The sequence below is a fragment of the Micromonospora sp. NPDC005252 genome (genome assembly GCF_042872475.1).
Classification (GTDB): domain Bacteria; phylum Actinomycetota; class Actinomycetes; order Mycobacteriales; family Micromonosporaceae; genus Micromonospora.
Genome location: NZ_JBIAKN010000003.1, coordinates 109225 through 336253, shown reverse-complemented (window position 1 = coordinate 336253; position 227029 = coordinate 109225). Strand labels below are relative to the sequence as shown.

Below are 227029 nucleotides of genomic sequence, written 5' to 3'. Positions count from 1 at the left end.
GAGACGCTCGGCATCGGCACGTTCGATCGGCTCACCGGCAAGCGGCGAGATCTGAGGCATTGTCATTTCGGCCAACGCAGTTCCCACGTATTCCATCCTTCCACCAGCAGCATCGATCCGCCTGCATATCAGCAGATCCGAATCGGCAAACTTTTACGCCACAAGGCCGAGGTCAGCCAACGTATAGGCCGCCCTGTACGGCAATCCGGCGGCTCGCACCGCGTCGCCGGCGCCTCGATCAACAATAACCGCCACGCCCACGACTTCGGCTCCGGCCTCACGAAGCGCCTCGACAGCGGTCAACACACTTCCGCCCGTTGTGGACGTGTCCTCCACCGCCAACACACGGCGGCCGGCCACCTCCGGTCCCTCGATCCGTCGCTGCAGACCGTGCGCCTTGCCCGCCTTCCGCACCACAAAGGCGTCGAGGGCGCGGCCGGTCGGAGCGGCGGCGTGCAGCATCGAGAGCGCGACAGGGTCCGCGCCCAGGGTGAGCCCACCGACGGCCTCGTACTCCCAGTCGGCGGTGAGATCGAGCAGCGCCCGACCGACCAACGGAGCGGCCTGGTGATGGAGCGTGACACGCCGGAGATCGACGTACCAGTCTGCCTCGCGCCCCGAGGAGAGCACGACCCGTCCGTGGACCACAGCCAGGTCGGTAATGAATTTACGCAGGTCGTCGTGGTCCCCCATGGCGATAGAGGTTACTGCGCAAGTCTGAACGGCGTGTGCACGGCCCTCCCTGATCAGCCCCGCGAGGAACCGACGGTTGGCGATGTTCGACTACGCTCAGCGACCGACCCGGAGGCGGTGCGCCAACGCCCGACGACGGAGCTTTCGGCGCGAGCGGGCACCGACGGCTCAGTTCTCGTCGCGACCGATCCGGCTGCGGGTGTCGCGGGCGACCGCCTGGAGCAGCCGGATCGGCGCGTGTCGCAGACCGGCGACCGCCACCTTGTACTTCCAGGCCGGGATGCTGACCAACTTGCCTTTTCGCAGGTCACGTAGGGCTTCGTCGACGACATCCTCGGCTCGCAGCCACAGCCACTCCGGCGTCTTCGACATGTTGATGCCGGCCCGTTCGTGGAATTCGGTGCGGGTGTAGCCGGGGCAGAGAGCCATCACCCGGACACCGAATGGGCGTGCCGACTGGCCGACGGACTCGCTGAAATTGGTGACCCACGCCTTGCTGGCCGAGTAGGTCGATCCGGGCATCACCGCGCCAAACCCTGCAACCGAAGAGACATTTATCACTGCCCCGTCGCGCCGTTCGGTCATCGGCCGAAGCGCCGCCAGGGTCAGTCGCATGACGGCGTGCACGTTGAGCCGGAGCAGCCGTGCCTCGTCCTCCGCTGTGGAGCGCAGGAACGGCTTGTTCAGGCTGATGCCGGCGTTGTTGACGAGCAGGTGGACAGGGCTGTCGGACGTCAGCCGCTGCTCGACGGTCGCGCAGCCGTCGTCGGTGGACAGGTCCGCCGACAACGTCTCCACGGCACGGCCGTGCCGGGAGCCCAGCTCGGCGGCCACCTCGCCCAGTCGGTCAGCATCCCGGGCGACCAGCACCAGATGCCAGCCGTCGGCCGCCAGGCGTCGGGCGAACGCCGCGCCGATGCCGGCGGTGGCGCCGGTGATCAGGGCCCGTCGCTCGGCGGTCGTGGGATCGAGCGTCACGGGCGGGTCCTCATCTGGGCGGGTACGGGGGCGCGGCGGACGCCGGCGGGGGCTGGTGCGGTGCGGGCGGAAACGCGGGTGGGGCGGACGGCGCGGTGGGTGACGTGGGGCGGTGTCGACCGAACCAGGCGTTCGCCGCCGGCAGGGTCAGCAGCGTTGCTACCACAAGGTAACCGAGGGCCTGCCCGACCGAAAGCCCGGCGTTGAGCGGGATCCACCAGGACGGGTACGCGTCCGAGATGAGGCCGAGCAGCTCGGCGGTGGCCCGCTCGTCGGCGCCCAGCCGCAGCGGCGCGGCCCGCTCGCCGACGAGCACCGCCACGCTGCAGCAGCCCGCGAGCAGGCCGAGCCCGCAGACCACCCAGGTGGCCACCCGCACGCCACGCCGACCCGTCAGCAGCCCGAGGGCCAGGCCGGCGAGCACGGGCACGGAGAGGGCCGCCACCACCGCGGTCAGCACCGCCGACGCCCGCAGCAGGGTCACCACGTCGTCGATCTGCTGCGGGCTCGCCGAGGTGTCCCGAGCGGCAGCCCGGAACGCGTCCACGGTCCGGCCCAGCACCGCCAGGTCGACGACGGCGTACGCGAGCGCGCCCACCGCCATCACCAGCAGCACGGCCGAGGCCGCCAGGACCACGGCGGGCCGGCGGGGCGGTGCCGATTCGGGGTACGACACGACGGATCCCTCCGGTAGGCGTCGGGTTGCAACCTACTCGGAGGGATCGTCGGCGTCGTGCTTATCCAGCGGTCAACTGGTCGACGGCGGGGTCGGTCCGGGGCGGTCCGCAGGCGGCGTGTCGTCCGGCCGGCCGGTGCCGGACGGGCCCGACGGCGGCGCGGACGGCGGGGTGCCCGGCTGCTCCGACCCGGGTGCCTGGCCCGGCGTCGACGGGTAGCCCGGCTCACCACTCGACGGGTAACTCGGCTCGCCGCTGGACGGGTAGCCCGGCTGGCCGGGAGCCTGCGGGTAACCGGGCTGGCCGGACGCCTGCGGGTAGCCCGGGTAGCTGGTGCCGGGGGTCGGGGGCTCCCAGGCCGCGGCGGGCTTGCGGAAGAACTCGTTCGACCTGGGCAGTGCCAGCAGGATGAGCGCCGCCAGCAGCGCGAGCAGGCTGATCACGCCGAGCGTGATGGTGACCGGGGCGATCCAGGACGGCAGCGCCTCCTCGAGACGGCGCTGGACCTCCTCGCTGCTCGGCATGTCGCCGCCGCTGTTCCCACCGGTGGTGAAGCCGCCGCCCACGCCGTTGAGCACGGTGCCACCCGTGCAGCAGACCATGATGCCGCCGACGATCCAGGTGGTGATGCGCGAACCGTTGCTACCCCGGTTGTTGAAGATGGCCAGCACGGCCAGCACGACCGCGAGCAGGAGCACGAGGATGCCGGCGCCGAGGGCGAACGCGAAGACGAAGTTCGCCACCTGGTCCGCGCCCTCGGCGGTACTGCTCGAGTAGGCGTCGCGGAGCACGTCGCGGGTCTTGCCGATGGTGGAGAGGGTGAGGATGAGACTGATCACCTGGCACGCCAGGAACAGGAAGAGCAGGTAGCTGGAAATCGTCACGGTGGATGGCCGCTGGCGGGCCGGCGTGCTCTGGGATTCGACCACGATTCTCCTTCCCTAGATCGGGCCCACACCGTATCGGCAACCGGCCACTCCGGCATGCCGTGCCGAACGCGGCGGCGCGTCGGGTCGCTCAGCGCCCGTCGTCGGTGGGTCGGATCGCCAGGTCGGCGGGGTCGAGCAGGTCGCCGCGGGCGACCCGCCAGCCCTCTTCGCCGTACGCCTCGAAGGAGAGCCGGGCGTTCGGGCCCGACTGGTAGTCGTGGTAGCGCATCGTCCCGGCCTGCGGCAGGCCGGTCTCGCCGGTGGCGGTGTAGCGGGCCTGCCCGGTCTCGGCCCAGGTGTAGCGCAGCCCGCCGAGGTCGATGGTCGGGGCGCCGGGGGTGACGGTCGCGCCGGGCTCGGCGGTCCAGAGCACCAACTCCAACTCGGGGTCGCCGTCGCCCTCCACCGAGAGCCGGTGCGGGGTGCCGGAGGCGTCGTCGAGGAGGTGCTGCACCCAGCTCCAGTCCCCCTCGACCAGGCGGATGGTGCCGCTCACGACGTACTCCCGCTGGCCGATCCGCACGCGATCACCCGGTGCCAGTCGGTGGGCGCCGTCAAGGGTGGGCCGGGCGGCCGGCGGCACGCCGGTGGGCCGGGCCGCGGCCCGCCGCCGGGCCCGCACGACGAACACGAGCACGACCACGATGAGTACGACCACCGCCGCCATCAGGTACGCCAGCGACCCGTCCACCCGACCACCTCCCCAGGTACGTCGGCGCAGACGGTAACAACCTCGCGCACCGAATTGAGTCGCGTCGTGACCGAAAGCTCAGCTACCGACGGCAGCCGGGGTGTCGCCGGCCGTGGTCATTGTGGATACCCGGATGCGGGCCGCTCTCCCGTGCCGGGGCGGCCAGCGGTCGGTGTCGGTTGCGCGACCGGCCGGTGCGACGGCCGGGTCACGCCGCCGCGAGTCGCTGGGTGGCGTAGTCGCCGAGGGTGGAACGCCCCATGACGCAGCCGACGAAGGTGGTGAACTCGGTGGGGTCGTCCCGCAGCGACGTCCACGCCGCTCGGGCCGCCGCCGGATCGGCACGCTCCAGCAGCGTCGCCGCGTACGCCCGGCCGGCGGGTGAACCCTCGGCGAGCAGCCGGTCGAGCTGCCGGCGTACCTCCTCGGGGTGGTCGTCGAGCGCAGCCTCGACGCGCTGGTACGCCTCGGTCACCGGCAGGGTCGCACCGGCGATCCCCACCCCACCGAAAGCAAGCGTGTCGGCGGTGACCAACTCGTCCACGGCCGCACCAAGGTCCCGCTCCCAAGCCTTACGCATCCCGAACATGCCCCAACCCTTTCCCTCCCCGCCCACCTCTCACCCTGTTGATCAAGAGGTTTGCGTCATGAGAAGACGTCCCCATGACGCAAACCTCTTGATCACCGCGGTCAGGCCGGGGTTACCGTGAGGGAGTTGGTGGCGGGGGTCAGGTCTACCTTTACTGTGTTGCCGTCTCGGATTGATCCGCTCAGCAGGGCCTTGGCCAACTGGTCGCCGATGGCGGTCTGGACCAGGCGGCGCAGCGGGCGGGCACCGTAGATCGGGTCGTAGCCGTGCTCGGCCAGCCACTGACGCGCGGACTCGGTGATCTCCAGGCCGAGCCGCCGGTCGGCCAACCGCCGCCGCATCCGGTCCAGCTGGATGTCGACGATGGAGCGCAGATCATCCCCGCGCAGCGCGGCGAAGACCACGATGTCGTCCAGCCGGTTGAGGAACTCCGGCTTGAAGTGCGACCGGACCACGGCCAGGACGCCCTCCCGGCGCTGCTCCTCGGCCAGCGTCAGGTCGCTGATCACCGACGACCCGAGGTTGGAGGTGAGGATCAGGATCGCGTTGCGGAAGTCCACCGTGCGGCCCTGGCCATCGGTGAGTCGACCGTCGTCGAGCACTTGGAGCAGCACGTCGAAGACGTCCGGGTGGGCCTTCTCCACCTCGTCCAGCAGAATCACCGAGTACGGCCGACGGCGCACCGCCTCGGTGAGCTGCCCGCCCTCCTCGTAGCCGACGTACCCGGGCGGGGCGCCGACCAGGCGAGCCACCGAGTGCTTCTCGCCGTACTCGCTCATGTCGATGCGGACCATCGCCCGCTCGTCGTCGAAGAGGAACTCGGCGAGCGCCTTGGCCAGCTCCGTCTTGCCGACACCGGTCGGGCCGAGGAAGAGGAAGCTGCCCGTCGGGCGGTCCGGGTCGGCGACACCGGCCCGTGCCCGGCGTACGGCGTCGGACACCGCGCCCACGGCCTCGGCCTGGCCGACCACCCGGCCGCCCAGCGACTCCTCCATCCGCAGCAGCTTTGCCGTCTCGCCTTCGAGCAGGCGGCCGGCCGGGATGCCGGTCCACGAGGCGACCACCGCGGCGATGTCGTCCGCGCCGACCTCCTCTTTGAGCATCGCGCCGTCGGCCTGGAGCTGGGCCAGCTCCTCCTCGGCCTGCTTCAGCTCGACCTTGAGGGCGGGGATGCGGCCGTAACGCAGCTCGGCGGCACGCTCCAGCTCGCCGTCCCGCTCGGCCCGCTCGGCCTCGCCGCCCAGGCGCTCCAACTCCTCCTTGGCGGTGGAGAGCTTGGTGATGTGGCTCTTCTCGGTCTGCCAGCGCTCGGAGAGCACGGTGAGCTGCTCGCGCTTGTCGGCCAACTCCTGGCGCAGCCGCGCCAACCGCTCGGCGGACGCGGCGTCCGGCTCCTTGGCCAGCGCCATCTCCTCGATCTCCAGCCGGCGGACCGCCCGCTCGATCTCGTCCACCTCGACCGGGCGGGAGTCGATCTCCATCCGCAGCCGGGACGCGGACTCGTCGACCAGGTCGATCGCCTTGTCCGGCAGGAACCGGTCGGTGATGTACCGGTCGGAGAGCGTCGCGGCGGCGACCAGCGCGGCGTCGGTGATCCGGACGCCGTGGTGCACCTCGTAGCGCTCCTTGAGCCCGCGCAGGATGCCGATGGTGTCTTCGATGGTCGGCTCGCCGACAAGCACCGGCTGGAAGCGCCGCTCCAGCGCCGGGTCCTTCTCGATGTGTTCGCGGTACTCGTCCAGCGTGGTGGCACCGACCATCCGCAGCTCACCGCGGGCCAGCATCGGCTTGAGCATGTTGCCGGCGTCCATCGAGCCCTCGCCCTTGCCGGCGCCGACGACGGTGTGCAGCTCGTCGAGGAACGTGATGACCTGCCCGTTGGAGTTCTTGATCTCCTCCAGGACGGACTTCAGCCGCTCCTCGAACTGGCCCCGGTACTGGGCGCCGGCGACCATCGCGCCGAGGTCCAGCGAGACCAGTTTCTTGTCGCGCAGCGACTCGGGGACGTCGCTGGCCACGATCCGCTGGGCGAGGCCCTCGACGATCGCGGTCTTGCCGACGCCGGGCTCGCCGATCAGCACCGGGTTGTTCTTCGTACGACGGGAGAGCACCTGGATGACCCGGCGGATCTCCGAGTCCCGGCCGATCACCGGGTCGATCTTGCCGTCGCGAGCGCTGGCGGTCAGGTCGACGCCGTACTTGCTGAGGGCCTGGTAGGTCTGCTCCGGGTCGGCGGTGGTGACCCGCCGGTCTCCGCCCCGGACGGTCGGGAAGGCCGCGACCAGGGCCTCCTCGGTGGCGCCGGCCGACTTCAGCGCGGCGGACACCGCGCCGCCCACCCGGGCCAGGCCGGCGAGCAGGTGCTCGGTGGAGGTGTACTCGTCGCCCAGCGGCCGCGCGATCTGCTCGGCGGCGCCGATGGCGTTGACGAACTCCCGGGCCAGCGTGGGCTCGGCGAGGCTGGAGCCCCGCGCGGCCGGCAGGGCGTCGACCGCCCGCTGGGCGGCCCGGCGCAGCTCGGCGGGGTCGGCCCCGACGGCGCGCAGCAGGCCGGCGGCGGTCGAGCCGTCGGTGTCCAGCAGGGACAGCAGGAGGTGCCAGGGCTCGACGGTGGCGTGGCCACGCTGGTTGGCCAGCGCGACGGCGCCGGTGATGGCCTCGCGGCTCTTGGTGGTGAGTTTCTCGGTGTTCATGGGCTCCCCCGGATCGGCGTTGTCCACTGGGTTGGACACAACCAGAGTTGAGCGTATTCCGCTCAACCTTACCGCTGTGACGGCCATCACTCCCGGTGCCGCCACCGCCAGTCGAACTCGCCGGCCGCCGGGGGCGGGCCGGGCAGCGGGTCGGCGTCCGGCGTCGTCGACAGGCCGCCGAGCAGCACCGCGAGCTGGCGGCGGCGTAGCTGGCGGGTCCGCTCCGCATCGGGTACGCGCACCGCCGCGCACGCCTCCAGCACCAGCCCCAGGTCCTGTACGACCACGTCGGGGCGCAGTCGCCCACTGGCGTGCGCCCGTTCGACGAGCGCGGTGGCCAGCTCGCTGGCGCGCAGCGCGTCCCGGCCCATCTCCTCGGTCGGCGTGAAGGTGCCGGCCAGGTGAACGGTGAGCGAGTGCACGTCGGCGTCGATCACCGCGGCCAGGAACCCGGCGAACGCGGTCCAGTCGTCCCGCTCGGCGAGCGCCTCCTCGGCCACGGCGATGTAGCGGCGCAGCCCGTCGTGGCAGAGCTGGCGCAGCAGGGCCTCCTTGCCCGCGTACCGCCGATAGAGCGCGCTGATGCCGACGCCCGCGCGGTCCGCGACGGCGGCGATCGGCGCCTTCGGGTCGTCGAGGAAGACGGCGCGGGCGGCTTCGAGGATCACCTCGTCGTTGCGGGCGGCCTGGGCGCGGCGGCCGGCCAGGGCCTTGGGAGACGTCGTCGACATGACCAGAGACTAACACTGGAACGGATCGTTCCGGTCTGATAGCGTAATTGCAGAATGAAACATTCCGTTCCGGAGGAGTTCGAAATGACCGCGATCCGCCCGTTCCGCGTCGAGATCCCGCAGAGCGCCATCGACGACCTGGCCGCCCGCCTGCGCCGCACGATCTGGCCCGCCGAGCTGCCCGGCGTCGGCGGCGCGTACGGGATGAGCGGCGACCGGGTCCGCGCGCTCGCCGACCGGTGGCGGGACGGGTTCGACTGGCGGGCCGTCGAGGCCCGGCTGAACGCCCACCCGCAGTTCGCCACGGAGATCGACGGCGAGCAGATCCACTTCCTGCACGTCCGGTCGTCCCGGCCGGACGCCACCGCCCTGGTGCTCACCCACGGCTGGCCGGGCTCGGTGCTGGAATACCTGGACGTGATCGGCCCGCTCACCGAGCCGAGCGACCCCGCGGCGCCGGCCTTCCACCTGGTCATCCCGTCGCTGCCCGGCTTCGGGTTCTCCGGCCCCACCCGCAGCGCCGGCTGGAACCGCTTCCGCACCGCCCGCGCCTGGGCCGAGCTGATGAACCGACTGGGGTACGACAGCTACGGCGCGGTCGGCAACGACGCCGGCTCGATGGTCGCGCCGGAGCTGGGCCGGATCGACGCCGAGCACGTCCTCGGCGTGCACGTCACGCAACTCTTCTCGTTCCCGTCCGGCGACCCGGCCGAGTTCGCCGGGCTGTCCGAGGCGGACCAGGCGGCGCTCGGGCACCTCCAGTGGTTCTACGAGAACAAGTTCTCCTTCAACCAGGTGCACAGCCAGCAGCCGCAGACCCTGGCGTACGGGCTGGCCGACTCGCCCGTCGGCCTGCTGGCCTGGAACGCCCAACTCTTCGACGAGAGCCTCGACGACGACTTCGTCCTGGCCAACGTGGCGCTCTACTGGTTCACCGGCACGGCCGCCTCGGCGATCCGCTTCTACTGGGAGGACGCGCACGCCGGTCAGCAGCCGTCCGAGCCGACCACGGCACCGACGGCGCTGGCCATGTTCCCCGGCGACTTCCAGTCCATCCGCCGCTTCGCCGAACGGGACCACGCGAACATCGTCCGCTGGACGGCGTACGAGACTGACGTCGAGGGACGCGGCGACATCGGCGGCCACTACGCCGCTCACCAGGCCACCGATGCCCTGGTCGGCGACATCCGCGAGTTTTTCGCCACCCTCCGCTGACCGCGCCGGTAGATCGACTCGACGTCCTGGAAATCGGGGTATCCGGGCTAACGGGACACCCCGACATCACCGAAACCGAGTCGATCAACCCGCTGTCGAATCAGGCGCGTGGCCGCCCGGCACGAAGCTGCCGAGCCGGTCGCAGCTCTGCAAGGAGTAGGCGTGTCGGACACCGTGGTCGGCAAGGAGTACGGCGTGTCGGACACCGTGGTCGGCAAGGCCATGATGATCCTCCGTGCGACCGGCTTGACCGAGACGCTGGAAGGCGTCGGCGTGTTCGTGGCGGGGAAGCCGTAGACCCCCCGACTCGCGGCCGCGCGCTCTAGATCGACACGAGATCGCTGATCTGGGGGTGTCCCGCCGACTGGGATACCGCGATATCGGCGATCCCGTGTTGATCATGGCCGGGCGGCGGACGTGGCTTCCAAGATCTGCCGTCTGTTCACCTAGCGGTAGCCTGGGCGGGTGCGAGTACGTGTCGAGCAGACCGCCTTACCGGGGATCGGGGTACGCCACGATCTGGTGACGGAGTCCGGACGCCGCCTGGGCGTGGTCTCCCACCGCAATGGCCGCCGTGATCTTGTCCTCTACGACCCGGACGATCCCGACTCCTGCCAGGCGGACATTCCGCTGACCGACGACGAGGCGGAGGCGCTGGCCGACATCCTCGGCGCGTCGCTGATGCTCGGTCAGCTCTCCGGGCTGCGCGAGCAGGCTGCCGGTCTGCTCACCGAGCAGATCGCCATCCCGGCCGGTTCGCGGTACGTCAACCGGATGCTCGGCGACACCAAGGCGCGTACCCGCACCAGCGCCTCGATCGTGGCGGTGCTGCGCGATGGCACGGTGAACGTGTCGCCCGAGCCCTCCTTCCGCTTCGCGGCCGGTGACGTGGTGGTCGTCGTCGGGACCCGTCAGGGTCTCGACGGCGTGTCCGCCATCCTCGCCGACAGTGACCCGGACGGCTGAGGCGGATGCACGATCTCACCACGCTGCTCATCGAAGTCGGCGCGCTCCTGCTGCTGCTCGGGCTCCTCGGCCGGCTCAGCCGACGCATCGGCCTCTCTCCCATCCCCCTCTACCTGCTCGCCGGGCTCGCGTTCGGGCACGGCGGGCTGCTGCCGCTGGACGCCAGTGAGGAATTCTTCGCGGTCGGCGCCGAGATCGGCGTGATCCTGCTGCTGGTGATGCTCGGCCTCGAGTACTCGGCCAACGAGCTCGTCGGCAACCTGCGCTCGGCAGCACCGGCCGGCCTGATCGACGGGCTGCTCAACGCCCTGCCCGGCGCCATCTTCGCCCTGCTGCTCGGCTGGGACTGGGTGGCCGCCCTGGTGCTCGGCGGCATCACCTGGGTCTCCTCGTCGGGCGTGATCGCCAAGGTCCTCGCCGACCTGGGTCGGCTCGGTAACCGGGAGACCCCGGTGATCCTCTCGGTGCTGGTCATCGAGGACCTGGCGATGGCGCTCTACCTGCCCCTGGTCACCGCCGTGCTGCTAGGCAGCGGCCTGGTCGGCGGCGGGATCGCGCTCACCGTCGCGGTGGGTACGGTGCTGATCGTTCTGGTGGTCGCCATCCGGTACGGCCACCTGATCTCGTCCGCCCTGTCGGCGAAGGACCCGGAGGCGCTGCTGCTCGGCGTACTCGGCCTGACGTTGCTGATCGCGGGCATCGCGGCGAAGCTGCAGGTGTCGGCGGCGGTCGGCGCATTCCTGGTCGGCATCGCCCTCTCCGGCCCGGTGGCACACCACGCCACCGAGCTGCTCTCGCCACTGCGGGACCTGTTCGCCGCGGTGTTCTTCGTGTTCTTCGGCCTGACCACCAGCCCGCAGGACATCCCGCCGGTGCTGCTGCCGGCGCTCGCCCTGGCCGTGGTCACCATGGGCACGAAGACGCTCACCGGCTACCTGGCGGCCCGCCGGGTCGGCATCGCCGAACCCGGTCGCTGGCGGGCCGGCCTGGCCCTCGTACCCCGAGGTGAGTTCTCGATCGTCATCGCCGGGCTCGCGGTCGCGGCCGGCAGCGTCGAGCCGCGGTTGGCCGCGCTCGCCGCGACGTACGTCCTGATCACCGTGGTGACCGGGCCGATCCTGGCCCGGCTGCCCGACTTCCCGTGGTTCAAGCGGTGGTTGCGCAACCGCGCGGCGGCCCAGCGGCGGGAGCCGGTGTCGATCCACGACTGACGTTCAGCCCGCTGCCGTGCCCTTGTCGGCGCGGCAGCGGCGCTGGCCAGGACACCCGAACGGCCGTTCGGGCCAGGCCGGCCGACGGATGCCGAATTGCTCCCTGCGGGTACTACCGCAGCACTCGACGGCGGGTTACCGTTTCGCCCCAGCAGCCACGGTCCGCAGGCAGCGTTGCCAGACGCGGGCGAGAGCGGAAGGTTGGCCGGTGAGCGTGCAGGAGTCGACGTTCCACGGTTTTGCCAACCCCGTCGATCCGACGCCGGCGGAGTTGCGAGCTTGGGCGTTCCAGCCCGATTCGGTGCCGTTGTCCTCCATGCCACCCGACTGGGACCTCCTGGTCTCCGGCGACCGCCTGGTGCTGACGCTCTTCGAGCTGGCGATGGACGCGACCTGCCCCGCGCGGCGCTTCGCGCTGCACTGCCTCTACATCTACGCCGCGGACGGCATCCGGACGAACTTTCGTGCCCATCCCAAGCGCCGCTTCCGCAAGCTGGTCGAGCAGGCCGAGCGCGACGGCGACGAGCTGATGAGGATCTGGGCGCACAACGGCCGCGTCCTGCTGGCCCGGCCGGACCTCTTCGTCTACCGGGACTGGTGCGAGGGCGGCCTGGTCCGCGAAAACCGCCGCCTCGGCTGAGGCCGGGCAACAACCGCAAGCAAGCAGGGCGAACGGGCCGGGACCCCCCGTGGGTCCCGGCCCGCACGTCGGTCACCGGATCAGTCCTGCTTGCGCTCGGTCTCGGCTCGGGCCGGGTCGACGCCGTGGTCGTCCTGGTCGGCGAACCGTCCCTCCTTGATCCGGTCGCGAAAGGTTGCCTCGGTGACCTTGTCGAACTTCTCGCGGACGGTGTCGGCCAGACTTTCCAACCGCTCCTCCGTCTGCTGAGCGAGGCTCTTCGCCTGCTCCGTCATCGCTCCCCCAACCGCGCCGATAGGCCCGAATTAAGGCGATAGGACCCGTATTGACAGGCTAACGGAAACGGCCTGGTCCGCGCCGGAAAATCCGGCGCGGGCCAGGCCGAGGAGCAGGGTCAGCGGTCGGGTGTACGGCGGGGACGCCAGACCACCAGCGCGGTGGACGTGCGGTTGGTCGGCACCAGATCCCGGCCCGGGAAACGGGCCAGTGACTCCAGCTCGGCCACCCGGCGGTACGCGGCGTCCAGCTCCGCCTCCAGCCGTGCGACCCGCTGCTGCGCCTGCTCCAGCAACCGCTCCAGCCCGATGATCCGCTTGACGCCGGCCAGGTTGATCCCGTCGTCCTGGCTGAGCCGCTGCACCTCGCGCAGCAGCACCACGTCCCGGACGCTGTATCGACGGCCACCGCCGGCAGCCCGGCCGGGCTGCACCAGCCCCAGCCGGTCGTACTGGCGCAGGGTCTGCGGGTGCATCCCCGCCATCCGTGCCGCCACCGAGATCATGAGTACCTTGGCCTCGTAGGCAGGGTCACCCGAACCGAGGAACTCGCCCGACATCCCGCTCACCTCCGCGTCCATCCCACCGGACTATCCGACCCGACGCACCCGGGCGTCGAGGTGTTCCCGCGCCGCCGGCGGACTCTGCTCGGCGAACGCCTCCAGCGCCGCCCGCGCCTCGTCCGACAGACGGGCCGGCACCACCACATCCAGGGTGACCAGCAGGTCACCGGCCTGCCCGTCGCGACGGACCACACCCTTGCCCCGGGCCCGCAGCACCCGCCCGCTGGGCGTGCCGGGCGGTACCCGCAGCGTCACCGCGCCGTCGAGCGTGGGCACCCGCAGGTCCGTGCCGAGCACGGCCTCCGCGTAGGTCACCGGCACGGTCAACGTCAGGTCGTCTCCGGTACGCCCGAACAGCTCGTCCGGCCGGACCTTGACGTGCACGAACAGGTCGCCGGCCGGGCCACCACGCTCACCGGGCTCACCGCGCCCGGCCAGCCTGATGCGCTGGCCGTCGGCCACACCGGCCGGGAAGCGCACGTTCATCGTGCGGGTCTTGGTGACTCCGCCGCTGCCGTGGCACTCCGGGCACTTCTCCTCCACGACGGTGCCGACGCCCTGGCAGTTGCCGCAGGGCTCGGAGAAGCTGAACGACCCCTGGTTGCGGGTCGTGACCCCGGCGCCGTGACAGACCGGGCAGGTACGCGGTTGGGTGCCGGGCTTGGCGCCGTTGCCGTGGCAGGTGTCGCAGACGCCGGGGGCGCGCAACGTCAGCGGCAGGGTCACCCCGCGCACCGCGTCGCCGAAGTCCAGAGCTACCTCGGTCTCCACGTCCCGGCCGCGCGCGGGCCCACGTGGAGCCGCCTGCCCACCGGCCTGCCCACCCGAGAAGATCGAGCTGAACAGGTCCTGGAAGCCGGCCCCGCCGAAGCGGCGGTCACCGCCACCGGCGGCGCCACCGCCGAACAGGTCGGAGACGTCGAACGGCATCCCGCCCGGCTGGCCGCCCGCCCGGGCGTTGCGCCGGAACGCGCCCGAACTGAACAGCGAACGCATCTCGTCGTACTCCCGGCGACGGCCGGCGTCCGACAACACGTTGTACGCCTCGGACACGGCCTTGAACCGCTCCTCGGCCTTCGGGTCGCCCGGATTGTGGTCCGGGTGCGATTCCCGGGCCAGCTTGCGGTACGCCTTTTTGATGTCATCCGCGGAGGCGGCCTTGTCCACGCCGAGCACGGCGTAGAAGTCCTTCTCGAGCCAGTCCTTCGAACTCACCGGTCCACCACCTCCTTCCGACCGTTGTGGCCCGGCCGTCCCGTCCACCGCTGTGCGGGGGACGGGACGACCCGGTCACTGTCTCGCACTATTCCGGATCCGCGACCGCGACCAGCGCGGGGCGCAGCAGCCGCTCACCGAGCTGGTAGCCGCGTCGCATGACCTGCACGCAGGTCGGCTCGCTGACCTCGGCCGAGGTCTGGTGCGCGACCGCCTCGTGCCGGGTCGGGTCGAACGGTTCGCCCTGCTCGCCGAAGGCGTTCAGGCCGAACTTGCCCAGCGCGGTGGTGAGCTGTTCCGCCACCGTTCCGAACGGCCCGACCAGGTCGCCGTGTTCCCGGGCCCGGTCCAGGTCGTCGAGGATCGGCAGCAGCGCGGCCAGCACCGAGCCGGTCGCCTGCTCCTGGACCAGGCTGCGGTCCCGGTCGACCCGCTTGCGGTAGTTGGCGTACTCCGCCGACACCCGCTGCAGGTCCCTGGTCCGTTCGTCCAGCTCGGCCCGGAGCGCCTCCAGCTCGGCGCCGAGCGACGTGCCACCGCCGTCCACCGGCTGCGCCGGGGCGTCCACCACCGGCGGGCCGGACGGCTCCGGCCCGTCGGTGGAGTTGACCTCGGCCTCGATCTCGTCGACCACGATCTCGGCGTCCTCGACCAGGCCCTCGGCGGGTACGTCGCTGCCCGCGTCCGTGGCGGTGCCCGCCGGCTCCGACGTGTCGGTCAGCTTGCGGTTGTTGCGGATGACGACCCGCTCCCCGTCGCCGGTGGCCGGCTCCGTGGGCGCGGAGCCACCCGGCGTCGACCCGGTGTCGCCCGGGTCGGCGGCTCGTGGCTTCTGCGTCATGCGGCTACCTCATCCCCTTCGCCGTGGATACGTGTCGGAGGCCGATGGTCACTTCTTGCCGTCCTCGTCCACGATCTCGGCGTCGACCACGTCGTCGGCGCCACCGGCGGCGCCGGCCTGCGGACCGGTCGCACCGGTCGCACCCGGGCCGGCCTCGCCGCCCGGCTGCTGGCCCTGCTCGGCCTGCTGGGAGTAGAGCAGCGAACCAGCCTGCTGGGAGACCTGCGCCAGCTTCTCGTGGGCGGACTTGATCTTCTCGATGTCCTGACCGCCCAGGGCACCCCGGAGCTCACCGAGCGCCTCGTTGAGCTGCTCCCGGTTCTCGCTGGGCAGCTTGTCGCCGCTCTCGGCGAGGAACTTCTCGGTCTGCCACTGGAGCGCCTCGGCCACGTTGCGGGTCTCGGCGTCGTCGCGGCGGCGCTTGTCCTCCTCCGCGTGCTCCTCGGCGTCCCGGCGCATCCGCTCGATGTCGTCCTTCGGCAGCGACGAGCCGCCGGTGATCGTCATCTTCTGTTCCTTGCCGGTGCCCAGGTCCTTGGCGTGCACGTTGACGATGCCGTTGGCGTCGATGTCGAAGGCGACCTCGATCTGCGGCACGCCGCGCGGCGCCGGCGGGAGGCCGGTCAGCTCGAAGGTGCCGAGCTTCTTGTTGTACGCCGCGATCTCCCGCTCACCCTGGAACACCTGGATCAGCACCGACGGCTGGTTGTCGTCCGCCGTGGTGAAGACCTCGGAGCGCTTGGTCGGGATGGTGGTGTTGCGCTCGATGAGCTTGGTGAAGATGCCGCCCTTGGTCTCGATGCCCAGGCTCAGCGGGGTCACGTCGAGCAGCAGGACGTCCTTGACCTCACCCTTGAGCACACCGGCCTGCAGGGCGGCGCCGACGGCGACGACCTCGTCCGGGTTGACGCCCTTGTTGGGGTCGCGGCCGGTGAGCTGCTTGACCAGGTCGGTCACGGCGGGCATCCGGGTCGAACCACCGACGAGGATGACGTGCTCGACGTCGGAGATCTTGATCCCGGCGTCCTTCACGGCCTGCTCGAACGGGCCCTTGCAGCGGTCCAGCAGGTCCTGCGTCATCCGCTGGAACTCGGCGCGGCTGAGCGTCACGTCGAGGTGCAGCGGGCCGGCCGCGCCGGCGGTGATGTACGGCAGGTTGATGTTGGTCGTGGTGGCGGCGGACAGCTCGATCTTGGCCTTCTCGGCGGCCTCACGGAGGCGCTGGAGGGCCATCTTGTCCTGGCTGAGGTCGATGCCGTGCTCGCCGCGGAACGTCTTGACCAGGTGGTCGATGATCCGCTGGTCCCAGTCGTCGCCACCGAGGTGGTTGTCACCGCTGGTCGACTTGACCTCGATGACGCCCTCGGCGAGCTCCAGCAGCGACACGTCGAAGGTGCCGCCGCCGAGGTCGAAGACCAGGACGGTCTGCTCCTTGGAGCCCTTGTCCAGCCCGTACGCCAGGGCGGCCGCGGTCGGCTCGTTGACGATCCGCAGCACGTTGAAGCCGGCGATCTCACCGGCCTCCTTGGTGGCCTGGCGCTGGCTGTCGTTGAAGTAGGCCGGGACGGTGATCACCGCGTCGGTGATCTGCTCGCCCAGGTACGCCTCGGCGTCCCGCTTGAGCTTCATCAGCGTCCGGGCCGAGATCTCCTGCGGGGTGTACTTCTTGCCGTCGATGTCGACGGACCAGTTCGTGCCGACCTCGCGCTTGACCGAGCGGATCGTCCGGTCCGGGTTGGTCACCGCCTGGCGCTTGGCGACCTCACCGACGAGCACCTCGCCGTTGCGGGCGAACGCGACGATCGACGGGGTCGTCCGCGAGCCCTCAGCGTTGGCGATGACGGTGGGCTCACCGCCCTCGAGAACGCTGACGCAGGAGTTCGTCGTGCCGAGGTCGATACCGACCGCACGTGCCATCTTCGCTTCCTCACTTCGTAAGGTTGTGCAGGTGGCGGGCATCGCCCGCGACTGCTCGGCGGGCACCGCCCGCAGCGGACCCCACCACAAGTTGAGTGAACTGGACTCAATAGTGCCACGCGCTGGCGAATCGTCAAGTTGAGTTGAGCCGACCCGACGCAACCCAGCCGTTATTACCGTCCGGTTGTCTTCCCTTGCATCGGTCGGGCACGCTTTAGCGGTGACGACGCACGGCGATTCCGCCACCCGTTCCGGCGCGCCCGCCGTCGCAGCCCGCACCGGCCCGCCGGACGCCGCGGAGGAGCCGCCCGCCACCACCGGGGACGACAGCCTCCCCGGCGCGCTGTCGGGCCTGAAGGCCGCGATCGGCGCGACCCGCTATCCGCTCGCCCTGCCCTCCGCCAAGGCCGCCCGGCACACCGCGAGCGCCCTCACCGACCAGCTCGACGACTACCTGCTGCCCCGGCTCGCCCGACTGGACGCCCCGCTGCTCGTGGTGGTCGGCGGTTCCACCGGCGCGGGCAAGTCGACCCTGGTTAACAGCCTGGTCAAGGCCCGGGTCAGCGCCGCCGGTGTGCTGCGGCCCACCACCCGCTCCCCGGTGCTTGTCTGCAACCCGGCCGACGCGTCCTGGTTCCGGCAGGGCGACCTGCTGCCCGGGCTGACCCGCACCACCGAGCCGAGCGACGATCCACGCTCCCTGCACCTGGTCACCGCCCCCGCTCTGCCGCCGGGTCTGGCCTTCCTCGACGCACCGGACATCGACTCCGTCGTCGACGCCAACCGGGCGCTCGCGAGCCAACTGCTCGCCGCCGCCGACCTCTGGCTCTTCGTCACCACTGCCGCCCGGTACGCCGACGCGGTGCCGTGGGAGCTGCTGCGCAGCGCGCGGGCCCGGGGCGCCGTGATCGCCATGGTGCTCGACCGGGTGCCCGCCGAGGCCAGCGACGAGATCGCCGCGCACCTGGCCGAGATGCTCGCCGCGCAGGATCTGGGCCGGGCGCCGCTGTTCGTCCTCCCGGAGACCTGGGTCGACGGTCAAGGGCTGCTGCCCGAGGGGGTCACGGCGCCGCTGGCCGACTGGTTCGCCCGGCTGGCCGCCGACGCGGACGCCCGCGCGGCGGTGGTCCGGCAGACCCTGGACGGCGCGCTGGCCGCCCTGCACCCCGCCGTCGAGGAGCTGGCCGACGCGGCCGACGAGCAGGTCACCGCCGCCGACGGGCTGGACGAACGGGTCCGGGCCGCGTACCGGGGTGCCGAGCGGACCGTCGAGCAGGGCCTGCAGGACGGCCGACTGCTCCGCGGTGAGGTGCTGGCCCGCTGGCAGGAGTTCGTCGGCACCGGCGAGTTCTTCCGCACGCTGGAGGCCCGCATCGGGCGACTCCGCGACCGGGTGGTGGCCGCCGTCACCGGCCGGCCCGCGCCGGCCGCCGAGCTGCGCAACGCCATCGAGTCGCAGCTCGTCACCCTGCTGCGGGGCGTCGCGTCCGAGGCCGCCGAATCCGCGTACACCGGGTGGAAGGCACACCCGGCGGGAGCGGACCTGCTCGAGCCGGGGCTCGCCCACCCGAGCGACGACCTGCCCGAACGCGCCGAACGGATGGTCCGGGACTGGCAACGCGGCGTGCTGGAGCTGGTCCGGGTCGAGGGCGGCGACAAGCGGTTCGTGGCCCGCACCGCCGCGTACGCGGTGAACGCCACCGGGTTGGCCGTGATGATCGCCGTGTTCGCCTCGACCGCGTTCATCCCCACCGGGCTGGAGTTGGCCACCGGGGCCGGTACGACGGTCGCCGCGCAGGCTGTCCTCCAGGCGATCTTCGGCGACCAGGCGGTGCGTACCCTCGCCGCGAAGGCCCGGGTCGACCTGGTGGCGCGGGTCCGGACGCTGCTGGACGCGGAGGCGGACCGCTTCCTGACCCGCACCGCCGAAGCCCGACCCGCCGAGGCGGCCGGTGACGCGCTGCGGCGGGCCGCCGGACGGGTCGAGCTGGCCCGGCACCGCAGCGGCCTGGCCACCGGCGACGGCACCCTGCCGGTCGGCGACGAGGAGGGTTCGCGGTGACCAACATCGCCGGCCGGGTATGCGAGGCGTTCCGCGGCGACCAGCGGGTCGACCCGGACGCGCTGATCGCCCGCCTGGAGGCCGTACGCCGGTTCCTGACCGCCGTCGACGGCCTGCTGCCGGACGCCGAGCTGGTGCCCGCGCACACCCTGGTCGAGCGGGCCGGCACCCGGCTCGCCCTGTCCCGCGATCACACCGTGGTGGCCCTCGCCGGCGCCACCGGCAGCGGCAAGTCCAGCCTGTTCAACGCGCTGGCCCAGCTGGAACTCTCCCCGGTCGGGGTTCGCCGGCCGACCACCGGCGTGACGCACGCGTGCGTGTGGGGGCCGCTGGAGGGCGCCAACCGGCTGCTCGACTGGACCGGGGTGCTGCCCCGGCACCGCTTCGTCCGGGAGAGCGCGCTCGACGCGGACGACGAGACGGCGCTGCACGGGCTGATCCTGCTCGACCTGCCCGACTTCGACTCGGTGCAGCGGTCCCACCGGCTGGAGGTGGACCGGCTGCTCGGCCTGGTCGACCAGGTGGTCTGGGTGGTCGATCCGCAGAAGTACGCCGACCGGGTCATCCACGACAGCTACCTGCGCGAGTTCCACCGGCACCGCGACGTCACCCTGGTCGTGCTCAACCAGGCCGACCGGCTGCCACCGACCGAGCTGCCCCGCGTCCTGGACGACCTGCGCCGGCTGCTCGACTCCGACGGGCTGACCGGCGTGCCACTGCTCGCCACCACCGCCATCGACCCGGCCGGGATGGTCGGGCTGCGTACCGCGCTGGAGCGTACGGTCGCCGAGCGGCAGGCCGCCCTGCGTCGGCTGGCCGGCGACGTCGACTCGGTCGTCGCCGGGCTGGACGAGCTGGTCGGCTCGGCCCGACCGGCGGGTGGCCCGGACGGCACGGCCGTCGCCGCGCTGAACCGGGCGCTGGCCGGCACGGCCGGTGTGCCGGCGGTGACCGAGGCGGTGGAGCAGGCGTACCGGCATCGGGCCGGCGCGGCCACCGGCTGGCCGGTGGTGCGGGGCTGGCGTCGGCTCCGACCCGACCCGCTGCGCCGGCTGCACCTGCCCGGCCCGACCGGCGGCGCAGCCGACCCGGCGGAGAGCCTGGTCGCGGCGACCTCGGTGCCTGATCCGACCGCCACCCAACGCTCGGCGCTCGGCCTGGCGATCCGCGCGGTGGCCGACCGGGCTGCCGCCGACCTGCCCGCCGCCTGGCCGGCGGCGGTCACCTCCGCCGCCCGGTCCCGCCTGGGCGACCTGCCGGACGCGCTGGACCGGACGATCGCCGGCACCGACCTCGGCCTGGACCGGCGACCGCTCTGGTGGCGGGTCGTCGGCGGTGTGCAGTGGCTGGTCACCCTGGCCGCCGTGGTCGGGTTGGGCTGGCTGGTGCTCGGCTACGCGCTGCGGGCGCTCGGCCTGCCCGCGCTGGACAACCCGATGGTCGGCCAGGTGCCGCTGCCCACCCTGCTGCTGCTCGGCGGCCTGCTGGCCGGGCTGCTGGTGGCGGCGGTGACCCGCCCGGTGGTGCGCTGGGCCGCCCGGCGGGCCCGCGCCCGCGCCGAGCAGCGCCTGACGGCCAAGGTCGCCGACGTCGGCGCGGAGTACGTGCTCGCCCCGGTGCGGATCGTGCTGGCCTCCTACGCGCAGGCACGCGACGCGCTGCGGGACGCCGCCCGCCGCTGACGCCGCTTGGTACGCCCCGACCGGCGTAGGGTCGGAGCATGGCCACGCCTCAGACCCCTTACGACGCGGTGCTGCACGCCGCACGCGACGTGACCAAGCTGGAGTCCGCCCTCGACGCCGAGATGCTCGGCAGCGCGCTGCTGGGCAGTGTCTACGCGATCGCGGAGACCGACCGCGACACCGCCGTGCGGGAGTTCGTCACCGGGTTCCTCGCCGCCACCGCCCGCCGCCGGATCGCGGCGGCGACCACCATCCGGCAGGTCTTCGCCACGCTCGTCCCGACCGCCGAGGGCACCGAGCGGGTGCGCCCGGGCAGCCAGGCGCCCGCCTGGTCCGGGCAGCTCGGCCGGGTGCACCTGACCGGCAGCTGGGCGTACGGCGACGTGTACGGCGACCAGACCTCCTACCTCGCCACCTTCGCGTACGACGACGCGGCCGGTGGCCCGGAGCACGCCCTGGTGGCCCTGGTCGACCACAACATCGGGATCACCAAGGACATCTTCGTCGGCGGGCCGGCGGAGCGGATCCTGGACCAGGTCCGGCAGATGTGCGCCGACGACGAGCTGACCTGGTTCCGCACCGAGGACCCGTCCCGGCTGCGGGGCGAGGTGGCCCGGCACCTCTCGGTCACCGACGACCTGACCGAGCTGCCCGGCGAGGGTTCGCTCTCCACCGACCGCGCGCTGGTCGGCGCCCGGCTGGCGCTGCTCCCCACGGCAGCCGACCCGACCGGCCCGGCGGAGGTCGAGCCGCTGTCCGCCGCCGAGCGCACCGACCTGGTCCGGCGGTTCCTGGCGGCGCCGGAGGCCGCCCGGTTCGGGCTCGACAGCGTCGACGGCCCGGAACTCGCCTCGCTGCACTTCTGCCTGAGCCTGCTGCTGGACCACTCGGCGAGCTTCCCGGACGCTGACCCGATGCGGTGGAGCCCGGCCGTGGCCGGGCTCTTCCTGCTCGACTGGGTGCACCGCCGCGCCGTGCTGGACATGGACGACGCGGCGATGCTGCCCCGGGTGCTGCGCGCCTGGGCCCGGTACGCGTCGCGCCAGCGCGGGCTGCCCGAGGCGGCCGCGACACGCACCGACGAGGCGATCGAGGAGATGGTGCCGGAGTTCGCCCGGCTCTACTCCACCGGCGAGCGGCGCAGCCCGGCCACGGCCGCGGTCGCGCAACTGATGGCCGACGGCGTGGACCCGGACGACCCGGCCGCGCTGGACGCCTGGATCGAGGCGAACCGGCACCGCCTCGCCGACGACGGCGCCTGACGGCCGCCGGGCGGGCGGCACCACGCCGCCCGCCCGGCGACGGTCGCTCAGCGCAGCAAACCGAAGACGACCGCGGCGATCAGCGCGCCGAGCACACCGCCGGCGAGCACCTGCGAGACGGTGTGATCCCGCAGGCGTACGCGGGACCAGCCGACCACGGCCAACAGCGGCGCGGCGACGAGGAACCCGCGCCCGAAGGTCAGCGCCAGGATGACCAGGGTGCCGGCGGAGACCGCCGAGTGGATCGACATCTTCCACCAGTGGCTCACCGACACGGCGACCACCAGTCCGACCAGCCCGGCCACCGCCAGCGCCAGCAACGGCCGGGGCGCGCCGAGGACGACGAGCAGGGCGAGCCCGGCGGCGACCGAGCCGAGGCCGACCAGCAGCGGCACCCGGCGCTGCTCCCGACGGCCGATGTGGTGGTCGGTGAGCCGACCGCGGCGGACCCCGCCGACGATGTAGGCGAACGGGATGCCGGTGACGAAGAGCGTCGCGAGCAGACCCCAGAGCAGGCCGCGGGCACTGCCCCGGGTGCTGTGCCAGCTCACGGCGACCATCAGCAGCGACACCAGCACGGCCGGGGCGGTCAGCTCGGTGACCAGTCGGGCGACCCGCAGCCCTGGACCGGGCCGGGCGGCGACCTGGCGGGGTTCCACACCGCCGCCCACGCCACCCCCTCCGGTACGCGCCTACCGTCGACCACCGCCGTCTCGGCGACGCCTGCTCGTCACCGTACCGCCGGGGACTGGGTGGGACGCGTGGGTCCGGCCGGCGACGGACGCCCGGTTGGCGTCGCCGGGTCGGCCGACGTGGGCGGCGTGACCGGTGGTCGCGCGGTGACCGACGACGGCATCCGGGAGGTCGGCGCGTGCGGCGACGGCGGGGTGGTCGGCTCGGGCCGGGTGGTCGGCGGGCCGGGCATGGTCGACGGGCCAGGGGTGGCCGACGGGTCGGGCGTGGCCGACGGGCCGGGCGTGGCCGACGGGCCGGGCGTGGCCGACGGCGGGGATGTGCTGGCGGGTGCGGGGAGGGTGCTGGTGGGGACGGCGGTGGCGGTCGACGAACCGGTCGCGGTGGGTGTCGCCGAGTCGGTCGGCGTCGGGCTCGGCGGGGGCGTTTCGGTCGGGTCCGGGTCCGGTGACCCGGTCGGCGCCGGCGACGGCGACGGGCTGGTCGGGTGCGGGGGCGGGGGCGCGGCCGGCGGGGCGCTCCGGGTGGGTCGCGGCGCCGGTGGCGCGGGCACCATCCGACGGGCGGGCAGCCGGTCGTCGGCCGTCGGGCCGGACCACGACTCGTCCGGGAGACGCCAGGGAGCGGCGGGCACCCAGTCGGCGGTCGCGGTCGGGCCGGCGCTGGGTGTGCCCGGTGCCGGCAGCGCGACCGGCGGCGGTTGACTGGTCACCGGCATCGGGATGACCACCGGCCCGACCGACGGGGTCGGGATGAACGGGGTGCTGGTGTCCGGTAGCGCGCTGCTGCCCGGGGTGGCCGAGCCCGCGCTGACCGCGGCGAGGACGGGCATCGACGCGGTGCCGGCCAACAGTGCGACGGTGAGCAGGTAACCCCGGGAGGGGCCGCCCGCGCCGGGTGCCCGGTGTGACCCGATCACCCGGCGGTAGCCGCCTGGCGACCGGTGGCGTCCGAGCATGGGTGTGCCGGGACCGTCACCTGGCTCGTCCACCGCACACCCCTTGTCGTCGCCGTCCGAGGCACGCCGGGGGCGTTCACCGGTGGGAATCCGGCTAATCACCCGATCGGCACGTTCCTGCGGTAATCAGCCTCGCCCAGTCACCCTCGGTCAGCCAACATCCACCGCGTGTCGACACGCGACACTGGCCGAACGGTGACGAATCATCACCGGATTGCCTGGTGGGCGCAGGGCGGCACGATGGCGACAAAGAACATCAAACCGTAGGCGGTCGGAATGCGAGGCAGGCGTACTGTGGGCCCGCTCACCTGCTCTGCGAATATGGAGCACGACGGCAACGCAGCCGTGACCTCCGCGCACCCTCGCGGCAGGCGCGGCCCGGCGCCGGCGCTCCCGAACCGGGTTCGGCCAGAACCCGGCTTCACGCCGCGCGGCAACCCCCACCGGGGCTAGGCGCGGCCGCCAGGAACCGGTCCGGCAGCAGCCGGGCAGGCGCACGAGTTGCGTGGCCGGGTGATCCCCCGGTGCCGACGCAGACACGACAGGGAGAGACCGATGGCAAAGGGCGACCCCGGGGGCACCACCCGCAGCAGGCGGGCAGCTCCCCGCTCCAAGAAGGGCGCGACCGGCGACCCCGAGCTGGTGCAGCTGCTCACCCCCGAAGGCGAGCGGATCGACAGCGCCACCGGGCCGGACGGCACCGAGTACCGTGTCGACTTCACCGACGAGGAGTACCGCGGGCTCTACCGCGACCTGGTGCTGGTCCGCAAGCTGGACGCCGAGGCGACCGCGCTCCAGCGGCAGGGCGAGCTGGGCCTCTGGGCCAGCCTGCTCGGCCAGGAGGCCGCCCAGGTCGGCTCCGGGCGCGCGCTGCGGACGCAGGACATGGCCTTCCCGACCTACCGGGAGCACGGCGTCCTCTACTGCCGGGGCATCGACCCGATCATGCCGCTCGGTCTGTTCCGCGGCGTCGACCAGGGCGGCTGGGACCCGAACGAGTTCAAGTTCAACATGTACACGATCGTCATCGGCGCGCAGACCCTGCACGCGACCGGGTACGCCATGGGCATCACCATGGACGGCAAGGTCGGCACCGACGACGGCGAGGCCGCGATCGCCTACTTCGGCGACGGGGCGACCAGCCAGGGCGACGTGAACGAGGCGTTCGTCTGGGCCAGCGTGTTCAACGCGCCGCTGGTCTTCTTCTGCCAGAACAACCAGTACGCGATCTCCGAGCCGCTGGAGCGGCAGACCCGCGTCCCGCTCTACCAGCGGGCCGCCGGCTTCGGTTTCCCCGGCGTACGGGTGGACGGCAACGACGTGCTGGCGTCGTACGCGGTCACCCGCACGGCGCTGGACAACGCCCGGCACGGGCAGGGGCCGAGCCTGATCGAGGCGTACACCTACCGGATGGGCGCGCACACCACCTCCGACGATCCGACCCGTTACCGGATCGCCAGCGAGGTGGAGTCGTGGCAGGCCAAGGACCCGATCATCCGGGTCAAGGCCTTCCTGGAAAAGCAGCAGATCGCCGACGCGGCCTTCTTCGCCGAGGTCGACGAGCAGGCCCGCCGCGAGGCGGTGCACCTGCGCGAGCGGGTGCTCACCATGCCCAACCCGGAGCCGGTGACGATGTTCGACCACGTCTACCCCAACGGGTCGCCGCTGCTCGACGAGCAGCGTGCGCAGTTCAACCGCTACATGGAGTCGTTCGAGGGGAGCGCCCACTGATGGCCACGGAGACGCTCACCCTCGGCAAGGCCCTCAACACCGGCCTGCGCCGCGCCCTGGAGACCGACCCCAAGGTCATCATCATGGGCGAGGACGTCGGCAAGCTCGGCGGCGTCTTCCGGATCACCGACGGGCTCCAGAAGGACTTCGGCGACCAGCGGGTGATCGACACCCCGCTGGCCGAGTCCGGCATCATCGGCACCGCCGTCGGCCTGGCCATCCGTGGCTACCGGCCGGTCTGCGAGATCCAGTTCGACGGGTTCGTCTACCCCGCGTACGACCAGATCGTGTCGCAGGTGGCGAAGATGCACTACCGCTCGGGCGGCCGGCTCAGCATTCCCATGGTCATCCGGATCCCGTACGGCGGTGGCATCGGCGCGGTCGAGCACCACTCCGAATCGCCGGAGGCGTACTTCGCCCACACCGCCGGCCTGAAGGTGGTGACCTGCGCCAACCCGCAGGACGCCTACGTGATGATCCAGCAGGCCATCGCCTCGGACGACCCGATCGTCTTCCTGGAGCCCAAGCGGCGGTACTGGGAGAAGGGCCAGGTCGACCTGGACGCGCCGCTGTCCGGCGCGTACCCCCTGCACTCGGCACGGGTGGTGCGGCCCGGCACCGACGTGACCCTGCTGGCGTACGGGCCGATGGTGCGGACCTGCCTGGAGGCCGCGACGGCCGCCGCCGAGGACGGCCGGGAGCTGGAGGTCATCGACCTGCGCTCGCTGTCCCCGCTGGACCTCGCCGCCGCCTACGAGTCGGTGAAGCGCACCGGCCGCGCGGTCGTGGTGCACGAGGCGCCGTCCAACATCGGCCTCGGCGCCGAACTGGCCGCCCGGATCACCGAGGAGTGCTTCTACTCCCTGGAGTCGCCGGTGCTGCGGGTCACGGGCTTCGACACCCCCTACCCGGCCGCCCGGGTGGAGGAGGAGTACCTGCCCGACCTCGACCGGGTGCTCGACGCCGTCGACCGCACCTTCGGCTGGTGAGCGGCATGTCCCGGATCAAGACGTTCAACCTGCCCGACCTGGGCGAGGGGCTGACCGAGGGCGAGATCCTGGCCTGGCTGGTCAAGGTCGGCGACACCATCGAGCTGAACCAACCGATCGTCGAGGTCGAGACGGCCAAGGCGGCGGTGGAGATCCCGGCGAAGTGGGCCGGGCAGGTGCAGGCGATCCACCACCCGGAGGGCACCACTGTCGAGGTCGGTACGCCGATCATCGCGATCGACACCGACCCGGGCGCGGGCCCGCTGGACACCACCGCGTCGACCACGGCCACGCCCACCGGCGACCTGCCCACCCCGTCGGCGGCCTCGCTGGCGGCCGTGGAGCTGGCCCCGGCCGAGGGCATGATCGAGCCGGGCCTGATCGGCGGTGCCGCCCCGGGCGGGCGGACGGCGGTGCTCGTCGGCTACGGCCCGCGTACCACCGCCGCGAAGCGCCGGCCCCGCAAGGGTGCCGTACCGGCGCAGGCCGAGGCGCCGGTCGCGCCGGCACCGGTCGCACCGCAGCCGGTCACGCCGGAGCCGGTCCGCAACGGGAACGGCGGTCCGGTGCCGGGCGGGCTCGTGTTGGCCAAGCCGCCGGTACGCAAGCTCGCCAAGGACCTCGGCGTCGACCTGAGCACGCTGACCGGGTCGGGGCCGCTGGGCTCGATCACCCGGGAGGACGTACAGCAGGCGGCGAGCGGTTTCGTGGCGGCGGCCGAGCCGGTCGCGGTCACCCGGGCCGCGACGAGCGTCGCGAGCTTCGGCGCCGACCGTGAGCAGCGCATCCCGGTCAAGGGCGTCCGCAAGCTCACCGCCGAGAACATGTCCCGCTCGGCGTTCACCGCTCCGCACGTGACGGAGTTCCTGACCGTCGACGTGACCCGGGCGATGAAGGCGCTGGAGCGCCTGCGGGGCCGGCGGGAGTGGCGCGACGTCCGGGTCTCGCCGCTGCTGCTGGTGGCGAAGGCCGTGCTGCTGGCGGTCAAGCGGCACCCGATGGTCAACTCGACCTGGGCCGGCGACGAGATCGTGGTCAAGGAGTACGTCAACCTCGGCATCGCGGCGGCCACCGAGCGCGGCCTGATCGTGCCGAACGTGAAGGACGCCGGCCGGCTCTCGCTGCGGGAGTTGGCCGACGCGCTGAACGGCCTGGTGCAGACGGCGAAGTCCGGCCGCACCTCGCCCGCGGACATGTCCGGCGGCACCCTGACCATCACCAACGTCGGGGTGTTCGGGGTGGACACGGGCACGCCGATCCTGCCGCCGGGCGAGTCGGCGATCCTCGCCTTCGGCGCGGTGCGGGAGATGCCGTGGGTGCACAAGGGCAAGGTCAAGGCGCGGCAGGTCACCACGCTGGGTCTGAGTTTCGACCACCGGATCATCGACGGTGAGCTGGGCTCGAAGTTCCTGCGCGACATCGGCGACTTCCTCGCCGACCCCGAGGCGGCGTTGCTCGCCTGGACCTGACCGGTCCGAAACGCCAGCCACGGCCGGTGTGCCACGGGTTAACGCCCGGCACACCGGCCGTGTCCGTTGAGCGACGAAACCGTCGGCCACAAGCCCCCTTGACCTTTGATTGTTAGGCAGGTGTCCCATCTCACCTAATAATCGATGGAAGTTGGCCGAGTTCTGCGGTTGAATAGATGCATCAGGGGCCGACAACCGAATAGCCAGGAGGACCCACCAAATGAGCATGATCGAGCGAATCCGCAACCACCGCGACGCCAACCGCCGCGCCCGTGCCATCGAGCACGCGCTGCGCTCGGCCAACTCGCCGGCCGTTCGCGAGGAACTCCTCGTCATCGCCCAGCGTCACATGAGCTGACGCTCCACGACATTCCTCACCTCCTCCAGATCGATGGCCCATCCGGCTCACCGGATGGGCCATCGGCGTTGCGCCAGCACCTGACACCGGGATTCCGTGCTGCCGCAGCGCCCGGTACGGTGGGCTTCGGTCGCCGCCCGCCGGCCCGGCCGACGCCGAGCCGATAGAAGCTGCTCGACACCACCCGGCGACGGGGAGTGACGACCGGTGCTCCTTGGACGCCTCGTGCGGCCACCGGATACGGTGCGGGGAGCCGGCACGGCGGTACGCCGGTGACGCCGGCAGCCATGCCGAGGAGACCGATCGGCACCGGCGGCCGACATGTGATGGAGGAGGCGCACCCATGACGTCCGAGGGCCCGCACCGCCCCGGCCAGGAGCCGGACGAGGTGTCACCGGGCGCCGGCGGACCGGCGCCGTACGGCGACCGCCCGGCGCAGCCGGACAACGGCTACAACGCCACCGCCCCCGAAATGGGCTGGGCGCCCCCGCCACCCGCGCGGCCGAACCCGTCCGCCCCGGCCTGGGCGACCCAGTCCGAGCAGCAGCCGAACCCCGCCTGGGGTGCCGCCGCCGCACCGCAGTCCAGCGACCCGGCGCAGCCCGCGTGGGCCACCGGCGGTGCCGCGCCGGAGCAGGCGCAGCCCGCCGCATGGACTCCCCCGCAGCAGGGCTGGACGCCGCCCGAGCAGGCCGCGCCCGCCTGGGCCGCCGGTTCCCCGGAGCAGCCCGACTGGGCACCGGCCCAGCCGGCCGCCCGGGGCGCCGCGCAGGTGCCCCCGGCCACCGCCGCGTGGCCCGCCGCCCAGGACGACCCGTCCCGCTCCGGCGGATGGGCTGGCGCGGGGCAGGCCAACCCGCCCGCCGGTGAGTGGCACGCCGATCCGGCGCAGCCCGCCGGCCGATCCGGCGCAGCCGGCCCGCAGGACGACCCGTCCGGGTCCGGTGGCTGGGCCGTCGGCGCCGCCGCGCGGGATGACCAGCCCGTCTGGACGCCAGCCGAGCAGGCCCCGCAGACCTGGGGCCAGCCCGCCGGGCAGGCCGAGCAGCCGTCCCCCGGCTGGGGGCAGTCCGAGTCGGCCGGCTCCCGTGGCGCGGCCCAGGTCCCGGCGGCGAACTGGCCCGCGCAGGAGGAGGCCCCGCAGCCCGCCGCCTGGGGTGCCGCCGAGGGCCGCCCGCAGCAGCCGGACTGGGTGCTCGCACCCCAGGACCAGCCGGCCGAGCGTCCGGAACCCACCGCCTGGCCCCAGGCCGAGCAGGCCGGCCCTGCGGCCGCCCGGGCCAGCGTCAGCGTGCCCGGCAGCGACGCGACGCCCGGCTGGGCCGCCGCCGGCCCGGACAACCCGGTGCAGGCCAACCCCGGGGTCGCGGAGGTTCAGCCGTGGGCGCCGGGCGAGGTGTGGGGCCGCGCCGAGGCGGAAGCCCAGTCGCGAGGCGGCTGGGACGCCGACCGGGCTGACGAGCCGCCGGCCTACCAGCCGGCGCCCGCGCCCGGCATCTCACCCGCCAACGCGGTGCCGCTACCGCCGCAGGAGCAGCGCGTGCCGGGCGCCAGCCTCGCCGCCGCCCCGCCGGCCGACTACGCGCCGTCGACGCAGTACCCCCCGATCCCCGAGCAGCCGGCCTATGCCGACCGGGACGCCCCGGAAGCGGCGGCACAGTACGAGGCCGAGCCGGCCGGCTGGGGCCGGGCCGAGGAGGCGTCGGCGAGCGCCGCCGCGGTGCCCGCTCCGCGCACCTCCCCGGAGTCGGGAGCGGGCCGCGCCGTCGTACCGGTCTCGGACGCCGAGTCGGCCGCCAGCGCGGCGAGCCGCGCGTCGGCGAGCGCCTCGGTGCCGCTGGCCAGCCGGGTGATGCCCCCGGCCGACCAGGCCATGCGGCCGACCAGCGCCGCCACGCCACAACCCCGGGTGTACGGCCGCCCGGCCCGACCCGAGTCGGACAACGAGCCGGAGCAGGCAGCCCCGGAGGCGTTCCAGGCCGACCCGGCTCCCGAGCGTCCGGGCATGCCTGACTGGCAGCAGGACGCCGGCCGCCAGGGCGCGCCCGACTGGCAGCAGGACACTGGTCGCCCGGCCATGCCCGACTGGCAGCAGGCGCCTGAGCGCCCGGCCGCGCCGGACTGGCAGCAGGCCCCGGAGCGCCAGGGCCCGCCGGACTGGCAGAACGGGCCGGATCGGCAGCAGGGCTTCCCCGGTTGGGGCGACGACTCGCCGTCCGAGCCGCAGTTCGACGACCGGGAACGGTCGTCGGCGCCCAACGGGTTCGGCGAGCCCCCCTCGGCCGCTGCCGCGCCGCCGGCGTTCCCACCCGGTGTGCCGTCCTTCGTCGACGCGCCGGGCAACAACCGGCCGGTGAACGGCGTTCGACCGCAGTCCGGCGGTGAGCGCCCAGCCGACCGCTTCGGGGCACCGGCCGCCGGCACCGCCGCGGTGAACGGCGCGCCGGGCTTCGGTGCGCCGGCCATCGAGCAGGCGCCGGGTGGTCAGTTCCCGGCCTTCCCGCCGCCCCAGCAGCCAGGGCCGTCCTGGGGCCAGGAGGCCACCGAATCGGACCAGGGCCGGTTCGACTCGTTCAAGCCGGACGCGGAGGAGCCCAAGGCGGAGCCTCCGGTGCCGAAGGTGCGCAACGGTCGGGTCCTGGCCGCGGTGTTGATCGCCGCCGTGCTGATCCTGGCGGTGCCGCTCGGCCTGCTGATGCTGCTCGGCAAATTCGGCGGTGGGGACGACTCGCCGGCCTTCGACCCGGCGGTCGGCACCTGCGTGAAGCAGGCCGGCCAGGGCGCCTCGGCGGTGGACTGCGGCGAGGCGGGCGCGTTCACGATCGTTTCCAAGGTGGACGCGAAGGACAAGTGCGCCGACCCTGCTCAGCCCCACGTGGTGCTGCCCGGCGAGGGCACCAACCGGGTGCTCTGCCTCAAGCCGGCCACCAAGTAGAACGCATCGACGGCGGAGCCACGGGCAACCGTGGCTCCGCCGTCGTCGTTCCCGCCCGCTTCACCAAACTCAAACTCGGGCACAATCCGCTTGTGGAACGCGAACTGGCGGCGGCGCTGGAGCTGATTCTGTCCGATCTCGAGACGCACGGCGGGGTGCAGCCCGACCTTCGTGACGAACCGTGGCGAGACGACCCCCATACCGCCAGCGCCTTTCTCTACGCTGCCGATGGTTCTGGCCAGGGAGTCTCGGTCGACCTTGGCCAACCGACCGTTACCCAGCTCGTCACGCTCGCCGCCCAGGTTCAGGAGTGGGCGATTGAGGCGCTGTGGTCTCTGGGCCGCGCCACCAATTGGCCACCCTGTCCCGAGCATCCGGTGAGTCACCCTCTGACGGCGGTGGTACGCACCGGCCGAGCGATCCGATCTGGGTCTGTCCAACCCTCGCCACCGAGATCAGCGAGGTCGGCGCGCTCGGCCGCTGACCCACCCGGTCTGGCCTTCGGGGTCAACAGATGCCTGCGCAGGCTCGTCGTCGCATTATGACGAGTCACGTAGGCCGCCACCTCGACGGCGACTTCGGCGGGCACTCGGCCCTGCGCCACCGCCTCTTCGCGCGCGTAGGGGCACGGATAGCAGGAACCGTGCGTACAGGTCGACCACCGGCACCGTCGGAAGGTCGTTCACGGCAGCCACGAACTGACTCGCGAGGTAGGTCGCCGCCGCCCAGGGGTCACCGACCGCGAACATGGCCCGAGCCTCAGGACAGGGGTACGGCTGTCCACACGCCTCGCAGTCCCACGACGGGCGCTGCGGCCAGTGCGCGTTCACCGGCGCCACCCCACGTTGGTCCGATTCGCCGGAGAGCGCAGCAGACACGGCGCTCGGACCGGCTGGGCGTCGGTCCGTGTCGGCTCGCTCGCCCAACCGCGGGAGCGGCGGACCAGATCGGACGTTATTGGCTCCACACTGACCGTCGGCCGCATCTGGGACGCCTCCGAGGTCCGCGCGTACGCAGCGAAGCGCCGGGAACGCAACGAGGGCGGCCGCGGCTAGGCCCTGTCGGATTCCTCGGCCGACCCGACCCGAAATCCAGATGGCAGTCGATGTCGGGACCCGTTTCCTTGATCGATGGCGGCTGAGCAACTAGACACGCCGAGCATCGCCTTGCTGAGCTGCCACCGATCGCCTGGCTGACAGCTCTGTCGCCCGGGTCACGGCGGCCGGGCCCGCGAGGCGTGGCAGGCTGACAGGCATGGGAACGACAGCGCGCGTACGGGCACCCGAACTACGGGGCCGGCAGTGGCTCAACACCGGCGGCAAGGACCTGACCTTGCAGGATCTGCGCGGCAAGATCGTCCTCGCCGATTTTTGGACCTTCTGCTGCATCAACTGCCTGCACGTGCTGGACGAGCTGCGGCCGCTGGAGGAGAAGTACGGCGACGTACTCGTCGTGATCGGCGTGCACTCGCCGAAGTTCGAGCACGAGAAGGACGCCGACGCGCTGGCCGCCGCCGTCGAGCGGTACGGCGTGCACCACCCCGTACTCGATGACCCCGAGCTGGACATGTGGCAGCAGTACGCGGCCCGGGCCTGGCCGACCCTGTCGGTGATCGACCCGGAGGGTTACGTGGTGGCCACCATGGCCGGCGAGGGCCACGCCGAAGGGCTGGGTCGGCTGATCGACGAGCTGATCGCCACCCACGAGGCGAAGGGCACGCTGCACCGGGGCACCGGTCCGTACGTCCCTCCGCCGGCCCCGGAGACCGCGCTGCGCTTCCCGGGCAAGGCGGTGCTGCTGCCGGACGGCAACCTGCTGGTCTCGGACTCGGCCCGGCACTCCCTGGTCGAGGTGGCTCCGGACGGCGAGACGCCGGTTCGCCGCATCGGCTCGGGCGAGCGGGGTCGGGCCGACGGGCCGGCCGAGGCGGCGACCTTCTCCGAGCCGCAGGGCCTCTGCCTGCTGCCCACGCACGTCGCCGAGGTGGCCGGCTACGACCTGGTGGTCGCCGACACCGTCAACCACCTGCTGCGCGGCGTACGGCTGGAGTCCGGCGAGGTGGTCACCGTGGCCGGCAGCGGCCGGCAGTGGCGTGCCTCGGTCGACGACCACGCCCACGACGCGCTCTCCGTGGACCTGTCGTCCCCGTGGGACCTGGCCTGGTACGACGACAAGCTGATCATCGCGATGGCGGGCATCCACCAGCTCTGGTGGTTCGACCCGATCAAGCGGACCGCCGGCATGTACGCGGGCACCACCGTGGAGGCGCTGCGCGACGGCCCGCTGGCCGAGGCGTGGATGGCGCAGCCGTCGGGGCTTTCCGTCTCCGCCGACGGCGCCCGGCTCTGGATCGCCGACAGCGAGACCAGTTCCGTCCGGTACGTCGAGAACGGGGTGCTGGGCACCGCCGTCGGGCAGGGGCTCTTCGACTTCGGGCACGTGGACGGGCCGGCCGAGTCGGCGCTGCTCCAGCACCCGCTGGGGGTGTGCGCGCTGCCGGACGGCTCGGTGCTGATCGCGGACACCTACAACGGCGCGGTGCGCCGCTTCGACCCCGCCACCGGCCAGGTGTCCACGGTCGCGGACGGGCTGGCCGAGCCGAGCGACCTGGTGCTCACCCCGGCCGGTGAGGTGCTGGTGGTGGAGTCCGCCGCGCACCGCCTGACCCGGCTGGCGCCCGGCGCGTTGTCGGCGGCCGGTGCGAGCACCGTGGACGGCCCCCGGCACCGCACCGAGCGCAAGCCGACCGACGTGGCGACGGGCGAGGTCATCCTGGACATCGTCTTCACGCCCGCGCCGGGGCAGAAGCTGGACGAGACGTTCGGGCCGTCGACCCGGCTGGTGGTGTCCGCCTCCCCACCGGAGCTGCTGGTGGAGGGCGCCGGCACCGGCACCGAGCTGTCCCGTCGGCTGGTGCTCAACAGCGAGGCGACCGGCGGGGTGCTCCAGGTGACCGCCCAGGCGGCGACCTGCGACGCGGACGTCGAGCACGCGGCCTGCCACCTGACCCGGCAGGACTGGGGCGTCCCGGTGCGGGTGGTCGACGGCGCGGCGTCCCGGCTTCCGCTGGTCCTGCGCGGCCTGGACGCCTAAGCGGCGAACGGGGCGAGCGGGACGTCGGCGTCGATCAGGGAGGCGCGGACCAGCTCGGTGGCGGAGACCGCCCCCGGTGTGTCCCCGTGTACGCAGATCGACTCCACCGGGCAGGGGATCACGGTGCCGTCCACCGCGACGACGGTCCGTTCGGTGGCCATCCGTACCGCCCGGGTGGCCACCTCCTCCGGATCGGTGATCAGCGCGCCGGGTGCGCCGCGCGGCACCAGCGACCCGTTGGGCAGGTAGCCGCGGTCGGCGAAGGCCTCGGCGACCACGGGTAGGCCCGCGCCGACGGCGAGCTGGGCGAGCGTCGAGCCGGGTAGGCAGAGCACGGGCAGTTCGGGGTCGTGGCCGCCGACGGCGGCGACCACCGCCGCCGCCTGGGACTCGTCGGTGGCGGCCGCGTGGTAGAGCGCCCCGTGCGGCTTGAGGTAGCGGACCCGGGTGCCGAACAGCCGGCAGAAGGCGTCCAGCGCGCCCAACTGGTAGGTGATCTCGTCGCGCAGCTCGGCGAAGTCGTACGCGATGTGCCGCCGGCCGAAGCCGGCCAGGTCCCGGTAGCCGACCTGCGCGCCCACCGCGACGCCGCGCTTCGCCGCGCCCTCGCAGACCCGCCGCATGGTGGACGGGTCACCGCCATGGAAGCCACAGGCCACGTTGGCGGAGGTCACCAGGCCCAGCAGCGCGTCGTCGTCACCGAGCCGCCAGATGCCGAATCCTTCGCCCAGGTCAGCGTTGAGGTCCATGAAATCTGACGGTAGTACCTGGCCGGGCCTGCGCGAGCGGGGTCACGTCGGTGACCACCCCGATGACCGGGTAACCGCCGGTGGTCGGATGGTCGGCGAGGAAGATCAGGGGTTGGCCGTCCGCCGGCACCTGTACCGCGCCGAGCACGATGCCCTCGCTGGGCAGTTCGCCGGCGACCGCGCGGGGCAGGGCCGCGCCGGCGAGCCGCGCTCCAACCCGGTTGCTGACCGGGCTGACGGTGTACGCGGTGCCGAACAGCAGGTCGAGCGCGCTCGGGGTGAACCAGTCGTCGCGGGGGCCGAGGCGCACGCTCAGGTGCAGTTCGGGCGCGGGTGCCGGGCCGATGGTCACGTCCACCGGCGCGGGTTCGGCCGGCGGCACGCCCAGCGGCAGCCGGTCGCCGTCGCGCAGCACGGGCGGGCCGAGCCCGGCGAGGGTGTCGGTGGCGCGGCTGCCGAGCACCGGCGGCACGTCGATCCCGCCGGCCACGGCGAGCCAGTTCCGTACGCCCCGACGGGCGGGGCCGACGCGCAGCACGGTCCCGGCCGGCACGGTGAGCGGGCGGCCGATGTCGCCCGGCCGGTCCCCGGCGCGGACCGCCACCTCGGCGCCGGTGATCGCCACGGTGGCGGCGTGGGTCAGCCGCAGTGTGCAGCCGGTCAGGGTGATTTCCAGGCCGGCGGCCTGTTCGGTGTTGCCGACCAGCCGGTTGGCGAGCCGCAGGGCGGTCGGGTCGAGAGCGCCGGAGCGGGGTACGCCGAGGTGCGCCCAGCCGGGTCGGCCCAGATCCTGCACGGTGGTGAGGGCGCCCGCGCGGAGCACCTCGATCTCGGCGGGCCGGGTCACGTCGTCGCCACCATGCGGACGCGGGTGCCGGGACCGAGCCGGGCGGGCGGGTCGCCGTCGACGTCGAAGAGGGGCAGGTCGGTCCGGCCGACCAGCAGCCAGCCGCCGGGGGACGCGCTGGGGTAGATGCCGGCGTACGGGCCGGCGAGGGCGACCGAGCCGGCCGGCACCCGGGGGCGGGGAGTGGGCAGCCGGGGCAGCGCCAGGTCGGCGGGGAGCCCGGTCAGGTAGGGAAAACCGGGGGCGAACCCGCAGAACGCCACCCGGAACCGGGTGCTGGTCAGGCGGCGCAGCACGGCCGGCACGTCGACGCCCCAGTGGTCGGCGACGACCGGCAGGTCCGGCCCGTCGAACTCGACCGGAACGACGACCTCCGCGCCGTGGCCGCCGCCGATTGTCGTGTCGCCGCCTCCGGCGCCGGCCGCGACGCCGTCGTCCTCAGTGGCGCCGGCCGCGACGCCGTCGCGCTCAGTGGCCCCGGCCGCGACGCCGGCGCGCTCGGTGGCGGCAGCCGCGGCGGTGACCGCCGGTGCCCAGCGAGACAGCAGGTCGGCGGTGGCGCTGGGGTCGGGCAGGCCGTCGAGCAGAACGGTGCGGGCCGCCGGCACGATCTCGACCGCGTTCAGGTCACCCTGCTCGCGGCGGCGCCACAACTCGGCCCGCCACGCTTCGACCAGGGCCGCCTCGGGAATGTCGGCCGGGGCGGTGCAGTCGAGGAGCAGGGCGTGCGCGCCGGCGGGTCGGATCCGCATCCGCTCATCCTCGCCGATGCCGTGTCGGCACGGTGTTCACGGTGACGGTGCTCGGTGTCACCGGCCTGACTACTTGAAAGTAACCTACGGTGCCGTAACCTGATGTCGTGACCACCTCCGCCCCGCTTCGCCTGAAGCCGGTCGACATCGGTAAGCCCCGGATGCGCGGCTGGCTGCACACGTACGCCTTCTTCGTCGCCGTGGTCGGCGGGATCGTGCTCTGCTCGATCGCCGCCACCCGACCGGGCTGGGCACCCCTGGTGAGCTGTGTCATCTACAGCCTGACGGTCTGCGGGCTGTTCGGCACGAGCGCCCTGTACCACCGTCGGGTGTGGTCGGAGCGCGGCTACCAGGTGATGCGCCGGCTGGACCACTGCATGATCTTCGTGTTCATCGCCGGCACGTACACCCCGCTCTGCGTCATGCTGCTCTCGACCCGGCAGGCCACCATCATGCTGGCCCTGGTCTGGGGTGGGGCCCTGGGTGGTGTGGCGCTGAAGCTGGTCTGGCCGCACGCGCCGCGCTGGGTCTCCGCGCCGCTCTACCTGGCGCTCGGCTGGGTCGCGGTCGCCATGCTGCCGGACATCCTGCACGGCGGCGGCGTCACGGCGTTGGTCCTGCTGATCGTCGGTGGTGCCATCTACAGCGTCGGCGCGGTGTTCTACGCGCTGCGCCGCCCCAACCCGTGGCCCACCGTCTTCGGCCACCACGAGTTCTTCCACGCGTGCACGCTGCTGGCGGCGCTGTGCCACCACATCGCGATCTACTTCGCACTGTTCGCCTGAGGCAGACCCCCACACACGCGAGCCGGGGCCCCGCCACGCTGCGGGACCCCGGAGTGTGCGAGCGAGGGATCAGACGGGGCGACCCGGCCGACGCACCTCGCGGTACTCCCGCATGACCTGGTCGTCCTGGACCGGCACCACCCGGTCGGCCACCACGCGCTCCTCGCGGACCGGGGCGGCGACCACGGTGCGGCGGCGGTTGTTCCAGAAGTAGAGGGTGGCGAGCAGGCCGGCGACACCGGCGAGCATCAACACCCAGCCGACCACGGCCAGGTTCAGCCAACCCAGGTCGGCCTCCACCGCGAATGCGAAGATCGCGCCCAGCGCGATCAGGAAGATGCTGCCACCAATGCCCATGTCTCGCTCCTCGGCTCTAACCTGGCGTACGGTCCGCCGCGGCCGTTGGTAGGGGTGCGGCATCCCTGGACTTACCCCGGCAGGAAGATCGCCAATCGGGCAAGCTGGTGGTATGACGGACAGCCACGCCGAGACGCGGACACTGGTGTTGCTCCGGCACGCGAAGGCCGAGCAGGGCAGCGAGGGTACGGACGACGCCGAGCGCCCGCTCAGCGCCCGCGGGGAGGCCGACGCGGCGGCGGCCGGCGCGTGGCTGGCCCACCGTGATCTGCTGCCCGACGTGGTGATCTGCTCGACCGCCCGGCGCACCCGCCAGACCTGGCACGGGGTGGCGATGGGGATGGCCGGTTCGCCGCCGGAGGGTGGGCCGACCGGTCCCCGCCCGACCGTCCGTTATGAGCCCGGCGCATACGACGCCCACCCCGAGGAGCTGTTGGCGCTGGTCCGTACCGCCGACTCGGCAGCTCGGGTCGTGCTGCTGATCGCCCACAACCCGGGCGTCTCGCTGCTGTCCGCGTTTCTCGACCCGGAGACGGTGGACGAGGAGGGTTTACGGACCGCCGAGCTGGCGGTGCACCGCGGCGTGTCCGCCTGGACGGAGTGGGGCCGAGGCGGGGCGCCGGTCGCGCAGCGGCACACCGCACGCGGCTGAGCCACCCGTCGGGCGCGACGGGTGGCTCAGGCGTACGTGCTCAGGCGGGCGTGGGTCAGGACGGCGGCGCGGTCGGCGGCGGGGGGTCCGGCGGCGGTGGCATCATCGCCGTCGGATGGGACAGCCGGTTCTCCTCCACGATGAGGGTCCGGGCCCGCTTGCGCCGGTCCTGCCAGAACCAGAGGGTGGTCAGCAGCACGGCCAGCCCGGCCAGGATGAACACCCAGCCGACCGCGCGCAGGTCTATCCACCAGACGTTGGCCCTGATCGCGAAGGTCATGATCGCGCCGAGCGCGATGAGAAAGATGCCGCTTCCTACACCCATGTGCGCTGCACTCCCCCGTGCGGTGGCTCTGGGCGTTCCCTTTCGTGGTCACGGCGGGTTACCCGCCACGGCACCGGCTTATCCGACCAGGCTCAGCCAATGTCTCGGCCGCGAAGCCAGCGACGGCCGGCGGGGCGGTTGCCCCACCGGCCGTCGACGTCAGCGCCGGGTGGTGCGACCCGGAACCGCTCAGGCGTGCCGTGGCACGGTCAGAAGGCCTCCTCCGGGAGGTCCATGATGTCGAGGTCGGCGCCCTCGATGATCCGCCGGTCGGCGCCGATGCGCGGCAGCACCTCGCGGGCGAAGAACCGGGCGGCGGCCACCTTGCCGGTGTAGAACGCCTTGTCGGTGGCGGAGACCTCGCCGGCCAGTGCCTTGAGCGCGACGTCGGCCTGCTTCTGCAGCAGCCAGCCGACGACCAGGTCGCCGATGGCCAGCAGGAACCGCCGGCTGCTCAGGCCGACCTTGTAGAGCGCGCGGGTGTCGCCGCCCTGCGCCTCGCCCAGCCAGCCGGTCAGCGTGCCGAGGATGTTCTGGATCTCGGCGAGCGCCTTGCCGAGCGCCTGCCGCTCCTCCTTGAGCTGGCCGTTGCCCGCCTCGGAGGAGATGAACTCCTGGATCTCGCCGGCGACCGCCATCAGCGCCTTGCCGTTGTCCCGGACGATCTTGCGGAAGATCAGGTCCAGGCTCTGAATGGCCGTGGTGCCCTCGTACAGGGTGTCGATCTTGGCGTCCCGGACGTACTGCTCCAGGGGGTAGTCCTGCAGGAAGCCGGAGCCGCCGAAGGTCTGCAGGGCCTCGTGGCCGAGCAGCTCGTACGCCCGCTCCGAACCGACGCCCTTGACCAGCGGCAGCAGCAGGTCGTTGACCCGCTTGGCCAGCTTGATGGCCTTCTCGTCGCCGGACGCCTCGGCGATGGCGACCTTGTCCTGCCAGGTGGCGGTGTAGAGAACCAGGGCGCGCAGACCCTCGGCGTACGACTTCTGCAGCAGCAGCGAGCGGCGGACGTCCGGGTGGTGGGTGATGGTGACCCGCGGGGCGGTCTTGTCCGCCTGCTGGACCAGGTCGGCGCCCTGCACCCGGTTCTTCGCGTACTCCAGGGCGTTGAGGTAGCCGGTCGAGAGGGTGGCGATCGCCTTGGTGCCGACCATCATCCGGGCGTACTCGATGATCATGAACATCTGCCGGATGCCGTCGTGCTTGTCGCCGAGCAGCCAGCCCTTGGCGGGTACGCCGTGCTCGCCGAAGGTCACCTCGCAGGTGTTGGAGACCTTCAGGCCCATCTTGTGCTCGACGTTGGTCGCGTAGACGCCGTTGCGCTCGCCCAGCTCACCGGTGGTCTCGTCGAAGTGGAACTTGGGCACCACGAAGAGGGACAGGCCCTTGGTGCCGGGGCCGCCGACGCCCTCCACGCCCACCGGGCGGGCCAGCACGTAGTGGACGATGTTGTCGCTCAGGTCGTGCTCACCCGAGGTGATGAACCGCTTGACGCCCTCGATGTGCCAGGTGCCGTCCGGCTGCTGGATGGCGCGGGTGCGGCCGGCGCCCACGTCCGAACCGGCGTCCGGCTCGGTGAGCACCATCGTGGAGCCCCACTGCTTGTCGATGAAGAGCTTGGCCCAGGCCTTCTGCCGCTCGGTGCCCTCGACGTGCAGCACGTGCGCGAAGGACGGGCCGGAGGCGTACATCCAGACCGGCGCGTTCGAGCCGAGCACCAGCTCGGCGAGGGCCCACCAGAGGGCCCGCGGGGCGTTGGTGCCACCCAGCGCGGGCGGCAGGTCCAGCCGCCAGAACTCGGAGTCCATGAACGCCTGGTAGGACTTCTTGAACGACTCCGGCAGCGGCGCGGTGTGCGTGGCCGGGTCGAAGACAGGCGGGTTGCGGTCACTGTCCGTGTAGCTGGCGGCCAGGTCCTCGCGGGCGAGGCGGTCCACCTCGGCGAGGAAGCTCCGGGCGGTGTCGGTGTCGAGGTCCGAGTACGGCTCCTGGCCGAACGCCCGGTCCGCCCCGAAGACCTCGAACAGGTTGAACTCGAGGTCCCGAAGGTTGCTCTTGTAGTGGGTCATGCTCGCTGGCCCCGCTTCCGGACAGGTGTTACCGATCAGTAACCCCGACTGTATTACTCGTGGGTAGGCAGCGACAAGCCGATCACGTAAGTGACGGCGATTACACAGTTGCGCGCCGGACGCCCCGCTCAGCTCTCGGCGGCGCCGACCTCCCAGCTCGGCACGGCCGACGTCGCGCCCGTGCGGGCACCGACGTACTCCATCAGGACCAGGGCGATGTCGTCGTCCAGGTGCCCGTGCACCCACTCGACGAGGGCCGTCTCCAGCGACGCGAGCCCGTCGGCGACCGTGCCGTGCCCGAGCAGCCGCCACGCCCGGTCGGCGGTGGGGAAGAATTCGCCGTCCCGCCGGGCCTCGCCGAGACCGTCGGTGAACAGGAGCAGGCGGTCGCCGGGCTCCAGGCGTTCCACGCGGGGGCGCACCACCGGCATGAACCCGAGGGGCGGCGCCGGCGCCGGCGGCTCCAGCGGGATCACCGCGCCCCGGCGCAGCAGCAGCGGCGACGGGTGCCCGCAGTTGACGATCGTGAGCGTCCCACCCCGCTCCTCGACCAGCGCGGCGGTCACGAAGTCCTCGTCGCCGACGTTGCGGGCCACCGCGCGGTCCAGGTCGGCGACGACGGCGCGCAGGTCGGCCCGCTCGTAGGCCACGTGCCGGTACGAGCCGAGGACGATGCTGGCCAGCCGAACCGCATCCAGGCCCTTGCCGCGCACGTCACCGATGATCATGCGGACGCCGTACGGGGTGTCGATCGCCTCGTACAGGTCGCCGCCGATCTCGGCCGTGGCGGTGGAGGAGATGTAGCGACCGGCCACCGAGAGCATGCCGACCTGCGGCCCGAGCGGGCGCAGCACCGCCTGCTGGGCCACCGAGGCCAGTTTGGTCAGCTCGGCGATCTGCTCCGCCTGCCGCTGGCGTATCGAGGCCACCGCCACGGCCAGCCCGCTCGCGACCGCGACGCCGACCACGTTGACCGAGGTCACCAGCATCATCCTCGGGTCGAACAGGGCGAAGCCCACCCCGATCAGGGTCGCCACGGCACCCACACCCAGCACCACCCGCCAGGCCGCCAGGGCGGCGGCCAGGACCGGGGCGGCCACCAGAAGCGCGACGTAGTGCGCCCGACGGCCGTCGGCCAACTCCAGCCCCGAGACGATCGCGAGCAGGGCGAGGGCCGCGCCGAGGCCGGCGCGGGATCCGGGGCTCAGCGGGCTACGGCCCGACTGGAGGAGTCGCGTGGGTACGAGGGACAGCATGCCTGATCCACGTGAACCGGTGAATGAACCTGGCCCGTCGTCCGAGGATGTTCTGTCCGGCCGGCCCAGCCCTGTGGCCGGATCGGCCGCCCCGGCTGCGCTCAGCCCAGCACCTCGTAGCGGACGGTCAGCGCGCCCACGTCGGTCGAGGCGATGGTCGCGAACGCGGCGCGGGACAGGTCCAGGCAGCGACCGTCGATGAACGGGCCACGGTCGTTGATGCGCACGACGACCGACTTGCCGCTGCTCGGGTTGGTCACCCGGACCTTGGTGTTGAACGGCAGCGTCTTGTGCGCCGCGGTCAACTCGTTCGGGTTGAACGACTCGCCGTTGGCGGTGAGCTGCCCGTCGGAGTAGAAGGAGGCGCCACACGAGCCGCTCTCCAGCACCTTCGCCGCCGCTGTGGTCTTCTTCGCGGTCGGGCGCGGCTTCGGCGACTCGGTGCGGGCCTTAGCCCGGGAGGCGGCCTGCGGCGACCGGCTGGCGGACGGGCTGGCCGTCACGCTCGGCGAGGCGCTGGCGCTCGGTGACGCGGTCGGGGAACTGGGGGCGAGGCTGGCGGGGGCGGTGGTCGGGGTGAGGTCGAGAGTCGCCTGACCCGACTGCCCGGAGCCCGAGGTCAGCTGGACGGCGCCGACGGTGCCCCCGACGGCGAGAGCGACGCCGACCGCAGCGGTGGCCGCGATGCCCGCCGGGGAGGAGAAGATGCGGGTACGGGAGTGCCTGCCTGCCACCGGCCCGGTCCTTTCGTCGACTGAACAAACCGGCTCGGACCGTAACGAGAGAAGCACTTCCGAAGTCAACGTGATCATGGTGATCTGCCCGTATTTGGCATAGTACGTGTAGCCGATCATCCGAGCCGGGGTGGGTCGACCGGCCCGGGTGCGGACGCGCCGAGCGCCCGTGCCGCACGATGGACGGATGCCCGCTGAGCTGACCGAACGCCTGGCCGCCCTGTTCCGGTGGATCGACCCCGGCCCGGACGCCAGCCACCTGGTCAGCGACATCTCCGGTTGGTGGCGCGACCCCACCGTGCTGGCCGAACTGGGACCGGCCCTGGTGGCGCCGTACCGGGCCGCCCGGCCGACGGTGGTGCTCGCCCCGGCGGTCACCGGCCTGCTGCTCGGGCCACTGGCCGCCACCGCCCTCGGGGTCGGCTTCGTCGCCGCCCACAAGCCCGGCGACGGGAGGTTGCCGGCCGGCCCGCTCACCTGGGCGCAGAGCCCGCCGGACTACCGGGGCCGGCAGGTCGACCTGGCCGTCCGGGACCGGCACCTCGGCCCCGACGACCGCGTTCTGGTCGTGGACGACTGGGTCCGCACGGGCGCGCAGCTGCACGCCCTCTACGACATCTGCGCCAAGCGCGGCGCGCAGGTGCTCGGCACCGCAGTGGTGGCCGTCGACTGCCCGCCCGAGACTGCCACCGCACTGCGGATCACCGGCCTGATCGCCGGCACGGATCTGCCGGGTTGACCTGAAGCCCACTTCACCTTCGACGATCGACGCATGAGCGACGGAATTCTCGACGAGGCGTACGACCGGCTGCACCGCACCGGACCCGAATACGAGGGCTGGCTCTCCAACCACGGCCCGATGGCCGTCGAGGCGCTGGCCCGGCACGGGCACGAGCAACGGGTGCACCGCTGGCTGGACGACTACCTCAGCCGGCTCGACGAGCTGCCCCGCGGGCTGCGCCCGATCGACGACTGGCGGGCGGCGCTGGGCGACGCGAAGCGGGCCGGTGACTGGCTGGCGTACTTCGACCGGCACCTGCGCGAGCAGCCGTGGCGGGACGTGCTCGGCACCTGGTGGCCCCGACTGCTGCCCGGCATCGCCGCCGGCGCCACGCACGGGGTGATCCGGGTCGGGCACGCCGTACGCGCCCTGCACCTGCACGAAGCGAACCCGCAGCGGCTCACCGAGCTGGGTCAGGCCCTCGGCTACTGGGCGGCACGCTGGCAGCCGGTGCCCGGCGCCGAGCGGCTGCTCGCCTCGGTCACGTCGAACCCACCCGAGGCCCACCCGGACGCCGCCGGGCCGGACGTGGCCGCCGCGCTGGCCGGGGTGCCCCGGATCGACGACCAGAGCGGGGGCATCCGGGATCGACTGGGTCGGCTGGTGGGCGTACCCCGATGGGAGCCTGCGCTCGCGGCGCTGCGCCCCGCGCGGACGCCGACCGAGGCGGAGCGCGGGCTCGTCACGCTCGTGCACCGTGCCGGCCTCGACTACCTGCGCTTCGGGCACGCGGAGCCGGTCATGCTGGTGCACGCGGTCACCGCGCCGACCGCCGTGCTGCGTACCCTGCCGGCTCTCGACCGGGCGCTGTGGGCGCCGAGCCTCGCCGCGGCCTGGGCCGCGACGGCGGCCGTGACCTCGGTGTACGCCCCGACCGACGGGATCGCCCCGCCGTCGGTGACCGTCGCGACCCCGGCGGAGGTCTTTGCTCGCGCGGCCCGACACGGCGACGCGCACGTGGTCAAGCTCGCCGACGCGGTCCTCGACGCCCACGCGGCCAGCGGTGACCAGCGGCTGCTCGACGCCGCGGGCTACGCCGGGCAGCTGATCTGAGCAGCGCCGGACGAATTGCGGCGGCGGTGCCGGCCGCGCTGGCCTAGCCTCGGCAGGATGTGGCCTCGGATCGGTGACCTGCGCACGCTCACCCTCGGCACCCCCGGCGAGCTGCGGGCGAGCCTGAACACCCTGGTGCTGGCCGGCGTGAAGACCGCGACGGCCGGCCGGCTCGCCGAGTACGCGGAAGAGGGCGAGGAGTTGGAGCAGGTCGGCGAACGGCTCGCGCTGGTCGACGACGACGACGCGCTGGCCGGCGTCGTGGAGATCACCGGCGTCGAGGTGGTGCGCTTCGGCGACGTGCCCTGGGAGTTCGCCCGCGCCGAGGGCGAGGGTGACCGCTCGATCGAGGAGTGGCGGGCCGGGCACTCGGCCTACTGGGCGCGGCTCGGCACCCCCGTCGACGACGACACCCCGATCGTCTGCCTGCGCCTGCGACTGGTCTCCGGCGGCGAGGGCGGCGTGGCCACCGGAGACCTGGGCACCTGAGCCGGCGCTATCCGCGCAGCTCGGGCAGCAGTCGCGTCGCCACGTCGGCCAGGACGGCCTCGTCGCCGGCGTACCAACTGCTCGCTCGCGGCCAGTGCGTCACCACGTCGGTGAAACCGAGTTCGGCGGCCCGACCGACCTGGTCGGCGAAGAACTGCGCGCTGCTGAGCGAGAACACCGGCGCGGCGTCCATCGACAGGTAGCGGTCCAGCGTCGCCGGGTCGCGGCCGGCCTCGTCCAGCGTCCGGTCCATCCGCGCCGACAGGGCCGACACGGTGCCCCACCAGCCCTCCACGTCATCGGCGTCGGTGCCGGTGGTCACCCAACCCTGACCGAACCGGGCCACCAGCCGCATCGATCGCGGGCCGTTCGCGGCGACGACGAACGGCACCCGCGGCTGCTGGACACAGCCGGGGTTGTTGCGGGCGTCCACCGCGGCGAACCAGTCACCACGCCAGGTGGTGCCGTCCTCCCGAAGGACCAGGTCCAGCAGTTCGGTGAACTCGGCGAACCGGTCGACCCGCTGGCGCGGCGGAAGCGTCTCACCGCCCAGCACCGCCGAGTCGAAGCCGATGCCGCCCGCGCCCAGGCCGAGCAGCAGCCGGCCGTCCGAGACGTCGTCCACCGTGGTGATCTGCCGGACGAAGGCGGCCGGGTGCCGGAAGTTCGGCGACGCCACGAGCGTCCCCAGCCGGATCCGGGACGTCACCGTGGCGGCGGCGGTCAGCGTGGCCATCGAGTCGAACCACGGGCCGTCGACCAGGTCCCGCCAGCCCAGGTGGTCGTACGTCCAGGCGTGGTCGAAGCCCCACTCGTCGGCCTGCCGCCAGCGACGCTGCGCCTGGGCCCAACGCTGGTCCGGGAGGATCACGATGCCAATCCGCATGATCGCCAGCCTAGCCGCGTCCGATACACCTGCTTTAGCATCCCGATGATGCGGAGGCCCGGGACGATGGTGCGACCGGCGACCCGGTCAGATGTGCCGGCGCTGGTGGAGCTACGCCGGGCCAACGCCGAGGCGCACCTCGCGCTGGACCCCGACGTCTACCGGCTGCCGGAGCGCGAGGCGGTCGTCCGTCACTTCACCACGGTGCTGGGCGACCGGGCCGGCGGGGACGCCATTCTCGTCGCGGAACACGACGGGCAGGTCGTCGGAATGGTCGAGGTGCTGCGCGTGGCCGAACCGCCCGCACACCAGATCCTGCGCCCGCAACCGTCGGCGCAGATCCACACGGTGGTGTCGAGCACCGCCCGGGGACTCGGGATCGGCTCGGCGTTGCTCGACGCGGCGGCCCGGTGGGCGACCGAGAACGGAATCACGAGCCTGTCGGCGGGCATCCACCACCGCAACGACGGCGCGGTGCGCTTCTACCGCCGCCACGGCTACGCACCCTCGGGCACCTTGCTCAACAGGCAACTCGAGGGCTAAGCCCCACCCGCCCGTGGCGGGGCGCCACGGACGCCGGGCTTTCGCTACGGTTCGGCCGTGGACCTACGGTCACGGCGGGCCGACACGGTACGAGCCTTCGGCACCCTGTCGCTGGTTGCCGGCTTCATGACGGCGCTGCTCACCCTGCCGTCCAGCACCGGCGGGCTCCAACCGCAGATCCTGGCCGCCTTTCTCATCCTGACCGGCATCGGTCTGCGGATCGAGGCGGCGATCATCGACCGCAGGCCATAACCCTCCCCCTGTGTGTCCCACGTCACAGTTGGTCGTGGTAGGGGCGTCCCGATCGGCTCCGACCTCGTTGCGAGCAGGCACCCGGTGGGCGCCGCCCGAGGAGAGGGAAGAAGCGACATGACGAAGGTGACCGCACAGCTGTCGGTGTCGGTGGACGGCTTCTACGCCGGCCCGCTGTTCGACGGCGACGGCGACTGGATCGACTCGGCCGAGAGCGCCGGCTTCTTTCGGATCACCCGCTGGGCGACCGACGCGATGGCGTGGCGCGAGCGGCAGGGCTTCGCCGGCGGCGAGCAGGACGCCAACTCCGACGTGATGGCCGAGACGTTCGACGCGGCCGGCGCGTACGTCATGGGCCGGCGGATGGCCGACGGCGGTGAGGTGCCCTGGGGCGAGGAGCCGCCGTTCCGCGCGCCGGTCTTCGTCGTCACGCACCGACCCCGCGAGACCCTGCTGCGCGGTGGCGGCACCAGCTTCACCTACGTCACCGACGGCGTGGCCAGCGCCGTCGAGCAGGCGCGCGCAGTGGCCGGTGGCCGGAACGTCGCCGTGGCCGGAGGCGGCAGCCTGGTCCGGCAGGTGCTCAAGGCCGGCCTGCTCGACGAGTTGGAACTGCACGTCGTACCGGTCGTGCTCGGCACCGGCCTGCGGCTGTTCGACGCGGACCTCGACCTCGGCGACAAGGAGGCCATCGAGCTGACGCCAACCCGGGTCATCCCCACCCCGCAGGTCACCCACATCCGGTACGAGGTGAGCGGTCGCGCCCCGCTCGTGCTCGACGACCGGGGCCGCGGCGGCGGCCCGACGGCGACCACGAACTGACCCGCACATTCATCAACCTCACGAGGAGCTTTTCATGCCACAACTGTTGCGGGTGCAGTGCTTCAACGTTTCGCAGGACGGGTTCGGCACCGGCGAGGGGCAGAGCCTGGAACGGCCCTTCGGCCACGCCGACCCCACCCCGCTGTTCTCCTGGCGTTCCGCCACCGCCAGCTTCGTGTACCGCACGGAGCCGGGCGGCACGCGCGGCCTGGACGACTACCTGACCCGCGACGCCGAGTGCAACATCGGCGCGGAGATCATGGGCCGCAACAAGTTCGGCCCCCAGCGTGGCCCCTGGGAGAACCACGATTGGCAGGGCTGGTGGGGGGACAACCCGCCGTTCCACACGCCGGTCTTCGTGCTCACCCATCACGTACGGCCGTCGTTCACCCTGTCCGACACCACGTTCCACTTCCTCGACGCCAGCCCCGCCGAGGCCCTGGCCCAGGCCAAGGAGGCAGCGGACGGTCGGGACGTACGCCTCGGTGGCGGGGTGGCCGTCATCCGCGAGTTCCTCGAGGCCGACCTGGTCGACACGATGCACATCGCCGTCGCGCCCGTCGACCTCGACCGGGGCGAGCGGCTGTGGGGGAGCCCCGACGAACTTCTCGACCGCTTCCACCTGGAGTCGGTGCCCAGCCCCAGCGGAGTCACCCATCTCCTGTTCTGGAGACGGTGACCGCCACTACAGGCGGGAGCCGTCGGCGCACAGATCTTGGACAGTTTCCGTTAGCAGCTAACGGAAACTGTCCAAGATCTGCGACCTGCGATGGCAGCGGCCAGTCCGAAGTCTTCGGTCGGGCCGAGGCGGAGTCCGGGCGGCGGTCCGGCAAAGGGCCCTTGACACATGCCCTAAGCCAGGCGGGAGAGGACCAGCAGCCGGTTGCCGTCCGGGTCGGTGACCCTGGCGGACCGCTCACCCCAGGGCTGGTCGACCGGCTCCTCGGTGACCGTCGCGCCACCCGCGCGCAGAACGTGCACGGCCGCGTCGCAGTCGTCGGCGTACACGCACAACTCCCAGCGGCGCGAGAGGGTGGGGTCGCCTGCATGCGGGTCGGCGGCCAGGCCCAGCTCGCTGCTGCCCAGCCGCAGGGCTACGAACTCCGGCTCACCGTCCTCCGGGAACCGGTAGGTCAGCTCGAAGCCGACGACGTCCCGGTAGAACGCGATCAACCGCGGCAGGTCGGGCGTCGTCACGATGGGAAAAGCCTCGGTGAACACGCGACCACCTCCTGACCGGACCCTAACGGGTAGGAGCGAGGCAGCCCAGGGACGTGCGCGCGCGGCAACATCGAAGGCGCTGACCGGGACTCTCGTCCTGGTCAGCGCCTCGGTCGTGGAGCGGGTGACGGGAATCGAACCCGCACTGTCAGCTTGGGAAGCTGATGTTCTGCCATTGAACTACACCCGCGGGCGGCACCACTGTACCCGAGTCGTCGAACCGGTGCACCCAGCCACCCCCACGCGCCGGCGGGACGCCGTCACCTCGGAAAAAGTTTCGTGACGGCAAGATATGGGCGTTCTCAAATGTGTCGATGGGTTGTAACGTCTGCCACACGTTTCAGCCACGGCGTGACACACCCCCTGTCACGCCGCCAGAAAGAGGTGGGCCCATGGGACTCCGTCCCAACCTGCTGACCCGGCGTGCCGCCGGTGTCGCGTCGACGACCCTCGCGCTGCTGCTCAGCACCGCTGCGGTGGGCGTCGTTCCGGCTGCTTCGGCCTTCTCCGCGGCGCCGGGCGGCGCCTGCGCGGAGCCGGCCGACAGCCACGCCAACGCTCGGGTGAAACCCGGCGCGGCGGCCACGCACGACCCGAACGAGCTGACCGCGAAGCAGGTCCGCGAACGCGACGCCGACCTCGCGGCGGCGTTGCGCGAGCGCGCCAACTTCCGGGCCGGCGCCGGCGCCACGACGCTGGCCACCGTCACCATCCCGGTGGTGGTGCACGTGATCCAGGAGAACAGCACCCGGGCCGGCGGCAACATCCCGGACTCGATGATCACTTCGCAGATCAGCGTGCTCAACCAGGCCTACGCGGGCGGAACCGGCGGCGCTGCCACCGCCTTCGCCTTCCGGCTCGACAAGATCAACCGGGTGACGAACCCGTCCTGGTACCCGATCGTCAACGGCTCGTCGGCGGAGCGGTCGATGAAGTCGTCGCTGCGGGTGGGCGGCAAGAACACGCTCAACATCTACCTCGGCGAGCTGAGCGGCGGCCTGCTCGGCTGGGCGACCTTCCCGCAGCAGAACCTCAGCACCATGGACGGCGTGGTCGTGCTGAACGAGTCCCTGCCGGGCGGCACCGCCACCAACTACAACCAGGGCGACACCGGCACCCACGAGATCGGTCACTGGCTGAACCTCTACCACACCTTCCAGGGTGGCTGCGGCGGCTCCGGTGACAGCGTCAGCGACACCCCGGCCGAGGCGTCGCCGGCGTACGAGTGCCCGACCGGGCGGAACACCTGCTCGGCGACCGGCCTGGACCCGATCACCAACTTCATGGACTACACCTACGACTCGTGCATGTACCAGTTCACCCCGGGGCAGGCGAGCCGCATGCTGACCGCGTGGAACGCGTACCGCGCGGCGTAGCTCTCCTCGCGTACACCTGGTGCCGGCTCCGTCACGACGGAGCCGGCACCGGCGTTTTTTTGGACAGCAGGGCCGTGGTCAGGCGGCCGTGCACTGGACGTCACGGCTGCGGCGGGTCGGGCGCGTCTGCGGTACGGCGAGAGGCGCGGCCGTTGCGGGCGGGGCTTGCGGGTCCAGCCAGACCCGCACGGCCGGGCGGCTCGGGGTGACACCCGGAACGCCTGCGGCGTGCTGCTCGCGACGGGTCAACATCGCCACGTCGACGGTGAACTCGAACAGCCGCCAGTCGACCTGCGGCTCGGCCCGGGCGCTCTGCGCCAGTCGGGCCACCTGGACCGGGTCGGTGACCGGCCAGGCGTGGCCCGCCACGTACGCCTCGTCGTCGCTCTCCTCCGGAGGGAACGAGTGCAGCGCGTAGCGGCCGTCCCGTTCGAGGTCACGGCGCTTCGGCGAGTCGATGATGAAGCAGAAGAGACCCTCGTCGGTGATGACCGGGGAGACCGGATGGACCCGGGGCCCGCCGTCGGCGCGGACCGTGGCCAGGTAGCCGAAGCCCGGCCCGTACTGCTGCAGGAGAACGCGGATCCCGTCGGCGAGGCGGGGCTCGTCGGCGGCGAATTCGGACCAGGAAGCCATGCCGACATTCTATCGAACAAATGTACGAGCAGCGACCTCGACGCGCTGGTCACCGGCACCGAATCCGGCCGGTCCGGCCAACGCGGCTATGGTGGTCCGATGCTGCTCTCCGACCGTGACCTGGTCTCCGAGATCAAGGCCGGCACGCTGGGCCTGGAACCGTTCGAGCCCACCCTGGTCCAACCGTCCAGCATCGACGTACGACTCGACCGGCTGTTCCGGGTGTTCAACAACCATCTCTACACCCACATCGACCCGGCCATGCAGCAGGACGACCTGACATCGGTGGTCGAGGTGCCCGACGGCGAGCCGTTCGTGCTGCACCCGGGGGAGTTCGTGCTCGCCTCGACGCTGGAGGTGATCTCGCTCGGCGACCAGCTCGCCGGCCGGCTGGAGGGAAAGAGCTCACTGGGCCGCCTCGGCCTGCTCACCCACTCCACCGCCGGGTTCATCGACCCGGGCTTCTCCGGTCACGTGACGCTGGAGCTGTCCAACGTGGCGAACCTCCCGATCACCCTCTGGCCGGGCATGAAGATCGGCCAGCTCTGCATCTTCCGGCTCTCCTCGCCGGCCGAGCACCCGTACGGCTCGGTGGTCTACGGCTCGCGCTACCAGGGTCAGCGGGGGCCGACGCCGAGCCGCTCCTGGCAGAACTGGCGTGCCTGGCCGACGCGATAGATAGCGGACGACGAGGGCCCGCCGCGACGAGATCGCGACGGGCCCTGCTGCGTCCCGCGTTGGTCAGCCGGGACGGCCGTAGCTGTGGATCGGCCCGTCGTCGACCTTCTTCATCTTGATCGGCTGACCGGCCTGGGAGGCGTGCACCACCCAGCCGTTGCCGACGTACATGCCGACGTGGTGGATGTCGCTGTAGTAGAAGACCAGGTCGCCGGGGCGCAGATCGCCCCTGCTGACATTCTTGGTCACCCGGCTCTGCGCGGCGGCGTTGTGCGGCAGCGACACACCGGCCTTCGCCCACGCGGCGAGCATCAGCCCGGAACAGTCGTACGAGTTCGGACCCTCGGCACCCCACACGTACGGCTTGCCGATCTGGGCACAGGCGAACTTGACCGCCGTGCCCGCGCCGCCGCCGGGGTAGCTGGCCGGGCACGGCGCCGGACGCAGCGGACCGCCGCCACCGCTGCCGTACACCTTGAGGCGCAGCTTCTGCAGCCGGTCGATCTCGTCGTTGATCTGCTTCTTCTTCGCCGCCAGCTGCGCTTCGGTCCGGGTCAGCTGGGCCACCATCTCGTCCAGCGGCGCCTTCTGCCGGGCCAGCTCGTCGCGGAGATCGGCGACCTGCCGGACGTCCTCCTGCTGGTTGTGGGCGAACCGGTCGAGCATCTCGAGCTGCCCGACCACCTCGCCGGGCGACCGGCTGCCGAGCATCGTGTTCACGGTCGACAGGTTCTCGCCCATGTACGCGCGCACGGCCAGCGCGCTGACCTTGTTCATCGCGGCGTCGACCTGGCGCTCCAGGGGCGCGATGCGGGCGGCGAGCGCGTCGGCCTGCCTGCGCTTCACGGCCAGGTCCGCGCGGGTGGCGTTGTGCCGTTCGATGACCGGTTCGAGCTTGTTCCAGTCGGCGTCGATCTGGCGCTCGATCTCGGCGACGGACGGATCCGCGTGCGCCGCCGTGGCGCTGCCCGTCAGGACGACGGCTACGCCGACCACTGCGGCGAGGGCGGTGGTGAAGCGGGACCAGCGTGGACGCGGCACTGTCGACGTCGGGTCGGCCGAGGCCGACCGTTCGGACGACGGCCGCGGGGCATGGAGGGCCACCGGGGTTCCGTACTCCTTCTTCCTGACCGCCTACCGGGTTAGCTGACGGGTTCGGGCGGGAAGTTGGCGCCCTACCGCATTGGCTGCGGATTCACCCCGGGGGAACCTGGGTCCCCGGCTCGCTCGCAAGCGACTCGGCGGTGTCGGTCCGTTACCGCCCGGGATGGGCAGACCTGCTACCGGGCCGACAAATGACCAGAGTAGAGACGGCCGTTACCGATCCGCAACCCGTGCGGCCGTGACACTCCGTACCGATTGGAGGGGGTCACCGAGCGTGCGTGAAGGTTTCTTTCGATGCAGTTTGATATATGGAAAGGTATTGACGCGGACTCCCGACCGGCGCGAAGGTGACCACACCGTTACCAGTCAAATCTAGGGGGTTCGATGGAACGTCCAACCCTGTCCGCCGGCCGGCGCGCATCGCTCGCGGTCGCCGTGGTCATCGCCACGGCCGCCGTACCGCTGAGCGCCGGCCCCGCCTCCGCCGCACCGGCCGCCGACCGTCAGCAGCAGTACGCCGCCGCGTCGACCGAGTACGGCGTGCCGACCGCCGTGCTGCTCGGGGTCTCCTACCTGGAGTCCCGCTGGGACAGCAACGCCGGCACCCCGAGCACCAGCGGCGGCTACGGACCGATGCACCTGACCGATGCCCGCCACGTGGCCGCCCTACCCGCGCGCGGCCACCACGACGCCGGCACCGAGGATCCGCGCGGCGACGACTCCCGTGCCGTCCTGGCACCCGCGCCGGCCACGGATCCCGCGCCGCCCACGGCCGCGATGCAGACCGTCGACGCCGCCGCCGCGCTGACCGGCGCCGCCCCCGAGGCGCTGCGCAGCGACGCGACGACCAACATCCGGGGCGGGGCGGCGCTGCTGGCCGCGTACCAACGGGAGGTGGGCGCCCCGGTCGGCGCCGGCACCGACCCCGCCACCTGGTACGGCGCGGTGGCCCGCTACGCCGGCGCGGACAGCGCCGACGCCGCGGCGGCCTTCGCCGACGAGGTCTACACCACCATCGGCGACGGCGAGACCCGCGTGACCGACGACGGCCAGCGGGTCACGTTGCCGGCCCGCGCGGTCCAACCCCAGCGTTCCTGGCTGGACCGGCTGGGCCTACGACGACTCGCCCGCCCGGACGGCCTGGAGTGCCCGCGGACCGTCTCCTGTGAGTGGATCCCGGCACCCTACGAGGCGTTCGGCGACGGCGACTACGGCAACCACGATCTCTCCGACCGGCCCGCCCGGCAGAAGATCGAGTACATCGTCATCCACGACACCGAGGCGAGTTGGGCGACCACCCTGAAACTCGTCCAGGACCCGACCTACGTGAGCTGGCACTACTCGCTGCGCTCGGTGGACGGGCACATCGCCCAGCACGTCAAGACCAAGGACGTCGCCTGGCACGCCGGCAACTGGTACGTCAACGCGAAGTCGATCGGGCTGGAACACGAGGGCTTCGCCGCGCAGGGCACCTGGTACACCGAGGCGATGTACCGGACCTCGGCGAAGCTCGTCCGGCACCTCGCGCTGCGGTACGGCATCCCGCTGGACCGCCAGCACATCATCGGCCACGACAACGTGCCCGGCACCGTCGCGTCGACCGTGCGCGGGATGCACTGGGACCCGGGGCCCTACTGGGACTGGACGCACTACTTCGACCTGCTGCACGCACCGCGACTGGACACCGGCACCCCGGCCACCGGCCTGGTCCGGATCGACCCCGACTACGCGACCAACCAACCGGCGTTCACCGGGTGCGTCACCCCTGGAACACCCTGCGCGCCGCGCGGCTCCTCGTCGGTGGTGCTGCACACCGCGCCGTCCACGGACGCGCCGCTGGTCAACGACATCGCGCTCCGCCCGGACGGCACCCCGAACACGATGGACGTGTCGGACCACGGGGCGCGGGCCTCCGCCGGCCAGACGTACGCGTTGGCCGGCCGGCAGGGCGACTGGACGGCCATCTGGTACCTCGGGCAACGGGCCTGGTTCCACAACCCGGCGTCCGCGCCTACCGCCACCTGGACCGTCGGCGTGGTGGCCGTTCCGAAGCCGGGCCGGGCCACCATCCCCGTGTACGGGCGGGCGTACCCGGAACAGGCGGCCTACCCGGCCGGCGTGCCCTACCAGGCGATCTCACCGCTGCAGTACACGCTGGCCGCCGGTCAGCGCTACGCCGTCGGCGCGGTGCTGGCCGGCGAGTACTACCGGGCCAGCACCTTCGACGGCTCCTCGCCCGGCGACTGGACGGTGATCCGGGGCAAGAACCGGTACGCGCAGATCCAGTTCGGCCACCGCATCATGTACGTCGACCTCGCCGACGTGCAGCTCCTGCCGTCCCCGGTGGGCGCACCCCGCTGACGAACGACATACGACGAGGGCCCCCGGTCATCCGACCGAGGGCCCTCGTGGCGTCCGCTGGATCAGCCGGGTCGGCGGAACCCGGCGATCGGCATGGTGGTGATGCTGGACACCTGCACCGGTTTGCCGGCACGAGGCGCGTGCACCATCTGGTTGTTACCCAGATAGAGCCCGACATGGCTCAGGCCGGAGAAGAAGAAGACCAGGTCACCGGGGCGGGCGTCGGCGCGCGACACGGCCTTGCCCTCGTTCCACTGGTCACCCGTGTGGTGGGTGAGGGAGATCCCGGCCGACTTGTACGCGTACTGGGTCAGGCCCGAGCAGTCGAACGAGTTCGGGCCGGTGGCGCCCCAGACGTACGGGTCGCCGACCTGCTGGCAGGCGGTCTTGATCGCCTTCTGAGCGGCCACGGCGAGCACACCGTTGATGGTCGGGCAGCCGACGGTCTTGACCGTGGTCTTGGGCATCGACGCCTCGAGCTTCTTGATCTCGGCGTCGATCTGCTTCTTCTTGGCCGCCAGCTCGTTCTGCTGCTTGGTCTGGGTGGCGATCAGCGCGTCGAGCTTCTGCTTCTCGCTGTCGTACTTGGCCCGCACGGCCAGCACGCCCTCGACCTGCTTGCGCTCCTGCGCGGCCAGCCGGTCCAGGAGGGTGAGCTGCTCGGTGAGGGTGTCCGGCTTGGCGCTGATCAGCAGCGCGCCGATCTCCTGCGACGGGCCCGACATGTAGTAGCGGGACGCGAGGTCACCGACCCGGTTGAGCGCCAACTCGCTCTGCAGGGCCAGCGGCTCGATCTTCTTCTGCAGGTCGGTCGACTTCTTCCGGTTGACCTTGAGCTGCGCCCGTACCTTGTTGTACTGCTCGATCGTGGGCTCCAACTGCTCCCACTTCTTGTCGATCTGCGCCTCGATCTCGTCGACCGTGGGCTCGGCCTGCGCCGGCACGGCGAGCATTCCGGCACCGACCGCAGCGGCGGCGACCAGCACAAGCAGACGATGGGCGACCCGGCGTAGACCGCCCGGCCGAGCGGACAGTCCCGGGGCGTGACGATGAGGGGGCATGGTTGCCACCGGCACCGACTCCTTTGCAACCGACCGCCGGGCGCCTCGCGTGAGGGAAGGGCCGAGGCAGACGACCCACAGCGGTCGGTGCCCCACATTAGGGAAGCGTTGGACCGGAATCAAGGCGAGCCGAGTCACCATCACTGTCACGCAACCGCTTGCACACCAAGGGTGTTGGTCAATTAACCAACGATTGCGGTCAATACATCGTCGAGCGTGACCACCCCGAGCGGACGCCGACCGTCGCTGACCAGCACCATGTGCCGCCGTTCGCGGCGCATGGCCAGCAGCAGATCGGCCAGCGTACGTTCCGGCGGCACCACCGCCAGCGGCCGGTAGACCTCCGCCGGCACCGGTGCCCGACGACCCTGCCCGGCGTACCCGAGCACGTCCTTGACGTGCACGAAGCCCAGTACGCGCCGGGTGGACCGCTGCACCACCGGGAACCGGGACCGGCCGGTCCGGGTCGCCAGCACCTCCAGCGACGCCGGGGAGACGTCCTCGGCCACCGTGACCACCGTCGACCACGGCTGCAACGCGTCCGCCGCGGTCCGGGTGTGCAGGGCCAGGGCCCCGGTGATGCGGGCGTGCTCCTCGGCGTCGAGCAGCCCCTCCGTACGCGCCTGCGACACCAGCCCGGCCAACTCCTCGGCGGTGAACACCGTCTTCACGGCCTCGGTCGCCTCGATCCGCCAGAACGCCAGCACCCGGCGGGCCGCCCACTTCATCGCCAGCAGCAACGGCTTGGTGGCCACGCAGAAGGCCAGCATGGCTGGGCCCAGCCAGAGGGCGGAGACCTCCGGACCGGCCAGCGTGATGTTCTTCGGCACCATCTCGCCGACCACCGTGTGCAGGAAGACGACGACGCCGAGCGCGAGCACGAACGCCACCGGGTGCACCGCGCGCTCGGGCAGGCCGACCGCGTGGAACGGCGACTCCAGCAGATGAGCCAGCGCCGGCTCGGCGATCGCGCCGAGGCCCAGCGAGCAGACCGTGATGCCGAGCTGCGCACCGGCGATCATCAGCGGGATCTGGTTCATCGCCGACAGCGCCCAGCGGGCCCGCTTCGAGCCGACCGCCAACGGTTCGATCACCGTCCGCCGGGACGCGATCAGCGCGAACTCGCTGCCCACGAAGAACCCGTTGCCGAGCAGCAGCAGCACGGTCACCAGCAGCTCAGTCATCGGTGTCCGGTTCCGCCGGGCGCAGCACCCGGACCTGCTCGATCCGGTGCCGCTCCACCTCCACCACGGTGAACTCCCAGCCGTCCGCGTCGACGGTCTCGCCGGCCAGCGGGATGTGCCCCAGTCGCGCCATCAGGAAGCCGGCCAGCGTCTCGTACGGCCCCTCGGGCAGCCGGAAGCCCGTCTGCTCGGCCAGCTCGTCGGAGCGCAGCACCCCGTCGACAAGCACCGTGCGCTCCCCGCCCGGCACGGTCAGCTCGACCGGCCCGGTGTCGTCCACACTGGCCGGATCGAACTCGTCGGCGATCTCCCCGACCAGCTCCTCGACCAGGTCCTCGATCGTCACCACGCCGTCCGTGCCGCCGTACTCGTCGACCACGATGGCCAGGTCAGCCCCGGCCGCCTTCAACGCCGCCAGCACGCCGTCCAGGTCCAGGCTCTCCGGCACGTACACCGGCTCCCGGGCCACCGACCCGACCATGGTCGACGCCCGCGCGGCCAGCGGCACGCCCAGCGCGTCCGGCACGCCGGCCACACCGGTGACCAGGTCCAGGGTCTCCTCGTACACCGGGAAGCGGGTCCGTCCGGTCCGCCGCGACTCTTCGAGCAGCTCGGCCACGGTGGCGGTGGCGCGCAGCGCGACCACGTCGACCCGCGGGGTCATCGCCTCGGCCGCCCGTTTGTCGCCGAACCGGATGGTGCGGCGCAGCAGCATCGCCGTGTCCGTGGGCAGCGCGCCCGCGCGGGCCGAGATGGCGGCCAGCAGGCCCAGCTCTTCCGGTGAGCGGGCGCTGGCCAGCTCCTCCTGCGGCTCCACGCCGAGCGCCCGGACCAGCCGGTTCGCCGAGCCGTTCAGGCCCCGGATCACCCAGCCGAACGTCCGGGAGAAGGTGTGCATCGGCCCGGCGGTGGCCAGCGCGGCGGGCATCGGTTGGGCCAGCGCCGCGTTCTTGGGCACCAGCTCGCCGAAGAGCATGGAGATGAGCGTGGCCAGGGCCAGCGCCAGGAACGGGGTGAAACGCTCGGTGCTCTCCCCGGCCACCGGGCGCAGCAGCGGGGTGAAGATCCGGGCCAGGGCGGGCTCGGCCAGGTAGCCGGTGAGCAGCGCGGTGATGGTGATGCCGAGCTGCGCTCCGGAGAGCTGGAAGGACAGCTCACGCAGCGCGGTGCGGACTGTCAGGGCGGCCTCGTCGCCGGCGGCGGCCCGGCGGTCGATCTCCGCCCGGTCCACCGTGACCAGGGCGAATTCGGCCGCGACGAAGAACGCGTTGCCGGCGGTCAGCGCAACGAAGCCGACCAGTGGCAGCAGCGTGGTCCAGAGCAGGCCGTCGATGTCGTCTCACCTCGACCGCGATTGTGCCACGCCGGGTGCGCGACGGCCGGGCCCCGGTCGGGCGCGGCGGCGGCACCCCGTGGGCGCCGCCGCCGTCCGATGATTTTCGCGGTACGCCTCAGCCGGCGACCGGCGCGGACTCCTTGTCGCCCCGCGGCTGCTCCGGCTTCACCGAGCGCAGCAGGACGCTCGCCACGTCGATCACCTCGACCTGTTCGCCGGCACCCTTGCCGTTGACCCCGTCGTTGAGCATCGTCGAGCAGAACGGGCAGCCGACGGCTACGGTCTTCGCCCCGGTGGCCATGGCCTCCTCGACCCGGTCCACGTTGATCCGCTTGCCGATCTTCTCTTCCATCCACATCCGGGCGCCGCCGGCGCCGCAGCAGAAGGAGCGCTCGCTGTTGCGCGGCATCTCGGTGATCTCACCCTCGATGGAGTCCCCGAGCACCTCGCGAGGGGCCGCGAAGATCCGGTTGTGCCGGCCCAGGTAGCAGGGGTCGTGGTAGGTCACGCCGCCGTCGACGGGCTGCACCGGCGTCAGCTTGCCGGTGGACACCAGGTGGGCCAGCAGCTGGGTGTGGTGGACCACCTCGAACTCGCCGCCGAGCTGGCCGTACTCGTTGCCCAGGGTGTTGAAGCAGTGCGGGCAGGTCGCCACGATCTTGCGCTTGGCCTTCTCCCGGCCCTCGAACGCCTCGTTCAGCGTCTCCACGTTCTGCTGGGCGAGCATCTGGAAGACGAACTCGTTGCCGATCCGTCGCGCCGGGTCGCCGGAGCAGGTCTCGCCCTCGCCGAGGATCGCGAACTTCACGCCGGCCTCGTTGAGCAGGGTGGCCACGGCGCGGGTGGTCTTCTTGGCCCGGTCCTCGAACGCGCCGGCGCAGCCGACCCAGAACAGGTACTCGAAGTCGTCCACCTCGCCGACCCGGGGCACCTCGAAGTCCAGGCCCTTGGTCCAGTCTTCGCGGGTGTTCTGCGGGGCGCCCCACGGGTTGCCCTTGTTCTCCAGGTTGCGCAGCATCACGCCGGCCTCGGAGGGGAAGCTCGACTCGATCAGCACCTGGTAACGGCGCATGTCGACGATGTGGTCGACGTGCTCGATGTCCACCGGGCACTGCTCGACGCAGGCGCCGCAGGTGGTGCAGGACCAGAGCACGTCCGGATCGATGACCCCGCCCTCCTCGGCGGTGCCGATCAACGGCTTGTCGGCCTCGGCCAGAGCCAGCACGTCCAGGTGCGCGAGCTGCGCCTGGGTGGCCTTCTCCTCGCCGGTCAGGTCCTTGCCGCCACCGGCCAGTAGGTAGGGCGCCTTGGCGTACGCGTGGTCGCGCAGGCTCAGCACGAGCAGCTTGGGCGACAGCGGCTTGCCGGTGTTCCAGGCCGGGCACTGCGACTGGCAGCGGCCGCACTCGGTGCAGGTGCTGAAGTCCAGCAGGCCCTTCCAGGTGAACTGCTCGACCTGGGCGACGCCGAACTGGTCCTTCTCCGGGTCGGCCTCCTCGAAGTCGAGCGGCTTGCCCTGGCTCATCATCGGGCGCAGCGCGCCGAGGCCGGAGCCGGCCGGCTTGGCCGGCTCACGCTTGAAGAAGATGTTGGGGAACGCCAGGAACCGGTGCCAGGCGACGCCCATGGTGACGTTCAGCGAGATGACGATCAGCCAGGTCATCGAGATAATGATCTTGATGAGCGCGGCGACGCTGGCGCCGTCCTGCCAGTCGGGCAGCACCGCGCCGACGGCGTGGCTGACCGGGGTGGCCCAGACCGGGTACTCGAAGTGGTCGGTGGCGACCTTGAAGCCCCGGATCACGAACCCGAAGATCAGGACCAGCAGCACGATCCACTCGACGAAGTAGCCCTGCCACATGGTCGAGCCGGTGAACCGGGAGCGACCGCCCGGGCGGGTGGGCCGGTTGCGCAGCCGGATCGCCATCAGCACCAGGATGCCGACCAGGCCCAGCACGCCGATGACCTCGGTGGCCAGGCCGAAGATCGTCCAGTGCCCGATGATCGGCAGCCCGCCGGTCGGGGTGACCACCTCGAAGTACGCCTCGAGCACCAGCAGTGACAGCACGACGAAGCCGACCATCACGAACCAGTGCGCGGCACCCACCACGCCCCACTTGAGCATGCGGGTGTGGCCGGCGGTCTCCACCAGCATCTTCTTCGTGCGGGCGCCCTTGTCGGTGAACCGCTCCGGAGCGGGTTGCCCCAGCCGGATGACGGCCGTCATCTTCATGACCGCGCGCACCGCCAGCCACACCGCCACGGCGGTGATGCCGGCCGCGAGGATCGTGGTGACGATCTGGACGCTGCCCATCGAGTTGGCCTCCCCGGTCTGCTGCCTGTCGAGCGGTTCAGCAACCGGGACCGGGGCAGGACGAAGCCAGCGTCGCGCCGCTGCCACACCTGCGACCGGACCGGTCGATGACCTCGCTCCGCTCGGTCATGCAGTGCAGCCTACGCGCAAGGTTACCCAGCAGTAACGTGAGTCATCTCGCAGTAGGCCACGCTGCCTGCGGACACCATAGGGTGCCCCGCCCGGTCCCGCCGGGCAGGGGCGTGGCGGGTGACCTGGATCCTTCGGCGCGGCGGCGCCCAGGCCAGGCCCAGCGTCAGCGGGAGAGGCTCAGCGCCAGCGCGAGAGCAGCACCAGCGACGCGACCATCGCGCCGAAGCCGACCGCGAGGTTCCAGTACTGCCACGAGGCGACCGGGTACTCCTGCTCGGAGAGGTAGTAGACGACCAGCCAGCCGATGCCCGCGACGATCAGGGCGACCGCGGTGATCGGCAGCCACACCGGGCTAGGCTTGCGCGACGCCGCCGTCGTCGTCGGACGGACGTCCGTCGGCGGGGTGTACACCTTCTTCTTGCGGACCTGAGACTTGGGCACGGCGCTCTCCAGAGGGGGTGACGACCTCGTCCGGCCTGACAACCGGACGCGGAGGCGACGGTTCATGGCCAATAATGTTCGACAGCTAGCGTAGTCCCGAACGGCCGCCTGGACCACGAATGGGGTCAGGCAGGTACATGGAGTGACCGAAAAGGGCGGGACTGTTCGCATCACCGGCCCGGCCGGTACGAACCGGTCCCCGACACGCGGAAGGAACGCTCGGTGGAGTACACATCCGGCGCCGCCTCCTGGCAAAAGGCCCTCCGACGGGCCGTCGCCGGGCTGCTGCCCCGGCGGCCACGCCAACGGCGACCAGGCTGGTCGATCGGGGTGCCCCTGATCGCCGCCGCAGCGGGGCTGCTCTTCACCACCACCGCGACCACGGCGGGCGGCACCGCTCTACGCGAGGACCGGCGGCCCCAGCTCAACCAGCTCATCGAGGAGCGCGAGCAGCAGGTCGAGGCGAGCGAACGCCGCGCTGCCACCCTGCGCGACGAGGTCCAGCAACGCACCGACACACTTGCCGGCTCGGACGCCCCAATCAAGGCCCAGCAGGCCCGGGCCCAGGGCAGCCTCAAGGCGGCCGGGTTCACCGCCGTCACCGGCACGGCCGTGACTGTCGAGCTGAACGACGCGCCCCAACACGACGACGAGGCCCACACCGACGCCACCAACGACGACCTGGTCGTGCACCAGGGCGACGTACAGGCCGTGGTCAACGCACTCTGGGCGGGTGGAGCGGAGGCCATGTCAATCATGAACGTCCGCGTGCTCGCAACCAGCGCGGTACGCTGCGTCGGTAACACCCTGCTGCTCCATGGGCGGGTGTACTCCCCACCGTTCAAGATCGTAGCAATCGGCGATCCCGCTGCCCTCCAGCAGGCCCTCGCCAGCTCTGAGGGAGTCCGGTTGTTCAAGGACGCAGTCGACGACTATCAACTCGGCTACAAGGAGTCCGTCTCCACGGTGACCATCAAGGCCTTCGAGGACTCGACCGCGCTGCGCTCGGCGACGGTGCCCAGGTGAGCAGCCCGGACGAACGCCGCGACGGGCGACACCGGGACCAGGCCGACGACCCGACCGCCTTCCTGCCCAAGGTCGACCGACCCGAGCCGACTCCGGAGCGGCCCGAGCCGACGCCGGGCCGGGCTCGGACCGGCAACTGGCCCGAGCCCGTGCTACCCGGCCGGCCACGGGCACCGCGTCCGGCGGAAGCTCCCGAGCCGCCGAGCGCCGCCGGCCCGCGCGCCGAGCACCCTGCCCCGCCCAGCGCCGGCCGACCGGACCCGCAGCGCGCTCCACACCACCCGAGCCCGGCGGCACCGCCGCCCTGGCCGGGTGCCGCAGCGCCCGGCTCGTCTCCACGCGGCGGGTCCGGCCAGCCCCCCGCCGCCGCTCCCGGCCGACCGACCGCGTCCCCCGCGCAGGGGCCGGTCCGGCCGGCCGCCCCGGGCAACGACCACGCGCGCGGCCCAGCCCCCGGCACCGCGCCGACCCGCCCGGCGACCGCCGGCGGCCCGTCCGGCGCCTCGACTCCTCCGAGCGGCGCGACCCAGTCCGGCGGCGATGCGCCGACCGCGTTCATCCCGAAGGTTGGCGCGGGTCCCGCACGCCCGACCAGCGCGGCGGGTGCCCCGGTCTCTCCAGCCGGGCCGGGCCGCCCCGCCGACCCGAACGCCACAGCCCTCATCCCCGCCGTACCGTCCGGTCCGGCAACCCGGCCTCCGGCCATGGACGCCACGGCGCTGATGGGCGCCGTCCCCCGTACGTCGACGCCGGATGAGCCGGCCAGCGCGGACGACAGCGCCGGCGAGCCTCCCCGACCCCGTCGGGGCGAGCAGGTGGTCCAACTCCGGCCGCACCAGACCGGCGAGGGCTACAAGAGCGTCTACTCGGAGCTCACCCGCCCGTCGTTGGGCTCCCGGCTGCGGACCGGCATCCGGGTCACCGGCGAGGTGCTGATCACCTTCGGCCTGGTCGTGCTGCTCTTCGCCGGCTACGAGGTGTGGGGCAAGTCGGCCATCGTCGACGCCCACCAGAACGACCTCAACAGCCAACTCGCCCAGGAATGGGGCGGCGCGACCGACGACCCCACGGTCGCCCCGTCGGCCACCCCGAGCGTCAAGCCGTCCCCGCCGGTGCACGGCAAGCCGATCGCGGGCCTCTACATCCCCAAGCTCGACAAGAACTGGGTGGTGGTCGAGGGCGTCACGCAGCAAGACATCCGATACGCCCCGGGTCACTACCCGACCAGCGCACTGCCTGGTCAGGTCGGCAACTTCTCCGTGGCGGGTCACCGCAACCGGGCCACCTTCTGGCGGTTGGACGAGCTGGACGAGGGCGACGCGATCGTGGTCGAGGGCAAGACCGACTGGTACATCTACCGGGTGGCGCGGACCCGCATCGTGAAGCCCACGCAGGTCGAGGTGGTGGCCCCGGTGCCCGGCGAACCGAACAAGAAGCCGACCAAGCGGATGCTCACGCTGACCACCTGCAATCCCAAGTTCGACAACTACCAGCGCCTGATCATCCACGCCGAGCTGGACCGGACACAGCCCAAGTCGGCGGGCCGCCCGACGGAGCTGGGAGGCTGACCCGATGTACGCCTTCATCTGGCGTAAGCTCCCGTTCGGCCTGGCCGGCAAGCTGGTCGGTTCGGTGCTGCTCGCGGCCGCCACGGTGGCCCTGCTCTGGTACGTGGCCTTCCCGTGGGCCGAGCCGCTGCTGCCCTTCGACGACGTGCAGGTCACCCAGGACTCCGGCGTTCCGGGGGAGCCGGGCGGCGGAGACGCGGTGACCGGGGAGACTCCGGCCGGTGACGAGCACGAGCTGCCGTACGACACCGACCAGAACAATCCCGCGCCGTCCACTCCGAGCAGGTGACCATGCGCGTCCTGGTGATCGACAACTACGACTCGTTCGTCTTCAACCTGGTGCAGTACCTGGGCCAGCTCGGCGTGGACTGCGACGTCCGCCGCAACGATGAGATCGACGTCGCCGAGGTCGGCCGGGTGGGCGCAGCCGGCATCCTGCTCTCACCAGGGCCGGGCAGCCCCGACCGGGCCGGCATCTGCCTGGACGTCATCCGCAAGTACGCGGGCGAGCTGCCGATCTTCGGCGTCTGCCTCGGCCACCAGGCCATCGGCGAGGCGTTCGGGGCGACCGTGACCCGGGCCCCCGAGTTGCTGCACGGCAAGACCTCCGAGGTGCGGCACCACTCGGTCGGCGTGCTCGCCGGCCTACCCGACCCCTTCACCGCCACCCGCTACCACTCGCTCGCCGTGCTCCCCGAGACGCTGCCCGACGAGCTGGAGGTCACCGGCTGGACCGGCTCCGGTGTGGTGATGGCGATGCGGCACCGGACGCTGCCCATCGAGGGCGTGCAGTTCCACCCGGAGTCGGTGCTCACTGAGGGCGGTCACCTGATGCTCGCCAACTGGCTGGCCGGTTGCGGTCACCCGGAGGCGCTGGAGCGTGCCCCGGCGCTGGCCGCCGAGGTGGACGCCCGCCGCCGGGCCGCCTTCGCCGCCGCGTAGACCGGCACCGGCCGGTCAGCTTCGCAGGGCGTCCCGCACGGCGGGGCTCACCGACGACCGGACCGCGGGCGGCCGGCCCCGGAACGCGTCCCAGGCCGCCTTGCCGCTGGCGAAGTAGTCGCGAACGGCCTTGCGGACGAGCAGGCCGGGCCCGCAACCATCGCATCGAGCGGTGACCCCGTCGACATTGAGGCCGAGGTGCCGACAGAGCGTGACCGCCCGGGACAGGTGATAGGACTGCGTCACGACCAGAGCCCGCTGGACGCCGTACACGTCTCTCGCGCGGGCGCAGCTGTCGTACGTGTCCAGGCCGAACGGGTCCGCCACCACCCGCCGGGGATCCACGCCGAGCTTCTCGGTCAGATACGCGGTCATCACCGTCGGCTCGTCGCCGGACGTGCCACCCCCGTCACCGGAGACCAGCACGACCCGGGCCCGCCCGGTACGCACCAGCTCGGCGGCGGTCTCCAGGCGGCCGACGAGCCGTTCGCCCGGCTGCCGCCCGTCAGCCGTCACCGCCGTACCCAGGACGATCACGACGTCGGCGGCGGGAGCGTCCGCTTCGCCGTAGGTGTGCCCGCGCGCTCCGAACGTCGTCCACAGCCACGGGACGCTGCTCAGGACAAGCACGACCACGCCCAGGGCAACCCCGCGCAGCAGATGCCGACGCCACCGGCCCGTCCTCGGACGATCGACGGCGGAGCCCGGCCGGAGGCTCCGCACCCAGGCGGGGACGGCTACTCCTCGGGAAGTCGGACCGGCGGCGGGAAGATCGGCTGGCCGGAGCCACCACCGATGCCCGGCGTCGTTGGCGTGCCGCTCGGTGTGGGCGTCGGCGTCACCGACGGACTGGGCGTCTCCTCCACGACCTCCGGCTGGCTCACCTTGATGGTCACCCTGGTGCCGCTCGGCTTCTTCTCCTTGCCGTTCGGGCTCTGGTCGGTGACCTTGCCGGCCTGGGCCGCCGGCACATCGGGGCCATCCTGGACGTTCACCACGAAGCCGGCGTTGCGCAGGGTGCGGGTGGCCTCGTCCTCGCTCAGCCCGACGACGTCCGGCACCTCACGGACATTGCCCTTCGACACCTCGAGGGTCACCTTCGTGCCCTCGGGGACCTTCTGACCCTCCGGCGGGTTGACCTTGACGACGATGCCCTCGCTCTCCGGGCTGTCGACCGGCTTGACCGTGTAGTCGAGCTTCGCCTCCTCGAGGCGGGCGACGGCGCTCTCCTCCTTGCTGCCCTTGAGGCCGGTCGGGACGGCCACCTCGGGCTTGCCGCCGCAGAGCTGAATGGTGACCGTGCTGGCCTCCTTCAGTCGAGCGTTCGGCTGCGGGTTCTGGCCGACCACCGTGCCCTCGGCGCAGGTGCTGTTCAGAACCGGCTCGCCGACCACCGGATTGAGGCCGGCTCTGGTGATGTCGGTGAACGCGGCGTCCCGTGTCTTTCCGGCGAGGGTGGGCACCGACTTCAGGTCCTTGTCCTGCTGCTGACTCCACAGCAGGGCGGCGACCAGGGCGATCACCGCCAGCACGCCGACCGCGCTGAACAGGGCGATCAGCCAGGAGGACGCCTTGCGCTGGCGCGGATCGCCGACCCGGGCCGGGATCTGCCGGGTCTGCGGCCCGGTGGCGGCGGGCGGGTAGCCGCCACCGCCGCCGGCCGGGGCCATCGCCACCGTCTCGGCCTCGCGCAGCACCGGAGTGGCCAGCACCGGCCGGCCGGCGGCGGCGCGCAGCAGGTCGGCCCGCATCTCGCCGGCGCTCTGGTAGCGGTTGAGCGGGTTCTTGGACAGCGCCTTGAGCACGATCGCGTCGACCGCCGGGGTGACGTCCGGGTTGATGTCGCTCGGCGTCGGCGGAGTCTCCCGCACGTGCTGGTACGCGACGCTTACCGGGCTGTCCCCGACGAACGGCGGGTGCCCGCAGACCAGCTCGAACAGGACGCAGCCGGCCGCGTACACATCGGAGCGGGCGTCCACGGCCTCACCGCGCGCCTGCTCCGGTGACAGGTACTGGGCCGTGCCGATCACCGCGCTGGTCTGCGTCATGGTGGTCGCGCCGCTGGCCAGCGCCCGGGCGATGCCGAAGTCCATCACCTTGACCTGGCCGGTCTGGGTGAGCATGACGTTGCCCGGCTTGATGTCCCGGTGAATGATGCCGTGCCGGTGGCTGAACTCCAGCGCCGCGCACATGTCGGCGCAGATCTCCAGCGCACGGCGGGGCTGCAACCGGCCCTCGGCCCCGAGGACCTCCTTCAACGTCCGCCCGTTGACGAACTCCATGACGATGAAGGGCAGCGTCTCGCCGGTCGGCGCGGTCTCCTCGCCGGTGTCGTAGACCGCCACGATCGCCGGGTGGTTGAGCGATGCGGCGTTCTGCGCCTCCCGGCGGAACCGCATCTGGAACGTCGCGTCCCGGGCGAGGTCGGTGCGGAGCATCTTGATCGCGACGTCCCGACCGAGCCGGAGGTCGCGACCGCGGTGCACCTCGGCCATGCCGCCATAGCCGAGCAGCTCGCCGACCTGGTACCTGCCACCGAGCAGGCGGGCCTGCGCTGTCATCGCGTCTGTCGTCCTTCGCTCGTCGTCGTCCCGCCGTCACCCGGCCGGAGTCGTACCTCACGACGGTACGACGTCCGGGTCGCATCGTCGCGTCCGTCGAGCCGCAGCGCGCCGGACGTCACGGTCTGTGAAGCCGACGCCCCGGACGCACCGGTCTGCGACTGCTTCCGCAGGTTGTAGGAAATCACGCCGGAGCAGAGCAGGACCAGTAAGGCCAGCAGGATGGCGAGGAGCACCATCCCGGGCCGGGACCGACGCGGCTCGGGCGCCGGCAGCCCCGGGACGGCCTGCCGGGCGTACGCCGGTGGCTGTTCCTGCCGGGTCTGTGCCGGCGGCACCGCCGCGGCGCCGCGCGGGTAGCCGGCCGGGGCGACCGGCGGACGCGCGTGCGGTACGGCCGGTGCGACAGCTGTGGGGCGGGGCTGCTGGGCCGGCGCGACAGTCGTCGGGCGCTGCCCGACGGGAGGCTGCCGGTGCGGGGCGTTCGGCGGGCGGAGCTGCTGCGACTGCGGCACCTGGGCCCGGCCGGGCGCGGCGGGTGAGGACGGCGCACCGGAGACCGGGCCGGTGTGACCGCCGGCCCGGGCCTGCTGGGACAGCGCGGCCTTGAGCTGGCGGGCGACTCCGGCGAGCGCGGCGGCGCTCGGCCAGCGGGCGGCCGGATCCTTGGCCAGCGCCCGTTCCACCACCGCGCGGACCTGCGGCGGGATGTCGGACGGCAGCGGCCGGGGCGTCTCCCGAACGTGCCGCATGGCGATGTCGAGCGGGTTGTCGCCCTCGAACGGTCGCCGCCCGGCGAGGCACTGGTAGGCGACCACGCCGAGCGCGTACACGTCGGACGCCGGGGTGGCCACCTGACCGGTGGCCTGCTCGGGAGAGATGTACGAGGCGGTGCCGAGCACCGAGCCGGCGGCGGTGAGCTGGCCGACGATGTCGGAGCGGGCGATGCCGAAGTCGGTCAGCACCAGCGTGCCGTTCGGCCGGACCAGCAGGTTGCCCGGCTTCACGTCGCGGTGCACGATGCCCTTCTCGTGCGCGGCGTGCAACGCGTCGGCGGCCTGCGCGACAAGCGCCATCGTCCGGGCCGGGGTGAGTCGACCGACCCGGCTCAGCGTGGACGACAGGGCGTCGCCCTCGACGTACTCCATGACCAGGAAGGCGATCTGCTGGTCGTTGCCGAAGTCGTAGACGTCCACCACGCCGGGGTGGTTGATGGTCGCCATGGTCCGCGCCTCGCCCCGGAACCGCTCGGCGAAGTCGGGGTCGTCGAGCAGCGCGGGGAGCAGGCTCTTGACCGCTACCGTCCGGCCGAGCACCTGGTCGGTGCCGCGCCAGACGTCACCCATGCCGCCGCTGGCGATCCGCTCGTCGAGGCGGTAGCGGTTGCCGAGCTGGACGCCGGGGCTGAGCATGTCAGCGGCCCCCGGGGTCGGCGATGGCGGCCCGCATGATCTGGCCGCCGATCCGGGCCGCTTCGGCGCTGCCGCCGCTGCCGGCCTGCTCCAGCACGACACACACCGCGGAGACCGGGTTGCCGTTCTTGTCCAGGGCGAAGCCGATGAACCAGCCGTGGTCGGGCCGGTCCGGGGCGGACTGCGCGGTGCCGGTCTTGCCACCGACCGTGTAGCCGCTGATCGCCGCCTTCTGGCCGGTGCCCTTCTGGACCACGCTGACCATCATGTCGCGCAGGTCGCTGGCGACCTGACCGCTGACCGGCTGACGCAGCTCCCGCGGCTTCGCGGTGTAGTAGCTGGTGGTCCGGTCCGGGGCGAGGAGTTGCCGGACCAGGTACGGCCGCATCTGGCTGCCACCGTTGGCGACCGAACCGGCGATCATCGCGCCCTGCAGCGGCGTCATCCGGACGTTGTTCTGACCGATCGAGGACTGGGCCAACGCGGCCGGGTCGGTGCTGCCGTCCGGGTTCAGCATGTCGCCGGTCCGGCTGGCCGCCGTCCGCAGACCGCCCTCGCCGAGCTGCCCGACCGTGAGGTCCTCCTGCTCGAAGCCGAACTGCCGGGCCTTCTCCTTGACCTTGTCGGCGCCGAGCCGTACGCCGAGCTGCGCGAAGCCGGTGTTGCACGACTCGGTGACCGCCTCCAGCAGGGTGACCTGCGGCTCGGGGCAGATCGACGGGGCGGCGTTGCGGATCGGGCTGCCCGAGGTGGGTGGGGTGTAGCTGGAGCCGGCCGGGATCGGGGTCGTCTTGGTGACGCCGTTCTCCAGCGCCGCCGCGGCGACCACGATCTTGAAGGTGGAGCCCGGGGGCAGCGTCTCGGAGAGGGCCCGGTTCTTGAGCGGGCCGTCCGGATTCTGCTCCAGCTTGTTGATCTCCGCCGCGGCCTCGGTCGTGTTGTGGCTGACCAGCGGGTTCGGGTCGAAGCTGGGCATGGACACCAGGGCCTGCACCGCACCGGTCCGCGGGTCGATGGCGATCGCCGCGCCGCGCTTCGCATCCACCTGGTTGTTGCGCATCTGGTCGTACGCCACGTCCTGCGCCCGCTTCGAGAGCGTGAGGAGCACGTTGCCGCCACCGGTCTCGTCGCCGGTGAACATGTCCTTGAACCGGTCGCCGATCAACTGGTCGCTGGTGCCGGCCAGGAAGTCGTTCTCCACCTGCTCGATGCCGGTGTCGGCCAGGTTGACCGGCTTGTAGCCGAGCACGTGCGCGTACTTGGCCCCACCCGGGTAGGTGCGCTGGAACTTCAGCTTGCCGGTGGTCTCCTTGCTGGTGGCCACCGCCGTGCCGCCAGCCTCGATGTTGCCGCGCTTGCGCTTGTAGTCGGCGACCTGGACCCGGCCGTTGTAGTCACTGGTGCGGTACTCGTCGGCCTTGTACGCCTGGATCCAGTTGAGGTTCGCGAAGAGCAGACCGAACAGGACCATGACGACGATGCCGACACGGCGCAGGGGTGCGTTCACGGCTTGATCACCTCCGTGGGAGCACCATGCAACTGCTCGGGCGGGCCGCCCGAGGGCCGGGCCGCCTTGCCGGCACCGCCGGTCACCGGTCGCCGGGCCCCATCGGAGACCCGCAACAGGACCGCGATGAGCAGCCAGTTCGCCATCAGCGACGAACCACCGGCGGACAGGAACGGGGTGGTCTGGCCGGTCAGCGGAATGAGCTTGCTGATGCCGCCGACGATCACGAAGACCTGCAGGCCCAGGGTGAAGGCGAGACCGCCCGCGAGCAGCTTGCCGAACGAGTCGCGCACCGCGAGCGCGGCGCGCAGGCCCCGCTCCACGATCAGCAGGTAGACCACGAGCAGCGCGGAGAGGCCGAACAGGCCGATCTCCTCGCCGATGCCGGCGAAGATGAAGTCGTTCTGCACCTCGGGCAGGATGTCCGGCTGACCGCCGCCCGGCCCGGCCCCGAAGAGTCCACCCGTGCCGAGGGCGAGCAGACCCTGGACGAGCTGGTAGCCCTTGTTGGTCGGGTCGGCGAACGGATCCAGCCAGATCTCCGCGCGCAGGTAGAAGTTGGCGAACGGCCCGCCGACAGTCGACCCGAGGACGTAGGCGAGGTAGGCGCCGCCGAAGAAGAGGACCAGACCGATCAGCAGCCAACTGACCCGCTCGGTGGCGATGTAGAGCGTCACCACGAACATGCCGAAGTAGAGCAGCGAGGTGCCCAGGTCCTTCTCGAAGACCAGCACCAGGAGGCTGATCAGCCAGACCACGACCACCGGGCCGAGGTCCCGACCACGCGGGAAGTCGATGCCGAGGAACCGCCGGCTCGCCAGCGAGAGCACCTCACGCTTGCGCACCAGGTAGTACGCGAAGAAGACCAGCAGCGCCAGCTTGGCGAACTCACCCGGCTGAAGCGAGAAGCCGCCGACCCGGATCCACAGCTTGGCGCCGTTGATCTCGGAGATGCTGCGCGGCAGCACCGCCGGAAGCATCACCAGCACGATGCCGGCAAGCCCCAGGGTGTACGCGTACCGGGAGACCGAACGGTGGTCGCGCATGATGGCGAGCAGGCCCGCGGCGAGGATCACCGAGGCGAGCGTCCACGCGAGCTGCCGGCCGCCGATGCCGGCGAAGGTGGCCAGATCCTCCCGGTCGACCGGGGCGGCCTCGCCCAGGTCGATCCGGCGCAGGAAGCCCACCCCGAGGCCGTTGAGCAGGGCCACCGCCGGCAGCAGGGCCGGGTCGGCGAACGGGGCGAGGAACCGGATGACCAGGTGCAGGCCGAGGAAGACCGCGCCGAGGGCGGCGGCGGGCATCCAGAAGTCCGGGGTGACCGTGTCCAGAAGGTTCGCCTCGACGGTCGCCATGTACGCGGCCACCAGCACCATCGCCAGCAGCAGCAGGGACAGCTCGGCGTTGCGTCGGGACCGGGCCAGGCGTACGCCGGACTCCCCGCCCGTGGTGGCGGGCGAGGGTGCCGGTGTGGCCGCTACGGTCACGGGTGGAGTCCTTGGGATCTCAGCCGACGCTCACTCGGGAGACCGGCAGCCGGCCGGGTCGAGCGCCGGCGTGGCCGAGTCGGAGGGCGTGGCGTCGGGTGTGGTGGTCGGATCGGTCCCGGCGGCGGTGGCCGCGTTGGTCGGGCTCGCGCTGACGACCCCGTTCACCGCCGCGCCGGAGCTTGGGCTGGTGTTCGGCGTCGGGGACGTCGCGGGCGGGGTCGGGGACGGGGCGGGCGTCGGAGTGCCGGTCGCCGCGCCCGGGTCGGGCGGGCAGATCGGCTTCAGGTTGGGGTTGGTCGGGGTGTCGCTGGTCAGCTCGGCGAGCTGGCGCTCGGCGTCCGGCTCGTTCTTGGCCCGGATGCCCACCTTGACCGTGTCCTGAGCGGCGACCGTGAGGTCGTCCAACCGGGTACCGCTGGTGCGGTGCACGGTGGACAGGTCCATCCCGGCGATCTGCCCCTGGATGCCACGGAAGACGGCGACCTGCCCCTCCTCGGTGGCGCCCACGTAGTACTGCCGCTGGGTGTACGTCCAGCCGGCGAAGGCCGCACCACCGACGATCACCAGCAGGGCCAGCGCCATCGCGGCGGTCCGTACCGGCCGGCGCTTCGGCCGCTCCGGCTCGTCGTCCGACGCGTTGGGCTCCTCGGGCGCCGCGGGGCGCGGCGCGGAGAGCGCCGAGGCCCGGGCGGCCGGGGTCGAGTCGTCGGCGGAGGTGGCCATGCCCCGGTCCCGGGCGGCGGCGCCGCCGACGATCGGGGTGGCCTCGACGATGTCGTGGTCGGTGGCGTCGGCGATGATCACCGTGATGTTGTCCGGACCGCCGCCGCGCAGCGCGAGCTGCACCAGCCGCTCGACGCACTGCTGCGGGTCGGTGTACTCCCGCAGGGTCTCGCCGATGGTCTCGGCGCTCACCACGCCGGAGAGGCCGTCGCTGCAGATGAGGTACCGGTCGCCGGGCAGCACCTGGCGCACCGAGTACTCCGGGTCGATGTCCCGGCCGTCGAGAGCTCGGGTCAGCAGCGACCGCTGCGGGTGACTGCTCGCCTCCTCGGCGCTGATCCGGCCCTCGTCGACGAGCATCTGGACGTACGTGTCGTCCTTGGTGATCTGCGAGAACTCACCATTGCGCAGCAGATAGGCCCGCGAGTCGCCGATGTGGACCATCCCCAGCTTGCTGCCGGAGAAGAGGGTCGCCGTCAGCGTGGTGCCCATCCCCTCCAACTGCGGGTTGGCGTCCACCGTGTCGCGGAGCTGTTGGTTGGCGGTGCCCACGGCCGAACGCAACGCGTCGACGAGAGCGTCCCCTGGGACGTCCTCGTCGAGCGGCGCCATGGCACCGATGACGATGTTGCTGGCGACGTCACCGGCGGCCATGCCGCCCATGCCGTCGGCAACGGCGAGTAGCCGCGGCCCGGCGTAGACGGAGTCTTGATTGCCGTCACGGATCAGACCGCGGTCGCTGTGGGCCGCATAGCGCAGGGTCAGAGTCATGGCCGTAATTCGAGGGAAGTGCGGCCGATCCGGATCGGCACGCCGAGGGGTACGGGGGTTGGTCCGGTGACCTTAGCGCGATCTAGGTACGTGCCGTTAGTCGAGCCGAGGTCCTCGACGAACCACTGGCCCTCGCGCGGCACGAGTCTCGCGTGCCGCGCGGAGGCGTAGTCGTCGGTGATGACCAGGGTGGAGTCCTCGGCCCGACCGATGGTGATCTGCGCTTCACCGAGGGTGATGCGGGTGCCGGCCAGCTGACCTGCGGTGACCACCAACTGGTGGGCCGCCCTGCCCCGCTTCACCTTCGCCGGTTTGGCCGCCTGCCCCGTCGAGGCGCCAACCGCGCGTGGTGCCGCCACCAGGCGACCGGACCGTGCCCCCGCGAAGAGATCCCGACGGATCACGCCGACCACCGTGAACACGAAGATCCACAGCAGGATCAGGAACCCGAACCGGGCAACGGTGATGACCAGTGCCGGCAAGGCGGCTCAGCCGTCCACGCGGAAGGTCAGCGTCGTGGTGCCGAGCTGGACCATGTCACCCGGGTTGAGGGCGACGGCGGAGACCCGCTGCCCGTTGACCATGGTGCCGTTGGTGGAGCCCAGATCGGTCAGCACAACCTGGCCGCCATCGAAATCCAGCCGGGCGTGTCGCCGGGAGATGCCGACGTCGGGCAGGCGCAGGTTCGCCTGGTCGCCGCGACCGATCACCGTCGACCCCATCTGGAGCGGGTAGGTGCGTCCGTCACCGGAGACCAGCCGCACGTTGCGGCCGCCACCGTGCCCGGGCGGCGGGCCGTAGCCGCCACCCTGGTCGTACGCGGGGTAGGCGGGCGGGCCGGCGTCGTAGCCGGGTGCCGACACGGGGGCGACCTCGCCGCCGGTGTAGACCTCGGCGGTGACCCGGAACATTCCCGTGTCCAGGCCCTCGCCCCGCTCGATCTCGACGATCACGTCGCCGTAGACCGTCCAGGCCTGCTCGCCGATGAACTCCGCCTGCGACTGGGCCAGCTCCTGGGCCAGCGCGGCGGCGTACGGCGCCAGACGACTGTGGTCGAACGGCGAGAGATCGATCACGTAGCGGTTGGGCACCAACGTGCGCCCACCGGCCAGGATCGCCTTGTGCGCCTCGGCCTCCCGCTGCATGGCGTTGAGGATCTCCACGGGGTGGACCACCCCTTTGAAGACCTTGGCGAAGGCCCCCTCGACCAGGCTTTCCAGACGCTTCTCGAAGCGTTGCAGCACGCTCACCGGCTCCTCCTCGGGTCCCGAGGACATGATGGTATCCGGCCGGCGCGCGCGCAGCTCACACGCCGCTCGGCCGGCTGCTCCCGGCCCGTTCGGAAGGACCGGGACTGCCGTGCTAATCTTTCGTCCGCCACGAACGGTAACCGCTCGTGGCGAGCGTCTGGGACAGCGTAGTATTCCCGGGGCCTGTTGGAGACAGCGGGTCCGGGGCGGCTACAGTGTCCCGGGTCGTGCCACGGGGATGTGGCGGAATGGCAGACGCGCACGGTTCAGGTCCGTGTGCCCGAAAGGGCGTGGGGGTTCAACTCCCCCCATCCCCACCACAAGACGAGGGCTCCGCGGAATGCGGGGCCCTTCCGTCATATCGGGGCGTGCCGGGCGTCACGCTATGCTCCGATGGTTTCTGCCTCCGATGGACCAGGAGTGGCGTGTGAGTGTCGCGTTGGTGACCGGGTCGGGCGGTCTGATCGGCTCCGAGGCGGTCCGGCACTTCGCCGGCCTCGGTCTGGACGTCGTCGGCATCGACAACGACATGCGTCGGTACTTCTTCGGTGCGGACGGCTCCACCTCGTGGAGCCTGGAACGGCTCGGCCGTGACCTGGGTAACTCCTACACCCACTTCGCGGTGGACATCCGGGACCGCGACGGTCTGGAGCAGGTGTTCAAGAAGTACGGCTCGAACATCGCCGTGGTGATCCACAGCGCGGCGCAGCCGAGCCACGACTGGGCGGCCAAGGAGCCGTACACGGACTTCGACGTGAACGCCGGCGGCACGCTCAACATCCTGGAGAACACCCGCCGCCACGCGATCGACGCGCCGTTCATCCACTGCTCGACCAACAAGGTCTACGGCGACCGGCCCAACAGCCTGCCGCTGATCGAGCTGGAGACCCGGTACGAGCTGCCCGAGGACCACCGCTGGTACCAGGGCATCACCGAGGAGATGTCGATCGACCACTCGCTGCACTCGGTCTTCGGCGCCTCCAAGGTCGCCGCGGACGTGATGGTGCAGGAGTACGGCCGCTACTTCGACATGAAGACCGCCTGCTTCCGGGGCGGCACCCTGACCGGCCCGGCCCACTCGGCCGCCGAGCTGCACGGGTTCCTGGCCTACCTGATGCGCTGCGTGATGGAGGGCCGGACGTACAACCTGTTCGGCTACAAGGGCAAGATGGTCCGCGACGCGATCCACTCCCACGACGTGCTGACCGCGTTCGAGGCATTCTTCCGGTCGCCCCGCTCCGCGGAGGTCTACAACCTCGGCGGCGGCCGGCACTCGAACACCTCGCACATCGAGGCGTTCGCGATCGCCCAGGAGATCACCGGCCGAGAGGCGCAGATCAACTACGTCGAGCAGGCCCGCACCGGCGACCACCAGTGGTACGTGAGCAGCATGGCCCGGTTCGAGGAGCAGTACCCGGAGTGGAAGATCACGTACGACGTGCCGATGATCCTGCGGGAGATCTACGAGGCCAACGTGGACAAGTGGGTGCCACAGTCATGACGGCCAAGACCAAGCGCAACGTGCTCGGCGTCCTCGTCGACGCCACCGACTACGCCACGGCGACCGACGCCGTGGTGACCGCGGCGCACGAGCGGCGGCCACTCGCGCTTACCGCGTTGGCCGTGCACGGCGTGATGACCGGTGTGCTGGATCCCGCGCACAATGCCCGGCTCAACTCCTTCGACGTGGTCACCCCGGACGGACAGCCGGTGCGCTGGGCGCTCAACCTGCTGCACCACGCCGGGCTCACCGACCGCGTCTACGGGCCGACGCTGACCCTGCACGTGCTCTCCCGCTTCGCCGACGAGGGGCTGCCGGTCTACCTGTACGGCTCGACCGAGGAGACGTTGGCCAAGCTGATCCCGGCGCTGGAGCGGATGTTCCCCGCGCTGAAGATCGCCGGTGTGGAGCCGTCGAAGTTCCGCGCGGTCCAGCCGGGCGAGGACGCCGAGATCGCCGACCGGATCCGGTCCAGCGGCGCCCGGCTCGTCCTGGTCGGGCTCGGCTGCCCGCGCCAGGAGGTCTTCACGTACGCCATGCGCCCGCTGCTCGACATGCCGCTGATGGCGGTCGGCGCGGCCTTCGACTACCACGCCGGGCTGCTGCGCCAGCCCCCGCCGTGGATGCAGCGCGCCGGCCTGGAGTGGTTCTGGCGGCTCGGTCTGGAGCCGAAACGGCTCTGGCGCCGCTACGTGATCCTCAACCCCGCCTACCTGACCCGGCTCGCCGGTCAGAAGACCGGTCTGTGGAAGGCCCGCCCGCCGGCCCCGGCCACCGAGCGGCCGGCCACCTTCGCGGTCTGACCCCCGATCGGGTACGACACGAGGCCCCACCGGGATCGTCCGGATGGGGCCTCGTCCCTGGGGAACAGGTCAGACGGTCAGGGTCCAGCTGTTGATGTAGCCGGTGTCGGCCGAGTAGGTGTCGCGCACCTGAAGTCGCCAGGTGCCGTCGGCGGCCTCACCGGACACGTTGGCCGTGTACGTGGTGTTCACGTTGTCGGCGCTGTCCGAGGTGCTGCTGTTCTTCAGCCGGTACGCGCTGCCGTCCGGTGCGAGCAGGTCGATGACCAGATCACCGCGGTACGTGTGCACGATGTCCACCGCCACGGTGGAGGCCGACGAGGCGTTGCGCCCACAGCCGGCGATCGTGATCGAGCTGGTCACCGCCGCGCCGGCGTCCGGGATCGACACGTCGGTGCCGTTGGTGCCGGTGCAGCCGGTGGGCGGCGGCGGGGTGGTGCCGCCGCTACCCACGTAGAGCAACAGGTTCGGGGAGCCCGAGCCGGCGTTGGTCACCACATTGGGGGTCGCGTTGGCCACCAGTTGGTTGCGGACCTGCGCCGGGGTCCAGCCCGGGTTGGCGCTGGCTACCAGCGCCGCCGCGCCGACCACGTGGGGTGTGGCCATCGAGGTGCCGCTGATCGTGTTGGTCGCGGTGTTGCTCGTGTACCAGGCCGAGGTGATCGAGGATCCCGGCGCGAAGATGTCCAGGCAGGTGCCGATGTTGGAGAACGACGACCGGGCGTCCGAGCTGGTCGTCGAGCCGACCGTGATCGCCTCCGCGGTACGCCCCGGCGAGGTGTTGCAGGCGTTCGCGCCGTTGTCGTTTCCGGCGGCGAGGCCGTACGTGACACCGGACGCGATCGAGTTGCGGACGGCGGTGTCCAGCGAGCTGTTCGCGCCGCCGCCGAGGCTCATGTTCGCCACCGCCGGCTTGATCGCGTTCTGGGTGACCCAGTCGACACCGGCGATCACACCGGCGTTGGTGCCACTGCCGGAGCAGTTCAGCACCCGTACGCCGACCAGCTGGACGCCCTTGGCCACCCCGTACGAGGATCCGCCGACGGTGCCGGCGACGTGCGTGCCGTGCCCGTTGCAGTCGTCGGCCGACCCGCCGTCCACGGCGTCGTAGCCGGAGGTGGCCCGGCCGCCGAAGTCGTTGTGGGTGAAGCGGATGCCGGTGTCGATGATGTAGGCGTGCACGTTGCTCGCCGTGTTCGGGTAGGTGTAGGAGCTGTCCAGCGGCAGGTTGCGCTGGTCGATGCGGTCCAGGCCCCAGGAGGGCGGGTTGGCCTGCGTTCCGGAGATCGACACCGTGTGGTTCTGCTCGACGTACGCGACGGCCGGGTCGGCGGCGATCCGTGCCGCCGCGCCCGCGCTGACGGTGACCTCGAAGCCACGCAGCGCCGTGCCGTAGGTGCGGGCGACCCTTCCGCCGTGCCGGCCGGTCAGCCGCTGCGCGGTGTCACCGACCCGGCTGGAGGTCACGGCGGTGTCCTTGAGGACGACGATGTAGCTGTCCGGCACGGCGGTGGCTCCACCGGCCTCCCGGACGACGCCGACGGGCTCGGCGGCCAGGGCCGGGGTGCCGACGGCCAGTACGGTCGCGGCGGTCACCCCGACCAGTACGGACCTGCGTGGAAGACCCATCTCCCTACCTCCCTCCGACCGGCGGCGAAACGCGACCACCGGTACCACATCGATCGACACTTGCCGATCGAGCCGAGAGTAGATCGATGAGGCCGGGCAGATAAACATGTCGAAACGTCCATCACGTCGATGGGATGTCCCCTACGGGCCCGGCTTCCGGGGCCAACGGGGGTCCGGCCCGGATTCGCCGCGCTCCCGGACGGGGAAGAGTCTCCGACATGGAGAGTCAGCTGACCATCGTGTTGCCGGTCGCCGCCGTCTGGCTGGCCGCCGGGGTCCTGGCCGACCGACTGCCCCGGCTGCGCGACGCGCGTGCGCTGCGTCGGCGTACCGGATGGTTGCTGGCGCTCGCGCTGGCGGGCGTGGCGCTGGTCGCGGCCGTGTCCATCGGCGGGCTGCTCAGCGCCGGCACCGCGCCGGTCGACCGGGCCGCCGTCGGGCTCACCCTCGCCACCGGCCCGGCGCTCGTGGTGGCCGTCTGCTCCGTACGACGGATCCGCCGCCTGCGGGCCGGGGCCGGCGCGTTCGACACCGCACCCGGGACACCCGCCCCGCACGGGCTGCGCGCCGCCGCGGCGCACCCGCTCATCGGGTTGCCGTTGCAGGTGACCGCCCTGGCGACGGTGCCGGCGGTGATCGCGGCGGCCGGCGCGGACCTCGGCGCCGAGCCCGGGGTCACCGGGCCGGCGATCACCGTCGGCGCACTCGCGGTGGCCGCGATCGGCGTCCGGCACGCGCTGCGGCACAGCCGGCTCGCCGAGCGGGCTCAGCCCGCCGCGCCCCGGTCAGCGCGAGCGGCCGGACCCCTGCACGTATAGCAGCTCGAGGATCGCCCGGGTCGCCTCGAACCAGCGGTCCAGCCAGCCCGGCGGCGGGATGCTGCCCTTCGGCGGCAATTCCAGCAGCAGGCCGCGCAGCAGCGGGTGGTCGGCCAGCGAACCGGTCGGCTCCATCGGCCAGCCGGTCGGCGGGAACGACGGCTCGACCAGCGGATTCGGGTCCAGCGACGGCAGCGAGAGCGGCGCGTCGGCCGCCTCCTGAGCCGTCGCCTCCCGCCCGTCCAGCTCCTGGTCGGTCGAGACCACCTCGGTCAGTACGGTGTCCCGACGCGCCCCGCGGTACTTGCCACCGAACCGCTCCGGCTTGCCCGGACCGTTGGTGAGGTTCTCTGAACCGATCGTCGTCATCCGTCTCGCCTGCCTCGCTCGGGTGCGGGTCGGTGCGGCGGGTCGTCGACCAGCGCCGTACCGACCGGTTCAACGAGGCGGACCCGCTGTGGCGACGGGAATCCCGGCGGAACCTCGCCGGGCCCGGCCGTTCGCTGCGGGTCGGCTGCGCTCCGGGACGCGGAGGGTCCCCGCCCGGTCGGGACCGGACGGGGACCTCGACTGCTCACTCGGTCAGACCGAGCCCAACACACCATCCCTGGTGCCGGCGACGAAGGCGTGCCAGTCGCCGGGAGCGAAGACCAGGGCCGGGCCGGCCTTGTCCTTCGAGTCCCGCACTCCGACCGCCCCGGTCACGTACGCCACCTCCACACAGTTGTCGCAGTTCGGCCCGCTCTTCGAGCTCTTGAACCACGTCGCCTGCGTCAGGTCCACGGGGAACCCCTTGGTCGCCATCTCGGCTCCTCTGCCAGTTTTGCGATGTGTGCGATGGACTCCTCTGGACGAATGGCCGCAGCGCGGATGTGATCGAAGATGAAGCTGTACTTCTGCAGTTCGTCGCTCTTCTCAAGGAAAAGCCCACCCGTGGCGTTCTCCGCGTACACGACATCCGGATCACCGGGCTCGGGAAAACTGAGGATCGTGAAGGTCCCGTCCATGCCGGCGTGCGCACCCACCTCGAAGGGGAGGATCTGGAGCGTCACGTTCGGCAACTCGGCCACCTCGACCAACCGCCTGAGTTGGCCGCGCATCACCTCGTCCCCGCCCACCGGCCGACTTACCACCGCCTCATCGAGCACCACCCACAGATCGACCGGATCGTCCTGGGTCAACAACGACTGACGGCCCAGACGGACACGCACCCTCTGGTGTACCTGATCGGCGGTGAAGTCCGGACGGGCGGCTCGGATCATCGCCCCGGCGTACTCCTCGGTCTCCAACAGGCCCGGAACGACCTGCTGTTCGTACGCCCGGATCGAACTCGCCGCCGCCTCCAGCCCGACGTACGCCCCGACCAGCACCGTGCTGTACGGGTGCCACCAGCCCTTCTGCCGCGCCTCCCGGGCGATCTGGACGAGTTCGTCGCTCTCGGCACCCACGACGCCGTAGATCCTCAGCATGTCCCGCACGTCGCGCGGGGTGGCCGTGGTGTGCCCCGTCTCGATCCGGGAGATCTTGGACGCCGAGCACTCCAACTGCTCGGCGACAACCTCGATGGTGATCCCGGCCGACTCCCGCTGCCGGCGCAGCTCGGCGCCGAGCCGCCGCCGTCGGATCGTCGGGCTGCGCCGCTCACTCATTGCGCGGCCTCGGAGTCTCTGGTCCTCGCCGCTGGTTGCTCGACCCCACTCTCGGGCTACCTCCGGTCGACGCGCCACTGGCTGCCGCTCACCGGGGGCGCGACCGTCGACCGGCGAGCGTTCGCGACGAGGGGTGGTGCCGGTCATCGGCCGGCCGCGACGGGCGAAACCGGCCCTCAGTGTGCCGTCCGTACGCGGATGGCTTCAAGCGCCGCTTTGCGTGGCGGACTCACGTATCGGCAAAAGTCGACGTGCAACTTGCATGAAGCACGTCGCTGATGCAGTCTGTCCGTATGGCACGGATCACTCAGCGTCTCCGTCTGCTCTCCGGGTGTGGTGACCCCACCGACCCCGGATGGCCGGGCGGGGCGCGGGCCCGGCCGGCGCCACTCAGACCTGCGCCGGGGTGATGACCCCACCGCTGCAAGCCAGCTGACTGCGGCGGTGGGCGCGGTTCCCGGAAGCAGTCAGGTGATGGTCGGGTGGCGGCACGCCACCAGCGGGTACGGCCCGACCACCATCACGCACCAACCGGTCCACGAGGCGCGATCCCGTCACCGGGCCGAGACATCCCAGACCAGTCACCCGCCGGCACGACGCCGGCTCTCCCTCCCCAGGAGCCCATGTGCTTCCCCGCTCCGGTGACGTTCTGCACGTGACTCGCGCGGCGAGTGTCCAGTTCCTCAGGCCGATCATGTTCCGGGTGATCCGGGTGCTCGACTGGCCGACCTACGACGGTTGGCTCTGGCTCGACGGCTACGAGCTCAACGCCGCCGGCGATGCCGTCAACCGACGGTCGATCTTCGTACAGCGGGAAGGGCTGCGACAGGTGCAGGCCGCGCCGGAGCCCCGCCCGCACACCGTACGGACCCGACGACCGGTCGCCCGTACGCCGGTCAGAGTCGGCTGACCAGCGCGAACCGCCGCGGGTAGGCGTGCCGTCGCCATAGAATCGGTACGCCCACCCCGGCATGTTCCACCGCACGTCCAGGACCCTGAGCCTGGGATGGTCATGGTCAATCAGCCCGCCGTGCGGCGGCACCACCGCTCCCGTATCACCTACGCTCTCGGACTGCTCGCTCTCCTCGGCGCCGTGACCACCATCGTGGTCCTGGTCCGCGACCCGGCGTTGTCGTCCACCCGGCTGGCCGTTCCGGTGCCGGCTCCGGAGATCACCGTGGTCGACGCCGACCCGCCCGCCGACGAACCCGGCTGGATCAGCGCCGATGCCCCCGACGGACGCGTCGGAGCGTCCGACCCGGCCGGCCCGGCCGCCGGGGCCGGCGCCGGCGGTCAGTCCGACGGACCGCAGGAACTCAGCGACGCCGCACCGGCGGGGCACACCGCCACGGACGTCCGCCGCTCGCTGTTCTGGTCCGGGATCTTCGGCCTCACCATCTCGCTCGCCGGCCTCGGCCTCGTCGGCACCCGCCGCCGGATGTGGTGAACATCGGTCACGGCGTGGTCGTCACCGTCGGGCTCGGGCTGGTCGGGCTGGTTGCGGTCGAGGGCCGCGCCTGGGAGATCACCAGCAGCACCTCCTCGTCGGTCCGCACCGTCGCGCCGGCCTCCGGATCGGTGCTGACCACCGTCCCCGGCGGCAGCTCGGACGGGCGGTACACCACTCGATAGCTCAGGCCGAGCCGGTCCAGCAGCCTCTCGGCGGTGGCCTGCGGCAGGCCGGCCAGCGGTGGCACCGGTAGCCGCGCTTCCTCGGTGGTCGCCGCCGGGCTGCTCGGCGTCGCGCTGCTGGGCGCCGCCGAGGTCGGGGCGCTGCTGCTCGGCGGGGCGCTGGCACTGGCCGGCGGGACAGACGGCGTCGCCGGGTTGTCGGGGTCGTCGTCCCGGGCGTTGAGCACCACCCACAGAGCCGCCCCGAGCAGCCCGGCGAGCAGCAGAGCGAGTACGCCCCAGAGGATCGGCAGCCACCAACGCCGGCCACCCTGCTCCTCGACGTACCAGTCCGCAGTCGGTTCGGCCGGTCGGGGCGCGCGCACCTCGGCCCGCCCGGACCACGGCGGCGGCGTCGACCGCTCCACCGGCATCCGCGCCGTCCGGTCACCCGACGGCTCCGCGGCGGCCCGGTCGATCGGCATCGTCTCGTCCGGCGACCCACCACGACCAACCGAAACAGCCCGGTCGATCGGCATCGTCTCGTCCGGCGACGCGGTGCGGTCCGGCGGCTGCGGCCGGTTGCCGCCGGGGGGCGGCAGGGGGCGCGTACGGTCGTCCTCGGGCTCCCCGGCGGGCGGCTCCTGGCGGTCGTCGCTCATCGCACGTCCTTTCCCGAACCGGCGGGCGCCGTGGCCCTCGACCGTCAACCTAACCGCCCACGTCGACATCGGCCGGTATCGGTGCCGCGAGCCGCGTGCCGCAGTCGGGTCAGCTGGTGTCCGACGGGCCAGGCCGGGTGGGTCGACGCCGCAAAGCGGTGCGGGTCAGAGGGTGGGCTTCACGGTCGGCTGGCTCGGCGGGGGCGCCGCCCCGCACCAGATGCTCACCTCGTCGTTCCAGCGGGCCGGGCCGTCCTCGGCCGGCTCCTGCCGGCTGACCTTCCCGCTGCGCCCACTGCGGTAACGCGGGTAGAGCCCCTCCTCGACCAGCTCATCGGCGGCCTCGGCGCAGTCGTCGCCGACCACGTCCGGCACCTCGGCGGCGGGGGCCGGACCGGCCACCTGGAGCTGGACAGTGGTGCCCCGGGCCACCTCGGTGCCCACGGCCGGCGAGGCGCTCTCCACCGTGCGGCCGGTGCCGCCGCCGAAGACCAGACGCCAGCCCAACCGCTGCTTACGCAGCATCTCGCGGGCCTGCACGAAGTCGGCGCCGACCACGGGTGGCACGGTCAGCCCGGTCCCCTTCGTCGTGGAGGCGGTCGTCCGTGGGGCGGACGGCGTGGTCCGGCCGGTGGTCGGCCGGGACGAGGTGGCCCGGCCGGTCGGCGTACCGGCCGTGGTGGCCACCGCCTGCGGGTTCGCCGGAGATTCGCCATCGTCGCCGGCCAGCAGCCAGCCACCTGTCGCACCGACCACGGCCAGCAGCACCGCGACCAGCCCGCCACCGAGCAGCACGCTGGCCCGGCTTCCACCGCCGCCGGCCTGGCCGCCGGCGGAATCCTGCCGACCCGTGTTCGCGTCCGTCATACCGCCCACCGCCTCATCACCGGCGACCGTACCGTTAGCCGCCCATCACGTTGTGCCGACGGTCCATACCGGCGGGTCACCACGACTCGCCGCACCGACGACGGGACGTTACGCTGCCCGGCATGGCCAGACGGGGCTGGGGAGTATCGATCGTGACGGCGATCGGGGTCGCTGCCGGCGCGGGCGCCGCGCAGCTCGGCTTCGGCTACGGGCTCGGCGTCATCACCTGGACGCCCACCGACGCCGGGGCCAACGACACGGCCTGGGCGGATGGCCTCGCCTGGGCCAGCTGGCTCGCCGCCAGCTCGACAGTGCTCGGCGCGGTCTGCGCGCAGCGACTGCACCAGCGTGCCGTACCCCCAGCGGTTGACCAGCCGGCCACCGGCGCCGAGCCGACGGCACCCGCCCCGGCGACCGAGACGGCTCTGCCGCAGCCGGCGGCGCTCGAAGAGGGAACGCCGGCCCGGGTCGAGGGCGCCGAGGCGGCGCGGGCCCGGCCGACCTCGGCGGTCGATCGATCGGCACCGGTGGCCGACACGCCGCCCGACGAGCCCGGCGGCCTGTTCCGCAGGCTGTCGCTGGCGCTCGGCGCCGGGCTCGGTGGACTGGTCACCGTGCTGCTGGTCGCCGTACCGGCCCGGGTCGCCGCGGGTGCCGACAGCGGCACGCCGCAACGGGTCGCCGCCCTGCACGCGGTGCTGGGCATTCTGATCGGCGTGTTCGTCGCGCTCTGGGCGCTGCGCTCCCGCACCGCCGCGCTGAACGTCACCGCGACGGCCGCCTGGCTCTGGCTGCTCGCGGTGGTCTCGGTCATCGACGGGGTACGCGTCGGGCGCGGGCTCACCGGCGCTCAGCTCGGCACCTGGCAGCTCGACCCGGACCACGCGCGGTACTGGATCGGGGGCCAGCTCTACTGGCCCGGCGCGCTGCTGGCGCTCGTACCCGCGCTCCTGATCGGTGCGCTCGCCGCTCGGGGCGCCGCGCGGTCGGACGGGCACCGGATCGGCGCGGCGGCCTCCGGCGCGGCCGGTCCGCTGCTCGTCGCGCTCGCCTACCTGACCACGGTGCCGCGCTGGGTCACGCTGGGGCCCGCACAGTTCTCCACCCAGCTCATCGCCCCGTACGCGGTGATCGCCGGTGTCGGCGGCTCGGTGCTGGCCGCCGTCCTCGCCGAGCGGGCCGGCCGCAGGCGCGTTGCCCACCGACGGTCAGCCGCCGCCGGCACGCAGCCCGCACCGACCGCCCCGATGGAGCCCGATCCGACCACCCGCCCGGGCGCTCGGATCGGCAGCACCTCGGCCGGCGCGACCGTACCGACTCCCGGTGGCCGGGCGACCGGCGCTGGGCCGGACGGCGACGGGCCGGCGACGGACACCTCGACCGGTACGGCGCCTCGGCGCGGCAGGACCACGTCGCCGGTGACCAGGTCGGAGGCCCGGTCGGGCGACGCGAACGCCGCACCCCGGGTACCGACGCCTCGGCCGTCCCCGGACGACACGGATCTGGCCGAACCCGCCACCACCGGGCCGACCGAGGACCCGGCACCCCGGCGTGCCCGTCCGCCCCGGAGGAGCACCCGCCCCACCGACTGACTCCCGGTCCGACCCCGCCGGCGGGTTGCGCTCAGTCGACGGGCCAGGTGTGGACCGGTTCGTTGGAGCGCTGGAGTTCCGCGTAGCGCTGCACCATGTGGTGCAGGGCGGCGCTGCGGTCCATGCCCCGGTGGCGCTCCGCCGCCCAGACCGCCTCGGTCTGCCAGACGGCGCCGTTGCGGCCGGTACGACAGCGTTGCTCGATGATGCCGAGCAGCCGGTCCCGCTGCGCCGGGTCGACGCCGAACCCGTCCAGGCCGGTCGCGGCGACGGGCAGCAACTGCTCCAGCACCAGCTTGGTGACCGGTACGTCACCGAACCGGGGCCAGTGCAGCACGGCGTCCAGACCACGTCGGGCCGCCGCGTGGAAGTTCTCCTCGGCCGAGCTGAAGGTGAGCTGACTCCAGATCGGCCGGTCCGCCTCGGCCAGGCCACGGACCAGCCCGAAGTAGAAGGCCGCGTTGGCCAGCATGTCCACCACCGTCGGACCGGCGGGCAACACGCGATTTTCCACCCGCAGGTGCGGGCGGCCGTTCATGATGTCGTAGACCGGGCGGTTCCAGCGGTAGACGGTGCCGTTGTGCAGCCGCAGCTCGCCCAGTTGGGGCACTCCGCCGGCGTGCAGCACCTCCACCGGGTCCTCGTCCTCGCAGATCGGCAGCAGCGGCGGGAAGTACCGCACGTTCTCCTCGAACAGGTCGAAGATCGAGGTGATCCACCGCTCACCGAACCAGACCCGGGGGCGTACGCCCTGAGCTTTGAGTTCTTCCGGGCGGGTGTCGGTGGCCTGCTTGAACAGGGCGATACGGGTTTCGGCCCAGAGTTGGCGGCCGTACAGGAAGGGCGAGTTCGCTCCGACCGCCACCTGCACACCGGCGATGGCCTGGGACGCGTTCCAGTAGTCGGCGAAGCTGTCCGGCGCGACCTGGATGTGGAACTGGAGACTCGTGCAGGCCGCCTCGGGGGCGATCGAGTCGGTGTGCGTCTGCAACTGCTCGACGCCACGGATGTCGAGTTCGATGGCCTCGCCCCGGGCGCCGACGATCTGGTCGTTGAGCACCCGGTAGCGCTCGTTGGTGGAGAGATTGTCCTCGACCAGGTGACCCTCGGTGAGGGTGGGCAGAATGCCGACCAGGACGATCTTCGCGTCGGACTTGGCCGCGCGCTCGTCGGCCCGGGTGAGGCTGCTGCGCAGGTCGTGTTCGTAGTCGGCGAGACCGGCGCCCTCGATCAGTCGGGGTTCGGCGTTCAACTCCAGGTTGAACTGCCCCAGCTCGGTCTGGAACAGCGGATCGGCGATGTCGGCGAGGATCTCCTCGTTGCGCATCGCCGGCTCGGCCCGCGAGTCGACCAGGTTCAGCTCGATCTCCAGGCCGGTCATCGGCCGGTCGGCGTCGAACCCGAAGTCGTCGAGCATCAGGGCGAAGACGTCCAGACACCGCCGGACCTTCTGCCGGTAGCGGACGCGGTCCTCCCGGGTGAAGGCGCCCTGCGAGACGTCCCTGCCCATGTGTCCTCCCGACAACCGGCGCGGTCGGGATCCTGCCGTCCCGGAAAGCGCATTGTGAACCATCCACGTTAAGAGCGCTCGCCTGGCCAGGGCCAGAGGCCGCCGACGGTGATCCGACGCTGGCCGGAGCGGATGCGCTCGTGGCGCCATCTCTACCCCGTCGCTGCCGCGCCGGACCCCGTGGCGGTGCCAACAAGTCGTGACAATTCACACGCGCTCGGTACGGACGACGCCGGGCCCGCGCCGACGTGCGGCGCGGGCCCGGCGTACCGGTGATCCGTGGGATCAGGCCTGGCGGACGGCCTCGCCCTCGATCTCGATCTTGATCTTCTTGCCGACCAGCACGCCACCGGTCTCCAGGGTGACGTTCCAGGTCAGGCCGAACTCCTCGCGGTCGATCTCGGTGCTCGCGGAGAAGCCGAAGATGTCCTGGCCGAACGGGCTGCGACCCACGCCCTCGAACTCGACCTCCAGCTCCACCGGACGGGTGACGTCCTTGATGGTCAGCTCACCGGTGAGCACGAACTCGTTGCCGCGGCGGGACTTGACGCCGGTGCTGCGGAACTCCAGGGTCGGGTACTTCTCGACGTCCAGGAACTCGGGGCTGCGCAGGTGCGCGTCCCGGTCGCCCTGGGTGGTGTCGATGCTGGCACCCTGGATGGTGGCGACGACCGAGGACTGCAGCGGGTCCTCGGCGACGGTGATGGTGGCGGTCGCCTCCTTGAACTCACCGCGGACCTTGCTCACCATCATGTGCCGGGCGACGAAGCCGACCCGCTTGTGCGCCGCGTCCAGCACGTAGGTGCCGGCCGTCGGGATGGTGAGGCCGTCCCAGTCGCGGGTAACCGCATCGATGCTGCTGGTCATGCTGGTGTCCTCCAGAAGATTGTTTAGTAGCCCAACGACTGCTTGAGCAAATATAACCGCAACAACATTCCCTCTGTCAAGGACTGGTAGGGTTAACGAGTGACCAACGTGTTCGACGACCCCCGGATCACCGCGGTTGGCCTCCTCTACGAGGTCCACGCCGGGCTCTCGGCCCGGTTCGCCGCCCAACTCGAGGAGCACGACCTCTCCACGGTCGAGTTCGAGGTGATCACTCGACTGGCCCGCTCACCCGGTAACCAGCTGCGGATGACCGACCTCGCCGCGCAGACGTCACTGTCCACCAGCGGGGTGACCCGTGTGGTGGACCGGATGGAACGCGACGGGCTGCTCACCCGCCGAGCCTGCCCGAACGATCGCCGCAGCTCGTACGCGGTGGTCACCGCGGCCGGCATGCAGCGGCTCGACGAGACGCTGCCCGGCCATCTGCGGATCATCGAGCAGTGGTTCACCGGCCAGCTCGACCCCGAGGCTCTGGCGGCACTGCTCGACGGCCTGCGCCGAGTGCGGGACGCCGTCCATCCCGGTGCCACCGCCGGCAGCACCGACCAGGAAGTGGCCGACGACTGCGACCCGGCCTGACCGTTGACACCCGGGCCTGACCGACCGTGGCCGCCCGACCTCACCGGACGGCGGCCACCCGTGTCGCCAGCGGCGGTCGAGCCGTGTCGGGGCGACGTCCGGGCGGTCGACCGAGGCGTGCGGCGGGTGCCGGCAGCACCGGCAGAAAGACCGGCAGAACTGACTTTGCAGACCGGACAAACCTCTTGAAGAGCACCTTCCACCCCGGCAGCGGTGGCAGGCTTTCGTCCACCGGGGAATCACCGGGGGGTGACGGCGCGGGCGAACAGCGAGGGGTAGCACCAAGGGGGCTCTTCGCTCGCGCCACTCTCCATCGGGCCGGCCACCGACGGGCGCCCAACTAGCGCTCGACGGACCCGCCCCGCGCGGCCATCAGCGCATAGAGCAGCCCGGACTCCTGCGGCAGCAACCGGATGCCACTCTCCTCGCAGACCCGGTCGAGACGATCGAGAACCGCCGGGTCCGACGTGCTCGCGGCGAGGCCCACCAGCGCCTCCACCACGTCCCGCCGATCGTGACCGGCCTCGGCAGCGGCGGCGAACCACTCCGCCGCCAGTTCCCGGTCACCCCGGTGCAGTGCCAGGTTCCCCTCGATCAGCGCACAGATACCCGCCTCCGGCCCGCCCCAGGACAACACCGTGTCGTCCGAGCGCGGTCGCGGGAGTCCGACCCGCTCCACCCACTGCTGGCCCGCCACGACAACTGTCGCCTCGGCGCCCCCCGCGCGCAGCTCGGTCAGCACCTCGGTCGCCTCCGTGGCACGCCCGTCCTGCGCGAGCGCCAATCCGACCGTCCCGAGCACCCGCCGTCGATGCCCCGGGTCACCCAACTCGAACAGTGCCGACGCCGCGCGCCGGCCCTGGTCGACGGCATCGGCGTACCGGCCCTCCAGGCGGGACACCTCGGCCCGGTTGGCCCAGGCCAACACCCGCAACCGCTGCTCACCGCCCTCGGCGGCGAGCCGGTCCACGGCAGCCAGCCGACGGCGTGCCGCGCCCAGGTCACCGATGCGGATCTCGTGCCAGGCGAGGCTGTTCTGCGCCACCGCCAGCTCCCGGGTCCGCCCGTTGCGGGCGGCGAGCCGGAGCACCGCCTCGGCCTGCTCCCGGGCCTCGTCGTGCCCGCCGACGGTGGTCAGCAGCGCGCCGAGCACGCTGCGCGCCTCCAGCTCGCCGGTCACGTCGCCGGCCTGTCGGAACGCCTCCAACGCGGCCCGCGCCGTCGGCAACTCGTCGACCTCGGCACCGTGCTCGGCGGCGAGCCGGGCCACCCCGAGGCTGGCCCAGCCGCGAAGGATCGGGTCCGCGTCCGCGGTTCGGGGGTCGGCCAGCAACCGCCGCAGCCACTGCCGCCCGGCGACATCGCGCCCCCGGAAGCGCCACCAGCGGGGCAGGCAGGCCGCCAGACGGAGCGCGGTCAGCGGGTCGTCGGTGGCCGCGTGGGCCAGCGCCGTGCTGATGTCGCTGCTCACCTCGTCGAGCCGGTGCACGGCGTCGAGCATCCGGGGGCCGGCCAGGTCGGAGGCGGTCCGCGCCACGAGGCGGGCGACCACCTCCGCATGCCGACGCCGTACGCAGGTCAGCTCACCACTGCCCACGGCCTGCTCGATGGCGAAGTCACGAACCGCGTCGAGCAGGCGGAACCGGAACGGCCCGGTGCCGCGAACGCTCAGCAGGCCGAGCTCGACGAGGCGGTCCAGCAGCGGGACCGGATCGATGGCGACCGTACCGTCCCGGTCGGCCTCGTCGGCGAGCATCTCCTCGGCCAGCTCCACCGACCACCGGTTGCCGAACATGGCAAGCCGCCGCAGCGCGTCGCGCTCATCCGGCGCGAGCAGTCGGTAGCTGGTCGCCACCGCGTCCCGCAGGGTCACCGCCACCGCCGCCCGGGTGGCATCGGTGGCATACGGGCGGCGGGTGGCCGCCTCCGGCCCGTCCCAGCGGTTACGGGCCGCCGGGTCGGCCGAGGTGGTCAGGTCGAGCACGCGATCGCCGTACCGATCGAGCAGTTCGGTGAGGTCGAGCAACCGGCCCCGGGCGGCCATCAGCTCGATGGCCAGCGGCAGGCCGCCCAGCCGACGGACCAGGGCGGCCAACGCCGGCAGCTCGTCCGGAGTCGGCGGCTCCCGACGGACCTGGGCGAGCCGCGCGGTGAACAGCGCGACCGCCGGCCACGAGCCGAGCGTGGCCGGCCCGGAGTGCTCGGCGTCCGGCGGCGGCACCTCGAGCGGGGCTAACGGCCAGACCCGTTCACCGGGCAGCCCGACCGGGTGCCGTCCGGTGACCAGCACCCGCAACGACGGCAGCACGATGCCCAGCCGGTGCAGGGTCTCGGCCACCGGGCCGGGGGCGCGCTCGACCGCGTCCATGACCAGCAGTGCCGGCCGTCCGGCGAGCCGGGCGACGAGTTCCGGCAGCCGGGCCGCGCCGAGGACGGTCATCGTGGCGGCGAGCACGTCCGGTCCGTCCGAGCCCTCGCCGACCAGCACGCCGGCCACACCGCCCGGATGTGCGCGGGCGGCTGCGTGGGCAACGGCGAGCGCGAGCGCGGTCTTGCCGACCCCGGCCAGCCCGACCAGGCTCACCAGTCGGGGGCCGCGTTCCGCGGTCAGCATTCCGGCCAGCTCGGTGACGTCGCGGTCGCGGCCGATCAGGGCTACCGGTGGGGGGAGGGCCACCCGAGCGGCGGCCCGGGCGGCTCCGGCTGTGGACGTGACACCGGCGCCAACCCCGAGCGTGCCCGAGATGACGTCCGGCCGGGGCGACTCACCGCCGGCGGCGCCGCGGGCCGTCGCCAGGAACGCCGCCCGGGTCGCGCCGGCCAACTCCAACGCCGTGGCCAGCAACTCGACTGTGGTGCGCTGCGGCCGGACCGACCGGCCGCGCTCCAGGTCCCGCACCGTCCGCACGCCGACCCCGGCACGGGACGCCAGCTCCGCCTGAGTCAGGCCGGCCGCGCGCCGGTGCGCACGCAGCAGTTCCGGCAGCCCGCTACGACCGGCCGGGCTCCGCGACCGATCATGCTCCGGAGTCATGGCCACGAAGAGTACGGATCGACTCCGACCATCGGCAGTCGAACGTCGGTCTGCCGACGTCCGCTCGCCGAAAATCCGACAGCCGAACGGCTGGCCGGCCCACGACGGCAAGCCGGCGTCAGACAGCAAGCCGGCGTCGAACGGCCGGCCGGTGGCAGACGGCCGGCCGGTGGCGGGCAGGGAGAGGCGGAGCGGGACCGGGCCGCGTCCAGGTGTGGTGTGGGTGGTTCAGAGACCCAGGTCGCGGGCGATGATCATGCGCTGCACCTCGCTGGTGCCCTCGCCGATTTCCAGGATCTTGGAGTCCCGCCAGAACCGGGCGACCGGGTACTCGTTCATGAAGCCGTACCCGCCGTGGATCTGGGTCGCCTCCCGGGCGTTGTCCACCGCGATGGTGCTCGCGTGCAGCTTCGCGATGGCGGCCTGTCGCTTGAACGGCTCACCGGCCAGCATCCGGGCGGCGGCGTCGTAGTAGGCCAGCCGGGCGGTGTGCGCCTTCAGCTCCATGTCGGCGATCTTGAACTGGATGGCCTGGTTGGCGCCGATCGGGCGGCCGAACGCCTCCCGCTCCTGCGCGTACTTGATCGACTCATCGACGCAGCCCTGGGCGAGGCCGACGGCCAGTGCGGCGATCGCGATCCGGCCCTCGTCGAGGATCCGCAGGAACTGGGCGAACCCTCGGCCGCGGGCACCGAGGAGGTTGGCCGCGGGCACCCGACAGTCGTCGAAGGTCAACTCGTGGGTGTCCGAGGCGGTCCACCCGACCTTGGAGTAACCGGGGGCCACCGTGAATCCGGGCGTACCGGTGGGCACGATGATCGTCGACAGCTCCTTGGAGCCGTCCGCGTTCGTGCCGGTCACGGCGGTGACGGTGACCAGGGCCGTGATGTCGGTCCCCGAGTTGGTGATGAACGCCTTCGACCCGTTGATCACCCACTCGTCGCCGTCCAGCACGGCGCGCGTCTGGGTGCCGGCGGCGTCGGATCCGGTGCCCGGCTCGGTGAGCCCGAAGCCCGCCAGCGCCTCGCCGCTGAGCAGCTTCGGCAGCCAGGTGGCCTTCTGCTCCTCGGTGCCGAAGCGGTAGATCGGCATCGCGCCCAGTGAGACCGCCGCCTCCAGCGTGATAGCCACGCTGGAGTCGACCCGGGCCAACTCCTCCAGGGCCAGACACAGCGCGAAGTAGTCGCCGCCCATCCCGCCGTGCTCCTCGCCGAAGGGCAGGCCGAACAGGCCCATCTTGCCCATCTGCCGGATCACCTCGTACGGAAAGGTGTGCTGCTCGTAGTGCTCGGCGATGACCGGGGCGACCACCTCGCGGGCGAAGTCCCGCACGCTCTCCCGCAGCGCCGTTTGTTCGTCGGTGAGCCGGAAGTCCATCTCATCCTCCTGTGTGGACGGCCGCCCCGGCGCTCGTGACGCCGCAGGCGGATCGCTGTGGGGGTGGGGCGAGGGTCAGACCGGGGTCACGCCGTGCCGACGCCGGGAGAAGTGCCGGTCCTTGGTACGCGCAGCGGCGAAGCGGCGGACCAGCTCGCCACGCAGGTCGTGCGGCTCGACGATGGCGTCCACCACCAGCTCGCTGGCGAGCCGGACGACGTCGATGTCCTGCTCGTACTCGGCCCGCTTGGCGGCCACGAAGGCGGCCCGCTCGTCCGCGTCCTCGATCGCCGCGATCTTGTTGGCGTAGACGGCGTTCACGGCGGCCTCGGCGCCCATCACCGCGATCTTCGCGGTGGGCAGCGCGATTGTCGCGTCCGGCTCGAAGCCGGGGCCGGCCATCGCGTACAGGCCGGCGCCGTACGCCTTGCGGACCACCACGCAGATCTTCGGGACGGTCGCCTCGGAGATGGCGGTGATCATCTTGGCGCCGTGCCGGATGATGCCCTGCTTCTCCACGGCGCTGCCGACCATGAAGCCGGGTACGTCGCTGAGGAAGAGCAGCGGCACGTTGAACGCGTCGCAGAGCTGCACGAACCGGGTCGCCTTGTCGGCCGAGTCGACGAAGAGCACGCCGCCCTTGAACATCGAGTTGTTGCCGAGCACGCCGACGACCTGGCCGTCGAGGCGGCCGAACCCGATGGTCAACTCCTTGGCCCACAGCGCCTGGATCTCGAAGAAGGAGCCCTCGTCGAGCAGGCCCTTGACGTACCGCCGCATGTCGAACGCCTGCCGCTCGCTGGCCGGCACGAGCGCGGCCAGGTCGGCCTTCGCGGGCGCGGCGACCGCCGGCGCGGCCGGCGGCGCCTGGGTCCAGTTCGCGGGCAGGTACGACAGGTAGGTCTTCACCACGTCGAGCGCGTCGGCCTCGGTCTTGCAGAGGAAGTGCCCGACGCCGGACTCGGCGGTGTGCACCTTGGCGCCGCCCATCGCCTCCAGGGTGGTCTTCTCCCCGGTGACCATCTCGACCATCCGGTCGGAGCCGAGATACATGCTCGCGTTGCCGTCGACCATGGCGACCACGTCGCAGAACGCCGGAATGTACGCCCCACCGGCGGCGCTCGGGCCGAACAGCGCGCAGACCTGCGGGATCGAACCCGAGGCGCGGACCTGGTTCCAGAAGATCTTGCCGGCGCCACGCCGGCCGGGGAAGAGGTCGACCTGGTCGGTGATCCGGGCGCCGGCGGAGTCGACCAGGTAGACCATCGGCACGCCGGCGCCGTACGCCCGCTCGATGATCCGGATGATCTTCTCGACGGTCCGGGCGCCCCAACTGCCGGCCTTGACGGTGGAGTCGTTGGCCATCAGGCAGACCTGCCGCCCGTCGATGGTGGCGGTGCCGGTGACCACGCCGTCGGCGGGCAGCCCGTCGGCGAGCGCGTTGGCGTAGAGGCCGTCCTCGACGAACGAACCCTCGTCGACCAGCAGCGCGACGCGTTCGCGGGCGAAGAGCTTGCCCTTGGCCTCGTTGGCCGCGTGGTATTTGTCCGCGCCGCCGGACCGGGCCCGCTTGCGCAGTTGCTCCAGCGCCTCACCGTCGAGCGTCACGCCGACTCCCTCGCCCGTACTGACCTGAACGATCGTTAGGCTATCGCATTCGCGCACCTCCCGGCGACCCACGACCGGCCGACGCTTCTTCGAACGAAACATTGAAATCTATTAATCTCTGTGGATAGGCTCCTGGCACCCCCTCCCGGATAAGGAGTCAGCGATGACCTCACGACTCGGTCGGCTCGCCGTCGCGTTTGTCGCGACGGCAGTTGCCACGCTCGGCGTCACGGTCGCCAACCCCGCGCCCGCGTCCGCCGCGATGACCATCTGCTACAACACCAGCCAGGCAGGCGCCTACGCCGGCACCGCCAACCAGGCCGCCTCGATCTGGAACAACGCCACCACGAACCTGACGCTTACCGCGAACTGCGGCTCCAACCTGCGGATCTACCAGATCACCGGCGGCGGCTCCTACGCCGTGCGGACCAGCCTCGGCAACGGCCGGGTCTACATCGACACCCAGCAGGCGGCGCAGTACAGCCCGCTGCGGATCATGACCCACGAGATCGGGCACATCCTCGGCCTGCCGGACAACTACAACGGCAACTGCGCGATCCTGATGTCCGGCGGCAGCGCCGGCACCAGCTGCACCAACCCGTACCCGAGCACCGCCGAGGCGAACCGGGTGAGCAGCCTCTTCGCCGGCACCCTCAGCGCCACCGAGCGCAGCGCCGGCCGCAGCGCGGACATCTTCCGGGACAGCTGGCCGAGCGTGCTCACCCCGGTGAGCTGACCGACCTGGCACGAGGAATGGGCCGGTGTGTTCGCCGGCCCCTTCGTCGCGTCCTCAGCTCGGCGTCGGCGTCAGCCGGGTACGCGGGCCCGCCCGCAGCACACCGGACGGAAGCTTCTTGCCGAGCAGCTCCTCGGCCAGCTCGGCCACCTCGATCAGGGCAGCCAGGTCGATGCCGGTGTCGACGCCCATGTCGTGCAGCATGTGCACGGCCTCCTCGGTGGCGAGGTTGCCACTGGCCCCCGGGGCGTACGGGCAGCCGCCCAGGCCGCCGACGCTGGCGTCGAACTCGGTCACCCCCAGCTCCAGCGCGGTCAGCAGGTTGGCCAGCGCCGTACCCCGGGTGTTGTGGAAGTGCAGCAGCACCGGCACGTGCGCGTTGCGGTCGCGTACCGCGGTCAGCAGGTCACGGACCCGACGCGGAGTGGCCATGCCGGTCGTGTCGCCGAACGCCACCCGGTCCGCGCCGTCGCGGACCACGCGGTCGACGATGCCGGCGACCCGCCACGGGTCGATGTCCCCCTCGTACGGGCACCCGAAGCTGGTCGCCACGATCACCTCGACCCGCGCGGACGCCCCGTGCAGGAGGTCGATCAGCTCGGCGATGTCGTCCAACGACTCGTCGGTCGAGCGGTTGACGTTGCGCCGGTTGTGCGTGTCGCTGGCCGACACCACCACCTCGATCTCGGTGAACCCGGCAGCCAGGGCCCGCTGCGCGCCCCGGGTGTTCGGCACCAGCGCCGAGTAGCGCACCCCGTCGGCCTTCGTGGCCCGCCGCCACACCTCGTCGGCGTCGGCCATCTGCGGGATCGCCAACGGGTGCACGAACGACACCGCCTCGATCCGGCGTACGCCGGTGCCGGAGAGCGCGTCGAGCAGCCGCACCTTCGCGTCGACGGGAATCGGCTCCTCGTTCTGCAGCCCGTCCCGCGGCCCGACCTCACGAATCGACACGAAATCTGGCAGTTCAGCCAAGGGGTCACCTCACTGTGACAGAGCTGTGCTGGGGTTCTCCCAGCATGCCACCCCCCAGTGTCGATCAAGAGGTTCGCGTCATCCGGGACCGAAATCCTGACGCGAACCTCTTGATCAACGATGACGTCGGGGTCAGCGCATGCGGGAGACGATGCCGGTGTCGTACGCGCCGCTGAGGAACTCCTCGTTCTCCAGCAGCTCGGCGAAGAACGGGAGGTTGTTCTTCGGGCCTTCGATCCGGAAGGCGGCCACCGCCGCCTTCGCGCGCTCCAACGCCTCTTCGCGGGTGTCGCCGCTGACGATCAGCTTGGCCATCAGGCTGTCGTAGAACGGGGTGACCGTGTTGCCGCCGGTGTAGCCGGAATCCACCCGGACGCCCGCACCCGTGGGCTCCACCCAGGTCTTCACCACGCCGGGGCCGGGCAGGAAGCGCTTCGGATCCTCCGCGTTGATCCGCATCTCGATCGCGTGCCCGCTCGGCGTCAACGCGTCCGGGTCGAACGTCGGCGCCAGCCCGGACGCCACCCGCAACTGCTCCTCCACCAGGTCGATCCCGTAGACGTACTCGGTCACCGGGTGCTCCACCTGCAACCGCGTGTTCATCTCCAGGAAGAAGAACTCGTTCGTGGCCGGGTCGAGCAGGCACTCCACAGTTCCCGCGTTGCGGTAACCCACGGCCTCACCGGCGCGCACCGCCGCGGCCAGGAAACGCTGCCGCAGCTCCGGCGAGACCGCCGGGGACGGCGACTCCTCGACCAGCTTCTGGTTGCGCCGCTGCACCGAGCACTCCCGTTCGCCGAGCGCCACCACCCGACCGTCGGCCAGGCCGAGGATCTGCACCTCCACGTGGCGCACCCGGGGGAAGTACCGCTCGATCAACACCGAACCGTCACCGAACATCCGCTCGGCGAACGCGCGCACCTTGTCGTACTCGGTGCGAAGCGCTGCCTCGTCGACGGCCACGCCCATGCCCATGCCCCCGCCACCCGCGGCGGCCTTGACCATCACCGGGTAGCCGATCTCCGCAGCGGCGGCGACCGCCGCGTCCAGGTCGGCGGCCGGGTCGGTGGTGCCGGGCGCGACCGGGACGCCGGCCGCCGCCATCAGGTTCCGGGCATTGATCTTGTCGCCCATCGCGGTGATCGCGTCCGCGCCGGGCCCGACCCAGATCAGCCCGCTCGCCTCGACGGTACGGGCGAACTCGGCGTTCTCCGACAGGAACCCGTAGCCGGGGTGGATGGCCTGTGCGCCGGTCGACTTCGCGGCGGCGAGGATCGCCTCGACGTTGCGGTAGCTCTGGGCCGGGTTCGGCGGGCCGATGAGAACGGCCTCGTCCGCCTCGGCGACGAAGGGCAGGTCGGCGTCGGCCTCCGAGTACACCGCGATCGCGCGGATGCCGAGCCGCTTGGCGGTCCGGATGACCCGGCGGGCGATCTCGCCCCGATTGGCGACCAGCAGTGACTCGATCATGTTTCCTCCCGGCGTCCGGATGGTGGGACGATGCCAGGGAACCACGACCGGCCCACTCCTGACGAGCCGGGGCTCAGACGAGCAGCGCGGCCGGGCTCAGGCGAGCAGGGCGGCCAGGGCTCAGGCGAGCAGGGCGGCCAGGGTGGCGCCGCGCAGCAGCTCGGCGCGACGCCGACGGTCCACCTCGCCGCCCAGGAACGGGGTCGAGTTCATCAGGCCGAACGCGGCGTGCGCCAACACCCGCGCCTCACCGTCGGGCATGCCCGGGTGCAGCGCGGTCAGCACCGTCACCCACTCCTCGACGTACATCCGCTGCAGGCGGCGGATCCGTCGTCGCGGCTCCTCCGGCAGGCGGTCCAGCTCGTGCAGGTGCAGTGCGATCACCGCCGGGTTGGCCAGCGCGAACTCGACGTGGAAGTCGATCAGCGACTCCAGCGCGCCGCGCGGGTCGTCCGGATGCCCGGCGGCGCGTTCCCGGCCGCCGGCCAACAGCCCCTCGCTGACCGGGATCAGCGCGGCGGCCAGCATGGCCTCCTTGCCGGCGAAGTGGTGGTAGAGCGCGGGGCCGGTCACCCCGGCTGCCGCACCGATGTCGTCCATCGACACGCCGTGATAGCCACGGGCGGCGAACAGACCGACCGCGATCTCCAGGATCTCGTCCTTGCGGGACCGGCGCCGGCCCGCACCCGCCGCACCCCGTGCCTGCTGTTCCACCGTCACGGGGCAAGCGTAGACCGCGAGCCGACCGCGGTGGGGCGGCGGTTACCGGTCGGTTGCGTGCGCCACGCCACCGGCCGGCCCCCGCTCGGGCGGGGCCGACCGGTCGGCGAAGAGGTCTACTCGTCCGGGTCGAGGTCGTGCTCCGCGCGCAGCGCGGCGGCCTCCGTGGGTCGATCCAGCAGGTCCAGGGCGCGGGCCAGCAGCCAGGCCGTCTGGCGGACCGGCCGCGAGCCGGCCGGGAGCCCACCGAGTACGCGGCGCAGCAGCGGCTCCGCCTCGGCCGGCCGGTCCAGGCGCAGCAGCAGCTCACCGACGAGGATCTCGACCTGGGCCGCCTCGCCGAACGCCTCGATCGACCGGAGCCGGTCCGGCACCCCGGCGAGTCGGTTCAGCGCCTCGTCCGGCCGCCCCTCCCCGACCAACACCCGCGCACCGGCCTCGGCCGCCATCGCCAGCTCGTACGTCACCGGCGGCTCCGGCTCCGGCTGCCCGGCCAACGCGGCCGCCAACCCGTCCACCAGCTCGATGGTCCGGACCGCCGCCGGTCGGTCGTCGGACCAGAACCAGGCGTACGCCTCCCGCCGACGGGCACGCAGCTCGTCCAACGGCAGGTCGGCCAGCCGGTACGCCGTGGCGGCGGCGGCGAACCGCTCGGCGGCAACCGCGTCCCGGTCGGCGTCGTAGAGGATCCCGCCGGCCTCCTCCAGCACCTGCGCCCGGTGCGGAAGATTGTCCGGGCCGTCCAGGTTGGTGGACAACTGCTCCAGCAGGGCCAGCGCAGGATCGATCTCGCCGAGCCCGGCGTACACGCCGGCCAGCAGGTGCCGACAGCGGTCGGCCTCCGCCTGGGCGCCCAGCCGGTCCAGGCCGAGCACGGCCTCCTCGGCGACCTCGGCCGCCTCGGCGAGCCGGCCCACCATCCGGTACGCGTTCGCCAGCTCCCAGCGCAGGAACGCGTCCCCCTCGGCGCCGCGCTCCACGCAGAGCGTCACCGCCTCGACGAAATCGTCCACGGCGTCGGCGGCCCGGCCGGCGGAGAGCAGTGCCCGCGCGCGGGCGACCCGGACGGGCAGCTCCGCGTCCGCCGGCGCCACCCGCAGCGCCTCGTCGCAGGCGGCCACCGCCTCCGCCGGGTCGTCGACCGTCCGCGCCCAGGCCAGGCAGGCCGCCGTGAGCAGTTCACCGATGCCCAGCTCACGACCAGTGCCGCGAGCCTCCTCGGCGGCGGCGCGGGCCTCGTCGACGCGGTCGGACTGCTCCAGCAGGTGTGCCCGGTGCAGCGCCATCCGAGCCGCCAGGTGCCGGTCGCCACCCGCGTCGGCCGGTGCTCGGTCCAGCGCCGCGAGGGCGTCCGCCCACCGTTGCTGGTGCAGCAGCGCCAACGCCAGCCGGTCGTGCCCCGCGGCCCGCTGCCGGGCGTCACCGAGCCGGTCCAGCACCTCGGCGGCCTCCCGGACCAGCGCGAGCCCCTCCTCGGCGTGCTCGTCGGCCCTGGTCAGCAGCACGCCGAGCCGCCCGGCGACCACCTGGGCGGGCACCTCCTCGCCCGCCGAGCGGTACAGGTCCAGCGCCGCCCGGTTCAACTCGACCGCGCCCTCGATGTCGTCCTCGTCGCCGCGCTCGGCGGCCCGCAGCGCCAGCCGGTGCGCGACCGTACGCGCCGGCAGGTCGGCGGAGCCGAACCGGTCGTCGCACGCGGCCAGCGCCGCCTGGAACGTGGCCCGGTCGTGTCGGCCCCAGCTCTCCTCGGCGAGGGTCAGCAGCTCGTCAGCGTCGGCGTCGGCGGGCAGGGTGACGGCGGGCGCCTCGGCCCGATCCCGGCCACCTCGGTCGGTGGACGCGGGCGTGCCCGCACCGAGCGCAACGGTTGGATCGGCCGGACGGCGGCGGACGCTCGCGGAGAGCGGCAGGTGCTCGCCACTGGGCCGGACGGCGAGCCGGCGGGCGATCCACTCCGACTGGTGCGTGGTGCCGTTGCGGGCGTCGAAGCGGGCGGCCAGCGCGGTCGCGGTCCCGGCCAGCTCGTCGGCCAGCGTCGGCGCGGGCACCTCGGCGGCCGGCCGGCCCTCGGCGGCCCGGCGGTACACCGTCGCCGCACCCGCCTGACGCAGCGCGGCGGCGGCGGTCGCCGCGAAGTGCATGGCGGCGGCCGGCGACGGCGGCCGGTCCAGCCAGTCCAGGTGCCGCTCGACCAGCTCGACCGCCCGCGCCTCGTTGCCGGTCAGCGTGCAGAACTCGACGTGGTCGCCGATGTCCCACAGGTCGGCGAGGTTGCCGCGCAGCTTGCGGTACGCCTCCCGGTGCGCGTCGCGCGCCGACTCACCTCGACCGGTACGCAGATAGGGCAGAAGGAGCGCCGTGAGGATCGCCTGCGGCTGCTCGGTGCAGGTCAGTCTGCCGGCGAGCACCGGCTCGGCCAGTGCCACCGCCTCGGCGTCCCGCCCGGTGTCGGCGAGGTAGCCCACCTGACTCGTCGGGTCACAGCCGGCGCAGTCGGACAGCTCGTCGCGGGGTGTGGTCTGCCAGAGCCGGTACCAGTGCGCGGCGGCCTCGGCGTCGCCCACGTGGTCGGCGACCCGGAACCGGTGCTTGTGGACGGTCTGCAGGCTGTGCCCACCGGCCCGGTAACGCCGCTCCATGTCGTCGAGCACCGCGTACGTGCGGTCCAGCGGCACCTCGGGGAACTTCAGCAGGCCGGACACCATGTACTTGAAGTGCCACAGCAACTGGTGCAGGTGGCGCTGGTGGTAGGGCTGCGGGTCGCGGTCGAACTCGGACAGGCACCAGGAGAAGGTCACGAACGACTTCGCCGGCTCACCGCCGTAGACGTACCCGGTGGTGGCCTGCATCCGGGTGACGAAGGCGAGGTGCCGGTCGTCGGCGGCGTCGACCCGGCGCAGCAACTGCTCCAGCGCGGCGATCTGCCCCGCCCCGTACGGCATGTCGGCGATGCCACGCAGCACCCGCCACAGGTCCTCGTCGCTCATGGTCACTCCCGTCCCGGCACGGCCCGGCCGAGCAGGCCGAGGAAGGAATCGTTCAGCAGCGCGGCGTCGGCAGCGCGGATCGGATGGTGGCCGAGCAGCAGCGCCTGCCCGTACAGCGCCTCGATGGCGAGGCCGACCAGCTCCGGGTCGCCCAGCATCGTGACCCGCCGGACCAGCGGGTTGCGGTGGTTGAGCACCAGTTGCGGGCGGTCCGGTGGGGCGGTGGCGGCGAGCGCGTCGAGCACTCCGCACCACAGCTCGTCGGCGCGGTCGCGGCTGGCGGCGAGCTGGTCGTTGAACGCCGCCGACCGGCTGACCAGGTAGAGCGCGGGCAGCGAGACCGGGTCGTACGCCCGGATGACCACCTCGCAGCCGGACCGTTCGACGGCCCGCTGCGCGGCGGTGAGGAACGGCCGCAGCGCCAGTTCGACCTGCGGGTCGAGGGCCTCGAACCGGGTGGTGAGGTCGCTCGGCTCCAGCCGTTCGATCAGCACCGACCGGTCCACCGCCGGTAGCCGCTCGATCAGCTCGGTGTCGTACGTGTAGCCGGCGTTCACCACCGCCAGGTCCTGTGCGGCGGCCACGGCGGCGAGTTGGCGGAACTCGTCGAGGCTGGCCGCGTAGCGGAGCACCCCGTGGCGTTCGCGGAACTCGGCGAGCGTGAGCGTGCCGACGTTGGTGTCCATCGGCCACCACCTGTCGACCAGCCGGAGCATCTCGTCGTCGTGCAGCGCCAGCGCCTTCACGCCGAGGTGGTGCACCTGGAGGAACTCGGCCAGCCGGTGCGGGTCGTGTCGCGCCAGCCGGACCAGCCAGCCGCGTACCTGGTCGCCGAGCGCCTCCCGGGTCGCGGTGAGCAGGGTGTCCTCGTAGAGGGCCTCGCGGCTGGCCGTCGGGCGCAGCTCGGTCGCGTCGACCACGCAGTGCGCGAAGAACGCCCAGTCCGGCAGCAGGCTGTCGGCGTTCTCGGTGAGCAGCATCCGCTTGAGGTAGACGCGGTGCCCGGCCCGGGCCGCCGGGTTCACCGGGGTGGGCAGGATGACGGCGACACCGGTCAGCCCCGCCTCCGGCACGGCCAGCGGCAGCACGTCGAACGGCTCCACGCCGAGCGTCTCCCGGGCGTACCTGATCAGCGCCGCGCGGTCGAGCGGTGCCCCCGGCGTGGTCGCCCACGGGGGTTCGCCGGTGGTGGTGACCGTGTCGCCGACCCGGACGGTGACCGGCAGCAGCGAGCCGAAGAGCCGCGCCAGGTCGGTGACGGTCGGGGTGGCGAACCACTGGTCGGCGTCGCGACGGGGCACCAGCGTGACAGTGGTGCCCGGCTCGACGCGGGCGGCCTCCGGCGGGGCCACGGTCACGGCGTAGCGGCCGTCGGCGTACCCGGTCCACCGGACCGTGGGGTTGTCGCCGTGCCGGGTGAGCACCTGGATCTCGTCGGCGACCAGGAAGCAGGAGAGCAGGCCGATGCCGAACTGGCCGAGGAACTCGTGCCGGGAGAAGCCCAGCTCGTCGCGTTTGGAGCTGCGGCCGATGGTGGCCAACAGCTCGTGCACCTGCGCCTCGGTCAGGCCGACGCCGGTGTCGTACACCCGCAGGGTGCCGTCGCCGGTGATCTCCGGCGGCTCGATGCGGACCAGCGCCGGGGCGTCCGGCTCGGTCGTACGCCGGGCGGTGATCGCGTCCACGGCGTTCTGGAGCAGCTCACGGACGTACACCCGCGGGCTGCCGTAGAGGTGATGGCTGAGCAGGTCGACCACGCCACGCAGGTCGACCTGGAAAGTGTGGTCCACGCCTGAGTTCTCCCCGGTCCCGATGCCGGCGCCCACCGTACCGATGATCACCGACGGCCCGCGTCCCCCTTTCGCCCGGCGGCTTGACCCTCGACCCGGTCGAGAGGGCACGTTCGGCGGCATGACCTCCTCCGCTCTGGGCCGGGATTTCCGGCTGCTCTGGTCCGCCGCCGTCTCGTCCCGGCTCGGGGACGCGCTGCGCACGCCGGCGCTGGCCCTGCTGGCCGCGACACTGACCCGCGACCCTCGGATCATCGCGGCGGTCACCGTGGCCGGGCAGCTTCCGCCGCTGCTCTTCGGCCTGCTCGGCGGCGTGTACGCGGACCGCTGGGACCGCCGACGGACGATGGCCTGCATCGACGGGGTACGCGCGGCGGTGGTGGCGGCGGTGGCCGTGGCGGTCGTCCTCGACCGGGCTGCCGTCGTGACGCTGCTGGCGGCCGCGTTCCTCCTCGCCGCGTTGGGCACCCTCTTCGACTCGGCCTCGTTCGCGCTGCTGCCCGGGGTCGTGTCGCCGGCCGCGCTGCCCCGGGCGAACGGAAGGCTCCAGGCGGGGAGCGCGGTGGCCGGCGGCTTTCTCGGCGCGCCGGCCGCTGGTGTCCTCTTCGCCACCGCTCCCGCCCTGCCGTTCGCTCTGGACGCCGTCACCTTCGCGGTGGCGGCCCTGCTCGTGCTGGCCCTCACTCCGACGCCCGCCGTGGTCACCGGGCCGGCCGTTGGACGCCTGTCGGTGTGGAGCGAGATCACCGAGGGGATGCGCTGGCTGCGCGGCGACCGGACACTGTGGCGGGTCACCCTGCTGGCCGCCGCGAGCAACCTGGCGATCAGCGGTCTGATGGCGGTGCTGGTGCTCTACGCGCTGGACGTGCTGCGCGTGCCGGCGGCCGGATACGGGCTGTTCGCGGCGGGCGCCATTGTCGGCGGCGTGGGCGGGGCGCTCGGGGCGGGCCGACTCGCCGCCCGGCTCGGCACGGTGTCCGCGCTGCGGGTGGTGCTCGCCGCGCAGACCGTCGCGCTGGTCGTGTTCGCGCTGGCCCGGCAACCGGTGCCGGGCGGGGTCGCGCTGGCCGTCTTCGCCGCCGGCACCGTCGTGTGGAACAGCCTGGCGGCGTCGTACGGGCAGCGGCACGTGCCGGGCAGACTGCTAGGTCGGGTGGGTGCCGCGCAGCGGATGGTCGGGCTGCTCACCGCACCCGTCGGCGCGGCGGTCGCCGGGCTGGCCGCCGCCGCGTACGGGACGGTGCCGGTGGCGGGTGCCGCGGCTGGCACGTTCGCGCTTGTCACGCTGGTGGCGTGGCGAACGCTGCGGCCGGTCGCGTCGGTGTCGCCGGTGGTCGCCCCCACCGACGACAGCACAGCACCCCAGCCGTCGCGCTGAGCAGCACGTCGTGCACCTCAGCCCGCGCCGCGTTCCGCGTGGGACAGCCCGGACAGGCGCAGCGCGATCCGCTGCCGGACCGGGGGTACGGCCCCGAGCAGCCGGAGCAGCGCGTCGCGGGCCGGTCGGCGGGCCGGGGAGGTGGTGGCCAGCCGGGTCAGCCCGGCGGCGAAGCTCACCACGTCCTCGGCCATCGGGCGCTGCCGGGCGGTGTAGTCGTCGAGCAGCGTCTCCGGGCCACCGGCGAGCACCTCGGCCAGGGCCGTGCCGAGGGCCACCGCGTCGCAGATGCCGAGGTTCATGCCCTGCCCGCCGGCGGGGCTGTGCACGTGCCCGGCGTCCCCGGCCAGCAGCACCGGCCCGGCCCGGAAGGTGTCGGCGATCCGGTGGTGCACCCGGAACCGGGAACCCCACAGCACCTCGGTCACCCGGTCGGGCCGGCGGGTCGGGCCGCGCTCGTCGAGCAGCGCCTGAAGGTACGCCCGATCCGGCTCGGGCGGTGCTGTCGGCACAGCGGCGACCAGCCGGACCACGCCGTTCGGCAGTGGCGCCCAGACCAGCGGCCCGGGACGGGCGAGGAACAGCGCGGCCTCGTCGCGGGGCAGCGCGCTGTCGACCCGCACGTCGGCGAGCACGAAGGACTCCTCGTCGCTGGGGCCGGCGAAGCCGATGCCGGCCGCCTGCCGGACGGTGCTGTGCAGGCCGTCCGCGCCGACCACGTACCGGGCGCGCAGGTCCACACCGTCGACCCGCGCGAGCACCCCGGCGGCGGTCGGGCTCAGGTCGGTCAGCCGGCACGGCCGTCGTACCCGGACGCCGAGGTTGGCCAACTGCCCGACGAGCACGGCCTCGGTGACCGCCTGGGAGACCAGCAGGGCGTAGGGGAAACGGGACGGCAACCGGTGGAACGGAACCGACAGCAGCGTCCGGTCCCGGTCGCGGACCGTGAAGCGCGGCGCACGCACCCCCTGGGCCACCAGTGGCGCCGCGACGCCGATCCGGTCCAGCACCTCCAGGGTGTACGCGTGCACGACGGCCGCGCGGGACGTCTGTGGCGGTTCGGCCTGCTGGTCCAGCACTGTCACGTCGATCCCGCGACGGGCCAGCGTCAGTGCGGTGGCGAGGCCGGTGGGGCCGGCACCCACCACCAGGACGTCGGTGCTCGTGGGCAGCATGGCCACCTCCGGAACGACTGTTGCCAACGGGTGTTGGCAAACGGTTGTTGGCAACGCTAGGACGGCGGTCGTTGTGTGTCAACAACCGTTGGCATACGGTCGTTGACATGACCGCGCCCGCCCACCCGACCCACCCCCGCCGATCGGACGCCACCCGCGCGGCGATCCTGCGAGCAGCCCGCGAGCGGTTCGCCGCCGACGGATACGAGCGCGCCACGATCCGGGCCATCGCCGCCGACGCCCGGATCGACCCGTCGATGGTCATGCGGTACTACGGCAGCAAGGAGGGTCTGTTCGCGGCGGCGGCCGAGTTCGACCTCCGCCTGCCCGACCTGGCCGCCGTGTCGTCCGAGCAGCTCGGCGAGGTGCTGGTCCGGCACTTCCTCGCCCGGTGGGAGGGCGACGAGACGCTTGTGGCGCTGCTGCGGGCCGCCAGCACCAACCCGGGCGCGGCCGAACGGATGCGCGGCATCTTCGCCGACCAGCTCACCGCGGCCGTGGCCACGTTCGGCACCGACCCGGCGCTGACCGCCCGGCGTGCCGGCCTGGTGGCCAGCCAGATCCTGGGCCTCGCCTTCACCCGCTACGTCGTCCGGCTCCCACCGATGGTGGACGTCGACCCGGAGGAGCTGGTCTCCTGGGTCGCGCCGACCCTCCAGCGCTACCTGACCGGGCTGCCGCAGACCTGACCCAACCTTTTTCCCCTCCCCATGCGTCTGTCGGGTGACGCGCACCGTGGCGGCCGGAAGGGGTGCGGATGGGATCGACGGCGAACGACGGCCGCGACGGCTACCTCGCCTTCGTGGAGAGCAACCAGCACCGTCTGCTGCGTGCGGCCTTCCTGATCTGCGGCGACCGGCACCAGGCCGAGGACCTTCTCCAGGACGCCCTGCTGAAGCTGGCGCTGCGCTGGACCTCCGTCCGCGACGGCGATCCCGCCGCCTACGTGCGGGCCATCCTCTACCGGGATGCGGTGTCGTGGTGGCGGCGTCGACGCCGGGAGTGGCTCAGCCCCGCACCGCCGGAACAGGTGGCCCCCGACCGTGACGGCGCGCTGCGGCTGACCCTGCACGACGCGCTGGGGCTGCTGCCGCCCCGGCAGCGGGCCGTGCTGGTGCTGCGCTACTACGAGGACCTGACCGAGGTCGCCACGGCGGAGGCGCTCGGGGTGACCGTCGGCACCGTGAAGAGCCAGTGCCACGTGGCGCTGCGCCGGCTTCGCGAGGTGGCCCCCGATCTCACCGGAGATGGCCGATCGAGCCGGCGCGCGACCCGCTCCGGCGACCCGACCGCCGACCTGGAGGTGAACCAGTGAACGAGCGGGATCTGCGTCAACTGTTCGCCGTCAGCGTGGAGGACGTGCTGCCCAGCAAGCCCGCGACGGCCGGCTGGGACCGGGCGCGGCGCACGCGTCGTACCCGACGGGTGCTCGGCGCGGCAGTTCTGGCCGTGGTGCTGGTCGGCGGTGGCACGGCGGCCGTCCGCCGGCCGTCCCCCGGTCCGCCCCTGAACCACACGGTGGTGCCGACCGTCGAGCCCACCCACGCCGATCCCGTGCAGCGTCCGCCGGCCGAGCTGACGTTTCCACCCGATCCGCTGAACCGGCTGAGCGGCCCGGCGACCGTGCCGCTGTCCGAGCGACCGGTCCAGCGGGCGTTGGCGCTGTTCCAGCCCGTCGACGAGGAGAACCGCGCGGACGGCCCGGTCCGGATCCTCGGCGACGACGGCGTCGTGCGCGGTCTCGACGTGGTGACGCTGGCGCCGACCCGGGACGCGGACGGCAACGAGGCGACCGCCGTACAGCCGGGAGTGTTGTCGCCGGACGGGCGTTGGGCGGCCTTCCCGCAGACCAACGAGCTGATCATGGTTGACCTCACCGCGGCGGGCGTACGCCGGATCCCGCTCGACGGCTACCTGGAGCTGGTGGTGTGGGCGCACGACCGGGTCCTGGTCGGCGGCGGCAACCGGACGTACGCGGTGGAGCGCGACACCGAGGCGGCAGGCACCATCGACGTGTCGGCCTGGAACGTGGTGGCACCCGACCCGGAAGCCGGCCGCGAGGCGGCGCTGATCGAGATGATCGGCGAACGGGGCAGCCTGACGCTGCGCAACCGGTCCGCCCGCGAGGCCACGATCCGCTCCGAGCAGCGGATAACCGACGGCGTGCTGCCGTCACCGTACGAGGTGAATGAGTTCTACGGCCGGGGTTGGCTGCACGGCGGTCGCCTGGCGAGGGCCGCCATGATCACCAACAACGACATCGACGGCGCCGAGGGGGTGGCCGTGCTGGACTCCCGTACCGGCGCGGTGACCCACCTGCTCGACCTCGGTCGGGATCGCGCCAAGGGCTGCTGCCCGGTGTTGGGCTGGGACAACAAGGGAGCGGTGCTGCTCAGCCTGGAACCGGCCGCCCTGGCTCGCTGGGACCCGGAGACCGGCGAGATCACCGGGATCATCCGGGACCTACCCGGCGTGCTGGCGCTGGCCGGCTGAGAGTCGTCGAGCCCTCAGCCGGTTAGCTCCGCAGAACCGGTCAGGCGGCGATGCCGCCGGGCTGGTCGCCCTTCACCACGGGCGCCCGGACCAGGTTGCCCCACTCCGTCCACGAGCCGTCGTAGTTGCGCACCTGCGGGTAGCCCAGCAGGTGCCGCAGCACGAACCAGGTGTGGCTGGACCGCTCACCGATCCGGCAGTACGCGATCACGTCGTCGTCCGGGCTCAACCCGAGCTGGTCGGCGTAGATGGCCTTCAGCTCGTCGGCGGACTTGAACGTGCCGTCCTCATTCGCCGCCGACTTCCAGGGCTTGCTGACCGCGCCCGGGATGTGCCCGCCGCGCAGCGCGCCCTCCTGCGGGTAGTCGGGCATGTGCAGCATCTCGCCCGTGTACTCGCCCGGGGACCGGACGTCGACCAGCGGCCGGCCCACGGCGATGTGCGCCATCACCTGCTCACGGAACGCCCGCAGCGGCGCGTCGTCCCGCAGCGGCACGGGGTAGTCGGCGCGGGGCCGGGCCGGCTTGTCGCGGGTCACCTCGCGCCCCTCGGCGATCCACTTCTGCCGGCCGCCGTCGAGCAGGCGCACGTCGGCGTGGCCGAAGAGCGAGAACACCCAGAGGGCGTACGCGGCCCACCAGTTGAAGTTGTCGCCGTAGAAGACCACGGTGTCGCCCCGGCCGATGCCCTTCGCGGCACACATCTCGGCGAAGCTCGTCGCGTCGAGGTAGTCCCGGGTGACCTGGTCGTTCAGGTCGAGGTGCCAGTCGACCTTGACGGCACCGGGGATGTGACCGGATTCGTAGAGCAGGACGTCCTCGTCGGACTCGACCACGACGAGGCCCTCGTCGCCCAGGTGCTCGGCCAACCAGTCGTTGGTGACCAGCCGCTGCGGGTCGGCGTACGACTGGAGGCGGGGATCAGGATCGTTCGGCACAGACATGATCCCCAAGTTACGCCGCAACACCGCCCGACGGTCGGCCATCAGATGCGACGCGGCCCACGTGAGGCGTGCTCACGCCCGCCGGTGGACGATCCGGCCGGCGGCCACGGTCGCGATGCAGGCGCCGTCGGCGTCGTGCGCCGACAGGTCGGCGCGTCCACCCGGATGCAGGCTCGGCACCACGGGCGCCGGCAGCACCAGCAGGTCGCTCCGGTCGACGGCGGCCCGCAGCGCCGGCTCGGCCAGGTGTTCCGCCAGCACCGCCGTCACTCCGCTACGCAGCAGCGTGTGCACCCGTTCGCGTGGGGTGGGTGCCGCCGGCAGCGGGCCGTCGTGCAGCAGGCCCGGACCCAGCACGCCGGGCCATCGGCGGACCCGCACCCCCGCGTACGTCTCGCTCAGCTCGGCCAGCGGACCCACGGCCTCGACCCGGTCGCCGTCCACCAGCACGGCGTGCTCCGGAACCGGCTCGCCGTCCCGTTCACGGCGCAGCAGCGGCGCGGTGTGCAGGGTGCGCACGGTCAGTCGACGAGCGGGCCGAGCAGCGGACGCTTCGCGGTCACCGTGTCACCGGACGACCGGCCGGTGAGCCGCCGCCTGATCCACGGGGCCAGGTACTGCCCGGCCCAGCGCAGGTCGGCCGCGCGGGCGGCCAGCCACGGCGACGGCGCCGGGTGCGGCGGGACCATCAGCCACTCCTCGTCGCAGCCCACGCCGAGCGCGTTCAGCACCTGCCCGGCGACCCGCCGGTGCCCGGCCGGGGAGAGGTGCAGCCGGTCGGTGCTCCAGAGCATCGGGTTGAGGAACGTGTCGTCGGCGTACAGGTCGACCAGGATGGCGCCGTGCCGCTCGGCGGTCTCACCGACCGCCTGGTTGAGCAGTTGCACCCGGGGAGCGACGAGACGTTGACCGGGCAGCCGTGCCATCACGTCCGCGAATCGGAAGAGCAGCACGTCCGCGCCGCCCGAGCGCAGCTGCCGAACGACCTCGTCGAAGCGGGAGACCAACGTGTCCGGGTCGAAGGTGCGCCGCAGCACGTCGTTGCCGCCGGCCGCGAAGCTGATCAGATCGGGCTTCATCGCCACCGCGGAGGGCACCTGCTCGGCGACGACACCGGGAAAGAGCCGGCCCCGGATGGCCAGGTTCGCGTACCGGAAGTCGGGGCCGGCCTCGGCGGCGAGCCGGGTTGCCACCAGGTCCGCCCAACCCCGGTAGGTGCCGTCCGGGTACGCGTCGTCCATACCCTCGGTGAAGCTGTCCCCGACCGCGACGAAACTGCGCCAGCGCACCGCGCCTCCCTCACCCGTTGCCTGCGGCGACCAGTCTGTCACCGGAGGCACGGCCGGCGACGCCCCGATCCGCCGACGTGGCGGAACGCACTTGATCCGCGCGGGATCGCCGATGTCGCGGTGTCCCACTGCCCCGGATACCCCGATATCGGGGAGATGGCGTCGTGTCGCCAATCCGGCTGGTGGTGGAGTGCCGTGGCTCGCATTGAGGCCGCACAATGAGGGGCCGGTCACCGGACCGCGCAGTGGGGAGGGCCCAGTTGAGTCAGGCAAGCGAGCCGAGCCCCACCGGGCCGGCCCCGGCGGTGCCCCCATCGTCGCGCACCACGCGGACCCGCCAGATCCGACTCGTGGGGCTCATCGTCGCGCTGGCCGTCCTGGCCGCCGCCCTGGTCCCGATCGTCCTCGCGATGGGCCCGCCGACCCGGGACGAGTTGCTGGAGGACGCCGGCCTCAAGGGCAAGCAGCAGCTCGTCATCGGCGTGAAGGACGACCAGCCGGGCATCTCGCAGCGCCTCCCGAACAACGTCTGGAAGGGCTTCGACGTCGACATCGCGTACATGATCGCGAGCTACCTCGGGTTCGACCACTCCCAGGTGCGTTTCGTGCCGATCGAGAGCGAGGACCGGGCCCGTCGACAGGCCCAGGACGGCGAGGGGTTCGTCATCGTCGACCTGGTCATCGCGTCGTACAGCATCAACGACAAGCGCAGGGAGGAGGGTGCCGTCTTCTCGGCCGCGTACCTGAACACCGAGCAGTCGGTGGTGACGTTGAAGAGCTACCAGAAGCAGGTGAGCAGCCTGGAGGATCTGCGTGGGCTGACGGTCTGCTCGCTGACCACCTCGACGTCCATCCAGCGCCTCGCCGAGGCCGGCGCCTCGCCGGTGGGTCGAAACAGGATCAGCGAGTGCATCCAGGAGCTGTACGACGGCAAGGTGCAGGCCGTCACCACCGACGCGGCGATCCTCGCCGGCTTCGTCACCGGCGACCAGCCGGACGGCGACGGTCAACACTTCCCGGTGACCCTCAAGAACGTGAAACCGCTGCGGCACTGGGACATCGGCTCGTCGCCCCAGGAGCGCTGGGGCGTCAACACCGGCCCCAACCAGGCCCTGCTCGACCTGGTCGACCTTGCGCTCTACAAGTCGGCCAAGGACGAGAACGACTCGGCCTGGGAGAACGCGTACAACGCCAACCTCCGTTGGCAGCAGGGATACAACCTCCCGCAGCCGGTCGCGGAACAGCAGCAACCCGATCCGAGGAAGGTGGAGGTGCGACAGTGGCCGTGGGAGAGGATCGCGCTACCGCCCCCGGCGTACCCCGGATCACCACCAGCTCCGCCAAGGCGGTCCGCCCGCGCCGGATGGCGGGGGCGCGGCAGGCGCAGCAGTGGCTGCTGACCCTCCTTCCCACCTTCCCCGTCCTGCTCCTGGTCCTGCGACTGTGGCAGCTCAGCCAACAGGACATGTCCACGATGCTGCTGCTGGTCCAGTACGTCAGTCCGCTCGGCCTGCTCAGCGCGCTGCTGATCGCCCTGGTGTGGGCGTTCCCCGTGGTCGTGCTCACCTTCGGCGTCCTCGGTCGACTGCTCCGGCTCAGCGCTCCGGACCGGTTCGACCCGGAACGGTCACTACTGGCCTCCGGGACGGCACGTACCCCCGGTTGGGTGATCAGCGCGGCGGTCGCGCTGGGGGCCCTCACCTGGCAGCTCCGCTTCCTGCCGTCGCTGCTGATGCTCGGCCTCTGGCTGCTCGCGCTGCGCACCCGCTACCTGCATCCTGACCAGCCGACCCGGATCCTGCTGGTCAGCGTGGCCCTGCCGCTGGCCGCGGCGGTCCTGGCGTACACCGTGCTGGGCCCGGCCATCTGGACGGCGTACCAGGATGGCGAGGTGGCCACGGCCGCGCTGCTGGCGGTGCCGCCCGCCGCCACCGTGCTGCTCACCGGCCCGATCCCCGGCTGGATCGCCCCGACGCTGACCCACGGTCTGGCGTTCACGGTCGCCGCCGTGCTCCCGGTGGTGATGGGCGCGGTCTTCCTCCGGGTGCCGCTGCTGCCCACCGCCGCGGTCGAGGTGGTCCCGAAGCAATCGGCCTCGCCGGCCCCGGACGTCACGGCCTCGGCAGCCCCGGGCGGCCCGGCCTCGAGCGCGTCGGCTGCTCCGACGAACGGCGGCACGGCAGGCCTGGACGGTGGGGACGGCCCGCCGACGGCCAACGGCGGCCCGGAGGTGGTGCTCGGCGCGCTCATCACGGTTACCGACACGTCGACGATCATGCTGGACCGGACCGCCACCGTGCGGTTCCTGCCGAACGGGTGGGTCGAGTCGCAGGTCCTCTGCCCCCAGCCGGCGGCGGTTCCGTACAGCCTGGTGTCGGTGCGGGGCTGGCCGGTGGAGGAGACCGCGCTCAACTGGATGATGCCCCGGCGGCCGGTGGCCGACCCGGACGTCCGCTGCGAGGGCCGCCTTCCCGGCGACACGTGACCCGGGACCGAATTGGATCGCCGCACCGGGACCGGCGGTCTTAGGCTGCCCGAATGCTGCTACGCATGTCGACCCTGTTGCTGCGGACCCTGCGCGAGGATCCGGCCGACGCGGAGGTGCCGAGCCATCGGCTGCTGCTGCGCGCCGGTTACATCCGTCGCGCCGCACCGGGCGGCTACACGTGGCTGCCGCTGGGCAAGCTGGTGCTGGACCGGATCACCGAGGTGGTGCGTGCCGAGCTGACCGCGATCGGCGACCAGGAGGTGCACTTCCCGGCGCTGCTGCCCGCCGAGCCGTACCGGACGAGCGGCCGGTGGACGGAGTACGGCGACCTCCTCTTCACCCTCGCCGACCGGCGCGGCGCCGAGCACCTGCTGGCACCCACCCACGAGGAGATGGCGGCGCTGCTGGTCAAGGACGTGTTCACCTCGTACCGGGATTTCCCGGTGACGCTGTTCCAGGTGCAGACGAAGTTCCGCGACGAGGCACGGCCCCGGGCCGGTGTGCTGCGCGGCCGGGAGTTCCTGATGAAGGACGCGTACTCCTTCGACCTGGACGAGGCGGGGCTGCGGGACGCGTACGCGCGGCACCGGGCGGCGTACCAGCGGATCTTCGACCGGCTGGGCCTGGAGCACACTGTGGTGCACGCGATGTCCGGCGCGATGGGCGGCTCGGCGTCGGAGGAGTTCCTGGCAGCGACCCCGGTCGGCGAGGACACGTACGTCGGCTGCACCGCCTGCGGCTACGCGGCCAACACCGAGGCCGTCGTCACCCGGGCACCCGCCGCCATCGACCTCGCCACCGCGCCCGCGACGCAGGTGCACGACACCCCCGAGACCGCGACGATCGCCAGCCTGGTCGAGGTGGCGAACGCCCGTCGGCTCGGGGACCGCGACGACTGGACCGCCGCCGACACCCTGAAGAACGTCGTCCTGACCGTGCGTCAGCCCGGCGCCGAACGGGCCGAACCCCTGGTGGTCGGGTTGCCCGGTGACCGGGAGGTCGACCTGAAGCGGCTCGGCGCCGCGCTGGAGCCGGCCCAGGTGGCCGTCTTCGACGAGTGGTCCGAGCATCCGGAGCTGGTGCGCGGGTACATCGGTCCGCAGATGCTCGCCAAGCTCGGCATCCGCTACCTGGTCGATCCCCGGGTGGTGACCGGCTCCGCGTGGCTGACCGGGGCGAACGAGCCGGGTCGACACGCGACGGGCGTGGTCTGCGGGCGGGACTTCACGCCCGACGGCACGGTCGAGGCGGCCGAGGTGCGCGCCGGCGACCCGTGCCCCGACTGCGGCGACGGCGAGCTGACCATCCGGCGGGGCATCGAGATCGGGCACATCTTCCAGCTCGGTCGCCGCTACACCGACGCGTTCGCGGTCGACGTGCTCGGGCCCGCCGGCAAGCCGGTCCGGCCCACCATGGGCTGCTACGGCATCGGGATCTCCCGGGCGGTCGCGGCCATCGCCGAGCAGCACCACGACGACCGGGGACTCATCTGGCCGGCGGCAATCGCGCCGTGTGACGTACACCTGGTGGTCGCCGGCAAGGGCCCGCAGCTCGACGCGGCGCTGGACCTCGGCGGGCGCCTGGCCGCCGCCGGCCTGCGGGTGCTGGTCGACGACCGGACGCACGTCTCGGCCGGGGTGAAGTTCACCGACGCGGAGCTGATCGGCATCCCCCGCACCGTCGTGGTCGGCCGCCGACTGGCCGACGGGTACGTGGAGTTGCGCGAGCGGGCCGGCGACGGGCGCGCGGAGCTGCCGGTGGACGGTGTGGTGGAGCGGATCGTCGACGAGGCCCGCCTGGAGCGTGCGAACCTGGTGTAGCCACCGCGTCACGGGGTAGTGCAGTCGGATCGGGTGATACGTCTTCGGAGGATCTCATGACCGGTTACCGGGTCAGCGACGTGATGACCAAACAGGTCGTGTACCTGTCGGCCGAGACCACCCTGGACGAGGCGGCCAGGGTGATGAAGGAGGCGGACATCGGCGACGTGGTGGTCACCGACGGCGCCACCCTCGCCGGCATGCTCACCGACCGGGACATCGTGGTGCGGGCGGTGGCCGAGAACAGCTCGCCGGCGGCCACCACCATCGGCTCGATCGTCACCCGCGAGGTGGTCATGATCGAGCAGCACTGCACGGCGGGTGAGGCTGCGGCGCTCATGCGGGACCGGGGCATCCGCCGCGTGCTCGTATGCGACAGCGACCGCAAGCTGGTTGGGATCGTCTCGCTCGGTGACCTGGCCATGCAGCTCGACCCGACCAGCGCGTTGAGCGAGATCAGCGAACAGTCTCCGACCACGTGAGCCGTCGGCGCCAGCGGTAGCCTCGACACATGGCTGACATGCCGGCCCGACTGGCCGAGATCGTCGACGAGTTCGCCGCCGCGCCACGCGACCTGGTGCTGGAGATGCTGCTGGAGTACGCCGACGTCATCCCGCCGCTGCCCGCCGACGCCGCCGGGCACGAGGGCATGGAGCAGGTGCCCGAGTGCCAGACCGCGTTCTTCCTGCGCGCCCGGGTGACGCCGGACGGGACCGTCGAGACCCTCTTCGACTGCCCGCCGGAGGCGCCCACCACCCGGGCGTTCGCCGGGATCCTCGCCGAGGGTCTGGCCGGCGCGAGCGCCGAGGAGGTGCTGGCCGTGCCGGACGACCTGTACCAGCGGATGGGCCTGGCCCAGGCGATCAGCCCGCTGCGGGTGCGCGGCGGCACGGCGATCCTGGGCCGGCTCAAGCGGCAGGTCCGGGAACAACTCGACTGAGCCGGCAGTTGGCACCGATCATGGAGATTGAGATCTACGCCGACGTCGTCTGCCCGTGGTGCTACCTGGGCAAGCGTCGCCTGGACGAGGCGCTCGCCCGCTACGACGGCGAGGTGACCGTCCGCTACCGGCCGTTCCAACTCGACCCGTCGCCGGTGCCCGAGCCCCGCCCGATCATCGACGCGCTGGCCGACAAGTTCGGCGGCCCGGAGCGTGCCCGGCAGATGGTCGCGCGAGTGACCCAGGCCGCAGCGGGTGACGGGCTTCGGCTGGACTACGACCGTGCGGTGGCCGCGAACACCTTCGACGCCCACCGACTGGTCGCCTACGCCACCGAGCACGGCCGGGCGGCCGAGATGGTGGAGGCCCTGTACCAGGCGCACTTCACGAAGGGCCTCGACATCGGTTCCCGGGAGGTGCTGGCGACGATCGCCGGCTCGATCGGCCTGGACGCCGCCGATGCCCGCCGGTTCCTCGACTCCGACGAGCGGACCGCCGAACTCGCCGCCGAACTCGCCGCCGCCCGCGACCTGGGCATCACGAGCGTCCCGACGTTCGTACTGGCCGGGAAGTACGCGGTCAGCGGCGCCCAGGAGACGTCCACGCTCCTCGCCGCGCTGGCCGAGGTCGAGCAGCGGGAGGCCGCAGCACGCTGAGACATCGACCGGGGCGATGTTTCACGTGCAACGGTATCGATGTCGGTGCCTGGTCAGACTGGTCTGGCCAGCCCTTCGACCACCTGCGCGCCGGGCAGCGCGCCCAGTGCCGGCCCCGGCAGCGCGATCTTGCTGTGCCGTACGCCGGACCCGATGATCACGTGCGGAGTGGCGATCACCCGCGCGTCCACCAGGATCGGCCACTGGGCCGGCAGCCCGATCGGGGTGATGCCGCCGTACTCCATGCCGGTCAACTCGACCGCGTCGGTCATCGGGGCGAAGCTCGCCTTGCGCACGTCCAGCGCCCGCCGGGCCACGCCGTTCACGTCGGCCCGGGTGGTGGCCAGCACGATGCAGGCCGCGTAGCGGACCACACCCTCGCGCTTTCCGGCCACCACGACGCAGTTGGCCGACACGTCCAGCCCCACCTCGTACGCCTCGCAGAACGCCGCCGTGTCGGCGAGGTCGGCGTCGATCGGCGCGACCAGGACGTCGTCGACGTCCACCGGCGCGTTGGCCGGCCACTGGGCGATGGCCTCCGCCACCGGCGCGGCGAGCAGATCGAGGCGGGCACGGGCCGGTTCGGTCTTCAGCGTTCCCATCACGGGTGCGATCCTCGCACCCGCGCCGCCGGATCGCCCGCCGACTCCCGAGCCGTCTCGCGACACCACCTCCACGTCGCGGCTCAACTGCCGGCGAGGAACGCGTTGTCGCGCAGGAAGGAACGGTCGCGGGCGGCCGCCAGTTCCTCCTCGCGTCGGGCTTTGGCCCGCTGCAGCTCCAGGTCCTCCATCGCGTGCCGGACACCCAGCCGGATCACGCCGTAGAGGAAGACGAAACCGAAAACGTAGAGGATCACCGTGGTGACGACAACGAACATGGCGTCACCGTAAGGCGAACGTGAACCGCTATCCGTCTCATCTCCGTGCGGTTCCCCCGTACGTGTCCGCGAGGTGGTCGGCCCAGGTACGCACACCGCGAGGCAGCGCCTCGGTGACCAACCCACCGGCGCGCAGTTCGCGCCCGAGGCGGCCGGGGATTCGTACCGGCAGCAGCGGCCGGCGTGACCCGCGCGCCTCCCGCCAGGCACGGACCGCCTCGTCGAAGCGGAGCACCTGCGGCCCACCGAACTCCTCGATGCCCCCGAGCGGGCCGGCGGCCACCCGGGCCGCGAGCCGGGCGGCCACCTCACCCGGGTCGACCGGCTGGGCGAGCACCGCCCGGTCGCCGACCACCGGGCCCAGCCGCGCGCTGGTCGCCAGCAGATCGTCGAGGAACTCGGGGAACTGGGTGGCGCGCAGCACCGACCACGGCACCGGGCCGGCCGCGACCACCTGCTCGGCTGCCAGCTTGTACCGGTAGTACGGGATCGGCACCCGGTCCACCCCGACGATCGAGATGTAGACCAGGTGCTGGACGCCGGCCGCGCCGGCGGCGACCACCAGCCGACGGGTGCCCAGCACGTCCACCTGGTGGGTACGCCCCCGGGGCGAGGACGCCAGGTGCACCACCGCGTCCACCCCGGTCACCGCCTCGGCCAGCCCGTCGCCGGTGGCCAGGTCGGCCACGACCCACTCGACGTCCGAGCCGGTACGCGGCCGGCGGCTGCTGGCCCGGACGCTCATCCCGTCGTCGCGCAGCCGCGCCAGCACGTGGCTCCCCAGTCGACCACCCGCCCCGGTGACCAGAACCCTCATCGTCCCCTCCTCCTCCGCGGACCCGTCGTGCTGATGACGGCCGCGCGACGGCACACGTGACGGCTCACCCCGAACGGACCAGATCCAGCACGGTCAGGAGCGCGAAGAACGCGATCACGATCTCGTTGACGATCCAGGAGTGCCCCTCGGCCCACTCCCGCATCCGGGCCAGCACCCGCGCCGCCTTCTGCCCGAGCAGCACCAACGCCAGCAGCGGCACCGCGAGCAGGAGCACGGTGAGCAGCACGAACGGCACCAGGTGCCACCAGGGGAGGTTGTGTCGGGCCACTGTCGCGCCGACCGTCGCCATGGTGAGGTCGTCGGTGGGTGTCACCACGAAGAGCAGGGCACCCATCCGTGCGGCCCAGCGCGGATGGGCGTGGCTCACGCTGCCCAACCAGCGCGGCGGCCCGGACCGGTTGCGGCGCAGCCAGACCACCAGGGCCAGGCACACCAGCAGCGCGAGCACCACCAGGTCGATGACCGGACCGCGATCGATCCTGCTGGCGGCCGCGCTGGCGTCGGTCGCCAACCCGCCCAGCAACCGGGTCAACAACCAGCTCACGGTCACCCCGACGGCGACCACCAGGCCGGCGCCGGCGAGGAAGCCCAGCGACGCGGCCCGGGGCCGGTCGGACGAGGCGAGGAAGACCGCCACGACCAGTTGCGTTCCGGCGACCATCACCACGGCCAGCGGCAGGACGGTCAGGAGGTTCATCGCCTGCCATCCTCGCGCCCGCCCGGTGCGGACACGTCGAATCCTCAGCCGATCACCCGCCCGGCCGTGTGGTCTGCGTCCATCACCACCCGGCCGGCCAGCAGCGCGCCGACCAGTGCCAGACCGGCCGCCACCGCCAGGGTCACCACGTAGCTGGCGGGGCCGGGCGCGCTCCCGGCAGCCAGTACGGCACCGGTGAGCGCCAGCACGGTCGCCGCGAAGAGCGAGTCGCCCAGTTGCAGCGACGAGCTGTTGCGCCCCTGCTCGCCGGGCGCGGACAGCTCCAGGGTGAGCACCGACAACGACGGGTACAGCAGTCCCATACCGAGCCCCGCCACCGCCCAGCCCAGCACGGCGACGGCCACCGGCAGCTCGGGTCGGACGGCCAACGCCACCGTCGCGGTGCCGGCCGTGATGCAGCACAACCCGACGCGGGGGAAGCTGGCCCGGGAGGCCGGCACGGGAAAACGGCCCTGCACCCAGGAGCCCACCGACCAGGCCAACGCGCCCACCGTGAGTACAAGCCCGGCGGCGGTCGGCGACAGCCCTCGCTCCCGGGAGAGCATCAGCGGGATGACCACCTCCGCGCCGACGAACGCCGCCGACGCCAGACCGCGCAGACCGATCACGGTGGGCAGTCCGCGGGCCGCCCGGAGGAACCCCGGCGGCAGCAGGCGCGGAGCGCAGACCAGCAGGCCGGCCAGGGCGAGCGCGATCACCGCCAGGGCCGTCACGCCGCGCTGCTGTCCCCCGATGTGCAGCAGTGCGGCGCTCACGCCCGCCCCACAGGCCCAGCCGATGCGGGCCATCGCGCCGGCCGGTGGCCGGCTCGGCACGGTTGCGTCGAGCGACCGCAGGCCCGGATGGATCAGCAGCACCGCCGGGACGGCCACCGCCGGCACCACGAGAAAGACCCACCGCCAGCCCAGGTACTCGACAATCAGGCCGGCCAGCGCCGGCCCGACCAGCGACGGTACGACCCACGCCGCAGCGAACGCGGCGAAGATGCGCCGATGCAACTCCTCGGGGTACGCCTGCCCGACGATCACGTAGAGCGCCACCGAGAGCAACCCCGAGCCGAACCCCTGCACGACCCGTCCGACCACCAACGCGGTCATCGTCGGCGCGGTCCCGGCGATCAGCAGCCCGACCACGAACCAGCCGACGCCGTGCCACATCGGTCCTCGGGGCCCCCGTGCGTCACACCAGATCCCGGAAACGACCATGGCCACCACACCGGCGGCGAACGGGCCACCGAACGCGATCCCGTACAGCGCCAGCCCGTCCAGGCTCCGCGCGACGGTCGGCATGGCCGTGCCGACCGCCAACGCCTCGAACGCCAGCAGCGACACCAGCGCGACGCTGCCCACCGTCATCGCCCGCAGCCGGGGGGCGAACAACCCGGCGGGGACCGGAACGGGGGTGGCGGTTCGGCTCGACATGCACCGAGCCTGCGACCTCAACCCGGATTCATGTCAACCGGGGGTGACCCGGCTCTCGTCAGGCTTCCTGGAGCGCCTCCCCGACGCCGCGTACCAGTCCCGAGAAGTGCTGGTCCGCCAGGAGATGCCCGGCGGTGATCACCAGGGCGAGCGGCCATTCGATCACCTGCAACGCGGCCAGCACGCCGAGCCCGGCGTAGTAGGCGATCTTGTCCGGTGGTGGCACCGCCACCTCGCCCACCATCGGCAGCTCCACCCGTCGGCTGTACATCCGAACGTTCTCGTGTGAACCGTTGAGGTGTCGTGTCAGCGTGCTCATTCCGGCCTCCCCGTGTCCGGTGATGGTCGTCGGATTCCACCGTCCACCCCGTCCATGCGCGGCCAGCCCCGCAAAGTTCCGGTGGTCCGAGGGGCATAACGGACGCCAGGTCGGGAAGCCAGGCCGCCGGACGTGAGGCGGTGGGAGGGCGAGATGACCGACGGCACAAGCGACAACGGGGAGTCGGGTCGGCGTCCGTCCGGCCGTACGCCTCGATGACGGCGGCGGGTCGCGCCGCCGGCCGCCTCCTGCCGTCCATCGGCGTGCCGCACCTGGTCGGGGAGGCGTCCCGGACCGTCGGGTCGGCGGCGACCCGGCTGGCCCGGACGGTCGGGCTGACCCGGCGTCGGGTCTGGTCGCGCCCCGGCCGGCACCACATCGAGGTGCACGGCGTCTGCCAGGACGGTGGCGACCGGTTGGCCCGGCAGGTGGAGGCCGCGCTGGAGCGGTTGCCCGGGGTGGCCTGGGCCCGGGTGAACGCCCCGTCCGGCCGGGTGGTGGTGGCCGTGCAGGCGCCCGAGCCGCGGCTGCGGGACCTCATCGCCACGATCGGGCGGATCGAGGGAACCTGCGACCACGAACCGGATCCGGAGATCCCGCCCCCGCATCCGCCGGAGGAGGGGCCGCGTACGCCGCGCACCCTGGGCGCCCTCGCCTCGGACGCACTGGGCCTGACCATCACGGCGGCCACCCGGCTCCTGCCGTTCGCGCCGCTGCCCGGCGAGGTCGCCGGCCTGCTGGCCGCTGCGGACCTGCAACCGAAGCTGCACGCCTTCGTCGGCAGGCGGCTGCGCTCCGACCCGCGCGCCGACGTCATCTTTCCGCTGGCTGAGGCGGTGGTGCAGGGTCTGACCGGCCGGTGGACGGGGATAGTGCTCGACGGCGCCCAACGGATGGTGCAGTGGGGGGAGGCGCGGGCCCAACTCGCCGCGTGGGAGAAGGCCGAGCCGCGGCTGACCGGCGACCCCGAGCGCGCCACCGCGCGGTGGCCCGCGGTCGACCGTCCCCGCCCGAAACCGGACGGCCCGGTCGAGCACTACATCAACCGTATGTTGACCGCCGGCGTGGCTGCCGCCGCGGCGGCGACACCGATCGCCGGGCGCAAGCGAGCCGCCGCGCTGGGCCTGTCCGCGCTGCCCAAGGCCCCGGGCAGTGGGCGAGAGGGGTACGCGGCACAGCTCGGCCGGATCCTCGCCCGGCGCGGGGTGATCGCGATGGACCGTGGCGTGCTGCGGGAGCTGGACCGGATCGACACGCTGGTGCTGGACGCGGCGGTGCTCGGATCGGAGCGGGGCGTACTCGCCGACCTGGCGCCGGCGGCCGAGGTGGACGTCGACGAGGTGGCGGAGCGGGCGTTCGCGCTGTTCGACCCGAGCGACCCGACCGGTTCACCGGAGCTGGACGGCTGGCGGCTGGCACCCCTGGACCAGTTCCCGGCGGGCGATCCCGGCGACGTGCCGGACGGCGAGCGGCTGCGCGCGGCCGGCGGGCAACTGCTCGGGCTCACCCACTCGGGTCGGCTCACGGCGCTGCTGCGGGTCGAACCCGAACCCGCGCCGGGTGTCGACAGCCTGCCGGCCGCTGCCCGCCACGCCGGCCTGAAGCTGATCGTGGCCGGCGGCGACGAGCAGCGGTACGGCTTCGCCGACGCGCTGCTGCCCGGCGGGGACCACCTGGCCGACACGGTACGTGCGTTGCAGCGCGACGGGGCGGTCGTGATGCTGGTCTCCGGGGACCGGGCGGCGCTCGGCGCGTCCGACTGCGGCCTCGGGATGTCCGCTCCGGACGAGCTGCCGCCGTGGGGAGCGCACCTGCTGGTCGGCACCGACCTGCGAGTGGTGGCCCTGATCATCGAGGCGACCGGGGCGGCCCGGCGGATGACGCAGCAGAACATCCGGCTCGCCATGGCGGGCACCGGCCTCGGGGCGCTGGGCGCGTTCACCGCCCCACCGACCCAGCTGCCCCACAAGTCGCTCGTCGCGGTCAACGGCGCGGCCGGCCTCGCCTTCGCGAACGGGGTCTGGCGGGCCAGCCGGTTGCCCGACCGGTCGGACACGCCGGTGCCGGTGACGACCGCCTGGCACCTGATGCCGGTCCGGACCGTGCTCGACCAGCTGGGCACCACGCCGGACGGGCTGGCCAGCGCGGAGGCGCAGCGCCGACACGATGGCCAGGGGGCGGGCGGCGGCGACACACCCGCCGGTGGTGGCCTGCTGCGGGCGTTCCTGGACGAGCTGTCCAACCCGCTCACCCCCGTACTGGCCGCCGGGGCGGTGCTCTCCGCGTCGTTCGGCTCGCTTGTCGACGCCGCGCTGGTGGGCAGCGTCGTCGGTGGGTCGGCCCTGATCGGGGCGGTGCACGAACGCAACACCGAACGGTCGCTGGCGGAGCTGCTGTCGCGTTCGGCGGTGACGGCCCGGGTCCGCCGGGACGGCGTCGAGCGAATCGTCGCGGCCGAGGACCTCGTCCGCGGAGACGTCATCACCCTCGAATCGGGAGACTCGGTGCCGGCCGACTGCCGGGTGCTCGAATCGGTGGGGCTGGAGGCGGACGAGTCGTCGCTGACCGGCGAGTCGCTGCCGGTCGCCAAGAGCAACCGGGCGGTCGTCGCCGCGGCCATCGCCGACCGGCACTCGATGCTGTACGAGGGCACCACCGTCGCCGCCGGCCAAGGAACCGCCGTGGTGGTGGCGACCGGCGTCGACACCGAGTCCGGACGCAGCCTGGCGCTGGTCCGGCAGGCGCCCCCGACCAGCGGGGTGGAGGCCCGGCTCGGCTCGTTGACCAGCGCCGCCATTCCGTTGGCCGCGGGTTCGGCGATCGCCGTGGCCGGGGCGGGGCTGCTCCGGGGCGTACCGCTTGCCGAAACGGCGGCGACCGCCGCGAACCTCGCCGTCGCGTCGGTGCCGGAGGGGCTGCCGTTCCTGGTCAGCGCCGCGCAGCTGGCCGCCGCCCGGCGGCTGGCCGAGCACGGCGCGTTGGTCCGCAACCCCCGCACGATCGAGGCGTTGGGCCGGGTGGACGTGCTCTGCTTCGACAAGACCGGCACCCTCACCGAGGGCCAGTTGCTGCTCGCCGGGGTCGGCGACGGCGTCGGCGACCGGTACGCCGCGGTGGACCGGCTCGACGACCGACTCCGACTGACCCTCGCCACGGCGCTGCGGGCCACCCCCGCCGCGGCCAAGCCGGAGGAGTTGGCGTTGCAGACCGACCGGGCGGTCCGGCGGGGCGCCGCCACGGCTCAGGTGGTGGAGCAGACCGGCGCCGCCGGCTGGCGGGCGGCCGGCGGGCTGCCGTTCGAACCGTCCCGCGGCTACCACGCGAGCATCGGCGAGACCGAGGGCCGCCTGCTGCTGAGCGTCAAGGGCGCCCCGGAGACGGTGTTACCACGCTGCGCGACGCGGCGTGCCGACGGCCGGCAGGAGCCGCTGGACGACGCCGGCCGCGCGGAACTGCACCGTCTGCTGGCCGACCGGGCCGGGGCGGGGCACCGGATCCTGGCCGTCGCGGAGTGCGAGGTGGACGCCGCGCACATCACCGACGCCGACGTCCGAGGTCTGACCTTCGTGGGGTTCCTGGCCCTCGCGGACGGGGTCCGGGAGAGCGCCGCCCCGGCGGTACGCCGGATCCGGCAGGCCGGGGTGCACACCATCATGATCACCGGCGACCACCCGGCCACCGCCGAGGCGATCGCCGCCACCATCAGTGAGCACAACGAGCAGCGGGTGGTCACCGCCACCGAACTCGACCAGTTGGACGACGACGCGCTCGCCGAGCGGCTGGCCAACACCGACGTGGTGGCCCGCTGCACCCCGGCGCACAAGGTGCGCATCATCCAGGCGTTGCAGAAGTGCGGGCGGACCGTGGCGATGACTGGCGACGGCGCCAACGACGCCCCGGCGATCCGGCTGGCCGACGTCGGCATCGCCCTCGGCCAACGCGGCACGCCGGCGGCCCGGGCCGCCGCCGACCTGGTGGTCACCGACGACCGGTTGGAGACCATCATCGCCACCCTGGTCGAGGGTCGCGCGATGTGGTCGTCGGTCCGCCACGCGCTGAGCATCCTCGTCGGCGGCAACCTCGGCGAGATCGCGTTCAGCGTGCTCACCGCCGCGGTGACCGGCCGTTCCGCCCTCACCGGGCGGCAACTGCTGCTGGTCAACCTGCTCACCGACCTGGCGCCGGCGCTGGCCATCGCGGTCCGCCCACCCGCCTCGGACCGCACCGACGGTCTGCTCCGGGAGGGCCCCGACGCGTCGCTCGGTGAGACCCTCAGCAGGGAGATCGGGCTCCGTGCGGCGTCCACCACGCTGGGCGCGACCGTCGGCTGGACGTTGGCCCGGTACACCGGCCGCCAGCGGCGGGCCGGAACGGTCGCCCTCGTCTCGCTCGTCGGCACCCAGCTCGGCCAGACCATCCTGGCCGGCGGCACCAGCCCGGCCGTGCTGGCGTCCACGGCGGCGTCGCTGGGAGTGCTGGTCGTGGTGGTGCAGACGCCGGGGGTGAGCCAGTTCTTCGGCTGCACGCCGCTCGGCCCGGTGGGCTGGACCATCGGCGCCGGATCGGCGCTCGGTGCCACCTTCGCCAACGGCGCGCTCACCAAACTGGTGGAGCACCTTCCGTCGGCACGACCCGACCTCGCGCAGCCCACTCCCGGGACCGCAGGGACGGCCACGGACGGCTGACGCTTGAGCGGGACCGGCTGGGGTACCGGAGCCGGGAGAGGTGAACTTCCTGCACCGCGGCCAGCGGGCGTACCTCGGAAAGGGTCTGTGGTCGCGCCGACGCACGGACCCGGCGCTGCGGATGAGCGGCGGATTGGCAGTGGGCCGGGCACCCTCATTGATCTCGCTGACTAGCCTGACGCCATGCCGTCGTTCTTGGCCAATGGAACTCGTCCGAAGGCCTGGCCGGCCCTACCGCTGGCGCTGCTGGTGCCGTGCAGCCTGCTGGTACTGATCGGTGTCACCGACGACCGCGAGCCGCCCCCACCGGCCGGCGTGCTGATGCCGGCGACGGTGGTCGCGGTGGAACCGGCCCAGACCGCCCAAGGCCCCTACGTGCTGGTACGCGTCGACACGGCCGACGGGCCGACCACCTGCGGCATCTACGAGCGGTCGTTCCCCGAGCGGCGGCTACCCCCGCTGTACCAGCGACTGACAGTCGACTACACCCCGGCCAGCTGCATGCCGATGCCGGTCAACACCGAGCTGCCCCGAGGCGTGATCGTCGCCATGGGGGCCACTGGATTGACGGCGTCGCTCTTCTGGCTCTGGGCCGGTCCGCGCTTTCAGCGCTTGGACCGCCGGCGGCGCTCCCGCTTCTGACGCCCTCCGTCACCGCTCTTCGGCACGGAACGGGTCCCGGGCCGGCCCCTGTTCGGCCCAACACAGACCACCGCGAAACTCCACGCCCGGTATGCCGTCACCGAGCTGGCTGATGTCCACCACAGCCGCCAGGGAGGTGGCGAGGTCCGACCGTAGTTCCTCGACGGCCGTCTCGAGATCGTCCGCCTCTTCGGACCAGTCGATGTCGGCCGCACGCAGGTCGGCGATCGCGTGACCGGTGACCGCTGCGGGGTCGGTGACGACCACCTCGACCCGACAGTAGATGTGCACGGTGACGGAGGTTGGTTGCTCATCCATCCACGGATCATGACAAGTGCGCTGCCCGACCCGACAGGCAATTGCCGAAGCGGTCAGTGAGCGAGCCTTCCGGGGCCTCGCCAATCCCCAGACGACGGTAATATCCCCAGTCTTTGATCTACAACGGGGAGGAAGATCCACATGCGATGGAAGATCCCGGCCGGCGTGGCAATAGCGCTGGCCTTTATGGTTCCGGCGGCACCGGCGGTGGCGCAGACCGGGTCGCCCGGGCTCAACGAAACCTGCCAGACGGTCGAGCGCAAGACGTACAAGGACATCCGCGAGCTCTTCACCATCGACCTGGACACCGCCACCACCACCCAGCTCCGGGTGCTGACGGCCCAGATCCTGTACGCCGCGAACACCGAGTCCCTGCCCACCCTGCCTGACGTCATTCAGAAGAAACTCGATGGCAGCTCGGACGATCTCCGCGCATTCCTCAAGAAGGACGTGCAGACCGTCTGGTCGGTGAATCTGCGGGTCAAGGTGGACCAGACGTTGACCGGCGCCGGCCCCAAGGTGAAGAAGGCCGCGCAGACGACGCTCGACGACGCGACCACCGATGGCTACCTGGCTTACCTGAACGAGGGCCTGTACGCCGCGCGTGCGCTCGACTGCGCGTCGCAGCCCACCCCGACGCCGACGACGACGGCCTCGTCGCAGCCCACTCCGACTCCGAGCGCCACGACGACCGTCACTCCGACCGCGGCCACCTCCACGAGCCCGGTCGCTGCCGGCGGCGAGGGCGGCGGACTGCCGCTGACCGGTGCCGACACCGCGACCGTGGCCGGCATCGGCGGTGCGCTCCTGCTCGTCGGTGGCGCGAGCTTCGTGCTCGCACGGCGACGCCGCTCCCGCTTCGTGGCGTAGCTCGATCTGACGCGCCCGGTCCGACACTTCGTCGGGCCGGGCGCGTTGGCGTTCAACGACGTCATGCTGGTTGGTCAGGAGTCCGTTCCGCGGTGACGCGGGAGTCGCCGGCTCAGATCGTTGACAGCGCAGCAGCTCGACGCTCGGCGTGTCATGCCGCTCATGCGTCAACGATCAGCACCGCTCGGTCCACGACCACGAGACTCGGGGCGCGGGGCCGAGGGGGAAGTGATGGTGGAGCCCAGGGGACTCGAACCCCTAACCCCTGCCTTGCAAAGGCAGTGCTCTGCCAGTTGAGCTAGGGCCCCGTGAGCGGCGGCGGCGGTGCGTCGCTCGCCGCCGGCCGGACGTCAGCGCAGGTCGGGCGCGGTGGTCGCCTCGTGCCACAGGGCACGCTCGTCGTTGGCGGCCTTGACCTTGTTGAAGACGACGGCAGCCACGCCGACGACGCCGGCCAGGATCAGCAGCTTCTTGAACATGGGGCGACCCCTCGCGCTCGACTAGCGTCGGACGATGTGCGGTGGGGCTAGATGGAATCGAACCATCGACCTCAGAGTTATCAGCTCTGCGCTCTAACCGACTGAGCTATAGCCCCGCGTTGCGACGAGCAAGATTAACCCATCCGCTCTGCCGGCCCCAAATCGGGGTCCGAACCTGCGAGCCGGGCCGTCGCCGCCTGCAAAACCTAACCGAGTACGGGGCGCCGGAGCGACCGCATTCCGCGGTGCCCCGGCGCCCCGGTCACACTCAGTCCCGCTCGGCGAGCGTCAGCTCGATCCCGCCGACCAGGTCGGCGCAGACGTTGTAGACGAATGCTCCCAGCGTGGCCAGCGCGGTGAACAGCACCACGTTGACCAGGCCGATCAGCGCCGAGCTGAGGATCACGCCCTTGGCGGTGATCTGGAACCCGTTGGTGCTCTGCCCACCGCCCGCGTTGACCAGGTCGCTGAGGCTGTCGTTGACGCTCTGGAACACGCCCATCGCGTCCAGCGCCAGGTAGAGCACCGACGTGGCGACCACCACGACGATGAACAGCACCACCGAGACGGCGAACGCGAACTTCATCACGGACCAGGGGTCGATCCGCTTGAGGTTCAGCCGGGCCCGGCGCGGTCCGCGGGACGCCGCCGAGCTGACCGAGGTACGCGCGGCGCGTACCGCCTCACCCACGCGAGCGGCCCCGACGGCCGACGCGTTGCCGATCCCCGGCGGCAGGCCACCACCGCTCGCGGGGCGACCGCCAGCGGCCGTACGCCCCGAGTCGGGCTGGGTCATGCCCGGCGTGATCCGCGGCTGGGTGCCGGTGGCCCCGGTCGATGTCGCCTGACCGGGCCGGGTGTTGATCGGCTGGGTGGTCGTCGGCCGAGCCGGAGTCGGGGCGGCCGCCGCGGGGGCCACCCCGGCGGACGTCGGTGCCTCGACAGCCGACGTCTCGGCCTTGGCGTCGCCCGATCCCCCGTCCTCGCCGGGCTGCTCCGGCGGAGGTGTCATGCCGGGAGCCCGGGTGAATTTCGGGGCAGGCGCGTCGGCGGGAACCGTGGCCCGGCCCACGGCCGCGCGGCCGGTCGCTGGTGTGCCGCCCTTGGCGGCCTCCTCGTCGACCGGGTTGGCCGAGGTCCCCGTGTTCCCCGACTTCGCCTGTGTCTCCGTCATTCAACTAGTCCTGTTCGTCAGGCTCGTCGGCATTGCGAGCAATCGCCACGATAGTCACGCCGTCCGGGAGGTCCATCAGCTTGACCCCCATTGTGTTCCGGTCACGCGTACGGCGTACAGGCTTCACCGGAGTCCGGATGACACCACCGTTGCTGGTGATCGCGAACAACTCGTCGTCTGGGTCGATCACCACGGCACCGACCAGACCACCGCGCCGTTCGGTGATCTTCGCAGTCAGCACGCCCTTACCTCCCCGGCCCTGCACCGGGTATTCCTCGATCGGGGTACGTTTCGCGTATCCCCCGTTCGTGGCCACCAGGACGTCCAAACCGTCCCGAACGACCTCCATGGCGAGCAGGACGTCGTCGTCCGTGAAGCGCATGCCGATCACGCCCGAGGTGGCCCGGCCCATCGGCCGCAGCGCCTCGTCGGAGGCGTTGAACCGGATCGCCTGCGCCTTCTTGGAGACCAGCAGCAGGTCGTTCTCCGGCGCCACCAGCGCAGCACCGACCAGCTCGTCCTCATCGCGCAGGTTGATCGCGATGATTCCGCCGGAACGGTTGGAGTCGAACTCCTCGAGCCGCGTCTTCTTCACCAGGCCGTTCTTCGTGGCCAGTACCAGATAGGGGGCTACCTGGTAGTTCGGGATTTCGATGATCTGCGCGATCTGCTCGTCAGGTAGGAAGGCGAGCAGATTGGCCACGTGTTGGCCCTTGGCTACCCTACTGGCCTCCGGCAACTCGTACGCCTTGGCCCGGTACACCCGACCCTTGTTCGTGAAGAACAGGATCCAGTCGTGCGTCGAGCATACGAAGAAGTGGCTCACTATGTCGTCCTGCCGCAGCGTGGCGCCACTGACGCCCTTGCCGCCGCGCCGCTGCGAGCGGTACAGATCGACCTTGGTCCGCTTGGCGTACCCCGTCCGGGTGATCGTGACGACCACGTCCTCCCGGGCGATGAGGTCCTCCATCGAGACCTCGCCGTCGAACGGAATGATCTGCGTACGCCGCTCGTCGCCCCACTTGGCAACGATCTCGCCCAGCTCCTCCGAGACGATCCGGCGCTGCCGCTCCGGCTTGGCGAGGATGTCCTTGAGGTCGGCGATCTCGATTTCGAGCTTGGCCAGGTCGTCGACGATCCGCTGCCGCTCCAGGGCGGCGAGGCGGCGCAGCTGCATGTCCAGGATCGCGGTCGCCTGGATCTCGTCGATCTCCAGCAGCCGGATCAGGCCCTGCCGGGCGTCGTCCACGGTCGGCGAGCGCCGGATCAGGGCGATCACCTCGTCCAGCGCGTCCAGCGCCTTGCCCAGACCGCGCAGGATGTGCGCCCGCTCCTCGGCCTTGCGCAGCCGGAACGCGGTCCGCCGGCGGATCACGTCGATCTGGTGCTCGACGTAGTAGCGGATGAACTGGGCCAGGTTGAGCGTGCGCGGCACCCCGTCGACCAGCGCCAGCATGTTGGCGCCGAAGGTCTCCTGGAGCTGGGTGTGCTTGTAGAGGTTGTTCAGCACCACCTTGGCGACCGCGTCGCGCTTGAGCACCAGCACGATCCGCATGCCCGTACGCCCGGAGGACTCGTCGCGGATGTCGGCGATGCCGGCGAGCTTGCCCTCCTTGATCAGCTCAGCGATCCGCTCGGCCAGGTTGTCCGGGTTGACCTGGTAGGGCAGCTCGCTGACGACCAGGCAGGGCCGACCCCGCTTGTCCTCCTCGACCTCCACCACGGCCCGCATCCGGATCGAACCACGACCCGTGCGATACGCGTCCTGGATGGCGGTAGTGCCGACGATCAGGCCGTGGGTCGGGAAGTCCGGGCCCTTGACGATGCCGAGCAGGGCTTCGAGGGTGGTCTCCTCGTCCTCCTCAGGGTGCTCCAGGCACCACTGCACCGCCGCGCCGATCTCCCGCAGGTTGTGCGGCGGGATCTTGGTGGCCATGCCGACCGCGATGCCCTCGGAGCCGTTCACCAGCAGGTTGGGGATCCGCGACGGCAGGATCGTGGGCTCCTTGGCCCGGCCGTCGTAGTTGTCCTGCAGGTCGACGGTGTCCTCGTCGATGTCCCGCAGCATCTCCATCGCGAGGGGGTCGAGCTTGCACTCGGTGTTGTGGCTGACGAACCCGTCCGAGACGAACGAGTGGTCGTCGGTGTCCACCCGGACGCTGTAGACCGGCTGCACGCCGGCGTCCGTGATCTGCGCCACCTCGGCGTAGTAGAACCGCCCGTCGACCAACGGCTCGACCACGTCGAGCACCTCGGAGTTGGTGATCCGGGCCGCGATCTCGTCGCGGTCGCGTTCCCACCGCTCGACCCGGTCCACGTTGTGCCGGCGCAGCCAGTCCCGCTCCGTCCAGCGCTGCGCGCCGTGCTCACGGATGAAGTCGGCGACCAACGGCACGTGGTCGCTGGAGAGCGCCGTGCTGCTCGCCGGCACCTGGGCCAGCTCGGCCTCCAACTTGGCCTGCTTCCGACCGAGGAACCCGACGTGCGCGGCGAAGATTCGGGCGTCGCGACGGTTGGTCACCACGACCTTGATCTCGCCATTGTCGTAGCGGGTCTGCCGGCTGATCACACCGAACTCCAGCAGCAGCTGCTGGACCTCGGCCGCCAGGCGCTCGCTGCGGGTCGAGTACGAGATCTGCATGGTGTTGCGCGGCAGCAGCGACGACGAGCCGTCACCCTCGAACAGCGCCTGGAGGAACGCCCGCTTGACCGCGGCCGGCCCCTGCCAGACGAACTCGGGAACGAACTTCGCGGCGCTACGAGCGCCCACAAGGTCGCCGAGAAGGCTCGTCCGCAGCGCGCTGAGGTCCTGCACGTCGAGTTCGTGCAGAGTGCTGCCGGAGGCGATGACCCGCTCGCTGGCGTAACGCGGACCGCCCACCGCAAGGTCGTAGGCCGCGAGAACCCGGACGAAGAACTCCCGGTCGACGTTGTTGAACCCGGCCCGGTTCGGGGAGACCCAGCCCTCGCTGACGAAAGCACCGGCGAGGACAGCAGCCTCGACGTGCTCCAGCATCGGGTAGCCGATCTCGTCCGGCACGCTGCGCTGGAGGACGACCCGGTCGCCGGGGGCGATCTCGGCGAGCAGCTTCCACAGCAGGGTCGGCACGCCCGCCACGTCCACCAGGCAGAGCACCGGGTGGTTGTGCGTACCGGTCAGCTCGTACCCCTCGCGGGTCCGCAGCCGCAGGGTGGGGTGCTCGCCGGAGTGGAAGAACTTCGAGGCGCGGACCAGGTCGCCGTTGCGGTCGCGGACCTTCAGGTCGATGTCGGTCTCGCTGGACGGCGCGGCGTCCGCCACCATGTCCGCGATCCGCACGCTACCATCGGCAGTACGAATACGGACATTTCCCGAAATACAGTAACGCATCGCCGCAGCCGGATCATTACCCGGCGAGCCGAAGTTGCCGTTGCCGTCGACCAGGGGGTAGCGCAGCGACCAGGGCTGCGCCATCCGGACCAGCGCGTCGTAGATCGCCGAGTCGCCGTGCGGGTGGAACTGACCCATCACGTCGCCGACGACCCGGGAGCACTTCACGTAGCCGCGGTCCGGCCGGTAGCCGGAGTCGAACATCGCGTAGAGGATCTTGCGGTGGACCGGCTTGAGCCCGTCCCGGACGTCCGGCAGCGCGCGCCCGACGATCACGCTCATCGCGTAGTCGAGGTAGGAGCGCTGCATCTCCACCTCGAGGCCGACCGGCTCGATCCGGTCGTGCGCGACCACGGCGGCGAGTGCCTCGGCGGGAACCTCGGGCTCGTTCGGTGTGGACTCGGGGGAATCGGTCACTGTATACCCTTATCAGACTCAGAGTCGTTTTCGTGCTGTGGATAACGGCTGTGGATACCGACCAAGCTGTGGATAACTCTGTGGACCGGCGAACCGGCCGGGTGGTGCCCGACCGGCCCGCCGAGGTCCGTCAGATATCCAGGAACCGCACGTCCTTGGCGTTGCGCTGGATGAACGACCGGCGCGCCTCGACGTCCTCACCCATCAGGACGCTGAACAACTCGTCCGCGGTTGCGGCGTCGTCGAGCGTGACCTGACGCAGGGTACGCGTCGCCGGATTCATCGTGGTTTCCCACAGCTCGGGATAGTTCATCTCGCCGAGGCCCTTGAAGCGCTGGATGTCGTCCGGCTTGGCGTTCGGCTTCTTCTGCTGGCGCAGCGCGATGAGCCCGTCCCGCTCGCGGTCGGAGTAGGCGTACTGCGCGTCGTCGCCCTTCTTGTTCCACTTGATCTTGTAGAGCGGCGGAGCGGCCAGGTAGACGTGACCCAGCTCGACCAGCGGACGCATGAAGCGGAACAGCAGGGTGAGCAGCAGCGTCTGGATGTGCTGGCCGTCGACGTCCGCGTCGGCCATCAGCACCACCTTGTGGTAGCGCAGCTTCTCCATGTCGAAGTCGTCGTGGATGCCGGTGCCCAGCGCGGTGATCAGCGCCTGGACCTCGTTGTTCTTCAGGACCCGGTCGATCCGGGCCTTCTCCACGTTGAGGATCTTGCCGCGGATCGGCAGGATCGCCTGGGTCCGCGGGTCGCGGCCCTGCTTGGCCGAGCCACCGGCCGAGTCACCCTCGACGATGAACACCTCGGACTCGCGGGGGTCGGTCGACTGGCAGTCGGCCAGCTTGCCCGGCATCGAGCCGGACTCCAACAGCGACTTGCGCCGGGCCAGCTTGCGCGCCTGCTGCGCGGCGATCCGGGCACGGGCCGCCTGGGACGCCTTCGTGATGATCATCTTGGCTTCGGCCGGGTTGCGGTCGAACCAGTCGACCAGCCGGTCGTTGCAGACCCGCTGCACGAAGCTCTTCACCGGGGTGTTGCCGAGCTTGGTCTTGGTCTGGCCCTCGAACTGCGGGTTGGCCAGCTTGACCGAGATGATCGCCGCGAGCCCTTCCCGGATGTCCTCGCCGGAGAGCTTCTCGTCGCCCTTGAGCAGCTTCTTGTCGGTGCCGTACCGGTTCACCACGCTGGTCAGCGCGGACCGGAAGCCCTCCTCGTGAGTGCCGCCCTCGTGGGTGTTGATCGTGTTGGCGAAGGTGTAGACCGACTCGCCGTACGACTCGTTCCACTGCATGGCGATCTCAACCGACATGCCCTCCTCCTCGGCCTCGAACTCGACCACCGTCTTGTGGATCGGGTTCTTGGAGGCGTTGAGGTGCCGGACGAAGTCGGCGATGCCGCCCTCGTAGAAGAAGGTGACCTCGCGCTGCCGGCCGTCCTCCTCCTCGGCCACCCGCTCGTCGAGCAGGTGGATGCGCAGGGCACGGTTGAGGAAGGCCATCTCCTGTAGGCGCCGGTAGATGGTCTGGAAGTCGAAGTCGACCGTCTCGAAGACGTCGGGGTCCGGCCAGAAGGAGACCGCCGAGCCGGTGCGGTCGGTGGCCTCGCCCTTCTCCAGCGGGCTCGGCTTGGAGTTGGTGTAGTGCTGCCGCCACACGGAGCCGGACTTGTGGATCTCGACGAACATCCGCGTGGAGAGCGCGTTCACGACGGAGACGCCGACGCCGTGCAGACCGCCGGAGACCGCGTACGCCTTGCCGTCGAACTTGCCGCCGGCGTGCAGGATGGTCAGCGCGACCTCGACACCCGGCTTCTTCAGCTTCGGGTGCAGGTCGACGGGGAAGCCTCGGCCGTTGTCGGTGACCCGGACGCCGCCGTCGGCGAGCAGCACCACGTCGATGGTGTCGCAGTATCCGGCCAGCGCCTCGTCGACCGCGTTGTCGACGACCTCCCAGACGAGGTGATGCAGACCGCGTTCGCCGGTGGACCCGATGTACATACCGGGCCGCTTGCGAACCGCCTCCAGCCCCTCGAGAACGGTGATCGACTCTGCGCCGTACTCCTGCTTGTCCTGCGCTGCCACCCTCGGCCACTTTCTCGCGTCGTCGGCGCCGGGAGGGCGCGTCGGGCGCGGGTTCGGCGGACAGGACGCGACGTCGACGCGTGGACCGGTGCCCGAGACCTCCGGACAGCGGGTCGAACGCGCCGGTCGCCGCGGTTGCCCGCGGATCGCGATCGGCTCAACCCGGAGTGGAGAATGATGCTGGGGCCACCGGCCCCGTCCCTCGCCCCGCACCGGGTCTTCGTCTCACTGTCAATCCTACTGTGCGCGGAGGACAGAACCACCACTCGGCACCCTCAACGAGGCGGCTGAGATGTCCGTAGCCGGCAGAACCCCATTACCCTCGACTCCCCCCACACGCCAGGCTTTGATCGGACGCGCCGCCCCCGGACGGGTTGACCCGCGCTCGGGCGGGTCGGGGGTCGCGGCCGGACCGTCCGTGCCGTACGTTTGCGGCGCCCCGGAAGCGGCCTTGATCTTTACCGGCCGGAACCGGGACGATCGACCCGATCGACCCGACACGTGCTCTCTAAGAGGTGACAGATGGGGCTGGACAACGTCGCGGTGCACTGGCCGCGGACCGGCCGCTTCTACGATCCGGTGGCGCCGGCCGAGTTCGTCGACTTCGGCGAGATCGTCGACCTGCCACGGATCTCCGCGCCGACGGCGGCGCTGGCCGAGCTGATCGCGAAGACCGGCACCGTCCGGGCGACCGCGTACACCGAGCTGGTGGATCTCCTGCTCGGCCTCGAAGGTGTGTTGTATGCCACAGACGCCGCCGCCGAGGACGAGGATCCGGTGATCGACCCGGACGGCTGCGCCTGGATCGCCGGCGGCATCGAGCGGTTCGTGGCCGGCCACCGGGAGTACGGCGAGACAATCACCTTCGACTCGGTGAGCACGGTGCTGCGGGCGCTGCTCGGCGACGGCCGGTTGGCCGAGCAGCAGCTGCGCTGGCTGGAGACCCGACTCGACGCGCTGCGCGACGAGCGCGGTGATCCGCCGCAGTGGAACTTCACCTGTGCGGAGCTGGGCGTGCTGGCGGCGTTCTACCGACGCTGCGCCGAGCGCGGCTTCGCCGTCTACGCCGACGTCTGAGCGGCCGTCCCGCTCTGCGGGGCGGCCGGGTCGCCGCCGGGCCGGTTGGCCGCCGCGATCACCTGCGTGAGCACCGCGTGCAGGTGCTGCAGGTCCTCGACGGGCAGCCCGAGGCGTTGCACGATCGCGGCCGGGATCCGCTCGGCCTGGGCGCGCAGCGCGGCACCGGTGGCGGTGAGGGTGACGGCGAGGCTGCGCTCGTCGGCGGCGTCGCGTTCCCGGCGCAGGTAGCCGGCTGCTTCGAGCCGCTTGAGCAGGGGCGACAGGGTGCCCGGGTCGAGCTGCAGCAGGCGGCTGAGGTCGCGGCCGGACAGCGGCGCGTGCTGCCACAGCGCCAGCATCACCAGGTACTGCGGGTGGGTCAGCCCCATCGGTTCCAGCAGCGGCCGGTAGACGGCCACCACGCTGCGTGCGGCGACCGACAGGGCGAAGCAGACCTGTTGCTCCAGCGCCAACGGATCGACGCCCTCCGGCTGCCCGCTCATCGGTTGCTCGCTGACTGCATGCTGACTATCGTAGCGATCGTTGGTGTGCCAATCATTGGTGTGGCAACTGATCGCGTGGAGGGACTGCGGATGAGCGAGGACGGCACGGCGAACAGGACGCCGGGCGAGGGTGGTCGCCTGATGCGGTGGACGTTCCGGAACCTCGCCGGCCCGGCCGACGGGGTCGCGGGCGCCGTGCAGGGTGGCTCGGCCGAGGCCCGCGAGGCGTGGAAACGCGACCTGGCCGAGCGCAAGCGCTACACCCAGGAGCAGCGCGAGCGCAAGCGGGCGGCCCGCGAAGCCGACCGGCGGCGCTGAGAGGGCCGGGCTCAGCCGTACGTGTCGCGCGGCCCCCGACCGCGGACCCGGCGCGGCCCCTTCTGCCAGGACGGCGCGGCCGGGCCGTGGATGTGCAGCTTGCGCACCACGTTGTGCCCGACCTCCTGGGCGATCTGCTTGAGCAGCGAGCCGGCGAGCAGCCGCAGTTGGGTCGCCCAGGCCGTCGAGCGCGCCTCCACGGTCAGTTCGCCGTTCTCCAGCTTGACCGGCCGGCTGTGCTGGGCGACCTCGGCGCCGACCACCCGCTCCCAGGCGCCGAACACGGTGGCCTCGGCGGCGGGCTGCTGCCAGCCGCGCGCCTTGACCAACCGGTTCAGCACGGCGCTGAGGGGTTGCGGGTCGCGCGGGTCGGGGCCGGGGCCCGAGTAGCCACGCAGCCGCCGTCCCGAGCCGCTGGCGCCGTCCGCGCCGCTCCCGGGGGTACGCCGGGTGCGCGCCGCCGCCTGCCGGCGGGACAGCGCCGCGTCGAGCACCGCCCGGGCCAGCTCCGGCCCGGTCGCACCGTCCGCCGGCCCGCCGCCGTCGACACCGGCCGCGCCGCTTCCGGCCACGACCGGACCGCCGGCGCCGCCTCCGGTCGCTCCCGACCGTGCGGTACGCGCGTTCGCGGCGTCACCGGCCTGCCGGCCGCTGCCGGTGCGGTTGGCGCCTGACCGCCTGGCGTCCGGTTCATCCGACACGTCGTACCGTCCCCTCGCCGACCTGATAGCGGGTGCCGCGCAGCGCGGCCGGCACGTCGTCGTCCACGGCGCAGGTGACCAGCAGCTGACTCGCCCCGCCGACCAGCTCCGCCAGCCGCTCCCGGCGCCCGGTGTCCAGCTCGGCGAAGACGTCGTCGAGCACCAGGACCGGCTCGATACCGTCGGCGCGCAGCAGGTCGTACCCGGCCAGCCGCAGGGCGAGCGCGAAGGACCAGGACTCGCCGTGGCTGGCGTACCCCTTGGCGGGGAGCGGACCGAGGGACAGGGCCAGCTCGTCGCGGTGCGGGCCGACGAGGGTGGTTCCCCGTTCGATCTCGGCGGTGCGGGAGGCGGCGAGCGCGGTCGTCAGCGCCTCGGCCAGCGTGGCCCGGTCGGTGGTCGGCTCGGCCAGCTCGATCGACGGCCGGTAGGCGATACCGGCCGCACCCCGTCCGGCGGCCACCGCGTCGTACGCCTTGGCGACGTGCGGGGTGAGCGCGGCGACCAGCTCCAGCCGCCCGGCGAGCAGCTCCGCGCCGTGCTGGGCCAGGTGGGTGTCCCAGACGGCGAGGGTGCCGAGGTCGCCGCCCCGGGAGCCGCCGGTCTTGCGGGCGAGGTACGCGGTGCGCAGCAGAGCGTTGCGCTGCTTGACGACCCGCTCGTAGTCGGCCCGTACGCCCGCGTAGCGGGGTTGCCGGTTGACCAGGAGGTCGTCCAGGTAGCGACGGCGCTCGGCCGGATCGCCGCGGACCAGCTCCAGGTCCTCCGGCGCGAAGAGCACCAGTCGCAGGGCGCCGAGCACGTCCCGCGCCCGGCGCGCCGGGGAGCGGCCCAGCCGCGCCCGGTTGGCCCGGCCCGGCACGATCTCCAGCTCAACGAGGAGTTCCCGGCCGTCGTGGATTACCGCGCAGCGGATCACCGCCGAGGTGGCGCCCATCCGGACCAGCGGCGCGTCCGTGGCGACCCGGTGCGAATCCAGGGTCGCCACGTAGCCGAGCGCCTCGACGAGATTGGTCTTGCCGACGCCGTTGGCGCCGATCAGGACGTTCGCCCCCGGCTGGAGGTCGACGGCGACCCGCTCGTACGAGCGGAAGTCGACCAGTTCCAGCCGCTGGACGTACACAGGGTGTGGATACCGCTCAGCGCTTGTGGACGGCGTGGCCACCGAACTGCTGGCGCAGCGCGGCGACGGCCTTCATGGCGGGTGAGTCGTCCTGCCGGGAGGCGAACCGGGCGAACAGGGAGGCGGTGATGACGTTCAGCGGGACGGCGAGACGGACCGCCTCGTCGACGGTCCAGCGACCCTCGCCGGTGTCCTCGGTGTAGCCGCTCAGGTCGGCCAGCTCCGGATCCTCGTCGAGGGCCCGGTCCAGCAGGTCGAGCAGCCAGGAGCGGACCACGGTGCCCTCGCGCCAGGACTTGAACACGCCCGGGACGTTGGTCACCAGCTCGGAGGCGGTCAACAGCTCGTAGCCCTCGGCGTAGGCGTGCATGAGGCCGTACTCGATGCCGTTGTGCACCATCTTCGAGTAGTGCCCGGCGCCGACGGGGCCGGCGTGCACGAAACCGAACTCACCCTCCGGCTTGAGCGCCTGGAAGATCGGCATGAGCCGGTCGACGTGCTCCTGGGCGCCGCCGACCATCAGCCCGTAGCCGTTCTGCCGGCCCCAGACGCCCCCGGAGACGCCGACGTCCACGTAGCCGATGCCGCGCTCGTTCAACCGCTCGGCCCGGGGGGCGTCGTCGCTGAAGCGGGAGTTGCCGCCGTCGATGATGATGTCGCCCTCGCCGAGCACCCCGGCGAGTTCGTCGATCGTGGCGTCGGTGACGCCGGCGGGCACCATGACCCAGACCGCCCGCGGCGATTCCAGCTTCTGCGCCAGCTCGGCGAGGCTTGCCGCGTCGCTCAGCTGCGGGTTGTGATCGAAACCGACCACCTCGTGGCCGGCAGCCCGCAACCGCTCGCGCATGTTGCCGCCCATCCGGCCGAGTCCTACCAGGCCGAGCTGCATTTGTTCCTACCTCCGTGGATCTGGGTGTTGCTGGGCGCGATCAGCGAGACACGCGGATCGGCATGATGAGGTACCGATACCCCGGAATGGTCTCGCCATCCTCGCCGGCGGGTGAGATCACCGCGGGTTTGAAGGCGTCGACGAACGACAGCACGGCGGTCTGCGAGCCCAGGTTCGCCAGGCCGTCGATGAGGTACTGCGGGTTGAAGCCGATGGTCAGCGCGTCACCGGTGAAGGTGGCCTCCATCGCCTCGCTCGCCCGTGCCTCCTCGGAGCCGCCGGCCTCGACCACCAGCCCGTCGGCGCTGAAGCTGAGCAGCACCGGGGTGGTGCGCTCGGCCACCAGGGCGACCCGCTTGACGACCTCGATCAGGGTGCTGACCGACACCCGGGCCTCGGCGTTGTGGGTGGCCGGGAAGAGCGAGCGCACCGGCGGGTAGTTGGCGCCGTCGAGCAGCCGGCTGGTGGTGCGACGGGTGCCGCCGGCGAGGCCGACCATGCCCTCGCCCGCCGCGCCCTGAGCGAGGGCGAGGGTGACCTCGCCGCCCAGCGGGCCGAGCGCCTTGGCGGTGTCGTTCAGGGTGCGGGCCGGGACCAGGGCGTTGATGCTGACCTCGGGGTCGTCGGGCCGCCACTGGATCTCGCGCAACGCCAGCCGGTACCGGTCGGTGGCGAGCATCGACAGCGTGTTGCCGGAGAGCTCGACGCGGACGCCGGTCATCATCGGCAGCGTCTCGTCCCGGCCGGCGGCGATGGCCACCTGGGAGACCGCTGTGGCGAACGCCGCGGCGTCGACGGTGCCGGCGCTCTGCGGCATCTCGGGCAGGGCGGGGTAGTCCTCCACCGGCATGGTGGGCAGGGTGAACCGGGCGCTGCCGCAGACCAGTTCGAGGTGGGCGCCGACCGCAGCGATGTCGACCGGCTTGGCCGGCAACGCTTTGGTGATCTCGGCGAGCAGGCGACCGGAGACCAGCGCGGCGCCGTCGGCGTCACCCTGCACCTCGACGGTCACCTGACTGGAAACCTCGTAGTCGAAGCCGGAGACCCGCAGGTTGCCGTCGGTGACGCGGAGCATCACCCCGGCGAGCACCGGTACGGATGGCCGGTTCGGCAGGCTCTTCGCGGTCCACGCCACGGCCTCGGCGAGCGCGTCGCGCTCCACTCGGAACTTCATCAATGCCTCCGCGTCGACGTCAGCGACAACTCTCTCATGCCGACCGCTGCCTACCGTCCCGCCCGACCGTGCGGGTACCCATCGCACCTTAGGGCGCAGGGACATCGGCTGTGCGCCCGACCCCGTGGATCGTGTCGATGCTGACCGGCCTGTCCGGCAGCGTTCGGCCCGATCCACAGAAAGCCCAACGGTGATTGGTTTTTGTTCTCTTAGAAGAGATAACCCATCGTCTTCATCGCACCTGTGCAAACTGTGGAGAACTCGGGTCTGCGCAGCTCAGACAGGTTATCCACCGGTGAGTTGGCTGTGGAGAACCGGGGGTACAACTGCCTCGGGTGTCCACAGCCCGGCGACGACGGCCGGTTGTCCACCGTTGTCCACCGGTTGTCCACCGGTAATCCACCGACTTTCTCCCCATGCCTGTGGACGACCGAGAAGATCACCATTGCCGTTGTCCCCAGAACCTTCAACAGCTCGTACACAGGTCGACGATCATCGGTGGACAACCTCGTCGTTGTCCCCAGCCGTCCACAGCGTCGTACACAGGGTTTCTCCACAGCCTGTGGGTAACTGGCGGAGGACGGACCGTAGTTATCCACCGACGGTGGATAACGAGCTGTGGACAACGAGTGAGTATCAAGGTGGACACGGCGTCGATCCTGTGGTCTGCACCATGTCGAGGGTCAAGCCGAAGCCGCCCGGGAGGCGAGCCGAGGCCCGCCGGAGTCGAAAAAAAGAACGCCCGGCCGGATCTCCGGCCGGGCGTGTCCGCCGCGTCGTGCGACGTATCCCTCAGGTGTTCTGCTTGATTCGGTTGGTCAGCTCGGCGATCTGGTTGTAGAGCGAACGCCGCTCGGCCATCTGCTGGCGGATCTTGCGGTCCGCGTGCATGACCGTGGTGTGGTCCCGGCCGCCGAACGCCTGCCCGATCCGGGGCAGCGACAACTCGGTCAGCTCCCGACACAGGTACATGGCCACCTGGCGGGCGTTGACCAGCACCCGGGAGCGGGACTGGCCGCGCAGGTCCTCCAGGCTCACCCCGAAGTAGTCGGCCGTGGAGACCATGATCTGGTCCGCCGTGATCTCCGGGCCGGCGCCGTCCGGGATGAAGTCCCGCAGCACCTCCTCGGCCAGCGACAGCTCGACGGTCGACCGCGTCAGGCTCGCGAACGCGGTCACCCGGATCAGCGCGCCCTCCAGCTCCCGGATCGAGTTCGACACCCGGGAGGCGATGAACTCCAGCACGTCCGGCGGGGCGTACAGCCGCTCCTGCGCCGCCTTCTTCTGCAGGATCGCGATCCGCGTCTCCAGATCCGGCGGCTGGATGTCAGCGAGCAGGCCCCACTCGAAGCGCGTCCGCAGCCGGTCCTCCAGCGTGGCCAACTGCTTCGGCGACCGGTCCGAGGTGATGACGATCTGCTTGTTGGCGTTGTGCAGGGTGTTGAAGGTGTGGAAGAACTCCTCCTGCGTACGCTCGCGGTTCTCCAGGAACTGGATGTCGTCGATCAGCAGGATGTCGACGTCGCGGTAGCGCCGCTGGAACGCGCTGGTCTTGTCGTCCCGCAGCGAGTTGATGAAGTCGTTGGTGAACTCCTCGGTCGAGACGTACCGCACCGACCGGGCGTTGCCGAGCGTCGTGGCGTAGTGCCCGATGGCGTGCAGCAGGTGCGTCTTGCCCAACCCAGAGCTGCCGTAGATGAACAGCGGGTTGTACGCCTTCGCCGGCGACTCGGCCACCGCCACGCTCGCCGCGTGGGCGAACCGGTTGGACGAGCCGATGACGAACGTCTCGAACATGTACTTCGGGTTCAGCCGGTTGCCGCCGGTGTCGGTGCCGGGCAGTCGGCGGTCGTCGCGGCCGCCCGCGCGGTGTTCCATCCCACTGCGGCCCGGACCGCTGTCCGTCGCACCGTCACGGGGCAGCGAACGGATCACGTGCTGGTCCCGGGGGGACGCGGCGTCCTCGCGGTAGCGGGGCTCGTAGGGCCGGGTGTCGGGGCCGGGCGGGTCGAGGCGGGCCGCCTGTTCGTCGTACCCGCGCCGCTCGGGCGCCGGTCGGGGCGACCGCATCGGCTCCACGAAGGCCGCGCTGAAGAGGGCCTCCTGCCCGTCCCGGCTGGCGGGGATCAGGCCGGACCGGTGCCCGTCGACGGCCGACGCGGGAGGCGGACCCGCCGGTGCCGGCGGCACGGCGCTCGCGGGTGGGCGCTGCTGCTCACCAATTGCCTCGTCGGCCACACCTCGCCCGGTGTACTCGTCGCCGAGCGGGGCGGACGGCGGATCCTCGACGTCGAGCAGCCCCGGCTCGGGGGTGCTGCGGTAGACGGTGCCGGCCGGGCGCCCGGTGGCGTCCTCGGCCACCCGCACGGTCACGGCCACCTGGATCGGCCGGCCGAGCCGGCGGGTCAGCGCCTCGGTGATCGCCGGGCGGAGCCGCGACTCGATCACGTCCCGGGTGAACGCGTCCGGTACGGAGAGCAGCGCGGTGTCCTCGACGATCGCCCGGAGCCGGGTCAGCCGGAGGTAGGCACGTTGCTGGGCAGAGATGATCTCGTCGGCGAGCTCGTCGGTCGCCGCCAACCACACCGCGGCAAGGTCGGTCGTACCGGCCACCGTCGTGCCACCCCCTCGCCTCTGCTCCCGGCCGCCGCTGTCTGCCAGCCGGCCGTCCCGGGCCCGCCGCGTGCGCGGGTGGAACAACACCCACCCGGACAGCTGACCAGCGGTCGTCCACAGGTTATCCACAGCCTGTGTACCGACCGATTGTGGCCGCCCGCCGGGCGCGGGTGGGACCTGCCCCCTGCCTGGACGTGCGCTGAAGCGGGTTCACCGTGCCGAACGATTCACCAGCGTGTCCGGTCTTGCCTGCGCGCGACGACCGGAGCTTCCGACGCTCACCGCAATCGGGCACGGTAACAGCGTTGTCCCTGCCCCATCAACCGGCGACGCGGCAGCGGCCTTGTCGGCATCAGCGAAAACCGCCCCTTCGGTCCCGGGCGCGTCCCGATGTCCCCCGCTGTGGGTGTTTGACGGTCATTGCACCCCTGCGTAGGCTGGAGCGGCTGCTCTCTCGTCCTCTGCTAGGGTGATGGGTGCTTGCTGTCCGCGGTCGCATCCCCGCACCGCCGAGGTTCGGCTCCGCAGGGCAGCACCGATCGGTGGCCACCGTCGAGGTGGCCTGGACCACCCCACGACCCCGGCGATCCCGTCGCGCGGGGCGCGTACGAAAACGGAGAGCCTGACGTGAGCAAGCGCACCTACCAGCCGAACAACCGCCGGCGCGCGAAGACCCACGGCTTCCGGCTGCGCATGCGCACCCGTGCCGGCCGTGCCATCCTCTCGAGCCGCCGCGCCAAGGGTCGCACCACCCTGTCGGCCTGAGCCGACCGGGCCGGTCCGGGGGACGTGGGCAGTCGTGCTGGCCGCCGCACAGCGACTGCGGCGTAGCACTGACTTCGCCGCAGCGGTTCGCGGTGGCCGTCGCGTCGGCCGAGGCGCGGTCGTGGTCCACCTGACCATGCCGTCGGCCACCGGGACCAGCACAACGACCTCGCCGGAGCCGGCGCGGGACACCGTTGCGGAGCAGCCCTCCGCTCCGGCCCGCGCCGGCTTCGTCGTATCCAAGGCCGTCGGAAACGCGGTGGTCCGCAACAAGGTCCGGCGTCGACTGCGGGCGTTGGTCCGGGAGCGGCTGGACGCGCTGCCCGCCGGCAGCACCCTTGTCGTCCGGGCGCTGCCCGCCGCGGCCGAGGCGTCGTATCCCCGGCTCGCCGCGGATCTGGACTCCGCCATCGCGGTTGCCCGCACCCCCCGGGAGAGGCGGTCCCGGTGAGCACCGACCCGACCGCCCCGCGCCCGACGTCAACCGGTGCCAGGGTGCTGATCGCGCCCATCATCGCGTACCGTCGGTGGATAAGTCCGGCACTGCCGGCTCGCTGTCGGTTCTACCCGTCGTGCAGTGCGTACGCCCAGGAGGCGGTGGCCCGGCACGGCGCGCTCCGGGGAGCCGCGCTGGCGGTCCGGCGGCTGTTGCGCTGCCACCCCTTCCACCCTGGTGGACATGACCCGGTGCCGGAGCCGGGCGGTCGCCGCCGTGCCGATGTGACTGGAGCACCGAATTGAGTCTCGACTGGATCTACTACGCGATTTCGTGGATCCTGCTGACCTGGCACTCCGCCTGGGACGCCATCGGGGTGCCCATCGACGCGGTGATCGGCACCAACTTCGCCTGGATCCTGGCCATCGTCTTCCTGGTGGTCTCCGTCCGGGTGATCCTGTTCCCGGTCTTCGTCAAGCAGATCAAGTCTCAGCGGGCGATGCAGGCACTGCAGCCCAAGGTCAAGGAGCTGCAGGAGAAGCACAAGGGTGACCGGGAGACGCTCCAGAAGGAAATGATGGAGCTCTACCGGAAGGAAAAGGCCAACCCGCTCATGGGCTGCCTTCCGATGTTCCTCCAGATCCCCGTCTTCCTCGGCCTCTTCCACGTGCTGCGCCGCCTCGACCCGGCCAAGCAGAGCAAGACCCTCTACGGCTGGACGGTCGAACAGTTCGACAGCGCGTCGAACGCCAAGCTGTTCACCGCCCCGATCGCCGGCAAGTTCGGCTCCAGCGCCGACGAGCTGGCCCGTCTCGGCGCCAACGGCACCACGGTCAAGATCATCGCCGGTATCCTGGTCCTGGTCATGATCGCGACCACCTACCTGACCAGCCGTCAGATGATCCTCAAGACCGGGTGGGCTGAGGACCCGCAGCAGCGGATGATCCAGCGGCTGATGCTCTACGGCATCCCCGCCTCGCTGTTGATCTCCGGCTCGATCTTCCCGATCGGTGTGATCATCTACTGGGTCACGAACAACCTCTTCACCCTCGGGCAGCAGCAGTGGGTGCTGCGGAAGTTCCCGCCGCCGGTGACCGCCAAGAAGGCCACCGCCCCCGCGGCCACTCGCAACCCGGTGCAGCCCGCCAAGTCGGGCGGCCTGTTCGGGCGCGGCAAGGCCGCCCCCACGGCCCCGGTCAAGGCGACCGCGCCGAAGGTGGCGGGCCCGAAGCCGGGCGCCAAGCCGGCCAACCCGAAGAAGAGCCGCCCGGCCAAGCGGCAGGGCTGAACCCCGTAGGGCCCGTCGCCGGGCAACCGGCGGCGGCCCGACCCCGCACCGCGCAGCCGCCGTACGGCCGGCGCCGGGCGGAACCGACCGCGCACGACGCGGTCACGGGCGACACTGCCCGTACAGACGTGCCCGTGGGCACCGGCGACCTCCCGCCGGCCCCGGGAAACCAGCGGACCCGACGGTCCGGCCGAGCGAGTACGGAGATGAGACCGTGACCGAGACCAGCATCCCCCGCGCCGAGCAGTCCCTGGACGAGGAGGAGACCGCGACGCTCGCGGTGGACGGCGACGACACCGAGGACGACGAGACCGAGGCCGACGGCGACGACACCGAGGCCGACGGCGACGACACCGAGGCCGACGGCGACGACACCGAGGCCGACGGCGACGACACCGAGGCCGCCGCCGGTGGTCGTGAGAAGAAGGCCGTGGGCGAGTCCGACCTGTTCCGGCAGAGCGAGATCGCGGCCGACTACGTCGAGGGGCTGCTCGACATCCTCGACTACGACGGCGACATCGACGAGCTGGTCGCCGGCGGTCGTCCGGTGGTCGAGGTGGTCGGTGCTCGACTGCAGAACCTGGTCGGTCAGCGCGGCGCCACCCTGGAGGCGCTCCAGGAGCTGACCCGCCTCGCCGTCTTCCGGCAGACCGGTACGCCGAGCCGCCTGCTGCTCGACGTCGGCGGCTACCGGGCGAACCGCCGCAAGGAACTCGCCGCCGTCGCCAAGAACGCCGTCGAGAAGGTCAAGGAGTACGGCGAGCCGGTGCGCCTGGAGGCGATGTCCGCGTTCGAGCGCAAGTGCGTCCACGACGTCGTCAACGCCATGTCCGGCGTGGAGAGCGAGTCGGAGGGCGTCGAGCCCAACCGGCGCATCGTCGTGCGACCGGCGGACTGACCGGGTGACCCACGACGACACCACGGCTGACGCCGTGACCGGCCCGGGCGGTACGCCGTCCGGGCCGTCCGCTGTCCGGCGTGCCACTGCCGACACCGACCCGACGGGGGACGACGAGGCTGCCGCCGGCCCGTCCTCGGCTCTCTCGGCCGACGGTTCGGCGCCACCGGCCGCCTCGGCCGACGGCACACCGTCGCCGTCGGACGTCGCGCTGCCGCCCGAGCTGGCCCCGGCCGCACTGACCCTCTTCGGTGACCGGCTCGACCTGGCCGCCGCGTACGCCGAAATCCTGGCCACCGACGGTGTGGTCCGCGGTCTGATCGGCCCGCGCGAGGCGCCCCGGATCTGGGACCGTCATCTGCTCAACTGCGCCGCGGTGGTCGAACGCATTCCGACCGGGGCGAGCGTGCTCGACGTGGGCTCCGGCGCCGGTCTGCCCGGTCTGGTGCTGGCCATCGCGCGCACCGACCTGACGGTCACCCTGATCGAACCGCTGGCTCGGCGGACGTCGTTCCTGATCGAGGTCGTTGAGCGGCTCGGCCTGACCAGGTCGGTACGGGTGTTCCGCGGCCGCGCCGACGAAGCCGCCAGCGGATCGAGTGGCCGGGAACCGATCAGCGGCGACGTGGTGACGGCCCGCGCGGTCGCACCGCTGGACCGGTTGGCGACCTGGTGCCTCCCACTGGCCGTGCGGGGTGGGCGGCTGCTGGCGCTCAAGGGATCGTCCGCCGCTGCGGAGATCGAGGAGCACGCCGACGTCGTGGCGCGACTCGGTGGCGGGGAAGCCGCCGTACACCTCTGTGGTGTCGGGGTGATCGACCCGCCCACGACCGTGGTGGAGATCGTCCGTGAGCGGATGGTCGGTCCGGCCCGGCCGGCTGCCAGTAAGCGCTCCCGCGGCGGGCGAGCTCGCCGCCGCTGACCATCGCGCCATCGGGCGTCCGGTCGGAGGGTTGCCTCGTTGTACCGGTACGGATGGACGAGCGAATGAGAACCCGACGTGGACCGGCCGCGCCCGTCCGCCGTAGGCTGACCGCGCGTCGATAATGTGGAGCGGCCGACGGACGTCGCGGACTCCGACCGCTCCCGAGGGGCCGTACGCTCCGGGGTGCGAGCGCGGGTGTGGCCAAGTTGACCGGGGCGCGGACCGACCATCCGAAGCGGGCAGGGATGACAGGTGCATGACGACGGCAGGTACGACGATCCACGCGTGACCGGGTCAACCAGCGACCCTGTTTCACGTGAAACCGACTACCCCAGCTGGTCGCCCGGTGCCACCGGGGCGTCCACCCCTCCAGCGGACAGCGATCCGCTGGTATCGCGGGACGACCCGGCGGTTCACCTCGCCGGGTTGGAGACTCCCGAGCCGACGGCTGGTCGTCGAGCATCCGACGGACCCAGTCGACCGGTCAACGCCGCCGAGGTGCGACAGCCGCTCGGCCGGCGGAACACGGCCGCGGCGGTTCGCTTCGAGCCGGCAGTGCCGCACCAGCCGACCGCAGCGGCGGCACGCGATGCGGCGCCGGTGGTCCCGGACGTACCGGTCACGTCGACCGAGTCGCTGGCCGCGGTCGCGGCCGATCCCACGTACGTTTCACGTGAAACCCCGACGCGCGAAGAGGATGACCCACCGTTGGCTATGGAGGCGATGCGCGCCGTGCAGATCCTGAATCCCAGTGGCGAGGTGACCATGCCTCGACCGGACCGGACCCGGGTCATGTGCGTCGCCAACCAGAAGGGCGGCGTGGGTAAGACCACGACCACGGTCAACCTCGCGGTGGCACTCGCCCTGCATGGCAACCGGGTGCTCGTGGTCGATCTTGACCCGCAGGGCAACGCCTCGACCGGCCTCAACGTGCCGCACCACACCGGCATCCCCGACGTCTACGACTGTCTGATCAACAGCGTGCCGCTCTCCGAGGTGGCGCAGGCGGTTGAGGGCATCCCCAACCTGTGGTGCGTACCGGCCACGATCGACCTCGCCGGCGCGGAGATCGAGCTGGTGTCGGTGGTGGCGCGGGAGTCGCGCCTCGACCGCGCGATCGCCGCCTACCCGGGCCAGTTCGACTACGTCTTCATCGACTGCCCGCCCTCGCTCGGCCTGCTCACGGTCAACGCTCTGGTCGCCGCGCAGGAGGTGCTGATCCCGATCCAGTGCGAGTACTACGCCCTGGAGGGGCTCAACCAGCTGATCAACAACATCAACCTGGTGCGGCAACACCTCAACCCGAAGCTCGACGTGTCCACCATCCTGCTCACCATGTACGACCGGCGTACCCGCCTCGCGGACGCGGTCGAGCAGGACGTCCGGAACCACTTCGGCGACAAGGTCCTCCAAGCGGTCATCCCCCGCAACGTGCGGGTCTCCGAGGCACCCAGCTACGGCCAGTCGGTGATGACCTACGATCCCGGTTCGCGGGGCGCCACGAGTTACTTCGAGGCCGCCCAGGAGATCGCCGAGCGGGGCGTCAAGGAGCCGGTGGGTCGGAATGCGTAGTGGGGACAAGTCGCTGGGAGGCGTGGCATGAAGAACCGTCCTCGGGGCGGTCTGGGACGGGGCCTGGGGGCGCTCATCCCGACCGGGCCGGTGCCGGGTGCCGCCGGCACCGTGACGGCCGAGCCGGAGAACGGGCACGTTGACGTCGACGACGGTGCGACCGCCGGGACCCAGTCGACGGCTCCCGTCGTGTCGACAGTCCACCAGCCCGAGCCCACGCTCAGTCCCGTGCCGGGTGCCCGGTTCGCGGAGATCCCGGTCGACGCGATCGTGCCGAACCCGAAGCAGCCCCGCCAGGTCTTCGACGAGGAGGCGCTGGAGGAACTGAAGACCTCGATCCAGGAGGTCGGTTTCCTCCAGCCGATCGTCGTGCGTCAGCTCGACGACGAGAAGTACGAGCTGGTGATGGGCGAGCGCCGTTGGCGGGCTGCCCAGGCGGTGGGCCGGGAGAACATCCCGGCGATCGTCCGGGACACCCGCGACGACGCCATGCTCCGCGACGCGCTGCTGGAGAACATCCATCGGGCCAACCTGAACCCGTTGGAAGAGGCCGCCGCGTACCAGCAGTTGCTGGAGGAGTTCGGTGCCACCCACGAGGAGTTGGCCCGCCGGATCGGCCGCAGCCGGCCGCAGATCTCCAACACGATCCGGCTCTTGAACCTGCCGGCCCAGGTGCAGCGCCGGGTTGCCGCGGGCATCCTGTCTGCCGGCCACGCCCGCGCGCTGTTGAGCCTCGACGACTCGGAGGCCCAGGAGCAGTTGGCGTTGCGCATCGTGGCCGAAGGGCTGTCGGTGCGGGCGACCGAGGAGATCGTGGCTCTCACCCTGAACGACGGCCCCGCGAAGGGCCAGGCCGCCAAGCGGCGACCGAAGCCGCACGCGCCCGCCCTGTCGGATCTCGCCGATCGACTGTCGGACCGCTTCGACACCCGGGTGAAGGTGGACATCGGCCGGAGCAAGGGCAAGATCACGATCGAGTTCGCCACGGTGGACGACCTGGAGCGGATCGTCGGCATCATCGGCGTGCCGCAGGAGGAGGAAGAGACGGAGGACTGAGCGTCCCGTCTCCCATTACGGCCGCGCGTCCCCTCGGGGTGCGCGGCCGTTCCGCATCCGTCCTCGTTTCACGTGAAACGGCACCACGCGTTCAGCGGTCAGAACCTGTTCGCTCTCGGCTGGCCAGCCCCCGGCCCCGGGTGCCGGCTCGGCCGCAGGTGCCTGGCGGCGAGCGCATGAACCGGTGCCATCTCGGTGCGGCACACGAGAGTTCGGTAAGTCGAAGTGGTCGACCCCTCGGCGACGCGCTGCCCGTACCTAGGCTGGGATGGTCGACGCCTCAGCGGCGCGGTGCCAGGACTGGGCCGCGATAGTCGGCCCCTCGGCGGCGCGGTGCCAGATCCAGGCCGGGACGGTCGGCCCTCGGTGGCGCGGCGCCCAGACCTAGACCGAGATGGTCGACCCCTGGGCGGCGCGGCGCCAGAACTGCGGCGGGACGGTCGGCCCTCGGTGGCGCGGTGCCAGATCTGGGCCGGGACGGCCGGTCCCTCGACGGGGCGCTGTCGGATCCTGGGGAGTCGACGGGCCCGAGAGGCCGAGCGCCGGCTGCGCGAAGCGCAGCGTGGGTCGACCGCGAAGCCAGTGTGGGCCCACGCTCGCGAAGCTGGCGAGCGTGGCGCGGAGTGAGCGCCGACGGTCGCGCGATGTCCGTGCGGGTTCAGCCGTGCAGAGTCAGCGAGGACAGCAGCACCGAGTCAGCTGGAGCAGAGCACGGAACCGACCAGCCCACGGCGCGCGAGACCCGCGAGGGCAGACCGGATGGCGGATGACCTACACGAGCGCCGAGGGGCGTTCGCAGGGCACCGGGTCGACCCGAGGCACCCCTCTCCGCCCTCGGGACGGCAGCGGCTCACTGAGGGGCCGCAAGGGGCACCTGCTCGTCTGCCCTGAAGGGCGTCCGTCGCGGGGCTGAGCCAGAGCCACCCGTTTCACGTGAAACGGCGACCACGCAAGCACCGGCCCCGCCGGCACATGGCACACCGCCAAGGCCCCAACCCTCCGGGCGAGGCGACCTCGGTGCCGCCCGGTACCAACACGGCGACGACGGGGTACGCCGGCAACGACTGAGGGGCCGAAAAGTTATCCACACCCGTTGTCCACAGGCACCCCTCGTTTCACGTGAAACCCCGCGTGAAAGCGGGTGCCGGCCTGTGGATGACGGCCTGTGTTCACGTTCTCGGCAGCCTGTGGATATCGCTCTGGCGGTCAGCGCTGACGGGAACAGCGATCGACGATGAACGCTGATCGGGAGGGCCGGGACCGGTCGAACAGGTAGGGGACAGCGGTGCCAGACTCGGTTAGGGTCAGCGTCGTGCACGACACCCCTCCCTCAGTCCCGGACTTCACCCAGTGGCCCTCATTTCCCTTCGAGGGTGACCTCCGCGTGAAGCAGCTCGACGACCCGGTCCCGGTCGAACCGCCACGCAAGGGCGAGGGCCTCCGGGAATGCACCGCCTGCAACGCGCCGGACGACGCCTACATCTGGGTGGGAGAACGGTGGCGGGTCCGCGCCATGGACCGGCCGACCGGCCTGCCGATGGTGCTCATCCTGGAATCGCGGACCCACCTCGACCTGGGTGACCTGCCGAATCTGCTCGCCGCCGAGCTGGGCGTGATGACCGTACGTCTGGAGCGGGCCATCCGGTCTCTGGACGGCGTGGCGCGGGTGCACGTCAACCGGTGGGGCGACGGCTCCGCCCACCTGCACATGTGGTTCCTGGCTCGACCGTACGGCCGGCTTCAGTTGCGAGGGACCTTCCTGTCCCTGTGGGATTCGATCCTGCCGCCGATCTCCGAGGCGCAGTGGCGGGAAAATCTGGCGCTCGTCGCTGCCTGGCTCGCCGAGTTCGGTGGCCGGCCGCTGGCCGAGCCGCCCCGCATCCAGTGGCAGGCGCCGTCGAGCCTGCTGGCCCAGTCCGCTGCGGCGGCTGCCCATGCCGCAGCCGCCCAGGAGGAGGTCGTGTCGGTCATCGAGGCGGCCGAGGAGATCCCGGAGCCAGCAGTCGAGAGCGACGCCGACGCCCCCGACCCTGGCGCTGACGGGGACGGCGGCCCGAAGACCCCGGCCCTGGACACCAGCCCGGGGGCCGCGTCCCCCGGCGCCACGGTAACCGGCGCCACGGCAGCGGACGCTGCCGCGTCGACGCACTCCGACAGCTCGACTCCCGAAGCCGTGGCCGAATCCGCGAAGGCGCCCGAAGACGCCCCCGAGTCGACAGGCGATCAACGCGGCCCGGTCATTCCGTCCCCCCGCAGCGCCCCCACCATCGTCACCGACGACGGGCGCATCCCACCCGACGTACGCGCGCCACGCTGACCGCCGGTTCGGCCGTGGGTTGGCGAGAGGTCCGCGGATGCGGCACCCGCCGACCGCACGGCCGGCGGGAGTGCGATGGGTCGAGGTCAGGGTCAGGCCGTGCGGCGGGCGGCGGCCCGGGTCACCAGCGAGCCGAGGAGGCGGCCGAAGTCCAGGCCGGCGGCCTGGACGGCCAGCGGCAGCAGCGACGTCTCCGTCATGCCGGGCGAGACGTTGACCTCCAACACGTGCGGCTGGCCGGCGGCGTCCACGATCACGTCGACCCGGGACAGGTCCCGCAGACCGAGCGCGGTGTGCGCGGCGAGAGCGACCTCGGCCACCGAGGCGGCCACCTCCGGCTCCAGCCGGGCCGGAGCGTGCCACGTGGTCCGACCGGCGGTATAGCGGGCGGCGTAGTCGTACACGCCGTTACGCGGCACGATCTCCACCGGCGGCAGCGCCTGCGGGCCGTCCCCGAGGTCGATCACGGAGACCGCCACGTCCATGCCGGGCACGTACCGCTCCACCAGTGCCGTCGAGTCGTACGCGAAGCAACCGACCATCGCGGCCGGAAGTGACGCGGCGTCCCGGACCACCGCGGCGCCCAGACCCGAGCCGCCCTGCGTCGGCTTGACCATGAGCGGAAGACCGAGCCGGTCGGCGATCCGGTCCAGCACGGCGACCGCGCCCAGTTCGGAGAAGCGGTCGTGCGGCAGGGCCACCCAGTCCGGCGTGGGGATGCCCGCCTCGCGCAGGACCGCCTTCGCGGAGGGCTTGTCCCAGGCGAGCCGGGAGGCCCGGGCGTCGCAGCCGACGTACGGGATGCCGCACAGGTCCAGCACTCCCCGCAGCGAGCCGTCCTCCCCGGTCGCGCCGTGCAGGGCGATCACGACCGCGTCCGGCGGGTCGGCCGCGAGGGCGGGCAGGAGTGCCACGTCGGCATCCCGCAGCTCGGCCTCGACGCCCACGGCACGCAGAGCGTCGAGCACCCGACGACCGGAGCGCAACGACACGTCCCGTTCGTAGGAGAGCCCGCCGGCGAGCACCAGCACACGCAGGTCGGCCGCGACGGCGGAATCGGTCACGGAGAAGCGCTCGGCAGCGGTCGTACCCATGCCGGCATCATGCCAAGTCGGGACCCGGCACGTCGGAGCCGGGCCGGCCCCGCCGGCCGGCGGCACCGCCCACGGCGCCGAAGACGCGGCGCGTCGCGATCTCCTGCTCCATGACGCCGGCCAGTCGGCGGACGCCTTCGCGGATCCGCTCCGGGGGCGGGAAGCTGAAGTTCAGTCGCATGGCGCCGGTGCCCGTGCCGTCGGCGTAGAAGCCGGTGCCGGGCACGTAGGCGACCCGGGCGGCGATGGCGCGCGGCATCATGGCCTTCGAATCGAGCCCGTCCGGCAGGGTGGCCCAGACGAAGAGGCCACCGGCCGGGGTCGTCCAGCTGGTGCCCTCCGGCATCAGATCGGCCAGCGCGTCGAGCATTGCGTCGCGGCGTTCGCGGTAGACCTCGCGGTAGACCTTGAGCTGTTGCCGCCACGGCATGGTGCCGAGGTAGGTCGCCACGGCGGCCTGCGCGTAGCCGCTGGGGCAGAGGATCTGCGCCTCGCTCGCGATGACCAGCTTGTCGCGGACCGCGTGGGGCGCGAGGATCCAACCGACCCGCAGGCCGGGCGCGAACGTCTTGGAGAAGGTGCTGAGGTAGAAGACACCGTCGCGCCGCCGGGCCCGCAGCGGTGCCGGGGCCTCACCCTCGAAACCCAGCTGGCCGTACGGGTCGTCCTCGATCACGAGCAGGCCGGCGCGCTCGCAGATGTCGAGCACGCGTTCCCGGCGCTCCTCGCTGAGCGTCACGCCGGTCGGGTTCTGGTAGGTGGGGATGGTGTAGAGGAACTTGACCCGCCGACCGGCACGGGCGAGGTCGGCGATGGCCGTCTCCAACGCCTCGGGGATCAGCCCGTCGGCGTCCATCGGCACGTGCACGACCTGCGCCTGGGCGGCCTGGAACACCCCGAGCGCGCCGACGTACGTCGGGCCCTCCGCGAGCACCACGTCACCGGGGTCGAGGAAGAGCCGGGCCACCAGGTCGAGCGCCTGCTGCCCGCCCACCGTGACCACCACGTCCTCGGGCGAGGCGCCGCACGCGGCGTCGATCCCGGAGAGGGACATCACCTCGCAGATCCGCTCGCGCAGCTCCAGGGTGCCCTGCCCGATGCCGTACTGCAGGGTGGTCACACCGTGCTCGGAGCCGAGCCGACCCAGCATCTCGCCGACCGCGTCGAGCGGCAGCGCGGCGATGTACGGGGCGCCACCGGCGAGGGAGACGACCTCGGGTCGACTGGCCACCGCGAAGAGTGCTCGGATCTCGGAGGCGGTCATCCCGCGTACCCGCCGGGCGTACCGGTCGGTGTAGTCGTCGAGTGTCGTGCCGGTCATGACCTCACCTCGATCGCAGCTCGGGTGGCTCCCGCCCCGGGTACCCCGCACGCTCCTGACCATGGCGGACGGGACACCGATTGTCGATCCTAGTCCGCCGAGGCCAGCCTGCCTCCGCGCCGGGACGGATCGACCACATGGCGGACCGTCCCCGATGGGGTGGGCATTTGCGCGTCCCCTCCCGTCCGGTCGATCGGCGGCGTACGATCGCTCGTCAGGGGCAGGAAGGCGGCGCTGTCGTTCCATGCCGGCCTCACCACCGAGCCTATTGTGGGGATGCGCCATATGTCGCGACGTCTGGTCAGCCTGACCCTCGACACGCTGGAGGACCTTCCGCGCCCCTGCCGCCAGTGCGTCTACTGGGAGCTGGATCCGGTCTCGGCCGACCGGGCCTGCGCCGCCGGTGACCCGGGCCTGGAGAAGGAGGCGTGGGTCTCCCAGACCCTGCTGGAGTGGGGCTCCTGCGGCAAGCTCGCGTACGTCGACGGCATGCCGGCGGGCTTCGTGATGTACGCGCCGCCTGCCTACGTGCCCCGCTCGATGGCCTTCCCGACGTCGCCGGTCTCCGCCGACGCCGCCCTGTTGATGACCGCCAACGTGGTCGCCGCGTTCGCCGGCGGCGGGTTGGGCCGCATGTTGGTGCAGGGCGTCGCCCGGGACCTGACGAAGCGGGGGATCAAGGCGATCGAGGCGTTCGGCGACGCCAAGTTCGGTGACGCGGACGATCCGGCCGGCGGGTGCGTGGCACCGGCCGACTTCTTCCTCTCCGTCGGCTTCAAGACGGTACGTCCGCATCCCCGGTTTCCCCGGCTGCGCCTCGAGCTGCGCACGGCGCTGAGCTGGAAGTCCGACGTCGAGTACGCCCTGGAGAAGCTGCTCGGGTCGATGAGCCCGGAGACCCTGCTCCGGCCGGTCCGGCCCGCCCCGGCCACCCGCTCCACCAGCGGCTGACGCGCTCGCCGTCAGTCGACCACCGTGCCGGCGGTCACCACCGCCCGCAGCTCGCTGACGTCGAGGGAGCCGGTCGGCACGTCCCGTTCGATCGGGTAGTACATCCGCTGCACCGCGGCCACGATCGCCTCCACCACCCGGTCCCGAAACCGGGGGTCGACGAGCCGGGCGCGGTCCACGGGTGAGGTGAGGTAGCCGACCTCGACCCGGACCGCCGGCATCCGCGTCAGCCGCAGCAGGTCCCACGCCTTGGCGTGCGTACGGCAGTCCCGCAGCCCGGTCCGCGCCACGATCTCCCGCTGCACCAACCCGGCCAGCCGCTCACCGGTCGCCGACGTCACCCCGTTGTCGGTGCCGTAGTGGTACGTCGCCACCCCGTCCGCGTCCGGATTGGCGTGCCCGTCCAGGTGCAGCGAGATGAAGACGTCGGCGCCGAGCGAATTCGCCAGCAGCGCCCGGTCGGTGTCCGGCAGGCACGTGTCGGGCGCGGGACCGCGGGTGAGCTGAACCCGCACCCCGGACGCGGCGAGCCGCCCCTCCAGCCTGCTCGCCAGGTCGTGTACGAGATCCGCCTCCGTCCAGCGCAGCGGCCCGTCCGGCACCACCATGCCCGGGTCGGTGCCACCGTGGCCGGGGTCGATGACCACCGTCTTGCCGACCAGCGCCGGCCCGGACTGGCGGATCGCGTCGGACTCGCGAAGCCACTGGGGGCGGCCGCCGACGACCTTGCGACCGATCCGGCGCAGCGCGTCCATGGTGTGCGGCCCGCAGGAGCCGTCGGGGGTGAGCCCGACCTCGCGCTGGAACTGCGCCACCGCACGGGAGGTCCGGATGCCGTAGATGGCGTCGGCGCGGCCGACGTCGTACCCCATCTCCAGCAGTCGTTCCTGCAGCGACCGGACGTCCTCGCCGGTGAGCGGCTCGGGGATCGCGTGATAGAGGGTGCGGGCGCCGAGCCGCCAGCGGGCGGCGTCCAGCGCCCCCCAGGTCTCCGAGCCGACCCGGCCGTCCACGCTGAGCCCACGGGACTGCTGGAACGCCCGGACCGCGCGTTCCGTGTCCAGGTCGAACTCGTCGGTGTGCGGACCGGCGGCGGCGAGCAGGTCGAGGCCGGTGAGGATGGTACGGATCTCCGTGACCGCGGGTCCCCGGTCTCCGGCTCGGATCGGACGCACGCACGACCCCCTCTGCACGAATCTGGCTGGCCGGGCGGCCCCGGCTTGAGGTTATGCGTTCCGGGGCGACCAGGTGGCTCGGCCTGGAAAAACGCCGTTCGTGCCGGCCGGGAGACAGCGAACCCCGCACCCGACGGGCGGGTACGGGGTTCGGTGGTGTCTCTGCGGATCAGAGGGCCGACTCGATGAGCCGGACCAGCTCGCCCTTCGGCTTGGCGCCGGCGATCGACTGCACGGGCTGGCCGTTCTTGAAGACGGTGAGGGTCGGTACCGACATGACCCGGTAGGCGCGGGCGGTCTCCGGGTTCTCGTCGATGTTGAGCTTGACGATGGTGACCTGGTCGCCCATCTCGCCCGCGATCTCCTCGAGCAGCGGCGACACCTTGCGGCACGGCCCGCACCACTCGGCCCAGAAGTCCACCAGCACCGGCTTGTCGGCCTGCAGCACGTCAGCGACGAAGCTCGCGTCCGTGACCGCCTTGGTATTTCCCACTATTGCCCTCCTCCGGGATGTGTTTCCTGTTTCAGCTGAGCGTCGCGATGAACCGCTCGGCGTCGAGCGCGGCGGCGCAGCCGGTGCCGGCCGCGGTGATCGCCTGGCGGTAGGTGTGGTCGACCACGTCACCGGCGGCGAAGACGCCGGGCACGCTCGTCCGGGTGCTGGGGGCCTGGACCTTCACGTAACCCTCGTCGTCCAGCTCGACCTGGCCCTGGAAGAGCTCACTGCGCGGGTCGTGACCGATGGCCACGAACACACCGGTCACGTCCAGCACCTTGGTCTCGCCGGTGTGCACGTTGCGGACCCGTACGCCGGTGACCTTGCCGTCGGCGCCCAGGACCTCTTCGACGGTGCTGTTCCACTCGACCTTGATCTTCTCGTTGCTCAGCGCCCGGTCGGCCATGATCTTGCTGGCCCGGAACGAGTCGCGCCGGTGGATGATGGTCACCGAGTCGGCGAAGCGGGTGAGGAAGCTGGCCTCCTCCATCGCCGAGTCACCACCGCCGACGACGACGATGTGCTGGTTGCGGAAGAAGAAGCCGTCACAGGTGGCACACGAGGAGACACCGTGACCGAGGTATTCCTGCTCACCCGGCACACCCAGCGGACGCCAGGCCGAACCGGTGGAGAGGATGACCGAGCGGGCCCGGTAGGCCGTCTCGCCGACCCACACGGTGCTCACCGCGCCGGCGCCGGAGTCGCCGGTGTCGACCAGCTCGACCCGGGTCACGTCGTCGGTGAGGAACTCGGCGCCGAACCGCTCGGCCTGCTTGCGCATGTTGTCCATCAGCTCGGGGCCGAGGATGCCGTCGGCGAAGCCGGGGAAGTTTTCCACCTCGGTCGTGGTCATCAGCGCGCCACCGGACTGCACGCCCTCAATGATCAGCGGCTTCAGGTTGGCGCGCGCCGCATAGACCGCAGCCGTGTAACCGGCCGGGCCGGAGCCGATGATGATCAGGTTGCGGACCTCGTCCACTGCCGTCTCCCGAGTTGTGTGTGTTCGGCGTCGGCGCGCGCACCGATGCTGATCCGAGTGCCGACGCCTGGGGGGTGCCGGCAGCTGACTTCCAGAACGTCATCGTACGAAGCGGGGATTCCCGAGCCGGGTATCGGCGTGGGTCAGGTCACGTGGACGCTCATCGCACCGACGACCGCGGATTCACCCTACCCGCGCCGAATACCGGCTGTCCGAGCCGGACCCGGGTACGCCACACTCGGGGCCGCTCACCCAGGCCCAGCGGGCCCCGGTCGCGTCGGTGAACCGGATCACCAGCGCCTGCTCGCCCTGGAACCGCGCGTAGTCGATCACTTCGACGACCAGCGGGGCCGAGCCGTGCTCCGCCGCCACTGCCGACAGGCAGTCGGTCAACGCCGCCTCGCCGCTCAGCCGAGCCAGCTGGTCCGACCCGTCGGGGGCGGGCCGTCGACCCCCTTCGGCGTCCACCCCGTGCTGCTCGCGGGGGCCGCCGCTGCTGTCCCCCAGCAGCGGCGACGGCCGTGTGGTCGCTGTCTGGCCGAGGGTCTGCGGGGTGTAGTCGGTTCCGCTGTGCAACGCCGGCCCGGAGGTGCGGGCTGCCCCGGCCGCTGCCGCAACATCGGGTGCGCTCGCCGGACGGTCCATGGCACCGCTGTCCGTGGTGTTCGTCGAGAGTTGGTGCAGGCCCAGACCGACCGCGACGACGGCGACCGCCGCGGCGGCCACCGGAGCGGCGGTCCGAGCCCAGCGGCGCTGCCGGCGACCCGGGCCGGTGGCTCTGCCGCGACCCGACTCGGTCGGCGACGGGCCGCCGGGGCGACGCCCGCCCTGTGCCGGGACACTGACCGGCGTCGCGGGAGCACCCGGCTCGGGCGACCCGGTGGCGCCGGTGAGGGTGGCCGAGGCGTCGTCCGTCGGGGTGTCGGCCGCGGCCAGCGCGGCGGCGATCCGTTCGGCGACGGCCGGGGGCAGCTCCGGGGAGGGCTCGGCCCAGCGGGCCAGCTCGGCGCGGACCTGCGTCACCGCGGGAGCCAGCAGCGCGTACGCCTCGGCCCAGGCCGGGTCCGCGTCGACCAGCCGGGCGATCTGGGCTTGCTGTGGTGTGCCGTCCAACGCGCCGCCGAGGTAGTCAGCGAGCAGGTCGGTGTCGACCTCCCTGAACCCCTCGTTCGTCACGCGTCCTCCTGGCTGGTGTCCTGCCGGTACCGAACCGACCCCGATCCGACGCCCTCGGCCGGGCGCGGGTTCCCCGGCGTGACGCCGGGCACGTCCGCGTTCCGGCCGGCCGGGACCGGCTGCGATGGCGTCGCCGGCCGCAGATGCCCGAGCAGCACCGCCAACCGTGCCCGACCCCGGGCACAGCGGCTCTTCACCGTCCCCTCGGCGACACCGAGGATGCGGGCCACCTCGGCCACCGGGTAGCCCTGCACGTCCACCAGCACCAGGGCGGCCCGCTGCTCGATCGGCAGCGCGGCGAGCGCGGCGCGGACGACCAGCGCCGTGTCATGGTCCTGCGCCGGCGCGGCCGGCTCGACCCCGCCGGTGCCCGATCCGTCGCCGGACCGGTTGCCGTCGGGCAGTGGAACGGTGGGGTGTGCCTGCCGGCGTCGGATCCGGTCCAGGCACGCGTTCACCACGATGCGGTGCAGCCACGTGGTGACGGCGGAGTCGCCACGGAATCGGCCGGCCGCCCGGTGTGCCGACAGCAGGGCGTCCTGGAGGGCGTCGGCGGCCTCCTCGCGGTCACCGAGCGTCCGCAGGGCCACCGCCCAGAGCCGGTCGCGGTGCCGGTGGAACAGCACCGCGAAGGCGTCCCGGTCACCGGCGACGTGGGCGCGCAGCAGCTCGAGGTCCGTTGCCGCGTCGCGCCCGTCCATCACCACGTCCAGCGGATGCGGTGCCCGGGTCGTGCTGGCCGGATCACGAACCCTGGACCGTAATCTCCTGCACGCCGAGCCGGAAGCCGTCCTCGTCGCCGATGGCCGGCAGCTCGGTGAACCAGAGCAGCAGGTAGCGGTACTTCTCGTCGGCGTTGAAGCCGTTGAAGGTCATCGTGGTGCCGTCGTGCTCCTTCAGGACACCGATCTCGGTCTTGTAGTTCGCCACCATCTGCTTGTCGCCGTTGGAGGTCGACGGGTAGCCGGACGTGCCGGCGAGCAGCTTCGCGGTGGCGCCTCGACCGGAGAGCACGGCCTGCACCGACTTCACCGTGTGCGGCGAGCCCAGGTCCAGCCAGACACCCATGCCGGCCTTGAGGTTCCCGTACGTGGCGTTCGGATAGCGGTCGGTCTCCCAACCCTTGTCGTTGTCGCCGTCGATGATCTTGTCGGCGCCGCCGAGTTCGTCGCGCTTGCTGCTGTCCGGGTCGATGATCCGGATGCCCTGCACGCCGAGGTTGCGGACCGTGGCGGCGGCCGGGGTGGCCTCGCCGGCCGGAGCGCTGGCGGTGGGCGTGGCCCCGGCGCTGTTCTGCGGGTCCTTGTCGTCGCCGCCCAGCGCGCTGATGCCGATGAGCAGACCGACCAGGGCGACCGCCAGCAGGCCGGCGATGCCGATGGCGACCTTGCGACCACCGGCCGCGGCCAGCGGCGACGGCTCGTCCTCGGTGTCGGCGGCGAACCGCAGCGGCCCGCCGTTGTCGAGGTAGTGCTCCTCCTCGGCGGGCACGTCCAGCCGGGCCAACTCGGCCGCCAGCACGTCGGACGACGGCGGAGCGATCTCGGCGTCGAGCAGATCCATGGTCAGGTCGTCCAGGTACGCGGGCACCCCGGCCCGAACCTGGCGGGGCGCCGCGAGGGCGCCCCCGGCGTCCCGGACCGCGTCCGGGATGGCGGCCCGACCATGGCCGGCGGTGGCGCCGCGCAGCGGCGCCTCGGCGTGCGGCCAGTGACCGGTCAGTGCGAAGTAGAGGACGCCGCCGACCGCCCGGATGTCACTCTCCTGGCTGTCGTCACCGTCGGTGCGTGCGTCGGCCAGGACCACGCGACCCTCGTCGCTGATCATCACGGTGCCGGGGTGGACGTTGCCGTGCACCATCCCGGTGGCGTGCACCGCGGCGAGCGCGCTGGCGACGGCGTTGCCGATCGCGGTGGCCCGCGCCGGGTCCAGCGGACCATCGGCGGCCAGGTCGCGCAACGACTGCCCGTCCACCCACTCACGGACCACGTACGCCCGCTCGGCCTCGTCGATCGCGTCGTAGACGCCGACCAGGTTGGGGTGGATGACGCGGCTGGCCGCGACAGCGGCCTGGAGCATCTCGGTGGCGGAGTCGCCACCCGGGTAGCGCAGCACCACCGCGACGGGGCGGCGCAGGATGACGTCGACTCCCCGCCATACCAGCCGACCCGCGCTGTCGTTGTTGATGTGCTCGACCAGCTCGTAACGTTCGGCGAGGATTTCACCGGCCGTGGGAGCACCGAAGGTCATGACCGGAGGAGCGCTCTCGTCCGCCTCCTGACCCTCGCCGACCTGGGTCACCCGTCCTCCCTCGGTGATCGTGTCGATCGATGGACCCGCACTGCTGGGCATGTGGCTTCCCGCTCTGCCGTCGAAGGAACCGGCCAACCGGTGTCGACGCGCAGCGTCGGCGCCTGCCGTACCCGTCGAGAGCGACCTTACCCGGGTTGCCCGTCTCCCCGACATGTCATCTTCTTGCCGTACCCGGCGGGGTGCCGGGAGTCGGGGAAGTCGTCCGGTTACGACCGTTGTCAGCCACGTTGCTGGCACATGTACTAGCCAATCTACGGCTTCACCGCAAGTGACCGACGCCGGGGCCGGGCCTGGCGTGGTGACCTCGCCAACCGCCTGTTCCCGCCGATCGGGCGACCACGCTCAGCCGTACGGTTGGTTATCCACAGGTCGATCCGGTTGTTGACCGGCGAATCGCGGAGTTATCCACAGGTGCATCCCCAGCCTGGTGATCCGTGGTCACGTTCCGTGTGGCTACGACTTTCGGTGCCCGGATCCTTGCGGTCAGCGACCGAGGCGGCGGCGGACCATGCCGACCACCTCGGTGATCTCCCCGATCCGCAGCACCATGGCGAGACCGAGGTACGTCCCACCGATCACCGCGCCACCGATCACGAGCTGGACGATGGCCTCCAGACGGGTCGGCGTGTCGTCGCCAGGCAACAGCTTGACCACGAGCAGGCCGACCAGCCCCGCGCCGAGTGACGCGACCAGGACCCGACCGCCGGTACGCATGATCTCCCCGAGGCCGATGCGCCCGACCCGGGGGCGCAGCAGCCAGGCGGAGCCGACCGCCGCCGCCAGGTAGGAGACCGCGTTGCCGATCATCATCCCGGCGCCGGCGAAGCTGGCGGAGAACGCCACGAAGAGCACGATCTGCACGCCGATCCGCAGCGCCACCACCGGAATGTTGATCAGCGCGGGGGTGCGGGTGTCCGGCAGGGCGTAGAAGGCGAAGGTGAAGAGCTGGCTCACCGCGAACGGAACCAGCGCCAGCGCGGCGGCGAGCAGCACGACGGAGGTGGCGGTGGCGTTGTTTTCGTTGAACGCGCCGAACCGGAACAGCGTGAACGCGATCGGAGTGGCGAGGACGGCGTAGCAGACCGCGATCGGGGCGAGCACCGCCGTGACCGTGCGGGTGCCGCGCGACAGGTCGGCGGCGACGTCGGCGTACCGGCCGTCGGCGGCGGCGGCGCTCATCCGGGGCATCAGCGCGGTGATGATCGAGACGGCGATGATCCCGTGTGCGGTCATCAGCAGCAGGAAGACGTTGTTGTAGATCAGCGGGCCGGCGGCGTTCTCCTTGCCGGCCCGGTTCAGCAGGTTGAACAGCACGATGAGGCCGACCTGGCTCACGGCGACGTAGCAGATCATCCACGCCCCGAGTCGGCCCAGCTCGCGTAGGCCGAGCGCGCGGAAGTCGAAGCGCAGCTTCCAGCGGAAGCCGACCTTGCGCAGCGCCGGCAGCAGACCCGCCGCCTGGACCGCGACGCCGAGCAGGGTGCCGCCGCCGATCAGCAGGATCCGCCCGGTGGTCATCTCCTCCGGGCGGACGATCTCCGCGCCGAACACGGCGATGTAGAGACCCGCCGTCCCGATCACCACGAGGTTGTTCAGGATCGGCGCCCACATCGGCGCGGCGAAGTGCCCCCGGGTGTTGAGCACCGCGCTGATCAGCGCGCTCAGTCCGGAGAAGAAGATCATCGGCAGCATGAGACGGGCCAGCCCAGTGACCAGCTGCGAATAATCGCCACTCGCCGGGCCGCTGCCGTAGAGCCACGTCAGCGTCGAGGCGAAGGCGACCGCGAGCAGCGCCGCGACGCCGAGGGCGAGCACCGCCAGGGTGAGCAGCCGTTGGGCGTACGCCTGGCCGCCGTCGACGTCGACCTTGCGGCGACGCACCAGCACCGGAATCAACACGCTGGTGAGCACGCCGCCGAGCAGGAACTCGTAGACCATCCCGGGCAGGATCTGCGCGGTGGTGTACGCGTCACCGACCAGCGCGCCGCCGAGCGCCGCCGCGATGACCAGGTTGCGCAGGAAGCCCGTACCCCGGCTGACCAGGCTGCCGACCGCCATCACCGCGCTGTTGGTCGCGGCGCTCGCCTCGCCCACCTGCTCCTGCGGTGGGGCGGTCGACTCCATGGCCGGCTGGTTCAGTGGCTCGGCCGAAATGAACGTGGCGCCGTCGGAGGGGCGGACGTTGGCTCCCGCACCGCCGTCCTGCGCGGCGTTCGCGCTGCGGTAGAGCCCGCCGCTCATCTCCAGCCTCCCAGGGGTACGTCGAGCCGGGCGCCGACCCGCACGTCACAGACCATAGTCAACCCCTGCCCGATACCCGCGCCCGGCGGATCGGATCACACCCCGGCCCGATAAGCTGGCGATCCCATGTCCGAAGCCTCCGCTCCTCACGCCGCCGACCGCCGCGAACTCACCGCCGCGCAGCGCAACGCCGTCGCCGAACTACTCCGGGTCTCTCCGGTCGCCGACGAGTTGGGCCGCCGCTTCGTCCGCGCCGGTCACGAGCTGCACCTGGTGGGCGGTTCGGTGCGGGACGCCCTGCTCGGCCGGCTCGGCGACGACCTGGATTTCTGCACCGACGCCCACCCCGACGAGACGCTGCGGATCATCAAGGGCTGGGCCGAGTCGATCTGGGAGACCGGCCGGGAGTTCGGCACCATCGGCGCTCAGCGCGACGGCCTCCGACTGGAGATCACCACCTTCCGCGCCGAGTCGTACGACCAGGTCAGCCGCAACCCGGTGGTGGTGTACGGCACCAGCCTCGACGAGGACCTGAAGCGGCGTGACTTCACCATCAACGCGATGGCGGTCAGCCTGCCGGACCACCGCTTCACCGATCCACACGGCGGGCTGGACGATCTCTCGGCCAAGGTCATCCGTACGCCGAGCACCCCGCGTGAGTCGTTCGGCGACGACCCCCTGCGGATGCTGCGGGCGGCCCGGTTCGCCGCTCAACTGCGCTTCGCCGTGCACTCGGACGTGCACGCGGCGATGACCGAGATGGCCGCCGACCTGGACCGGATCACGGCCGAGCGGGTGCGGGACGAGTTCACCAAGCTGCTCTGCGGCGCCGACCCGATCACCGGGCTGCGGCTGCTGGTCGACACCGGGCTGGCCGAGCGGTTCCTGCCGGAGCTGACCGGCCTGAAGCTGGAGATCGACGAGCACGCCCAGCACAAGGACGTCTACGAGCACACGCTGACGGTCGTCGAGAACGCGGTCTCCTTCGAGGAGGACGGCTGCGACTTCATCCTGCGGATGGCCGCCCTCATGCACGACGTGGGCAAGCCGGCGACCAAGTCCGTCGGGCCCGACGGCCGGGTCAGCTTCCACCACCACGAGGTGGTGGGCGCGCGGCTGACCAAGGCCCGGATGAAGGCCCTGCGCTACCCCAAGGAGATCACCGCGAAGGTGACCGCGCTTGTCGCGCTGCACCTGCGTTTCTACGGGTACGGGCGGGGCGAGTGGACCGACTCGGCGGTGCGCCGCTACGTCGCCGACGCCGGTGACCTGCTGCCCCGGCTACATAAGCTGACCCGCTCCGACTGCACCACCCGCAACCGGCGCAAGGCCGCCCAGCTCGCCGCCGACTACGACGCGTTGGAAGACCGGATCGCCCGGATCGCCGCCGAGGAGGACCTGGCCCGGGTTCGCCCCGACCTGGACGGCAACGCGATCATGGAGCTGCTCGGCGTACCGCCGGGGCCGGTCGTGGGGCGGGCCTGGAAGCACCTCAAGGAACAGCGCCTGGAGCACGGCCCGCTGGACCGCGACGCCGCCGAGGCCGAGCTGCTGCGCTGGGCCCGCGCCGAAGGCCTGATCCCCTGACGTTGGCTGGCGCGGCCGGGGCGTCGCTCCCGGAGTGAGAGCGACGCCCCGATCGGCGTTACCTACTAGCGCGTCTCGACGGCCGTTCCGTCCACGGACGGGCTCTTGCCCGCGGGGGTGCCGTTGCCGCTGGGCGTGGACGCCGAGCCCAGCCGCGCCAGCAGGCCGGCCAGGTCGATGCCGGTCAGGTCGCTGCCGAGCTGCAGTCCCTGGGCGACGTTGCCGGCCACCGACTTCGTCAGCGACGACGCGCCGTCGGTGGAGATGACGGTCATCTTGTCGATCGCCCCGATCGGAGCGCTCGCCGCCTCGACCACCTGCGGCAGCACCTTGACCAGGAGGTCCAGCACCGCGGCCTCGCCGTACGCCGCGAACGCCTCGGCCTTGCGGGCCATCGCGTCGGCCTCGGCCTGGCCTCGGGCCAGGATGGCCGCCGCCTCGGCCGTACCCTCCCGCTCGACCGCCTCGGCGATCGCTGAGCGCCGCCGCTGCTCGGCCTCACCCTCCTTGGCGCCCTCGATCGCGTTCGCCTCGGCCAGCGCGGCCCGCCGGGCCCGCTCGCCCTCACCGGTGAGCCGTGCCTGCTCGGCGGATGCCTGCGCGGCGGCGATGACCGCCTGTCGCTGCGCGTCGGCGCTCAGCACCGCAGCGTTGCGGGCCGCCTCGGCCTCCTGCTCCACCTTGTACCGGGCGGCGTCGGCCGGCTTGCGCACCTCGGTGTCCAGCTGACGCTGCTTGAGCTCGGCGTTGCGCTCCGCCACCTTCTGCTGCTCGGAGAGGATCGCCTGGTCCCGCTCCGCCTGGGCGAGCGGCCCGGCCGCGGCCGACTTGGCCTTGGCCGCGTCGATCTCCGCCTGGATGCCGGCCTGCTTGAGGGCCAGGTTCCGGTTCGCCTCGGCGATGGCCTCCTCGGCGAGCAGTCGCTCCTGCTCGGCCTGCTGCCGGGCCCGCGCCTCGGCGATCGCCGCGTCCTTGAGCACCCGGGCCGCCTCGGGTCGCCCCAGATCCTGCAGGTACGAGCCCTCGGCGAGGATGTCCTGGAGTTGGAAGGTGTCGAGCACCAGACCCTGGTTGGTCATCGAGTGCTCGGCCTCCTCGGCCACGGCGCTGGCGAAGGCCGCCCGGTCCCGGATGACCTCCTCGACGGTGAGCCGGCCGACGATCGAACGCAGTGCGCCGGCCAGCACCTCCCGGGTGAAGTTGTCGATCTCGTCCTGCTGGTGCAGGAACCGCTGGGCGGCCGCGCGGATCGCGTCCTCGGTGCCGCCGACCTTGACGATCGCCACGCCGTGCAGGTCGGCGCGGATGCCCTGCTTGCTGACCGCGCCCCGGATGCCGACGTCGATCCGCCGGCTGGACAGGTCGAGCGACTGGAGCTTCTGCACCACCGGGAGCACGAAGACCGAGGCGCCCAGCACCACCTTCTGCCCGGAATTGTCGGTCGACCGGGCACCGTCGGCGGTCTGCGTGGTGCGGCCCTTACGGCCGGTGACGATGAACGCCTCGTTCGGCCCGGCCACCTTGATCCGGGACAGAACGAAGAACACCAGGACGAGCGCGAGGAGAACCGCGCCGCCGACAGCTATCAACAGGGGCATGGAGGGGAAGTCCCGTCTGCGAGGAGGAAATCAGTAGGTTTCGACGTGCACGCTGGTCTCGCTGAGCGCCTGTACGACGAAGATCTGAGCGCCGACCGGGATCGGCTGGTCGGCGCGGGCGTTGAGCTTGACCGGCTGGCCGGCCACGCGTACCCGCACCTCGCCGTACCCGTTTACCGGCACCGGGGTCACCACCAGGCCGAGCGCGCCGACCATGTCGTCGCGGGTGGGGGTGGGGTCGGTGCGCATGTTGCGCGCCGCCCGACTGAGCCGCGACGCCAACCACGCCGTGGGCACGGCCGCGAGCAGGCCGCCGGCCGCCGCACCCGCGATCAGCGCGGGGGTACGCGCGCCGAGCAGCTCGTTGACGATCGCCCCGCCGAACCCGAACGCGCCGGCGAACCCGGCGACCGTCTCGGTGGAGATCGGCCCGTCCACGTCGGCGTGCCCGAAGTGCAGCAGCTCGCTGCCGAGCAGGGCGAGTGCCAGCACCCCGACACCCGCCGCACCGATGATCAGAAAGATGAGCGTCCCCGTGGCCACGACCCGCACGGTATCGACGTGGTGCAAGGTTCAACAGTCACCAAGGCGCGATGATGAGCTACCGATGCGGGTCGCTGCCGCCGCGGTCCGGCGGCTGATGAGTGGCTTTCGGCTCGACGCTGGTAGCCGGGCCGGCGAAGGGGTCCGCGACAGGGACAATGGGTTGATGCGCTGGACCGTGCTCGACTCACCGATCGGCGAGTTTTCCGTGGCCACCGACGGCACGGGTGTCCGCGGAGCCCACTTCGGCCGAGTCGAGGGGGCGGCCGACGAGCCCGACGACCCGCTGTCCTGGCAGACCGTCGCCGAACTGCGGGCGTACTTCGCCGGTGAGCTGAGCGCGTTCACCGTGCCCGTGTCGCCTCCGCCCGGCTCCGAGTTCGAGCGGGCGGTGTGGCGGGAGATGACGCGCATCCCGTACGGCGAGACGTTGACCTACGGCGAGGTGGCGCGGCTGGTCGGGGATCCCGGGGCGGCGCGGGCGGTGGGGGTGGCCTGCAACCGCAACCCGATCCCGGTGATCGTGCCCTGTCACCGGATCGTCGGCGCGGGCGGCAAGCTGGTCGGCTTCGGCGGGGGCCTGCCGCGCAAGGTCAAGCTGTTGGAGCTGGAGGCGAGCGTCGCGCTGCGGCACGCCTGGTCCTGAGCCCGTATGTGACGGTGGGCGGAACGCGGCGAGGGCCGGGTCCCTGACGGACCCGGCCCTCGGCCGTGCTGATGCTCAGCGGGTCAGCGCTCGACCTCGCCAGCGATGAACTCCTCCACGGCCTGGTGGGCGTCGTGGTCGGCGTACTGCACCGGCGGGGACTTCATGAAGTACGACGAGGCCGACAGGATCGGGCCGCCGATCTTGCGGTCCAGGGCGATCTTCGCGGCGCGGACCGCGTCGATGATGACGCCGGCCGAGTTCGGAGAATCCCACACCTCGAGCTTGAGCTCGGCGTTGAGCGGGGTGTCGCCGAACGAGCGGCCCTCCAGGCGGATGTACGCCCACTTGCGGTCGTCCAGCCACGGCACGTGGTCCGACGGGCCGATGTGCACGTCGCTCTTGCTCATCTCGTGCGGGATCTGCGAGGTGACCGACTGGGTCTTCGAGATCTTCTTCGAGACCAGGCGGGTGCGCTCCAGCATGTTCATGAAGTCCATGTTGCCGCCGAAGTTGAGCTGGTACGTGCGCAGCAGCTCGACGCCGCGGTCCTCGAAGAGCTTCGCGAGGGCGCGGTGCACGATGGTGGCGCCGACCTGGCTCTTGATGTCGTCACCGACGATCGGCAGGCCCGCGTCGGTGAACTTCTGGGCCCACTCCGGGTCGGAGGCGATGAAGACCGGCAGGGCGTTGACGAACGCGCAGCCGGCGTCGATCGCGGCCTGGGCGTAGAACTTGGCGGCCTGCTCGGAGCCGACCGGGAGGTAGCAGACGACGACGTCGACCTGCGCGTCGCGCAGCGCCTGCGTCACGTCGACGGGGGCGGCGTCGGACTCCTCGATGATCTCGCGGTAGTACTGGCCCAGACCGTCGAAGGTCGGACCGCGCTGCACGGACACGCCGGTCGGCGGCACGTCGCAGAGCTTGATGGTGTTGTTCTCGCTGGCGACGATCGCCTCCGCGAGGTCCATGCCCACCTTCTTGGCGTCCACGTCGAATGCCGCGACGAACTCCACGGCGTTGACGTGGTAGTCGCCGAAGGCGACATGCATGAGACCCGGGACGCGGTCGTTCGGGTCGGCGTTCCGGTAGTACTCGACGCCCTGAACCAGGGACGAGGCGCAGTTACCCACACCGACGATGGCGACGCGGACGGAGCCCATAGCGTCTGCCTCCTTCTTTTCTGTCACGGCCGCTCTTTCCTGGTCTCTCCAGGTGGAGGCGGGCTGTTGTCTTCTCGTCGGCCACCGGCCGTCCCGTGCGGGACCGTCGGGGCTCGGCCGGAGCGCTCGTTGGCGATGAGCTCCTCCAGCCAGCGGACCTCACGCTCACAGGCGTCCAGGCCGTGGCGCTGCAGTTCCAGGGTGTAAGCGTCGAGGCGCTCGGCCGCCCGGCCCAGCACGTCGCGAAGCCCTTCGCGACGTTCCTCGATCTTGCGGCGGCGACCCTCCAGAATGCGGAGGCGGGTCGCCTGGTCGGTCCGGGCGAAGAACGCGAAGTGCACACCGAAACCCGTGTCGTCGTAGGTCTCGGGCCCAGCCTGTGCGATCAGCTGGGCGAAGCGTTCCTTGCCCTCCGCGGTGATTTTGTAGACCACCCGACCACGTCGGCTGGTCAGCGCGGGAACCTCCTCGGCGGTGGCGGGCGTCTCGGCAGCTTCGGTGATCCATCCCGCCGCCTGCAACCTGCGCAGGGTCGGGTAGAGCGAGCCGTAGCTGATCGCCGCCCGGATCGCGCCGAGTTTGGCGGTCAGCTCCTTGCGCAGCTCATAGCCGTGCATCGGAGACTCCTGCAGGAGGCCGAGGATGGCGAATTCGAGCACGAGCCACCCTCTCTTTACCCTCCGGCGCGGAGCGGTAACCGCCGCGATGTATCGGACCGATACATCGCACGTTAGCGGGTCGCGTGGGCCAGGGCAAACCCGGTTCCGGGGTCCCGCCGTCACGGATCGTGACCGTGGTCGCCTCGTCGGGCCGGACCGCGTACCCTTCTCCGCATGCGTACGCAGCGCCAGGTCGTCGACTACTCGCTACAGAAGCGAGCGGTGCTGCGTGAGCTCCTGGCCGGCCGGGTCGGCACGTACGACGTCTGCGACGCCTCGCCGTACCTGAAGAACGCTGCCCGGTTTCACGGTGAACCGACCGACCGCCGCTGCCCCATCTGTCGCAGCGAGAACCTGACCCTCGTCCACTACATTTACGGGGACGAACTCAAGCAGTCCGCCGGACAGGCCCGCACACTGGCCGAGTTGCCCGTGCTGGCGATGACGCTACGTGAGTTCCAGGTCTTCGTGGTGGAGGTGTGCCTCGGCTGTGACTGGAACCATCTCGTCGAGCAGTACCTGCTCGGCCGGGACGGTCTCACGGGTGACGGCGACGGTGCTGGCGCTGGCGAACAGAACGCGGCGGGCGCCGAAGGCGCGGGTCGGCGGAGGCGAGAGGCGCAACGGTGATCTCAGTTGGTTCGACCGGCCCCGGGGCTGTGGACATGACCCGGGACGGCCGACCAATCGTTGGTCCGATTGGCCCGATTGATACAGCAATGACCTTGGCGAGCCGGCACCCCCGTGCCGGCGTCCCGGGTGAAGCAACTCACGGCAACCCGGTGGCGGCGCAGTCGCGCTCCACCGCGACCGGCAGGGTGTGAAGAATGAACTCGTACGGCGATCCCAGTTCTGCGCGTGGGCGGGCCCAGTACCCGGGCCCGAACGGCGACCCCGGACCGGGCGCGGACGACGCGTACCGCCGACCCGGCGGTGACTCCCGCGCGGGCGGCTGGTCCGCCTCGGAGCCTGCGGCGCCCCCCGGCCGTGCCTCGGTGACACCGCCGGCAGCGGGCGGTCGCGCGTCGGTGGGCGGTTCGGCTGCCGTGCCGCCGCGCGGCGGTGCCGCGGCCGGGTCCGCATCGGTGGGCTCGGCCACGCCGGGCCGGAGCGGCCGTGCCTCGGTGCCCGTGTCGCCGGAGCCGGGTGTGGCCGCGGGCCGTGCCGGCGCGGGCCGGGCCTCTGTTCCGGTGTCCCCGGCGCCGGGCGCGCCCGCAGGTCGGGCGCGGGTCGGCACCGCCGCCGTCGGCGCCGCCTCGGCGGGCCGGGCCAGCGTCGGTTCCGCGTCGGTGGGTGGCCGTGCCGCGGTGGCCCGGGCGAGCGTCTCGCCGGTCTCCGGCGGACCGGGCGGCCCCGGAGGCCCCGGCGGACCGAACGGTCCGGGTCGCGGTGGCCGGGGCGGTCGCGGCGCGGGTGACCCGGCGGGGGCGGCTCGGGCCAAGAAGCGCAAGCGGATGAACCTGCTGATCGCCGGGTTCGCCGTCTTCATCATGCTCGCTGGCGTCGGTGTGGTCGGGTTCACCTACTACTCGACGAACGTCGTCATGCCCAACGAGTTGCCGCTGCCGCTGTCCACCACCGTGTACGCCAAGGACGGCAAGACCACGCTCGCCAAGCTGGGCAGCGAGAACCGCACCTTCGTCACCATCAACCAGATTCCGGAGCACGTGCAGCACGCGGTGGCGGCAGCCGAGGACCGGAACTTCTACCGGCACTCGGGCGTCGACTACAAGGGCATCGTCCGGGCCGCGTGGAACAACGTCTCCAACGGTGACAAGCAGGGCGCCTCGACGATCACGCAGCAGTACGCCCGCAACGCGTTCGAGAATCTCCAGGATGACACGTACGGCCGCAAGGTGAAGGAGGCCATCCTCGCCTCCAAGCTGAACGACGCGTACAGCAAGCCGGAGATCATGCAGCACTACCTCAACGTCATCTACTTCGGACGCGGCGCGTACGGCATCGAGGCGGCGGCACAGACGTACTTCGGCAAGTCGGCGATCAAGCTGACCCCCGCCGAGGGCGCGGTCCTGGCTGCATTGATCAAGCAGCCGGTCGCGACCGACACCCACAAGGGTTACGACCCGGCGGTCAACCCGACCGACGCCAAGACCCGGTGGGACTACGTGATCGACGGGATGAAGAAGGAGAAGTGGCTGGACCCCGCCACCCCGATCGAATACCCGAAGGTGCTGCCACCGAAGAAGGGCGGCAACGGCTTCGGCGTCGACACCCCCCGGGGCAACGTCATCAACTACGTCCGTCAGGAGATGGACGCGATGGGCCTCTGCTCCGACACCGGCGCGGAGGGCAAGACGAGCTGTGTCGACGCGCTGCGGGACGGCGGCTACCGGATCACCACGACCATCGATCCGAAGCTCCAGACGGCCGCCGAGAACGTCGCCATGCAGTCGAAGAAGGGCTCGGAGCTCAACGACCAGCCCAAGAACTTGATGGCGGCGGTGGTCTCGATCGACCCCAAGAAGGGCCGCGTACTCGCGTACTACGGCGGTGACAGCGGTGCCGACTTCGACTACGCCGGCAAGAATATCGACAAGAACGGCGACCTGACTGGTGGTCACCCGCCGGGCTCCTCGATGAAGGTCTACACCCTCGCCGCCGCGATCGAGGCCGGCATCTCCGTCAAGTCGCACTGGGACCCCACGCCGTACAAGCCCGAGGGTTCCAAGGACCCGATCGGTAACGCCGGCCGGACCAACCTCAAGTGCGGCAAGTACTGCACCCTCGAAGAGTCGACGGTCCAGTCGTACAACGTGCCCTTCTACTGGGTCGCCGACACCATCGGCGCCGACAAGGTCGTCGACATGGCCCGGAAGGCCGGCGTGACCACCATGTGGGACGTCAACCCACCGCGGGCCTACGACCTGTCGAAGAAGGAGAAGAACCCGTTCGACAACTACACCGGTTTCGGCAAGTACCCGCTCACCGTGTTCGACCACGCGAACGCGATGGCGACGTTCGCCAACGACGGCAAGTACATCAAGGCGCACTTCGTCATCAAGGTGGAGCAGCAGGACAAGGACACCGGTAAGTGGAAGGTCGTCGGCAGCGAGCGCATCAAGCCTGAGCAGCGGATCGACAAGAAAATCACCGATGAGGTGACCGGCGTCCTCAAGCAGATTCCCGCCCCCAACCATCTCTCGCTCGAAGACGGCCGTCAGGCCGCCGCCAAGACGGGCACCTGGGAGTACGACGACAAGGACAACGCCCACGCGTGGACGGTCGGGTACACCCCGCAGATTGCCACCGCCGTCTGGGTGGGTAGCCGGGACCCGAAGAAGCCGCAGATCCGTCTCGCCAATGGCAAGGACATCGGTGGCTCGACGCTGCCCGGTCCTATCTGGGAGAAGTACATGAACACCGCGCTCAAGGGCCAGGAGGAGATTCCCCTGCCCACCGTCACCGGCGAGGGCGACGTCACGAAGGGCAACGGCAAGGAGGCGCCGCCACCGCCGCCGCCGACCGTTCCGGGTCAGCCCGGCGGCCAGCCCGGTGGGCCGGGGGCACCCTGTGACCCGCTGACCAACCCGTTCTGCCCACGTACCGAGGGCAACCCCGGCGGCAACGGCCCCGGCGGCCCTGGCGGCCCCGGGAACGGCGGAAACGGCGGTGGTCTGCTGCCCGGCCTGCCACCGACCACACGGGACTGACCCGCACCACGCATGACGCCGCCGCCGGCCGGACGACTCGTCCGGCCGGCGGCGGCGTTTTGCTTTGCTCACCGTCCTGAGTAGGACGTTGATGATGACTATCCAGAACTGATGAGTGGTCGATGGGGCCGCGATGACGGCGGATGCCAGGCTGCCGTTGTCCCCTTCACCTGATCAGGAGAATCATGAAGCGACTGTTGTTCCTCCCTGGCCTCGCCTCGGCTCTCGCCCTGAGCTTCCTCGCCGGTCCCACCCCGGCCCAGGCCGCGCCGGCCCAGCCCGCGTCCGTATCCGACGTCGAGGCGGTGATCGCGGCGGGGCAGGGCACCCGGATCGACGCGGCGACGCTCGCCACGAGCGGCTGCGGATCGTCGTGCGACGGGAAGGATCCCTACTTCAAGATCTACTACAACGGCTCGAGCTACTACAAGTGCGCTGACGACGCGATCACCCAGTACAGCGTCTCGAACTCCTCCGGCAGCGTCAGCCTGCGCTACAGCCCTCGTTGTCGTACGGCTTGGGCGAAGACCGCCGCGAGCGACGTGATCTTCAAGGTGGTCAGCCGCTACACCAATGGCACGCAGCGGACGTCGATGAGCGCCTTCTACCCGTCCGAATACACGAACATGGTCAATGACGCAGGGCTGGAGGCGCAGGCCTGTTTCGACCCGACCGGCCCGGGTGAAGGCTGGACCTGCACCAGTTGGTGGTGAGTCGAGCAGATGTCCACTTGGAGGGGAACGCGCCGACCGGTGCGCTCCCCTCCAAGTGCGGATGTGCGTACAACTCAGTTGTTGAGGAACTCCAAGGCGTTGGTGAGCACCTTCAGAGACTGTGTCGTTTCAGTCAGTGCCCGGCGGAGCGCTTCAACTGCTCGGTCGGACTGAGGCGTCTCGGGATCCGGCGATGCGCCGACCAGGCGAAGGTGCATCTCCTGCACCGAGGCGCCCGGATTGATGCCCAGCTCGGTGGCGAGCCGCATCTTCAACTGGTGTAGCAGCATCAGCGCTTCACCCGTGCGAGACCTTAGATGCAGAGCCTCGGCGAGCCGGCAGTGCAGACCCTCGTGGTAGGGGTAGCGCTGGACCCAGGTGCGGAGATCGGCGGTGACGGCGCTGTGTCGGCCGCAGCTGAACTCCAGCTCCACCAACGTCTCGATGGCCCTGAGTCTGGATTCCTCCCAACGGAGAGCGTCTGCGCTCAAGGCGGGCGAATCGATGCCCTCCAAGGCGGAGCCCCGCCAGAGGCCGAGGGCCGCGTTGAGGTGGCTGGCCGCGCGATCGAATTGCCCGAGTCGCTGAGCGTACTCGGCTTCGGCGCAGAGCTTGCGGAACGTGAGGCCGTCGACCTGATGCTCGCTCACTTCAAGGGAATAGCCCCGCCCGACCCGGTTGATTTGTGGGTCATGCGTCTGCCCGAAGAGGCGCCGAAGCTTGCCGAGCCGATTCTGAACCTGCTGGCGTGCGGTGCTAGGTGGCTGCTCGCCCCATAAGACATCGATGAGCCGGTCGATCGGTACCGGTTGGTTGGCATCGATCAGAAGAGCGGCGAGAAGTCTGCGATTCCGGTCCCCACCTAGAGGTAGAACCATTAAGCCCGATTTAACGGTTAATGGTCCTAAAAACGAGATTTCCAATTGAGCCCCCGTGTTGCGTTCGGTGCTTTTGCCGTAGCAAGTTGTGACTCAGCATAGTCGGTCCTGGATGTCCGTCAAGCGTCTCTCAAGATCATCTGAGTGGAAGCTCGACGCCTGATATAGGCCTCATGCCCGAATGGCTCGGCGCGGTCCACAGCCCCGTACCGAGGGGATGGATTGCCTGGGTACAGCCATCCGTCCGGTCTTCCCGCAGGGCGCTTTCGTGCTGGCGTCGACGCTGCGGCTAACGGCCGCTCGGCGGCGCGGCACGCGCTGGTCGTCCGGCGCTGCGTCGGGTGACGCCATCAGGTCGATTGGCCGAACTGTGGAGAGCTGGTGACGGCTTGATGGCCGACGGTTGGATCCTCCACTCATTCCATCGACATTGGAGGTACTGCCGTGCTGAAGAGGAATCTCGTCCGACTGGGCGCCACGCTGCTGATCTGCCTGGGGGGTGCCGTCGTCGCCCCGCAAGCCGCGATGTCGGCACCGTCGGCGACTGACAGCTCGGCCACCACGATCAGGGCGCAGGATCTGGACCCCAGCACCGCCACGATGATCCCGGCCGCGGAGCTGGCCAGTGCCGGCTGCGGATCGACGTGCGACGGGAAGAACCCGGCCACCTACAAGATCTACTACAGCGGATGCACGTCGTGCTACCACTACTGCGCGGACGATGCGACGACTGTCGCGTCGAACACCAGCGGCATCAACCTCGAGCTGCGCTACAGTCCCCGCTGCCGCACCGCCTGGGCTCGGGTCGGGTCGGACTTCTACTACCCGACCGTCCGCAGCTACTACTCCGACGGTCGCGTCCGTACGTCGTACAGCGGTTTCGCTGACGCCTACTACACCCAGATGGTGAACGACGCCGGGCTTCTCGCGAGAGCGGAAGCCTCTGCGGGCCCCACCACCTGGTGGACGTCCAAGTACTGATTCTGCCGTTCCATCGCCGTGCGGGGTGCCGCATCGGGCTGCACTTTCGCAGCAGCCCGATGCGGCACTTACCTTATGAGCCGCCGCCGGGAACGAACGCCACGGCGTCGAACCCGATGGTCTTCTCGGTGGGTGCTGACTTGAAGGAGTCGAGCCTCACGCTGGCACCGGAGCGGAGGCTGAAGTTGCCGAGCCACACCCAGCCGCCCTTGTGGTAGTCCTGGTCCACCCGTACCTGACGGGTCCGGCCGTCGCCCGTCTGGACTTCGTAGATCGCGTCATTCACGCGAGCCCCGGTCATGGGGATGTAGGCATAGATTCCGGTCCAACCGGAGTACGACGCCGGCGGTCGCCACGTTCCGATCACCTGGAACTTGACCGACCCGCGTGCCCTGGTGAACCAGTGATGACCCCCAAAGCCGTTGTCCACCTGGTGAAGGTCGATCTTCGCCGTGTACTCGTTCGGCCATCCACTCCCGAACTCGAATTTCACCGACCCGTCATTGCGTGGTCCGACGCCGCCGCAACGCGGCATGCTGGTTCCGGATAGAACGTAGTCGACCACGATCGCGCCAGACGGCAGCTGACTGGCCGTGCACCGTGGCGGATTGTGCGTGCCATCTGCCGGCTCGGAGTAGTTGTCCGGTACGTCGTAGCGAATGCCCTCGTAACCGCAGGTCTCCTCGCAATCGCTCTTCCAGGTCACGGGTTTGTGGTACCAGCACTTCAGGTCATACTGGCCAGCGCTGTTCTTGTGTAGGCAGGGCCCCGGCTTCTCGCCCTCCAAACCCGGCTCGTTCGGTTGCACCCGCTGGAGCTGGTCACAATTGTTGGTGGAATCGCAGAACGTCCAGATCTGGGGCTTGGCCTCAGAGCGCCGCAGCCGCGCCTCGATCGGTTCGCCGTTCCAGTACGCCGTGCGAAAACCAACCCCGTCGTCGCCGGTATCGATCGACTGAGCAGCCCACCCGATGACCTTCTCCTGGTAGGGCCAGTCCTGTGGATGTGCCGCGTCGCTGAACACCGGCACGTTGTCGTCTGGGTCGAGCGGGTTCCGCACGTCCAGGAACGGGTGTCGCGTCGGGTCGTACCGCGGGTTGATGGGGTTGTTCCCCCAACCCACTCCCCAGGGTGAGCCATCACCCTTGTCCGGGTAGAAACCACTGTTGTACGCCCAGGCAGCGAAGAACCAGTTCTCGATCCGGGTCGGGTCGGCGTTGTTGATCCTCAGTCCTGCGTTGTACGTCTGGTTCCACTTGTCCTGCAGGATCTGCAAGCCCGCGGAAATGTTCGCCGCGTAGTCGAGTGCAATTGCCCGCTGGTGGGTGGCCGGTCTGGCGGTCTCGCCCGGCTTCTCCTTTCCGGCCTTGCGCATACCGTCGGTCACCTGGCTGACGCCGTAGCCGCAGTCGGCCTCGTCCCAGTGGATCCGCCAGTCATCGCTGGTGTCGGAGTCGTAGTAGCGGCGGCCGTAGTAGTTGCCGATCAGCGGGTTGCCATACTCGCCGGACTCCGTCTGGGATGCCTGCCACAGGTTGGATTCCTGAGCCAGGATGCCGAGCATGACCTGGGCAGCAACATGGCCGCCGCCGGCAAGCGCCCGGGGCGGGAACATCCCCTGGGGCGAGTAGGCCGGCAGGCCGAAGCCCCGGTAGTTGGCGGGACGGCTCTGGGTCAACGCCCCGAAGATGCCGTAGTCGACGGCCCACTCGATCTGACGAGGGCGCGGATGGTAGGCGAGTGTGGCGATGTCGTTGCGCGGCACGGAACACCACGGGTCCGGGTCCTGTGGCGTGTACGGCTCCAGCACGTCATCGGCCGCGCTGGGCCCCATCGATCTGCCACTCGACGACGGTCGGGACGCGCCGATGGCCGGACTGTCCGACGTGGGGGCCGTCTCCACAGGGTTCACCTGAAAGGCGACCTCACGGCCGGACTTCATGACGCGGGCACCCAGCCGGAGAGGTGCCGGGGTGCCGACTGACACTGTCGACCCGGGCAGGCTCTCCTCCGCCGTCATCGTCCGCTCGAAGGCCAGGTCACCGTTTGTGGAGATCTCTGCCTGAACTGGCACGCTCAGTCGGCGCACCGCCGCTGGTAGCGGTTTCACCGTCTTCGGAGTGCCCGTCAGGAATACCCGACCGCTGTCGCCGCGCTCCAGGCCGAATGTGCCGATCGGACCCTCGGCGAGAGTGGTGACCCTGCTGTCGATCTGCCGACGTGCTCGCATGGCGGTTCCATCCGCCTCCAGGAAGTTGAGCCCGCCGTCTTTGTCTGCTCGGATCGCGAACGGCACGCCTCGGCTCTTCGTCACCATCCGCACCCGGCCCGCAGTGTCGACTGCGGCGAGCCTGTCGCTCAGTCCGCCGACGAAGCCGTCCCGCGTCGACACCGCCGAGGTGAACTGGCCGTTGATCTTGACCTTGGACCCCAGCGTGCCGCGTTCGGCGTCAAGCCGCAGCAGTTGGGTGCCGGGCAACCCTTCGTCGCCCTCTTGCGTCAGTGCAGCCGACTCACCCGCACCGCAGCCCGGATTGAAATACGCGAGGCTCGTCGTGACCGGAAGTTTGGTGACCTTTCCGGTCTGCAGATCGACGACAGCTGTGAAACCGCCCCGCCCGCTCAACTCGGTCTTGTTGGTGAAGCTGCGTGGGGCGTAGACGACGACCGCGCGGCGCCCGGACGACGTGACGCAGGCATTGCCGATCCACCGGTCGGTGTCGAAGCCACCCTCACGCAGCGTCGCAACGGTACGCCACGCATAGCCGTCGGCGGCATCCGCCACCAGCACATGAAGGCCCTCGGCGTCGCCCGCCGTGGTCCATGCCCGGTCCGTTGAAGTGCGCCACGACGCGCCCAGCAACTTGTCCCGATCGGCGCTGGGAACCGCTTCGGCCGGCACACCGGCTCCGGCCTTCGGTTCTGTCTCCGGTCGGGCCTGTGCCGCCGGAACCTGCACCAGAGTGAGGCCCACCGCACCCGCAGTCATCAGCGCCAACCGCAGGAAGGTCCCCCTCCTGATGGGGTCAACTGTCATGCCAGTCTCCTTCATCGTCGGTCGTTGCGGACGGTCAGTTCGGTCATGTTGGGGTACGCAGCCGCAATCTTGTCGACACCCACCATGTCGTAGTTGAATGGGTTCTCGTCACGCCCACTGTGAATCCGCACGATGATCCCCTTGATCAGAATTCCGGACTCGGGTCCTTCCCTGGGTATGGTGTAGACGGCTCCACCCATGTCTCCATCGCCGAACGCGATGGAGCTGCACCCGATCGAATCGAAATCCTTGTAGAACGGGAAACCATTACATGGGCTTCCATCTTTCAGGATGTACGTGCGGCGATCAGGCCACAGGGTGCCGGGCTCGTTGATGTCGGCCTTGATCACCGATACACCCCTGGTCTCCTCCAGTTCTCCCTGGTAACTCTCAATCCATACGGTGTTGCTGCCGACGAACTCGGTCATCTCCACCCCGCAGAAGGTGCCGGTTTCGGCGCCCGAAACACAAACCTGTTGGCCGGCGATCGGCGACTCCCAGGCATCGATCTGCCAACCGTCCTGCGTCCAGCCGGTGCCGTCATAAACAGCCGGATCGGCACCACCCTTCGGCTTGGTCAAGGTGACGCCGCGGATTGGCTTATGCCAGGCTGCGTTGACGCCCGCCGTCTCGTTCACCACGTCCCCGCTGGGGTCGACGTAGGTCTGACCGGGAGTACCACAACTCGCCGGGCCGACCATCAGTTCGGTGTTCGTGGCGTCGTCCAGAATCGGGACGCCTGAGGTGCAGTGCCATTTCGTGTCGGCATCGACAACCTCGCCGGAATCAAGTCGAACACTCCAACCGCCATTGCCGCGGTTAGTGCTCGAGTTGATGATGTGTGCGCCTCCCCATGCCGGCGTCGTGTCATCCTGGCGGCTCGGACTGGGCCAGGTGACTGCGGCGGCAGCAACTCCAGCAGAGGTGCTGCGGCCATCTGACGTTCCGGTCCTCCCGCCGAGCGCGGGCAGATCCGGCTCGCGCCGCACCGTGACCGGCACGCCGACGTCCGGCAGCTGGAGAGAAGATTTGGCACCGCTCGACAGGGTGGCCGTAATTCCGTCGCCCCGCACGGTGTAGGCGACAGACCGTATCGACCGGTTGCCGCTGGCCCTGATCTTCTCGGCAGCTCGAGCGAGTTCGTGGGCCGCGTAGCGGGCGGGCTCCACCTTCACCGGAACGCGCGCACCCTCCTGATCAAGCACGCGGCGCACCTCCGCCGGGACTTTGCCCCTCCAATAGACAGTCACTGTTCCTTGCCGAAGCGCCACTCCCGCGAAGCCTGACTGCCTCGCCTCGCCGGCAGTGCGGATACGTACCGCCGCTGCGGCCAGCGGTGCCTCGGCGGCCATCCGCGCGCGTTGTGCCGGCGTCGCGCCCTGGGTGTCAGCCGAGAGCAGCTTGTCCGCGGCCGCAGGCGTCCGTGACGCCCTGCCCGGCTTGTCGGTACTTCCCGCTGCCTCCGCTGACACTGGCAGTACGGCGAGTGCTGCACTGGCCACGCCGGCGGTGACCAGCCACCCCATGGTTCTTACCGAACCCTTCAATCCGATCCCCTCACCGTGATGACGGGCTCGCAGGGCTCAAACGAGTCGATGCTGTGGCCCGATTGGCGCGAAGTCTGTCCGGCTGTCTCATCAATCGATCACAGCTCGGACAGTCCGAGCGCGGGGAGCAGGTCAGGGTGCGGGCGGCGGCCGGCGGGTCTCGGGCCCTGATCGCGCTGGGTTGCCACCTGATTGGACGGCTCGGGACACATGACGTACTACTGCGAGTACGGCAGGATGCCTCTCTATGAGCACCCAGTCGACGCCCGGCATCGACGACGCCGGAACCACCGACCACCCGTCCCGCTCCGATGGGTTCGTCCGCGGCCTCTCCGGCGCGATCGGCGGTCCGCTGGGCGACCACGCGACGGCCCTGGATCGGCCGGCCGGGCAGGAACGCCGGTTCTGGACCGCCGTCCGGATCGTCCTGGCGCTTGCCTGCCTCACGCTCGCGCTGCACTGGGTGCAGAAATCCCCGTGCCAGGACGGCGCCTGGCAGAAGAACGTCCAGTACACCCGGTTCTGCTACACGGACGTGCTCGCCCTCTACTACGCCGAGGGTCTCAACGAGGGCAAGGTGCCCTACCGGGACCACCCGGTGGAATACCCGGTGCTGACCGGCTACTTCATGGGGGCGCTGGGTCTGCCGGTGCACGCCATCGGCGACGGCGACCCGAGCATCAACCAGGGTCAGTGGTTCTACAACCTCAACGCGCTCGTGCTCGGTGCGCTCGCCGTGGCCACCGTGGCGGTGATCCTGGCGTTGCGCCGCCGACGACCCTGGGACGCCGCGTTGTTCGCGCTCGCCCCGGCGCTGGTGCTCACCGCCACCGTCAACTGGGACCTGCTCGCCATCGGACTGGCGGCGTTCGGTCTGCTGGCCTGGGCCCGACGACGACCAGCGGTGGCCGGCGTACTGCTGGGCCTGGCCGGCGCGGCGAAACTCTGGCCGCTGTTCCTGCTGGGGCCGATCCTCATCCTGGCGCTGCGGGCCAACCGGCTCCGCGCCGCGCTCACCGCGCTCGGCGCGGCGGTGGTGGCCGTGGTGCTGGTGAACCTGCCCGCCTACCGGGCCAACCCCGACAACTGGGGTCGGTTCTTCGAGCTGAACACCACCCGGCCGATCGACTGGGGGACGCTCTGGTACATCGGGCGCTACCTCGACGGCAAGGTCGGCAACGACCCCGGCCAGCAGGGCCCGTTCGAATGGTTGAACGCCAACATCCCCGCCCTCAACACCATCTCGTACGCCCTGTTCGGGCTGGCCTGCCTCGGCGTGGCCGTGCTGGCGCTGCGGGCGCCGCGCCGGCCCCGGCTCGCCCAACTCGCCTTCCTGGTGGTCGCCGCGTTCCTCATCTTCAGCAAGGTCTGGTCCCAGCAGTTCGTGCTCTGGATGCTGCCGTTGGTGGTGCTGGCCCGCCCGAAGTGGGGTGCCTTCCTGGCCTGGCAGCTCGCCGAGGTCTGCTACTTCGTCGCCTTCTACGGGGAGCTGCTCGGCGCGGCGACCAGCCGTCCGGTCTTCCCGGAGGGCGTGTTCGTGCTGGCCTCGACGCTGCGGCTGGCGACCGTGGTGACCCTGTGCGTGCTGGTCATCCGGGAGATCCTGCACCCCGAGCAGGACGCGGTACGCGCCACCTATGCCGACGACCCGGACGGCGGCGTGCTCGACGGCGCACCCGACGCCGGCTGGATCGACCGCTTCCGCCTACGCTCCAGCACCCCGACGACTGTCACCGAGGGGGACGTGCGGGTCTGACGCTGTGGCTTGTGCGTGCCGTACCGCGCTGGGATGCGGCACCTCCGTTACGTGCCGCCGCCGGGAGCGAATGGCACGGCGTCGGTTCCGACGGTGAGCACCTGCTCGCCTGACCGGAGCCGTACCGGAGGAGCGATCACTTCCGTAGGCCGACCGTCGTGTCCGCCTGGCCGAGTGTCCGGTCGAGGCCGGTGTCACAATCGGTGTCTGACATCGTCACCTCGGGCTCTGCACTCCGGGCGCCGCTGAACCGTACACAGAGCCGCACCGTCACCTCGGCGGGCGCGAGCCCTCCGGCGTTGCCGGTGCCGTCAAAGGCTACGTCCAGCCAGATCCGATCACCCGGCTCAGACCGGCGATCGAAGACGAACCCGTTGCGCTCCCCGCTTTCCACCAACTCGGCGATCGCACCGAGCAGCGCCTCCTGGCGCGGGGCCGACGGGTCGGCCAGCGCGTTCGCCATCGCCTGCCGGGACCGTTCCGCCTTGTCGCGGACCACAGCCGTGGCCTTATCCGTGGCCTCCTGCTCCTGGTCAGGGGCACCGCAGCCGAGGCTCGACGCGGCCAGGGCCGTGCCCGCGAGAAGGCCGAGCAGCCTTCTCGCGGGCACGGATGATGAAGGTCTGGTCAAAGCCCCATCTTTTCCTGCGTGACGTCGTTCATCACCTGAGCGTAGATACCGGCGCCACTGATCTTCGGGTGGAACGACTGCTGTGACACCCCGTAGACGTTCCACGAGTCCGGTATCGGGCTCTTGAGCGGTCCTTCCTCACCGGCGGTGAGGTCCTTGATGACACCGTTCACCGTTTCCGGTGAACCGCAGATGCCCTTGCCTGAGAAGCGCTGGATCGGGTTGCCAAACCACACCTGGACCCCCTCGGCCCTGACCTCGTTGACCGCCTCCTCCATCTTCGTCGCGAGGAGTTCGGCTGTGGAGTTGAGCCAGGGCAGTTCGGCGGCGCCGATACCGAGGACGCAATACCCTTCGACCAGCTTGGGATAGCCCATCAGCAGGATCTTGGCCGATGGCGCCTTCTTGTGGATCTCTCTGAGCACGATCTTGAGTGATTCCTTGACCGGCCCTTCGATGCGCTTTCTGGTGGCCGTGCTCACCGGCTCGGTGTCGCCCTTCAACGTGCTGTCCTGGCAGAGTTGGAGGCCGGACCCGTAGATGCATTCCTGGATCACCTTGCTGAACTCGGAGTCATTACCCCCGATAGACAGGGTGACCAGGGTGGTGTTCTCATCGAGGAAACCCTTGTCCAGTTGGGACACCTCGCCGTACGAGCCGCTGCCCGTCTTGTTGAACGCGTTCGCCGGCGGTGACTGCCCGGCGGGGACGGTACGGAAGGGCAGCAGGTTGTGAGTCCGGGCGCCCGAGCAGGCGTGGAACTGGTAATCCATCTGCGGATCCCAGGAATCGGCCCGGCTGCCGATCGATGCCGAGTTGTCCGACAGCACCGCCTGCCGTGACCAGGAGTACTTGGAGCGGTGGCAGTCGTTTTGGAACAGCGCGACATCGCCGTTGACTTGCTTGAAATCGGTCTCGCGGTAGTAGTCGGCACCACGGTTCTCCGAGGCTCCCTCGCCGGAGGAGTACGAGTCCCCGAGTGCCACCACCTGGTGACGCGGCTTCGCGTTCAGCTTCTGCACCGCGATCGCGTCCCACGCCACGTCCTCCACCCCGGTGCCGTCCTGGGTGTCGGTCGACAGCCGGACGCGGGGAGTGCCGGCGAATTTGAAGACACCCAGGGACACCCAGCGGTGCTCCTGGGTGCGTTGCAGCAGGACCCGCTTCTTGCCCTTGTCGAAGCCCTGTCCGAGGTCTACCTCGTACTCGGCCTGCCGGGTGTGCGCGCCCTGGTCGGGCATGTGCACCATCACCCGGGCCCAGCCCTGGAGTTGCTGGCTCAGCGACCACGTCCCGGACACCCGCAACTTGCCCCCCAGGTCATCGGGCCGGCGGGTGTGCGCGAACCAGAAGTGCCCCCCGAATCCGCCACCGATCTGGTGAAAATCGACCTTGGATGGGTAGTGGCCGGTGCTGTCTGCGGCGAAGTCCAGATTGAAGGTTCCGGCGTTCGTCCAGGGCCGTCCGCAGCCCGGCCGGACCGACGGGGTGCCGTCGACGACGTTGTCGATGACAAGAGCGCCGCTCGGCAAGCCCGACAGGCTGCAGTTTGGTGCGTAGCTGGTGGCATCCTCCTGGTAGGCGTACCCGGGATCGAATCGGAGCACCTCATTGCCGGCCTCGAAGCCCTCCTTCCACTTCACCGGCCGGTTGTACCAACATCTCAGGTCATACAGGCCTGCGGAGTTCTTGTGGGCGCAGGGGCCTGCGGCTTCGCCCACCACGTCCGGATCATTCGGAAGGTGCAACTCCCCTGGGTGGCAGTCGTTCGAGTCGTCGCAGAACTGATCGATCGGCGGCTTGACGGTGATCCGTTGCCGAGTGTCGTTCCACCAAGCGGCACGGAAGCCCGAGACCAACTGATCTGGGCCCTCCAGCAACTCCGGCGGGTGGCCGGCAAAACCGAGCACCTTCTCCTGGTACGGCCAGAACTGCGGGTTCGCCGCGTCGGCGTACGTGTACTCCAGGAAGGGCTCGCGGTCCGCCCGGAACCTCGGGTTGATCGGGTTGTTGCCCCAACCGACGCCCCACGGGGATCCGTCGCCCAGGTCCGGGTGGAAGCCACTGTTGTACGCCCAGAGAGCGAAGAACCAGTGCTCAAGCCCGCCGGCATCCCCGCTGTTGACGATCAACCCGGCATTTCGGGTCTGGTTCCACTTCGACTGCAAAATCTGCAGCCCGGCAGCGATGTTCGCGGCGAAATCCAGAGCGATGGCGCGTTGCTTGTACGCGGGCAGGGCTACCTCGCCATCCTTCTCCCGGCCCGCCAGCCGCATACCATCAGTGACCTGCGTGACCCCGTACCCGCAGTCTGCGTCTTTCCAGCTGATGTCCCAGTCGTCCACGTCGGTGTTGTTGTAGATGTCGCGGCCGTAGTAGTTGCCGATCAGAGGACTGGAGGTGACGCCCGGGACAGCGTGGAAGGACGCCTGCCAGAGATTCGACTCCTGCGCTGCGATGCCCAGCATGACCTGGGCCGGAACGCGGCCGCCGCCTACCAACTGGATCGGCGGGAACAGATCCTGAGGTCGGTAGGCAGACATGCCGAGGTTCTTCCAGTTGGCCTCCCGCTGCACGTAGAGCGAATTGGTGATTGCCTGGTCGATTGCCCACTCGACCTGGCGCGGCTTGGGCTGCAATGCCTGGTTGCGCGGATCGTTGCGCGGGACCGAGCAGTAGGCTTCCGCCTCCACGGGGTTGGTCGGTGAGCCTGCGGCGGCTGCCGAGGCCCGGCTACCCCCGCCGGCCGACGAGAGTTTTGGATGAATGCGCCTGCCCTCGGCGGCTTGGGCGTCCGAAGCGTCACCGGGTCGCACCTGGAAATCGACCTTCTTGCCGTTGGTCAACACGGTGGCCTGAATCTTCACCTGCCGCGGCGACGTCGGGTCCGGGACCGCAACCCGTGGGTCGGCCTGACCGGCCCAGCGGACCTCGGTCAACGCCAACTGCCCGTGCGAAGACAGCTGGGATCCGGCTGCCACCTCGACCTTCGACACGTTCTTCGGTAGTGCGTGCGTCCGGTCCGCTCGACCGGTGATGAAGGCCCGGCCACCAGCGCCAGGCGTGACGCTCAGCTTGGACAGTTGCCCTTCCGCGAGCGTTCGCGGTTCGTTCTTCGACTGAGGAACGGCAAGCCGGACCCGTACCCGGTCACCCGTGCGGTCCATGAACACGACACCGCCGCCGCCGTCCGCCTTGAGCTGGAACGGTGTTCCCGAGGTGGAGGCGACGGGCGTCAGCGTGCCGTCGCCCCGCACCTGCACCAGGCGCGAACTCCCGGCGGCCACGATGGTGCGCCCCACCGGCAGGGCAGAGGTGACCTCGGCATTGACCACGATCGGTCGTGAGAGCTCGCCTTTGCCGGCATCGAGGCGGAACAGTCGAGTACGGGTGGGCCCGTCGACCTGGTCGTTCGGTAGCTGGCCGCCCAGTTGGGTGAGGACCGCCGTCTCGTCCGCGCCGCAGCCCGGGTTGAAGTAGGCCAGCGATGACTGCACCGGCAGCTTGCGCACCGAGCCGGTCACCAGGTCGACAGTTGCCGTGAAGCCGCCGCGATCGAAAAGATCAGCTTTGTTGGTGAAGGCGCGCGGCGCGTAGACGACAACGAGCCGACGACCGGAACCGGTCAGGCAGGCGTTGCCGATCCACTGGTCCGCATCGAAGCCCGGCTCGGAAAGACTGGCCACGGTCCGCCACGTGTAACCGCTGCTGGCGGTCGCGGCGAGCACGTGGAAGCCGTCGCCGTCTCCCGACGTCGTCCACGCGACGTCCTGCGACTCCTTATAGCCTTCGGTCAGGAGATCAGCCCGACGCTGCGGATCGACAGTGAACGACGGGCTGTCCGCCGGGGGTGGCGGAGCAACCGGCGCGGCTGCTGCGAATGCCACGCCGTGCACCGACTGAGGAAGCAGCACCGCACAGGCCACCGCGGCGATGAGTAGTGCCGGAGATCGGGAACGTCGACGAGCCATCGGACTCCTCTCGGGGACTCGATGCGGCCGCATTCGTCTTCAGATGCCGTGCGAAAGGCCGGAACGTAAGGGCCGTGGTGGCTGAAGAACGCGCGGATGGCACCGGGGGATCAGGGAGCCCTCAGGGTGGGGTGAGTGGTCATTGCTATCTCATCGCCGTCACATCGGCCGACCGTCACGCGCCGTCGCTGAGCGTGGCTGCGGCCGATCCGGGTGCGCGGCCCGGGGTGCGTCGACCCCATTGGCTGCCAACGATGGATCTCCGCCGTGATACCGACGCCATCGGCAGGCCGCTGGGTGACCACGCCATGGCACTGGTCCGGCGGGCGGACGTGTTGCCAGGCAAACCTCAGGTAGCGAGAGGCGTCAGAGTCGGTAGACGACGGCGTCGCCGACGTCCTGGCGGGTGATGCCGAGCGACTCGACCGGCGCGTCGATGGTGATCTCCCACGGCGTGCCGGGCACCTGGCTGCGGAGCAGCACCACCGTGCGGACGCCGAACGTCCGCAGGTAGTCGACGCTCGTCTGGTCGGGGAACGACTGGCTCACCCGACGGACGTCGTCGAGCTGCCGAGGCGTGAAACCGCTGCCGCCGTTCACGACGTCCGGGAACCCGTCGGTCGACCAGAGCATCACGTGCTGGTCGATGCTCTGGTTGCTGGGCAGCACCAGCAGCGGTCCCTCTGCCGCGCGCATCGCCGCCGGCTGGGCCGGCACCACCGGATGCGGGGTGGCGTTCAGGCCCTCGAGTGTGACCAGCAGCAGCGGCAGCAGGGTGGCCATCCGCAGCCACGGCCCCGGCCAGGACGGGATCCGCTGCGCGGCCAGCTCACGGACCCGGTCGGTGAGGGCGGTGACCGCGCCCGCCGCGAGCAACGCGAGCAGCAACGTGGTCCACAGCATCAACCGGCCCGGGGTACGCAGCGCGTTCCAGCCCGGCGCGTGCTCGAAGAGCGGCACGTAGGTGAACGTGCCGTCGAAGAAGCGGGTGCCCATCGCGAAGGCCATCGTCACCAGCACCCCGACGAGCAACAGCAGCCGGTGCCGTAGCCGCCAGACCGAGAAGAACAGCCCACCGGCGGCCAGCGCGTAGAGCACGAAGCCCGGCAGCAGCGTCATCTCCGGATGCCACGGCAGCGCCGCGCGGGCGCCCTCGTGCAACCCACCCCAGACTCGTGATTCGGCCGGCGCGGTCACGAAGCCGGACGCCGGCGGCGAGAAGATGCTGATGTCGCGGATCGTCCGCTCGGCGTACGGGTGCAGTTCGGTCACCTTGAAGTACGGGAACGCCATCAGCAGGCCCACCCCGGCGAAGAACACCCCACCGACCACATCGGCCACGAGGAGGCGGCGGCCGAACGGCAGCGCCCGGCCGGACTTCAGCCGGCGAACTCCGAACAGCACCGCGACGACGAGCACCGCGCCGGCCAGGAAGTACGCGAACGGCAGGCCGATGCCGAAGCCGAGGCTGACCTGCCAGGCCGCCACCAGCCAGCCGGCGTACACCCAGCCGTCATGCCGCCGCTCCGGCCGGTAGCCGTGCCGTAGCGACCAGCCGTGCCCCCGCGCGAGCATCGCGAGCGCCAGCGGGATGCCACCGTTGGAGAGCACGTGCAGGTGCCCGGCCTGGGCCAGCAGCCACGGCGCGTAGGTGTAGCCGACCCCGGCCACGGCGGCGCCGATCCGACCGGCACCGAGCTGCCGGGCCAGGGCGTACGCCCCGAGCGTGGCGAGCGCGTGCGCCAGCACGAACACGATGTTGTAGCGCAGCACCGCGTCCTCGGGGCCGCTGCCGAGCATCCCGGCCGGGGCGTAGCCGAGCAGCGTGTCGGAGAACGCGAAGCTCCACAGCTCCGGGAAGAACGTGTTGGACTGCCACAGTCGCGCCGGGTCGGCCAGCAGGATGTGCCCGGACCACGCCATCTGCCACGCCTGCAGGCTCGGGTCCCAGGTGTCCTGCGGAAGCGTGTAGCGCGGGTAGCGCAGCGTCGGCCAGGTCATCAGCACGGCCAGCGCCAGCGCGCCGAGGGTGGCCAGGGTCCACTCGTGGACCAGGAACCGTCCGACGGCGCGGGCGGCTCGGCTGAGTCGGCTGGGCCGCGGCTCCGGCGCCGAGGCGAACGCCTCCCAGCGTTCGGCCTCGACCGGCTTCGCGTCGCCCGGCTTCGCGTCGCCGTCGGCCTTCTGCGGACCGTCGGCGTCATCCGCCTTCGTACCCTCGGCCTCGTCGGCGTCCTTGACCGCGACGTCCTTGACCGCGACGTCCTTGACCGCGGCGCCCTTGACCCCGGCGCCCTTGACTGCGGCGCCCTTCGTGCTGCCGCGCTTCGCGGCGGATTTCCTGCCGCCGACCTTGGCGATGTCGTTCTTCGTGGCGTCGCGCTCTGGTCGGCCGTTCGGGGCGGTGGCGCCCTCGGCCCCAGCGGCGCCGGATGGCGTGTCATCGGCGCGGGTCGGGCGGTCCGCGTCGGTGTTGGCGGTCGCGTCGGTGGAAGACGTGGCGGTGGCGGAAGCCGGCGGGACGGGCGGGTCCCCGGCGCGCGTCGGCGCCGGTCGGCTCGGGGCGTCGTCGGTCGGAGTGGGCCGGGGGCTCCCGGGCTGTCCGGTGGTCATGCGGCCGGGCGCTCCGTCCCGAGCTGCTGGCGGAGGAAGTCGATGTCGGCCACCTGACCGGACACGCCGCCCGGGGTCTCGACGACCACCGGCGCCCCGGCGGCCCGGATCACGGCCACCACCAGCTCCGGGTCGATCGTCCCGCCGTCCAGGTTGTCGTGCCGGTCCTGGCCGGAGTTGAACGCGCCCTTGGAGTTGTTGGCGTGCACCAGATCGATCCGACCGGTGATCGCCTTCACCCGGTCGACCAGGCCGAGCAACTCCTCGCCACCGGCGTACGCGTGGCACGTGTCGAGGCAGAAGCCGACCTCGTGGTCGCCGATGGCGTCCCAGAGCCGGGCCAGCGCGTCCAGCCGGCGGGCGCAGGCGTTGTCGCCGCCGGCGGTGTTCTCGATGAGGACCGGGACGCCGAAGCCGCCGGAGTCCGCCGCGTACGCGAAGGTCTTGCGCCAGTTGTCGAAGCCGACCGACAGGTCGTCCCCGGCGTTGACGTGCCCGCCGTGGACGATCAGGCCCTTGGCGCCGATCGCGGCCGCCGCGGTCGCGTGCCCGAGCAGCAGCTTGCGGCTGGGGATCCGGATGCGGTTGTTGAGGGTCGCCACGTTGATGACGTAGGGCGCGTGCACGTAGAGGTCGACCTCGGCCGCGCGCAGCCGCTCGGCGTCCTCCCGCGGCTTGGGGGCCTTCCATCCCTGCGGGTCGGAGAGGAAGAACTGCACGGTGTCGGCGGACCGGGCGGCCGCCTCCGCCAGCGGGTCGGTCGAATCGACGTGGGCTCCGATACGCATGGCAGCGAGCCTACGTCGCGACCCCGACGGCTGCGGCGACGGCTGGCGCGGTGTCGTCGCTCGTCGCGTCACCCCGGCTGCTCGACGATCGTTGATGGGATGGAACCCGGCGAGCACGGCCCGGGGCTGCGCGTGGCGGGTCCGCCGCGCATGGCAGTCGGCGCTCGTCGGCCCGAGAGCGAGGTCATCCCCGCGGCGCGGCCCGGCACCGCGGGGGCGACCCCTCGACGTACCAGATCTCCGCCGTTGCAGAATCTCGGAAAATTCTGCCTTTTGCCCCGACAAGGGACGAGAGCCGTTGTATCGTCGGATAACAACACGATAAAGCTCCGCGGGGCGTCTTCGGTCCAACCTCATCGGTGTGGTCGTTCCTCCCCAGGTCCCACCCAAGGAATGCGGACGGGACGCTCCGCGGCCTCGTTGACGGGGGCTCGCCACCGACCAGTGACGGTCGGGTGGTGGGTCCCCGTCGGCACGCCCGGGGCACTGGCCCGACCGCCCCGGGCATGATCGTCCGGACCGGGTATCCTGGTCAGGTTGTCCGCGTCCGGCCGGGTTCCCCCGGCACGTGCGGGCAGCGACGCACGACCTCCTGCCACGGAAGGACCGTGGCCGCTTAGCCCACAGGAGGTGAGCACGTCTTGCGTCATTACGAGATCATGGTGATCCTCGACCCCAGCCTCGAGGAACGCACCGTCGCCCCGTCGCTCGACACGTACCTGAACGTGATTCGGACCGCGGGTGGCTCGGTTGAGAAGACGGACGTGTGGGGCCGCAGGCGCCTCGCGTTCGAGATCAACAAAAAGGCCGAGGGCATCTACGCCGTCGTCGACCTGCAGGCTACGCCTGCTGCCGTGGCCGAGCTGGACCGTCAGCTCCGGCTGAACGAGTCCGTGCTGCGCACCAAGGTCATCCGGCCGGAGATGCGCTAAGCATTCAGTCCGGCATTCAACCCGGTTCGCCCGGATCAGCCTCCGCGACTCTGTCGTACGGCTCTGAGAGCCTGTACGACGAGACGCTGAGTGCGCGAGGAGATGGTCATGGCAGGAGACACCACCATCACGGTCATCGGCAACCTGACCGATGACCCCGAGTTGCGGTTCACCCCGTCCGGTGCGGCGGTCGCCAAGTTCCGGGTCGCTTCGACGCCCCGTTTCATGGACAAGACCACCAATGAGTGGAAGGACGGCGAGCCGCTCTTCCTGGCTTGCACCGTGTGGCGTCAGGCGGCGGAGCACGTCGCCGAGTCGCTGCAGCGGGGCGCCCGCGTGATCGTCTCGGGCCGGCTGCGTCAGCGGTCCTATGAGACCCGCGAGGGCGAGAAGCGCACCGTCATCGAGCTTGAGGTCGACGAGATCGGCCCGTCGCTGCGCTACGCCACGGCGAAGGTGCAGAAGATGTCCCGCTCCGGTGGCGGTGGCGGCGGCTTCGGTGGTGGCGGCGGTGGTGGCCAGGGTGGCGGCGGAGGCAACTTCGACGACCCCTGGGCTTCGGCCGCACCCTCTCCCGCGCGTGCCGGTTCGGGCGGCAACTTCGACGAGGAGCCTCCGTTCTAATGGCGCCGAGCGCCCGCGATCGCAAACCAGGAGCAAGGTCAATGGCCAAGGCTGCGGCACTTCGCAAGCCGAAGAAGAAGGTGAACCCGCTCGACAAGGACGGGATCACCTATATCGATTACAAGGACACGGCGCTGCTGCGCAAGTTCATCTCCGACCGCGGCAAGATCCGCGCTCGGCGGGTCACCGGCGTGACCTCGCAGCAGCAGCGGCAGATCGCCCGCGCGGTCAAGAACGCCCGCGAGATGGCGCTCCTGCCGTACACCGCAACGGCCCGCTGAGAGGAGGCACCGATATGAAGATCATCCTGACTCAGGAAGTGTCCGGCCTCGGTGCCCCGGGCGACATCGTCGAGGTCAAGGACGGCTTCGGCCGTAACTACCTGCTGCCGCAGGGCTTCGCGATCGCCTGGACCAAGGGCGCGGAAAAGCAGGTCACGGTCATCAAGCGGGCCCGTTCGGCCCGCGAGATCCGCGACCTCGACCACGCGAACGAGGTCAAGGGTCAGCTCGAGGGTCTCAAGGTCAACCTGAAGGCCCGCGCCGGCGACGGCGGTCGGCTCTTCGGCTCGGTCACCTCGGCCGAGATCGTCGACGCCGTCAAGGGCGCCGGCGGCCCGGTCCTCGACCGCCGCCGGCTGGAGGTGCCCGGTCACATCAAGTCGACCGGCACCTACCCGGTGAAGATCAAGCTGCACCCCGAGGTCACCGCGTCGTTCAACCTGAACGTCGTTCAGGGCTGACGACCAGCTGCACCACGACGAGGGCCCGCACCGAGCGATCGGTGCGGGCCCTCGCGCATGCCCTGGCGTGCCCGGCTCGCCGTCAGCCGATCGGTTGACCGGTCACCGCGCTGATCAGCACCGTGGAGAGGCCACCGCCGACCACCGCGGCGGCCAGCGCGATGGTGGCCGACCGCCACGTCGTGCCGACCCGCCGCAGCAGGGCCGCCACCACCAGACTGCTCACCAGCGCCAACCCGAAACGCGGCGAGCCGGCCAGCAGCGACTCCAACGCGCGTGACCGGGCGGAGTCGCAGCCACCCCCGCTGATGTCGGTGACACACCCGGCCGGCGCCTGCCCGTCCAGCGTGAGCAACCACAGGAAGATCAGCACTGCCGGCACCAGGTAGCAGGCGGCGGTGTAGAGCAGCGGCCGGACGGACCCACCGGGATCCGGGTCGAGCAGGTCGTCCTCCAGACGACGCGCCCAACCGCCCGTCGCCACCGACTCCACCCGCCGTCGGACCGACGCCGCGCCGACCGGCGGCCGGTCCGACCGACGCCGGGCGCCATCAGGGGGTACGGGAGCACTGCGCGGTCGCGGAGCCGTGTAACCCACCACCGGCGACCGGGGTGCCGACGTCGTCGTATCCATCCAGCGCGGATCGTCGCCGGACAACCGCGTGCCGGACCAGAAACCGTTGTCCCGGCTTGACCACCCCTCGGCCGCCGTGAACCGGTCGGAACGGGGTGGGAGTGTCCGGTCCCACTGGTCGTCCTCGACCGCCGAGCGTTCCCACTGGCCGGTGCGGTCCGACCGCTCCCAGCCACCGATGTTCTCCGCCTGCGACCACTGCTCGCTCAGGTCGGCGCCGTCCGGGCCGGCCGGCGGCCAGGCGTGCACACCCGACGCGTCCCACGGGTCCACCGCGGGCGCGTACGACGGGTCCGGCTCCGCCGCCCGCTCCGATCCGCGTTCCCACGGATCCACCGCCGGACGCGTCCAGGACTCCTCCGCCGCCCGTCGGCTGCGCCGCGTCGGCCGGCTCGGCTCCGGACGAGACGTCCCGTCGGCCGGGTCGGACTCCAGGTCCCCACCGGACCAGATCACCTGGGGCCGGCCGACGGGCGCACGGCGGGGACGACGGTCCGGGACCGCGCCGGAGACCGGCTCCTCCTCTGCCGCGTTGGCACGCCGACGGCCGGCGTACCCCCCATCCTGCGGTCGGTCGAGCGTCCACTCCCGGGTGTGGTCCGAATCGGGGCCCGCGCCGATCGCCGGCCGCTCACGCCAACCCGTCTCGACGGCACGCCGTCGGGCACCCGTCGTCTCGGTGCTTCGCCAGCCGCCCCCGGAACTCGGACGCTCGACCTCGAACTCGGGCTCGGGCGCGTCCTCGGGCGCGTCCTCGTCCTCGTCGGGCGCGGCGTGCCGGCCGCCGCCGTCGGCGTGCCGAACTCCCGACTCCAGCGCCCACCGCGGCAGGTAGGCGTCGACCGGTTCGTCCTGCCCACGGTCCAGCGCGCGCCGCCGACTGGAGGTGCGATAGCGCGCGTCCTCGTCGTACGGCTCGACCGGAGCGGGCAGCATGGGCTCACCCCACGAGGCGGTCGGCGGGCGCTCGCGCGGGCTGCCCTCCCCGCGTCCCCAGTCCCGGTAACTCACGGCCGGAGTGTGACCCTTCTGAACCGAAAGCGTAATCCGCTGTCCAGGTGTAGCCGTTCGCTGGAGATAGTACGGGAAGATCGTGTCACAGAACCGACCAAAATATTCTCCTCCACAGGCTGGGGACCACGTTTCAGCAGCTCAGCGGCTTGTGGTCGAGAATTCCCCAACCGTTGTCCACAGCCTGTGCACACCCTGCGCACATGCTTGTGCACCGGTGTCCACAGGTTGTCCCGAGGCTCGTCCACCGGGCTTGTTGAGTCGCTGACCTCGGGGTCCGTATGGTTGGCCCTCGACCGCCGGCGCGATGGCCCCCGATCGACCGGCCTGGTCGGAGGAGAACTGTCGTACCCCGGCGGTAGAGCTGGGACCGGATCCGACGCAGTGGAGGGGGGACCCGTGTCGGTCACCGACGACAGGCGGGCGGAGTCACGGCCCGGCGGCGGCCAGCCGCCCGTGCAGCGGGACGGCCAGTTCGACAAGACCCCGCCCCAGGACGTCGCGGCCGAGCAGTGCGTCCTCGGCGGCATGCTGCTCTCCAAGGACGCCATCGCCGACGTCGTCGAGATCCTCAAGACCAACGACTTCTACCGGCCGGTGCACGCCACCATCTTCGACATCATCCTGGACATCTACGGCCGGGGTGAGCCGGCCGACTCGATCACCGTTGCGGCGGCACTCGCCGACTCCGGCGACCTCGTCCGCGTTGGCGGGGCGCCCTACCTGCACACCCTCATCGCCAGCGTGCCCACCGCCGCGAACGCCGCGTACTACGCGCGGATCGTCAGCGAGCGGGCGGTGCTGCGCCGGCTGGTCGAGGCCGGCACCAAGATCGTGCAACTGGGCTACGGCACCGCCAGCGGCGGCAGCCGCGACGTCGACGATGTCGTGGACCTCGCGCAGCAGGCCGTCTACGACGTCACCGAACGGCGGGTCAGCGAGGACTTCGCGGTCCTGGCCGACATGCTTCAGCCGACGCTCGACGAGATCGAGGCGGTGGGTGCGCAGGGCGGGATGATGACCGGTGTGCCGACCGGCTTCACCGACCTGGACCGGCTGCTCAACGGCCTGCACGCCGGGCAGTTGATCATTGTCGCGGGTAGGCCCGGTCTGGGTAAGGCGCTGGCGCTCGACACCCCGCTGCCGACGCCGGATGGCTGGACCACGATGGGCGAGGTCAAGGTCGGCGACCGGCTGATCGGCGCCGACGGGCATCCCACCACTGTCACGCACGCCTTCGAAGTACGTCACGATCGCCCGTGCTACGAGGTCGAGTTTTCCGACGGGTCGGTCCTCGTAGCCGACGCCGAGCATCTGTGGAAAACCACCACCCGCGCGAGCCGCAGAGCGGGTGACGTCAGGCGCCGCAACCACTGGCGTCCGGAGACCGTGGAGCGACTCCGCGTCGCTGCCGCAACGAGCACGGACACTGTCACCATCCACGAGTTGGCCAGCTCTGTCGGAGCGGAACTCGTGCACACCGCCCAGCGGGTCACCCGTGACATACCGCGAGGGGCTTCCCCCACCATGCGCGGCAGGCCGGGTGCACGCCCCGCGCGCGCTTATCCCGCCCGAGCGCTTTATGGGGGTTTACTCAACCGCGTGGAGCGGTGGACCGCTAGTTTGGCTGACAGCGTGCAGCCGGGGGTCTTCACCACCGCGCAGATTCGGGCGACACTTCGCACGGAGACCGCAGACCGTCGTCTCAATCACGCGGTCACGAATGCAGCCCCGCTCAACCTTCCCGATCGACTCCTTCCTATCCCGCCGTACACCCTTGGTGCCTGGTTGGGTGACGGCAGCAGCGCCGACAGCCGGATCACCACCGTTGACCCCGGTATCCTCCGGCGCATCGAGGAGGACGGCTTCGAGATCAGGCAGTCACGCTCTGTCTCGACTCTCTACACGATCCTGCCCAAGAGTTGCCCGGTGTGCGACAGGCGTCGAAATGGCTGCGTGGCCTGCGGGAATCGTCCTTCGTCCCTGGTACGAAGCCTGCGAGAGTCGGGCGTGCTGAACGTCAAGCACATACCCGAGGCCTACCTGCGCGCGTCCGAAGGGCAGCGCCGCGCCCTACTTGCGGGACTACTCGACACCGACGGGACTGTCACCGGTACGGGAAATGTTCAGTTCACCAGCACCTCGGAGCGGCTGGCCGCAGATGTGTACGAGCTGATCGTCAGTCTCGGTTACCGCTGCTCAATCAGTCTCAAGGCAGTCGAGGGACGCAAGCCGGAGACGTCGGTCGCGTACAACGTGAACTTCACGACCACGGACGAGGTCTTCGGGCTCGCCCGAAAGCGGGATGCGCACGTGGCGCGACGGCGGGGGGAGGGACCCGCTCGAACGGGTTGCCGCTTCATCGTGGACGTCCGGCCGGTTCCCAGCGTGCCCGTACGGTGCGTGACGGTCGACAACGACGACCACCTGTACCTGGCCGGTCGGTCCATGATCCCGACCCACAACAGCACTGCCAGCATGGACTTTGCCCGAAATGCTGCCATTCGTGCCAACCAGGCCGCCGCCATCTTCTCGCTCGAAATGAGCAAGGTCGAGATCGTCATGCGACTGCTCTCGGCCGAGGCGCGGGTGCCGCTGCACGTGCTACGCAGCGGGCAGCTCTCCGACGACGACTGGACCAAGCTGGCCCGCTGCATGGGCGAGATCAGCGAGGCGCCGCTCTTCGTCGACGACACGCCGAGCATGAACCTGATGGAGATCCGGGCGAAGGCCCGCCGGCTCAAGCAGCGACACGACCTCAAGATGATCGTCGTGGACTATCTCCAGCTGATGACCTCGCCGAAGCGCACCGAGAGCCGGCAGCAGGAGGTCGCCGACCTCTCCCGTGGTCTGAAGCTGCTGGCCAAGGAGGTCGAGTGCCCGGTCATCGCGGTGAGTCAGCTGAACCGTGGCCCCGAGCAGCGCACCGACAAGCGCCCCCAATTGTCTGATTTGCGTGAATCTGGCTCAATTGAGCAGGATGCCGACGTTGTCATCCTTCTGCACCGCGACGACTACTACGACAAGGAGTCGCCGCGGGCGGGGGAGGCGGATTTCATAATTGCTAAGCATCGGAATGGGCCAACCGACACGGTGACGGTCGCGGCCCAGCTGCATCTCTCACGTTTCGTGGACATGGCTATCGGATGAGCACTACGGCTTCTCGTCTGTCGGCGGCGCAAATCCAGGCTGTTGTTGAACGTGCGGGAGCGGGTGAGACTCTAACCCGAATTGCGCATTCGTACGGAGTCAGCAGGCAGGCGAAAATAATGTTGGGTCGCTGATTTCTGATCCGCTTGATGTCCTGAGCCGTCGGCGGCGAGGGCTTCAACCGAGCAGGGGGAACCAGCCCGCCGCCTCACCAAGCTCCACCCGGTCCCGGTCGGTGAGCGGGATTCGCCCGGTGGCCTTCAGCAGGAACTCCTGGTCGTCCCATCCAGCGGGGCGGACCGCGTCGTCGCTCAGCAGGCCGTCCATCGTGGAAACGGCGATGCGTACCGCCGTTGGGCCGGGTGGCGGCGCGTCCGACAGCTCCGGCGTCAGGTCGAGGTGGTGCACGACGGCCTCGGTGGTCAGGGTGGCGAGGAAATCCGGTACGCGCAGCACGTGCCCCTGCGTGGTGACGTACCCCTCGGGGTCTGCCGACGCGGCGGCGCGGACCGCCGCCGGGGCGGTCTCTTCCCAGAGCCGGACGATGCCGGTCGGTCGGTCGAAGGCGGACGCCGACCGGCGGACCCACCAGGCGTGCCGAGCGGCCTGGTCATCGCCGCCCGGGAAGCCGCGCCAGTAGGACACGTCGTCCACGTCGGCGGGACCGTCGACGGGTCTGGCCAGGGCCACGAGTGCCCGCTGGGCGTCGCCGAGCACGTGCAACAGCAGGTCCGCGACGAGCCAGCCCTGGCAGCGGGTCGCTCGTTGCAGGCGCGCGTCGTCCAGGCCGTCGACCAACGCCGTGATGCCGTCGTACGCCTGGGCGAGAGCCTCGTCCGGCCGGATCTCGGTCATGCGATGCAGCCTCGCATGACGCACCTCGGCCGCCAACCATCGACGGCGTGGGTGGCTGGGCCACGAGTGACGTGCCTCTGAGTCACAGCCGCGACTCAGAGGCATGTCACCTGGGATGACTCCGCGGTCGGGCTCAGCCGAACATCTCGTCGAGGAAGCCCTTGCGCTTCTTGTGCCGGTAGTGGCCGTGGTAGCCCTGGTGCTGCTGACCGTAGGCAGGCGCCGGCGGGTAGCCGTGCACGGGCGGCGGGGGCGGCGGCGGGGGGACCGCGCCGTAGCCGGGCTGGTGCTGCGCCGGGGCGGGCGGCGGCGGGTAGCCCCCCGGCTGCTGGACGGGCTGCGGCGGCGGGCCGCCGGCCTGCTGGCGGCTCCAGTTGGCCTCTGCCTCGAACAGCTTCTCCAACTCGCCGCGGTCGAGGAAGATGCCCCGGCACTCCCCGCACTGGTCGATGACGACACCGCTGCGCTCGTATTGACGCATCTCGCCGTGACACTTGGGACAGGTGAGGCTATTCATCACCCGACGGTACCTGGTCGAGCTAAGCGGTTGCTGTGAGCGCGTCGGTGACCTCGTCGTCGGAGACCTCGTGGAAGTCGTCGTAGTAGACGCTCACCGCGCCGAAATCCGACGGGCGCTGCGCGCAGACGACCTGGTCGGCCTCGGCCGCCAGGAGTTCGTACGCCTCCTGCGCGCCGACCGGCACGGCCACCACCACCCGGCGCGCGCCGAGTCGGCGGACGACCTCGACGGCGGCGCGGGCGGTGGCGCCGGTGGCCAGACCGTCGTCGACGATCACGGCGACGCGCCCGGTGAGGTCCAGCGGTGGGCGACCACCCCGGTAGAGCCGCTCGCGGCGCTCCAACTCGACCTGTTCGCGCTGGCTGACCTCGGCGATGTCATCGCTGCTGAGGCGGCTGGCGATCGCGTCGTTGAGCACCTGCACCCCGCCCGGGCCGAGCGCGCCGAAGGCGACCTCCCGGGCCCAGGGCATACCGAGCTTGCGGACGACCAGCACGTCGAGGGGGGCGCCGAGCCGTTCGGCGACGACCCGGGCCACCGGTACGCCGCCGCGGACGAGGCCGAGGACGACCGTGTCCGGTTCGCCGACGAGGGCGGTGAGCCGCTCGGCGAGCACCCGGCCCGCCTCGGCGCGGTCGCGGTACGTGGTCATGCCTTCAGGTGTACGCCGTGCGGCGGCGTTTCGCCCGCCGGTTAGACCGATGTGGTCCGACCGGGCAGGCGGTCGGGCGTCGGGGTGGTCGGTGCGGCGTCCGGGCTGTGCAGGGCGGGTGCCCAGGCGAGCAGGGCCAGCGGGTACAGCAGGTACCCGAATCGGGTGGAGGGCATCAGCGCGATCGCGGCGAGGAGTCCGTACCCGCAGATCAGCGCGGTGGCGGCGGCCGTGCCCGGCGGGCGGCGCGCGAGTCGGACGGCGATGGCCACGCCGGCCGCCACCAGCAGGGCGGCGGCGATCAGCCGGCCCCCGGGCAGCGTGGCGGCGATCAGCTGACCGGGGAACGGAGACTGCGCCGGGCTGGTGACCAGGCCGTGCCCGAGCGGGAAGCGCAGCACGTTCTCGGTCAGCGCGTCGCGGTCGACCAGCAGGGCCGGGAGCAGGGCGGCGACGGGTAACCCGATCGCGCCGGCCGCGACCCGGGCGCCGGCTCGCCGGGTCAGACCCCAGACGATCAGGACCAGGGCGATCGGCCAGGCGAACAGCTTCAGCGCGCCCGCCAACCCGACCGCGAGGCCGGCCCGGCCGGGCCGACCGGCGGCGGCGAGTGCGAGGGCCAGCAGGCAGAGCGCGAGTACGGGCATGTCGTCACCGCCGGTGGCGAGGGTGAGCGCGCAGATCGGCAGGACGGTGGCGGCCTGCACGCCCCGCAGCAGCGCGGCATCGGACCGGTGCGCCCCGACGAGAGGGCCGCCGACGGTGCCGCGCGCGGCGCGCAGGGTGGCCACGGCCAGGGCGAGCGCCAGCGCGGTGCCCACCGCGAACCACACCCGGGCATCGGTCCACCAGGTGTCGGCGAGTGCCCGGGGCAGGCCGAACAACGCCATGCCCGGTTGGTACGGCGTGTATCCGAGCAGTTGTTCACCGGCCGGCAGGGCGGCGATGGCGTCTCGGCCGAGGTACGGCGTGCCGTGCTCCAGCAGGCGGATGCCGGCCTGCTCGACGACCAGCACCTCCTCCTGCGCGCGGTCGGTGCGTCCGGTGGCCCGCTCGACGCTCTGCCAGAGCACGGGTAGCAGCGCGGTGCTCGCCCACGCGAAACCGGTCACCGCCCAGCGGGCCGGAAGGCCGGCCGGTCGGGTCGCCGGGTTGCGCCGGCGCAGGAGGAGTTGAACGATCACCGCCACCGTCGCGACCAGGTAGCCGACGGCGGCGACCGCACCCCAGGCCCGGTGCGGCAGCAGGGTCGACGTGACCGCGGTGATCGCCGCGAAGACGGCCGACACGGCGTAGAGGCCCAGGTCGAGGGCGAGCCCACCGGCGGCGGTGTCGAGCGTCCGCCAGCGGTGGCGGCGGGCGGTCGGGGCGTCGGCGATCACGAGCGCCAGTCTGGCAGACCTCGCTGCTCACCCGATTGTCCGCGGGGCTCGGGCCGGCCTCGGTCACACCGGCGGCGGCGCCTCTGCTCGCCGTGTCGTGCTCGTGCCCCGCTCAGGCGGGGAGGTGGGGAAGGCGGTCGGGGCGGGAGCGCCCGGCCTGGCGGCGGGTCTGGCTCAGCCGGATCACCGCGCCGGTGTCGTGCAGCGGTGGCGCCAGAGTGCCGGGTTGGCCACCCGACCCGCGCTGCAACGCGGCGAGCAGGGTGCCGGCGGGCATCGGCCGGGCGAAGAGGTGGCCCTGGCCGGCCACACAGCCCAACTCCCAGAGGGCGCGTCGTTGCGGCTCGCTCTCCACGCCCTCGGCGACCACCGCCAGGTCGAGGCTGCGGCCCAGGTCGAGGGTGGAGCGGATGACGGCGGCGGCCTCGGCCGAGCTCTCCATGGTCGTCACGAAGCTGCGGTCGATCTTCAGCTCGTGCACCGGGATCCGGGAGAGCAGGGAGAGCGAGGAGTAGCCGGTGCCGAAGTCGTCCAGCGCCAACCGCACGCCCTCGTCGCGTAGCCGGCTGAGCACCCGGTCGACCACATCGAGTTGGCTGAGGGTCAACGTCTCGGTCAGCTCCAGCACCAGCCGGTCGGGCGGAAGGTCGTGGGCACGCAGCCGGGCCAGCACCGAGCCCGGGAAGCGCGCGTCGAGCAGGCTGCGCGGCGACACGTTGACCGCGACCGGTACGTCGAAGCCGGCGTCACGCCAGTTGGCCGCGGCGATCAGGGCCTGGTCGAGGATCGCCTCGGCGAAGGCCGGCAGCATTCCCGAACGCTCCACCGCCTCCAGGAAACGCAGCGGATCGATCAGCCCGTGCGTGGGGTGGTGCCAGCGGGCCAGGGCCTCCGCGCTGGTCACCTCGCCGGTGCCCAGGTCGACGATCGGCTGGAAGTTGACGATGAACTCGTGGTCGGCCACGGCACGGGGCAGGTCGCCGCCGAGGGTGAGGCGGCTCAGGTCGGCGGTGTCCCGGGTCGGGGCGTACGTGGAGATCCGCTGCCCGGCCCGTTTCGCCTGGTACATCGCGACGTCCGCGCGGCGCAGCAGCTCGGCCATGCCGCCGCTGGCCGGGGCGACGGAGATCCCGCCGCTGGCCTCGACGCTGATCCGCATGCCGTCCAGCTCGAACGGCTCGTGCAGGGCGGCGAGCAGCGTCTCGGCCCGGTGCGCGGCCACCGCGGGGGCCGGCAGCCCGCGCAGGAGTACGGCGAACTCGTCACCGCCGAGGCGGGCCACCAGATCGCTGGACTGGGCGGCCCCGCGCAGCCGATCGGCGACCTGGACCAGCACCTGGTCACCGGCGGCGTGGCCGAGGGTGTCGTTGACCTCCTTGAAGTGGTTGAGGTCGATCAACACCAGTGCGGTCACCCCGTCGGCGTGCCGGGCACTGAGATGCTCGGTGCCCCGGTCGAGGAGGTGCCGCCGGTTTGCGAGGTCGGTGAGCGCGTCGTGGGTGGCGGCGTACGCGTGCTCGTCGGCGACGCGGGCCAGCTCGGCGTACGCCTGGGCGTTGCGGACCGCCGTGCAGAGCGCCGAGGCGAAGGTGCGCAGGGTGTACTGCTCCCGCTCGGAGAGCTGCACCGGCCCACGGAAGCGCAGGCGCAGGACGCCGACGTCGACGGAGCGGTCGTGGCCTTCCAGCGGGGTGGGCACGACGGTGCCGTCCACGTCGGTGGGCGTGCCGGTCGGTCCGTCGAAGGTGATGCCGCCGGTGCCGCCTCGAACGGTGCGGCCACCGTCGCGCAGCTCGATCTCGACCTCGTCGGCGGAGAACAACTCGGCGGCCTGGGTGACGGCGGTGGTGAGCACGTTGTCCAGGTCGACCACGTTGAGCGCGTCGGTGGTGCGGGCGAGCCGCTGCCACGCCTGCTGCTCGGTGCGACCTCGGATGCGCGCGGAGTAGGCCAGGTGCAGGCTCAACATCAGTGGGGGGACGGCAAGCAGCAGTCGGGGGTCCTCGCGGAGGATGAGTAGCGTGCAGACAGCCACGATGAATCGCACGCCGAAGCCGGCGATCCGCAGGTCAAGGTTGTTCAAGAACTGACGGGAGACCGGTGTCCCGGTGGCCAGCGCGATCACCGGGATGGCCAGCAGGTCGTCGAGGAGTGCCGCCACCAGGTAGATCGCCCCGAGCAAGGTGGCCAGCTCGACCACGCCGGCCGGCGGCCACTGCCAGGGGATGGCCAAAGTGGTGATGCCTGCTCCACCAGCCACCAAAATGTTCTTGCTGACTCCGAAGGCCGCCTTGATCATCGGCAGCTTCATGATGGCTGATGCGATACCGACGCCAGCCCCGGTCGCCAGTACCACCCAGGCGGGTGGTGCCACGGCAAGCCCTATCACGATCGCCGTCTCGACCCAGGTGATGCCGTGTGTGGTCGAGCGAATTCGGATAGGTGCCATGACGATCGTGCCAAGCGCAGTCATGAAGGTCAGCGCTACGAATGTCGCACCGTCGCCTACCGAGACGGGGCGACGGGTCAACACGTTGGCCCCAGCGATGACTGTGGGAACGATTGCCATGACCACGATGAGACCGACGAGCAGCAGAAGCGACCGATCTGCCCGGGGACTCTGCGGTGACACCTGGCTCATGAAGCTCCTGTCGTCGCCCACAGTTACCTGTTGACGACAGGAGCTTACCGCTCAGTGCTACTTCGATGTCAGAACCAGTCGCTGCCGCGCATTGCATGCTCCCTCCACTCGTCCGGCCGTTTCCGTATTCCGGATCCGTTCTCGTGATGGGAGCCTAAGAGGAGTTAGGCAGTTTTAGTAGCGATAAATGTCGGTATACGCAACATTAGCCAAGCCAGCGGCCTTTGTGACGGTCTGTCCATGCCACCTGAGCGGAGCGCGGTCGTGCTGCACTGGCGATCCGCAGCTTGCGCGCTGCTGAGAGGCTATCGGCGTTGTCGCCTCCTCCCTAGTGTGGCCAGGATGTGCGCCTGGCCTCATCCGTCAGTTTGGGCTCAGGGTCAATCCGGTCGGACAGAATCTGCTCTCCGTCGCCTGGTCGGTGTGGATTTGGGGTGTCTCGTTGGGGGGTTGGCGTGCATTCTGACCACCGTTAACCTTCCCCAGTGTGATCAGCTAGACACCGATAGACGCGAATTCGGAGGGCCGGTGGAGATCAACCTGCTGGGTGGCCTGGAGGTGCTGCTTGCCGACCACAAGTTGCACCTGGGTACGCCCAAACAACGGGTAATCTTCGCGATGCTCGCGGTCCAGCCAGGCCAGTTGGTGACGTTGTCCGGCCTCATAGACGAGCTGTGGGCCGACCGTCCTCCGCGTTCCGCTGTGGCGAATGTGCGGACCTATGCGGCCAATCTTCGCCGGGAGTTCGAGACGTTAGCGCTCGCGGACGCGACTCTCGTGCGGCAGGGGAACGGCTATCGCCTCGCCTTGCGGCCGGATGTGATCGACGTCTTCCGCTTCCAAGACGAGCTTTACGCTGGCCGGGATGCTCTGGGCGCTGGCGACCTGTCGCGTGCGTCGGAACTGCTGGGCCGCGCTTTGGTGCGGTGGCAGGGTCCCATGCTCGCCGGCATCCCGCTTGGGCCCGTCCTGACGGCTCGAACCGTCGCTGCGGAGGAGGAGCGTCTTCTGGCCGTGGAACTCCTCGCCGAGGTTCATCTGCGATCCGGGCGGGATGATCTCGCAATTCCGTCACTGCGCGCGGTGACTGCCCTTCATCCGCTCCGAGAGCCGACATACCTCCTTCTCATGCGGGCCCTGCACGAGCGCGGTGACAACGCGGAGGCGCTTGTCGCGTATGACGAGATTCGCAGGCATCTGATGACGGAGCTGGGGGTGCGCCCGGGGGCCAACCTCGAAAAGTTGCGGCGCAGGATCCTCACCGAGGCGCCGAGCCGGGAACCCGTCGTCACCGGCCTGAGCAAAGGCACGGCTGGGCGCCTTGCTGGGTCCCCACCAGGACCGGCGGGTGACCCGACGACGAAGCAGATGCCCACAGTCGCAGCGGTGGATCATCTGCCTCGTTCGGTCACCGACTTCGTTGGTCGGGAGGCCGTCGTGGCCAGGCTGTTGGCGGAGACGCGGCGTGTCGAGGATCGCATACCGGCCGTGCACGTCATCGACGGAATGGCCGGCAGCGGCAAGACAACACTTGCCGTGCACCTGGCCCGCCGGCTGAGCGATCGGTACCCGGATGCCCGTTTGTACGTCGACCTGCGGGGGCATGGCGAGAAGGACCTGATTGGACCGGCGTCGGCTCTTGTCGTCCTGCTTCGCCAGCTTGGGGTGCCGCCTGAGCGGGTGCCGGTTGACCTCGACGACAGGACGGAACTCTGGCGACGCGAACTGGCCCGCTGGAGGTCGGTGATCATTCTGGACAACGCCGCCAGCAGCGACCAGATCCTGCCGCTTCTGCCGATCGAGCCCACCGCCGTCGTGCTGGTGACGTCTCGACGCCGACTCACCCACCCGGACCTCGGCGCGTCGCAGTCCCTGCCGGTCATGTCGTCTGGAGAGGGCGTCGACCTGTTGGCTGCGAGTGTGGGGCGGGAACGGGTCGACGCCGAGCCGGAAGCAGCGGTCGAGGTGGTCCGGCGGTGCGGCCATCTTCCTCTGGCGATTCGGCTGGCCGGCGCCCGGCTGGCGCACCGACGTGGTTGGCGCTTGGCGGATCTCGCGGCACAGATGGCCGGCGCGGCGTCGGTTCTCCCTCATCTGGCCGGGGAGAACAGCACAGTCACCGGTGCGTTCGCCGCCTCCTACGAACCTCTCCCCGAGTCGACCAAGCGGGTCTTTCGCTTTCTGGGTCTGTACCCCGGTAGCCGGTTCAGCCCAACGGCGGTCGCGGCACTGACCGGGCTGACGGTGGCGGAAGCTCACGCGGCTCTCGACGACCTCACCGACAGGCACCTGGTGGAGGATCTGAACTCCAGGCAATACGGATTGCACGACCTCATGCGCCAGTACTCCGTCGAGCTATGCCTGTACGTCGATTCGGCGCAGGACCGCCGGTCAGCCCTGGCCCAACTGCTCGACTTCACCCTGGCAGCGGCACTGCGGATTGCTGAGATTATCGAGCCCGTTGTCATCGAAAGCCAGGTCAGTCATCTCCCGTTCGGTCGGCCTGAATTGCTGGAGGCTCTTGGCGAGCCGAGCGCCGAGTGGTTGGAAGCCGAGCGGGCGGACCTGGTGACGATGGTGGCGTCGGCACATGAGGCGGGCTTCCACGAGCACGCCTGGCGGCTGGCTCGTGCCCTGTGGCGATTCTGCTACATCCGCGGATACTTCGAGGACATCATCGTGACCCACCAGCAGGGGCTGGCAGCGGCAGAGGCGACGGGCAACGCCGAGTCGACGGCGCTGATGCAGAACTACCTGGCCTCCGCTTACGTCCGGACCGGCGACAACCGGGAAGCCCTGAAACATCTGACCCGCGCGGTCGAGCTTTCCAAGGAATCCCGGGACGTGCTGAACACCGCTCGCTACCAGGCCAATCTTGCCCCGGTCCACTACTGGAGCGGCAATCTGACCGAGGCGGTGGCACTCGGTATGGAACATCTGCGTGACTACCGGGGCTACGGCAACGCAGGAGCGCCGAACGCGTTACCGAACGTTGGTATCGCCCTCACGTCACTGGGCCGTTACGAAGAGGCGTTATGGATTCACCGGCGTCACCTGGCCTGGGCCCGAACCAACTCGAACGAGTTCCACGTGCTCAACGCTCTCAGCCATATCGGATCGGTACGCACCCGAATGGGAGATTTCCATCAGGCGATCAGGATCCTCAGGGCCTCGCTGGCGCTTCGCGACCGCACCGGCCACCGCTACGGCGAGGCAGAGGTACGCCTCGACCTCGGCATCGCCTACCGCGGTCTTGGTCGCTTGGCGGAGGCCAAGCAGGAGCATGAGTTGGCTCGGACCCTCGCGGTCGGTTCGGGCGAGCGGCATGTCGAGGCCGCGGCGTTGAACGAACTGGGCCGCACGCTGCGGGCACGCGGGCGGGACCGTGCGGCAGCCGAGATGCACCGCGAGGCCCTGCGGTTGGCGACGCGGATCGCACACCCGCACGAGCAGGGGCGTGCACTGGCGGGCCTCGCGGAGCATTTCAAGGCTGTCGACCCGGCCGAGGCCCGGCGGCACTGGGAGCGGGCGTTGGCGATCTTCCGTCGGATGGGCGTACCGGAACGCCTCGATGTCGAGCGCCGCCTCGCCGAACTGGCTGCCAGTGTCGTCGATGCGGGGTGCTGACCTGCGCGAACGTCGCTTATCGATTTCTTATCGCCGGGCCCGGTAGCTTCTGGAGCGTATCGGCGAACGGGGGAGGTTCTGCCCGTGGGCAGAACCGGGTCTTCGACACGCGCCCGCCGCCAGGTCCCCCCAGCGACCTCGGCGGCGGGTCCAGCGAGGGAAGGGGCGCGGCCCGGTGAGCGCTGTCGCACCCGGCGAATGCCGGGCCGCCGCCCCTTCCGAGCCCCGGTGCGTCGTACCGCGACGATAGGCTCACGGCCGTGACCGAACCCGCGCAGCTCAGCCACGTCGACCGTGCCGGCGCGGCCCGCATGGTCGATGTCTCCGCCAAGCCGGTGACCGGCCGGGTGGCCGTCGCGGCGGGCCGTTTGCGCACCACGCCCGAGGTCGTCGACCTGCTGCACCGCGACGGGTTGCCCAAGGGTGACGCGCTGGCGGTCGGCCGGCTCGCCGGCATCATGGGGGCCAAGCGCACTCCGGAGCTGATCCCGCTCTGCCACCCGATCGCCCTGCACGGTGTCACCGTCGACCTGCGGCTGACCGCGGACACCGTGGAGATCACCGCCACCGCTCGCACGGCGGACCGGACGGGAGTCGAGATGGAGGCGCTCACCGCGGTCGCGGTCGCCGGCCTGGCGCTGATCGACATGGTCAAGGCGGTCGATCCGGCGGCCTCGGTGGAGGCGGTCCGGGTGCTGCGCAAGGAGGGCGGCAAGACCGGCGAGTGGGTCCGGCCGGAGGATCGGCCGTGATCCAGGCCCGGGTGATCGTGGCGTCCAACCGGGCCGCGGCCGGCGTCTACGCCGACACCAGCGGCCCGCTGCTCGTCGCCGGCCTACGCGAGTTGGGCTGTCAGGTCGACGAGCCGGTGGTGGTGCCCGACGGCGAGCCGGTCGGCGCCGCCCTGCGGGACGCCCTCGGCGACGGTGTCGACGTGGTGCTGACCAGCGGCGGCACCGGGATCACCCCGTCCGACCGGACGCCGGACGTGACCCGGGCTCTGTTGGACTACGAGATCCCCGGCATCGCCGAGGCGATCCGGTCGCACAGTCGCGAGCGGGTGCCCACCTCGGTCCTGTCCCGGGGCCTGGCCGGGGTGGCCGGCCGGATGCTGGTGGTCAACCTGCCCGGCTCGACCGGCGGCGCCCGGGACGGGTTGGCCGTGCTCGGGCCGATCCTCGGCCACGCCGTCGACCAGCTTCGCGGCGGCGACCACTGATCGGTCCGCGCCGGCGACCACCGGCCGGTCCGCGCCCAGGCCCGGCGGGCGTCGGTCCGCCCCGATAGGCTCGGTCGGTGAGCACGGAAACCGCACCAACCGCGGGCCGGGTCGCCGCGCCCCCGCCGGCAGGGTGGGAGGAGGCACGGTCCCGGGTGTACGCGGTGGGTCTGGCCGCCGCGCTGCCTGCCGTCGCCCGGCCGTTGGTCGACACCGACGGGCTGACCCTGGCTGAGCCGCTGACCACCCGCACCGAGCTGCCCGCGTTCCCCACCTCCAGCGTGGACGGCTGGGCGGTGCGCGGCACCGGGCCGTGGCGCGTCGTCGGGCGGGTGCTGGCCGGCAACACCCCCACGCCACTCGCCGAGGACGGCACGACCGTCGAGATCGCGACCGGGGCCATGGTGCCCGAGGGCGCCACCGCCGTGCTGCGCATCGAGGAGTCCACCGTCACGGGCGGCCTGGTCAGCGGCACGCCCCGCCCGACGCCGGAGTGGCGTCAGCCGGGCGAGGAGGCGTACGCCGATGAGGAGCTTCTGCCGGTCGGCACGCCGGTCGACCCGGCGGTGATCGGCCTGGCCGCCTCCTGCGGGCACGACACGCTGCGGGTCCGGCGGGCGCCGCGCGCCGCGCTGCTGGTCTTCGGTGACGAGTTGCTCACGGCTGGTCCGCCCGGGGCGGGCCGGGTGCGCGACGCGCTGGGCCCGGCGGTGCCCGCATGGCTACGCCGGTACGGCTGCCACGTCCGCCCGTCGGACGTGGTAGGCCCGGTCGCCGACACGCTGCCCGCGCACGTGGCGGCGGTGCGCGCGGCGCTGACCAGCGCCGACCTGGTCTGCACCACCGGTGGCACGATGCACGGCCCGGTCGACCACCTGCATCCGACCCTGGAGGCGCTGGGCGCCGACTACGTGGTCAACACGGTGGCGGTCCGGCCCGGCTTCCCGATGCTGCTGGCCCGGCTGGCCGATCACGACGGGCGGGTCCGGTTCGTCGCCGGCCTGCCGGGCAACCCGCAGTCCGCCATCGTCGCGCTGGTGTCACTGGTCGCGCCGCTGCTCGCCGGGCTCCAGGGTCGCTCGATGCCGGTGTTGCCCCAGGCCACGCTGGCCGAGGCGGTGCCCGGGCGCGGCGATCACACCCATCTCGCGCTGGTCCGCCTGGACCGGGCCGCCGGCACGGCGTACCCGGTGCGGCACGTCGGGTCGGCGATGCTGCGCGGGCTCGCGGGCGCTGACGGGTTCGCCGTCATCCGACCGGGCACCAACGGTGCGCAGGGTGATCGGGTGCCGATCGTGCCGTTGCCGCTGCTGCCCGGGGAGCGGGTGTCGTGACCGCGCCGGCGATCACCGTCGTCGAGGTCACCGACCAGCCCCTCGACCTCGCCGCGCACGAGGCGGCGGTCGCCGACCGCCGGGCCGGCGCGGTCGTCTCCTTCCAGGGCGTCGTACGCGACCACGACCACGGGCGTCCGGTGGTGAGCCTGGACTACGAGGGGCACCCGAGCGCCGCGCAGGTGCTGCGCGAGGTGGCTGCCGAGATCGCCGCCGATCCCGACGTCTACGCGGTGGCCGTCTCGCACCGGGTCGGGCCGCTGGCCATCGGTGACGTGGCGCTGGTCGCCGCGGTGAGCACCGCGCACCGCGCCGCGGCCTTCGCGGCCTGCGCCCGGCTGGTCGACGAGGCCAAGGCCCGGTTGCCGATCTGGAAACGGCAGGTCTTCGCCGACGGCACCGAGGAATGGGTCAACTGTCCCTGACCGCTCAGCGGCGGCCGTTGACCAGTACGGCCCGGGCGAGCCGTTCGCCGTAGAACGCCGGCTCGGCGCCGGGCCGCCAGGGCAGCGCCGCGACCAGCACGATCAGCGCGAGGGCCAGCGAGTTCTCCATCAGCGCCCCGAACAGACCGTCCTGGTAGTGCGACACCTCCGGCAGTTGGTGCTCGTACGGCCAGATGGGCGAGATCAGGAAGAGCAGGTAGAGGCCGAGGGCGGCGACGCCGTGCCGGAACCCGGTCAGCGTGGGGTACCAGATCGGCGGGCGAAGACCGTTGAGCCCGCTCAGGCCACCGAATGCGGCGCCCTGGCCGGTGCGCTGCCCCAGACCCCTGCTCGCTTCCCGTCGACGGACGGCGGCGTCGGCCAGCACGATGATCGCCGGGATCACCCAGATGAGGTGGTGCGTCCAGGAGATCGGGCTGATCACGTTGGCGGTCAGGCCGACAAGCGTGAACGCAGTCAGCTCGTCACCGTCGGCGCGCGAGCTGGCCGCCCGGGACAGACCCACCGCCAGGATCAGCACCGAGAAGGCGAGCCAGAGCAGCCCGGGAGTCTCGATCGAGTCGTACAGCCGGGCCAGCAGGCCGGCGAGCGACTGGTTCGGCGTCATGTCGGCCGCGCCGACCCGCTCGGTCTGCCAGAGCACGCTGCCGAAGTACGTCCGCGACTCGTCGCCGACGATCGCGAAGGTCCCGATCGTCACGCCGATCGTGGTGCCGATCGCGGTGGCCGCCACCCGCCACTGGCGGGTGATCAGCAGGTAGGCGATGAACAAGGCCGGGGTGAGCTTCACCGCCGTGGCCAGGCCGATGCCGGCACCCGCCCAGGCGCCACCGTAGAGGAAGCGCAGCAACGGGCCGTCGGTCGCGGCGTAGTGGGTGCCTCGGCGCGAGCGCCACCGCAGCCCGATCAGATCCGCCATGATCAGTGCGAACAGCAGGAGGTTGACCTGGCCGTAGCCCAGCGTCTCCCGGCTGGGCTCGATGGCGAGCGCGAGCGGCACCGCCAGGGCCACGGTGAACCACAGTGGCCAGGCCAACCGGTCCACGATGGGGCGCAGCAGTCCGGCCAGCACCAGTGTCAGCGTCGCGATGCTGGCGAGGGCGTTGACCATCCCCGCCGCGTCGATCGGCAGCTGCGCCATGGGCAGCATGACGAGCCCGGCGAACGGCGGGTAGGTGAAGCCGAGCGTGGTGCCGGGCGCGATGAACTCGTAGAGCTCATGACCGCTCGCCCACCACACCACCGCACCGTGGTAGATCTTCATGTCGAAGAAGTTGTACGGTCGCCCGAACTCACCGATGGCGAGCCATGCGGCATAGGCGACGGCGGCCACGATGGCGCCCCGTACGACGTTCCTGCGATCGATCCCCCGCGTCATGCGTTGAACTGGGGCGACGCGGTCCGCCCGTCTACCGACAGCCGTCGGCATGGCGTGGCCACCCCCGTACCAAGGTCGTCCTACCCGTCCAGGTCCTGCACGGAGCCTAGAACGGCGCCTCACGTCAGTGCCTCCCGCGTTATGCGACCGTGTCCGATCCCACACATGTTTTTGACATTTCCACCGCGTTAACGCCTACCGGGTGGTTCAGGTAATTCGTCGCCTTAGCGGGGGGTGGGGGTGACACCGCAGCAGATCGAGGCAGGTCAGCCGGGAAGTCGACGCGCGGTGGCCGCTGACCGGACGGCGATCCGGGCCTCGCGGCGGGCGGTGCGGACGGCGCGCTGCATGGAACGTCGAGAGTGGCCGATGCGGTGACCCGTACGCCAGCGGATGCCCGGCTTGCCACCGGTGTCGGCGGCGGCGAGCAGGAGGCCGCCGAAGAGCCCGAGATTCTTCAGGGTGTGGATCTCGTTGTTGTTCTTGGCGATCGGGTCGTCGTTCTTCCAGAACGGATGCCCGGCGAGGGTGACCGGCACCAACGTGCCGGCGAGAACCAGCGCGGCGGGCCGGCTGAACCGCCCGGTGGCCAGCATCAGCCCGGCGCCGACCTGCACCGCCGCGTTGAGTCGGATCAACGTCTCGGTCTCGGTGGGGAAGTTCGGGTGCGCCTTCTGCAGGAGCGGCGCGACCCGGTCGGTGACCGGCTTGGCGGTCTCCGCGAGCCGGTGCGGGTTGCGGAAATTGCGGTACCCGCTGACCACGAAGATGCCGCTCAGCATGGCGCGGGCAAGGGAGCGTACGGGCGTCATGGATCAGTCATACCCCGTCGGGGCGTTTGCTACCCCGGCAACCGCCGGATCCGGATCGGCCGATGTGCACGTGCGCCACGCCGATTCGAGCGACCATCGCTGATGGACGGGCCGTCACGGGTAACGTCGCGCGGGTGACGACGCTGCGGCTCCGCCCCGAAGGTCCGGCCGATACCGGCCCGGTGCGTCGGGTGCTGGCCTCGGCGTTCGCCCGACCGGAGGTGCAGACGCCGCCGGAGGTGGGGCTGGTCGACGACCTGCGCGGCACCGACGCCTGGCTGCCCGAGCTGGCCATGGTTGCCGAGTACGGCGGCGAGGTCGTCGGATACTCGCTGCTCACCCGGGTGCGGGTGCGGCCCGATCGCGGTGCCGTCGCGCCGGCCCTGGCGCTCGGGCCGGTGGCGGTCGCGCCGCACCGACAGCGGGTCGGGCACGGCAGCGCGGTGGTGCAGGCCGCGCTGGACGCCGCCACCGAGCTGGGCGAGCGGCTGGTCGTGGTCCTCGGTGACCCGGCGTTCTATCGCCGCTTCGGCTTCGGGCCGGCCGCGGAGCTGGGCCTCACCAGCCCGTGGGCCGGGCTCGGGGAGCCCTGGCAGGCGCTGGTGCTGCCGCCGTCCACCAGCGAGGAGGGTCCACCGCCGCGTGGTGAGGTGGTCTTCCCGGCGCCCTGGTCCAGGGTCTGAACGCGCTGGCGGGCGCGGCGGTCAGGTTGGCTGGGTGCGCAGGTACCGGCCGAAGTGCGGAACGGTGAAGGCCACCGTGCCCCGTTCGCCGGAGTAGATGAGCCCCTTCTTGATCAGCGCGTCGCGGGCCGGGGAGAGGCTGGCCGGCTTCCGGCCGAGAGCGCGGGCGATCTCGGCGGTGGGCACCGCGGCGTCCATGTCGTCACGGACCACGCCGCCGGACTCGCCCTCCACCAGGGACAGCGTGGCCATCGCCCGCATGTATTCGCGCTCGGCCGGGGTGGCTCGCTCGAACCGGGAGCCGAAGAAGCCGACCGCCAGCTCGGCCTCGGCCTCGGGGGCGGCGACCCGGACGTCGGCGGCGGTGATCGGCGACCGTGGCGCATGATCCCAGGTCGCCTTCCCGTACGCCTGGACGAAGTACGGGTAGCCGCCGGACTTCTCGTAGAGCAGGTCGAGCGCCTTCTGCTCGTACTCCACCTCCTCGCGCTCGGCCGGCGCGCAGAGCGCCTGGTCGGCGGCGATCCGATCGAGCCGGTCGATGCGCTGGTAGCGGAAGAGCCGCTCCGAGTACGACTTGGCGGCGCTGAGCACGGCCGGTAGGTGCGGCAGCCCGGCGCCGACGACGATCAGCGGCGCGCCGATCTGGGACAGCTCGTGGCAGGCGGCGCAGAGCGCGGAGACGTCCTCCGGCCCGAGGTCCTGCATCTCGTCGATGAAGAGCGCGACGCCGGTGCCCACGTCACTGGCCACGGCGGCGGCGTCGCTGAACAGCTCGACCAGGTCGATCTCGATGTCGCCCGAGTCGGCCCGGCCACTGGCGGCGGGCACGTCGATGCCGGGTTGCCACCGGTCGCGCAGCTTGGACGGGGTCCCGGCGCGGCCGGTCGGTGTGGACCGCTGGGCGAACGCCTTGAGCACCCCGAGGAAGGCGTCGATCCGGTCCGGGGCGCGGTGCCGGGGGGCGAGTTCGCGGACCGCCATGTGCAACGCGGCGGCGACCGGGCGGCGCAGTGACTGGTCCGGCCGGGCCTCGATCTTGCCGCTGCCCCAGAGCCGGTTGATCGCCTGGGAACGCAGGGTGTTCAGCAGGACGGTCTTGCCGACGCCGCGCAGGCCGGTGAGCATGAGGCTGCGTTCGGGCCGACCGCGGGCGATGCGCTCCAGCACGATGTCGAAGACGTCCAGTTCCCGCCCCCGCCCGGCGAGTTCGGGCGGGCGCTGGCCGGCGCCCGGGGCGTACGGGTTGCGGACCGGATCCACGCATCGCAGAGTATCGGGCCCTCTAGCTGCGAAGCTAGATATGGATAGATGAGGCTACCGGCGTGTTGCGGCCGTCGAGATAAAACTAGGGCTGTCTAGCGTCCACGCTAGACAGCCCTAGTTTGCGCAAGGATCACCGCTTCTTCAGGCAGAGCACGTAATCGAACACGTCGATCGCGTTGTCGTGCACGTAGTTCGCGGTCGCCTGCGGCGCGAGCGTCTCGCACCGGTCCCCGTCGGTGGTCGCCGGGATGCGCAGCAGCACCTGGTAGGTGTTCGGGCCGCACGGCACCTTGCGCAGGTCCGCGTCGTCCTCGCTGCCGTCGTTGACCACGCAGTCCCCCTTGGCGAACTCCTCCTCGTCCGGGGACGGCAGGACGGGGCTCGGGGCGTCACTGGGCAGGCCCGGCGGGACGACGGGTGCGCTCAGCGACGGGGCTGGTGCGGCAGAGTCGCTGTCGCTGTCGGCGACCTTCCACGCCGCCCAGCCGACGAGGCCGAGACAGGGACAGAGCAGGAGCAGGACCACCAGCGCGACGATGAGGGCGATCTTCCCGCCGCTCCTTCTCGCCGGCGGGGCGGGTGGCATCCCGTACCCGCCGGGCGCCTGCGGAGGCCACGGCGCCGCCGTCTCGCCGGGTGCGGGCCCGGCGGGTGGGAACGGCCCCGGCGGCGCGTCCCACTCCGAGGGCTGCGGTGGCGGGCCCCACTGCGCCGGCTGCGGCGGGGGACCCCACTGCGCCGGCTGCGGCGGCGGGCCCCACTGTGGTGGCTGCGGTGGCGGCGGACCCCACTGGGGGACGGTCGGGTCGACCGGTGGCGGGCCATCGGGGCCGGTCGGCGGACGCTGGTACGGGTCGTCCGGCTGCCCGGAACCCGATGGTCCGTAGGTCGTCATGTCATCCCCAGGGGGTGGGTGGTCAGCGCTGCTTCAGGCAGAGGACGAAGTCGAGGGTGTCCAGCTCGCTGTCGAAGAAGTACCAGTTGGTGTAGCCGTCGACCTTGGCGCACTTGGCCTCGGCGTCGCGTTCGCCGCTGGTCGCGCCGTCGATCCGGCGCAGCACCTCGTACGACTTCGCTGTGCAGCCGCTGATCAGCAGCTTGGGCTTGCCGCCGGCCGCCCCGTCGTTGCGCACGCACTGGCCGACCTTGACGAACCGCGGGTCGGCCGACGACTCCGGTGCGGCGGCGCTCGGCACCGGCTCGGCCGGCTCGGTCACGTCCGCGCTTGGCGCCCCGACACCGGCCGAAACGGTCGGCGCGGCCACCGGGGCGGCCGGGTCGTCGGACCGGCCGAGAAACCAGTACGCGCCGCCACCGGCCAGCGCCAGCAGCACCACGACGGCCACCACAGCGATCAGCGGCCCTCTGCCGCGTCCGGACGGGTCGGGTGCGGGGTCACCGCCGTACGGGCCGTCGTCGGGCCGGTACGGCTCTCCGCCGTACGGGGGGTTCGCCGCGGCCGGCGGGTACGCGCCACCGTAGGGCGCTCCGGCCTCCCCGCCGTACCGTCCGCCGCCGTAGGGCGCCCCGGACGGCTCGGCCCCGTACGGTGTCCCGCGCTCCCCGCCGTACGAGGGCCCCGCACCGTAGGGCCTCGCCGGTACGCCGCCGTACGGACCGTCGCCGTAGGACCCGGGCCGCTCCGCAGGGGCGGGCGGGTAGGACTGGACCGTCGGCGGGTAGGGCTCGGGGCCCGACGGATAGGGCTGCTGCGGCGGCCGGCCGGGCGTCTCGTCGGGCCGTTGCCCACCCCACGGGCCTCGAAAGCCCTCACCCGGTGGTCCGTAGTTCGTCATGCCGCCCTCCTGCACATCTGGTGAGAGGCCGGCCACCAATGCGCGACGCCGACTCCGAGGTCACCGTAGCGTGGTCCCCCGATGAGCTCATCTCCACCGAGCGCCGCCGCCCTGCCCGGCCGCCGCGCCGCCGCCGCCAAGCCAGCCCTGGTCTGGACCGCGTTGATCGTGGTCTACCTGCTCTGGGGCTCCACCTATCTGGCCATCCGGGTCGCGGTGGAGACGCTGCCGCCGCTGCTGTCGGCCGCCCTGCGGTTCGCCGTCGCCGGCCTGGTGCTGGCGGTGGTGCTGCGGTTGCGCCGAGGGCCGGGCGCGCTTCGCGTGCAGCGTCGGCAGCTCGGCTCCGCCGCGCTGGTCGGTGTGCTCCTGCTCGCCGGTGGCAACGGCCTGGTGGTGCTCGCCGAATCCGGGCCGCCCGGGGTGGCGGTGCCGTCCGGAATCGCCGCGCTGCTGGTGGCGACCGTGCCGCTGCTCGTGGTGCTGCTGCGCTCCGCCACCGGTGACCGGCCCCCGGTCTGGACGTTCGCCGGGGTCACGTTCGGCTTCGTCGGTCTGGTCCTGCTGGTGCTGCCCGCCGGCAGCGCGGACGCGGTCCCGCTGGTCGGCGCGCTGACGGTGGTGGTGGGAGCCATCGCGTGGTCGGTCGGGTCGTTCCTGTCGGGACGGATCCGGGTGCCCGCCGACCCGTTCGTCGGCACGGTGTACCAGATGATGGCCGGCGCGGTGGCGCTGGCCGTTGTCGCCGCAGGCCGGGGCGAGCTGAGCGAGTTCCACCCGGCGGCGGTCAGCACCCGGTCCTGGCTGGCGTTGGGCTACCTCATGGTGGCCGGCTCGCTGGTGGCCTTCACCGCGTACGTCTGGCTGCTGCAGAACGCGCCGATCTCGCTGGTCTCGACGTACGCGTACGTGAACCCGGCGGTCGCGGTGGCGCTCGGGGCGCTGCTGGTGGCCGAGCCGATCACTGGGCGGGTGCTGCTCGGCGGGGCGGTCATCGTCGCCGGGGTGGCCCTGGTGGTGAGCACGGAACGCCCGCGTCGGGCGGGCACGGGATCACGAACGGGGACCGCATCGACGGCGGACCGGCGGTAACCTCCGGCTCATGTCGGCCGCTGGGCTGGTGGGGGTGGCGTTGCTCGGTGGGGCGGCCGGTCTCGTCGTACCCCCACTGGCCCGGCGCTTCACCACCCCGGCCCGGCTGCGGCGCGGCGCCTGGCTGAGCCCACCGGTGGCGGCCGTGGTATTCGTGGGGCTCGCCGTCGCGCGGGGTGACGACCCGGCGTTGCCGGTCCTGCTCGCGGTGGCGGCGGTGGGGCTGGTGTTGGCCGTGGTCGACCTGGCGTGCCTGCGGTTGCCCGATTCGCTGGTCGCGGTCGCCGGCACGGTGGCCCTCGGGGGCCTGACCGGGGCGGCGCTGCTGGCCGGCACTCCTGGCCGGCTGCTTGGCGCGCTGGGGGGTGCGGCGGTCGCGGGCGCGTCACACGTGCTGCTGGCCCTGCTGCCGAGGTCCCGGCTGGGCTTCGGGGACGTGAAACTCGCAGCGGTCCTCGGGCTGCCGCTCGGCTGGCTGGGCCGCGATGCCGTGCTGGCCGGGCTGCTCCTGCCGCACCTGCTGCACGGTGTCCTGGTTCTTGCCCTGCTAGCAGCTCGAAAAATCCACCGCGAAACGTTGCTGCCCCTCGGACCGGCCCTGCTGACGGGCACCTGGCTCGCCGTGCTCATCGGTTGACCAGGGCTGAACGTGTGGCCGACGCGCCGGTTGCCGCGACTGCCGGGCTCAGCGGCGGGCAATCACCGTTAGTGACATCGCCGGTAGCGGTCGTCCGCACGAGCGGTATACCTGAAAGTCATAAATATGACTTTAAGGTATACCGCTCGTCGGCGTGACTAGGCCCGAGCGCGCCACGCCGACGGCACCCAGCCCCCGGGTAGCTCAGATCAGGCGGAGTTGGCGATCCCTGGGGCGACGCGGCTCGGTTTCGCCGAACCGCTCGAACAGGCCCGGGTCGATCGCGGTGAGGAACGGCGAGGGTGCGCAGTCACGTTCCACGCCGTGCCGGGTCCGGCGGGCGGCGTGGCTGACGTACAGCCGGTCCTGGGCCCGGGTCAGGCCGACGAAGAAGAGCCGGCGTTCCTCGGCGACCGCGTCCTCGTCGGGCGTCGAGCCCGGCCAGCGCAGCGGCAGCAGCGCGTCCTCGACGCCGACCAGGAAGACCACCGGGAACTCCAGGCCCTTCGCGGCGTGCAGGGTGAGCAGGGTGACCGCCTCGGCGCGCGGGTCGAGCGCGTCCACCTCCGCGCCGGTGGCCAGTTGCGACAGGAACGTCTCCAGGTCGTCGCCGCAGCGGCGGGCCAGCGGGGTCAGCAGGTCCACCGCCGAGCGGACGTCGTCGGGGCGGACCGTGCTGCCGGCGCCGTCCAGGGTGGGCACCGCGAACCGCTCGGCGACCACCTGACCGGCCAGGCGCACCCGGGCGGCGAGCGAGCCGGCCAGCCCGTCGGCGTGCCGCAGCTCGCGGGCGATGGCCGCCACGCCGGGCCGGTCCCGCAGCCGGTCGTGCGAGCGCTTCTGGACCGGGATGTTGGCCCGGGTCAGGGCGTCCACGATCGGGGCGGCCTGCGCGTCGGTGCGGTACAGCACGGCGATGTCGGAGAACGACAGCGAGGTGGACCGGCCGTCGATCCGGCCCGAGTCCAGCGAACGGTGGGACAGGCCGCCGACCAGCTCGTCGACGGTACGCACCACGAAGTCGGCCTCCTCGGCCACCGACGCCGCCGGGTACCGCCCCACGAGTGGGGCTTCCGGGTCGAGTCGGGCCGGGTCCAGCCGCCGGCCCCGCACCAGCGAGGACGGTGCGATGGCCTGCACGGCGGCGGCCAGGATGGGCGCGGACGAGCGGTAGTTGCGGTTGAGCCGGACCAGTCGGGCGTCCGTGAAATCCTGCGAGAAGCGCAGGAAGTAGCCGACGTCGGCACCCCGGAACGAGTAGATCGCCTGATCCGGGTCACCGATCGCGCAGAGGTTGCCGTCGGCGGGGCTGAGCAGCCGCAGCAGCTCGTACTGCACCGCGTCGACGTCCTGGTACTCGTCGACGAAGATCCACTGCCAGCGGTTCCGGTACCGCTCGACCAGCTTCCGGTCGGCCCGCAGCAGCTCCACCGGGAGGCTCACCAGCTCGTCCAGGTCGACCAGGTCCTGCTTGCGCAGCAGCGCCGTGTAGCCGGCGAGATCGTCGCCGGCCTCCGACTTCGCCGCCGCCCGCTCGGCGTCGTCGGCGATCCGGAATCCGTCCGGCAGGCCCGCCGCGCCGGCGTTCTCCCGCAGGATGGTCAACCCCAGCGCGTGGAACGTGCCCACGGTGACGTCCTCGGCGACCGGGCCGAGCAGACCGTCGAGGCGGTGCCGCAGCTCCTCGGCGGCCCGTCGGGTGAACGTGATCGCGAGGCAGCGCTCGGGAAAGACGTTCAACTCCGCGCACAGGTACGCGATCCGGTGGGTCAGCGTCCGGGTCTTGCCGGTGCCCGGGCCGGCCACGATGAGCAGTGGCCCACCGGGCGCGGACGCCGCCACCCGCTGCATGGCGTCCAGCCGGTCCAGCAGGCCGGTGCCGACCTCCTCCATGCCGGAGAGCATCGGCTCGAACGGTTCGTGCGGTGACGGCGGCGACGCGATCGGCGGCGCGGGCGCCGGGGCCGGCTTGCGCTTCGGTTCCGCCTTGGCCGTCGCCGGGCGCTTGGCCGTGGCCTTGGCCGCCGGCTCCGCGGGGCGCCGCTGCGCCGGCACCGGTACGTCGAACAGCGTCTCCTGCGAGCCCAGCTCCGCCGGATCGAACAGCGTGATCACCCCGTACTCGCCGTCGTAACCCGGCACCCGGCGTACGTCGCCCCGCCGCAGCCGCCCGATGCCCTCCGCGAGCAGATCGCCGCCGGCCTGCGCGATGTCCGACAACGGCGTCGTGGTCAGGATCTCCAACTCGGGGCCGAGCGCGGCGAGCAGCTCGTTGAGTCGCCCCTCGACCTTCTTCGACCGGGCACCCACCTTGTTGATCTCGCCAAGGATCTCGGCGAGCGGCACCAGGTGGGTGACCTCTCGGGCGTGTGCCGGCCGGTGCCCGTCGGGTCGATCGGCCAGCTCCTCGATCCTGCTGAGGACGCCCACGGTGAGCGGCTTGCCGCACTCGGGGCAGCGCCCCCCGGCGGCCCGGGTGCGCTCCGGGGACCAGTTGACCCCGCAGAGCCTGTGCCCGTCCGCGTGGTACTTGCCCTCCTCCGGGAAGAACTCGATGGTGCCGGCCAGGCCGTCGCCGGTGCGCAGCGCCTCCCGGACGGCGAAGTAGTTCCGCTCGGCGGTCAGCACGGTGGCCTCCCGGCCCAGGGCCGGCGGCGAGTGCGCGTCCGAGTTGGAGACCAGTTGGTAGCCGTCCAGGCTGCCGACGCGCCAGTTCATGGCCGGGTCGGACGAGAGGCCGGTCTCCACGGCGAAGATGTGCTCGGCCAGGTCGGCGTAACAGTCGGCGATCGCGTCGAAGCCGGACTTCGAGCCCAGCGCGGAGAACCACGGCGTCCAGATGTGCGCCGGGACGAGATAGCCGTCCGGGCTCGCCTCCAGGGTGATCTCCAGCAGGTCCCGCGAGTCCAGGCCGAGGATCGGGCGGCCGTCGGAGCCGAGGTTGCCGATCCGGCCGAGCGCGGTGTTGAACCGGGCCACCGCTTCCAGGTCGGGCAGGTAGATGAGGTGGTGCACCTTGCGGGTCCGGTCGTCCCGCTTGTAGATGGTGGAGATCTCCACGCTCAACATGAACCGGACCGCGTCCGCGTCGGTCGTGCCGGCGAGTCGCGGCGGCAGCCGGCGGGCGATGTCGCGCTCCGCCTCCGGGGCGAGCCGGTAGAGCCCCGGCTCAGCCGGCCGCAGCGTCTCGGTCAGATGGTCGTACCAGGCGGGATGGGTGAAGTCGCCGGTGCCGAGCAGGGCGATGCCCTTGCGCCGCGCCCACCACCCGAGGGTCGGCAACGTCAGGTCACGGCTGCACGCGCGCGAGTATTTCGAGTGGATGTGCAGGTCCGCGACGAAGGGCGGGAGGCCACCGGGGGGTACGGCGCTGAACGGGGGCACGCCGCATCCTGTCACGCCCGTCGCGCCGCCCGCCCTCCGCCACGCGCGGACGTGACGTCCGCTATGCCGAGCGCAGCTCCACGAGGCTGATCTGCGGCTTGGCGCCCACCCGCACCGGCGGACCCCAGAAACCGGCGCCGTTGGTCACGTAGACCTTCGTGCCGTCGACCTCGCCGAGACCGCTGACCACCGGCTGCGCCAGGCCGACGACCAGGTTGAACGGCACCACCTGCCCGCCGTGGGTGTGCCCGGAGAGCTGCAGGTCGACGCCGTAGCGGGCCGCCTGCTTCGCGGCGAGGGGCTGGTGCGCGAGCAGGACGACCGGGCGGCTCGGATCGCGGTCACCGAGGGCGGCGGCGAAGTCCGGACCGGCGGCGAGGCCAGTGCCCGCCGGGTCCGCGTCCAGGTCGTTCACGCCGGCCAGGTCGAGCACACCGCCCCGGGCCTGGATCTCCTGCCGACGGTTCTGCAGCACCCGCAGGCCGAGGCGGTCCACCTCCTGGACCCATTCCTCCACCCCGGAGTAGTACTCGTGGTTGCCGGTGACGAAGAAGTTGCCGTACCGGGAGCGCAGGTCACGCAGCGGCGCGGCGGCCGGGCCCAGCTCGGCGACCGAGCCGTCGACCAGGTCACCGACGACCGCCACCAGGTCCGCGTCGAGACGGTTGATCGCGGCGACGATCCGCTCGGTGTGCGCCCGCCCGCGCAGGGGGCCGAGGTGGATGTCCGAGACGGTGGCGATGCGCAGGCCGTCCATGCTGCGCGGGAGCTTGCTGAGGGGGATCTGCACCCGGTCGAGTTGGGGCGGGCCGAGTGCCGTGCGGACGCCGTACCCCGTGATGCCGGTGGCGGTGAGGCCGGCGAAGATGGCGGCTCCGCGGGCCAGCAGCAGACGGCGGGCCGGGTCGTGGTCCGGTGCCGTCACGGCGCCGGTGGCCGGCGGATCGGCGGGCCCGGCGGCCCCGACCAGCACCGGCTCGGGCGCGGCGGTGGTCGGCTCGGCGGCGGTCACCCGGCGGGGCAGCACCAGCCGGACGACCAGCATCGGCACTTCCAGCACGACGAGCGTGACCAGCAGGTAGAACATCACCGCGAGCCACAGGTAGCCGGGCCAGGCGAGCCAGTAGAGGCCGGCCTGCGTGCCGACCAGGGTGGCCGGCACGAGCACCGCCAGCACTCCGGCGGCGATCCCGCCGATCCGCCGCCAGCGACCCGGCGTGGTGGTGTCCCGGATGAGGCGCTTCCACAGGTAGAGGTGGATCAGCCCGGTGACCAGCGCCAGGACGCCCATGAACCCCAGAACCGCCAACATGTGTGCGCCCCCCTCAGCCGCCCGCGAACGGGGGCAGGACATCGATCGTGGCCCCGCCCGGCAGGGGTGCCCGACGATCATGACAGGCGACGCCGTCCACGAGGAAACTGGCCACCCGCAGCACGGCGGCGAGCCGGTCGCCGTGCCGCTGGGCCAGCTCGGTGGTGAGGTCGTCGAGTGACCGACCGGCGGGGGTGACCTCCTCGGCGCGGCCGGCTGCGGCGCGCGCACCGGCGAAGTAGCGGACGGTAAGCGGTCTCGGCTGCACGGTCATCCCCCGATCGCGGACATCGGCCGGGTCGGCTGGAGGAAGGTGGGGTCGTCGATGCCGTGCCCGGCGCGCTTGCCCCACATCGCGGTGCGCCACCGCTGGGCCACCTCGTCGTCGGTCGCGCCGCCGCGCAGCGCCGCCCGCAGGTCGGACTCCTCGGTGGCGAACAGGCAGGCGCGGACCTGGCCGTCAGCGGTCAGCCGCGTGCGGTCGCAGTCGCCGCAGAAGGGCCGGGTCACGCTGGCGATCACGCCGACCCGGGCCGGGCCACCGTCGACCAACCAGGTCTCCGCCGGTGCCGCGCCGCGCTCGGCCGGGTCAGGGCTGAGATCGAAATGGGTACGCAGGGAGGCCAGGATCTCCTCGGCGGTGACCATCGTGCTGCGGTCCCAGCCGTGCTGCGCGTCCAGCGGCATCTGCTCGATGATCCGTAGCTGGTAGCCGTGGTCGAGCGCGAAGCGGAGCAGGGCCGGCGCCTCGTCCTCGTTGACGCCGCGCATCAACACGGAGTTGATCTTCACGGGGTCGAGCCCGGCGGCTGCCGCCCCGGCGAGCCCCGCCAGCACCGCGTCGAGGCGGGGACGGCGGGTGAGCTGGGTGAACCGGGCCGGGGCCAGCGTGTCCAGCGAGACGTTCACCCGGTCCAGGCCGGCCGTACGCAGCGCGGGCGCCAACCGGTCCAGACCGATGCCGTTCGTGGTGAGTGAGATCCGCGGACGGGGGTCGAGCGCGGCGACCGCGGCCACGATGCCGAGCAGACCGGGCCGGATCAGCGGCTCCCCGCCGGTGAACCGCACCTCGGTCACGCCGAGCCGCTCGACGGCCACCCGGACCAGCCGGACGATCTCCTCGTCGGTGAGCAGCTCCGGGCCGGCCAACCAGGGCAGCCCCTCGGCCGGCATGCAGTACGTGCACCGCAGGTTGCACTTGTCGGTGAGAGACACGCGCAGGTCCCGCGCGACGCGGCCGTACCGGTCGACGAGGACGCCGTCGGTCCGTGGGGCGACACTCACCGGTCGACCGTAGCGCGCTCGACGCTGCCCAGGGCGGCTCGGGCGAGTTCGACGACCGCATCGCGGTAGCCCGCGCCGAACAGCGCGGTGTGCACGAGCAGCAGATGCAGCTGATGCAGCGGCACCCGGTCGCGCCAACCGTCGGACAGCGGCCAGCTCTCCCGGTAGGCGGCCAGCACCCGATCCAGGTGCGCGACGCCGCCAAAGAGCGCCAGTTGGGCGAGGTCGGTCTCGCGGTGCCCACCGTGCGCCGCCGGGTCGATCAGCCAGGCCCGCTCGTCGACGCCCCACAGCACGTTGCCCGGCCACAGGTCGCCGTGGACCCGGGCCGGCGGCTCGTCCCCGCCGAACTCGCCGACCCGGCCGATCACCTGCTCGACCAGCGCGGCGTCGGCGCTGCTGAGCGCACCGCCGTCGACCGACAGCCGCAGATAGGGGGCGAGCCGGCGGCGGGCGAACCATGTCGACCAGGGACCGTCGTCGGGGGTGTTGTCCTGCCCGAGCGCGCCGATGAAGCCGGCCCAGGCCGCACCGAAGGTCGGTGCGCCGGCCCGGTGCAGGGCGGCCAGCTCCCGACCGAGGCGTTCGGCCGCGTCCGGCGTCGGCTCGCCGGGCTCCACCCAGTCGAGCGCCAGCAGGTCGGGCAACGCCACGATCACCTCGGGTACGCCGATCGCGTCGGCCTCGCGCAGCCAGCGCAGCCCGGCGGCCTCGGCGGCGAAGAAGCCCTCGGGCGCCGGCCGGTCGGCCCGCTCCGGCCAGGACTTGGCGAAGACCGAGTGACCGTCGTCCAGGGTGAGCCGGGCGGCGGCGCAGATGTCCCCTCCGGCGACCGGCGTCTCGCGGAGTCGCTGATGGGTCCGGAACGTCGGCAGGTGTGCCGGATGCGCGCGCAGGTACGCCAGGTCCATCAGCGCACGGTAGCCGCTGCCCATGACACCGGGGTGTCGTGTGAGTACATCGAAACGCGTCCACCTGCATGAATACGTTCAGTAACTGTGGATAAGCCGCGTGTCATCCACAGGGTCTGGAAGGCTTCGCAGGTCGGACGCAGCCTTCCTGCATGACCTCGACCGAACGTGCGAAGCTCTCCGTCCGCTCGCCCGCCGACCTGATCGCCGCCGTGCCGTACCTGCTCGGCTTCCATCCCGCCGACAGCGTGGTCGCGGTGGCGCTGCGCGGCCGGCAGATCATCTTCGCCGCCCGCGCCGACCTGCCCGAACCGTCCACGGACCCGGTCGAGCGTGCCCGACACCTGGCCGGGGTGATCTCTCGGCAGGGCGCGGAGGCGGCCACCGTGGTGGGCTACGGGCCACCCGACCGGGTGACCCCGAGCGTGGACGCGGTGCGCGCCGCCCTGACCGGCGCCGGCCTGGAGGTGCTCGACGCGCTGCGGGTGACCGACGGCCGGTGGTGGTCCTACCTGTGCACCGAGGCCGACTGTTGCCCACCCGAGGGTCGGCGCTACGACCCGACGGCCAACCCGGTGACCGCGTCGGCCGTGTTCGCCGGTCAGGTCGCCCTCCCCGATCGGGCGGCCCTCGTGGCGCAGGTGTCGCCGGTGGACGGCCCGGCCCGCGACGCGCTGCACGCGGCCACCGTCCGGGCGGAACGGCGACTGGTCGAGCTGGTCGAGCAGGCGCCCGCCAGCGACCTGCTCGGCGGCCGGGCACTGCGTTCCGCCGGGGTGGCGGCGGTCCGCGAGGCGCAACGCCGGCAGCGGCGCGGTGAGCGCCTCGACGACGACGAGGTGGCCTGGCTGAGCCTGCTGCTGACCCACCTGCCTATCCGTGACCACGCCTGGGAACGCACCGACGGCCGCGACCGGGACATCGCCCTCTGGACCGACGTGCTGCGCCGGGCCGAGCCGGAGCTGACCGCCGCCCCCGGTGCGCTGCTGGCGTTCGCGGCCTGGCGAGCGGGGCAGGGGGCGCTGGCGGCGGTCGCGCTGGAGCGCACGCTGAGCCTGCACCCCGACTACTCGCTGGCCCTGCTCCTGGACGACCTGCTCCGGCGCGGTGTGCCGCCCTCCGAGCTGGACGGCTGGCCGTCGGTCGGGATGCCCGGCGTGGTCCGCCCCCGCAAGCGCCGCCGACGTGGCCGCCGCTGACCCGCGCGCGATCGGTCCCTGCCCACGTACCCGCCAACAAGGCCATGGTCGTGTCACCGCACGGCCACAGCGCTTATCGCAAATTTGCTATGGTGGGTGCGCGTGCCCTGGCTAGTCCTCTATCACCCGGAGGCGATCGTCGAGCTGAACGCGCTGCCCGGGGAACTTCGCCCACGGGGAGGCCGTAGCCGGTGGCGTGCCTTCTATTCCGGGGTCGGCGCGGCGTTCGTCGTCGGCTCCATCGGCCCAGAAGCCGGTGTCAACCGGCGCGGCTTCAACAGGGCTGTGGCAGCGGCTGAGGAAAGGATCAAGGAGGTGGAGGAGGAGTGATGAAGGCTGGTGATCTCAAGACTTCGCAGCAGGTCATCGGTGAGAGCCGCGATCAGGACCCGGCATTCCACGCTGAGTGGAACCGGACGGCCTTCGCCCGTGATGTTGCCCTCCGCATCGTCCGGTACCGCGCCGAAAACGGCCTGACCCAGACGGCATTCGCCCGCATGGTCGGCATGACTCAATCGGTCATCGCGCGACTGGAGTCCGGTGATCAGCCGCCGTCCATCGCCACGCTCGCCAAGCTGTCCGCGGGGACCGGCTTGGAGTTCGAATTCAAGATCTCTCACGGCATCGTCGAGGTCGAAGCCGCCTG

At 71.5% G+C, this 227029-nt stretch carries 201 protein-coding genes, 4 tRNA genes, 1 pseudogene and 1 riboswitch (2 of these 207 running past the window's edge); of the genes and pseudogenes, 90 read left to right on the top strand and 116 right to left on the bottom strand.

The features are described from left to right. The 9 genes from ACFYPH_RS11145 to ACFYPH_RS11105 all read right to left on the bottom strand — a co-directional run. A protein-coding gene (locus ACFYPH_RS11145; RefSeq protein ID WP_007454255.1) for a helix-turn-helix transcriptional regulator crosses the window boundary here: on the bottom strand, nt 1–96 show its 5' portion. Its footprint begins 282 nt before the window's first position; 96 of the gene's 378 nt are visible here — the first part of the coding sequence; the start codon lies at nt 94–96; its stop codon lies beyond the left edge, outside the window. Nucleotides 97–153: 57 nt separating this feature from the next. Further along, complete coding sequence (gene pyrE / locus ACFYPH_RS11140; protein WP_007454251.1) at nt 154–693, bottom strand: orotate phosphoribosyltransferase; 540 nt, start codon at nt 691–693, stop codon at nt 154–156. Nucleotides 694–861: 168 nt separating this feature from the next. Further along, nucleotides 862–1671 (bottom strand): SDR family NAD(P)-dependent oxidoreductase, encoded by an 810-nt coding sequence (locus ACFYPH_RS11135; RefSeq protein ID WP_387180984.1) that lies wholly within the window; start codon nt 1669–1671, stop codon nt 862–864. A 10-nt stretch (nt 1672–1681) separates the two neighbouring features. Continuing rightward, complete coding sequence (locus ACFYPH_RS11130; protein ID WP_355064609.1) at nt 1682–2347, bottom strand: hypothetical protein; 666 nt, start codon at nt 2345–2347, stop codon at nt 1682–1684. 72 nt (nt 2348–2419) lie between these two features. Then, complete coding sequence (locus tag ACFYPH_RS11125) at nt 2420–3277, bottom strand: hypothetical protein (RefSeq protein WP_387180981.1); 858 nt, start codon at nt 3275–3277, stop codon at nt 2420–2422. Nucleotides 3278–3365: 88 nt separating this feature from the next. Then, nucleotides 3366–3968, bottom strand: a complete 603-nt coding sequence (locus tag ACFYPH_RS11120; protein ID WP_387180978.1) for a DUF4178 domain-containing protein — start codon at nt 3966–3968, stop codon at nt 3366–3368. Nucleotides 3969–4176: 208 nt separating this feature from the next. Next, a complete protein-coding gene (locus ACFYPH_RS11115) occupies nt 4177–4557 on the bottom strand; it encodes a hypothetical protein (protein ID WP_354860222.1) in 381 nt (126 codons plus the stop codon). Between the two features lie 101 nt (nt 4558–4658). After that, nucleotides 4659–7250, bottom strand: a complete 2592-nt coding sequence (gene clpB, locus ACFYPH_RS11110) for an ATP-dependent chaperone ClpB (RefSeq protein WP_387180975.1) — start codon at nt 7248–7250, stop codon at nt 4659–4661. 86 nt (nt 7251–7336) lie between these two features. Then, a complete protein-coding gene (locus ACFYPH_RS11105) occupies nt 7337–7981 on the bottom strand; it encodes a TetR/AcrR family transcriptional regulator (RefSeq protein WP_387180972.1) in 645 nt (214 codons plus the stop codon). Between the two features lie 84 nt (nt 7982–8065). On the opposite strand from ACFYPH_RS11105, the gene ACFYPH_RS11100 reads away from it, so the two are divergent. The 5 genes from ACFYPH_RS11100 to ACFYPH_RS11080 all read left to right on the top strand — a co-directional run bounded on the left by ACFYPH_RS11100 (nt 8066) and on the right by ACFYPH_RS11080 (nt 12013). Further along, on the top strand, nt 8066–9196 hold the full coding sequence (locus ACFYPH_RS11100; protein ID WP_387180969.1) for an epoxide hydrolase family protein: 1131 nt from the start codon (nt 8066–8068) through the stop codon (nt 9194–9196). A gap of 162 nt (nt 9197–9358) precedes the next feature. Then, complete coding sequence (locus ACFYPH_RS11095; RefSeq protein ID WP_387180967.1) at nt 9359–9493, top strand: hypothetical protein; 135 nt, start codon at nt 9359–9361, stop codon at nt 9491–9493. Nucleotides 9494–9661: 168 nt separating this feature from the next. Then, entirely contained in the window at nt 9662–10162 is a 501-nt protein-coding gene (locus ACFYPH_RS11090; protein ID WP_007454242.1) for a cation:proton antiporter regulatory subunit, read from the top strand. Nucleotides 10163–10167: 5 nt separating this feature from the next. Beyond that, nucleotides 10168–11373, top strand: a complete 1206-nt coding sequence (locus ACFYPH_RS11085) for a cation:proton antiporter (RefSeq protein ID WP_387180965.1) — start codon at nt 10168–10170, stop codon at nt 11371–11373. A 208-nt stretch (nt 11374–11581) separates the two neighbouring features. Beyond that, nucleotides 11582–12013, top strand: a complete 432-nt coding sequence (locus tag ACFYPH_RS11080) for a hypothetical protein (protein ID WP_354860209.1) — start codon at nt 11582–11584, stop codon at nt 12011–12013. 80 nt (nt 12014–12093) lie between these two features. Here the strand turns inward: ACFYPH_RS11080 and ACFYPH_RS11075 are convergent, their stop codons facing one another. The 5 genes from ACFYPH_RS11075 to dnaK all read right to left on the bottom strand — a co-directional run bounded on the left by ACFYPH_RS11075 (nt 12094) and on the right by dnaK (nt 16824). Further along, complete coding sequence (locus ACFYPH_RS11075) at nt 12094–12288, bottom strand: hypothetical protein (RefSeq protein WP_354860207.1); 195 nt, start codon at nt 12286–12288, stop codon at nt 12094–12096. A gap of 119 nt (nt 12289–12407) precedes the next feature. Beyond that, on the bottom strand, nt 12408–12848 hold the full coding sequence (locus tag ACFYPH_RS11070; protein WP_030332087.1) for a heat shock protein transcriptional repressor HspR: 441 nt from the start codon (nt 12846–12848) through the stop codon (nt 12408–12410). A gap of 30 nt (nt 12849–12878) precedes the next feature. Beyond that, nucleotides 12879–14066: a molecular chaperone DnaJ gene (gene dnaJ, locus ACFYPH_RS11065; RefSeq protein ID WP_354860205.1), complete on the bottom strand. Its 1188-nt coding sequence runs from the start codon at nt 14064–14066 to the stop codon at nt 12879–12881. Nucleotides 14067–14154: 88 nt separating this feature from the next. Further along, a complete protein-coding gene (gene grpE / locus ACFYPH_RS11060; RefSeq protein ID WP_354860203.1) occupies nt 14155–14907 on the bottom strand; it encodes a nucleotide exchange factor GrpE in 753 nt (250 codons plus the stop codon). 48 nt (nt 14908–14955) lie between these two features. Then, a complete protein-coding gene (gene dnaK / locus ACFYPH_RS11055) occupies nt 14956–16824 on the bottom strand; it encodes a molecular chaperone DnaK (protein WP_355134030.1) in 1869 nt (622 codons plus the stop codon). A 220-nt stretch (nt 16825–17044) separates the two neighbouring features. Between dnaK and ACFYPH_RS11050 the strand changes: the two genes are divergently transcribed. From ACFYPH_RS11050 to ACFYPH_RS11040, 3 genes are read left to right on the top strand one after another with little or no spacing between them, the layout of a single operon-like run. Then, nucleotides 17045–18886, top strand: a complete 1842-nt coding sequence (locus ACFYPH_RS11050; protein WP_387180961.1) for an ABC transporter — start codon at nt 17045–17047, stop codon at nt 18884–18886. Further along, complete coding sequence (locus ACFYPH_RS11045) at nt 18883–20568, top strand: GTPase (RefSeq protein ID WP_387180959.1); 1686 nt, start codon at nt 18883–18885, stop codon at nt 20566–20568. Before ACFYPH_RS11050 ends, ACFYPH_RS11045 begins: the two co-directional genes overlap by 4 nt. 38 nt (nt 20569–20606) lie before the next feature. Continuing rightward, a complete protein-coding gene (locus ACFYPH_RS11040; RefSeq protein ID WP_354860191.1) occupies nt 20607–21830 on the top strand; it encodes a hypothetical protein in 1224 nt (407 codons plus the stop codon). 47 nt (nt 21831–21877) lie between these two features. Here ACFYPH_RS11040 and ACFYPH_RS11035 read toward each other — a convergent pair whose 3' ends face one another. Continuing rightward, nucleotides 21878–22501 carry a phosphatase PAP2 family protein gene (locus ACFYPH_RS11035; RefSeq protein ID WP_363940635.1) on the bottom strand — a complete coding sequence of 208 codons (624 nt, stop codon included), beginning with the start codon at nt 22499–22501 and terminating at the stop codon, nt 21878–21880. Between the two features lie 150 nt (nt 22502–22651). Between ACFYPH_RS11035 and ACFYPH_RS11030 the strand changes: the two genes are divergently transcribed. From ACFYPH_RS11030 to ACFYPH_RS10990, 9 genes are all read left to right on the top strand, one after another. Beyond that, complete coding sequence (locus tag ACFYPH_RS11030) at nt 22652–23227, top strand: hypothetical protein (RefSeq protein ID WP_387180956.1); 576 nt, start codon at nt 22652–22654, stop codon at nt 23225–23227. Between the two features lie 18 nt (nt 23228–23245). Then, on the top strand, nt 23246–23395 hold the full coding sequence (locus ACFYPH_RS11025) for a hypothetical protein (protein ID WP_354863004.1): 150 nt from the start codon (nt 23246–23248) through the stop codon (nt 23393–23395). A 641-nt stretch (nt 23396–24036) separates the two neighbouring features. Beyond that, complete coding sequence (pdhA, locus tag ACFYPH_RS11020; protein ID WP_387180952.1) at nt 24037–25212, top strand: pyruvate dehydrogenase (acetyl-transferring) E1 component subunit alpha; 1176 nt, start codon at nt 24037–24039, stop codon at nt 25210–25212. Then, the gene (locus tag ACFYPH_RS11015; RefSeq protein WP_354863001.1) at nt 25212–26201 is read left to right on the top strand and encodes an alpha-ketoacid dehydrogenase subunit beta; all 990 of its coding nucleotides are present in this window, start codon (nt 25212–25214) and stop codon (nt 26199–26201) included. The genes pdhA and ACFYPH_RS11015 overlap by 1 nt, the downstream gene beginning before the upstream one ends. Nucleotides 26202–26206: 5 nt before the next feature. Continuing rightward, on the top strand, nt 26207–27670 hold the full coding sequence (locus ACFYPH_RS11010; RefSeq protein WP_387181471.1) for a dihydrolipoamide acetyltransferase family protein: 1464 nt from the start codon (nt 26207–26209) through the stop codon (nt 27668–27670). Nucleotides 27671–27890: 220 nt separating this feature from the next. After that, a complete protein-coding gene (locus ACFYPH_RS11005; RefSeq protein WP_007454215.1) occupies nt 27891–28028 on the top strand; it encodes a hypothetical protein in 138 nt (45 codons plus the stop codon). 343 nt (nt 28029–28371) lie between these two features. Next, on the top strand, nt 28372–30963 hold the full coding sequence (locus ACFYPH_RS11000; RefSeq protein ID WP_387180948.1) for a hypothetical protein: 2592 nt from the start codon (nt 28372–28374) through the stop codon (nt 30961–30963). A 92-nt stretch (nt 30964–31055) separates the two neighbouring features. Then, entirely contained in the window at nt 31056–31508 is a 453-nt protein-coding gene (locus ACFYPH_RS10995) for a hypothetical protein (RefSeq protein WP_387180945.1), read from the top strand. 709 nt (nt 31509–32217) lie between these two features. Further along, nucleotides 32218–34056 (top strand): NHL domain-containing thioredoxin family protein, encoded by a 1839-nt coding sequence (locus ACFYPH_RS10990; RefSeq protein WP_387180942.1) that lies wholly within the window; start codon nt 32218–32220, stop codon nt 34054–34056. On the opposite strand, the gene ACFYPH_RS10985 is transcribed toward ACFYPH_RS10990, so the two are convergent. The 3 genes from ACFYPH_RS10985 to ACFYPH_RS10975 are packed head-to-tail and all read right to left on the bottom strand — an operon-like array spanning nt 34053 to nt 36404. Beyond that, nucleotides 34053–34805 carry a 5-oxoprolinase subunit PxpA gene (locus ACFYPH_RS10985; protein ID WP_354854996.1) on the bottom strand — a complete coding sequence of 251 codons (753 nt, stop codon included), beginning with the start codon at nt 34803–34805 and terminating at the stop codon, nt 34053–34055. The two genes, ACFYPH_RS10990 and ACFYPH_RS10985, sit on opposite strands and share 4 nt — an antisense overlap. Then, the gene (locus tag ACFYPH_RS10980; RefSeq protein ID WP_387180938.1) at nt 34789–35652 is read right to left on the bottom strand and encodes a biotin-dependent carboxyltransferase family protein; all 864 of its coding nucleotides are present in this window, start codon (nt 35650–35652) and stop codon (nt 34789–34791) included. The genes ACFYPH_RS10985 and ACFYPH_RS10980 overlap by 17 nt, the downstream gene beginning before the upstream one ends. Then, complete coding sequence (locus ACFYPH_RS10975) at nt 35649–36404, bottom strand: allophanate hydrolase subunit 1 (RefSeq protein WP_387180935.1); 756 nt, start codon at nt 36402–36404, stop codon at nt 35649–35651. The genes ACFYPH_RS10980 and ACFYPH_RS10975 overlap by 4 nt, the downstream gene beginning before the upstream one ends. Before the next feature lie 107 nt (nt 36405–36511). Between ACFYPH_RS10975 and ACFYPH_RS10970 the strand changes: the two genes are divergently transcribed. Beyond that, nucleotides 36512–37189: a hemolysin III family protein gene (locus ACFYPH_RS10970; protein WP_355063239.1), complete on the top strand. Its 678-nt coding sequence runs from the start codon at nt 36512–36514 to the stop codon at nt 37187–37189. 69 nt (nt 37190–37258) lie between these two features. Here ACFYPH_RS10970 and ACFYPH_RS10965 read toward each other — a convergent pair whose 3' ends face one another. After that, a complete protein-coding gene (locus ACFYPH_RS10965; RefSeq protein WP_354854992.1) occupies nt 37259–37546 on the bottom strand; it encodes a DUF6458 family protein in 288 nt (95 codons plus the stop codon). Nucleotides 37547–37658: 112 nt separating this feature from the next. Between ACFYPH_RS10965 and ACFYPH_RS10960 the strand changes: the two genes are divergently transcribed. Next, nucleotides 37659–38198 carry a SixA phosphatase family protein gene (locus ACFYPH_RS10960; protein ID WP_387180931.1) on the top strand — a complete coding sequence of 180 codons (540 nt, stop codon included), beginning with the start codon at nt 37659–37661 and terminating at the stop codon, nt 38196–38198. Nucleotides 38199–38253: 55 nt separating this feature from the next. Here ACFYPH_RS10960 and ACFYPH_RS10955 read toward each other — a convergent pair whose 3' ends face one another. The 4 genes from ACFYPH_RS10955 to ACFYPH_RS10940 form a co-directional block, all read right to left on the bottom strand. After that, a complete protein-coding gene (locus ACFYPH_RS10955) occupies nt 38254–38523 on the bottom strand; it encodes a DUF6458 family protein (protein WP_007454197.1) in 270 nt (89 codons plus the stop codon). A 209-nt stretch (nt 38524–38732) separates the two neighbouring features. Beyond that, nucleotides 38733–40589 carry an acyl-CoA dehydrogenase gene (locus tag ACFYPH_RS10950; protein WP_354854990.1) on the bottom strand — a complete coding sequence of 619 codons (1857 nt, stop codon included), beginning with the start codon at nt 40587–40589 and terminating at the stop codon, nt 38733–38735. A 128-nt stretch (nt 40590–40717) separates the two neighbouring features. Beyond that, on the bottom strand, nt 40718–41845 hold the full coding sequence (locus ACFYPH_RS10945; protein WP_354854989.1) for a PP2C family protein-serine/threonine phosphatase: 1128 nt from the start codon (nt 41843–41845) through the stop codon (nt 40718–40720). A gap of 101 nt (nt 41846–41946) precedes the next feature. After that, nucleotides 41947–42579, bottom strand: coding sequence for a septal ring lytic transglycosylase RlpA family protein (locus ACFYPH_RS10940; protein ID WP_355063244.1), 633 nt, complete (start codon nt 42577–42579; stop codon nt 41947–41949). A gap of 187 nt (nt 42580–42766) precedes the next feature. On the opposite strand from ACFYPH_RS10940, the gene ACFYPH_RS10935 reads away from it, so the two are divergent. The 3 genes from ACFYPH_RS10935 to ACFYPH_RS10925 are packed head-to-tail and all read left to right on the top strand — an operon-like array spanning nt 42767 to nt 44902. Continuing rightward, nucleotides 42767–43318, top strand: a complete 552-nt coding sequence (locus ACFYPH_RS10935; protein ID WP_363939841.1) for a phosphoribosyltransferase family protein — start codon at nt 42767–42769, stop codon at nt 43316–43318. 33 nt (nt 43319–43351) lie between these two features. Beyond that, nucleotides 43352–44413, top strand: coding sequence for a hypothetical protein (locus ACFYPH_RS10930; protein WP_387180926.1), 1062 nt, complete (start codon nt 43352–43354; stop codon nt 44411–44413). 57 nt (nt 44414–44470) lie between these two features. Further along, nucleotides 44471–44902 (top strand): ASCH domain-containing protein, encoded by a 432-nt coding sequence (locus ACFYPH_RS10925; RefSeq protein WP_354854983.1) that lies wholly within the window; start codon nt 44471–44473, stop codon nt 44900–44902. A 7-nt stretch (nt 44903–44909) separates the two neighbouring features. Here ACFYPH_RS10925 and ACFYPH_RS10920 read toward each other — a convergent pair whose 3' ends face one another. After that, nucleotides 44910–45788 (bottom strand): LLM class flavin-dependent oxidoreductase, encoded by an 879-nt coding sequence (locus ACFYPH_RS10920; RefSeq protein ID WP_363939844.1) that lies wholly within the window; start codon nt 45786–45788, stop codon nt 44910–44912. Nucleotides 45789–45836: 48 nt separating this feature from the next. Between ACFYPH_RS10920 and ACFYPH_RS10915 the strand changes: the two genes are divergently transcribed. From ACFYPH_RS10915 to ACFYPH_RS10900, 4 genes are all read left to right on the top strand, one after another. After that, nucleotides 45837–46331, top strand: coding sequence for a GNAT family N-acetyltransferase (locus ACFYPH_RS10915; RefSeq protein ID WP_387180923.1), 495 nt, complete (start codon nt 45837–45839; stop codon nt 46329–46331). A gap of 57 nt (nt 46332–46388) precedes the next feature. After that, nucleotides 46389–46583 (top strand): hypothetical protein, encoded by a 195-nt coding sequence (locus ACFYPH_RS10910; protein ID WP_355063254.1) that lies wholly within the window; start codon nt 46389–46391, stop codon nt 46581–46583. Nucleotides 46584–46700: 117 nt separating this feature from the next. After that, entirely contained in the window at nt 46701–47405 is a 705-nt protein-coding gene (locus tag ACFYPH_RS10905; RefSeq protein WP_387180920.1) for a dihydrofolate reductase family protein, read from the top strand. Between the two features lie 34 nt (nt 47406–47439). Further along, nucleotides 47440–48084: a dihydrofolate reductase family protein gene (locus tag ACFYPH_RS10900; RefSeq protein ID WP_387180918.1), complete on the top strand. Its 645-nt coding sequence runs from the start codon at nt 47440–47442 to the stop codon at nt 48082–48084. Nucleotides 48085–48257: 173 nt separating this feature from the next. Here ACFYPH_RS10900 and ACFYPH_RS10895 read toward each other — a convergent pair whose 3' ends face one another. Both ACFYPH_RS10895 and ACFYPH_RS10890 read right to left on the bottom strand, forming a co-directional pair. Continuing rightward, complete coding sequence (locus ACFYPH_RS10895; RefSeq protein ID WP_354854973.1) at nt 48258–48626, bottom strand: VOC family protein; 369 nt, start codon at nt 48624–48626, stop codon at nt 48258–48260. Nucleotides 48627–48742: 116 nt separating this feature from the next. Continuing rightward, nucleotides 48743–48816, bottom strand: a tRNA-Gly gene (locus ACFYPH_RS10890). A gap of 202 nt (nt 48817–49018) precedes the next feature. On the opposite strand from ACFYPH_RS10890, the gene ACFYPH_RS10885 reads away from it, so the two are divergent. Further along, entirely contained in the window at nt 49019–50002 is a 984-nt protein-coding gene (locus ACFYPH_RS10885; RefSeq protein ID WP_354854971.1) for a zinc metalloprotease, read from the top strand. Nucleotides 50003–50080: 78 nt separating this feature from the next. On the opposite strand, the gene ACFYPH_RS10880 is transcribed toward ACFYPH_RS10885, so the two are convergent. Then, a complete protein-coding gene (locus ACFYPH_RS10880) occupies nt 50081–50638 on the bottom strand; it encodes a pyridoxamine 5'-phosphate oxidase family protein (protein WP_387180915.1) in 558 nt (185 codons plus the stop codon). Nucleotides 50639–50737: 99 nt separating this feature from the next. Here ACFYPH_RS10880 and dcd point away from each other — a divergent pair, with 99 nt between their 5' ends. Continuing rightward, a complete protein-coding gene (dcd, locus tag ACFYPH_RS10875; protein WP_266247661.1) occupies nt 50738–51316 on the top strand; it encodes a dCTP deaminase in 579 nt (192 codons plus the stop codon). Nucleotides 51317–51379: 63 nt separating this feature from the next. On the opposite strand, the gene ACFYPH_RS10870 is transcribed toward dcd, so the two are convergent. Then, nucleotides 51380–52420, bottom strand: a complete 1041-nt coding sequence (locus ACFYPH_RS10870) for an NlpC/P60 family protein (RefSeq protein WP_355134006.1) — start codon at nt 52418–52420, stop codon at nt 51380–51382. A gap of 13 nt (nt 52421–52433) precedes the next feature. Continuing rightward, a riboswitch (cyclic di-AMP (ydaO/yuaA leader) is annotated at nt 52434–52570 on the bottom strand. A gap of 234 nt (nt 52571–52804) precedes the next feature. On the opposite strand from ACFYPH_RS10870, the gene ACFYPH_RS10865 reads away from it, so the two are divergent. Then, complete coding sequence (locus ACFYPH_RS10865) at nt 52805–54781, top strand: N-acetylmuramoyl-L-alanine amidase (protein WP_387180911.1); 1977 nt, start codon at nt 52805–52807, stop codon at nt 54779–54781. Nucleotides 54782–54843: 62 nt separating this feature from the next. On the opposite strand, the gene ACFYPH_RS10860 is transcribed toward ACFYPH_RS10865, so the two are convergent. The 5 genes from ACFYPH_RS10860 to ACFYPH_RS10840 form a co-directional block, all read right to left on the bottom strand. Then, a complete protein-coding gene (locus tag ACFYPH_RS10860; protein ID WP_354854964.1) occupies nt 54844–55857 on the bottom strand; it encodes an NlpC/P60 family protein in 1014 nt (337 codons plus the stop codon). Nucleotides 55858–56024: 167 nt separating this feature from the next. Then, a complete protein-coding gene (locus ACFYPH_RS10855; protein ID WP_355063264.1) occupies nt 56025–57026 on the bottom strand; it encodes a hemolysin family protein in 1002 nt (333 codons plus the stop codon). Further along, on the bottom strand, nt 57019–58332 hold the full coding sequence (locus ACFYPH_RS10850; protein WP_387181469.1) for a hemolysin family protein: 1314 nt from the start codon (nt 58330–58332) through the stop codon (nt 57019–57021). Before ACFYPH_RS10850 ends, ACFYPH_RS10855 begins: the two co-directional genes overlap by 8 nt. A gap of 145 nt (nt 58333–58477) precedes the next feature. Beyond that, nucleotides 58478–60676, bottom strand: coding sequence for a (Fe-S)-binding protein (locus ACFYPH_RS10845; RefSeq protein WP_387180907.1), 2199 nt, complete (start codon nt 60674–60676; stop codon nt 58478–58480). Nucleotides 60677–60985: 309 nt separating this feature from the next. Then, on the bottom strand, nt 60986–61249 hold the full coding sequence (locus ACFYPH_RS10840; RefSeq protein WP_007454145.1) for a cell division protein CrgA: 264 nt from the start codon (nt 61247–61249) through the stop codon (nt 60986–60988). Between the two features lie 222 nt (nt 61250–61471). Here ACFYPH_RS10840 and ACFYPH_RS10835 point away from each other — a divergent pair, with 222 nt between their 5' ends. From ACFYPH_RS10835 to ACFYPH_RS10820, 4 genes are read left to right on the top strand one after another with little or no spacing between them, the layout of a single operon-like run. Beyond that, complete coding sequence (locus tag ACFYPH_RS10835; RefSeq protein ID WP_354854958.1) at nt 61472–62275, top strand: DUF881 domain-containing protein; 804 nt, start codon at nt 61472–61474, stop codon at nt 62273–62275. Further along, nucleotides 62272–63843 (top strand): class E sortase, encoded by a 1572-nt coding sequence (locus ACFYPH_RS10830; protein WP_363936510.1) that lies wholly within the window; start codon nt 62272–62274, stop codon nt 63841–63843. The genes ACFYPH_RS10835 and ACFYPH_RS10830 overlap by 4 nt, the downstream gene beginning before the upstream one ends. Nucleotides 63844–63847: 4 nt before the next feature. Beyond that, the gene (locus ACFYPH_RS10825; protein ID WP_354854954.1) at nt 63848–64132 is read left to right on the top strand and encodes a hypothetical protein; all 285 of its coding nucleotides are present in this window, start codon (nt 63848–63850) and stop codon (nt 64130–64132) included. Nucleotides 64133–64134: 2 nt separating this feature from the next. Further along, nucleotides 64135–64785 (top strand): aminodeoxychorismate/anthranilate synthase component II, encoded by a 651-nt coding sequence (locus ACFYPH_RS10820; RefSeq protein WP_387180903.1) that lies wholly within the window; start codon nt 64135–64137, stop codon nt 64783–64785. A 15-nt stretch (nt 64786–64800) separates the two neighbouring features. Here ACFYPH_RS10820 and ACFYPH_RS10815 read toward each other — a convergent pair whose 3' ends face one another. From ACFYPH_RS10815 to ACFYPH_RS10780, 8 genes are all read right to left on the bottom strand, one after another. Continuing rightward, nucleotides 64801–65421: an ElyC/SanA/YdcF family protein gene (locus tag ACFYPH_RS10815; RefSeq protein ID WP_355063270.1), complete on the bottom strand. Its 621-nt coding sequence runs from the start codon at nt 65419–65421 to the stop codon at nt 64801–64803. Between the two features lie 101 nt (nt 65422–65522). Continuing rightward, a complete protein-coding gene (gene pknB, locus ACFYPH_RS10810; protein ID WP_355063272.1) occupies nt 65523–67346 on the bottom strand; it encodes a Stk1 family PASTA domain-containing Ser/Thr kinase in 1824 nt (607 codons plus the stop codon). Beyond that, nucleotides 67343–68758 (bottom strand): protein kinase, encoded by a 1416-nt coding sequence (locus ACFYPH_RS10805; protein ID WP_354854947.1) that lies wholly within the window; start codon nt 68756–68758, stop codon nt 67343–67345. The genes pknB and ACFYPH_RS10805 overlap by 4 nt, the downstream gene beginning before the upstream one ends. A gap of 1 nt (nt 68759) precedes the next feature. After that, the gene (locus ACFYPH_RS10800) at nt 68760–70265 is read right to left on the bottom strand and encodes a peptidoglycan D,D-transpeptidase FtsI family protein (RefSeq protein WP_387180899.1); all 1506 of its coding nucleotides are present in this window, start codon (nt 70263–70265) and stop codon (nt 68760–68762) included. After that, nucleotides 70262–71752 (bottom strand): FtsW/RodA/SpoVE family cell cycle protein, encoded by a 1491-nt coding sequence (locus tag ACFYPH_RS10795; protein WP_354854943.1) that lies wholly within the window; start codon nt 71750–71752, stop codon nt 70262–70264. The genes ACFYPH_RS10800 and ACFYPH_RS10795 overlap by 4 nt, the downstream gene beginning before the upstream one ends. Nucleotides 71753–71782: 30 nt before the next feature. Then, the gene (locus ACFYPH_RS10790) at nt 71783–73249 is read right to left on the bottom strand and encodes a protein phosphatase 2C domain-containing protein (RefSeq protein ID WP_354854941.1); all 1467 of its coding nucleotides are present in this window, start codon (nt 73247–73249) and stop codon (nt 71783–71785) included. Next, the gene (locus tag ACFYPH_RS10785; RefSeq protein ID WP_007454124.1) at nt 73246–73731 is read right to left on the bottom strand and encodes an FHA domain-containing protein; all 486 of its coding nucleotides are present in this window, start codon (nt 73729–73731) and stop codon (nt 73246–73248) included. Before ACFYPH_RS10785 ends, ACFYPH_RS10790 begins: the two co-directional genes overlap by 4 nt. 6 nt (nt 73732–73737) lie before the next feature. After that, nucleotides 73738–74526, bottom strand: a complete 789-nt coding sequence (locus ACFYPH_RS10780; protein ID WP_387180894.1) for an FhaA domain-containing protein — start codon at nt 74524–74526, stop codon at nt 73738–73740. A 207-nt stretch (nt 74527–74733) separates the two neighbouring features. Here ACFYPH_RS10780 and ACFYPH_RS10775 point away from each other — a divergent pair. The 3 genes from ACFYPH_RS10775 (at nt 74734) to ACFYPH_RS10765 (ending at nt 76803) form a co-directional block, all read left to right on the top strand. Then, nucleotides 74734–74819 (top strand) — tRNA-Leu (locus tag ACFYPH_RS10775). Nucleotides 74820–74884: 65 nt separating this feature from the next. Continuing rightward, nucleotides 74885–76000 carry an NAD-dependent epimerase/dehydratase family protein gene (locus ACFYPH_RS10770; RefSeq protein ID WP_354854938.1) on the top strand — a complete coding sequence of 372 codons (1116 nt, stop codon included), beginning with the start codon at nt 74885–74887 and terminating at the stop codon, nt 75998–76000. Further along, on the top strand, nt 75997–76803 hold the full coding sequence (locus ACFYPH_RS10765; RefSeq protein WP_354854937.1) for a WecB/TagA/CpsF family glycosyltransferase: 807 nt from the start codon (nt 75997–75999) through the stop codon (nt 76801–76803). The genes ACFYPH_RS10770 and ACFYPH_RS10765 overlap by 4 nt, the downstream gene beginning before the upstream one ends. Nucleotides 76804–76872: 69 nt before the next feature. Here the strand turns inward: ACFYPH_RS10765 and ACFYPH_RS10760 are convergent, their stop codons facing one another. Beyond that, nucleotides 76873–78432 carry a S8 family serine peptidase gene (locus ACFYPH_RS10760; protein ID WP_355063278.1) on the bottom strand — a complete coding sequence of 520 codons (1560 nt, stop codon included), beginning with the start codon at nt 78430–78432 and terminating at the stop codon, nt 76873–76875. Nucleotides 78433–78650: 218 nt separating this feature from the next. Between ACFYPH_RS10760 and ACFYPH_RS10755 the strand changes: the two genes are divergently transcribed. Beyond that, a complete protein-coding gene (locus ACFYPH_RS10755) occupies nt 78651–79250 on the top strand; it encodes a hypothetical protein (RefSeq protein ID WP_387180889.1) in 600 nt (199 codons plus the stop codon). Here ACFYPH_RS10755 and ACFYPH_RS10750 read toward each other — a convergent pair. The 3 genes from ACFYPH_RS10750 to ACFYPH_RS10740 all read right to left on the bottom strand — a co-directional run bounded on the left by ACFYPH_RS10750 (nt 79218) and on the right by ACFYPH_RS10740 (nt 80899). Further along, complete coding sequence (locus ACFYPH_RS10750) at nt 79218–79619, bottom strand: hypothetical protein (protein ID WP_363940550.1); 402 nt, start codon at nt 79617–79619, stop codon at nt 79218–79220. The genes ACFYPH_RS10755 and ACFYPH_RS10750 overlap by 33 nt on opposite strands. Before the next feature lie 213 nt (nt 79620–79832). Further along, nucleotides 79833–80054, bottom strand: coding sequence for a DUF397 domain-containing protein (locus tag ACFYPH_RS10745; protein WP_007454112.1), 222 nt, complete (start codon nt 80052–80054; stop codon nt 79833–79835). Continuing rightward, nucleotides 80024–80899: a helix-turn-helix transcriptional regulator gene (locus ACFYPH_RS10740; protein ID WP_354854929.1), complete on the bottom strand. Its 876-nt coding sequence runs from the start codon at nt 80897–80899 to the stop codon at nt 80024–80026. The genes ACFYPH_RS10745 and ACFYPH_RS10740 overlap by 31 nt, the downstream gene beginning before the upstream one ends. Nucleotides 80900–81524: 625 nt before the next feature. Here ACFYPH_RS10740 and ACFYPH_RS10735 point away from each other — a divergent pair. Together ACFYPH_RS10735 and ACFYPH_RS10730 are read left to right on the top strand one after the other, a co-directional pair. Beyond that, nucleotides 81525–81809, top strand: coding sequence for a hypothetical protein (locus ACFYPH_RS10735; RefSeq protein WP_354854927.1), 285 nt, complete (start codon nt 81525–81527; stop codon nt 81807–81809). Nucleotides 81810–81905: 96 nt separating this feature from the next. After that, nucleotides 81906–82346, top strand: a complete 441-nt coding sequence (locus tag ACFYPH_RS10730) for a hypothetical protein (RefSeq protein WP_355063280.1) — start codon at nt 81906–81908, stop codon at nt 82344–82346. A 7-nt stretch (nt 82347–82353) separates the two neighbouring features. Here the strand turns inward: ACFYPH_RS10730 and ACFYPH_RS10725 are convergent, their stop codons facing one another. Both ACFYPH_RS10725 and ACFYPH_RS10720 read right to left on the bottom strand, forming a co-directional pair. After that, complete coding sequence (locus ACFYPH_RS10725) at nt 82354–83172, bottom strand: PASTA domain-containing protein (protein WP_387180883.1); 819 nt, start codon at nt 83170–83172, stop codon at nt 82354–82356. Between the two features lie 165 nt (nt 83173–83337). After that, complete coding sequence (locus tag ACFYPH_RS10720) at nt 83338–84039, bottom strand: PASTA domain-containing protein (RefSeq protein ID WP_355063284.1); 702 nt, start codon at nt 84037–84039, stop codon at nt 83338–83340. Nucleotides 84040–84161: 122 nt separating this feature from the next. On the opposite strand from ACFYPH_RS10720, the gene ACFYPH_RS10715 reads away from it, so the two are divergent. Then, the gene (locus ACFYPH_RS10715) at nt 84162–85631 is read left to right on the top strand and encodes a hypothetical protein (RefSeq protein WP_387180880.1); all 1470 of its coding nucleotides are present in this window, start codon (nt 84162–84164) and stop codon (nt 85629–85631) included. Between the two features lie 31 nt (nt 85632–85662). On the opposite strand, the gene ACFYPH_RS10710 is transcribed toward ACFYPH_RS10715, so the two are convergent. After that, a complete protein-coding gene (locus ACFYPH_RS10710) occupies nt 85663–87141 on the bottom strand; it encodes a glutamate--cysteine ligase (protein WP_354854917.1) in 1479 nt (492 codons plus the stop codon). Nucleotides 87142–87426: 285 nt separating this feature from the next. After that, nucleotides 87427–88008, bottom strand: coding sequence for a YceI family protein (locus ACFYPH_RS10705; RefSeq protein WP_354854915.1), 582 nt, complete (start codon nt 88006–88008; stop codon nt 87427–87429). Between the two features lie 99 nt (nt 88009–88107). Here ACFYPH_RS10705 and ACFYPH_RS10700 point away from each other — a divergent pair, with 99 nt between their 5' ends. Then, on the top strand, nt 88108–88608 hold the full coding sequence (locus ACFYPH_RS10700; RefSeq protein ID WP_354854913.1) for a MarR family transcriptional regulator: 501 nt from the start codon (nt 88108–88110) through the stop codon (nt 88606–88608). Nucleotides 88609–88948: 340 nt separating this feature from the next. Here the strand turns inward: ACFYPH_RS10700 and ACFYPH_RS10695 are convergent, their stop codons facing one another. The 3 genes from ACFYPH_RS10695 to ACFYPH_RS10685 all read right to left on the bottom strand — a co-directional run bounded on the left by ACFYPH_RS10695 (nt 88949) and on the right by ACFYPH_RS10685 (nt 94627). Continuing rightward, nucleotides 88949–91642 carry an ATP-binding protein gene (locus ACFYPH_RS10695; RefSeq protein WP_387180876.1) on the bottom strand — a complete coding sequence of 898 codons (2694 nt, stop codon included), beginning with the start codon at nt 91640–91642 and terminating at the stop codon, nt 88949–88951. 228 nt (nt 91643–91870) lie between these two features. After that, the gene (locus tag ACFYPH_RS10690) at nt 91871–93019 is read right to left on the bottom strand and encodes an acyl-CoA dehydrogenase family protein (RefSeq protein ID WP_354854910.1); all 1149 of its coding nucleotides are present in this window, start codon (nt 93017–93019) and stop codon (nt 91871–91873) included. Nucleotides 93020–93094: 75 nt separating this feature from the next. Beyond that, the gene (locus ACFYPH_RS10685; protein WP_354854908.1) at nt 93095–94627 is read right to left on the bottom strand and encodes an acyl-CoA carboxylase subunit beta; all 1533 of its coding nucleotides are present in this window, start codon (nt 94625–94627) and stop codon (nt 93095–93097) included. A gap of 163 nt (nt 94628–94790) precedes the next feature. Here ACFYPH_RS10685 and ACFYPH_RS10680 point away from each other — a divergent pair, with 163 nt between their 5' ends. Next, complete coding sequence (locus tag ACFYPH_RS10680; protein ID WP_387180872.1) at nt 94791–95363, top strand: snapalysin family zinc-dependent metalloprotease; 573 nt, start codon at nt 94791–94793, stop codon at nt 95361–95363. 54 nt (nt 95364–95417) lie between these two features. Here the strand turns inward: ACFYPH_RS10680 and ACFYPH_RS10675 are convergent, their stop codons facing one another. From ACFYPH_RS10675 to ACFYPH_RS10655, 5 genes are all read right to left on the bottom strand, one after another. Then, nucleotides 95418–96329: a hydroxymethylglutaryl-CoA lyase gene (locus ACFYPH_RS10675; RefSeq protein WP_387181466.1), complete on the bottom strand. Its 912-nt coding sequence runs from the start codon at nt 96327–96329 to the stop codon at nt 95418–95420. Between the two features lie 141 nt (nt 96330–96470). After that, a complete protein-coding gene (locus ACFYPH_RS10670) occupies nt 96471–97808 on the bottom strand; it encodes an acetyl/propionyl/methylcrotonyl-CoA carboxylase subunit alpha (RefSeq protein WP_387180869.1) in 1338 nt (445 codons plus the stop codon). A gap of 120 nt (nt 97809–97928) precedes the next feature. Next, on the bottom strand, nt 97929–98528 hold the full coding sequence (locus ACFYPH_RS10665) for a TetR/AcrR family transcriptional regulator (RefSeq protein ID WP_355133969.1): 600 nt from the start codon (nt 98526–98528) through the stop codon (nt 97929–97931). A 116-nt stretch (nt 98529–98644) separates the two neighbouring features. Beyond that, nucleotides 98645–101515 (bottom strand): hypothetical protein, encoded by a 2871-nt coding sequence (locus ACFYPH_RS10660; RefSeq protein WP_387180866.1) that lies wholly within the window; start codon nt 101513–101515, stop codon nt 98645–98647. Between the two features lie 2 nt (nt 101516–101517). Then, the gene (locus ACFYPH_RS10655; protein ID WP_387180864.1) at nt 101518–103305 is read right to left on the bottom strand and encodes an HSP90 family protein; all 1788 of its coding nucleotides are present in this window, start codon (nt 103303–103305) and stop codon (nt 101518–101520) included. A 121-nt stretch (nt 103306–103426) separates the two neighbouring features. On the opposite strand from ACFYPH_RS10655, the gene ACFYPH_RS10650 reads away from it, so the two are divergent. Then, nucleotides 103427–104683 (top strand): MFS transporter, encoded by a 1257-nt coding sequence (locus ACFYPH_RS10650; protein WP_387180861.1) that lies wholly within the window; start codon nt 103427–103429, stop codon nt 104681–104683. Between the two features lie 17 nt (nt 104684–104700). Here the strand turns inward: ACFYPH_RS10650 and ACFYPH_RS10645 are convergent, their stop codons facing one another. After that, nucleotides 104701–105858 (bottom strand): FAD-dependent oxidoreductase, encoded by a 1158-nt coding sequence (locus ACFYPH_RS10645; RefSeq protein WP_387180858.1) that lies wholly within the window; start codon nt 105856–105858, stop codon nt 104701–104703. Nucleotides 105859–105965: 107 nt separating this feature from the next. Here ACFYPH_RS10645 and ACFYPH_RS10640 point away from each other — a divergent pair, with 107 nt between their 5' ends. From ACFYPH_RS10640 to ACFYPH_RS10630, 3 genes are all read left to right on the top strand, one after another. Continuing rightward, nucleotides 105966–106547 (top strand): TetR family transcriptional regulator, encoded by a 582-nt coding sequence (locus ACFYPH_RS10640; protein ID WP_354854890.1) that lies wholly within the window; start codon nt 105966–105968, stop codon nt 106545–106547. A gap of 68 nt (nt 106548–106615) precedes the next feature. Then, a complete protein-coding gene (locus ACFYPH_RS10635; RefSeq protein WP_387180855.1) occupies nt 106616–107173 on the top strand; it encodes a SigE family RNA polymerase sigma factor in 558 nt (185 codons plus the stop codon). Next, nucleotides 107170–108351 carry a hypothetical protein gene (locus tag ACFYPH_RS10630; RefSeq protein WP_387180852.1) on the top strand — a complete coding sequence of 394 codons (1182 nt, stop codon included), beginning with the start codon at nt 107170–107172 and terminating at the stop codon, nt 108349–108351. The genes ACFYPH_RS10635 and ACFYPH_RS10630 overlap by 4 nt, the downstream gene beginning before the upstream one ends. A gap of 40 nt (nt 108352–108391) precedes the next feature. Here ACFYPH_RS10630 and ACFYPH_RS10625 read toward each other — a convergent pair whose 3' ends face one another. The 3 genes from ACFYPH_RS10625 to ACFYPH_RS10615 form a co-directional block, all read right to left on the bottom strand. Next, complete coding sequence (locus ACFYPH_RS10625; RefSeq protein ID WP_387180850.1) at nt 108392–109294, bottom strand: sulfurtransferase; 903 nt, start codon at nt 109292–109294, stop codon at nt 108392–108394. Between the two features lie 72 nt (nt 109295–109366). Further along, a complete protein-coding gene (locus ACFYPH_RS10620) occupies nt 109367–109813 on the bottom strand; it encodes a hypothetical protein (RefSeq protein WP_387180847.1) in 447 nt (148 codons plus the stop codon). Nucleotides 109814–109815: 2 nt separating this feature from the next. Then, nucleotides 109816–110583 (bottom strand): SGNH/GDSL hydrolase family protein, encoded by a 768-nt coding sequence (locus ACFYPH_RS10615; protein ID WP_354854882.1) that lies wholly within the window; start codon nt 110581–110583, stop codon nt 109816–109818. 260 nt (nt 110584–110843) lie between these two features. Between ACFYPH_RS10615 and ACFYPH_RS10610 the strand changes: the two genes are divergently transcribed. The 6 genes from ACFYPH_RS10610 to ACFYPH_RS10585 are packed head-to-tail and all read left to right on the top strand — an operon-like array spanning nt 110844 to nt 116487. Next, nucleotides 110844–111983 (top strand): transporter substrate-binding domain-containing protein, encoded by a 1140-nt coding sequence (locus tag ACFYPH_RS10610; RefSeq protein ID WP_354854880.1) that lies wholly within the window; start codon nt 110844–110846, stop codon nt 111981–111983. Continuing rightward, nucleotides 111869–113068 carry a hypothetical protein gene (locus tag ACFYPH_RS10605; protein WP_354854878.1) on the top strand — a complete coding sequence of 400 codons (1200 nt, stop codon included), beginning with the start codon at nt 111869–111871 and terminating at the stop codon, nt 113066–113068. Before ACFYPH_RS10610 ends, ACFYPH_RS10605 begins: the two co-directional genes overlap by 115 nt. Nucleotides 113069–113121: 53 nt before the next feature. Continuing rightward, nucleotides 113122–114891, top strand: a complete 1770-nt coding sequence (locus tag ACFYPH_RS10600) for a proline--tRNA ligase (RefSeq protein WP_387180842.1) — start codon at nt 113122–113124, stop codon at nt 114889–114891. A gap of 56 nt (nt 114892–114947) precedes the next feature. Next, complete coding sequence (locus ACFYPH_RS10595) at nt 114948–115373, top strand: CBS domain-containing protein (RefSeq protein WP_354854874.1); 426 nt, start codon at nt 114948–114950, stop codon at nt 115371–115373. A gap of 29 nt (nt 115374–115402) precedes the next feature. Further along, nucleotides 115403–115831: a SufE family protein gene (locus tag ACFYPH_RS10590; protein ID WP_234584468.1), complete on the top strand. Its 429-nt coding sequence runs from the start codon at nt 115403–115405 to the stop codon at nt 115829–115831. A gap of 20 nt (nt 115832–115851) precedes the next feature. Next, entirely contained in the window at nt 115852–116487 is a 636-nt protein-coding gene (locus ACFYPH_RS10585; RefSeq protein WP_387180837.1) for a DsbA family protein, read from the top strand. Nucleotides 116488–116540: 53 nt separating this feature from the next. Here ACFYPH_RS10585 and ACFYPH_RS10580 read toward each other — a convergent pair whose 3' ends face one another. The 6 genes from ACFYPH_RS10580 to ACFYPH_RS10555 all read right to left on the bottom strand — a co-directional run bounded on the left by ACFYPH_RS10580 (nt 116541) and on the right by ACFYPH_RS10555 (nt 120663). Further along, nucleotides 116541–117089 (bottom strand): YbaK/EbsC family protein, encoded by a 549-nt coding sequence (locus ACFYPH_RS10580; protein WP_387181463.1) that lies wholly within the window; start codon nt 117087–117089, stop codon nt 116541–116543. 83 nt (nt 117090–117172) lie between these two features. Continuing rightward, entirely contained in the window at nt 117173–117367 is a 195-nt protein-coding gene (locus ACFYPH_RS10575; RefSeq protein ID WP_354854870.1) for a hypothetical protein, read from the bottom strand. A 37-nt stretch (nt 117368–117404) separates the two neighbouring features. Continuing rightward, complete coding sequence (locus tag ACFYPH_RS10570) at nt 117405–118184, bottom strand: NAD(P)H-binding protein (protein ID WP_354854868.1); 780 nt, start codon at nt 118182–118184, stop codon at nt 117405–117407. Between the two features lie 64 nt (nt 118185–118248). Then, nucleotides 118249–118902, bottom strand: coding sequence for a GAP family protein (locus ACFYPH_RS10565; protein ID WP_354854866.1), 654 nt, complete (start codon nt 118900–118902; stop codon nt 118249–118251). Between the two features lie 44 nt (nt 118903–118946). Further along, nucleotides 118947–120344, bottom strand: a complete 1398-nt coding sequence (locus ACFYPH_RS10560; RefSeq protein ID WP_387180833.1) for an MFS transporter — start codon at nt 120342–120344, stop codon at nt 118947–118949. Between the two features lie 58 nt (nt 120345–120402). Then, on the bottom strand, nt 120403–120663 hold the full coding sequence (locus ACFYPH_RS10555; RefSeq protein ID WP_354854862.1) for a hypothetical protein: 261 nt from the start codon (nt 120661–120663) through the stop codon (nt 120403–120405). Nucleotides 120664–120878: 215 nt separating this feature from the next. Between ACFYPH_RS10555 and ACFYPH_RS10550 the strand changes: the two genes are divergently transcribed. Next, a complete protein-coding gene (locus ACFYPH_RS10550) occupies nt 120879–125348 on the top strand; it encodes an HAD-IC family P-type ATPase (protein WP_387180829.1) in 4470 nt (1489 codons plus the stop codon). A 183-nt stretch (nt 125349–125531) separates the two neighbouring features. Continuing rightward, on the top strand, nt 125532–125990 hold the full coding sequence (locus tag ACFYPH_RS10545) for a hypothetical protein (protein ID WP_387180826.1): 459 nt from the start codon (nt 125532–125534) through the stop codon (nt 125988–125990). A 9-nt stretch (nt 125991–125999) separates the two neighbouring features. Here the strand turns inward: ACFYPH_RS10545 and ACFYPH_RS10540 are convergent, their stop codons facing one another. Continuing rightward, entirely contained in the window at nt 126000–126308 is a 309-nt protein-coding gene (locus ACFYPH_RS10540; RefSeq protein WP_354854856.1) for a hypothetical protein, read from the bottom strand. A gap of 141 nt (nt 126309–126449) precedes the next feature. Here ACFYPH_RS10540 and ACFYPH_RS10535 point away from each other — a divergent pair, with 141 nt between their 5' ends. Further along, a complete protein-coding gene (locus ACFYPH_RS10535) occupies nt 126450–127178 on the top strand; it encodes an LPXTG cell wall anchor domain-containing protein (RefSeq protein ID WP_354854855.1) in 729 nt (242 codons plus the stop codon). Nucleotides 127179–127410: 232 nt separating this feature from the next. Here the strand turns inward: ACFYPH_RS10535 and ACFYPH_RS10530 are convergent. From ACFYPH_RS10530 to gyrB, 6 genes are all read right to left on the bottom strand, one after another. After that, nucleotides 127411–127486, bottom strand: a tRNA-Ala gene (locus ACFYPH_RS10530). A 42-nt stretch (nt 127487–127528) separates the two neighbouring features. Next, on the bottom strand, nt 127529–127657 hold the full coding sequence (locus ACFYPH_RS10525) for a DLW-39 family protein (RefSeq protein ID WP_007453934.1): 129 nt from the start codon (nt 127655–127657) through the stop codon (nt 127529–127531). A gap of 42 nt (nt 127658–127699) precedes the next feature. Continuing rightward, nucleotides 127700–127773 (bottom strand) — tRNA-Ile (locus ACFYPH_RS10520). Nucleotides 127774–127925: 152 nt separating this feature from the next. Beyond that, complete coding sequence (locus tag ACFYPH_RS10515; protein ID WP_354854853.1) at nt 127926–128831, bottom strand: DUF3566 domain-containing protein; 906 nt, start codon at nt 128829–128831, stop codon at nt 127926–127928. A 4-nt stretch (nt 128832–128835) separates the two neighbouring features. Further along, on the bottom strand, nt 128836–132618 hold the full coding sequence (gyrA, locus tag ACFYPH_RS10510) for an intein-containing DNA gyrase subunit A (protein ID WP_387180821.1): 3783 nt from the start codon (nt 132616–132618) through the stop codon (nt 128836–128838). A gap of 130 nt (nt 132619–132748) precedes the next feature. Next, a complete protein-coding gene (gene gyrB, locus ACFYPH_RS10505; RefSeq protein ID WP_354854851.1) occupies nt 132749–134695 on the bottom strand; it encodes a DNA topoisomerase (ATP-hydrolyzing) subunit B in 1947 nt (648 codons plus the stop codon). A gap of 522 nt (nt 134696–135217) precedes the next feature. Between gyrB and ACFYPH_RS10500 the strand changes: the two genes are divergently transcribed. Continuing rightward, nucleotides 135218–135772: a hypothetical protein gene (locus tag ACFYPH_RS10500; protein ID WP_387180818.1), complete on the top strand. Its 555-nt coding sequence runs from the start codon at nt 135218–135220 to the stop codon at nt 135770–135772. Here ACFYPH_RS10500 and ACFYPH_RS10495 read toward each other — a convergent pair. Beyond that, nucleotides 135757–136257 (bottom strand): MarR family winged helix-turn-helix transcriptional regulator, encoded by a 501-nt coding sequence (locus tag ACFYPH_RS10495; RefSeq protein WP_387180816.1) that lies wholly within the window; start codon nt 136255–136257, stop codon nt 135757–135759. The two genes, ACFYPH_RS10500 and ACFYPH_RS10495, sit on opposite strands and share 16 nt — an antisense overlap. Before the next feature lie 90 nt (nt 136258–136347). On the opposite strand from ACFYPH_RS10495, the gene ACFYPH_RS10490 reads away from it, so the two are divergent. Beyond that, complete coding sequence (locus tag ACFYPH_RS10490; RefSeq protein ID WP_354854848.1) at nt 136348–136575, top strand: hypothetical protein; 228 nt, start codon at nt 136348–136350, stop codon at nt 136573–136575. 11 nt (nt 136576–136586) lie between these two features. Here ACFYPH_RS10490 and ACFYPH_RS10485 read toward each other — a convergent pair whose 3' ends face one another. The 5 genes from ACFYPH_RS10485 to dnaA all read right to left on the bottom strand — a co-directional run bounded on the left by ACFYPH_RS10485 (nt 136587) and on the right by dnaA (nt 143048). Beyond that, a complete protein-coding gene (locus tag ACFYPH_RS10485; protein ID WP_354855010.1) occupies nt 136587–137147 on the bottom strand; it encodes a DciA family protein in 561 nt (186 codons plus the stop codon). A gap of 118 nt (nt 137148–137265) precedes the next feature. Beyond that, nucleotides 137266–138399 (bottom strand): DNA replication/repair protein RecF, encoded by a 1134-nt coding sequence (gene recF / locus ACFYPH_RS10480; RefSeq protein ID WP_355133905.1) that lies wholly within the window; start codon nt 138397–138399, stop codon nt 137266–137268. Between the two features lie 16 nt (nt 138400–138415). Then, on the bottom strand, nt 138416–139288 hold the full coding sequence (gene gnd, locus ACFYPH_RS10475; RefSeq protein WP_354854844.1) for a phosphogluconate dehydrogenase (NAD(+)-dependent, decarboxylating): 873 nt from the start codon (nt 139286–139288) through the stop codon (nt 138416–138418). A 40-nt stretch (nt 139289–139328) separates the two neighbouring features. Further along, nucleotides 139329–140462: a DNA polymerase III subunit beta gene (gene dnaN / locus ACFYPH_RS10470; RefSeq protein ID WP_354854842.1), complete on the bottom strand. Its 1134-nt coding sequence runs from the start codon at nt 140460–140462 to the stop codon at nt 139329–139331. Between the two features lie 792 nt (nt 140463–141254). Beyond that, complete coding sequence (gene dnaA, locus ACFYPH_RS10465) at nt 141255–143048, bottom strand: chromosomal replication initiator protein DnaA (RefSeq protein ID WP_387181460.1); 1794 nt, start codon at nt 143046–143048, stop codon at nt 141255–141257. A 657-nt stretch (nt 143049–143705) separates the two neighbouring features. On the opposite strand from dnaA, the gene rpmH reads away from it, so the two are divergent. The 9 genes from rpmH (at nt 143706) to ACFYPH_RS10420 (ending at nt 152335) form a co-directional block, all read left to right on the top strand. Further along, nucleotides 143706–143843: a 50S ribosomal protein L34 gene (gene rpmH, locus ACFYPH_RS10460; RefSeq protein WP_007453904.1), complete on the top strand. Its 138-nt coding sequence runs from the start codon at nt 143706–143708 to the stop codon at nt 143841–143843. Between the two features lie 34 nt (nt 143844–143877). After that, nucleotides 143878–144294: a ribonuclease P protein component gene (rnpA, locus tag ACFYPH_RS10455; protein ID WP_354854839.1), complete on the top strand. Its 417-nt coding sequence runs from the start codon at nt 143878–143880 to the stop codon at nt 144292–144294. Further along, on the top strand, nt 144291–144584 hold the full coding sequence (yidD, locus tag ACFYPH_RS10450; RefSeq protein WP_354854837.1) for a membrane protein insertion efficiency factor YidD: 294 nt from the start codon (nt 144291–144293) through the stop codon (nt 144582–144584). Before rnpA ends, yidD begins: the two co-directional genes overlap by 4 nt. Further along, the gene (gene yidC / locus ACFYPH_RS10445) at nt 144581–145567 is read left to right on the top strand and encodes a membrane protein insertase YidC (protein ID WP_354854835.1); all 987 of its coding nucleotides are present in this window, start codon (nt 144581–144583) and stop codon (nt 145565–145567) included. The genes yidD and yidC overlap by 4 nt, the downstream gene beginning before the upstream one ends. Nucleotides 145568–145781: 214 nt before the next feature. Then, nucleotides 145782–146465, top strand: a complete 684-nt coding sequence (locus ACFYPH_RS10440) for a protein jag (protein ID WP_387180808.1) — start codon at nt 145782–145784, stop codon at nt 146463–146465. A gap of 4 nt (nt 146466–146469) precedes the next feature. Next, entirely contained in the window at nt 146470–147387 is a 918-nt protein-coding gene (rsmG, locus tag ACFYPH_RS10435; protein ID WP_387180806.1) for a 16S rRNA (guanine(527)-N(7))-methyltransferase RsmG, read from the top strand. A 255-nt stretch (nt 147388–147642) separates the two neighbouring features. After that, complete coding sequence (locus ACFYPH_RS10430; RefSeq protein WP_354854831.1) at nt 147643–148962, top strand: ParA family protein; 1320 nt, start codon at nt 147643–147645, stop codon at nt 148960–148962. A 27-nt stretch (nt 148963–148989) separates the two neighbouring features. Next, complete coding sequence (locus ACFYPH_RS10425; RefSeq protein WP_355063346.1) at nt 148990–150018, top strand: ParB/RepB/Spo0J family partition protein; 1029 nt, start codon at nt 148990–148992, stop codon at nt 150016–150018. Nucleotides 150019–151330: 1312 nt separating this feature from the next. Then, the gene (locus ACFYPH_RS10420) at nt 151331–152335 is read left to right on the top strand and encodes a hypothetical protein (RefSeq protein ID WP_355133895.1); all 1005 of its coding nucleotides are present in this window, start codon (nt 151331–151333) and stop codon (nt 152333–152335) included. Between the two features lie 92 nt (nt 152336–152427). Here the strand turns inward: ACFYPH_RS10420 and ACFYPH_RS10415 are convergent, their stop codons facing one another. Together ACFYPH_RS10415 and ACFYPH_RS10410 are read right to left on the bottom strand one after the other, a co-directional pair. Next, the gene (locus tag ACFYPH_RS10415) at nt 152428–153429 is read right to left on the bottom strand and encodes a D-alanine--D-alanine ligase (protein WP_354854826.1); all 1002 of its coding nucleotides are present in this window, start codon (nt 153427–153429) and stop codon (nt 152428–152430) included. A 7-nt stretch (nt 153430–153436) separates the two neighbouring features. Then, nucleotides 153437–154750 carry a PLP-dependent aminotransferase family protein gene (locus tag ACFYPH_RS10410; RefSeq protein ID WP_387180802.1) on the bottom strand — a complete coding sequence of 438 codons (1314 nt, stop codon included), beginning with the start codon at nt 154748–154750 and terminating at the stop codon, nt 153437–153439. A 285-nt stretch (nt 154751–155035) separates the two neighbouring features. On the opposite strand from ACFYPH_RS10410, the gene ACFYPH_RS10405 reads away from it, so the two are divergent. Continuing rightward, nucleotides 155036–155701 (top strand): GNAT family N-acetyltransferase, encoded by a 666-nt coding sequence (locus ACFYPH_RS10405; RefSeq protein ID WP_234588686.1) that lies wholly within the window; start codon nt 155036–155038, stop codon nt 155699–155701. Between the two features lie 11 nt (nt 155702–155712). Here ACFYPH_RS10405 and ACFYPH_RS10400 read toward each other — a convergent pair whose 3' ends face one another. The 7 genes from ACFYPH_RS10400 to murJ all read right to left on the bottom strand — a co-directional run bounded on the left by ACFYPH_RS10400 (nt 155713) and on the right by murJ (nt 164081). Beyond that, entirely contained in the window at nt 155713–156876 is a 1164-nt protein-coding gene (locus ACFYPH_RS10400; RefSeq protein WP_354854821.1) for an N-acetylmuramoyl-L-alanine amidase, read from the bottom strand. 169 nt (nt 156877–157045) lie between these two features. Then, on the bottom strand, nt 157046–157369 hold the full coding sequence (gene trxA, locus ACFYPH_RS10395) for a thioredoxin (RefSeq protein WP_007453873.1): 324 nt from the start codon (nt 157367–157369) through the stop codon (nt 157046–157048). Nucleotides 157370–157400: 31 nt separating this feature from the next. Beyond that, nucleotides 157401–158351 carry a thioredoxin-disulfide reductase gene (gene trxB / locus ACFYPH_RS10390; protein ID WP_354854819.1) on the bottom strand — a complete coding sequence of 317 codons (951 nt, stop codon included), beginning with the start codon at nt 158349–158351 and terminating at the stop codon, nt 157401–157403. Between the two features lie 183 nt (nt 158352–158534). Continuing rightward, nucleotides 158535–159527, bottom strand: a complete 993-nt coding sequence (locus ACFYPH_RS10385) for a hypothetical protein (RefSeq protein WP_387180797.1) — start codon at nt 159525–159527, stop codon at nt 158535–158537. Then, nucleotides 159524–160228, bottom strand: coding sequence for an RNA polymerase sigma factor SigM (gene sigM, locus ACFYPH_RS10380; protein WP_354854816.1), 705 nt, complete (start codon nt 160226–160228; stop codon nt 159524–159526). Before sigM ends, ACFYPH_RS10385 begins: the two co-directional genes overlap by 4 nt. A 43-nt stretch (nt 160229–160271) precedes the next feature. Beyond that, entirely contained in the window at nt 160272–161879 is a 1608-nt protein-coding gene (locus tag ACFYPH_RS10375; RefSeq protein ID WP_355063354.1) for a protein kinase family protein, read from the bottom strand. A gap of 444 nt (nt 161880–162323) precedes the next feature. Continuing rightward, a complete protein-coding gene (gene murJ / locus ACFYPH_RS10370; RefSeq protein ID WP_355063356.1) occupies nt 162324–164081 on the bottom strand; it encodes a murein biosynthesis integral membrane protein MurJ in 1758 nt (585 codons plus the stop codon). Nucleotides 164082–164207: 126 nt separating this feature from the next. Between murJ and ACFYPH_RS10365 the strand changes: the two genes are divergently transcribed. After that, nucleotides 164208–165668 carry a CCA tRNA nucleotidyltransferase gene (locus tag ACFYPH_RS10365; protein ID WP_387180792.1) on the top strand — a complete coding sequence of 487 codons (1461 nt, stop codon included), beginning with the start codon at nt 164208–164210 and terminating at the stop codon, nt 165666–165668. Nucleotides 165669–165733: 65 nt separating this feature from the next. On the opposite strand, the gene ACFYPH_RS10360 is transcribed toward ACFYPH_RS10365, so the two are convergent. Beyond that, the gene (locus tag ACFYPH_RS10360; RefSeq protein WP_354862700.1) at nt 165734–167266 is read right to left on the bottom strand and encodes an SPFH domain-containing protein; all 1533 of its coding nucleotides are present in this window, start codon (nt 167264–167266) and stop codon (nt 165734–165736) included. 30 nt (nt 167267–167296) lie between these two features. Continuing rightward, nucleotides 167297–167818 carry a hypothetical protein gene (locus ACFYPH_RS10355; protein ID WP_387181457.1) on the bottom strand — a complete coding sequence of 174 codons (522 nt, stop codon included), beginning with the start codon at nt 167816–167818 and terminating at the stop codon, nt 167297–167299. Nucleotides 167819–167975: 157 nt separating this feature from the next. Here ACFYPH_RS10355 and ACFYPH_RS10350 point away from each other — a divergent pair, with 157 nt between their 5' ends. Beyond that, nucleotides 167976–168455, top strand: a complete 480-nt coding sequence (locus ACFYPH_RS10350) for a methylated-DNA--[protein]-cysteine S-methyltransferase (RefSeq protein WP_387180789.1) — start codon at nt 167976–167978, stop codon at nt 168453–168455. An 83-nt stretch (nt 168456–168538) separates the two neighbouring features. Here ACFYPH_RS10350 and ACFYPH_RS10345 read toward each other — a convergent pair whose 3' ends face one another. Both ACFYPH_RS10345 and ACFYPH_RS10340 read right to left on the bottom strand, forming a co-directional pair. Continuing rightward, nucleotides 168539–169618, bottom strand: coding sequence for an inositol-3-phosphate synthase (locus ACFYPH_RS10345; RefSeq protein ID WP_355133873.1), 1080 nt, complete (start codon nt 169616–169618; stop codon nt 168539–168541). A 23-nt stretch (nt 169619–169641) separates the two neighbouring features. Continuing rightward, a complete protein-coding gene (locus ACFYPH_RS10340; protein WP_354862695.1) occupies nt 169642–170277 on the bottom strand; it encodes a PadR family transcriptional regulator in 636 nt (211 codons plus the stop codon). A 174-nt stretch (nt 170278–170451) separates the two neighbouring features. Between ACFYPH_RS10340 and ACFYPH_RS10335 the strand changes: the two genes are divergently transcribed. From ACFYPH_RS10335 to ACFYPH_RS10325, 3 genes are all read left to right on the top strand, one after another. After that, a complete protein-coding gene (locus ACFYPH_RS10335) occupies nt 170452–170907 on the top strand; it encodes a DUF5318 domain-containing protein (RefSeq protein WP_354862693.1) in 456 nt (151 codons plus the stop codon). A 197-nt stretch (nt 170908–171104) separates the two neighbouring features. Beyond that, entirely contained in the window at nt 171105–173948 is a 2844-nt protein-coding gene (locus ACFYPH_RS10330; protein ID WP_387180784.1) for a transglycosylase domain-containing protein, read from the top strand. Between the two features lie 185 nt (nt 173949–174133). Next, nucleotides 174134–174661 carry a DUF2690 domain-containing protein gene (locus tag ACFYPH_RS10325; RefSeq protein WP_354855757.1) on the top strand — a complete coding sequence of 176 codons (528 nt, stop codon included), beginning with the start codon at nt 174134–174136 and terminating at the stop codon, nt 174659–174661. Between the two features lie 74 nt (nt 174662–174735). Here ACFYPH_RS10325 and ACFYPH_RS10320 read toward each other — a convergent pair whose 3' ends face one another. Beyond that, nucleotides 174736–175311, bottom strand: a complete 576-nt coding sequence (locus tag ACFYPH_RS10320; RefSeq protein WP_387180781.1) for an AfsR/SARP family transcriptional regulator — start codon at nt 175309–175311, stop codon at nt 174736–174738. Nucleotides 175312–175983: 672 nt separating this feature from the next. Here ACFYPH_RS10320 and ACFYPH_RS10315 point away from each other — a divergent pair. After that, nucleotides 175984–176520 carry a DUF2690 domain-containing protein gene (locus ACFYPH_RS10315; protein ID WP_354855759.1) on the top strand — a complete coding sequence of 179 codons (537 nt, stop codon included), beginning with the start codon at nt 175984–175986 and terminating at the stop codon, nt 176518–176520. Nucleotides 176521–176593: 73 nt separating this feature from the next. Here ACFYPH_RS10315 and ACFYPH_RS10310 read toward each other — a convergent pair whose 3' ends face one another. Continuing rightward, nucleotides 176594–179557: a hypothetical protein gene (locus ACFYPH_RS10310; RefSeq protein ID WP_387180778.1), complete on the bottom strand. Its 2964-nt coding sequence runs from the start codon at nt 179555–179557 to the stop codon at nt 176594–176596. Between the two features lie 11 nt (nt 179558–179568). Then, complete coding sequence (locus ACFYPH_RS10305; protein ID WP_387180775.1) at nt 179569–181083, bottom strand: hypothetical protein; 1515 nt, start codon at nt 181081–181083, stop codon at nt 179569–179571. 268 nt (nt 181084–181351) lie between these two features. On the opposite strand from ACFYPH_RS10305, the gene ACFYPH_RS10300 reads away from it, so the two are divergent. After that, nucleotides 181352–182860 carry a glycosyltransferase family 87 protein gene (locus tag ACFYPH_RS10300; protein WP_387180773.1) on the top strand — a complete coding sequence of 503 codons (1509 nt, stop codon included), beginning with the start codon at nt 181352–181354 and terminating at the stop codon, nt 182858–182860. Between the two features lie 136 nt (nt 182861–182996). Here ACFYPH_RS10300 and ACFYPH_RS10295 read toward each other — a convergent pair whose 3' ends face one another. The 4 genes from ACFYPH_RS10295 to ACFYPH_RS10280 form a co-directional block, all read right to left on the bottom strand. Next, nucleotides 182997–183323 (bottom strand): hypothetical protein, encoded by a 327-nt coding sequence (locus ACFYPH_RS10295; protein ID WP_354855763.1) that lies wholly within the window; start codon nt 183321–183323, stop codon nt 182997–182999. A 164-nt stretch (nt 183324–183487) separates the two neighbouring features. Next, complete coding sequence (locus ACFYPH_RS10290; protein WP_354855764.1) at nt 183488–187462, bottom strand: SGNH/GDSL hydrolase family protein; 3975 nt, start codon at nt 187460–187462, stop codon at nt 183488–183490. Between the two features lie 366 nt (nt 187463–187828). After that, entirely contained in the window at nt 187829–190075 is a 2247-nt protein-coding gene (locus ACFYPH_RS10285) for a hypothetical protein (RefSeq protein ID WP_387180769.1), read from the bottom strand. Beyond that, complete coding sequence (locus ACFYPH_RS10280; protein WP_355063374.1) at nt 190072–190863, bottom strand: deoxyribonuclease IV; 792 nt, start codon at nt 190861–190863, stop codon at nt 190072–190074. Before ACFYPH_RS10280 ends, ACFYPH_RS10285 begins: the two co-directional genes overlap by 4 nt. A 641-nt stretch (nt 190864–191504) precedes the next feature. Between ACFYPH_RS10280 and rpsF the strand changes: the two genes are divergently transcribed. The 4 genes from rpsF to rplI all read left to right on the top strand — a co-directional run bounded on the left by rpsF (nt 191505) and on the right by rplI (nt 193161). Further along, nucleotides 191505–191795, top strand: a complete 291-nt coding sequence (gene rpsF, locus ACFYPH_RS10275) for a 30S ribosomal protein S6 (RefSeq protein WP_007453836.1) — start codon at nt 191505–191507, stop codon at nt 191793–191795. Between the two features lie 90 nt (nt 191796–191885). Next, nucleotides 191886–192419 carry a single-stranded DNA-binding protein gene (locus ACFYPH_RS10270; RefSeq protein ID WP_234582687.1) on the top strand — a complete coding sequence of 178 codons (534 nt, stop codon included), beginning with the start codon at nt 191886–191888 and terminating at the stop codon, nt 192417–192419. 41 nt (nt 192420–192460) lie between these two features. Next, nucleotides 192461–192700, top strand: a complete 240-nt coding sequence (gene rpsR, locus ACFYPH_RS10265; RefSeq protein ID WP_007073789.1) for a 30S ribosomal protein S18 — start codon at nt 192461–192463, stop codon at nt 192698–192700. 14 nt (nt 192701–192714) lie between these two features. Next, on the top strand, nt 192715–193161 hold the full coding sequence (rplI, locus tag ACFYPH_RS10260; RefSeq protein ID WP_007453817.1) for a 50S ribosomal protein L9: 447 nt from the start codon (nt 192715–192717) through the stop codon (nt 193159–193161). 82 nt (nt 193162–193243) lie between these two features. Here the strand turns inward: rplI and ACFYPH_RS10255 are convergent, their stop codons facing one another. After that, entirely contained in the window at nt 193244–194806 is a 1563-nt protein-coding gene (locus ACFYPH_RS10255; protein ID WP_387180764.1) for a hypothetical protein, read from the bottom strand. 384 nt (nt 194807–195190) lie between these two features. Here ACFYPH_RS10255 and dnaB point away from each other — a divergent pair, with 384 nt between their 5' ends. Then, complete coding sequence (dnaB, locus tag ACFYPH_RS10250) at nt 195191–197956, top strand: replicative DNA helicase (protein ID WP_387180762.1); 2766 nt, start codon at nt 195191–195193, stop codon at nt 197954–197956. 177 nt (nt 197957–198133) lie between these two features. Here dnaB and ACFYPH_RS10245 read toward each other — a convergent pair whose 3' ends face one another. The 5 genes from ACFYPH_RS10245 to ACFYPH_RS10225 all read right to left on the bottom strand — a co-directional run bounded on the left by ACFYPH_RS10245 (nt 198134) and on the right by ACFYPH_RS10225 (nt 204006). Next, nucleotides 198134–198811, bottom strand: a complete 678-nt coding sequence (locus ACFYPH_RS10245) for a maleylpyruvate isomerase N-terminal domain-containing protein (RefSeq protein WP_387180759.1) — start codon at nt 198809–198811, stop codon at nt 198134–198136. A 133-nt stretch (nt 198812–198944) separates the two neighbouring features. Further along, nucleotides 198945–199328 carry a zf-TFIIB domain-containing protein gene (locus ACFYPH_RS10240; protein ID WP_354855770.1) on the bottom strand — a complete coding sequence of 128 codons (384 nt, stop codon included), beginning with the start codon at nt 199326–199328 and terminating at the stop codon, nt 198945–198947. 22 nt (nt 199329–199350) lie between these two features. After that, entirely contained in the window at nt 199351–199983 is a 633-nt protein-coding gene (locus ACFYPH_RS10235) for a phosphoribosyltransferase family protein (RefSeq protein WP_355063386.1), read from the bottom strand. Between the two features lie 41 nt (nt 199984–200024). Further along, the gene (locus ACFYPH_RS10230) at nt 200025–201365 is read right to left on the bottom strand and encodes a glycosyltransferase 87 family protein (protein WP_355063388.1); all 1341 of its coding nucleotides are present in this window, start codon (nt 201363–201365) and stop codon (nt 200025–200027) included. Between the two features lie 112 nt (nt 201366–201477). After that, nucleotides 201478–204006, bottom strand: a complete 2529-nt coding sequence (locus tag ACFYPH_RS10225; RefSeq protein WP_387180756.1) for a putative bifunctional diguanylate cyclase/phosphodiesterase — start codon at nt 204004–204006, stop codon at nt 201478–201480. A gap of 528 nt (nt 204007–204534) precedes the next feature. On the opposite strand from ACFYPH_RS10225, the gene ACFYPH_RS10220 reads away from it, so the two are divergent. The 5 genes from ACFYPH_RS10220 (at nt 204535) to ACFYPH_RS10200 (ending at nt 210611) form a co-directional block, all read left to right on the top strand. Then, nucleotides 204535–207633, top strand: coding sequence for a BTAD domain-containing putative transcriptional regulator (locus ACFYPH_RS10220; protein ID WP_387180754.1), 3099 nt, complete (start codon nt 204535–204537; stop codon nt 207631–207633). 260 nt (nt 207634–207893) lie between these two features. After that, on the top strand, nt 207894–208385 hold the full coding sequence (gene moaC / locus ACFYPH_RS10215; protein WP_354855775.1) for a cyclic pyranopterin monophosphate synthase MoaC: 492 nt from the start codon (nt 207894–207896) through the stop codon (nt 208383–208385). After that, entirely contained in the window at nt 208382–208852 is a 471-nt protein-coding gene (locus ACFYPH_RS10210) for a MogA/MoaB family molybdenum cofactor biosynthesis protein (RefSeq protein ID WP_355063392.1), read from the top strand. Before moaC ends, ACFYPH_RS10210 begins: the two co-directional genes overlap by 4 nt. A 77-nt stretch (nt 208853–208929) precedes the next feature. Next, complete coding sequence (locus ACFYPH_RS10205) at nt 208930–210186, top strand: molybdopterin molybdotransferase MoeA (RefSeq protein ID WP_387180751.1); 1257 nt, start codon at nt 208930–208932, stop codon at nt 210184–210186. Next, entirely contained in the window at nt 210183–210611 is a 429-nt protein-coding gene (locus ACFYPH_RS10200; RefSeq protein ID WP_354855778.1) for a molybdenum cofactor biosynthesis protein MoaE, read from the top strand. The genes ACFYPH_RS10205 and ACFYPH_RS10200 overlap by 4 nt, the downstream gene beginning before the upstream one ends. A gap of 4 nt (nt 210612–210615) precedes the next feature. Here the strand turns inward: ACFYPH_RS10200 and ACFYPH_RS10195 are convergent, their stop codons facing one another. Together ACFYPH_RS10195 and ACFYPH_RS10190 are read right to left on the bottom strand one after the other, a co-directional pair. Further along, on the bottom strand, nt 210616–212061 hold the full coding sequence (locus ACFYPH_RS10195) for a glycosyltransferase 87 family protein (RefSeq protein WP_354855779.1): 1446 nt from the start codon (nt 212059–212061) through the stop codon (nt 210616–210618). A gap of 215 nt (nt 212062–212276) precedes the next feature. Beyond that, nucleotides 212277–212822, bottom strand: coding sequence for a DoxX family protein (locus tag ACFYPH_RS10190; protein WP_354855780.1), 546 nt, complete (start codon nt 212820–212822; stop codon nt 212277–212279). A 134-nt stretch (nt 212823–212956) separates the two neighbouring features. Here ACFYPH_RS10190 and ACFYPH_RS10185 point away from each other — a divergent pair, with 134 nt between their 5' ends. Further along, on the top strand, nt 212957–213505 hold the full coding sequence (locus tag ACFYPH_RS10185) for an N-acetyltransferase (RefSeq protein ID WP_354855781.1): 549 nt from the start codon (nt 212957–212959) through the stop codon (nt 213503–213505). Nucleotides 213506–213526: 21 nt separating this feature from the next. Here the strand turns inward: ACFYPH_RS10185 and ACFYPH_RS10180 are convergent, their stop codons facing one another. The 3 genes and pseudogenes from ACFYPH_RS10180 to ACFYPH_RS10170 all read right to left on the bottom strand — a co-directional run. Next, complete coding sequence (locus ACFYPH_RS10180) at nt 213527–214768, bottom strand: ATP-binding protein (protein WP_354855782.1); 1242 nt, start codon at nt 214766–214768, stop codon at nt 213527–213529. Between the two features lie 133 nt (nt 214769–214901). After that, nucleotides 214902–215357 carry a hypothetical protein gene (locus tag ACFYPH_RS10175; protein WP_355063528.1) on the bottom strand — a complete coding sequence of 152 codons (456 nt, stop codon included), beginning with the start codon at nt 215355–215357 and terminating at the stop codon, nt 214902–214904. 331 nt (nt 215358–215688) lie between these two features. After that, nucleotides 215689–216192, bottom strand: a pseudogene (locus ACFYPH_RS10170) (flagellar basal body protein FliL); the annotation flags it as partial. 456 nt (nt 216193–216648) lie between these two features. Between ACFYPH_RS10170 and ACFYPH_RS10165 the strand changes: the two are divergent. Both ACFYPH_RS10165 and ACFYPH_RS10160 read left to right on the top strand, forming a co-directional pair. Then, the gene (locus ACFYPH_RS10165; RefSeq protein WP_387180745.1) at nt 216649–217656 is read left to right on the top strand and encodes an EamA family transporter; all 1008 of its coding nucleotides are present in this window, start codon (nt 216649–216651) and stop codon (nt 217654–217656) included. 10 nt (nt 217657–217666) lie between these two features. Continuing rightward, nucleotides 217667–218293, top strand: a complete 627-nt coding sequence (locus tag ACFYPH_RS10160; RefSeq protein WP_387180742.1) for a prepilin peptidase — start codon at nt 217667–217669, stop codon at nt 218291–218293. Between the two features lie 204 nt (nt 218294–218497). On the opposite strand, the gene ACFYPH_RS10155 is transcribed toward ACFYPH_RS10160, so the two are convergent. The 5 genes from ACFYPH_RS10155 to ACFYPH_RS10135 all read right to left on the bottom strand — a co-directional run bounded on the left by ACFYPH_RS10155 (nt 218498) and on the right by ACFYPH_RS10135 (nt 225184). Beyond that, nucleotides 218498–221677 (bottom strand): UvrD-helicase domain-containing protein, encoded by a 3180-nt coding sequence (locus ACFYPH_RS10155; protein WP_387180739.1) that lies wholly within the window; start codon nt 221675–221677, stop codon nt 218498–218500. Nucleotides 221678–221738: 61 nt separating this feature from the next. Continuing rightward, nucleotides 221739–222989: a metallophosphoesterase gene (locus ACFYPH_RS10150; RefSeq protein ID WP_355063404.1), complete on the bottom strand. Its 1251-nt coding sequence runs from the start codon at nt 222987–222989 to the stop codon at nt 221739–221741. 13 nt (nt 222990–223002) lie between these two features. Continuing rightward, complete coding sequence (locus tag ACFYPH_RS10145) at nt 223003–223263, bottom strand: MoaD/ThiS family protein (protein WP_354855787.1); 261 nt, start codon at nt 223261–223263, stop codon at nt 223003–223005. Then, a complete protein-coding gene (gene moaA / locus ACFYPH_RS10140) occupies nt 223260–224273 on the bottom strand; it encodes a GTP 3',8-cyclase MoaA (protein ID WP_355063408.1) in 1014 nt (337 codons plus the stop codon). The genes ACFYPH_RS10145 and moaA overlap by 4 nt, the downstream gene beginning before the upstream one ends. Then, nucleotides 224270–225184: a fructosamine kinase family protein gene (locus ACFYPH_RS10135; RefSeq protein WP_355063410.1), complete on the bottom strand. Its 915-nt coding sequence runs from the start codon at nt 225182–225184 to the stop codon at nt 224270–224272. Before ACFYPH_RS10135 ends, moaA begins: the two co-directional genes overlap by 4 nt. Nucleotides 225185–225336: 152 nt before the next feature. Here ACFYPH_RS10135 and ACFYPH_RS10130 point away from each other — a divergent pair, with 152 nt between their 5' ends. From ACFYPH_RS10130 to ACFYPH_RS10120, 3 genes are all read left to right on the top strand, one after another. Then, on the top strand, nt 225337–226383 hold the full coding sequence (locus ACFYPH_RS10130) for a DUF4192 domain-containing protein (protein ID WP_355063412.1): 1047 nt from the start codon (nt 225337–225339) through the stop codon (nt 226381–226383). A 102-nt stretch (nt 226384–226485) separates the two neighbouring features. After that, nucleotides 226486–226713 carry a hypothetical protein gene (locus ACFYPH_RS10125; RefSeq protein ID WP_355063414.1) on the top strand — a complete coding sequence of 76 codons (228 nt, stop codon included), beginning with the start codon at nt 226486–226488 and terminating at the stop codon, nt 226711–226713. Next, a protein-coding gene (locus ACFYPH_RS10120) for a helix-turn-helix transcriptional regulator (protein ID WP_355063416.1) crosses the window boundary here: on the top strand, nt 226713–227029 show its 5' portion. The gene runs 1 nt beyond the window's last position; the window shows 317 of its 318 coding nt (coding positions 1–317); its start codon is at nt 226713–226715; only part of the stop codon is in view: it crosses the right edge, with 2 bases visible at nt 227028–227029. Before ACFYPH_RS10125 ends, ACFYPH_RS10120 begins: the two co-directional genes overlap by 1 nt.

What these genes read in the sequence shown, in the direction of transcription:
- ACFYPH_RS10790 (WP_354854941.1), bottom strand. Translation starts at nt 73,249, where the DNA reads ATGACTCTGACCCTGCGCTATGCGGCCCACAGCGACCGCGGTCTGATC.
- ACFYPH_RS10670 (WP_387180869.1), bottom strand. Translation starts at nt 97,808, where the DNA reads ATGATCGAGTCACTGCTGGTCGCCAATCGGGGCGAGATCGCCCGCCGG.
- ACFYPH_RS10590 (WP_234584468.1), top strand. Translation starts at nt 115,403, where the DNA reads ATGGCTGACATGCCGGCCCGACTGGCCGAGATCGTCGACGAGTTCGCC.
- ACFYPH_RS10175 (WP_355063528.1), bottom strand. Translation starts at nt 215,357, where the DNA reads ATGCCACCCGCCCCGCCGGCGAGAAGGAGCGGCGGGAAGATCGCCCTC.
- ACFYPH_RS10280 (WP_355063374.1), bottom strand. Translation starts at nt 190,863, where the DNA reads ATGCGTATCGGAGCCCACGTCGATTCGACCGACCCGCTGGCGGAGGCG.
- ACFYPH_RS11105 (WP_387180972.1), bottom strand. Translation starts at nt 7,981, where the DNA reads ATGTCGACGACGTCTCCCAAGGCCCTGGCCGGCCGCCGCGCCCAGGCC.
- ACFYPH_RS10730 (WP_355063280.1), top strand. Translation starts at nt 81,906, where the DNA reads ATGGTCATGGTCAATCAGCCCGCCGTGCGGCGGCACCACCGCTCCCGT.
- ACFYPH_RS11040 (WP_354860191.1), top strand. Translation starts at nt 20,607, where the DNA reads ATGGCCACGCCTCAGACCCCTTACGACGCGGTGCTGCACGCCGCACGC.
- gnd (WP_354854844.1), bottom strand. Translation starts at nt 139,288, where the DNA reads ATGCAGCTCGGCCTGGTAGGACTCGGCCGGATGGGCGGCAACATGCGC.
- ACFYPH_RS10715 (WP_387180880.1), top strand. Translation starts at nt 84,162, where the DNA reads ATGGCCAGACGGGGCTGGGGAGTATCGATCGTGACGGCGATCGGGGTC.
- ACFYPH_RS10885 (WP_354854971.1), top strand. Translation starts at nt 49,019, where the DNA reads ATGGGACTCCGTCCCAACCTGCTGACCCGGCGTGCCGCCGGTGTCGCG.
- ACFYPH_RS10755 (WP_387180889.1), top strand. Translation starts at nt 78,651, where the DNA reads ATGGAGAGTCAGCTGACCATCGTGTTGCCGGTCGCCGCCGTCTGGCTG.
- ACFYPH_RS11025 (WP_354863004.1), top strand. Translation starts at nt 23,246, where the DNA reads ATGACCACCGGCCCGACCGACGGGGTCGGGATGAACGGGGTGCTGGTG.
- ACFYPH_RS10725 (WP_387180883.1), bottom strand. Translation starts at nt 83,172, where the DNA reads ATGAGCGACGACCGCCAGGAGCCGCCCGCCGGGGAGCCCGAGGACGAC.
- ACFYPH_RS10805 (WP_354854947.1), bottom strand. Translation starts at nt 68,758, where the DNA reads ATGCTCAGCCCCGGCGTCCAGCTCGGCAACCGCTACCGCCTCGACGAG.
- ACFYPH_RS10945 (WP_354854989.1), bottom strand. Translation starts at nt 41,845, where the DNA reads ATGCTGTCCCTCGTACCCACGCGACTCCTCCAGTCGGGCCGTAGCCCG.
- ACFYPH_RS11100 (WP_387180969.1), top strand. Translation starts at nt 8,066, where the DNA reads ATGACCGCGATCCGCCCGTTCCGCGTCGAGATCCCGCAGAGCGCCATC.
- dnaK (WP_355134030.1), bottom strand. Translation starts at nt 16,824, where the DNA reads ATGGCACGTGCGGTCGGTATCGACCTCGGCACGACGAACTCCTGCGTC.
- ACFYPH_RS10820 (WP_387180903.1), top strand. Translation starts at nt 64,135, where the DNA reads ATGCGCGTCCTGGTGATCGACAACTACGACTCGTTCGTCTTCAACCTG.
- ACFYPH_RS10335 (WP_354862693.1), top strand. Translation starts at nt 170,452, where the DNA reads ATGCGTACGCAGCGCCAGGTCGTCGACTACTCGCTACAGAAGCGAGCG.
- ACFYPH_RS10950 (WP_354854990.1), bottom strand. Translation starts at nt 40,589, where the DNA reads ATGACCCACTACAAGAGCAACCTTCGGGACCTCGAGTTCAACCTGTTC.
- ACFYPH_RS10130 (WP_355063412.1), top strand. Translation starts at nt 225,337, where the DNA reads ATGACCTCGACCGAACGTGCGAAGCTCTCCGTCCGCTCGCCCGCCGAC.
- ACFYPH_RS10495 (WP_387180816.1), bottom strand. Translation starts at nt 136,257, where the DNA reads ATGAGCGGGCAGCCGGAGGGCGTCGATCCGTTGGCGCTGGAGCAACAG.
- ACFYPH_RS10525 (WP_007453934.1), bottom strand. Translation starts at nt 127,657, where the DNA reads ATGTTCAAGAAGCTGCTGATCCTGGCCGGCGTCGTCGGCGTGGCTGCC.
- ACFYPH_RS10325 (WP_354855757.1), top strand. Translation starts at nt 174,134, where the DNA reads ATGAAGCGACTGTTGTTCCTCCCTGGCCTCGCCTCGGCTCTCGCCCTG.
- rpsR (WP_007073789.1), top strand. Translation starts at nt 192,461, where the DNA reads ATGGCCAAGGCTGCGGCACTTCGCAAGCCGAAGAAGAAGGTGAACCCG.
- ACFYPH_RS10305 (WP_387180775.1), bottom strand. Translation starts at nt 181,083, where the DNA reads ATGGGGTGGCTGGTCACCGCCGGCGTGGCCAGTGCAGCACTCGCCGTA.
- ACFYPH_RS10925 (WP_354854983.1), top strand. Translation starts at nt 44,471, where the DNA reads ATGTGGCCTCGGATCGGTGACCTGCGCACGCTCACCCTCGGCACCCCC.
- ACFYPH_RS10625 (WP_387180850.1), bottom strand. Translation starts at nt 109,294, where the DNA reads ATGTCTGTGCCGAACGATCCTGATCCCCGCCTCCAGTCGTACGCCGAC.
- ACFYPH_RS10375 (WP_355063354.1), bottom strand. Translation starts at nt 161,879, where the DNA reads ATGCCCAGCAGTGCGGGTCCATCGATCGACACGATCACCGAGGGAGGA.
- ACFYPH_RS10745 (WP_007454112.1), bottom strand. Translation starts at nt 80,054, where the DNA reads ATGGCGACCAAGGGGTTCCCCGTGGACCTGACGCAGGCGACGTGGTTC.
- ACFYPH_RS10410 (WP_387180802.1), bottom strand. Translation starts at nt 154,750, where the DNA reads ATGACCGGCACGACACTCGACGACTACACCGACCGGTACGCCCGGCGG.
- ACFYPH_RS10310 (WP_387180778.1), bottom strand. Translation starts at nt 179,557, where the DNA reads ATGACAGTTGACCCCATCAGGAGGGGGACCTTCCTGCGGTTGGCGCTG.
- ACFYPH_RS11085 (WP_387180965.1), top strand. Translation starts at nt 10,168, where the DNA reads ATGCACGATCTCACCACGCTGCTCATCGAAGTCGGCGCGCTCCTGCTG.
- ACFYPH_RS11010 (WP_387181471.1), top strand. Translation starts at nt 26,207, where the DNA reads ATGTCCCGGATCAAGACGTTCAACCTGCCCGACCTGGGCGAGGGGCTG.
- ACFYPH_RS10855 (WP_355063264.1), bottom strand. Translation starts at nt 57,026, where the DNA reads ATGACTGAGCTGCTGGTGACCGTGCTGCTGCTGCTCGGCAACGGGTTC.
- murJ (WP_355063356.1), bottom strand. Translation starts at nt 164,081, where the DNA reads ATGAGCGGCGGGCTCTACCGCAGCGCGAACGCCGCGCAGGACGGCGGT.
- ACFYPH_RS10825 (WP_354854954.1), top strand. Translation starts at nt 63,848, where the DNA reads ATGTACGCCTTCATCTGGCGTAAGCTCCCGTTCGGCCTGGCCGGCAAG.
- ACFYPH_RS10570 (WP_354854868.1), bottom strand. Translation starts at nt 118,184, where the DNA reads ATGAGGGTTCTGGTCACCGGGGCGGGTGGTCGACTGGGGAGCCACGTG.
- ACFYPH_RS10165 (WP_387180745.1), top strand. Translation starts at nt 216,649, where the DNA reads ATGAGCTCATCTCCACCGAGCGCCGCCGCCCTGCCCGGCCGCCGCGCC.
- ACFYPH_RS11070 (WP_030332087.1), bottom strand. Translation starts at nt 12,848, where the DNA reads ATGTCGGGCGAGTTCCTCGGTTCGGGTGACCCTGCCTACGAGGCCAAG.
- ACFYPH_RS10750 (WP_363940550.1), bottom strand. Translation starts at nt 79,619, where the DNA reads ATGACGACGATCGGTTCAGAGAACCTCACCAACGGTCCGGGCAAGCCG.
- ACFYPH_RS10555 (WP_354854862.1), bottom strand. Translation starts at nt 120,663, where the DNA reads ATGAGCACGCTGACACGACACCTCAACGGTTCACACGAGAACGTTCGG.
- ACFYPH_RS10900 (WP_387180918.1), top strand. Translation starts at nt 47,440, where the DNA reads ATGCCACAACTGTTGCGGGTGCAGTGCTTCAACGTTTCGCAGGACGGG.
- ACFYPH_RS10990 (WP_387180942.1), top strand. Translation starts at nt 32,218, where the DNA reads ATGGGAACGACAGCGCGCGTACGGGCACCCGAACTACGGGGCCGGCAG.
- ACFYPH_RS10660 (WP_387180866.1), bottom strand. Translation starts at nt 101,515, where the DNA reads ATGAGCGACGAGGACCTGTGGCGGGTGCTGCGTGGCATCGCCGACATG.
- ACFYPH_RS11075 (WP_354860207.1), bottom strand. Translation starts at nt 12,288, where the DNA reads ATGACGGAGCAGGCGAAGAGCCTCGCTCAGCAGACGGAGGAGCGGTTG.
- ACFYPH_RS10295 (WP_354855763.1), bottom strand. Translation starts at nt 183,323, where the DNA reads ATGGCGAACGCGCTGGCCGACCCGTCGGCCCCGCGCCAGGAGGCGCTG.
- ACFYPH_RS10145 (WP_354855787.1), bottom strand. Translation starts at nt 223,263, where the DNA reads ATGACCGTGCAGCCGAGACCGCTTACCGTCCGCTACTTCGCCGGTGCG.
- clpB (WP_387180975.1), bottom strand. Translation starts at nt 7,250, where the DNA reads ATGAACACCGAGAAACTCACCACCAAGAGCCGCGAGGCCATCACCGGC.
- ACFYPH_RS10565 (WP_354854866.1), bottom strand. Translation starts at nt 118,902, where the DNA reads ATGAACCTCCTGACCGTCCTGCCGCTGGCCGTGGTGATGGTCGCCGGA.
- ACFYPH_RS10575 (WP_354854870.1), bottom strand. Translation starts at nt 117,367, where the DNA reads ATGTTCGTTGTCGTCACCACGGTGATCCTCTACGTTTTCGGTTTCGTC.
- ACFYPH_RS10580 (WP_387181463.1), bottom strand. Translation starts at nt 117,089, where the DNA reads ATGGGAACGCTGAAGACCGAACCGGCCCGTGCCCGCCTCGATCTGCTC.
- ACFYPH_RS11015 (WP_354863001.1), top strand. Translation starts at nt 25,212, where the DNA reads ATGGCCACGGAGACGCTCACCCTCGGCAAGGCCCTCAACACCGGCCTG.
- ACFYPH_RS11005 (WP_007454215.1), top strand. Translation starts at nt 27,891, where the DNA reads ATGAGCATGATCGAGCGAATCCGCAACCACCGCGACGCCAACCGCCGC.
- ACFYPH_RS10365 (WP_387180792.1), top strand. Translation starts at nt 164,208, where the DNA reads ATGTCCGAAGCCTCCGCTCCTCACGCCGCCGACCGCCGCGAACTCACC.
- ACFYPH_RS10345 (WP_355133873.1), bottom strand. Translation starts at nt 169,618, where the DNA reads ATGGGCTCCGTCCGCGTCGCCATCGTCGGTGTGGGTAACTGCGCCTCG.
- pknB (WP_355063272.1), bottom strand. Translation starts at nt 67,346, where the DNA reads ATGACAGCGCAGGCCCGCCTGCTCGGTGGCAGGTACCAGGTCGGCGAG.
- ACFYPH_RS10235 (WP_355063386.1), bottom strand. Translation starts at nt 199,983, where the DNA reads ATGACCACGTACCGCGACCGCGCCGAGGCGGGCCGGGTGCTCGCCGAG.
- ACFYPH_RS10135 (WP_355063410.1), bottom strand. Translation starts at nt 225,184, where the DNA reads ATGGACCTGGCGTACCTGCGCGCGCATCCGGCACACCTGCCGACGTTC.
- pyrE (WP_007454251.1), bottom strand. Translation starts at nt 693, where the DNA reads ATGGGGGACCACGACGACCTGCGTAAATTCATTACCGACCTGGCTGTG.
- ACFYPH_RS10550 (WP_387180829.1), top strand. Translation starts at nt 120,879, where the DNA reads ATGACGGCGGCGGGTCGCGCCGCCGGCCGCCTCCTGCCGTCCATCGGC.
- ACFYPH_RS10930 (WP_387180926.1), top strand. Translation starts at nt 43,352, where the DNA reads ATGAGCGACGGAATTCTCGACGAGGCGTACGACCGGCTGCACCGCACC.
- ACFYPH_RS10760 (WP_355063278.1), bottom strand. Translation starts at nt 78,432, where the DNA reads ATGGGTCTTCCACGCAGGTCCGTACTGGTCGGGGTGACCGCCGCGACC.
- ACFYPH_RS10490 (WP_354854848.1), top strand. Translation starts at nt 136,348, where the DNA reads ATGAGCGAGGACGGCACGGCGAACAGGACGCCGGGCGAGGGTGGTCGC.
- ACFYPH_RS10740 (WP_354854929.1), bottom strand. Translation starts at nt 80,899, where the DNA reads ATGAGTGAGCGGCGCAGCCCGACGATCCGACGGCGGCGGCTCGGCGCC.
- ACFYPH_RS10865 (WP_387180911.1), top strand. Translation starts at nt 52,805, where the DNA reads ATGGAACGTCCAACCCTGTCCGCCGGCCGGCGCGCATCGCTCGCGGTC.
- ACFYPH_RS10695 (WP_387180876.1), bottom strand. Translation starts at nt 91,642, where the DNA reads ATGACTCCGGAGCATGATCGGTCGCGGAGCCCGGCCGGTCGTAGCGGG.
- ACFYPH_RS10960 (WP_387180931.1), top strand. Translation starts at nt 37,659, where the DNA reads ATGACGGACAGCCACGCCGAGACGCGGACACTGGTGTTGCTCCGGCAC.
- ACFYPH_RS10600 (WP_387180842.1), top strand. Translation starts at nt 113,122, where the DNA reads ATGCTGCTACGCATGTCGACCCTGTTGCTGCGGACCCTGCGCGAGGAT.
- ACFYPH_RS10560 (WP_387180833.1), bottom strand. Translation starts at nt 120,344, where the DNA reads ATGTCGAGCCGAACCGCCACCCCCGTTCCGGTCCCCGCCGGGTTGTTC.
- ACFYPH_RS10985 (WP_354854996.1), bottom strand. Translation starts at nt 34,805, where the DNA reads ATGGACCTCAACGCTGACCTGGGCGAAGGATTCGGCATCTGGCGGCTC.
- rplI (WP_007453817.1), top strand. Translation starts at nt 192,715, where the DNA reads ATGAAGATCATCCTGACTCAGGAAGTGTCCGGCCTCGGTGCCCCGGGC.
- ACFYPH_RS10710 (WP_354854917.1), bottom strand. Translation starts at nt 87,141, where the DNA reads ATGGGCAGGGACGTCTCGCAGGGCGCCTTCACCCGGGAGGACCGCGTC.
- ACFYPH_RS10545 (WP_387180826.1), top strand. Translation starts at nt 125,532, where the DNA reads ATGCCGTCGTTCTTGGCCAATGGAACTCGTCCGAAGGCCTGGCCGGCC.
- ACFYPH_RS10680 (WP_387180872.1), top strand. Translation starts at nt 94,791, where the DNA reads ATGACCTCACGACTCGGTCGGCTCGCCGTCGCGTTTGTCGCGACGGCA.
- ACFYPH_RS10645 (WP_387180858.1), bottom strand. Translation starts at nt 105,858, where the DNA reads ATGCTGCCCACGAGCACCGACGTCCTGGTGGTGGGTGCCGGCCCCACC.
- ACFYPH_RS10245 (WP_387180759.1), bottom strand. Translation starts at nt 198,811, where the DNA reads ATGACCGAGATCCGGCCGGACGAGGCTCTCGCCCAGGCGTACGACGGC.
- ACFYPH_RS10845 (WP_387180907.1), bottom strand. Translation starts at nt 60,676, where the DNA reads ATGGGCAGCGTCCAGATCGTCACCACGATCCTCGCGGCCGGCATCACC.
- ACFYPH_RS11000 (WP_387180948.1), top strand. Translation starts at nt 28,372, where the DNA reads ATGACGTCCGAGGGCCCGCACCGCCCCGGCCAGGAGCCGGACGAGGTG.
- ACFYPH_RS10225 (WP_387180756.1), bottom strand. Translation starts at nt 204,006, where the DNA reads ATGAGCCAGGTGTCACCGCAGAGTCCCCGGGCAGATCGGTCGCTTCTG.
- ACFYPH_RS10240 (WP_354855770.1), bottom strand. Translation starts at nt 199,328, where the DNA reads ATGAATAGCCTCACCTGTCCCAAGTGTCACGGCGAGATGCGTCAATAC.
- ACFYPH_RS10515 (WP_354854853.1), bottom strand. Translation starts at nt 128,831, where the DNA reads ATGACGGAGACACAGGCGAAGTCGGGGAACACGGGGACCTCGGCCAAC.
- ACFYPH_RS10150 (WP_355063404.1), bottom strand. Translation starts at nt 222,989, where the DNA reads ATGTTGGCGGTTCTGGGGTTCATGGGCGTCCTGGCGCTGGTCACCGGG.
- ACFYPH_RS10330 (WP_387180784.1), top strand. Translation starts at nt 171,105, where the DNA reads ATGAACTCGTACGGCGATCCCAGTTCTGCGCGTGGGCGGGCCCAGTAC.
- ACFYPH_RS10500 (WP_387180818.1), top strand. Translation starts at nt 135,218, where the DNA reads ATGGGGCTGGACAACGTCGCGGTGCACTGGCCGCGGACCGGCCGCTTC.
- ACFYPH_RS10705 (WP_354854915.1), bottom strand. Translation starts at nt 88,008, where the DNA reads ATGACCAGCAGCATCGATGCGGTTACCCGCGACTGGGACGGCCTCACC.
- ACFYPH_RS10405 (WP_234588686.1), top strand. Translation starts at nt 155,036, where the DNA reads ATGTCGCGACGTCTGGTCAGCCTGACCCTCGACACGCTGGAGGACCTT.
- ACFYPH_RS10780 (WP_387180894.1), bottom strand. Translation starts at nt 74,526, where the DNA reads ATGTCCTCGGGACCCGAGGAGGAGCCGGTGAGCGTGCTGCAACGCTTC.
- ACFYPH_RS10585 (WP_387180837.1), top strand. Translation starts at nt 115,852, where the DNA reads ATGGAGATTGAGATCTACGCCGACGTCGTCTGCCCGTGGTGCTACCTG.
- ACFYPH_RS10300 (WP_387180773.1), top strand. Translation starts at nt 181,352, where the DNA reads ATGAGCACCCAGTCGACGCCCGGCATCGACGACGCCGGAACCACCGAC.
- ACFYPH_RS10935 (WP_363939841.1), top strand. Translation starts at nt 42,767, where the DNA reads ATGCCCGCTGAGCTGACCGAACGCCTGGCCGCCCTGTTCCGGTGGATC.
- ACFYPH_RS10975 (WP_387180935.1), bottom strand. Translation starts at nt 36,404, where the DNA reads ATGCGGATCCGACCCGCCGGCGCGCACGCCCTGCTCCTCGACTGCACC.
- ACFYPH_RS10920 (WP_363939844.1), bottom strand. Translation starts at nt 45,788, where the DNA reads ATGCGGATTGGCATCGTGATCCTCCCGGACCAGCGTTGGGCCCAGGCG.
- ACFYPH_RS10190 (WP_354855780.1), bottom strand. Translation starts at nt 212,822, where the DNA reads ATGACGCCCGTACGCTCCCTTGCCCGCGCCATGCTGAGCGGCATCTTC.
- ACFYPH_RS10640 (WP_354854890.1), top strand. Translation starts at nt 105,966, where the DNA reads ATGACCGCGCCCGCCCACCCGACCCACCCCCGCCGATCGGACGCCACC.
- ACFYPH_RS10955 (WP_007454197.1), bottom strand. Translation starts at nt 38,523, where the DNA reads ATGGGTGTAGGAAGCGGCATCTTTCTCATCGCGCTCGGCGCGATCATG.
- ACFYPH_RS10880 (WP_387180915.1), bottom strand. Translation starts at nt 50,638, where the DNA reads ATGGCTTCCTGGTCCGAATTCGCCGCCGACGAGCCCCGCCTCGCCGAC.
- ACFYPH_RS10290 (WP_354855764.1), bottom strand. Translation starts at nt 187,462, where the DNA reads ATGGCTCGTCGACGTTCCCGATCTCCGGCACTACTCATCGCCGCGGTG.
- ACFYPH_RS10650 (WP_387180861.1), top strand. Translation starts at nt 103,427, where the DNA reads ATGACCTCCTCCGCTCTGGGCCGGGATTTCCGGCTGCTCTGGTCCGCC.
- ACFYPH_RS10535 (WP_354854855.1), top strand. Translation starts at nt 126,450, where the DNA reads ATGCGATGGAAGATCCCGGCCGGCGTGGCAATAGCGCTGGCCTTTATG.
- ACFYPH_RS10770 (WP_354854938.1), top strand. Translation starts at nt 74,885, where the DNA reads ATGCTCCGATGGTTTCTGCCTCCGATGGACCAGGAGTGGCGTGTGAGT.
- ACFYPH_RS10540 (WP_354854856.1), bottom strand. Translation starts at nt 126,308, where the DNA reads ATGGATGAGCAACCAACCTCCGTCACCGTGCACATCTACTGTCGGGTC.
- ACFYPH_RS10915 (WP_387180923.1), top strand. Translation starts at nt 45,837, where the DNA reads ATGCGGAGGCCCGGGACGATGGTGCGACCGGCGACCCGGTCAGATGTG.
- ACFYPH_RS10690 (WP_354854910.1), bottom strand. Translation starts at nt 93,019, where the DNA reads ATGGACTTCCGGCTCACCGACGAACAAACGGCGCTGCGGGAGAGCGTG.
- ACFYPH_RS10195 (WP_354855779.1), bottom strand. Translation starts at nt 212,061, where the DNA reads ATGCCGACGGCTGTCGGTAGACGGGCGGACCGCGTCGCCCCAGTTCAA.
- ACFYPH_RS10160 (WP_387180742.1), top strand. Translation starts at nt 217,667, where the DNA reads ATGTCGGCCGCTGGGCTGGTGGGGGTGGCGTTGCTCGGTGGGGCGGCC.
- ACFYPH_RS10285 (WP_387180769.1), bottom strand. Translation starts at nt 190,075, where the DNA reads ATGACCACCGGACAGCCCGGGAGCCCCCGGCCCACTCCGACCGACGAC.
- ACFYPH_RS10720 (WP_355063284.1), bottom strand. Translation starts at nt 84,039, where the DNA reads ATGACGGACGCGAACACGGGTCGGCAGGATTCCGCCGGCGGCCAGGCC.
- ACFYPH_RS11115 (WP_354860222.1), bottom strand. Translation starts at nt 4,557, where the DNA reads ATGTTCGGGATGCGTAAGGCTTGGGAGCGGGACCTTGGTGCGGCCGTG.
- ACFYPH_RS10360 (WP_354862700.1), bottom strand. Translation starts at nt 167,266, where the DNA reads ATGCCCCTGTTGATAGCTGTCGGCGGCGCGGTTCTCCTCGCGCTCGTC.
- dcd (WP_266247661.1), top strand. Translation starts at nt 50,738, where the DNA reads ATGCTGCTCTCCGACCGTGACCTGGTCTCCGAGATCAAGGCCGGCACG.
- ACFYPH_RS10635 (WP_387180855.1), top strand. Translation starts at nt 106,616, where the DNA reads ATGGGATCGACGGCGAACGACGGCCGCGACGGCTACCTCGCCTTCGTG.
- dnaN (WP_354854842.1), bottom strand. Translation starts at nt 140,462, where the DNA reads ATGAAGTTCCGAGTGGAGCGCGACGCGCTCGCCGAGGCCGTGGCGTGG.
- ACFYPH_RS10595 (WP_354854874.1), top strand. Translation starts at nt 114,948, where the DNA reads ATGACCGGTTACCGGGTCAGCGACGTGATGACCAAACAGGTCGTGTAC.
- pdhA (WP_387180952.1), top strand. Translation starts at nt 24,037, where the DNA reads ATGGCAAAGGGCGACCCCGGGGGCACCACCCGCAGCAGGCGGGCAGCT.
- grpE (WP_354860203.1), bottom strand. Translation starts at nt 14,907, where the DNA reads ATGACGCAGAAGCCACGAGCCGCCGACCCGGGCGACACCGGGTCGACG.
- ACFYPH_RS10425 (WP_355063346.1), top strand. Translation starts at nt 148,990, where the DNA reads ATGAAGAACCGTCCTCGGGGCGGTCTGGGACGGGGCCTGGGGGCGCTC.
- ACFYPH_RS10765 (WP_354854937.1), top strand. Translation starts at nt 75,997, where the DNA reads ATGACGGCCAAGACCAAGCGCAACGTGCTCGGCGTCCTCGTCGACGCC.
- ACFYPH_RS10350 (WP_387180789.1), top strand. Translation starts at nt 167,976, where the DNA reads ATGCGCTGGACCGTGCTCGACTCACCGATCGGCGAGTTTTCCGTGGCC.
- ACFYPH_RS10965 (WP_354854992.1), bottom strand. Translation starts at nt 37,546, where the DNA reads ATGGGCATTGGTGGCAGCATCTTCCTGATCGCGCTGGGCGCGATCTTC.
- sigM (WP_354854816.1), bottom strand. Translation starts at nt 160,228, where the DNA reads ATGGACGGGCGCGACGCGGCAACGGACCTCGAGCTGCTGCGCGCCCAC.
- ACFYPH_RS10415 (WP_354854826.1), bottom strand. Translation starts at nt 153,429, where the DNA reads ATGGGTACGACCGCTGCCGAGCGCTTCTCCGTGACCGATTCCGCCGTC.
- ACFYPH_RS10905 (WP_387180920.1), top strand. Translation starts at nt 46,701, where the DNA reads ATGACGAAGGTGACCGCACAGCTGTCGGTGTCGGTGGACGGCTTCTAC.